This is a genomic window from Serratia sp. TSA_198.1 (assembly GCF_052686505.1).
Genome location: NZ_JBQZFP010000001.1, coordinates 1,372,068 through 1,600,072, shown reverse-complemented (window position 1 = coordinate 1,600,072; position 228,005 = coordinate 1,372,068). Strand labels below are relative to the sequence as shown.

Below are 228,005 nucleotides of genomic sequence, written 5' to 3'. Positions count from 1 at the left end.
TGTGCCGCCTTACCAGCGGCCAATCAATATGATGTTCCAGTCTTACGCGTTGTTCCCGCACATGACGGTTGAGCAGAATATCGCTTTCGGCCTGAAACAGGACAAGATGCCGCGTGCTGAAATCGCCGAACGGGTGGCGGAAATGCTGTCGCTGGTGCATATGCAAGAGTTCGCCAAACGCAAGCCGCACCAGCTCTCCGGCGGCCAGCGTCAGCGTGTGGCGCTGGCGCGCAGCCTGGCCAAGCGGCCGAAGCTGCTGCTGCTGGACGAACCTATGGGCGCGCTGGATAAAAAACTGCGTGACCGCATGCAGCTTGAGGTCACGGATATTCTTGAGCGCGTAGGTGTGACCTGCGTCATGGTCACCCACGATCAGGAAGAAGCGATGACCATGGCGGGGCGCATCGCCATCATGAACCGCGGCAAGTTTGTGCAAATCGGTGAGCCGGAAGAGATCTACGAGCATCCGAATAGCCGCTTCAGCGCCGAATTTATCGGCTCGGTCAACGTCTTTGACTGCGTGCTGCAGGAACGTCATGACGATGCGCTGATCCTGCAAAGCCCGGGCCTGCGTCATGCGCTAAAAGTGGATCCGGATTCGTCGGTGGTGGACGGCGTGCCGATCCAGGTTGCGCTACGGCCGGAAAAAATCATGCTGTGCGAAGAGGTGCCGCAAGACGGCTGCAACTTTGCGGTGGGGGAAGTGGTGCATATCGCTTACCTCGGCGATTTGTCGATCTACCACGTGAAGCTGCTCAGCGGCCAGATGCTCAGCGCCCAGTTGCAGAACGGCCACCGTTTCCGCAAAGGGATGCCGACCTGGGGCGATGAAGTGCGCCTGTGTTGGGAAGCCGACAGCTGCGTAGTGTTGACGGTGTAGTTGAGAAGGTGAGGAGTACTTGTTATGACAATGCTTTCTGAACGCACGCCGTCGGAACCGCCGGCTAACGGCCCCGGCCCGCTCAAAGCGTTTTTCCAGCGCCTGCAAATGGCCCATGGCCGCAAGCTGGTGATTGCGGTGCCGCTGCTGTGGCTGATGTTGCTGTTCCTGCTGCCGTTCTTGATTGTGTTCAAGATCAGCCTGTCGGAGCTGGCGTTGGCCGTTCCGCCATACACCGATCTGATGAGCTGGGCGGAAGGCAAGCTGGATATCGCGCTCAACTTTGCCAACTACCTGCAATTGACCGACGATCCGCTGTATCTGGATGCCTATCTGCAATCGTTGCAGGTGGCGGCGGTATCGACGATTTGCTGCCTGATCATCGGTTACCCGTTGGCCTGGGCGGTGGCGCACAGCAAATCTTCAACCCGCAACATTTTGCTGCTGCTGGTGATCCTGCCGTCGTGGACCTCGTTCCTGATCCGCGTTTACGCCTGGATGGGGATCCTGAAAAACAACGGTATCCTCAACAACTTTCTGCTGTGGTTGGGGGTTATCGATCATCCGTTGGTGATCCTGCATACCAATCTGGCGGTGTATATCGGCGTGGTGTATTCCTACCTGCCGTTTATGGTATTGCCCATTTATACCGCACTGACCCGGCTGGATTACTCGCTGGTTGAGGCTTCGCTGGATCTGGGCGCCAAACCGTTGAAAACCTTCTTTAGCGTGATAGTGCCGCTGACGCGCGGCGGTATCATCGCCGGTTCGATGCTGGTATTTATCCCGGCGGTGGGCGAGTTTGTGATCCCGGAACTGCTGGGCGGGCCGGACAGTATCATGATCGGCCGCGTGCTGTGGCAGGAGTTCTTCAATAACCGCGACTGGCCGGTGGCCTCGGCGGTTGCCACCGTCATGCTGCTGTTGTTGATCGTACCTATTCTCTGGTTCCACAAGCACCAGAACAAGGAAATGGGGGGGCAGGGATGAACAACTTGCCGGTAGTGCGTTCACCGTGGCGTATCGCCATTCTGGTGATAGGTTTCACCTTCCTGTATGCGCCGATGCTGATGCTGGTCATTTACTCGTTCAACAGCTCCAAGCTGGTGACGGTATGGGCCGGTTGGTCGACGCGCTGGTATTCAGAGCTGTTCCATGATTCGGCGATGATCAGCGCCGTTGGGCTAAGCCTGACGATAGCGGCCGCTTCGGCGACCGCCGCAGTGGTGCTGGGGGCGATTGCCGCCGTGGTGATGGTGCGTTTCGGCCGTTTCCGCGGGTCAACGGGGTTTGCCTTTATGCTGACCGCGCCGCTGGTCATGCCGGACGTGATCACCGGCCTGTCGCTGCTGCTGCTGTTTGTGGCGATGGGGCACGCGTTTGGCTGGCCGTCGGAGCGCGGGATGTTCACCATCTGGTTGGCGCACGTCACCTTCTGTACCGCCTATGTTTCGGTGGTGATCAGTTCGCGCCTGCGTGAGCTGGACCGCTCGATCGAAGAGGCGGCGATGGATCTGGGCGCGACGCCGCTAAAAGTGTTCTTCGTGATCACGCTGCCGATGATTGCCCCGGCGCTGGTTGCCGGCTGGATGCTGGCGTTCACTCTGTCGTTGGATGATCTGGTTATCGCCAGCTTCGTTGCCGGGCCGGGCGCGACTACCTTGCCGATGCTGGTGTTCTCCAGCGTGCGCATGGGGGTAAATCCGGAAATCAACGCCCTGGCGAGTTTGATTCTGCTGGTGGTGGGGATTATCGGTTTGATTGCCTGGTGGTTTATGGCGCGCTCGGAAAAACAGCGATCGCGCGAATTACAAAAGGCCGCCCGTAGCTGATTCGGTTCAAACCTGCTATTTTTGCAATTATTGGTATTGCAATTGATTACCTGACTTTATATATGCCGCCTGAATAGGCGGCGTTTGGTTGTATACACGGATATGTCAGACATGCTGAACAGCAGGCAGGGAATGAGATCGACTTCAGATGCGCCAGTACCGGTGATGGTGGCCGGGACGGCAATGGTGGCTATCAAATGCATCAGCGTGCTGTTGCTGTTGGGGGAACTGGGTGTCGACGGCACTCAGGAGTTTGTCAGTACCAGCGCTCAGGCCTGGGATTCCACGTTTATCTTTCTGGCCGGCCTGCTGTTGCTGTGCCTGCAAATCAGCTGCGGTTTTGCGGTGATGCGCGGCCGCAATTGGGGGCGCTGGGGCTACGTGATTTGCCAGTGTCTGGTGGTTGGCTATTTGCTGTTGGCGACCATTGGCAGCTTTTTGCCGGAGGTTTTTACCGTTGAAGGGGAAACCAGCAGCCAGATCCTGCATGTCCTGATCCTGCAAAAAATTCCCGACGCGGTTATCCTGGCGTTACTGTTTGTTCCCGTCACCAGCCGCCGGTATTTTGCCGCCCGCGATTAAGACTTTAAGGGCGCAGAGTGCTAAACTCTGCGCCCTTAATTATTCACCCCGAACTTACAGGGTCATCTTTATGCATTGCGCTTTGTATACGGCAGTAACCTGCCGTTCCTGTCAGTGGCTGGAAAAACCTTATCCGCAGCAACTGACGGACAAACAGCATCACCTGCAATCGCTGCTGGCCGGGCGTGATGTCGCCCAATGGCTGGAACCGCTTGCCGGCGAGCAGAGCGCTTTTCGCAATAAAGCCAAAATGGTGGTCAGCGGCAGCGTAGAGCGCCCGCTGCTCGGCATGCTGCATCGCGACGGCACGCCGGTCGATCTGAGTGCTTGCCCGTTGTATCCCGCCAGCTTTGAACCCATGTTCGTGGTGTTGAAAAGCTTTATTGCCCGCGCCGGCCTGACGCCGTATAACGTGGCGCGCAAACGTGGCGAATTGAAGTACCTGTTGTTGACCGAAAGCACCCACAGCGGCGGCGTAATGCTGCGCTTTGTACTGCGTTCGGATAGCAAACTGGCGCAACTTCGCGCCGCATTGCCGTGGCTACAGCAACAATTACCGCAGCTCAGGGTGATTTCCGCCAATATTCAGCCGGTACATATGGCGATTATGGAAGGGGATCGCGAGATCCCGCTGACTGAGCAGCAGGCGCTGGAGGAGCAGTTTAATCAGGTGCCGCTGTATATCCGCCCGCAAAGCTTCTTCCAGACCAATCCCCAGGTGGCGGCCAAATTGTACGCTACCGCGCGCGACTGGGTTAGGGCGCTGGGTATCGACAGCATGTGGGATCTGTTCTGCGGCGTGGGTGGGTTTGGCCTGCACTGCGCGCAGCCGGAAACCCGGCTCACCGGCATTGAAATCAGCGCCGAAGCCATCGCTTGCGCACGCCAGTCGGCGGAAACGTTGGGGTTGCAGCACGTCAGTTTCCAGGCGTTGGACTCCACGCGTTTTGCCACCGCTGAAGGCAGCGTGCCGCAGCTGGTGCTGGTCAATCCGCCACGGCGCGGTATCGGCCAGGCGCTGTGCGACTACCTGAACCAGATGGCGCCAGGCTACATTCTGTATTCAAGCTGTAATGCCGAGAGCATGGCGAAAGACATTGAAGGGCTGCCGGATTATCGCATCGAGCGTGTGCAGCTGTTCGATATGTTCCCGCATACCGCCCATTACGAAGTATTGACGCTGCTGGTGCGTCATTAAAGGCGTTTTTTGGCAGCCGTATAGGCCTCTGAGCGTTCACGCTTACCTATCGAAAGTACCAGCACCACGATCTCCTCGTCGATGACGCGATAGACCAGACGGTAGCCGGAAGCCTTAAGCTCTATTTTATAACAATCCGGTAGGCCAGTTTTTTCTTGAATTGATCCCGAAGTACCGGGGCCAGTTTCTTAAATTCCTTTAGTGTATGTTCTTCGAATTCAAGGCTATAAGTCATCCAGATTGACCTTAATACGTTTGCCGCTCATCCGTGAACGGGCTGTTTTTACGAGTTCAATATCTTCCAGATATTCAGAGATTGCTTCCCACGTTTCCGGAGACGTAATAGCCGGAGATCTTTCCATTGGTAAGTACTGCCACAGGTTGCCCGTTGGCTTCTTTGAGCGCAGTGTTAGGCGATTTTTTAAAATCACTGATGCTGACGGCTGAATTCGCGAGGATAGGTTGAACGATCATGGCATTGCCTTTGGTATCAAATTTAATACCAAAGGCAATTATTGAAAAGCAACAAAGCAGGGCAGGGTATTCCATGCCCTGGTCGTCTTCGTCTTACTGCGGGAACCACTTGTCGTTGATGGCCTTGTAAGTCCCGTCGGCTTTGATGGCGTCCAGCGCGGCGTTCAGCTTGGCCAGCAGCGCCTTGTTGTCTGGACGCACCGCAATGCCCAGACCGGTGCCGAAGTACTGCGCGTCGGTGACGTGCTCGCCTACCGGCGCCAGTTGAGGGTTGTTCTTCAGCCATTCGTTCACCACGGCGGTATCGCCGAATACGCCGTCGATACGGCCATTTTTCAGCTCGAGAATGGCATTTTGGTAGCTGTCGTAAGAGACGGTGTTAATCTCCGGGTGCTTGTCTTGCATGTATTTCTGGTGAGTGGTGCCGTTCTCCATACCCACCTTTTTGCCTTTCAGATCGGCCAGCGAGCTGAATTTTCCTTTCTCGGCGATCACAATCGCCGAGTTGGCGTAGTACGGCTGGGTGAAGGCGACCTGTTTGCTGCGCTCCGGCGTGATATCCATACCTGAGATCACCGCATCGTATTTTTTGAATTTCAGCGCGGCGATCAGGCTGTCGAACGCCTGGTTGGTGAAGGTGCATTCCGCTTTCATTTGTTTGCACAGCGCGTTAGCCAGATCGATATCAAAACCGACGATTTTATTGCTGGCATCCAGTGATTCGAACGGCGGATAGGTGGCGGAAGCGGCGAAGCGAATGGTGTCGGCAGCGCCGGCGTTGAAGGCGATCCCGGCCAGTACCGTCGCGGCAAGTAATAGTTTTTTCATGCGTAAAGCTCCTGTCTGCAAGTCTGCGTGTTTTTATCGCGCCACCGCTTGATTTTACTGACAATAACCCAAAGGTTCTCGCGGTGGTCGCTGGCGTTTACCCTGCCACTTAATGAATTGGTATGCAATATAAATGATTAAAAAAGTACAGCGGAAATAAAAAGCCCTGCGCGAAGGCAGGGCTTTTAGACTGACTGGCCGATCACTCAGTTGCGGCGTTCGAACGCCAGCGCACGCCGCTCGACGATACGCATCAACAACGTCAGCAGGCCATTGACGCACAAATACACCAGACCGGCGGCGCCAAATACCATCACGTCATAGGTGCGGCCATACATCAGTTGGCTGTAGCCCATCACTTCCATCAAGGTAATGGTATAAGCCAGCGAGGTGCTTTTGAACACCAGAACCACTTCGTTGGAGTAGGACGACAGCGCGCGCTTGAAGGCGAAAGGCAGCAGAATGCGCAGCGACTGTGAGCGTGACATGCCCAGCGCTTCGCAGGATTGCCATTGACCGGCCGGGATCGCCCGCACCGCACCGTAAAACAGCTGGGTGGTGTAGGCCGCGCTGTTCAGCGCCAGCGCGATCATCGCGCACAGCCACGGCTGCGACAGCAGGTTCCATAACCACGGATACTCACGGATCGCCGGGAACTGGCCGGGGCCATAGTAGATCAGGAATATCTGCACCAGCAGCGGGGTGCCGGTGAACAGCGTGATATAGATCTTCACGAGCGGCGTCAGGATCGGCGTTTTCAGCGTCAGGATCACCGTCAGCAGCAGCGACAACACCAATGCCACAATCAGCGCGGTGATGGTCAGCGTCAGGCTGGTGTGCAGCCCTTTGATAATTTCCGGCAAGAACTCAAGCATCAGACAGGCCCCCGCTCAAAACGCGTGGTACGCAGTTCGATGCGTTTGAGGGCGTATTGGCTGAACAGGGTGACGACCAGATAGATAGCCGCCGCAATGACGTACCAGGTAAAAGGCTCCTGGGTGCGGGTGGCGATGCTCTTGGTTTGCAACATCAGATCGTTAACGCTGATCAATGACACCAGCGCGGTATCTTTCAGCAATACCAGCCATTGGTTGCCGAGGCCGGGCAGCGCATGGCGCCACATCTGCGGCATGATCAGGCGAAAGAAAATGGCCGCCGTACTCATCCCGAGCGCCTGTCCGGATTCCCATTGGCCCTGCGGCACGGCCTTCAATGCCCCGCGCAGCGTCTGCGACGCATAAGCCGAATAGAGCAGGGCGAGCGCGATCACGCCGCACAGGAATGGGCTGACTTCAAAGTTATCGATCGCCAGTTGAATGGGCAGTTGGAACAGGCCGAAATTCAGGGTGAAGCCGTCGGACAGCATCAACAGCAGCTGCGACGAACCGAAATAGATAAACAGCACCACCAGAATTTCCGGCAGGCCGCGCAGCAGCGTGACCCAGGCAGTGCCGAGCCAACTGACCACTTTCCAGCGTGACGATTCCCAGACGGCAAACAGCATCGCCAGGATCAGCCCGAGGATAAGGGCGCAAACGGCAAGGCCGACGGTCATCCCGGCGGCGCTTGCTAGAGGTTGAATTTCATTCATCGGGGTTGATTACTGCTGGAACCATTTTTTGTAGATGGTTTCGTAAGTCCCATCCTGCTTGATTTTGTCCAGAGCCGCATTGAACTTGCCCTGCAACTCGGTATTTTTCTGACGCACGGCAATGCCCAGACCGGTGCCGAAGTAATCTTTGTCCGTCACTTTATCGCCTACCGCCACCAGCGCAGCGTTTTGTTTCAGCCATTCGTTGACCACCGCAGTGTCACCGAATACCGCGTCAACGCGGCCATTTTTCAGATCCAGAATGGCATTCTGATAGCTGTCATAAGGCACGGTCGTGATTTCCGGGTGTTTGTCGGTCAGGTATTTTTGATGGGTGGTGCCATTTTGCACGCCCACTTTTTTGCCTTTCAGCACAGCAACGTCAGCCACTTTGCCTTTCTGCGCGACAAACAGGGCGGAGTTGTCGTAATACGGCTTGGTGAACAGCACCTGTTTTTCACGCTCAGGCGTGATGTCCATACCGGCCATGACCGCGTCGAAGCGCTTGAACTTCAGGCTTGGGATCAGGCTGTCGAAGGCCTGATTGGTGAAGGTACAGTCGGCCTGGATCTCTTTACACAGCGCATTGGCCAGATCGACGTCAAAGCCCTGGATCTTGTTGCCGGCGTCAATAAATTCAAATGGAGGATATGACGCTTCGGTAGCGAAACGGATCGTTTCGGCTGCAGAGGCGGAAACGCTGATGCCGGCCAGAACGGCGGCGATTATTAGTTTTTTCATCGCAAACTCCCCAAATTACAGCAAGTAAAATTATTAGTGTGATAAGTAATTGGCAAACTCGGTGGTCTGCGGCTGTGCAAAATGACTGGCGTCGCCCTGTTCCACCACGCGACCGTTTTCCATGTACACCACGCGGCTGGCGGTCTTGCGCGCCACTTCCACTTCGTGGGTCACAATCACCTGGGTGATCCCGGTGCCGGCCAATTCGCGAATGATGCTGACGATCTGGGCGGTAATTTCAGGATCCAGCGCGGCGGTCGGTTCATCGAACAGCAGTACCTGTGGCTCCATCATCAACGCTCGGGCAATCGCCACACGCTGTTGCTGGCCGCCGGAAAGGTGCAACGGGAAACGATCGGCAAAGTCGGTCAGGCGCAAACGCTTCAGCAGTTTGTCCGCGCGCTCCATCGCCTGCGCCTTGGACAGGCACAACACGCGACATGGCGCCTCGATCAGGTTCTGCACCACGGTGAGGTGTGGCCAGAGGTTGTATTGCTGGAACACCATGCCAACGTTCTGACGCAGCTCGCGAATGGCTTTTTCGCCCGGCGCCTGTTTGAAATCGAATTGGTTGCCGGCGATCTGCAATTGGCCCGAACGCGGCATTTCCAGCAGGTTCAACACCCGCAGCAATGAGCTTTTCCCGGCGCCGCTTGGACCAAGCAGCACCAAAGTTTCCCCTGCTGGGCAATCCAGCGTGATGTCAAACAGCGCCTGATGTGCGCCGTAATAGCAGTTGATACCGTTAAGTTGAATGCTCATGCGCCAGAATTGAATAGATATTGATGCCGCGAATGTTAACTTCCACAGAATACTTATGCAATCTTTGTGCGTTAAAATTTATTACTGCGCGGCAGAATAGTAAAAGAATAGCACAAGATACCGCGACTCAGGTTCGAAGGGGGGATTTGTCGTGCATGCTGTGAGGTATGTAGCGAAATTTCTTAAGTTGAGCGAACTTTGAGCGCAATCAAGGCATTTGTCCACCGACGCCGAAGAGCGCCGGTGGCGGGGGGCTTACTGGTTTTCCAGCACCTGGCGCAATGTGCCGCTGGCGGCGTGCGGAGGTACGTTCAGGTAGCGGATATCATCCACGACCCAACAGGTGCCTTCACGCACCATCAGCACCTCATCTTGCCAGTTGACCGCACTGCCGCCGTCTTTCTGGTGGCTCAATTGAACCCGCAGCGGGATATTTTTCGCATCGGTATTAGGAATGGTAGACGCGCTGGCGACGGTGGCGCTGGCCGCCCCCTGGGCATTGCCGGAGAACAGATCGCCGGTTACCTGATGCTTGCCCGGGTTTTGATTGGCGGCGACCAGATCCTGGTACAGCACCTTACTCAGATAAGGCTGCAACTGTGCCAGACGGTTGCTGTCCGGCAGGGAAGCCGCAGGGCCTTGTTGCAGGCGCAGATCGTAAAATTTCTGTGCGACCGTATCCGGGCCGCCTTCCACACAACCGCCGGTACGGGTGCCGATATCCTTGAATGCCGGATCGACGGTGGTACAGGCACTCAATAACAGCGCTAAGGGAAAAACAGCCGCAATCGTTTTTGTTTTCATCTCATTACCTTATGTGAAAGTCTCTACCATGAAGAACGATAACTTACAGTTTATACGCAGAAAACTTTATCACCAAAATAGGTTGGCGGTTTATCAGATGCTGCACTTTCCTGCCGTCGCGCCGCTTTATTTCTTGATCGGGAACGCCACAAAGGGTTTGATTTCCTTGAGCACAAACATGCTCTGCATCTCTTTGATGCCAGGCAGACGACGGATCACCGACATGGAAAAGTCGGCATAGGTATCCAAATCGCCGGCGACAACCTGCAGGAGAAAGTCGGCATCTCCCCCAATACTGTAGCAGGCCACCACGTCTTCTAATTCGATGACTTCTCGTTCAAATTTTCTCGCTTCCGCCTCGCTGTGGCTGTCGATGCTTACGCGGATAAACACCATCACCCCCAGCCCGATTTTGCGTCGGTCCAGCACGGCCCGATACCCCTGGATAACGTCGTCCTCTTCCAGTTTCCGTACTTTTCGCCAGCAGGGCGACGCGGACATGCCCAGTTCATCGGCCAGGGTTTGGTTAGTGATGCGTGCGTCCTGTTGCAGGGCCGCGAGAATTTTAATGTCTGTCTGAGATAACGGGTTTTTGTTCATTTTATTTCTTTAAACGATGCTGAATAGGTAAGTTTTACCTTAATCATGCCTTTCTTCAACGCAAGCAGGTCATTATTTCCTCCCCTGAAGTGGCATAATATTTGCCGAGAAGTGAGCTATTCCAGACAGGGCGGCCATTCAGGCGAGTTGATTTTATGGGGGAGAGTATGCAGTTTGACGCGTCCAGACATAAATGCACCATCGTGATCGATGAAGCGTTGGCGGTAGGGTTGGCGATGAACGCCGCCAGCGTGATCGGTATCAGTTTTGGCAAGACGTTCGAGAATTTGGTCGGGCCGGATTTATCCAGCGGCGATGGCGTGCGCTATCCCGGTGTCATTTATGCGCCGCTGCCGGTCTTGCGAGCGCCTAACGCCACGATTCAGGCATTGTTGAACAGCGCGGGCGACGATGAAGACATTTACAGCATGCCATTCAGCGCCTTGGCTCAATCGTGTCGGACCTATGACGAATATGGCGAACGGATCTCAGCCGTTAACAGCGAACATATTGAGCTGGTGGCGATTGGGCTGGTCGGGCCGAAGAAAAAAATCACCAGGCTGACCGGCAATTTGCCCTTGTTTAAATAGAAGCGCTTGGGTATGCGCATGAGTAATGTGTTTATTGCATATTATATTAAGAACATATGAGTAAACTTGTGGTCTTAGAAGCGTAATCAGCGAATCAAACAAGGAGTTCTGATGCAGCTTTCAACCACCCCGACCCTGGAAGGGTTTACCATTACCGAATACTGCGGTGTCGTCACCGGCGAGGCGATTCTCGGCGCCAATATTTTTCGAGATTTCTTCGCCGGCGTGCGCGATATCGTCGGCGGCCGCTCCGGCGCTTACGAGAAAGAACTGCGTAAAGCTCGCTTGATCGCTTTCCAGGAGCTGGAAGAACAGGCGAAAGAGCTGGGTGCCAACGCGGTGGTCGGCATTGATATCGACTACGAAACCGTGGGCAAAGACAGCAGCATGCTGATGGTGACCGTCAGCGGCACCGCAGTGAAAGTCAGCCGCTAACCCGCATTTTATGAAACGCCCCGGCAAATTGTCGGGGCGCAGTCTATTTATCCCACCTTGTGTTCTTCAGGCTTCAGCGGGCGATGTTCCTGCGGTTTTGCCGCGGGTATCAGATGCTGTTCCTGTGGTTTTGCCGCGGGTATCAGATGCTGTTCCTGTGGTTTTGCCACGGGTATTGGGTGTTGCTCCTGCGGTTGACGCAACGGGGGTTGATGCTGTTGCATCGGCGTAGGTCGATTCATTACCGGTGGCGCAATAGCATGACTCACCGGCCTGACCGTCGGTGAAGGCGCGTAGGCCGGATGAGGAGCCGCTGCCAATGGCGCAGGCTGATGCGTTGCCCGGTTATCCGCCTGACGCGGTGGTGGCGTTTCCGTCCGCGGATGTTGTGGCATTGCCGCAGGGGCAGAATGGTTAAAGTTTGGCATGCTCATCGGCTGATGGACGACGGAGGGCTGCGTTACCGGGCGGGGTGCCGGAGGCGCTGAAGGGGTGAAGGCCGGCATTCCTGCCGGTGGATGAGCGTTGCCTGCCTGCTGGGGGGCAAAGTGCGGTTTTGCTATGGTGGCAAAATTCGGCGCCGGGTGCTCTGCCGTTGGCGTGGTCGGAACGAAATGCGGCGCCTGATTCACCCGCGTATTGTAGTTATTCAGGGTATTGGTGCGGTTCACATTATTGTACTGATTGATATTGGTAACGTGATTAATCACAGTGGTGGAGCGCGATATATAAGGCGCATTGTTGTAAATCACCGGTTGACGCCGATCGCCCCAGTGCACATCCCAGTTATGCCAGCTGTTGTCGTGCTGATTGATCAAGGCGCCGACCGCGATGCCGACACCAAAGCTGATAACGCCGGCCGCCAGCATATCCCCACCGCTGTAGCCAGAGGCCGGTTGATAGCGATAGCCGGGGTAGCTCGGCACCGTTTCGCCGTAGGCCACCCAGGGATCGTAACGCGGCACATAAACCACATCCGGCTGGCTGGGTTCAATCACAATCACCCGATCGGGCGCGGTGACCACGGTTTGTTGATAGGGTTGCTGCTGGAGAGCGTGCGTAGCCGGTGCAAGCACCACCCGTTGTTGAGGGGAGTTTTTCAGCGTGCCTTTGTTCGCCGCGCGTTGGCGCATTACCTGGATAGCGTTCATTACGTCGGTGGGATCGTTGACGTAAGCATTGCCCAGCGCACTGGTCCAGGGAAGGTTTTTCGCCATTTGGTCCAGCACGTCAGGGAATTGTACCAGGCTGCGAACGCTGGGATCCCAGGGTTGGGCGTCTGCGGCCGTGGCGAGCGCCGCCGGTTGCAGGCTGCGGTTCTGCGCCAGCCAATTATCTGCGGCGCTGATTTGATCGGGATAACCCGCACCGGCCAACACCTGGGCCAGTAGCTTGTCGGGGAACAGCGCTACCGGGCTCACCAACTGATAGAGTTGATCGGCGCTTAGCGGCGTATAGGCAGGTGCAGCGGCGGGCTGGGTTACACCCATTACGCCGGCGACACTTTTCTGATCGCAACCGCTGAGCGGCAGCAGAGCGATACAGATCAACCCGGTTAAACACTTCGATTTGCGCATGGTTTATTCGCTTATTTCGGCACAGGTAATATGATGAGGCTATCACCTGTGGGGCGGGCTGCCAGTGCTGAGCAATACTCGCTTGCACATCTGGCGGGTCTGTCATCATTTATTGATTAACTGGATTATTGGATACAAGTTAATCAACCTGAGTTACAAATGTGGGGATCTGACCCAGGGGGAGGGATACGTGAAAATTTGGCCAGGGATCATTGCCGCCACGCTGCTTGCCGGCTGCCAAACTGCACCGCAGGGTACCACCGTCGATCGCGGCGGCTACCAGCTTGAAACTCTGCATCAGGCGCAAGGCGCCGACCAGCGCATCCGTTTTCTGGTGATGCACTACACGGCGGAAGATTTTCATTCTTCGTTGAAAACCCTGACGGATGAACACGTCAGCGCACATTACCTGCTGCCGGCGCATCCGCTGCGCGAACAGGGCAAACCGGTTGCCTTTCAACTGGTGCCGGAAGCGTTGCGCGCATGGCACGCCGGGGCCAGCTATTGGCGCGGTCGTACCAGCCTGAATGACACCTCTATAGGCATTGAAATCGTCAATCGCGGGTTCAGCCGCCGCATGCTGTTTACCCACTGGCAGCCGTATACGTCGGAGCAAATCGCGCTGTTGATCCCGCTAAGCCGGGATATCATTCAGCGCTACGGCATTCAGCCGACCGACGTGGTGGGGCACAGCGATATAGCGCCGCAACGCAAGCAGGATCCCGGCCCGCTCTTTCCCTGGCAGCAACTGGCAGAAGCGGGGATCGGCGCCTGGCCGGACGCGGCAGAGGTGCAAAGGCGATTGGCGGGGCGTGATCGCCATGCGGCGGTGCCGTTGGCGCCGCTGCTGGAAAAGCTGGCGCGCTACGGGTATGGCGTCGATGCGCTGTGGGATGCACGGCAACAACGAAACCTGTTGGCGGCGTTCCAGATGCATTTCCGGCCCAGCGATTTTCGCGGTGAGCCGGATGCTGAAAGCGAGGCGATTGTCGATGCGTTGCTGCAGAAGTACGGTGCGGCGCGTTGATTACAGGCCGTACAGCTTGCCGTGTTCTTTCAGCCAGCGGGCGGTGCGGGTAATGCCTTCATCCAGCGAAACAATCGGCTGATAACTCAGTTCCTGCTGCGCGCGGGTGGTATCCAGCGTCAGATCAAAATTGAGCTTGGCGACGCCATAATGGGTGAGCACCGGTTCTTTCTCGCTTTTACTGCCGAGCTTCTCCATGCCGCGGGCCATCATATCCAGCATCGGGTAGGGCACCGAGCGGATCCGGCATTTCATGCCCAGTTCGTCGATCAACTGCTGTACCACGCTGCGCAGCGGGCGTGCCTGCTGGTTGGTGATGTTGTAGGCGCGCCCGGACGGCGTATCCTCTTTTTGGGTCGCCAGCCACATGGCGTGTACCGCGTTCTCCAGATAAGTCATGTCCACCAGCGCTTCACCGCCGCGCGGCAGCAGCAGGTTGCCGTAATGCTTAATCATCTGCAGCAGGCGCGGCAACATCACTTTGTCGTGAGGGCCAAACAGCCCCTGAGGGCGCAGGATGGTGAAGTGGGTCTGCGGGTTGGACAGCGCCAGCTGCTGGATCACCTGTTCGCCGGCGGCCTTGCTGCGTGCAAACTCGTTGGCGTAGCGCGCCGGCCGGAAGTCTTCGGTAATGTTGCGATGGTGATGATAATCGAAATAAATCGCCGGCGAAGAGATATGGATAAACTGCGAAACGCCGTAGGCCGCCGCCCACTCGCCCAGGCGACGGGTGGCGCGCACGTTGGCCAGCTCAAACGCCTCTTCGGTGCCCCAGGGGGAGGTAAAACTGGAGCAATGCCACAGCACGTCCACCTCGGCCAGCATCGCTTTGGCCTGCGACGAGATCAGGTTGGTGAGATCGGCATGAATGAATTCCGCGCCCATTTTTTCCAGCAAACTGCCCATGGCCTGGTTACGGCCGGTGGCGCGTACTTTTATGCCCTGGCGGCGGAGATATTCAACGGCGTTACGGCCTAACCCACTGGTTGCACCGGTGACCAATACCTTCATAACGAACTCTATTCTCGCCAAAAATCAGAATGCTGAAGGCCGTCAGCGGCACCCCAGCAAATAAGATGCCATTCTTCCGTGATTTCGTGCGCTATGCAATCGGAAAGGACCTAACCGCAGCAGCAAACTGTGCGGTTGATCGACAAATGAACATCAGGCCGTGCAGCGGGTCACGGCAGATTGTATTCGTTCTCTTCGGCCAGCTTCGCAATACGCCGTGCCATGCCGCGAAAAATGAACAGGTGGGCGGGCATCATGGCGAACCAGTACAGCAACCCGCTGAAACCGGCGGGATGCCACCAAGCGCGGACATCAAGGCTGCGGCGATCGCCGTGATCTTTGATAGTGAAGGTTAAACGCCCCAGGCCGGGCGCTTTCATGCCGAACAAGAGCGCCAGTTGACGTAGCGGCTTGAGAGTGATCACTTTCCAACCGTCGACCAGATCGCCCACTGCCAGCGTATCGCGTGGCGGGCGGCCATACACCACCCGATTGCCGATCATATCGTCCATGCGGGCGCGGATCTGCCACAGGAGGTTGGCATAGAAATACCCCTCTTTGCCGCCCAATTGCTGCACCACGTGCCACAAGGCCTGGCTGGACGCGTGGGTTTCCAGCGTGCAACCCGCCTGCTTGGGATAGAAACCATAGCCCGGCCGCCAGCGCGCCCGCGCCTCCGGATCGTAGCCCCAGTCGGCGGAGTCGACCACCTCCTTCTCGCGGCGCAGGGTTTCGCGTACCGCCTCATCGAAGGTTTGCAGCGTTTGCGGGATCAGTGCTTGCAACGGTTTCCCGTCGGCGGGCAGATCGTGGTTCAGGCCTTGAATCAGCGCGCTGGCGATGGACGTGGGCACGGAGGTGATCAGGCTGATAAACCAGACGGAAATAAAGCGCGTGGGCAGGGGAATGGGGATCAGCCAGCGCTTCTTGCCGCTGATCCTGATGAAACGCTCAAACATCGTCTGGTAGCTGATATATTCCGGCCCGGCGACGTCAAAAATGCGATTTTCTTCCGCCGGATGCGCCAGCAGGTCGGCCAGATACACCAGCAGGTTTTCCAGCGCCACCGGCGAAGATTTAGAGCGCACCCAGCGCGGCGGCGTCAGCACCGGCAGGTTGTAGACCATATCGCGCATCACTTCGAACGCCGCCGAACCTGGGCCGACGATAATACTGGCGCGCAATTCGGTGACCGGGATGCCGCTTTGGCGCAGTATCTCGCCGGTTAGCTTGCGTGCCACCAGGTGCGGCGAACTGTCGCCGGTCGGCTGCAGGGCACCGAGAAAAATGACCTGTTTGACGCCGGAGCTGCGCAGCGCATCGCGCAGGTTTTCCGCCGCCTGGCGTTCCTTTTCTATAAAGTCATCACCGTCGCCCATACCGTGGATAAGATAATAAAGGGTATCTATATCCCATAGCGCGGCGCCCAGGGTTTCCGGGCGATAAACGTCGACATAGTGGCAGTTAACCTGCGGCCAGTTCTGGTCCTGCAACCATTCCAGACGGCGCGCGGCGGCGGTAATGGTATGTCCCTGCTCGATCAGGTGAGGGATCAGGTTCTGGCCAATGTAGCCGCTGGCTCCGAGAACCAATACGCGTTGGGGTGTCATCAGCGCTGCCTTATGCAGTGAAAGTCGGTGACAGAATGCCAAACCTGGCGTTTAAATGCACTTTTTGTGTGGTTATGAGGGAGTTGCATCTGCCATGAGGCGGGGTCACACTACGGGCCGTTTGCCTGTGATAAGCCGGATGATATGAAACTGAATGCTGTTTGTTATGCCCTGTTGGGCCTGGCTTTAGTCGCCAGCCTGTTTTTCCTGCATCCGATTGGGATGTGGTGGCTGTTGGCCAACCTGCTGACGTTGCTGGTGTACGGCGCGGATAAGTTTGCTGCGCGCAAGGGCTGGCAACGGGTGCCGGAAAGCACCTTGTTGGTGTTTGGGCTGGTGGGGGGATGGATTGGCGCGATAGTCGCACAGCAGCTGTTTCGCCATAAAACTCAGAAACAGCCGTTCAAAACCTGGTTTATCCTCAGCGTGGTGCTGAACCTGGTGGCGACGCTGGGGATCTGGTACTGGGTTTACGGCCGCTGGATTATCTGAAGGCGGGGCGCAGTAGCGCCCCGTTCGGGTCAGGGTTCAGGCATGCTGGCGGAGGAACTCCCGCCATAAATCGACGACTTGCTGCAGATCCTGACGGCTGACGTCGAGATGGGTCAGAATGCGCGTCAGCGGCCCGCTGCTGATCAGCACGCCACGCTCTCGCATCCACGGCCCCAGCTTTGCCGCCAGCTCTGGCGATTGGCGCAGGTACAGCACGTTGGTTTGTGCGCCCGGCTCAGCAACCTCCACGCCCATCCCCTGCAATTGCTGTTCCAGCCATTTGGCGTTGTCGTGGTCATCGCGCAGCCGTTCGACGTTATGCTCCAGCGCATACAAACCCGCTGCCGCCAGAATACCGGCCTGGCGCAGGCCGCCGCCGGTCATTTTGCGCCAGCGCACGGCGCGCTGAATAAAGGCTTCACTGCCGCACAGCAGCGAACCTACCGGCGCGCCCAGCCCTTTCGACAGGCAGATGGTGAAGGTGTCGCAGTATTGCACAATCTCTTTCAGCGGCAGGTTCAGCGCGACGGCGGCATTGAAAATGCGCGCGCCGTCGATGTGCAGCGCCAATTGATGCTCGCGGGTGAACCGCCAGGCCTGTTGCAGGTACTCCTGCGGCAGCACGCGGCCGCTGATGGTGTTTTCCAGGCTCAGCAGACGGGTTCTGGCGAAGTGAATGTCATCGGGTTTGATTGCCGCCGCTACCTTGTCCAGCGGCAGGGTGCCGTCCGGGTTCGCCTCAATCGGCTGCGGCTGGATGCTGCCGAGCACCGCCGCGCCGCCAGCCTCGTATTTATAGTTATGCGCCTGCTGGCCGACAATATACTCATCGCCGCGCTGACAATGGCTCAACAGCGCCACCAGGTTGGCCTGGGTGCCGCTCGGCAGAAACAGCGCCGCTTCCTTGCCGGACAGACGAACCGCTTCCGCCTCCAGCGCGTTTACCGTGGGATCATCGCCATAAACGTCATCGCCCACTTCGGCCTGCGCCATGGCTTGGCGCATGGCGGCGCAGGGGCGGGTCACGGTGTCACTGCGTAAATCGATAAGCATACAACTCCTTTATCCCCTTCATCTTTCAAGCCGCAGCGTTGTTAGCTGCACATGCTTACCCCAGTCACTGACTTGAGTCAGCTCCTGGGGATTCACATGTTTGCCGCCTAGCTGCAACTTGAAATCTATTGGGGATAGTTATAGTGATGGGAAAGAGGATACGATTATTAACGTAACCAGTTGGTTTTCGCCAGTTCGACCACTTCGTCGCCACGGCCGTTGATAATGGCGCGCAGCATATACAGGCTGAAGCCTTTGGCCTGTTCGAATTTGATCTGCGGCGGCATCGCCAGCTCCTGTTTGGCGGTCACCACATCCAACAGGGCCGGGCCGGGGTGCGCCAGCATTTCTTGCAGCGCAGCGTCCAGATCCGAAGCCTTCTCGACGCGAATGCCCTTGATGCCGGCGGCGTTGGCAATCGCCGCAAAATCCGGGTTGTGCAGATCGGTACCGTCGGTCAGGTAGCCACCGGCCTTCATTTCCATGGCCACAAAACCCAGCACGCTGTTGTTGAAGATCACAATCTTGACCGGCAATTTCAACTGGGTCAGCGACAGGAAATCCCCCATCAGCATGGTAAAACCGCCGTCGCCGCACAGGGCGATCACCTGCTTGCCCGGCTCGGTGGCTTGTGCGCCGATGGCCTGCGGCATGGCGTTGGCCATCGAACCGTGGTTGAACGAACCCAGCAGGCGGCGTTTGCCGTTCATTTTCAGGTAGCGTGCCGCCCACACTGTCGGTGTGCCGACGTCGCAAGTGAAGATGGCGTCGTCGTTGGCGTATTGGCTGATCTGCTGCGCCAGATACTGCGGGTGGATAGGCTGATCGTCATTGGCGCTCGCCAGCCCATCGAGATCCTTGCGCGCAGTGCGGTAGTGCTCCAGCGCCTTGTCAAGAAACGCGCGGTCGCTCTTCGGTTCCAGTTGCGGCAGCAGGGCGGTGAGGGTGGTGTGGATATCGCCCACCAGCGCCATGTTGACCGGGCAATGCGCGCCGATGCTGCCGGGGTTGATGTCGATCTGAATGATGTTGGCGTTGGTCGGGTAGAACGCGCGGTACGGGAACTGGGTGCCGAGCAGCACCAGGGTATCGGCGTTCATCATCGCGTGGTAGCCGGACGAAAAGCCGATCAACCCGGTCATGCCGACGCTGTACGGGTTGTCCCATTCGATATGCTCTTTGCCGCGCAGTGCGTGGACCACCGGCGCTTGCAGCAGCTCGGCCAGCTTGACCACTTCGTCATGCGAACCGGCGCAGCCGCTGCCGCACATCAGCGTGATGTTCTTCGCCTGATTCAGTATGGCCGCCAGCTTGTTCAGCTCGCTCATCGGCGGTTGAACCAGCGGCAGCGCCGGGGTATGCCAGACCATACTGGCGTCTTCCGGCGCCATGCGCAGCGCCACGTCGCCCGGCAGCACGATCACCGACACGCCACGATTGAGGATCGCCTTACGCATGGCGATTTCCAGCACCCGCGGCAGTTGTTCCGGATTGGAGACCAGTTCACAGTAGTGGCTGCATTCACGAAACAGTTCTTGCGGGTGGGTTTCCTGGAAATAACCGCTGCCGATTTCGCTGGAGGGAATATGCGCGGCAATCGCCAATACCGGCACGTGGTTGCGGTGGCAGTCGAACAGGCCGTTGATCAGGTGCAGGTTACCCGGGCCGCAGGAGCCGGCGCAAACCGCCAACTGGCCGGTGAGCTGGGCTTCTGCGCCGGCGGCAAACGCGGCCACCTCTTCGTGGCGTGTGCCCAGCCATTCGATGGTGCCCATGCGGTGCAGGCTGTCGCTAAGGCCGTTGAGCGAATCGCCGGTGACGCCCCAAATGCGTTTCACGCCAGCCTGCTCCAGCGTTTTGGCGACCAGTGTGGCTACGGTTTGCTTCATAGTTCCCCCAAACATTATAAAGATACCCGTCATCTTTCATGCCACAGCGTTGTGGGCTGCGACTTGAAATCCAGTGGGTATGAATCGTTAAGTCTTTTTCAGATGGACGTAATAAAACGCACGGAACAGGGGAAAGTGTAGAAGGGGTATACGGGACGTGCTTGCCGATAAATGCCCCATCGGTGAGATGGGGCAGCAAGCATCAGGCGAGGGTGACGTCGCCCTGCAACTGGCAACTGCACGCCAGCACATACCCTTGGGCGATCTCGGCCGGGGTGAGCGTCATGCTGCTGGTGGTGGTGTAGTCACCGTCGAGAATGCGGGTTTTGCACGAGCCGCACACCCCGGCGCGGCAGGCGGCGTTAACCGGCAGCGCGTGGGCCTCCATTGCCGCCAGCAGCGAGCTACCGACCGGTACGCGGAACTCGCGCAGCGGCCGGGCGGCGCGCAGCGTTAGTCCTTCGCCTTGCCCGGAGTCCGTTTCCGCCGGCGTATGGAACTGTTCTTTGTGGAAGCGGGCTGCCGGCACGCCAAGCTGGCGGCAAAGTTGCTCCGCCTGCGTCATGTAAGGCGCGGGGCCGCAGGTCATCACCGTACGTTCGACAATATCCGGCGCGGCCTGTCGCAAGGTTTCTAACGTTATCCGTCCGCTGAGATAACCCGGTTGCGCATTCTGTTCGGCCATCAGCGTCAGTTGCAGTTGAGGATGCGCGGCGCACAACTCGCGCCATTGTTCGGCAAAAATCGTATCGGCAGGGGTACGTACGTTAAAGATCACGGCAATATCGCAGGCCGGACGATTGGCTACCAACCAGCGACACATGGAGATAATCGGCGTAACGCCACAGCCGGCCGCCAGCATCAGGTAACGATCGGCCGGGTGCCGTTCGCAACTGAACTCTCCCTGCGCATCGGACAGCCACAGGGTGTTACCGGGTTTGACCTCCTGCGTCAGCCAGCGCGAGCCCGCGCCGTCCGGCAGGCAGCGCACGCTGATGCTGAGAAAACGGCTTTGGCCGGGTGAGGAAGACAGCGTATAGGCGCGCAGCGTTTCTTCGGTATTGCGGATGCTGACCAGCGCAAACTGGCCGGCCTGATAAGGGTAAAAAACGTCGCAGATCAGGTTCAGCGTCCAAACGTCGGCAGTTTCTTGCCGGATCGAGTGTACCTGCATGCGATTGGGGCAAAGGGGAGTGGGTTGGGTCATAGAGCACCTCAAAGGCAAAGAGGCCGGCATAGGCGCGGCCCCGAAAAACAACGGCATCAACCGAGCAAGGCTTGCAGGTCCTGCTCAACGGTGGTGATCGGGCGCATGCCGAACTTGTCGTAGAGGATCGCCATCAGGTTGTCGGTCAGGAAGCCCGGTGCGGTCGGGCCGGTGACGATGTTTTTTACCCCCAGCGACAGCAGCGTCAACAGGATGACGATCGCCTTTTGCTCAAACCACGACAGCACCAGGCTGAGAGGCAGTTCGTTGACTGTGCAGCCAAGCGTTTCGGAAAGTTTGACCGCCAGCATGATGGCGGAATAGGCGTCGTTGCACTGGCCGACATCCAGCAGGCGTGGCAGGCCTTCCAGCGTGCCGAAGTCCAGCTTGTTGAAGCGGTATTTGCCGCAGGCCAGCGTCATGATCAGGCAATCTTGCGGCACGCTGCGGGCGAAGTCGGTGAAATAACTGCGCTCATCGCGGCTGCCGTCACAACCGCCGACCAGGAACACGTGGCGCAGTTTCTTCTGAGCCACCAGATCGATCACCGTATCGGCGGCGTTGAGCAGTGTCTGGCGGCCAAAGCCGACGGTGATCATATGTTCGATCTCGGTATAAGGGAAACCGCTCATGCCCTGCGCCTGGGCGATCACGCGGGTGAAATCTTCCCCTTCCAGATGGTTAACGCCCGGCCAGCCGACGATGCTGCGTGTCCAGATGCGATCGCCGTAGTTGCCGACGTTAGGATCGATAATGCAGTTGGAGGTCATCAGGATGGGGCCGGGGAATTTGGCGAACTCTATTTGCTGGTTCTGCCAGCCGCTGCCGTAATTGCCGACCAGATGTTTGAATTTTTTCAGTTCCGGGTAGCCGTGCGCCGGCAGCATTTCACCGTGGGTATAGACGTTAACGCCCTGGCCCTCGGTTTGCTCCAGCAGCATGCGCAGATCTTTCAGATCGTGGCCGGAGATCAGAATCGCCTTGCCCGCTACCGGGCGTACATTCACCGCACTGGGGATCGGATCGCCATAGGCCTGGGTTTCACCGTGATCGAGGATCGCCATCACGTTGAAGTTCATTTTGCCGATACCCATGGCGTTGTTCAGCAGGGTATCCACGTCGCGCGGCTGGGTGCCGAGCCAGGCCATAAAGGCGTGGTAATCGGCATAGATTTGGTCGTTGAACTGGCCCAACACGTGGGCGTGCTCCATATAGGCCGCCGCCCCTTTCAGGCCGTACAGGCACAGCATGCGCAGGCCGTGAACGTCGTCGCCCACTTCGGTTTTGTCGGTGTTGAGGGCGAACTGTGCCGCCTGCTGCAACAGCGCCGGCATGTCGTCGCCGTCAAGTTGCAGACTCGCCAGTGGATGATCGACGTGTGCGCCGGCATCCAGCAGCCGGCAGCGTGTGGCCAGCGAGTCACGCAGGAGCAGAGTTTCCCGCGCGTAGCCGACAATGCGATCAGAGTCGAAGTTAACGTTGGTCAGAGTGGAGAAGAAGGCGCGTGGGGCAAAGCTGTCGATTTCGTGATCGATAATCCCGAGCGAGCGAGCCAACAGAGCCCAGGCGGACAGCCCTTGCAACGCCGCTACCAGCAGATCTTGCAGATCGGAGGTTTCCGCCGTTTTGCCGCACATGCCCTGAGCATACGAGCAGCCGTTGCCTGCCGGGGTACGGATGGTTTGTTCACATTGCACACAGAACATAATCGCTTCCTTTTTTAAAGTTGCATTTATAATGCTTGTTTATGAGCATAGATCGGCAACCGGGGCTTAAAAAGGCTTTTGTGATACTACTGTGGGCAAGTTTGATTTAGCGCAATTTTACCCTGCGGATGGGAATTATTACGCTTTACGGGGGCATAGCCCCCGGAAGAAATCACGAGAACAGGGCGATCAGTACCGGCGCCAGCAGGCTCAGCAGGAACCCGTGCACGATGGCGGGCGGTACCATTTCCAACCCGCCGCTGCGCTGTAATACCGGCAGGGTAAAGTCCATCGAGGTGGCCCCGCACAGGCCCAGCGCCGAGGAGCGGCTGCGGCGTACCAGGGTCGGGATCAGCATAATTGCCACCAACTCGCGCGCCAGATCGTTAAAGAAGGCCGCGCTGCCCAGTACCGGGCCATAAGCGTCGGTGATCAGAATACCGGAAAGCGAATACCAGCCGAAACCGGAAGCCATCGCCAGCCCGGCTTTGATCGGCAGCCCCAGCAATTGTGCCGCCAGCGCGCCGCCGGCCAGTGCGCTGATCGTCACCACCACCGCCACCATCATGCCGCGCCGGTTAATCACGATTTGACGCAGCGTCATGCCGCTGTTGCGCAGTTGGATACCCACCAGCAGCAACAGGAAAATCAACGCGTATTCACTGCCCTTTCCGGCAAACTGCAGCCACTGCCACTGTGTCAGACCGAGCATGAAACCGCCTAGCACCACGCCGCACAGTTTGAGTGATTCCAGCGCCATATGCAGGCGCGAGGGCAGCCGTTCCTGTTTATGGCTGTTGCGCCAGGGCATTTTGCGTTCCAGCAGCGTCAGCATCAGCAAGCTGGCGGCCAAGATGCACAGGAAAAACACCGCGGCGTACTGGAATATCAGCAACAGGTTGCTGCTCAAATCTTCCAGAAATGCCAGACTGATGCCCATAAAAAACAGGATCACGTAAACCATCCAGCTCAGCAGACGGTTGATGGCCTGGAGTAACGTCCGGCTGCGTAAGGGGATGAGATAACCGGCAATCAGCGGTAACAGAATAATCAACAGTCCTGAATACATGGTGAAGCTTGCGTCCTTTGTTCTGGGGGCTGTGCGCGGATGACCGGCGAGGCCCACACGCTAACCAAAACGGTGGCCGGAGTAAAGCGGCAGATTTGATGCAGTCTGCTTGACCTGCAAGGGGTTTTTTGACCATGCTCTGGAAAGGTCACCTTCATTGAGGACGGTGACGGCACGCACGGGAGGCGGCAGATGTTCTTAGAGCGTATCGAGATTGTAGGTTTCCGCGGCATTAATCGGTTGTCCCTGATGCTGGACGACAACACGCTGCTGCTCGGCGAAAACGCCTGGGGTAAATCCAGCCTGCTTGACGCGCTGACCCTGCTGCTGGCGCCGGAGCAACAGCTATACCGTTTTGAAGTGCACGACTTCCATTTTCCTCCCGGCGAAGAGGCGGCGAAAGACCGGCACTTGCAGGTGGTGTTTACCTTTTGCGAGAAAGACCTCGGGCACGCTCATCTCCCCCGTTATCGCCACCTGTCGCCGCTGTGGGTCAAGGGCGATGATAATCTGAACCGTATTTATTACCGTTGCGAAGGCGAACTGGCTGATGACGATACGGTGTGCACCTGGCGCAGTTTTTTGGACGCCGAGGGCAATGCGATGCAACTGCATCATATTGAACAGCTGGCGCACGCCATTATCCGTATTCACCCGGTATTGCGTTTGCGCGATGCGCGTTTTATTCGCCGCTTGCGGCCCAGCACGCTCAATGACGAGCACCCTGCGGATAATCAGGCGCTGGCTCAGCAGTTGGATCAATTGACGCGCGAACTGGTGCGCAATCCGCAAAAGCTGACTAATGGCGAGCTGCGTCAGGGGCTGGCGGCGATGCAGCAACTGCTGGAACACTACTTCGCTGAGCAGGGATCGCAGGTGGCGCGCCCGCGCAGGCACCGGTTGGATCAAGATCAGGACCAGCAGGCGTGGCGCTCGCTGGACAGCATCAACCGTATGGTCGCTGAGCCGAACAGCCGCAGCATGCGGCTGATTTTGCTGGGCATGTTTTCTACGCTGCTGCAGGCCAAGGGCAACGTCAAGTTGGATCCGCACGCCCGGCCGTTGCTGTTGGTGGAGGACCCGGAAACCCGGCTGCACCCGATCATGCTGTCGGTGGCCTGGGGGCTGCTCAACCAGTTGCCGCTGCAGCGCATCACCACCACCAATTCCAGTGAGCTGGTGTCGCTGGTTCCGGTGGAACACGTTTGCCGGCTGGTACGCGAGTCGGGACGGGTTGCCACCTATCGCCTTGGGCCACGCGGGCTGGGGCCGGAGGACGGGCGGCGGATTGCTTTTCATATTCGCTTTAACCGGCCGTCATCGCTGTTTGCCCGCTGTTGGCTGCTAGTGGAAGGAGAGACAGAGGTTTGGCTGCTGAGTGAACTGGCGCGCCAGTGCGGCTATCACTTTGAGGCGGAAGGGGTGCGGGTGATTGAATTTGCCCAGTGCGGCCTGAAGCCGTTGCTGAGGTTTGCTCGCCGTATGGGCATTGAATGGCATGCGCTGGTGGACGGCGACGAGGCCGGGAAGAAATACGCCAACACCGTGCGTAGTTTGCTGGATAACCACGGCGACAGCGAGCGTGACCGCCTGACCGCGCTGCCGGCGCCGGATATGGAGCACTTTATGTTCCGCGAGGGGTTCAGCCCGGTGTATCACCGCGTAGCTTCTGTGCCGATCAATGCTCAGATGCCGATACGCAAGGTGATCCTGAAGGCGGTGCATCACTCTTCGAAACCCGATTTGGCTATCGAAGTGGCGATGCAGGCCGGCGAGTGGGGCACCGATTCCGTGCCGCCATTGCTGAAGAAAATGTTCTCGCGTGTGATCTGGCTGGCGCGGGGCCGGGCGGATTAGGCACCCGGCAGTCTTATCGGGTACTGAAATGTTCGGCCATTCCCTGTTCCAGTTCATCCAGCAATTGATAACGACGGCGGTATTCTGCCCGTTTCTTGCTGACCACCTCATCGATCGGTTTACGCGTGATGCGCTCCGGCAGCAGGAAGTAGCCGCTGTCGAGCATCTTGCCGCCCATTGAGCTCCAGAACTGATCGTAATCGGCGTGCAGTTGGGCTTTCTTTTTACTGTGATAACGCCAATTCTGATAAATATGGGTGGTATTGCCAACTGCCACTATTTGCCGGATGCCCAGGTGATGACCCAGCGTGCAGATGCCTTCCAGCACCAGCCGTTTCGGAAACAACCCGTGGCATTCCTTGGTGGCGTGCTGAATTTCCGCGTGCGGCACCTGGTTGTTGGCCCCCTGCAAGCCGCCGATGAACAGCGTCGGCTGTTGCTGATAGTGCATCAGCGCAAAGGTGATTTCCGCCAGCATAATGCCGTTGGCGTTACGCAGCAGCAGGGTGGCTTCCCCTTCTTTGTTCAAATGATCGATGGCCGACAGCTCCAGCGAAACCGATTCGCCGCTTTTGCCGCTGGCGGTGGCCAGCACAAAGGGTTTCTTCAGATGACCGATACGCATTTTCAGCGGCATGCGCTGCGCGCTGAGAGCGTAATGATCGCGCAGGGCGAACAGACACTCGATCTTGTTCATGTTCGCCGCCAGATAGGGGCGATGCAGCTTGCAGGGCAGATTGGGCTGCGCGCTCAGAATCTCATCCCGCAGAGGATTGGACGCCAGCGTGTTCAGCAGGGCGCTGGTAGTGCGCCAGCAAAACAGCGAGCGGCTGAGAAACTTCAGGCGGAATGAGGTTTTTTTCCAGGCATTACTCGGCGCCATATCGCCATTAATCAGTGCCGTCATCAGTTGCCAACCGTTAAGCGGGCGTGCAGATACGAGTGGATAGCTGAGCTGAGACATGATGAAATCCTTGGCAGTGTCGAATAGCGCTATTTCAGCAAGCTTTCGCTAAACGGGAGTTCAATGCTTAACTGTAACCAAGGGTGTCTCCACATTGTGTTGAGCTAAGGTTTAGTTACAGCCTATTGCTGTACACGGCATTTTTGCTCCGTTTCCGCCTGAAATTACCTTCTTGCTTGGGAAAAGCAGCCTCGCGCCAAAACGAGCGGCCAGGTTGCTTTTCCCAAACCATTCTCTGCTGCAACGTTTATCGGACGTTAAGTCGCGGGAGGTGCCGGGGATAATTTCATCTATTGCTGCCAGTTTCCCTCATGGTTTGCTCTTAATTCTGACTTAATGCGCACATAGTCCGTGAAGGTTATAATCCCGTTCAACTTATTATGAGCATGATGAATAACGGATTTACACCGGATGAGATGCCGGGTAAATCGTCTGGGTTATTTGAAGTAAGTGATAAAAAAACAAAAGGATGATGGCATCAATGATGTTTAAAGGACATAAGCGACGCTGGGGCATCGCACTGATCGTCGTGGCGGCGATCGCCGCGCTGGCGATCTGGCATTTCAGCCGCCCGGCGCCAACCCCGTTTAAAACGGTGAAGGTGGCCAAGCGCGACCTGCAGCAAAATGTGCTGGCGACTGGCCAGCTTGACGCGGTGCGCAAGGTTGACGTTGGTGCGCAGGTCAGCGGTCAGTTGGAAAGTCTGTATGTTGAGATCGGCGATAAGGTGAAAAAAGGCCAGTTGCTTGGCGTGATCGATCCGCAGCAGGCACAAAACAGTATCCGCGAGGGTGAGGCGACGCTGCGTGAACTGCACGCTCAACTGCAACAGGCCCAGGCCGAACAACAACTGGCGGCGGTGACGCTGCAGCGCAATCAGGCACTGGCGAAGTTGCAAGCGGTATCGCGCCAGGATCTGGATCAGGCGGCGACGCAACTGGCGGTGAAGAAGGCGCAGGTCGGCACCATCAATGCGCAGATTGCCCGCAATCAGGCCAGCCTGGACACCGCTAAAATCAATCTGGCATTTACCCGTATTGAAGCGCCGATGGACGGCGATGTGGTGCAGATAACCACGCTGCAAGGCCAGACGGTAATCGCCGCGCAGCAGGCACCGAACATTCTGACGTTGGCGGATCTCAGCACCATGCTGGTGAAAGCGCAGGTCTCGGAAGCGGACGTTATCAGCCTCAAACCGGGTCAGAAGGCCTGGTTTACCGTGTTGGGCGATCCTAACCGGCGTTTTGACGGCGTGCTGAAAGACATTCAGCCGACGCCGGAAAAGGTTAACAACGCCATCTTTTACTATGCGCGTTTCGAAGTGCCGAACCCCGAAGGTCTGCTGCGTCTGCAGATGACGGCGCAGGTGCATATTCAACTGGCGGGCGTCAGCCAGGCGCAGGTCATTCCTCTGGCGGCGCTGGGCGACCAAATCGCCGATAACCGTTACCACGTCGCGGTATTGAAACAGGGCAAGGAAGAGAAACGCGAGGTGACCATAGGTCTGCGTAATAATATTGACGTACAAATTACGAGCGGCTTGAGCATCGGGGATGAAGTTATTGTCAGCCGTGGCGGCTCGGAGGCCAACTGATGGCGGCGCTGTTACAACTGAGCGGCATCCGCCGCAGCTATCAGTCGGGCGATCAGACGGTGGACGTGTTGAAAGGCGTGAGCCTGAGCATCGACGCCGGTGAAATGGTGGCAATCATGGGTGCCTCCGGTTCTGGCAAGTCTACGCTGATGAACATTCTCGGCTGTCTGGACAAGCCCAGCGCCGGCGTATACCGGGTGGCAGGCCAGGATGTGGCGACGCTGGATGGCGATGCCTTGGCCCGGCTACGGCGCGAGCATTTTGGTTTTATCTTCCAGCGCTACCATTTGCTGCCTCATCTGAGCGCGGCGCATAACGTCGAGGTGCCGGCGGTCTACGCCGGGCTGGGCAAGGCAGCGCGGCGTGAACGGGCGGTAGCGCTGCTGCAGCGCCTTGGGCTAAGTGAACGTGTCAGCTACCGGCCGAGCCAGCTTTCCGGCGGTCAGCAGCAGCGCGTCAGTATCGCCCGCGCGCTGATGAACGGCGGCCAGGTGATCCTGGCGGATGAGCCGACCGGTGCCCTCGACAGCCATTCCGGTGAAGAGGTGATGACAATCCTCAAGCAACTGTGTGAGCAGGGGCATACGGTGATCATCGTGACTCACGATCCGGCTGTCGCTCGGCAGGCTGAGCGGATCATTGAAATCCGCGACGGCGAGATCATTGCCGATTCACGCCCGGCGCAGCAGGGCAATCCGAATGCCAAACCGCTGGAACTGGCCGCGCCGGCACCGTCGTGGCAGCAGATGGCCGGCCGCTTGCGCGAGGCGCTGGTGATGGCGTGGCGGGCGATGGCGGCGAATAAAATGCGCACTGCGCTCACCATGTTGGGCATTATTATCGGCATCGCTTCGGTGGTCTCGATCCTGGTGATCGGCGACGCCGCCAAGCAGATGGTGTTGGCGGATATCAAATCCATCGGCACCAATACGGTGGATATTTACCCCGGCAAGGACTTTGGCGACGACGATCCCACTTTTCGTCAGTCGTTGAAATATGATGATCTTGATGCGTTGCGCGAGCAGCCTTATATCAGCGCACTGTCACCGACCATCGCCAGCAGCATGCGATTGCGGTTGGGCAACGTCGATGTGGCGGCCAATGTGACCGGGGTCAGCGAGCAGTTTTTCCGCGTCTACGGCATGACCTTCACCCAAGGGGCCGGTATTGATCCGTTCCAGGTGCAGTCGCAGGCGCAAACGGTGGTTATCGACGCCAATACCCAGCGCCGGCTGTTCCCGCACCAGAAGAACGTGGTGGGTGAGGTGATTTTGGTGGGTAACATGCCGGCAACGGTGGTCGGGGTGGCGAAGGAGAAACAGTCGATGTTCGGCAGCAGCAAGACGCTGAACGTTTGGGTTCCCTACAGCACCATGGCCAACCGGCTGATGGGCAACGCCTATTTTGATTCGATCACCGTGCGTATCCGTGACGATTACAATAGCCAGGAAGCGGAGCAGCAGTTGACGCGTTTGCTGACGCTGCGTCATGGCAAGAAAGACTTCTTCACTTATAACATGGACAGCCTGGTGCAGACCGCGGAGAAAACCACGCGCACGCTGCAACTGTTCCTGACGCTGGTGGCGGTGATTTCATTGGTGGTCGGCGGGATCGGCGTGATGAATATCATGCTGGTGTCGGTGACGGAGCGTACGCGCGAGATTGGCATCCGTATGGCGGTGGGCGCCCGTTCCGGCGACGTATTGCAGCAGTTCCTGATTGAAGCGGTGTTGGTGTGCCTGGTTGGCGGTGCCCTGGGGATTACACTGTCCTTCGCCATCGGGTTGCTGGTGCAACTGGTGCTGCCAGGTTGGCAGATTAACTTCCCGCCGGCGGCGTTGTTGAGCGCGTTTTTGTGCTCTACCGGTATCGGCGTGGTGTTCGGTTATCTGCCTGCACGCAGTGCTGCCCGGCTTAACCCGATCGATGCACTGGCGCGCGAGTAATAGCCTATCTCCGTGGTATTTGACGCTGCGGCGTGATTAGCGGCAACTCGACATTATAGCGTATAATAAAAAATGCCAGTCACACGGCGGCTGGCATTTTTAGCGGGTTGCTTTAGGCTGGCTCTGCATCGGCGTTTAGGCCAGTGCCTCGCTTTCCAGCGGCACAATAAGACTCGCATGGTTCCCTTTCGGCCCTTGGTGCACGTCAAAACTGACCTGTTGGCCGGCTTTTAGTGTCCTGTACCCATCCATTTTAATCGTTGAATAATGGGCGAATATGTCTTCGCCGCCGCCTTCAGGACAGATAAACCCAAACCCTTTGGCGTTGTTGAACCATTTAACAGTACCCGTCTCCATGCTTTTACATCCCTCGCAACGCTATTTTAGGTGAGATGAATAACTGAATTCGCACCCGCCAAAGGCAGGTAGCAGATGAGCACGGGGCGGTTAAAAGACCACCAGCTCACGAATTTACACTCTAGAGCAAATGATCATCACGTCAAGGGATCGGCTTTTGTCCGCAGGAAGCAGTTCATCAAAGTTTGAAGCAGTTAACGCTATTGACATTGTTTGGTAACAATTTGTCAGAGATTTTTGCGCACGTTCCAGTACGGCGAGATGATGACGAAGATGATAAAATAGTAGTGATACCCCACTTTGAATAACCGGAACCTGTCCCCATATCAGAGGACAGAGCAGAGAAGATGAGCAGCAATGGGCAATAACAACGATTGGCTGAATTTTGAACACTTGGCCGAAGAAAAACAAATCGATGCGGTAAAACCGCCGTCTATGTATAAAGTTATACTTAACAACGACGATTACACACCGATGGAATTTGTGATTGACGTTCTGCAAAAGTTCTTTTCTTATGATATTGAACGTGCAACGCAACTGATGCTCACGGTCCACTATCAAGGCAAGGCGATCTGCGGTGTTTTTACCGCCGAGGTGGCGGAAACCAAGGTCGTACACGTGAACCGTTATGCAAGGGAGAACGAGCATCCGTTGCTCTGTACGCTGGAAAAAGCCTAGATTTTGGCAATTATTGGGGAGGTGCTTATGCTCAATCAAGAACTGGAACTCAGTCTCAACATGGCTTTCGCCAGAGCGCGTGAGCACAGACACGAGTTTATGACCGTGGAGCACCTGTTGCTGGCGTTACTCAGCAACCCTGCCGCGCGAGAGGCGCTTGAGGCATGTACGGTAGACCTGGCCGCACTGCGCCAGGAACTGGAAGCCTTTATCGAACAAACCACGCCGACGTTGCCTGCCAGCGAAGAAGAGCGCGACACTCAGCCGACGCTAAGCTTCCAGCGCGTGCTGCAGCGTGCCGTATTCCATGTTCAATCTTCCGGCCGCAGCGAAGTCAGCGGTGCCAACGTGCTGGTGGCGATTTTCAGCGAGCAGGAGTCGCAGGCGGCTTATCTGCTGCGCAAACACGACGTCAGCCGTCTTGACGTAGTGAATTTCATTTCACATGGCACACGTAAAGACGAGCCGGGCCAAGCGCCAAATGCGGAAAACCCGGTGAACGAAGAGCAGTCCGGAGGGGAAGACCGTATGGAAAACTTCACCACCAACCTCAACCAGTTGGCCCGTGTGGGCGGTATCGATCCCCTGATTGGCCGCGACCCAGAGCTGGAGCGCGCTATTCAGGTGTTGTGCCGCCGCCGTAAAAACAACCCGCTGTTGGTCGGCGAGTCCGGCGTGGGTAAAACCGCCATTGCCGAAGGGCTGGCATGGCGTATCGTGCAGGGCGACGTCCCGGAAGTGATGGCGGATTGCACGCTGTATTCCCTGGACATCGGTTCGCTGCTGGCCGGTACCAAATACCGCGGCGACTTCGAGAAACGCTTCAAGGCGTTGCTGAAACAGCTGGAGCAGGACAAGAGCAGCATCCTGTTTATCGATGAGATCCACACCATCATCGGTGCCGGTGCGGCTTCCGGTGGGCAGGTGGATGCGGCCAACCTGATCAAACCGCTGCTCTCCAGCGGCAAGATCCGGGTGATTGGCTCCACCACCTATCAGGAATTCAGCAACATTTTCGAAAAAGACCGTGCGCTGGCCCGTCGCTTCCAGAAAATCGACATTACCGAGCCGACGCCGGAAGAGACCATCCAGATCATCAACGGTCTGAAAACCAAGTACGAAGCGCACCATGACGTGCGTTATACGGCCAAGGCGGTGCGTGCGGCTGTTGAGCTGTCGGTGAAGTACATCAACGACCGTCATCTGCCGGACAAGGCTATCGACGTGATCGACGAGGCGGGCGCTCGCAGCCGGCTGATGCCGATCAGCAAACGCAAGAAAACCGTCAACGTTGCGGACATTGAGTCCGTGGTTGCGCGCATTGCGCGTATCCCGGAAAAAACCGTATCGGCAAGCGATCGTGATGTGCTGAGAAGCCTGGGCGACCGTCTGAAAATGCTGGTGTTCGGTCAGGATCAGGCGATCGAAGCGCTGACCGAAGCGATCAAAATGAGCCGTGCGGGTCTGGGCCACGATCGCAAACCTGTCGGTTCCTTCCTGTTTGCCGGGCCAACCGGCGTCGGGAAAACTGAGGTGACGGTGCAGTTGGCGAAGGCGATGGATATCAAGCTGCTGCGTTTTGACATGTCCGAATATATGGAACGCCATACCGTCAGCCGCTTGATTGGTGCGCCTCCGGGCTACGTCGGTTACGATCAGGGCGGGCTGCTGACCGATGCGGTGCTCAAACATCCGCACTCGGTGGTGTTGCTGGATGAAATCGAGAAGGCGCATCCGGATGTGTTCAACCTGCTGTTGCAGGTTATGGACAACGGCACCCTGACCGATAACAACGGTCGCAAGGCGGACTTCCGCAACGTGATCCTGGTGATGACCACCAACGCCGGGGTTCGTGAAACCGAACGCAAATCGATCGGCCTGGTGCAGCAGGACAACAGCACCGATGCGATGGAAGAGATCAAAAAAGTGTTCACGCCGGAGTTCCGTAACCGTCTGGACAACATTCTTTGGTTCAACCATCTGTCGACCACGGTGATCCAGCAGGTTGTCGATAAGTTTATTGTCGAACTGCAGGCACAGTTGGATGCGAAGGGCGTGTCGCTGGAAGTGAGCGACGAAGCGCGTGACTGGCTGTCGGTGAAAGGCTACGACCGTGCGATGGGCGCTCGTCCGATGGCGCGTGTGATGCAGGAAAACCTGAAGAAACCGTTGGCCAACGAACTGCTATTCGGTTCACTGGTGGACGGCGGCTCGGTGAAGGTCGAACTGGACAAAGACAACCAGAAACTGACTTACCACTTCCTCAGTGCGCAGAAACGCAAAGCGGATGAAGGTGCGGTGCACTAAAGGCCGGCCAGTCCAGATAATGAAAAAGCGATGCTTCGGCATCGCTTTTTTATGGGTGAAAGTATTTCATCACCACTACAAAAATGAGCGAGCCCTCTCGGTTTACCTGCGCTCTTGCAACTCGATGTTGAACGTTGCTACGGGGGTAAACGGAAAGGGCTCCGGAGGGGTTACATCCTCGGTGCCGCCATCGGCTGGCGACGAGTGAGCCGATTAACGGCTACGGAAGACAATGCGGCCTTTGCTCAGGTCGTACGGGGTCAGCTCTACAGTGACTTTGTCGCCCGTCAGGATGCGGATGTAGTTCTTACGCATTTTACCGGAGATATGTGCGGTTACTACGTGCCCGTTTTCCAATTCAACGCGGAACATAGTGTTCGGCAGCGTATCAAGAACGGTGCCCTGCATTTCAATATTGTCTTCTTTGGCCATCGAATCCTCTAGGTCTAACTACCTTAGTTTTTAACCGGCAAGATAATGCCGAAAAACCCACATTATGTAAAGACGTGTCGGTGAACATTGCACCGTTTCCGCAAAATTAGTTTGTTGGGGAGGGTGGTTCAGCCTGCTGTGGGGGTAACACTTGCGCTGCCCAGCATTCCGGTGCTAACGGCTTGCGTTGGAGGTTACTGAGCTGTTGTAAAAATTGGCGGCGGGGGATTTCTCTCGCTCCCAGCGTGGCAGTGTGAGCGTTAAGCACCTGACAGTCAATCAATTCTCCGCCATAAGCGGCAAAATGCCGACAAAAAGCCAATAGCGCGCACTTGGAGGCGTTGGTGGTGCGACTAAACATCGATTCGCCGCAGAACAGCGCGCCCTGCGCCACGCCGTACATGCCGCCTACCAGCTCTTTATCCTGCCATACCTCGACTGAATGGGCGAAACCGAGGCGGTGCAGATGCAGATAGGCGCGCTGCACCTCCGGGCCGATCCAGGTGCCCTCATGCGGCCGAACGGCGCAAGCGGCTATCACCGCTGCAAAGTCGTGGTTCAGCGTAATGCGAAAGGGATTGCCGCTCAGAAAGCGTTTCAGGCTGCGACTGATATGGTATTGCGCCGGGAACAACACGGCACGCGGGTCAGGCGACCACCACAGAATGGGCTCCCCCGGCGAAAACCAGGGGAAGATACCGCGCTCATAGGCGGCCAGCAAACGCGGCGCCGTCAGGTCGCCGCCAATGGCCAGCAGGCCGTTAGGATCGCGCAGTGCGCCCTCTGGCGAGGGAAACGCGAGTGACTGCGGTGACAGCTTAACAATACGCATAAAAGGTCTCAGCGTCCTCTACAGGCCATTTTCAAGCGGTATCCCACTGATGCGCTGGCGGAAACGGGCATAACGCCCTTGCCGGCGCATCAGGGTAAGGTGGTCGCCCTGTTCGACAATCCGGCCGCCGTCCATCACGCAGATGCGGTCAAGATGTTCGAGCCCATACAGGCGGTGAGTCACCAGGATCAGCGTTTTACCCTGGCAGTGCCGGCGCAACAGCGCCAGGATCTGCTGTTCGGTTTCGGCGTCCAGGCCCTCGGTCGGTTCGTCGAGCAACAGCAGAGGCGCCTGATGCAACAACGCGCGGGCAATACCCAGGCGACGTTGTTCACCGCCGGAAAGCTGGCGGCCGCCATCCCCCAGCCAGGCGTTTAGCCCTTCGTTTTCCAACAACTTTTCCAGCCCGACCTGGCACAACACGTCGCGTAACTGTTCGTCGGCCGCCGTCGGGGCGGCGATGCGCAGGTTTTCCCGCAGCGTGTTGCTGAAAATATGCACCCGCTGGCTGACGACGGTGGTCATCTGGCGCAGCGTAGTTTCATCATAGGCGCTGAGCGGCTGGCCGTTGAGCAGTATGCTGCCGCTATCGGCGTTCCAGGCGCGGGTTAACAACTGCAACAGGGTAGATTTGCCGCAACCGGTTCGCCCTAGCAGCGCAATGTGTTCCCCGGTGGCAATCTCCAGCGTGACGTCTTGCAACACCGGCAGAGGTTGGTCGGGATAGCTAAAGGTGAGCTGTTGCAGGCTTAACGCAGCGCCGCTCCCGGCCGCCGGGCCGCTGGCCGGGAAAGTGACTTCCGGCTGCCGATCGATAACCTGTTTTACCCGTGTGGCGGAAGCGATGACCTGGCCGAGATGCTGGAAGGCTCCGGCGACCGGCATCAGCGCTTCAAACGAGGCCAGCGCGGCAAACACAAACAGCGCAATCAGCGCGCCAGGTTGAGTATCGCCACCTATGCCGCCGGCGGTGAGCCACAGCAACAGCGTTACCGTCAGGCCGCTGGCCAGGATCATCACCCCCTGCGCGATCCCCCCCAGCGAAGCCTGTTGCCATTGGCGGTGCTGCCAGTGCCGTTCGGTGGCATCCAGACTGGCGCGGAAATCATTGACTGCGCCGAACACCACCAGTTCGGCCTGGCCCTGCAGCCAGGCGGTCAGATCGGTGCGGTACTGGCCGCGCAGGGCGGTCAACTGGCCGCCAATCGGCTTGCCGGCGCGGTAGAATACCGGCGGCACCAGCAACAGCAGCAGCAACAAAATACCGCCCAGCGTCAGGGCCAGCGAGCTGTCCAGCCAACTGAGGCCGTAGGTGACCACGATGATCACCACCGCGGCGCTGACTAACGGCGAGATCACCCGCAGATACAGATGGTCCAGCGTATCGACGTCCGCCACCAGCCGGTTAAGCAGGTCGGCCTGCCGGAAACGGGCGATGCCGCCCGGTGACAGCGGCAGGATCTTTTTAAAGGTAAATACCCGCAGATGAGAAAGAACGCGGAAGGTGGCGTCGTGACTGACCACGCGCTCTGCGTAGCGCCCGGCGGTGCGGAAGATTGCCGCGCCACGCACGCCGGCAGCCGGCAACATGTAGTTGAAGGTAAACAGGCCTGCCAGCCCGGCGAGCGCCGATGCGGCGAGGAACCAGCCGGAAAGCGCCAACAGGCCGATACTGGCCAGCAGCGTGACGATGGCCAGCAGGATGCCTAGGCAGATCAGCAGGCTGTGACGACGGTATAGCGCCAGGAACGGCAGCAAAACGCGCATGATTATAGCTCCCCGCTGCGGTGTGCGATCAGATTGGCGAACAACCCAGGTTGGGCGCTCAGCGTGGCGTAATCGCCTTGCTGCACGATCCGCCCGCCTTCCATAACCCAGATCTGGTCGTAATCTTCGGTGTCTTCCAACTGGTGTGTGACCAGCAGGGTGGTTTGCTGATGCGAGGCTGCGTTGAGCGCCTGCATGACTCGACGTTCGCTGTGCGCGTCCAGGCTGGCTGCCGGCTCATCCAGCAACAGCAAACGGCGTGGGCTGATGAGCGCCCGGGCGACCGCCACGCGTTGCGCCTGGCCGACGGACAGACGTGCGGCGCTATCGCCGACCTCAGTGTCCAGACCCAGCGGCAAATGCGGCAAAATCTCGCTGACGTAAGCCTGCTCCACCGCCTGTTGCAATTGGGCTTCACTCGCCTGCGGGTGACCCAGCAGAATATTTGCCCGTAGCGTTTGTGCCGGCAGGTGCGGGTTTTGTCCCACCCAGCCGAGCTGCCGACGCCAGCCTTCTGCCGCCAGCTCACGCAGCTCGGTGCCGTTGACCGTCAGTGAACCGCGATAGGGCAGGAAGCCGAGCAGTAGATTCAGCAGGGAGCTTTTGCCGGCGCCGCTCAGCCCGACCAGAGCAATGCGCTGGTGTGTGGACAGGGTGAAACTCAGAGGGCCGGCCAGCAGCACGCCGTTTGGCGACAGAATTTCCAGATCCTGCGCTTTTAGCTCCAGCGGTGCGTCGGTATTCAGCTCCTGCGTGCCAGTGCCCCTTTGCTCGCCTTCGGCGCCGAGGAAAGTTTCCAACGCTTCTGCGGCGCCCACGGCCTGCGCTTTGGCATGATAGAAAGCGCCCAGATCGCGCAGCGGCTGGAAGAACTCCGGAGCCAGAATCAGCACCAGGAAGCCGGCAAACAGCGTAACGCCGGTGCCGTAGCTGCCGAAATTCAGCTCGCCAAGGAAGGAGAAGCCAAAATAGACCGCCACCACGGCGATGGAGATAGAGGCAAAGAACTCCAGCACCGCCGATGACAGGAACGCCAGCCGCAGCACTTCCATGGTGCGGCTGCGGAAATCCTCGGACGACCTGGCGATCTGCGCGGTTTCCGCCTCAGCCCGGTTAAACAGACGCAGCGTATCCAACCCGCGCAGGCGATCGAGGAAATTGCCGCTCAGCCGCGCCAGCGCCACAAAGTTGCGCCTATTGGCGTCGGCGGCGCCCATGCCGACCAGCGCCATAAACAACGGGATCAACGGGGCGGTCGTCAACAGAATCAGACCGGCGGCCCAGTTGATCGGAAATACGGTTATCAGGATCAGCAACGGGATAAACACCGCCAGATACATCTGCGGCAGATAGCGGGAGTAATAATCCTGCATATCTTCGATCTGCTCAACGATGATGCTGGCCCAACTGCCCGCCGGTTTCCCCTGGATCCAGGCGGGGCCGAGCTGCTGAAGTTTGTCCAGCACCTGCCGACGCATACGCTGGCGGATCACCTGGCCGCAGATAAAACCAACGCGTTCACGCAGCCAGCTCAACAACGCGCGCAGCGCGAAAGTGGCGGCCAACCAGATAAACGAGGAGATCAACTGTTCGCGCGGGGCGTGTTCGATAATCAGGGCGTGGAGCAGGGCGGCCAACAGCCATGCCTGCACGACAATCAGAATGCCGCTTATCAGCCCCAACAGCATGGAAAGGCGCAGCCAACGCTGCGCCAACGTGCTCTGAGTTTTGAGCCAACGGGTTAACTGTTGCTGTCTGGTTTTTTTCATCAGATATGAGTCTGCGTCGCCGGTGCCTGTTGTTACAAGCAAGGTTAACGTACTGTTAAAAAAAGTGTTTGCCTCAACCTGAAGCGAACAAGCGAAGGCTAATGTTACCTCTTCACCCGGCAGACTGAAAATAATAAAGCGGTCAAATATCCCTATAACAGACTCTGGTTGCGAGGGTTATTCCACCTCCCGGCTGGCCGCTTCCGCCGCCAGGGCGGCTTGCACCGATTTACGCTGACCGATCTGCGCCATATACCGGGTTAACGTAGGCCAGCATTTTAACTCGATGGAAAATTGGGCCATCCAACGCAGTACGGTAAACAGATAGGCATCCGCCACGCTAAAGCGATCCACCAACAGGAAATCCTGCCCATCCAGCGCCTGAGCGACATAATCGAGACGGCGGCGCAGCTTGTCGCGGAACAGTGTTTTGACCTCTTCCTGCAGGGTTGCATTGAATAGCGGGCTGGCTCCGGCGTGGATCTCGGCGGTGATGAAATTCAGCCATTCCTGCAAGCGCACCCGCTCGAAAGTATGGCTGGGAGGGGCCAGTGCGGCGTCAGGGCGCAGATCCGCCAGATATTGCACGATGGCGGCGCCTTCGGTAATCACCCGGTCGTCTTCCAGCATCAGCGCCGCGACATAACCCTTGGGATTGACCTGGTAAAAATCACCGCCGTCGGCGGTGCGTTTGCTGCGGTTATTCACTCGGATAAGTTCAAACGGCAATTCCAGCTCTCGCAGGACAATATGCGGGGATAGCGAACAGGTGTCGGGCGCAAAATAGAGTTTCATGAGAGTTCCTGAGGCAAAAAGCGATATCGCGTGACCGACAGCATGGCGCCGGTGGGGCCTGCAGAAAAATTAGAATGTCAGAAACCCGTCATCAGTTCAGCTACTGACGGGCTGCGGCAGATGATCTCGCAGGTAATCCAGCAGGGTTTGTACCGGTGCAGAGCTTGCGCCAGTGAACGAACAGACCAGGCCAAAATAACGGTAGAGCAGGACGCTCAACGGCAGAGCGCAAATGCCGGCGGCATCGGTCGGTATCATCGACGCAGGCATCAACGAAACGCCGACGCCTTCACGTACCAGCGTCAGTGCGGTGCTCCAGTCGCTGACGGTCACACGTATGTCAGCCAGCGCAATACCGGCCTGCTGTGCCAACCGTTGCGCGTTGAGGCTGCAGCCGCCGGTAGCCAGCACAAAGGGCAACCCGGCCAGCGCTTTAAAATCCACCGGTTGCCGGCCCCTGGCCAGCGGGTGGCCGCTGGCGGTAACCGCAAGCCACAGATCTTGTCCCAGGGGATAGCTTTGTCTTTCTTCCTTTGGGTTCAGCACCACGCCGACGTCGACGGTTTCCAGCGCCAGCCAGTTCTCCACTTCTTGATCGGTGCCTTCCAACTGAATCAGCTCAATGGCGGGGTAGAGGCGGCGGAATTTACGCAATAGCGGCGGAAGCAAGAGGGCAAATGCCGAGGGAAAGCTGGCCAGCCGAATTTTGCCCGAGTGCGCACTTTTCGCCTGCAGCGCGTAGTTTTGGATCGCATCGAGTTCGGCGAGCATGGCGCGGGCGTGGATGACAATTCGTTCCCCGCTTTGTGTCAGCGTCACTGAATGTGGCAGGCGGACAAACAACTGCGTGCTTAGGGCGCTTTCCAATTGAGCGATAGCCTGACTGGCGCCGGACTGGGTCATGCCGCACTGGTTTGCCGCCAGCGTAATTTTGCCGCTGTCGGCCACGGCGACCAGCAAGCGCCAGTGGAGAAGGTTCTGCATCCTATGCCCGTCCGCTCATTGTTGAGGTACAAAAAAAGCGGCTGAAGCAGCCGCTTTTCAGGATAACAGAACGTGCCGTTACAGCACTTCTGCGCCAGCGATGCCGTCCAGGTAACGCTCAGCGTCCAGCGCCGCCATACAGCCGGTGCCGGCGGAAGTGATCGCCTGACGGTAGATATGGTCCATCACGTCACCGGCGGCGAATACGCCAGGAATGGTGGTCTGGGTGGCGTTGCCGTGAATACCGGACTGAACCTTGATATAGCCGTTTTCCAACTCCAGTTGGCCACCGAAGATGCTGGTGTTCGGGCTGTGTCCGATGGCGATAAATACGCCGGCCAGCGCCAGTTCCTGCGTTGCATTATCCGCTTTGGTACTGCGAATGCGCACGCCGGTAACGCCCATCTGATCACCCAGCACTTCATCCAGCGTATGGTCGGTATGCAGCACGATATTGCCGTTTTTCACTTTATCCATCAGCCGGTCGATCAGGATCTTCTCTGAGCGGAAGCTGTCGCGGCGGTGGATCAGATGAACTTCAGCGGCGATGTTGGACAAATACAACGCTTCTTCCACGGCGGTATTGCCACCGCCGACTACCGCGACTTTCTGATTGCGGTAGAAGAAACCGTCACAGGTCGCGCAGGCGGAAACGCCTTTGCCCTTGAAGGCGTCTTCGGAAGGCATGCCCAGATAACGGGCTGATGCGCCGGTGGCGATGATCAAAGCATCGCAAGTGTATTCGCCACTGTCGCCGAACAGGCGGAACGGACGGTTCTGCAGATCGACGCTGTTGATGTGATCGAACACGATCTCGGTCTGGAATTTTTCTGCGTGCTCGCGCATGCGCTCCATCAGCGCCGGGCCGGTCAAGCCTTCGGCATCGCCAGGCCAGTTTTCCACTTCGGTGGTGGTAGTCAACTGGCCACCTTGTTCCATACCGGTAATCAGTACCGGGCTCAGGTTTGCGCGCGCTGCGTAAACCGCGGCGGTGTAGCCGGCCGGGCCGGAACCCAGGATCAGTAATTTGCTATGTTTAGCCGTGCCCATGAATACCCTCTTTTCCCACAATGCGGACAATGAAACCGATTGTAGGGAAAATGCAGCATTAAAAAAAGCGTCAGCAGATGTTGTTAACGATTTGTTTGATAGCCGTGACCTATTAATTATTGTTTTGCCACCAAAACGAGCGTAAAACGCAGCAATTTAACTTATGGAAGCCACTTGCCCACGTTATGCGTTCGTTCTGCCTGAGACACCACGTTTACCGGGTTTAAGCCGTTTTGCTCTGCGGGGCTTAAGCCAGCGATTCATAACTAAAAATGGGGTGCTGACTTTTCATGACGACAGGTTCTTCTGATTTTGCTTCTTTTACTTTGACAATCCGCTGCGCATTTGCGAAAACATCATAGGAAGAAGAAATTATCCCCCTACCTACAGTAAATCGTACGTATTTGCGGCGGCGGTGCAGGATTTTGCGCCATTGTCGAAGCGGAGAGCGGCAGGTGAGGGGAACATCGCGTCAGCGAATGGCAATTTCCTTCTTGAGATGAACGTCATTTGAATCCGTTGTGCAGGGTTGACAGACAGGTTGCACAACGATGAATGATGGTAGTGAAGTATATGACAGGCATCGGGTCTTCGCTTGGAACAAGCCCTTACACATTGACGTTGGCTAGGGTGTGGCAAGTGCAGGGAAGAAAATAAGAGAGACAATAATAATGGCAGACAATAAGAAACGCCCGGGTAAAGATCTCGACCGTATCGACCGCAATATCCTGAATGAGCTGCAGAAGGATGGGCGTATCTCGAACGTTGAGCTTTCGAAGCGCGTGGGGTTATCCCCAACCCCATGTTTAGAACGCGTGCGCCGCCTCGAGCGCCAGGGTTTTATTCATGGCTATACCGCTTTGCTCAACCCGCATTATCTGGATGCATCTCTGCTGGTTTTCGTGGAAATCACGCTGAACCGCGGCGCGCCGGATGTGTTTGAGCAATTTAACTCAGCAGTTCAAAAGCTTGAAGAAATTCAGGAGTGTCATCTGGTGTCCGGTGATTTCGACTATCTGTTGAAAACCCGCGTGCCGGATATGTCGGCTTACCGTAAGTTGCTCGGTGAAACCTTGCTGCGTCTGCCGGGGGTTAACGATACCCGTACGTACGTGGTCATGGAAGAAGTCAAACAGAGTAACCGTCTGGTTATCAAAACACGGTAAGGTGCAGGTGCAAAACCTGATTAAATTGGTTACACTCCTGTTTATTCATACAGTTTCGGCGCCGGGGAAGCTTCTCGGCGCTGTTGCTATGTCAGCTAACAGGAACCTGGAGAGCCTTTCTTGAGCCAGGAATATACAGAAGATAAAGAAGTTACCCTGAAAAAACTCAGCAGTGGCCGCCGTTTGCTTGAAGCTGTGTTGATTGTGGTAGCCATTTTTGCCGTTTACCTCATGGCTGCCTTGGTCAGTTTCAATCCGTCTGACCCAAGTTGGTCGCAGACCGCGTGGCATGAGCCGATTCATAACCTGGGCGGTGGCGTCGGAGCCTGGATGGCCGACACGCTGTTCTTCACCTTCGGGGTACTTGCTTACGCAATACCGCCGATCATGCTGGTTTTGTGCTGGGCGGCTTATCGTCAGCGCGACAGCGGCGATTACATCGACTATTTTGCGCTCTCACTGCGCCTTATCGGCACGCTGGCGCTGGTGCTCACCTCGTGTGGCCTGGCGGCACTGAATGTCGACGATCTCTATTACTTCGCTTCCGGCGGCGTTATCGGCAGCTTGCTGAGCAACGCCATGCTGCCGTGGTTCAACGGCATTGGCGCAACGCTGGCATTATTGTGCGTATGGGCCGCAGGGCTCACGCTGTTTACCGGCTGGTCCTGGTTGGTGATCGCCGAGAGAATCGGCGGTGTGGTGCTGGGTACGGCCACTTTCATGACCAACCGTTCACGCCGTGAAGAGCGTTATCACGACGATGACGATCGCTATGTCGACGACGAGCCGGAGCAGGCAGGTAAAGGAGCAGCCGTTGCTGTAGCCGCCTCTGCGGCTGCGGCCAATGCGGCAGAAGCAGAAGATGACGTACTGTTCTCTGCACCTTCGGTAACGGATGTCGCCAACGCCGCGGCAGAAGAGGCTGAAGATCCGCTGCTCAACGGCTTGCGGGCTAACGACGATGCCGATGTGGCACCTGTCGCGCCGGCGGCTGTCAGCACGCCGGTAACGCCTGATCCCGCGCCGATAGCGGCCCCGGTGACGGCGCCTGCGGTAACGGCAGCGCCAACGGCTCCGGCCTCGGTGAACCAGCATCCGATGAGTGCTGCAGTGGAGAACGCCGCGCCACCGCTGTATTCGTTCGAAATCCCTGAAGAGACGCCAGCGCCGAAAATGACGCGCCCGGCCGATCCTTACCGGGACGATGATGAACCGCGTTTGGGCAATTGGGACGCACCGGCCGTATCTCAGCCACACGATCGCTCCCCGTTTGATTTCTCTGCGGCTCAGCGCGACAGCGTTGACGTTGGCAGCTCTACCGGCTTCAGTGCCGGCGAGCCTGAGGTTACGCCATTTGGCAGTATGAAACCGCAGGCAGAAGCCGCAGCGGCGGCCGTTGTCGCCAATACCTTTATGCCGGCCTTTACGGCCACCAGCGACGGTAACTCGCAGGTGAAACAGGGCATTGGCCCTGAGTTGCCGCGGCCGAATCCGGTGCGTATTCCTACCCGGCGCGAGCTGGCGTCTTACGGTATCAAGCTGCCTTCGCAGCGTGTAGCCGAGCAGGAACAGCGTCCCCGCGATGATCAACCGCTGCAAGCTGCGGAAAGCCATCAGCAAGATGAAGAAGCCTTGCAGGAAGCGGCGCTGCGCCAGGCGTTTGCCGAACAGCAAAGCCAGCGTTACGGTGAGGAATATCCGCAATATAATCAAGATGATGAGCAAGCTCTGCAGGAAGCGGCATTGCGTCAGGCGTTTGCCGAGCAACAGCAGGCACGCTATGGCCAGCAGGAACCTGTGCCATCGGCGCCGATTGCCAATCCGATAGATACCCGCAACGCGTTCAGCTTCTCGCCGATGGATGATTTGGTCGACGATAGCCCGAGTGAACCCCTGTTCACTCTGTCGCCGCAGCTTGAAGAACGTATCGAGCAGCAAAGCGAACGTGAAGACGATGTCCCCTTTGGCCAGTTTGAGCCTGCTGCACCGGCTTATTCGTCTCAGACTCCGGCGCCGCAGCCATACCAGCCTGCTCAACCTGCTTACCAGCAGGCGCCACAGCAGCAACCGGTACAGCAGCAACCGCCAGCTTATCAGCAACCTGTGGCGCAACCGGCTCCGGCTGCACCGCAGCAGCCGGCGATGGACAGCCTGATTCACCCGTTCCTGATGCGCAACGATATGCCGCTGCAAAAACCGACCACGCCGTTGCCGACGCTGGATCTGCTGACCGAAGCCCCGAAAGAGGTGGAGCCGGTGGACTCTTTCGCGTTGGAGCAGAAGGCGCGTTTGGTGGAAGCGAGTTTGGCCGACTACCGGGTGAAAGCCGACGTAGTGGATATTTTACCTGGCCCGGTTATTACCCGCTTTGAGCTGGATTTGGCGCCGGGGGTCAAGGCTGCGCGTATTTCCAACCTGTCACGCGATCTGGCGCGTTCCCTGTCAACTTCCGCCGTGCGTGTGGTAGAGGTCATTCCCGGCAAGCCTTATGTCGGATTGGAGCTGCCTAACGTTAAACGTCAGACGGTTTATCTGCGCGAAGTGCTGGATTGCCCAGCGTTCCGCGACAATCCGTCGCCGCTGGCGATCGTCCTGGGGAAAGACATTTCCGGTGAGCCGGTGGTGGCCGATTTGGCTAAAATGCCACATCTGCTGGTGGCGGGTACTACGGGCTCTGGTAAGTCGGTTGGGGTCAATGCCATGATCCTGAGCATCTTGTATAAGGCCACGCCGAAGGAAGTGCGCTTTATCATGATTGACCCGAAAATGCTGGAGCTGTCGGTTTATGAAGGCATTCCGCACCTGTTGACGGACGTTGTGACCGATATGAAAGACGCCGCTAACGCCCTGCGTTGGTGTGTTGCGGAGATGGAGCGTCGCTACAAGCTGATGTCTGCACTCGGCGTGCGTAACCTGGCCGGTTATAACGAACGCGTTGATCAGGCTGAAGCGATGGGGCGCCCGATCCCGGATCCTTTCTGGAAGCCAAGCGATAGCATGGACATTACGCCGCCGGTGTTGGAGAAAGAGCCTTACATCGTGGTGATGGTGGACGAATTCGCCGACCTGATCATGACGGTGGGCAAGAAGGTTGAGGAACTGATCGCTCGTTTGGCACAGAAAGCGCGTGCTGCGGGGATCCACCTGGTGCTGGCGACCCAGCGTCCGTCGGTGGATGTGATCACCGGCCTGATCAAGGCCAACATCCCAACCCGTATCGCCTTTACCGTATCCAGCAAGATTGACTCGCGTACTATCCTCGATCAGGGCGGTGCAGAATCTCTGCTGGGGATGGGTGACATGCTGTATCTGGCGCCTAACTCCTCCATTCCTGTACGTGTGCATGGTGCATTTGTGCGCGATCAGGAAGTGCATGCGGTGGTCAAGGATTGGAAAGCGCGTGAGCGGCCTCAATATAAAGAGGGTATCCTCAGCGCCGGTGACGACGGTGAGGGTGGCGCTGGCGGCGGCCTGGAAGGTGACGAAGAGCTGGATCCGTTGTTTGACCAGGCGGTGGAGTTTGTGGTGGATAAACGCCGCGCTTCTATCTCCGGCGTGCAGCGTCAGTTCCGCATCGGTTATAACCGCGCTGCGCGCATCATCGAACAGATGGAAGCGCAGGGCATCGTCAGCGAGCAGGGGCATAACGGCAACCGCGAGGTGCTGGCACCGCCACGGCATGACTGATGAAGCTTTAATCGTTGTTATTCAATAATAAAGGGCCGCTTAGCGGCCCTTGTGCAAAGAAGCGTAAACCCGTCTGCTTCTCGGAACATTGGCCTATCTGCCGGCTTGTGGCTTCGGGTAAAGTAACGTTGGTTAAGGGTTAATTTGACCCGCACGGCACCGCCTTGCGGTTAACGCATTTCATAAGGTATCTGGAATAATGAAAAAACTGTTGGTTGCCTGCTGTCTGCTTTCGGGATTCGCTTCCGCCTCTGTGCTGGCCGATGCCGCACAGGATCTGCAAAGTCGTCTGGCGAAAGTGAACAGTTTCCACGCCAGTTTCTCCCAGACCGTGACCAGCAGCGACGGCGCTGCGGTACAGCAGGGCGAAGGCGAATTGTGGGTGAAACGCCCGAATCTGTTTAACTGGCACATGACCTCACCTGACGAGAGCGTGCTGGTATCGGATGGCCAAACCCTGTGGTTTTATAACCCGTTTGTCGAGCAGGTCACTGCCACCTGGCTGAAAAATGCCACCGGCAACACGCCGTTTATGCTGATCACCCGCAACGATGCCAATGACTGGAAACAGTATAATGTGAAGCAGAAAGGCGACGATTTTGAGCTGACGCCAAAATCCAGCAGCGGTAACCTGAAACAGTTCGCCATTACTGTGACCAACAGCGGTACTATCCGCAGTTTTGCCGCAGTTGAGCAGGACGGCCAGCGCAGCTCTTACGCACTGAAAAGCCAGCAGAACACCACGGTTGACGCTGCCAAATTCAAATTTACCCCGCCGAAGGGGGTGACGCTGGACGACCAGCGCCAGTGAGGTCCGCGTGAGTAATATGTCGCTCGATTTTTCCCAGAATGAGTTCCAGCCGTTGGCCGCGCGGATGCGGCCAACTACGCTGGCGCAGTATATCGGCCAGCAACACCTGCTGGCTGCCGGCAAGCCTTTGCCGCGTGCCATCGAGGCAGGGCAACTGCATTCGATGATTCTGTGGGGGCCGCCGGGCACCGGGAAAACGACGCTGGCAGAGCTGATCGGCCGTTACGGCCAGGCGGACGTCGAACGGATTTCCGCCGTCACGTCCGGCATCAAAGAGATCCGCGAGGCGATCGAGCGCGCACGTCAGAACCGTGACGCCGGTCGCCGCACTATTTTGTTTGTCGATGAGGTGCACCGCTTCAATAAAAGCCAGCAGGATGCTTTCCTGCCGCATATTGAAGATGGCACCATCACCTTTATCGGCGCGACGACCGAAAACCCGTCTTTTGAGCTTAATTCGGCGCTGCTTTCGCGCGCCCGGGTGTATTTGTTGAAAGCGCTGACCGCCGAAGATATCAGCCAGGTGCTGGATCAGGCGATGAAAGACACTAGCCGGGGGTTCGGCGGCCAGAATATCGAGTTGCCCGAAGAGACGCGCCGCATGCTGTCGGAGCTGGTGGGCGGCGATGCGCGCCGGGCGCTGAACAGCCTGGAGATGATGGCTGATATGGCGGAAATCGACGCCAAAGGCATCCGCGTTTTGACGCCGTCATTGTTAAAAGAGGTCTCCGGTGAACGCAGTGCGCGCTTCGACAATAAAGGCGATCGTTATTACGATTTGATCTCGGCGCTGCATAAATCGGTGCGCGGTTCGGCACCGGATGCCGCGCTGTACTGGTATGCGCGCATTATTACCGCCGGTGGCGATCCGCTGTATGTGGCGCGTCGCCTGTTGGCGATTGCGTCCGAGGATGTCGGCAATGCCGATCCGCGCGGCATGCAGGTGGCGATTGCGGCCTGGGATTGCTTTACCCGCGTCGGCCCGGCGGAGGGCGAACGGGCAATTGCCCAGGCCATCGTCTATCTGGCCTGCGCGCCGAAAAGCAACGCCGTGTACACCGCTTTCAAAGCGGCGATGCGCGACGCCCGAGAGATGGCTGATTACGATGTACCGGAGCACCTGCGCAATGCGCCGACCAAGCTGATGAAGGAAATGGGCTTGGGCGCGGAGTATCGCTACGCGCACGACGAGCCCAATGCTTATGCCGCCGGTGAGGACTATTTCCCACCTGAAATGGCCAAGACCCGTTACTACCATCCGACCGCTCGCGGACTGGAAGGCAAAATCGGTGAAAAGCTGGCATGGCTGGCTGAGCAGGATCAAAATAGCCCGACAAAACGCTACCGCTAGCGTTGCCGTTGCGGTAAGGTTACCGGGTATCACTCTTTCTTTATGCGGCTTATATTCAGTCGTATAAAACGACAAATTTTCTTTCAATAACAATAAGCACAGGATTAGCATGCTCGATCCCAATCTGCTGCGTAATGAGCTAGACGCAGTCGCCGTCAAACTGGCTCGCCGAGGCTTTAAACTCGATCTGGATCTGCTGCGTTCGCAAGAAGAGCGCCGCAAAGTTCTGCAGGTAGAATCCGAAACGCTGCAGGCAGAACGTAACTCCCGATCGAAATCCATCGGCGCGGCTAAAGCACGCGGGGAAGACATTGAGCCGCTGCGTCGTGAAGTGAACGAACTGGGTGATAAGCTGGATGTTGCCAAGGCCGCATTGGATACCTTGCAGACCGAAATCCGCGATTACGCCCTGACGTTGCCGAACCTGCCTGACGATGCCGTGCCGAACGGCAAAGATGACAGCGAGAACCAGGAAGTGTGCCGCTGGGGCGAACCGCGCCAGTACGATTTCCAGGTACGCGATCACGTTGATCTGGGCGAAATGGCCGGTGGGCTGGATTTCGCCGCAGCGGTAAAATTGACGGGTTCGCGCTTTGTGGTGATGAAAGGGCAGATCGCCCGTATGCACCGTGCGCTGTCGCAGTTCATGCTGGATCTGCATACGGAACAACACGGCTATCTGGAAGCCTACGTGCCGTACCTGGTCAACCATGCCACGTTGTATGGCACCGGTCAGTTGCCGAAGTTTGGCGATGATCTGTTCCATACCAAACCCTTGGAAGAAGAGTCAGACAGCAGCAACTATGCGCTGATCCCAACGGCGGAAGTGCCCTTGACCAACCTGGTGCGCGACGAGATCCTGGAAGAGGAATCCCTGCCGCTGAAGATGACCGCGCACACGCCATGTTTCCGTGCAGAAGCCGGTTCGTATGGGCGTGACACCCGTGGTTTGATCCGCATGCACCAGTTCGACAAGGTCGAGATGGTACAGATTGTTCGCCCGGAAGATTCTATGGCGGCGCTTGAAGAACTGACCGGCCATGCGGAGAAAGTATTGCAACTGCTGAATCTGCCATACCGTAAAGTCTTGCTGTGTACCGGTGACATGGGCTTCGGCGCTTGCAAAACCTACGATCTGGAAGTGTGGTTGCCGGCGCAAGACACCTACCGTGAAATCTCTTCCTGTTCAAACATGTGGGATTTCCAGGCGCGCCGCATGCAGGCACGCTGCCGTAGCAAAACCGAGAAGAAGCCGCGTTTGGTGCACACGCTGAACGGTTCTGGTCTGGCTGTGGGGCGTACGCTGGTGGCCGTTCTGGAAAACTACCAGCAGGCCGATGGCCGCATTCAGGTGCCGGAAGTTCTGCGCCCTTACATGAATGGTCTGGAATATATCGGCTAGAAAAGCTAGTCAGCAAGAAAGCGCCTGCGGGCGCTTTTTTTATGTCTGAAAATCAGAGGGTCAGTGGCTGGTCAACGCCAATTTGATGGCGAGACCGATAAATGCCAGGGAAACCGACCAGCGTATCCAGTGCATCACGCGAGCATTCCCCAGAATGCGATGCCGGACGCGTGCGGCAAAGGCGCCATAAAGAGAGAAAATCACGAACGTCATTACGGCGAATACCGCAGAAAGTATCAGCATGGTACGGGCAGGGTGCGCATCTCCCACGGTGATAAACTGTGGGAGAAACGCCAGAAAGAAAATGGACAGTTTGGGGTTGAGCGCGTTGGCTACGACGGCATACCGCACCAGAGCGCCGTCTGTGGAAGGCGAATTGGCCTGAGACAGGGCCAGCGGCCCTTTTTCGCGCAGCGTTTCCCATCCCATAAACAACAAATAAACCACGCCAAGGTACTTCACCAGGTCAAAGGCCAGGGCGCTGGTTTGCAACAGTGCGGCCAATCCGGTCACCGCAGCCAGCATATGGGGCAATACGCCCAGGGTGCAGCCCGCAGCCGCCACCAGAGCGCTGCGCGTACCCTGCTGCAGCCCGGTGGACAAGGTAATCAGCGCGCCGGTCCCCGGCGAGATAACGATCAGTAATGAGGTGAACAGGAAATCTGCATTCACGGGTAAAGCTCCTTTTGGCGATAATTGGCACCCAGTTTCAGGTGAAGGAGCCATACAGTCTTGAACGAAATTGCAGCCCGCCTTCGCAGCGGCAACGTTCAGGCGGATTGCCGGGAGAAAGAGCCGGGAGTGTACCCAAAGCTCCTGACGAACAGGCGTGTCATGTGGCTTTGATCGGCGAAGCCGCAGGCATCGGCTACCTCAGCCAGCCCGTCACCGGCGAGAATAAGCCGGCGCGCGAGCAACAGGCGGCGTTGCAGCAGGTAAGCATGTGGCGTCAGACCGGTGCGGCGTTTGAACCCGCGTAAGAGTTGGTATTGGCTCAGGCCGGCTTCGGTGGCCAACTCGGCCAACGTCAGCGGGCTGCCTGGCTCGTCGTCAATCATTTCCCGTGCGCGGACAATGCCATCTTGAGGGTAGGCTAAAGGGGGATGCGGGATCTCAGCCAGGGCTGCGGCGATAACCAGCAAAGCCTCTTCGGCGGCCAGCGCATCGCTTTGCGTTACGGCGCAGAACAGCCGGTTAAAGCAGGCGGCCAGATGATGATTGCTGAAAACCGGGTGGCTGAATTCCCCGGAGGTAAATCTCCCCTCGCTGATATCCGCGAAGCATTGATTGAGCCGTTCCGGGTGGCAGTAGATCATGCGCCAGGCTCTGGCACCGGCGAGGGGAGAGCCGTCATGCACTTCTCCGGGGTTCACGGTGATGATGTCTCCTGCGGATGATTCAACGCGGCCTCTGCCGCTTAGCGATTTCTGGGCGCCGCGATCCATCAGGCCAATGCCAAACTGGTCGTGAGTATGGCGGCCAAAGGAAAAATCCGTGTCCGCCGTTACCATTTCCATACCATGGAGGCGGCTGGGGACGATCTGAATGGCACGCTTTTTCATCATATTATCCTTAGGGTGCGCTGCAGATGTACGCCGGTTTTAGCGTGGAGGTTCAAGCTCATAGGCCAGCCTTGCGTAATCTGCCAGATGTTTTGCCTCTACATCGGCAATCGAATAAAGCTTGATATGCCGGCGATACTTACCCCCGCCTTCCAGTATCCGGTGGCGGTCTTCGAGCAGATAGCCCCGGCCAAACTCAACCGTCACATGGCCGCTGTAGGCGAACACGCCGCAGAAAAACGCCGTATGGGCAAACATGATGCCGCCATATTTTACCGATTCATTGACGCCGCCACCGGTTGCCGTGACCACTTGGCGAACACGTTGCACGACGTCCAGAAGTTCACCATGAGTGCTGCCTATATCCGCCAGCAAAGTGCCGACGGCATTATCGATAGTTTGTTTCATTATGCCTCTGCGGGAGCGAATTTCTTCTGCCGTCAGCATAGCCCTTTTTGCTGCGCGTTGCCCCTGCTGCCGGGAGTGAAACAAATTGTGCGGTGCATAGATAAGAGCGGATTGACTTTTTTATCGCCAGTGGCATGATGCGCGCACTCTCATCGCGCGTTCGGTTTCAATTTCACTATGTCCGCATATTCCCGCCCAGTGCTCCTGCTGCTCTGTGGCTTGTTATTGCTCACGGTTTCTATTGCCGTATTGAATACGTTAGTCCCTCTTTGGTTGACTCACGCTCAGTTGTCAACCGGCCAGGTGGGTATGGTGAGCTCTTCTTACTTTACCGGCAACCTGGTAGGCACGCTGATAGCGGGCAAACTGATCAAACGCATCGGCTTTACCCGCAGCTATCATCTTGCCTGCGTGGTGTTTGCCGTTGCGACGGCCGGTATGGCGCTGTCGCTCGATTTTTGGAGCTGGATGGGCTGGCGTTTCTTTGCCGGCATTGGCTGCGCCTGGATTTGGGTGATCGTTGAAAGCGCCTTACTGCGCAGCGGTAACCTGTCCAACCGCGGGCAACTGTTGGCGGCCTATATGATGGTTTACTATCTTGGCACCGTGATTGGTCAACTGCTGTTGAGCCTGGTATCGACCGAATTGCTGAACGTGGTGCCGTGGGTGGCCACCATCATCATCTGCGCCATGCTGCCCATGCTGTTTGCGCGGGTTAACAGCCAGCATGACGAACCGCAGCAGGCGGCGGTATGGCCAATGCTGAAACGCCGCAGCGCGCGGCTGGGCATCAATGGTTGCATTATCTCCGGTATTGTACTCGGTTCACTGTATGGCTTGATGCCGCTGTATTTATCCCATCAGGGTATGAGCGACGCCAACGTCGGTTACTGGATGGCGCTGCTGGTCAGCTCCGGTATTGTCGGGCAATGGCCGGTAGGGCGCCTGGCCGATCGCTATGGCCGCCTGTTGGTGCTGCGCATTCAGGTGTTTGTGGTGATCCTCGCCAGTGTGGCGATGCTCGGCAACTATGCCATGGCGCCGGCGCTGTTTATTCTCGGCTGCGCCGGTTTCACGCTGTACCCGGTGGCGATGTCCTGGGCCTGCGAGAAAGCGCTGCCGCATGAGTTGGTGGCGATGAATCAGGCGTTGCTGATGAGCTACACAATCGGCAGCCTGCTTGGCCCGTCAATGACGGCGTTGTTGATGCAGAATTATTCCGACCGCCTGCTGTTTGTGATGATTGCTGCCGTTGCGCTGGTGTACCTGATGATGTTGCTGAAAAAGCCAAACCATCACCAAACTCCGCTGGCTGCTGCCTGAGATAAAAAAACCGGCCATTGCGCCGGTTTTTTTATCTCGACAAAAAGATCAATAAATCACTTTATGGCCGTAGCTTTCCAGAATGCCTTTGACGCGATCCATCGTGTCCGCTTTTGGTGGGTGGACGCCGTCCAGCTTGTACTCTTCCCCCATCGCCACCCATTTGTGCTTGCCGAGTTCGTGATAGGGCAGCAGCTCGATTTTCTCGATGTTGGTCATGTCCTTGGTGAACTCACCCAGCATGTGCGTTGACTTGTCATCGTCGGACCAGCCGGGCACCACCACATAACGGATCCAGGTGCGCTGGTTGCGTTTCGCCAGATAGCGGGCGAAGTCCAGCGTGCGGTGGTTGGAGACGCCGACCAGGTTCTGATGAATGTCGTCGTTCATCTGTTTCAGATCCAGCATCACCAGATCGGTGGCATCCAGCAATTCGTCGATCACCGGATCGTAACGACGCACAAAACCGTTGGTATCCAGGCAGGTATTGATACCTTCCTGCTGGCATGCACGGAACCAGTCACGGACAAATTCGGCCTGCAAGATGGCTTCGCCGCCGGAGGCCGTCACGCCGCCGCCGGAAGCGTTCATGAAGTGCCGATAAGCGACGGTGTCTTTCATCAGCTCTTCTACGGTCACTTCTTTGCCGCCATGGGTGTCCCAGGTGTCGCGGTTATGGCAATACAGGCAGCGCATCAGGCAACCCTGGAAGAAAACGATAAAGCGGATCCCGGGACCGTCAACGGTGCCACAGGATTCGAAGGAGTGAATGCGACCTTTCACTGACATTGCAGGGGGTTCTCCAATATTGACTGTCAAACGCAGTCTAAAAGTAGGCTCATAACCGCCGGCCAGGGATCAGCGATGCAGCTACCGGATAGGCCCGGTGGCTGGGGTGGAACGATTCCTGCTGGCCGGTTATTGCGCCGGATAACTGTTTTGCCGGATATCCATCAATTTCATTCAGTATAGCTATCTGGCAAAACAGACTCGTGATGAGTCAGGGAAACTGCGTTTGTTAAAAGGGCCGGAAAGATCCGGCCCCGGTATTCAGCTTAACCACCGGGCGGGAAACCCCGCCCGGATGGGGCAATTACATCGACTGGGTGAAAGTACGGGTAATCACGTCTTGCTGTTGTTCTTTGGTCAGCGAGTTGAAACGTACGGCATAACCGGATACGCGGATAGTCAGCTGAGGGTATTTCTCAGGGTTTTCCATCGCTTCCAGCAGCATTTCACGGTTCATCACGTTGACGTTCAGGTGCTGGCCGCCTTCGATGGAGGCTTCGTGATGGAAGTAACCGTCCATCAGGCCCGCCAGGTTGGCTTTACGCACGTCGTCATCTTTACCCAGAGCGTTTGGCACGATGGAGAAGGTGTAGGAGATCCCGTCCTTCGCGTAAGCAAACGGCAGTTTGGCTACGGAGGTCAGGGAGGCTACAGCGCCTTTCTGGTCGCGGCCGTGCATTGGGTTGGCACCAGGACCGAATGGAGCGCCTGCGCGGCGACCATCTGGAGTGTTACCGGTTTTCTTGCCGTAGACCACGTTAGATGTGATGGTCAGTACGGACTGGGTCGGTACCGCATTACGGTAGGTACGCAGTTTCTGAATTTTCTTCATGAAACGTTCTACCAGGTCACAGGCGATGTCATCAACGCGGGCATCGTTGTTACCGAACTGCGGGTATTCACCTTCGATTTTGAAGTCTGTCGCCAGGCCGTCTTCGTCACGGATGGTGGAGACTTTGGCATACTTGATGGCAGACAGGGAGTCGGCCGCTACCGACAGACCGGCGATGCCGCAGGCCATGGTGCGGTAAACGTCACGGTCATGCAGGGCCATCAGCGCAGCTTCATAGCTGTACTTGTCGTGCATGTAGTGAATGATGTTCAGCGCGGTCACGTACTGTTTGGCCAGCCAGTCCATAAAGTGGTCCATGCGTTCCATGACTTTGTCATAGTCCAGCACGTCGTCCATCATTGGCGCTTCTTTCGGGCCTACCTGGATTTTCAGTTTTTCATCAACGCCGCCGTTGATGGCGTACAACATGGTTTTCGCCAGGTTGGCGCGGGCGCCGAAGAACTGCATTTGTTTGCCGACGATCATCGGGCTGACGCAACAGGCGATGGCATAGTCATCGTTGTTGAAGTCAGGGCGCATCAGGTCGTCGTTTTCGTACTGTACGGATGAGGTGTCGATAGACACTTTCGCCGCGTATTTTTTGAAGTTCAACGGCAGCTTTTCAGACCACAGGATGGTCATGTTCGGCTCCGGAGACGGCCCCATGGTGTACAGGGTGTTCAGGAAACGGAAGCTGTTTTTGGTGACCAGCGTACGGCCGTCAACGCCCATACCCGCCAGGGATTCAGTTGCCCAGATTGGGTCGCCGGAGAACAGTTCATCATACTCAGGGGTACGCAGGAAGCGCACCATACGCAGTTTCATTACCAGGTGGTCAATCAGTTCCTGCGCTTGCTCTTCGTTCAACTTGCCCGCTTTGATATCGCGTTCGATGAACACGTCAAGGAAGGTGGACACGCGGCCGAAGGACATTGCTGCGCCGTTCTGGGATTTCACCGCGGCCAGGTAGCCGAAGTAGGTCCACTGCACGGCTTCTTGCGCGGTAGTCGCCGGGCTGGAGATGTCACAGCCGTATTTGGCGGCCATTTCTTTAATCTGGGCCAGAGCGCGGTGTTGTTCAGCGATTTCTTCACGCAGCTGAATGGTCATTTCCAGATCTTCGCCGTTTTCGAGCTTGTTCTGCAAAGATTTGAACTGGTTCAGCTTGTCGGCCATCAGGAAGTCGATACCGTACAGCGCAACGCGGCGGTAGTCGCCGATAATACGGCCACGACCGTAAGCATCCGGCAGACCGGTCAGCACGCCGGATTTGCGGCAGTTCAGGATGTCTTTGGTGTAAACGTCGAATACGCCCTGATTGTGGGTCTTACGGTAGTCGGTGAAGACTTTTTTCAGCTGTGGATCCAGTTCGCGGCCATAAACCTTGCAAGAACCTTCAACCATTTTGATGCCGCCGAACGGGATCAGGGCGCGTTTCAGTGGTTCGTCGGTCTGCAAGCCAACGATGGTTTCCAGCTCTTTGGCAATGTAGCCTGCGTCATGGGAAGTGATGGTCGCGACAACGTTGGTGTCGAAATCAACCGGCGCATGGGTGCGGTTCTCCAGTTTGATCCCTTCCATAACCTTGTCCCACAGGGTGGAGGTGGCCTGAGTTGCGCCGGCCAGGAAGGATTCATCACCCTCGTAAGGAGTGTAGTTTTTCTGGATGAAGTCACGAACGTTGACTTCATTCTGCCAGTCACCTTTGCTGAAACCTTCCCAAGCTTTGGCTAACTTCTCGTTAAGTTCGGTCATTATACACCTACCTTTAATTGTGGATTTCTAACTCGGCGCACGGTAACTGGCAGCTTAATGCTGCTGTTCGCCACCACGCAGATAAATTACCCAGTAAGTCAACCCAACCAGCAGGCCGCCGCCAATGATATTGCCAATGGTGACTGGGATCAGGTTGTCGATGATGAAGTTGCTTACGGTCAGATGAGCAAATTGCTCGGGTGCTGCCCCTACGGCTTGCCAGAACTCCGGCGTGGCGAAGTGTTTAACCACGATACCCATAGGGATCATAAACATGTTGGCGATGCTGTGTTCGAAACCGCTGGCGACAAACATGCCGACCGGCAGGATCATGGCGAACATTTTGTCCATCAGGCTGCGGCCGGAATAGCTCATCCACACGGCCAGGCAGACCATCAGGTTAGCCAGAATGCCGAGGCAGACAGCCTCGATAAAAGTGTGGTGCAGCTTGTGGTCAGCGGTTTGCAGGACGTTCAGGCCCCACTGGCCGTTGGCGACCATGTGTTCACCGGAAAACCAGATGAGTGCCACAAAGAACAACGCGCCAATCAGGTTACCGATATAGACGTTCAACCAATTGGCTGCCAATTGGCACCAACTGATGCGGCCGCTGGCCTTGGCAATCACAATCAGCACGGTTGAGGTGAACAGGTCTGCACCTGAGACCACAACCAGCATTAACCCCAGAGAGAAACAGATGCCGCCGACCAGTTTTGCCAGGCCGAAAGGCACACCGGCAGTGCCGGTAGTCGCAGTGATATAAAACACGAACGCGATGGAAATAAAGACGCCGGCAGTGATCGCCAAATAAAAAGTTTTCAGCGGGTGCTTGGTGGCTTTATACACGCCTGCATCTTCAGCGATTTTCGCCGTTGCCGCAGGTAATATCAGATCGAAGGGGTTGTCAGCTTTCACACTAACTCTCTCTCTTAAGGGTTAAAACAACGCAATGAGATACTAGCAAAGCAGTATAGGGTAAAAATTGATTTGGATCATAAGGCGGGGAACTAGAACGGTGAAAAACCATAAAAACAGCAGGGTTTAATGGTGTAGTGATTTGATTTTTAATGAAAAAATATTTTTTAATCTTTACAAATAATTTTGAATTGGCAGGATAAACCTCCCTTTGAAAGGTTAAATATTTATGCGTATTGTCTCTTTTTGGCAGTTAAAATTTACCTGTCGGTTAATTATTACTTCACCGTTTTGCAACAATTAACGTTTTGTTCATCTTGTTTGTTGATAAGTGCGTAATTAGCCGGAAAAAATAAAAGAAGAAAACGGTGATTTAACCGTCAAAATAAGATCTGGCTATTTTCTTTGCTGCGTTTACGAATGCGATGTACAGCAAACTATCTCTTTAGGAGTGGCGCCGGCAGGCAAGCTGCCGACGCATTAAGACTGCGGTTATGCCTGTACCCAGTGGCGGCGCTTGGCGTTTTGCAGTTTTTCGTAGGCCGCCAGCAGCGCCTGATGCGCCGGTAACGCTTTCAGATCGCTGTCGACAGCGAACAAGCCGTTAAAGCGCTCTTCGCCGCTGATGGCCGCAGAGGCTGCGTCGACCGCTTCCTGACCGTACATTTTCACGAAGGCGCCGTAGTACTGCGCCGGATCGCGGTCCGGCTCCTGCGTCAGCAGCAGCAGGGTTTGCAGGCAACGGTAGTAATTGCTGCGCGCCGGGCTTAACACCGATCCGTTAAAGTCCTGGGTCCATTCCGTCCAGATCAGTGCCTGTTCCATATCGCCGCCCGCGAGTGCCAGCATGGATTTCAGCTCGCCCACGCGCAGGGTGTGCCAGGCGTTGTCTTTACCGGAGGCAATGCCCAGCAACTCGCGCACGCGGGTGAAATCGTCCAGGCCTTCGTCGTCCAGGCGCTCAATCAGCGCCAGATATTCTTGTGGCTCCCATTCGCTGCCCGGCAGTGCCAGCAGGGTATCACGCAGGTGCGCGCCCATGCTGTTATTGGCCAGCAACAGATCTTCCGCCGGGTAGATGTCGGACATGCCAGGTACGATGATACGGCAGGCGTAAACGTCCAGGTGCTCGTAGTCGGCGATGTACACTTCGGCGCCTTCTTTGTCGAAAATGCTCATCAGCGTGGCGAATTCTTCCTGCGTGCTGCCGCTGAAACTCCAGTCGACAAACGGGTAATCCGCATCCTGCTTGAACATGTCCCAGGAGATCAAACCGCTGGAATCGATAAAGTGGGTTTCCAGATTGGTGTGTTCGGCCACTTCTTCGTCATCGAAGGTTGGCGCGGTGAACACGTCCAGATCCTTCAGACTACGGCCCTGCAGCAGTTCAGTCACGGTACGCTCAAGCGCCACGCCGAAGTCGGGATGAGCGCCGAACGAGGCGAAACAGGTGCCGTTGGCCGGGTTGAACAGCACTACGCAGATTACCGGGTAGTTACCGCCCAATGAGGCGTCATAGGACAGGATCGGGAAGCCTTCCTGTTCCAGGCGGGCAATGGCTTCCACCACGCCTGGATAACGGTTCAGCACTTCGCTCGGGATCTCCGGCAGGCTGATGGATTCGGCGATAATGCGGTTTTTAACATAACGCTCGAAGACTTCGGAAAGGCCCTGCACGCGAGCTTCGTTCGCGGTGTTACCGGCGGACATGCCGTTGGAGACGTACAGGTTGCCGATGATGTTCATCGGAATATAGACCGTCTGCTGGTCTGACTGACGGGAGAACGGCAGGGCGCAGATGCCGCGATCGCCGTTGCCGGATTGCAGATCGATCAGATCGCCGGCGGTCAGTTCCTGCTCTGGATCGTAGAACGCATGCAGGCGTTCGTCGAGGATGCCTTCCGGCAGCGAATCGTCGGCCGGGATCGGGAACCATTTCTCATTCGGATAATGCACGAAATCGCCTTCGGCAATGTGCTTACCCAGATAGAAATCGGCAAAGAAATAGTTGGTGGAAAGGCGCTCGAAGTATTCGCCCAAAGCGGAAGCCAGCGCGGCTTTTTGGCTGGCGCCTTTACCATTGGTGAAGCACAGCGGGCAATCGCGATCGCGGATGTGAACCGACCATACGTGCGGCACCGGGTTCAGCCAGGAGGCTTCTTCGATATTAAAACCCAGATCGCTTAATTTCTGTTGGAAACGGGCGATGGAGTCTTCCAACGCGGCGTCTTTGCCAGGGATAAAAGTTTGCGTCATTGTCTTCACTTTTTGAGCGTACTAAAAACGCGCAATGATACGGGGTTTTACGCCCAAGCTCCATGTATTCCTAAAGCGACGGTAAAGTCACAGTTTTTTTAAGGATAAGGGCCATAATTCAGCGGGTTATCTATCAAGGAGAAACCTAATGAAATCAGTGAAACTCAGCGTTGTGGCACTATTCCTGGCGGGCGTAAGCGGTTCTGCGCTGGCATTGCCTTCCATCACTTTGTTGGCGACCGGCGGCACCATTGCCGGCGGCGGCGAATCGGCGACAAAATCCAACTATACGGCGGGCAAACTGGGCGTCGATGCGTTGGTGAATGCGGTGCCGGAGCTGAAAAACGTCGCCAATGTGCAGGGTGAGCAGGTAGTGAACATCGGTTCGCAAGACATGAACGATGAGGTGTGGCTGAAACTGGTGAAGAAAATCAACGCTGACTGCGGCAAAACGGACGGTTTTGTGATCACCCACGGCACCGACACGCTGGAAGAAACCGCTTATTTTCTCGATTTGACCGTCAAATGCGACAAGCCGGTAGTGATCGTTGGAGCGATGCGCCCGGCGACGGCGATGAGCGCCGACGGCCCGTTCAATCTGTATCACGCCGTGGTGACGGCGGCGGATCCGCAATCGGCCAAACGCGGGGTGCTGGTGGCGATGAACGACAGCGTGCTGGATGCGCGCGACGTGACCAAAACCAATACCACCTCGGTGCAGACCTTCCAGTCGCCCAATTTCGGTCCGCTCGGTTATATCCATAACGGCAAGGTAGACTATCAGCGCTCACCGCAGCGCAAGCATACTACCGATACCCCCTTTGACGTATCCAGCCTGACCGAGCTGCCCAAAGTCGGCATTGTCTATAACTATGCCAACGCTTCCGATGCGCCGGCCAAGGCGCTGATCGCTGAAGGCTATCAGGGCATTGTCAGCGCCGGGGTCGGTAACGGTAACCTGTATAAAACGGTGTTTGATACGCTGGCGACCGCCGCACATAACGGTGTGGCGGTAGTGCGCTCTTCCAGAGTGCCGACCGGTTCCACCACGGAAGATGCGGAAGTGGATGACACCAAATTCGGCTTTGTCGCCGCCGGTACGCTGAACCCGCAAAAAGCGCGGATCCTGCTGCAGTTGGCGCTGACTCAGACCAAAGACACCAAACAAATCCAACAGATGTTTAATCAGTATTGAGTAGTGAACGACGGGGGCATCGCTCCCCGTTTTTTGTAGCCGGGCGATGCTGTAGGCAATCGCAGGCCGAAGCGGCGGGGATTATGCCAGCAGCGCCTGTAGCCTGATTGTGCCTCTGGCGGATTCACAGCAACATATTTGCCCGCGTTTTTGCCCGCGTTGCGGCAATGGCCGGTGGATTGCAGCCTGGTCGAAGAGCCGGGTTAGCTGAATACAGCATAAAATACCGCGTTAACCCACTGAATTCCCCGATGGCGCAGCGTTTTATCGCACAAAAAAACGCAGTGGCGACAGAGCCTGTTATTCCGTGCTGCGGTAGTTTGCTGCTTGCGGGTGAATAAGCATTGCAGCAGCGTTACGTGAGTGATAAAACCGATGCGTTGGTTAACTCGACAGTTAACTTTGGGCGTATTTCGGTTGGCCAGTCTCATTGGCGAATAGTGAATGTGGTGAGGGGAAATGACTCAGGTTTATAATTTTAGCTCTGGCCCGGCAATGCTGCCGGTTGAAGTGTTGCGTCGTGCGGAACAGGAACTGTGCAACTGGCACGGTCTCGGCACCTCGGTGATGGAAATCAGCCATCGCAGTAAAGAGTTTATCGAAGTTGCCCAGCAATCCGAACAGGATTTGCGCGATCTGCTGAAGATCCCCTCCAACTACAAAGTGCTGTTCTGCCATGGTGGCGCCCGTGCACAGTTTGCCGCATTGCCGCTGAACCTGCTGGGTGATAAAACCACTGCGGACTATATCGATGGCGGTTACTGGGCGCACAGCGCCATCAAGGAAGCCGAGAAATACTGCACGCCTAATACCATTGATGTGAAAACCACCGTTGACGGTCTGCTCGGTATCAAACCGATGAAAGAGTGGCAGTTGAACGACGATGCGGCTTATGTGCACTACTGCCCGAATGAAACCATCGACGGCATCGCTATCGATGAGACGCCGGACTTTGGCGACAAAGTGGTGATCGGCGATTACTCCTCCACCATTTTGTCCGGCCCGCTGGATGTCAGCCGCTTTGGCGTGATTTACGCCGGCGCGCAGAAAAACATTGGGCCGGCAGGCCTGACGTTGGTGATCGTACGTGACGATCTGCTGGGTAAAGCTCGCCGCGAAGTGCCGTCGATTCTCGATTATACCGTGCTGGCCGAGAACGATTCCATGTTCAATACGCCGCCGACCTTCGCCTGGTATCTGTCCGGCTTGGTGTTCAAGTGGCTGAAAGAACAGGGTGGTCTGGTGGAGATGCACAAGCGCAATCAGGCCAAGGCCGAGTTGCTGTACGCAACCATCGATAATTCTGATTTCTACCGCAGCCGCGTAGCACAGGCTAATCGGTCCTGGATGAACGTGCCGTTCCAGTTGGCTGACTCGGCGCTGGACAAAGTGTTCCTCAGCGAAGCGGAAGCTATCGGTCTGCAGGCGCTGAAAGGTCACCGGGTGGTTGGCGGCATGCGTGCTTCTATTTACAATGCCATGCCGCTGGCCGGCGTGCGGACATTAACCGACTTTATGATCGACTTCGAACGTCGTCACGGTTAAGCCTCGCTGCCTGCTTTGCGCGGGCAGCTTTCGCTGTTGTCCTTTTGCATTAAAGCGGCTCCGGCATTTTCCCGGGGCCGTTTCGTTTATCAGATTTTGGAGAGTTTTGTTCACATGGTGGATTCCCTGACGTTACAACCGGTCGCCCTGGTCAATGGCACCGTCAACTTACCCGGCTCCAAGAGCGTGTCCAACCGTGCTCTGCTGCTGGCTGCGCTGGCGGAGGGAACGACCACGTTGACTAACCTGCTGGACAGCGACGACGTGCGCCATATGCTGAATGCGCTGCAGGCGTTGGGCGTGAGTTATCAGCTGTCCGACGATCGCACCACTTGTATCGTTGAGGGCGTTGCCGGCCCGCTGGTGGCCAGCGAGCCGCTTGAACTGTTCCTCGGCAATGCCGGTACCGCGATGCGCCCATTGGCGGCGGCGTTGTGTCTGGGTAGCGGTGATGTGGTGTTGACCGGTGAACCGCGCATGAAAGAGCGGCCTATCGGCCATTTGGTGGATGCTCTGCGCCAGGGCGGCGCGCAAATTGATTACCTGGAACAGACCGACTATCCGCCATTGCGCCTGCGCGGCGGCTTTCACGGTGGTGACGTGACCGTCGACGGCAGCGTTTCCAGTCAGTTCTTGACCGCGTTGCTGATGACTGCGCCACTGGCTGAGCAGGACACGAATATCCATATCAAGGGCGAACTGGTTTCTAAACCGTACATTGATATCACGTTGCATCTGATGCGTACCTTCGGCGTTGAAGTCAGCCACGACAACTACCGCGTGTTCAATATTCAAGGCCGCCAAACCTACCGCTCACCAGGGGATTACCTGGTAGAAGGCGATGCATCCTCCGCTTCTTATTTTCTGGCGGCGGCGGCGATTAAAGGCGGCACCGTACGCGTGACTGGCATCGGCAAGAAAAGCGTTCAGGGCGACACCAAATTTGCCGACGTGTTGGAGAAAATGGGCGCTCGCATTACCTGGGGCGATGACTTTATCGAATGCAGCCGCGGTGAGTTGCGCGGCATCGATATGGATATGAACCATATTCCGGACGCGGCGATGACCATTGCCACCGCAGCCCTGTTTGCCGAAGGGCCGACCACCATCCGCAATATCTATAATTGGCGGGTGAAAGAGACCGATCGCCTGGCCGCCATGGCGACTGAATTGCGTAAAGTAGGCGCTGAAGTGGATGAAGGTGAGGACTATATTCACGTGGTGCCGCCGGCGAAGCTGAAGTTTGCCGATATCGGCACCTACAACGATCACCGTATGGCGATGTGCTTCTCGCTGGTGGCGCTGTCGGATACCCCGGTGACCATCCTCGATCCGAAATGCACCGCCAAAACTTTCCCGGACTATTTTGAGCAGTTGGCGCGCATCAGCCAATTGGCGTAACCGGTAGTCAGATGATTTCTTTTAAGGCCCTTAACCGGGCCTTTGTCGTTTTTAATGCCTGGTCGCCGAGGCTTCTTCTATACTTTTCTGCGGTTATGCGCTTATTTTCAACAACCAGACAGTTCCAGGGTAACAGTTCGTCTCTGGGCAGCGTATAATACGCCACCGTATCTGCCTCGATTGGGCAGGCGGCAGGGGCGTTCGTAATTATGCTTTCGCGTTGTGCTGACGGCAGGTTGCGTCCCTGTGAGGTTTTCTACCTGAAGGAGAGAGAAATGACGGCTACAGCCCCGGTGATAACCGTTGATGGACCAAGCGGCGCAGGCAAAGGCACTCTGTGTCAAGCGTTGGCCGAATCCCTTGGTTGGCGTTTGCTGGATTCCGGCGCGATTTACCGCGTGCTGGCGTTGGCGGCACTGCATCATCAGGTCGATATCACCTCTGAGGAGGCGCTGGTTCCGCTGGCCGCACATCTCGACGTCCGCTTTGTTGCCCAGGAAGGCAAACTGCAGGTCATTTTGGAAGGTGAGGATGTCAGTAATGAGATCCGCACTGAAACCGTCGGTAATACCGCCTCGCAGGCAGCGGCTTTTCCGCGTGTGCGCGAAGCTTTGCTGCGCCGCCAGCGCGCGTTCCGCGAAGCTCCCGGTTTGATTGCTGATGGCCGCGATATGGGTACGGTGGTGTTCCCCGATGCACCGGTAAAGATTTTCCTGGATGCCAGTTCGGAGGAGCGTGCGCACCGCCGCATGCTACAGTTGCAGGAAAAGGGCTTTAATGTTAACTTTGAACGTCTTTTAGCCGAGATAAAGGAACGGGATGACCGTGACCGCAATCGGCCTATCGCGCCACTGGTGCCGGCTTCCGACGCCCTCGTGCTGGATTCTACCAGCATGTCGATCGACGAAGTCATCCAGCGTGCGCTGACTTATGCACATGAAGTGTTAGCGTTGCCGCAGCAATAAACTGCAGCGACGTTATTGCTTTTTGTCATATTTGTCATAGCGGTATCGAACTATATCGGGTAAAATTTTACCCCTGTAACCTAAACCCTGTCGGCATGGAGCCAATGGCGGGGTATGTGAAACAACCCCATTCGGCGGGATGCTAAATGGACGTTAAACTATAGAACCCTGAAGATTAAACATGACTGAATCTTTCGCTCAACTCTTTGAAGAATCCCTGAAAACAATCGAAACCCGTCCGGGTTCCATCGTTCGTGGCGTTGTAGTTGCTATCGACAAAGACGTAGTACTGGTTGACGCCGGTCTGAAATCTGAGTCTGCCATCCCGGCTGAGCAATTCAAAAATGCGCAGGGCGAGCTGGAAATCCAGGTAGGCGACGAAGTTGACGTTGCGCTGGACGCTGTTGAAGATGGCTTCGGTGAAACTCTGCTGTCCCGTGAGAAAGCTAAGCGTCACGAAGCTTGGATCACGCTGGAAAAAGCTTACGAAGAAGCTGAAACTGTCGTCGGTGTTATCAACGGCAAAGTTAAGGGTGGCTTCACTGTAGAGCTGAATGGTATTCGTGCGTTCCTGCCAGGTTCCCTGGTTGACGTGCGTCCAGTACGCGACACTCTGCACCTGGAAGGCAAAGAGCTTGAGTTCAAAGTCATCAAGCTGGACCAGAAACGCAACAACGTTGTAGTTTCTCGCCGTGCGGTTATCGAATCCGAAAACAGCGCAGAACGCGATCAACTGCTGGAAAACCTGCAGGAAGGCATGGAAGTTAAAGGTATCGTTAAGAACCTCACTGACTACGGTGCATTCGTTGATCTGGGCGGCGTAGACGGCCTGCTGCACATCACTGATATGGCTTGGAAACGCGTTAAGCATCCAAGCGAAATCGTCAACGTTGGCGACGAAATCACTGTTAAAGTGCTGAAGTTCGACCGCGAGCGTACTCGTGTTTCCCTGGGCCTGAAACAACTGGGCGAAGATCCATGGGTTGCTATCGCGAAACGTTACCCAGAAGGCACCAAGCTGACTGGTCGTGTAACCAACCTGACTGATTACGGCTGCTTCGTAGAAATCGAAGAAGGCGTTGAAGGTCTGGTACACGTTTCTGAAATGGATTGGACCAACAAAAACATCCATCCGTCCAAAGTTGTTAACGTGGGCGATGTAGTGGAAGTTATGGTTCTGGACATCGATGAAGAACGTCGTCGTATTTCTCTGGGCCTGAAGCAGTGCAAATCTAACCCATGGCAGCTGTTCGCAGAAACCCACAACAAGGGCGACCGCGTTGAAGGTAAAATCAAGTCTATCACTGACTTCGGTATCTTCATCGGCCTGGACGGCGGCATCGACGGCCTGGTTCACCTGTCTGACATCTCCTGGAACGTTGCAGGCGAAGAAGCAGTACGTGAATACAAGAAAGGCGACGAAATCGCAGCGGTTGTTCTGCAAGTTGACGCAGAGCGCGAGCGTATCTCTCTGGGCGTGAAGCAACTGGCTGAAGACCCGTTCAATAACTACCTGTCTATGAACAAGAAAGGTACTATTGTTACTGGTAAAGTCACTGCAGTTGACGCCAAAGGTGCTACAGTTGAATTAGCAGGCGGCGTAGAAGGTTACCTGCGTGCATCTGAAGCCTCTCGCGACCGCATTGAAGATGCAACTCTGGTTCTGAATGTAGGCGACGACGTTGAAGCTAAATTCACCGGCGTTGACCGTAAGAACCGTGTAGTAAGCCTGTCCGTACGTGCTAAGGACGAAGCTGACGAGAAAGATGCTATCGCTACTGTTAACAACAAACAGGAAGAAAGCAACTTCTCTAACGCAATGGCTGAAGCTTTCAAAGCGGCTAAAGGCGAGTAATGACGGGGGGCGGTTTCTGACCGCCCCGATACGGTAGTTTAGCTGCAAAGCTTGGAGGACTCATGACCAAGTCTGAACTTATTGAAAGACTTGCTGGCCAGCAATCTCATGTACCGGCGAAAGCCGTTGAGGATGCAGTGAAAGAGATGTTAGAACACATGGCTGCAACGTTAGCCGATGGTGAACGCATCGAGATCCGCGGATTCGGCAGTTTTTCTCTTCACTACCGTGCTCCGCGCGTTGGTCGCAACCCGAAAACTGGTGATAAAGTTGAGTTGGACGGCAAGTACGTTCCTCACTTCAAGCCAGGTAAAGAGCTGCGTGACCGCGCCAATATCTATGGTTAATCACTGATTATCCATAGAGTTGTTGCTTGTAAAGAATATAAAACGGTGCCTCAGGGCGCCGTTTTTTTTTTGCCTGCCGCTCAGCTGTTTTCTGATTTCTTAGCCTTCCGTTCTGACTTTTTTTGCGTGCTACGCCGCAGCTTAGCATCAATAAATGAAACCATTATCGTTAACCTGCAGCCTGTGCCGCGAGCCGTCGCATTGCAACTGGCGGCTGCCTGAGTATGGGGGAACAATCCTGTCCATGGGGTGCGATGTGCAATAGTTGCACGTCCTTCTGTCGGACGGGAGAAAGGTCGATCAAAACTTCGCTGGATCTGGCGGTTATCGCCGTTGTCTGCGGCATTCTGCCGTTACTGGTGCTACCGCAATTACCCGATGCGTTAACAACTTTGTTGGTTGTTTTACCCGCTAGCTTGATGCTGCGTTTCCGTTGGGCGGGCTGTCAATTTATTGGTTGGGGAGCATTGGGATTTCTGTGGGCGACCTTCAATGCCGGTAATCTGGTGGCGCAAGTCGAACAACTGAGCCGCGGGCCGGAGGTGACCGCCGTGGTACAAGTTGCCGGTGTTACTTTGGTGCCCGCTGCGAGCAAACAAACGCTGATGCGTATCGAACAGGTTGACGGGCGCTGGCTAACGCCATCAATTGCCTTTACCACCGTTTGGCAGCCGGAAGAGCCGCAACTCTGTGCTGGGCAGCGTTGGGAACTCCGGCTGCGTCTGAGAGCGGTGCACGGAAAACTGAACGAGGGGGGCTTCGATAGCCAGCGTTGGGCGATGGCGCAACGTCAGCCACTGACTGCACAGGTGAAGCGCGCCAGGCTGTTGGAGGGGAGTTGCAACTGGCGGCAGCGTATTATCAGCCATGCCGAGAGCAACATGGGTGACCTGAAATATAAATCGGTACTGCTGGCTTTAGCGTTTGGCGAAAGAACCTCGCTGGACCCTGAGTTACGCACTCTGATGCTGAAAACCGGCATTGCGCATCTGATGGCGATTTCAGGCCTGCACGTGGCTATGGCGGCCATATTGATTTGGCTGGCGCTACGGGCGGTTCAGTTCTTGTTGCCTGCACACCTGATCGGCTACCGCTTCCCATTGTTAGCCAGTTGGTTTGGTACCTTGGCGTATGTCTGGTTGGCTGGCGCACAGCCCCCGGCGGTGCGTACTGCCTTGGCGTTGACGCTGTGGATGTTGCTGCGCCTACGCGGTATTCACTGCACTTCCTGGCAGGTATGGCTGTGGTGCGTGGGGTTAATTCTGATCTGCGATCCGCTGGCGGTACTGTCAGACAGTTTCTGGTTATCGGTACTGGCGGTGGCCTGCCTGATCTTTTGGTTCGAATGGATGCCGTTAAGTGCACGTTTCCGCTCTGCCTGGTACTGGGCACCGGTGCGTTGGCTGCACATTCAGTTTGGTATCACGTTGCTGCTGGTGCCGATGCAGGCCGCTTTGTTTCTCGGCCTGACGTTGACCTCTATGCCGGCGAATCTGTGGGCGGTACCTGTGGTTTCTCTGGTGACGGTTCCTTTGATTTTGATCGCGGTAATTTGTGGCGCTTTACCGCTATTGAGCGGCGGATTCTGGTGGCTGGCCGATTTGACACTGCTATGGGTGTTTACGCCGCTGCATTATTTGCAGCGTGGATGGATCGATCTGGGCGCCGCCTCGCTGTTGGTCAGCGCAGCGGGTTGGCTGCTGGTTATCTACTGGCGTTTTCACTGGTGGTTATGCTATACGGCAGGCTTGGCCGCTGTGGCGATATGTTGCGTGCTGTGGCGGGAAAAAGAACCCTCATATCGTTGGCGGGTCGACATGCTGGACGTCGGGCATGGCCTGGCGGTAGTGATCGAAAGAAACGGAAAGGGGATACTGTTCGATACCGGTGATCGCTGGGCGACGGGCAGTGCTGCGGAACGTCATATTTTGCCAATGCTAAACTGGCGGGGTATCGATCTGGAGCAAATTATCATCAGCCACGATCACCTTGATCATACCGGGGGCCTGGAAGAGGTAAGGCAAGCATTTCCTCAGGCCACGGTACGCAGCCCGATACTTGACCCGTTTCATTTACCCTGCGTGGCCGGCGAAAGCTGGCGGTGGCAATCGCTGCAATTTCAGGTGTTATGGCCGCCGAAAGCGCTAAAGCGACCGGTCAATGACGATTCTTGCGTGATCCGCGTTGATGATGGCCAATATAGCCTGTTGCTGACCGGCGACGTGGAAAAGCAAGCGGAAGCGCAGTTGCTCAGATTACAACGCGATCGGCTGGCATCCACAGTGCTTCAAGTTCCACATCACGGTAGCAGGACGTCCTCGACGCCGCCGTTTCTGCGTGCGGTAGCGCCGGAGGTGGCTTTGGCGTCCGCATCTCGTTACAACAAATGGCGATTACCTGCCGTTAAAGTTATCGCCAGATATCTGGCAAATGGCATTATATGGCGCGATACTTCGCGGTCAGGTCAGATATCCGTGCTTTTTTTCGACAACGATTGGCAAATTAAAGGCTTTCGTGAACAATTAATGCCCCGTTGGTACCATCAGCGGTTTGGCGTAGAGGGTGATAATGAGTAAAATAGGCCGCTATTTCTTCCGATGCTGGTATTTGCATGATGAATGATAAAGATCTCTCCACTTGGCAGACTTTCCGTCGCCTCTGGCCGATGATCACTCCTTTTAAGACCGGGTTGATTGTGGCCGCCATTGCGTTAGTGCTTAACGCGGCCAGCGATGCCTTTATGTTGTCCTTGCTTAAACCTTTATTGGATGACGGTTTTGGGAAAACCGAGAGCAGCATTTTGCTTTGGATGCCGTTGGCCGTCATTGGCTTGATGGTGGTACGTGGCCTGACGGGCTTCGTTTCCAGCTATTGTATCTCATGGGTGTCCGGTATGGTGGTGATGCATATGCGCCGCCGGCTATTTGGCCATATGATGAGAATGCCGGTATCCTTCTTCGATCAGCAGTCAACCGGCACGCTGTTGTCGCGTATCACCTATGACTCTGAGCAAGTGGCCTCATCCTCTTCCAGCGCATTGGTCACCGTGGTGCGTGAAGGCGCGTCGATAATTGCGTTGTTCAGCATGATGTTCTACTACAGCTGGCAGTTATCGGTGATTCTGATTGTGCTGGCACCGATCGTGTCTATCGCAATTCGCATTGTTTCCAAACGCTTCCGTAGTATCAGTAAAAGCATGCAGAACACCATGGGGCAGGTCACCACCAGTGCCGAGCAGATGCTGAAAGGTCACAAGGAAGTGCTTATTTTTGGCGGCCAACAGGTGGAAACCGAGCGCTTCAACTCGGTCAGCAACCGCATGCGCCAGCAGGGCATGAAGCTGGTTTCAGCATCTTCAATCTCTGACCCGATTATTCAGTTGATTGCTTCGTTAGCGCTGGCGTTTGTACTGTACGCTGCGAGTTTCCCTAGTGTGATGGCAACCCTGACCGCCGGTACCATTACTGTGGTGTTCTCGTCGATGATCGCCTTAATGCGTCCACTGAAATCGCTGACCAACGTCAATGCCCAGTTCCAGCGCGGGATGGCTGCTTGCCAAACGTTGTTCTCGATTTTGGATATGGAGCAGGAAAAAGATACCGGCACCCGTGAAGTGGCGCGTGCTAAAGGCGATATCGAATTCCGTAACGTGACTTTCTATTATCCAGGGAAAGAAACGCCGGCACTGCGTGATATCAATCTGAGCATTTCAGAGGGCAGAACCGTAGCATTGGTGGGCCGCTCGGGATCGGGCAAATCGACTATTGCCAACCTGCTGACCCGTTTCTATGACGTCCAGGAAGGCGAAATCCTGATGGACGGGCATGACTTGCGCGAGTATACCTTGGCGTCATTGCGCGATCAGGTCGCTCTGGTATCGCAAAACGTGCATTTGTTTAACGACACCATCGCTAACAATATCGCTTACGCTCGTGAAGATCGTTATAGCCGGGAAGAAATCGAGAAGGCTGCGCGCATGGCTTATGCCATGGATTTCATTGATAAAATGGAGAATGGTCTGGATACGGTGATTGGCGAGAACGGCGTGATGTTGTCCGGTGGCCAGCGTCAGCGTATCGCTATCGCGCGCGCACTGTTGCGCGATTGCCCGATTCTGATCCTTGATGAAGCAACTTCAGCGCTGGATACGGAATCAGAACGCGCCATTCAGGCCGCGCTGGACGAACTGCAGAAAAACCGTACCTCGCTGGTGATCGCGCACCGTTTGTCGACCATTGAAAAGGCTGATGAAATCCTGGTGGTGGAAGATGGACGCATCGTTGAACGCGGTGAGCATGCGGCGCTAATCGAACGGCGCGGGGTCTACGCACAGCTTCACCGCATGCAGTTCGGCCAATAATGATCGAGCGCATTTGGTCGGGTAGCTCATTGCTATACCTGCTGTTGTTGCCGTTGTCCTGGCTGTACGGTCTGGTCAGCGGTTTGATTCGGCTGAGTTATCGCTGTGGCCTGCGTAAAAGCTGGCGTGCACCTGTGCCGGTGGTGGTGGTGGGAAACCTTACCGCCGGCGGCAACGGTAAAACGCCAACGGTGATCTGGCTGGTGGAGCAATTGCAACAGCGCGGATACCGGGTGGGTGTGGTATCACGCGGTTATGGTGGCAAAGCGGCATCTTATCCGTTGGTATTGGATGAACACACTACGACCCAGCAGGCGGGCGATGAGCCGGTATTGATTTATCAACGCACCGGTGCGCCTGTAGCCATTTCGCCAAAGCGTGCGGAAGCGGTGCAGGCACTGCTGCACCAGCAGAAACTCGATGTTGTCATCACAGATGACGGTTTGCAGCATTACGCGTTGCAACGTGATTTTGAACTGGTGGTGATCGACGGCGTGCGCCGTTTTGGTAATGGCTGGTGGTTACCGGCGGGCCCGATGCGTGAACGCGCGTCGCGCCTGAACTGCGTGAATGCGCGGATTGCCAACGGCGGCGTGGCTCAGGCGGGTGAAATCGCCATGCGGTTGCAAGCGCGTGAGGCGGTCAATATCGCCAGCGGCGCGCGTCGGCCGGCGGCTGAGTTGCCGCACGTGGTGGCAATGGCCGGGATTGGCCATCCGCCACGCTTTTTCGCCACGCTGGAAAAGCTTGGCGTGGATGTCGAGAAAGAAGTCGCGTTCGCCGATCATCAGGAGTACCAACAGGCTCAACTGGCGGCGTTGGCGTCATCTGAGCAAACGCTGCTGATGACTGAAAAAGATGCGGTCAAATGCCGTATTTTTGCCCAGCCCAACTGGTGGTATTTACCGGTAGATGCGGTTCTTCCCCCCGATCAGGCTGAGTCGTTGCTGCAAAGTATCGAAGCGCTGCTGACGAAATAACTCAAACGGCCAGCGCGTTAAGCCCCAGAGCTTGCGCGCAGGCGTTTATCGAACGCTGTTGCGTTTGTTGATACAGCGCCAATTCATCAATCACCTCTGCCCCCAGTGCCTGCTCGAAAGCGGCACGGCTCGATGCTGCATTGTACTGAGCATGCCGGTTGTCACCCAGATTAGACTGGAAAATGCCTGCAGCGCTAACCGGTAAGAAGTCTTCATACACCAAAGGTTGAAAGCGAACGTGCTCCTGAGCTATCAGTTGTTCCAGCGTGCTGTTTTTATCCAGCGAGTCTTTGGCCGCCAGGCCGCACTCGGTAGGGAAATAGCGGAACCATGCCAGTTGCTGCTTACGCAAGGTTGCATAATCATCTGGAAACGCCTGGAAGTTTTCTGCCAGTAACTGATTGTACCGCTCGGCGTTCTTTTCACTTGGCGGTGCCTGCAAGGCATCGTTGGTAGCTTGCAACAGGCGGTCATACAGAGCGCGGCCTTTCGGGGTCAGCGCTACGCCACGTTGCTCGATTTCGCCAAAACGCGCGGTATGATGTCCGCCCGCGGTGCTGCCGTCATGTTCGACAAAGGCTACGCTTTCTTCCAGCGCTTTAAAGCTGGTTTGGCGTAGCAAAATTGGCCGACGGCGAGGCGGCGGGCCTTCGATAACGGCTTTAGGCGTGATTCCCCGACCGGGCATCGCTTGCTGGACGAGGTCGATATTCAGCGTGCGTGGCGTCAAATGGTTGATGTGCGGGCCCTTGAACGCCACTACGTCTGCAATCAGACGGTGCTGATCGTGCAATTGTTGATATTCGGCTGCACTGACGGTCGCCCGGTTGTGCCAACGAAAAGTTTCCAGCGCCTGTTCGATAAATTCACTGGCCTGGCTGTCATCCAACCCGCCCTGAGCTTCCTGCAAGACGATCAACTCCAGCACACGTTCAGTAAATATGCGGCGGCGGGCCAGCAGTTGCTGGGCCAACTGACGTAACGCCGGGCTTTCAATCAGCTCTAACCGTAATAATGAGGTGAAAACCCGGAATGGGCTGATCTGCAGCGCATCTTCATGTACTGCGCGAAACGCGGTGGAATGAACCGGAACTCCTGCCACGGCCAGGTCGTAATACCCGACCGGTGACATGCCCATGACGTTAAACAGCCGTCGCAGAGTAGCCAGCTCATCCGCCGTACCTACCCGGATTGCCCCGTGGCGTTCCATGGCCAGTCTTTCGATTTCACCGGTAATTTGTAATTGATGCGCCAATGCGGCATCTTCGCGCAGGACCTGTCGGTTGGTTTCCGCAACCAGTTCGAGCAAATCGCCATAGAGAGGTACCTCTTTTTGGTACATATCTGACATGGCGTGGGAGAACCTGGAGCGGATTTCATTCGGTGAGACGAACTGCTGGGCGGTCATGCGCATAGCTCCTTTATTCGGGATAATCTGAAAAATAGTATTTTTTGCGGTAAAAGTGCTGGCTGAAAGGCCATCCGCCTTGTTTTCACCCCAAGTTTAGCTATCTCGGTTGGGTTTTGTTATAGCTTGGACAAGCATATTGGATTTTTATGCGTTAGCTCTCATTTGCAATGGTCCTGGCGGAAATGACGGCCGTCCGGAAGGCAATGTTTCTGAGTGGGAACGGCAAAAATAAATTAATTAATCTATGCATAATCATGGACATAAAAACAAATTTGGCGGAATTATAAAAATATGCCAATAAATTGCTTGTGTAAAATCTAGATTTATGAGTAAATGCTTGTCGGCCTGTGATACAGACCTATTTATGTTCGAGTTTAGATTTAAGCAGTTCCTCCAAAAACGTTATCATCTGATTCCGCTTCAAAGACGAACCTTCTAAGTACCTCCCATAAGTAATGTTCCTAAAAACGGCCTAAATTGCCTTATGGCAGGTTTTGTATATATATTTAAAAGGTAAATGTGTAATGTCTAAGAAAACGGGTCAGGTTAAATGGTTCAACGAAAGCAAAGGTTTTGGTTTCATTGAGCAAAACGACGGTGGTAAAGATGTATTCGTACATTTCTCTGCAATCGCGACCGACGGTTTCAAAACTCTGGCTGAAGGCCAGCGTGTTGAGTACAGCATCCAGGACAGCCCGCGCGGGCCGGCTGCCGCCAACGTTGTTGCTCTGTAACTAAACAGGCAATGACGTAAAGAGATCTTAATACAACCATGATGAGGCGTTAATGCCGATTCATTGCGGAAGATATTAAGTTCAACAAGCCCGCGTAATGCGGGTTTTTAATTTTTTGCTCACGAGAGGTTTGTTACGAAAAACTTTAGGATGGGCTGGTAGCGTCCAACAATAATAAAAATAACGTTGTTAAGGATGCTCAAGTAAAAGGATATAAGTTATGTTTAAAAATACTGTGTTACAAATGGGCCGTGTGAAATGGTTTGATCAAGCTGCAGGCTATGGTTTTATTTCACCGGTAGATGGTAGCGACGAAATCTATGTTAGCCGTCGTTCTATCGCCAATACTAAAAATAAATCGTTAAACGAAGGTCAGAACGTTGAGTTCTCGATCTATCGCAGCTCCCACGGGCTGTCAGCGGCAGACGTCATCGCGTTCTGACCCACCCCTTCCTCGCCAGTGCCGGTGCCGCCACCCCAAGCACTGGCGAAGAAAAATCTTCTGATATCCACTATTATCGAGCAATCGCTTAACGACTTTGGATGTCAGGATGCTTACCCCGGTTATTTCTCTTGCCGCCGCCCGCGCGCTTCATCTTGCCGCACAAGGGCTATTATCCCCGATTAAACGCAAAGCCAAACCCGACGATGTGGTTACCGCCATTCAACGTATGGGATTACTGCAAATAGATACCATCAGCGTTGTCGCACGCAGCCCCTATCTGGTGTTGTTCAGCCGCCTGGGCGATTATCAGCCGGAATGGCTGGAACAGGCGCTGGCCAGTCGCCAGCTGTTCGAATATTGGGCGCACGAAGCCTGTTTTTTACCCATTGAAGATTTTGGTCTGTTGCGCCATCGCATGCTGCAACCGCAGGGTATGGGCTGGAAATATTCTGAAGAGTGGGTGAAAAAGCATCAGGGGGCAATGGACGATCTGCTGTTGCATATCGAAGCCAGCGGGCCGGTGCGTTCGGCAGATTTTAATGCCGAAAAAAGAGGGAATAGCGGTTGGTGGGACTGGAAGCCAGAAAAGCGCCACCTCGAAATCTTGTTCACTGCCGGTAAATTGATGGTGGCCGAACGGCGTAATTTTCATCGTGTTTACGATCTGACAGAAAGGTTACTGCCGCACTGGGATGATGAGCGTCATGCGTTACCTGCGGACCATGCGCAGCAGGAAATGCTTGGCAGGGCTTGCCGTTACCTGGGGATTTTCAGGGCTGAATGGTTGGCGGATTACTACCGTCTGAAGCGGGTTACGCCGAAAGTACTGCTGGCATCGCTACAGCAACGGGGCGAAATAATGCCGGTGGTCGTTGATGGGCTGGACGGCGATTTTTACGTGCATCATTCACTGGTGCAAGAACTGCAGTTGGCAGAGCAGGGGGCGCTAAAATCCAGTGTGACCACCTTGCTTTCTCCGTTTGACCCTGTGGTTTGGGATCGCCGACGTGCGCTGGAGCTGTTCGATTTTGATTACCGGCTGGAGTGTTATACGCCGAAGGAAAAGCGACAGTACGGTTACTTTACCCTGCCGGTGTTGCAACGGGGCGAGTTGATTGGCCGCATTGATGCCAAAATGCATCGGCGACAGGGCATTTTCGAAATTATCAGTTTCCACCCGCAGGCCAAAGTTCGGTTTGGCAAACAACGTGCACAGGATCTTCGGCAGGCAATTACGCGCAGTGCAAAATGGCACGGGGCCAAACAGGTGACGCTGGGGGATATTCCGGCACAGTTGGCCGTCGAATGGGGTGAAGGGTGGGAAGTGGAATAACGAGCGGCGTTGTTAGCGTGGGTAAAACGAATTTTCAGCGCCGCCCGTTACAATCAGATCTATGCCTTAGTTGCTGAAATTGGCAAACAGGGCGATGATTTTGTGAATACGTTTGATCATGGAAAATGTCTTTTTTTGTGACTTGCATCACAAAATTTTACGCCTGCATCGCAGTCAATTCAATCCCCCGCGTCAGATTAAAAGGCAGCGGTAAAACAGCGGTGATTAACCTGGCACATAGCGTTATGCTATTCTCACGCACTTTAGATCTCCACTCAGGAGGAAGCATGGACCACCGTTTACTCGAAATCGTTGCCTGCCCGGTTTGCAACGGTAAGCTCTATTTCAATAAAGAAAACCAGGAACTGGTCTGCAAAGTGGACGGCCTTGCCTATCCGCTGCGTGATGGCATTCCCGTACTGCTGGAAAACGAAGCGCGTTCGCTGTCATTGGATGAGAAACACGCATGAGTTTTATCGCTATTATTCCAGCCCGTTACGCATCAACCCGTTTGCCGGGCAAGCCGTTGGCCGATATTCACGGTAAGCCAATGGTGGTGCACGTAATGGAACGTGCACGTGAGTCCGGCGCCAGCCGCGTTATCGTAGCGACCGATCACCCCGAAGTGGCCAAAGCGGTCAAAGCCGCCGGTGGTGAAGTGTGCATGACCAGCCCGCATCACCATTCCGGCACCGAACGCCTGGCGGAAGTGATCGAGCATTATGGTTTTGCCGATGACGAAATCATCGTTAACGTGCAGGGTGACGAACCGATGATCCCGCCGGTGATCGTACGCCAGGTGGCAGAAAATCTGGCAGCCAGCCAGGCCGGTATGGCCACTCTTGCGGTACCGATCGACAGCGCGGAAGAAGCCTTTAACCCCAATGCCGTCAAAGTAGTGATGGATGCACAGGGTTATGCGCTCTATTTTTCACGCGCGACTATTCCCTGGGATCGGGAACGTTTTGCTCAATCCAAAGAAAGTATCGGTGACAGCCTGCTGCGCCACATCGGCATTTACGCCTATCGTGCCGGTTTTGTACGCCGTTATGTCAGTTGGGCGCCAAGCCAACTGGAGCAAATTGAGCTGCTGGAGCAACTGCGGGTGCTGTGGTACGGTGAAAAAATCCACGTGGCAGTCGCTAAAGCCATTCCGACCGTGGGTGTCGATACGCCGGAAGATCTGCAGCGTGTGCGCGACAGCATCAAAGGCTGAGCATTAAACGCCGGCATGTCAACTGGCGTGCCGGCAGTACAATTTCCCACCTTTTATCCCCATTTTGTTGATCTGCGTTGAAGCTTTTTTTTGCTTACCGTTCGATGATGTCAGCGTCTCCTCCTTATCTCTTGAGGTTATTTCCTTATGGAGCAGTTACGCGCCGAACTGAGCATTGTGCTGGGCGAATCTATCAGCCGGCTGGAACGCGTTAGCGAACAGCCTTATGCACACATGTATTCACTGTACGATCAACAGGGCCACGCTATCCCGCTGATGGCAAAAAGCTTTGTCTGCCAGGGGATCGCCCAGCAGGAAGCCTATAAGCTGTCGATGCTGGCGCGTGAAGGGGATATCCGCCTGCCGACGGTGTATGGCGTGGTCTATACCCATCAGGCTCCCTATAAAGAGATCCTGTTGATCGAGCGTTTGCGGGGCGTGTCGGTGGAGGCGCCGACGCGAACGCCGGACCGCTGGAATATGCTGATGGAACAGATCGTCGATGGCGTATTGGCCTGGCACCGTATCGACAGCCACGGCTGCGTCGGCACGGTTGACAGCACGCAGGAAAACGACTGGTTTTGTTGGTATCAGCAGCGGGTCGAGGTGTTGTGGTCGACGCTCGGGAATCTCAACTCGCCGCAGTTGACGATGGCCGATCGCCGCTTGTTGTATCGCACGCGGGAGGCGCTGACCCATTTTTTTGTCGGTTTCGACGATCCTTGTGTGCTGGTGCACGGCAACCTGTCATTGCGCAGCATGCTGAAAGATGCCAAAAGCGACCAACTGCTGGCGATGCTCAACCCTGGGATGATGCTGTGGGCACCGCGTGAATATGAGCTGTTCAGGCTGTGCGAGGCCGGGATGCCCAGCCAACTGATGTTTTATTATTTGCAGCGGGCACCGGTATCGGAGTCGTTCCTGGTGCGACGTTGGCTGTATGGCGTATGGGAAGCGGCAGGGCGGTTAATTCACACCGGCAAGCTGGATAGGCAGCTGTTTGACCATGCGTCGAAACAGCTGCTGCCCTGGCTTGCCGGCTAGTCGGTAGAGGCCTCATCGGCCCCTTTGAGCGATTGCCACAGGCTGCCCAAGGTTTCATACCAGGCACGTTCGCTGTGGCCAAGGAACATGGCTGAGGGGACTACGCGATCCCAAATATTTAACCTGGAGCTGATGGCCAACTGATTGGCCGGCGCCGGAATAGGGTGCAGCCCCTTGGCTTCAAAAAAGCGCATCGCCCGCGGCAAATGGTTGGCTGAGGTCACCAGTATAAACGGTTGCTGGCCGACCAGCTTCGACACCTGTAACGCCTCTTGCTCGGTATCCATCGGGCGATCCAACAACACCATATCGCTACGCGGCACTCCCAGGCTTTCCGCTACCCGCGCCGCAGTTGCCGCGTTGCTCAAGGTATTGGCGCCGCCGGCACCGGTGAACACCATCTTGCTGCCCGGATGCGCGAGATATAAGCGCACGCCCTCCGTCACTCGTGGCAGGCTGTTACCTATCAGGTTGGAGCTGGGAGCCCAATCCGGGTTAAAGGTATAGCCGCCACCCAGCACCACGATATAATTCACCTGGTCATTGCCACGATAGGTTACATATTCAGATTCTATCGGTCGCAACAGCCGGTCGGCCACCGGCTGCAGGCTGAAAAGCAGTAAAAACAGCCAGCTCAGTGATAAAATTACTTTGCCGCTTTTTTGCCAGCGGGTGAACCATAGCAGCAACAGCGCCAGCCCCATCAACAGCAGCAGCGCAGGTAATGGCATTAAAATGGCGCCAATGAACTTTTTCAGGTTGAACAGCATCAAAAATCAGGTCCTTTTGGGCGAAAAAACGACATCCGGGCACAATCAGGCCGCAAGAAGATTCATTCTAAGCCAGTCTGTGCCAAAATAGCAGGTTTGAATGGGCTGGCGCTTTGCCCCCATCAGGATAAGATCAGCGGAGCCGTTGTCCATGCAGGATCGCAATTTTGACGATATTGCTGAAAAGTTTGCGCGTAATATTTACGGCACCACCAAAGGGAAGATCCGTCAGGCGGTAGTCTGGCAGGACCTGACCACGCTGCTGGCCCAGTTGCCGCAGCGGCCGCTGCGCATTCTGGATGCCGGCGGCGGCGAAGGCCACATGGCCTGCCAACTGGCAGAATTAGGACATCAGGTGTTGTTGTGCGATCTTTCTGGTGAGATGATCCAACGCGCTGCACAACTGGCCGAACAGAAAGGTGTGAGCCAGAACATGCAATTCATACAAAGTTCAGCGCAGGATATTGGTCAGCACTTGGAACAGCCGGTTGATCTGATATTGTTCCATGCGGTGCTTGAATGGATTGCTGAACCTGAGGCGGCGTTGCAGGCATTGTTCAACTGCCTGCTACCCGGCGGCGCACTGTCATTGATGTTCTTTAATGCCAACGGCCTCTTGATGCGCAACGTGGTGTTGGGTAATTTCCAACTGGTGAATCCAGAGGTCAGAAGGCGCAGAAAGCGCTCTTTGTCGCCGCAATATCCGCACAACCCGCCGCAGGTTTATGGCTGGCTGGAGCAAATGGGCATGCGCATCAGCGGGAAAACCGGCGTGCGGGTGTTCCACGATTATCTGCAGAGCAGGCAGCTACAGACGCAAAAATTTGAAGAGTTACTGGCGCTTGAACAGCACTATTGCCGGCAGGAGCCGTACGTGAGTTTGGGGCGCTATATTCACGTCATGGCGCATAAACCAAACCTGAAGGACGAACTATGAGTGAATTTTCCCAGACAGTACCCGAACTGGTCGCCTGGGCACGGAAAAATGATTTCTCTATTTCGCTCCCTACGGAGCGTCTCGCGTTTTTGCTTGCTATCGCCACCCTTAACGGCGAGCGACTGGACGGCGAGATGAGCGAAGGTGAGCTGGTTGATGCATTTCGCCATGTCAGCAAGGGTTTCGAACAGACGCATGAAACGGTGGCGGTCCGCGCCAACAATGCGATTAACGACATGGTGCGCCAGCGCCTGTTAAACCGCTTTACCAGCGAACTGGCAGACGGCAATGCGATTTACCGTCTGACCCCGTTGGGCATCGGTATCACCGATTACTATATCCGTCAGCGCGAATTCTCTACGCTGCGCCTGTCGATGCAGCTGTCGATCGTGGCGGAAGAGCTAAAGCGCGCCGCCGACGCCGCCGAAGAGGGCGGAGATGATTTCCATTGGCACCGCAACGTGTTTGCACCGCTGAAATATTCGGTGGCGGAAATCTTCGACAGTATCGACATGACCCAACGGCTGATGGATGAGCAACAGCAGGGCGTGAAGGAAGATATCGCCGCACTGCTGAATCAGGATTGGCGCGCGGCGATCTCCAGCTGTGAGATGCTGTTGTCCGAAACTTCCGGCACGCTGCGCGAGCTGCAAGATACGCTGGAGGCGGCGGGCGACAAGCTACAGGCCAACCTGTTGCGCATTCAGGATGCGACGCTGGGCGGGATGGAACTGGGTTTCGTCGACAAACTGGTGTTCGATCTGCAAAGCAAGCTCGACCGCATTATCAGCTGGGGCCAACAGGCGATTGACCTGTGGATCGGTTACGACCGCCATGTGCATAAATTTATCCGTACCGCGATCGACATGGATAAGAACCGTGTGTTCGCTCAGCGTTTGCGCCAGTCGGTGCAAAACTATTTTGACAACCCATGGACGCTGACCCATGCCAACGCCGATCGTCTGCTGGATATGCGTGACGAAGAACTGGCGCTGCGCAGCGAGGAAGTGACCGGGGAACTGCCGCCGGATCTGGAGTTCGAAGAGTTCAGCGAGATCCGCGAACAACTGGCGGCAATGATCGAACAGGCGCTGAAGATTTATCAGGAACAACAGATACCGCTCAATTTAGGGGCGGTAATGCGCGATTATCTGGCGCAATATCCGCGTGCTCGTCATTTCGACGTAGCACGTTTAGTGGTCGACCAGGCTGTGCGCCTTGGTGTGGCTGAAGCAGATTTTTCAGGGTTGCCGGCGCAATGGCAGGCAATCAATGATTACGGAGCCAAGGTCCAGGCCCATGTCATCGACAAATATTGAACAAGTAATGCCAGTCAAGCTGGCCAAGGCATTGTCTAACGCGCTGTTCCCGGCGCTCGACAGCCAACTGCGTGCAGGTCGTCACATCGGTATCGATGAGCTGGATAACCATGCCTTCTTAATGGATTTTCAGGACGAACTGGAAGAGTTTTACACCCGCTACAACGTGGAACTGATCCGCGCGCCGGAAGGCTTTTTCTACCTGCGCCCGCGTTCCACTACCCTGATCCCGCGTTCGGTGTTGTCCGAGCTGGACATGATGGTAGGGAAAATCCTGTGCTATCTCTATCTCAGCCCAGAGCGTCTGGCGCATGAGGGGATTTTCAGCCATCAGGAGCTGTACGACGAGCTGCTGAGCCTGGCGGATGAGACCAAATTGCTGAAGTTCGTTAACCAGCGCTCCACTGGCTCGGATCTCGATCGTCAGAAACTGCACGAAAAAGTGCGTACCTCGCTGAACCGTCTGCGTCGTCTGGGCATGGTCTATTTCATGGGCAATGACAGCAGCAAGTTCCGCATCACCGAAGCCGTGTTCCGCTTTGGCGCCGACGTGCGCAGCGGTGACGATCCGCGTGAAGCGCAACTGCGCATGATTCGTGACGGTGAGGCGATGCCGGTCGAAAACAGTCTGTCGCTGAACGACGAGAGCGAAACTGAAGACCAGCAGGTTGATAACACTCCGGACAGTGCAGAGGATGAACAGGAATGATTGAACGCGGTAAATTTCGCTCGCTGACGCTGGTTAACTGGAACGGCTTCTTTGCTCGTACCTTTGATCTGGATGAGCTGGTGACCACGCTGTCCGGCGGTAACGGGGCCGGGAAATCCACCACTATGGCGGCTTTCGTCACCGCGCTAATCCCCGATTTGACGCTGCTGCACTTTCGTAATACCACCGAAGCCGGCGCCACCAGCGGTTCACGCGACAAAGGCTTGCACGGCAAGCTGCGCGCCGGGGTCTGCTACTCGACTCTCGACGTGATCAACTCGCGCCATCAGCGCGTGGTGGTTGGCGTGCGTTTGCAGCAGGTAGCCGGTCGCGACCGTAAGGTGGACATCAAGCCGTTCACCATTCAGGGGCTACCGACAGCGGTGCAGCCTACTGAACTGCTGACCCAAACGGTAGGCGAGCGCCAGGCGCGCGTACTGACGCTGCAGGAACTGAAAGAGCGCGTCGAAGAGATGGAAGGCGTGCAGTTCAAGCAGTTCAACTCCATCACCGATTACCACGCTTTAATGTTCGATCTGGGCGTGCTGCCGAAACGCCTGCGTTCGTCCGCCGATCGCAGCAAGTTTTACCGCCTGATCGAAGCCTCGCTGTACGGTGGGATTTCCAGCGCCATCACCCGATCGCTGCGCGATTATCTGTTGCCGGAAAACAGCGGCGTGCGCAAGGCGTTCCAGGATATGGAAGCGGCACTGCGTGAAAACCGCATGACGCTGGAAGCGATCCGCGTCACTCAGTCGGACCGTGACCTGTTCAAGCACCTGATTTCCGAAGCCACGTCCTACGTGGCGGCAGACTACATGCGCCATGCCAACGAACGGCGCATTCATCTGGACGGCGCGCTGGCGCTGCGCAGCGATCTGCTGGGCAGCCGTAAACAACTGGCCGCCGAGCAGTATCGCCACGTGGAAATGGCGCGTGAATTGGCAGAGCAGAGCGGTGCGGAATCCGATTTGGAAACCGACTACCAGGCCGCCAGCGATCACCTGAATCTGGTGCAAACGGCGATGCGTCAGCAGGAAAAGATCGAGCGTTATGAAGGCGATCTGGAAGAGCTGACCTACCGCCTGGAAGAACAGAACGAAGTGGTTGCCGAGGCCAGTGAGCAGCAGGCCGAAAACGAAGCGCGCGCCGAGGCGGCCGAACTGGAAGTGGATGAACTGAAAAGCCAGCTCGCCGATTACCAGCAGGCGCTCGACGTGCAGCAGACCCGCGCCATTCAGTATCAGCAGGCGTTGCAGGCCTTGGAACGGGCTCGCTCGCTGTGCCAACTGCCAGAACTGACCGCTGAAAATGCCGAACAGTGGCTGGATACTTTCCAGGCGCGTGAGCAGGAAGCGACGGAAGCGTTGTTGATGCTCGAGCAGAAACTGAGCGTGGCCGACGCCGCGCACGGTCAGTTTGAACAAGCTTATCAGCTGGTGGGCAAAATCGCCGGCCAGGTCAGCCGCAGTGAAGCCTGGCAATGCGCGCGCGAATTGTTGCGCGATTGGCCTTCGCAGCAGCACCTTGCCGAACGCGTGCAGCCGCTGCGCATGCGCCTGAGTGAACTGGAACAGCGTTTGCGCTCCCAACAAGATGCCGAGCGTCTGCTGCAGGAGTTCTGCAAGCGCCACGGTCAGGAGTACCAGCCGGACGATCTCGATGCGTTGCTGCAAGAGTTGGAAGAGCGTCTGGAATCGCTGTCGCAGAGCGTCAGCGACGCTGGCGAGCGCCGAATGGAAATGCGTCAGGAACTGGAGCAGATCCAGCAGCGCATTCGCGAGCTGACCGCACGTGCGCCTGTCTGGTTGGCGGCTCAGGATTCCCTGAGTCAGCTTAGCGAGCAGAGCGGTGAAGAACTGGAAAGCAGCCAGCAGGTGACCGAGTTCATGCAGCAACTGCTGGAGCGTGAACGTGAAACCACCGTTGAGCGCGACGAAGTGGCTGCCCGCAAGCGTGAAGTTGAAGCGCAAATCGAACGCCTTAGCCAGCCTGGCGGTGCCGAAGATCAACGTTTGGTGACCCTGGCCGAACGTTTTGGCGGCGTGCTGCTCTCTGAAATCTACGACGATGTCACCATCGACGATGCGCCTTACTTCTCGGCGCTGTACGGCCCATCGCGCCACGCGATCGTGGTGCCGGATCTGTCGCTGGTGCGCGAGATGCTGGAAGGTCTCGAAGATTGCCCGGAAGATCTCTATCTGATCGAAGGGGATCCGCAGTCTTTCGATGACAGCGTGTTCGCCGTCGAAGAGCAGGACAGGGCGGTGTTGGTGAAAACTGCCGATCGTCAGTGGCGTTATTCGCGTTACCCGGAAGTGCCGCTGTTTGGCCGCGCCGCGCGTGAAAACCGTCTGGAAGTGCTGCATGCCGAGCGCGAAACGCTGGCTGAGCGCTACGCGACGCTGTCATTCGACGTGCAAAAGACCCAGCGTTCGCATCAGGCTTTCAGTCGCTTTATCGGCTCCCATCTGGCGGTGGCGTTTGACGCCGACCCGGAAGCGGAAATCCGTGGCCTCAATTCCCGTCGCGGTGAAATCGAGCGTGCGCTGAACAACCATGAAGCGCAAAACCAGCAGCAGCGGCAGCAGTACGATCAGGCGAAAGAGGGCATTTCGGCGCTCAACCGGCTGATGCCATTGGTGTCACTGCTGAATGACGAAACCTTGCAGGACCGGGTGGAAGAGATCCGCGAAGAGCTGGAAGAGGCGCAGGATGCCGCGCGCCATATTCAGCAACACGGCGTTTCCCTGACCAAGCTGGAACCCTTGCTGTCGGTGTTGCAAAGCGATCCGCAGCAGCATGAACAGCTGCAGCAGGATTACACCCAGGCGCAGGGCGTACAGCGCCAGGCCAAGCAGCAGGCGTTTGCTCTGATCGAAGTGGTGCAGCGTCGTGCGCACTTTGGTTATACCGACTCCGCCGGCATGCAGAACGCCAACAACGATCTTAACGACAAGCTGCGCCAGCGTCTGGAGCATGCGGAAGCGGAACGTACCCGCGCCCGTGAGCAACTGCGTCAGTATCAAACCCAATTTACCCAGTACAGCCAGGTACTGGCATCGCTGAAAAGTTCGTATGACGCGAAGCGCGACATGCTGAAAGAACTGAGCCAGGAACTGGTGGACATTGGCGTGCAGGCGGATGCCAACGCCGAAGCGCGTGCACGAGCGCGTCGTGACGAGTTGCATGCGGCGCTGAGTACCAACCGTGCGCGCCGTAATCAGTTGGAAAAACAGCTGACCTTCTGCGAAGCGGAAATGGACAGCCTGCAGAAGAAACTGCGCAAGCTGGAGCGCGACTATTACCAACTGCGTGAGCAGGTGGTGACCGCCAAGGCGGGTTGGTGTGCGGTTATGCGCATGGTGAAAGACAACGGCGTTGAACGCCGTCTGCACCGTCGCGAACTGGCTTATATGGACGGTGACGAGCTGCGCTCGATGTCGGATAAGGCGCTTGGTGCGTTGCGTCTGGCGGTGTCGGATAACGAACATCTGCGCGACGTTCTGCGCTTGTCGGAAGATCCAAAACGCCCGGAACGCAAGATTCAGTTCTATATCGCGGTGTATCAGCATCTGCGCGAGCGTATCCGCCAGGATATCATTCGTACCGATGACCCGGTTGAGGCCATCGAACAGATGGAAATCGAGCTGGGTCGCCTGACCGAAGAACTGACCGCGCGTGAGCAGAAGCTGGCGATCAGTTCCAAGAGTGTGGCGAATATCATCCGCAAAACCATCCAGCGTGAACAGAACCGCATCCGCATGCTCAACCAGGGTCTGCAGGCGGTGTCTTTCGGCCAGGTGAAAAGCGTGCGGCTGAACGTCAACGTGCGCGAAGCGCATGCGACGCTGCTGGACGTGCTGGCCGAACAGAGGGAGCAGCATCAGGATCTGTTCAACAGCAACCGTCTGACCTTCTCTGAAGCCTTGGCCAAGCTGTATCAGCGCCTGAACCCGCAGATTGATATGGGGCAACGCACGCCGCAGACTATCGGTGAAGAGCTGCTGGATTACCGTAACTATCTGGAGCTGGAAGTGGAAGTGTTCCGCGGCTCTGACGGTTGGCTGCGTGCCGAGAGCGGCGCGTTGTCTACCGGGGAAGCGATAGGGACCGGGATGTCGATTCTGGTGATGGTGGTGCAGAGCTGGGAAGAGGAATCACGCCGTCTGCGTGGCAAGGATATCTCACCTTGCCGCTTGCTGTTCCTCGATGAAGCGGCGCGACTGGACGCCAAGTCCATCGCAACGCTGTTCGAGCTGTGCGATCGTCTGGAAATGCAGCTGATTATCGCTGCGCCGGAAAACATCAGCCCGGAAAAAGGCACCACTTATAAGCTGGTGCGTAAGGTGTTCCAGAACCATGAGCACGTGCACGTAGTGGGGCTGCGCGGTTTCGCCAATGAGCTGCCTGCACCGGGCACTGCTGCGGTAGAAACGCCGTAAAACGCAAAAAAGTCCGCTAATAATCTGAAAATAGCCGCCCTGGGGTGGCTATTTTTTTGTGTGCATGGATGATAGTCCTGCTTTTTTATCCGCTAAAAACCGGGTAGCTTAATGAAATAACAGTTATTAGCGGCGTCCAAGGGCAAAATGGCCTTTCTGTTCGTATACTGAAATTAACAAGCGGTTTTTGATGTATTTTTTGTGAGCATACAGGGGGCAATGGATGTTGCTTAAAAATGGAAACACTTTACGGCGTCTGGCGCTGAGCTGCGCAATCGCATCTGGACTTGCGTCGTCGTTACCCGCATGGGCAACCGTGCCTGCGTTTCCGGTAGCGTCATCCGGCATGTCAGTTGCGCAAAGCCGTTCGGAATTATTGGCGGCATTGCCGAAAGGAATGACACCGCACTATCTTTCAACGCTGGCTCCTTTGTACGCCGCTAACCGGATGCAACTGATGTGGCAGGATCGCGAGGCGGTTCAGCAGTTCCAGCAGCAGTTGGCCGAACTGGCCATGTCCGGCGTGCAGCCGCAGTTTACCCAATGGGTGAAGCTGCTGACCGATCCGGCGATTACCGGCGTGGCGCGCGACGTTGTCCTGTCTGATGCTATGCTGGGGTATTTGCAGTTCGTTTCAGCCATCGGCGCCAACGGTAACAGCTGGTTGTATAGCAATATTCCCTACAAGCTCGGCCTGCCGCCTAATGCGGTGATTAATCAATGGCAACTGGCGGTGCGTCAGGGCAAGACGTTGGCTTATGTCACCAAGCTGGCGCCGCAGCACCCGCAATACGCCAAGATGCATCAGGCGCTGCGCGACATGCTGGCCGATAACCGTCCATGGCCGCAGATGGCTAACGGTCCGAGCTTGCGCCCGGATCAACTGAGCAGCGACATTGCCGCCCTGCGTGAGATCCTGGCGCGCAATGGCATGCTGACCGCCGCGTCGGTGCAAACGCAGGAGCCGCCTGCGGTACTGACCGGTTCGCGCAATGAACCGGACGATGGCGGCTTGTCAGTCGATGAAGAGAAAAGCCGCGAAAGCAAAAGTGTGGTTATCAGCCCGTCTGCCGCACCGGTAAAAGATCTTGCCGCATCGCCGGAATCGCCATTCGCCCAGCAGCCAGCCGGCCCGGTGACCGTCACTGATAACGCTTATACCCCCGATCTGGTCGAAGGCGTTAAACGCTTCCAGAAATGGCAAGGTTTGACCGCTGACGGCGTGATTGGCGCCCGTACCCGCGAATGGCTCAACGTGTCGCCGCAAACGCGCGCTTCGCTGTTGGCATTGAATATCCAGCGTTTGCGCATCCTCCCTGGCTACGTCGACACCGGGATCATGGTTAACATTCCCAATTACTCGCTGACTTACTACCAGAACGGCAATGAAGTGCTTTCCTCACGGGTTATCGTCGGTCGGCCTAGCCGCAAGACGCCGCTGATGAACAGTGCGCTGAACAACGTCGTGGTCAACCCGCCGTGGAATGTGCCGACTACGCTGGTACGCGAAGATATTGTGCCAAAGGCAATGCGTGACGGCAGCTATTTCCAGAAACACGGCTATACCGTGCTTTCCGGCTGGAGCAATGACGCTGAAGTCATCAACCCGGCGATGATTGACTGGAACATGGTGTCTGCGCGTAATTTCCCATACCGCATTCGTCAGGCACCGGGCGCCACCAACTCGCTGGGGCGTTTCAAATTCAACATGCCGAGCTCGGATGCTATCTATCTGCACGATACGCCGAACCACAATCTGTTCCAGAAAGATATTCGTGCCCTGAGTTCCGGCTGCGTGCGCGTTAACAAGGCATCTGATTTGGCTAATATGCTGCTGCAAGATGCCGGCTGGAACAATACCCGCGTTTCCTCCACCCTTAAAGGGGGAAATACCACCTACGTAAATATACGTCAGCATATTCCGGTTAAATTGTATTATTTAACCGCCTGGGTTTCTGATGATGGAAAGCCACAATTTCGTACAGATATTTACAATTACGATGATACGGTGAGATCGGGTGCACAAATTTTGGCTCAGGCCGAAAAATTAATGCAATAAATGCAGTAATTATAAATAAATAACGGTCTGAATATCGGATCATGATGCAGGCACTCATTCAGTGGGGGCCTGCAAACCGCGGGACATCACGGGTTGACTCAGGCTGTGTGGGCGGTTATGGTTCGGGCAGTGCGCTGTTTTGTGCATATATTTTGATATTCTTGCCGGGTTTAACAGAAACATGGACAAAATTGATCATCATCGCCGCAAATGGCTGGCGTTAGGTAGCGCCGCCATGGGTATAGCCCTGCTTCCAGGGCAGGCTTTTGCCAGTCTTTCTACTTCACGCCCACGCATTCTGGTCGTAAATAACATGCATACGGGCGAAACGTTGAAGGCCGAATTCTTTGACGGGAAGGGGTATAATAAAGACGAGCTGGTTCGTCTTAATCATCTTTTCCGTGATTATCGCGCCAACAAGATTAAGCCGATCGATCCCCGCCTGTTTGATCAGCTCTACCGTCTGCAAGGTCTGTTGGGTACCAACAAGCCGGTGCAGTTGGTTTCAGGTTACCGCTCCCTGGATACCAACAATGAGCTGCGTGAGCGCAGCCGCGGTGTGGCCAAGCACAGCTATCACACCAAAGGTCAGGCGATGGACTTCCATATCGAAGGCATCCAATTGAGTAATATCCGTAAAGCGGCGTTAAAAATGCGCGGTGGTGGTGTAGGATATTACCCACGTAGCAACTTTGTACACATCGATACCGGCCCGGTGCGGACCTGGTAGTCGCTGTGCACCATAGTGAATAGCGCCAGCCCGCGAGGGTGTGGCGCTGTTGTCGTTGGAGCCTTATGAAATACCAAATTATTCCCGTTACCGCCTTCAGTCAAAATTGTAGCCTGATCTGGTGTGAGAGCACGCAGCAGGCGGCATTGGTCGATCCCGGCGGCGAGGCAGAAAAATTGAAGGCCGAAGTGGCGAAGCAGGGCGTGACGATCACGCAGATCCTGCTGACGCACGGCCATCTCGATCACGTAGGTGCCGCGGCGGAACTGGCTGAGCATTATCAGGTGCCGATTTACGGCCCGGATAAGGAAGACGCTTTCTGGCTGGACGGTCTGCCGGCACAGAGCCGGATGTTTGGGCTGGAAGAGTGTGCGCCGCTGATGCCGACCCAATGGCTGCAAGAAGGCGACAAGGTGCAGGTGGGCGAGATGACGTTCAACGTGTTGCATTGCCCTGGCCATACCCCTGGCCATATCGTCTTTATTAATGAAAAGGCGCGGCTGGCGTTGGTGGGCGACGTGCTGTTTAACGGCGGTGTCGGGCGCAGCGATTTCCCGCGTGGCGATCATCAGGCGCTGATTAACTCTATTCGTACCAAGCTGTTGCCGCAGGGCGATGACATGGCGTTTATCCCAGGTCATGGGCCAATGTCCACTTTTGGCCAAGAGCGTGAAACTAACCCGTTCCTGCGTGAAGAGCCGGCTATCTGGTAAGGTTATTTCCCGGCAGAAATAACTAAGGGGCGCTTTGAGCGCCCCTTTTGCTATTTGCATTGCAATGGGTTACAGCACGGCGACGATGGCCTCGCACAGCGGCGCCATATTGTCCGGCGTCATGCCCGCAACGTTAACGCGACCGGAGTTGACGGCATAAACGCCAAACTCTTCGCGCAGGCGCAGCACCTGCTCTTTACTCAACCCGCTGAACGAGAACATACCGTTCTGGTTGATGATAAAGCTGAAGTCCTGTTCTGCGCCTTTCTCTTGCAGCGTATTGACGAACAACTGACGCATGCGATGGATACGCTGACGCATATCGGTCAGTTCCTGTTCCCACAAGGCACGCAGTGCATCGTCGCCCAGGATGGTCGCCACGACGGCGGCGCCGTGCGACGGTGGGTTGGAGTAGTTGGCACGAATAGCGGCTTTCACCTGGCTGAACGCGCGATCTGCGGTTTCCGCATCGGCGGCTACGATCGTGCAGGCACCGACGCGTTCATTGTACAGGCCGAAGTTCTTCGAGTACGAACTGGCGACGATCAGTTCCTGATGCTTGGCGGCGAAAATACGCAGGCCCTGTGCATCTTCTTCCAATCCCTTCGCAAAGCCCTGGTAGGCGAAGTCGAACAATGGCAACCAGCCGTTGGCGACGGACAGCTCAGCCAATTGGGCCCACTGCTCGGCGGTAGGGTCGATGCCGGTCGGGTTATGGCAGCAGCCGTGGAACAGCACCACATCGCCGGCCTGAGCCTGTTTCAGGCTGTTCAGCAGGCCATCGAAATCCAGCGAATGGTTGGCGGCATCGTAGTAGGCGTATTCCAGGACTTCCAGACCAACGGCGCTGAACACGTTTTTGTGGTTCGGCCAGCTTGGGTTGCTGATCCAGATGCGTTTTGCGGTGGTCTGGTTGGCGATAAAGTCTGCTGCCACACGCAGGCCGCCGGTACCACCGGGCGTTTGCGCAGTGCGTGCACGCTTGTCGGCGATGATTGGGCTTTGTTTGCCAAACAGCAGCTCTTGCGTGCAGGTGGCGAATGCCGGGATGCCTTCAATGCCGAGATAGTTTTTGGTGGTTTCATTTTCCAGCAGATATTGCTCAGCTTTTTTCACGCTGGTCAGTACCGGGGTTTTGCCGGTTTCATCTTTGTAAACACCAATCCCTAAGTTGATCTTATTAGGGCGGGCGTCCGCGCGGAAAATGTCGGTCAGACCCAGGATTGGGTCGGCGGGTGCAGCAGTGATTTTTTCAAACATGTCAGGTGCTTCCATGGCTCGGAGTTAAGCAGACAGAGGCATCAGGGTAGCGCCAGTTATGCGCTTTGCCAACCGTTTGCGAGAAAAACACATCGATCTTGTGAAGGGGGCAGGTTCAGCATAAAAAATGAGGGAGAAGGGGGCGTTGGCAGAATAAAAAGTTACTCGCGGCACAAAAACAAAAACAGGGCCGAAGCCCTGTTTTTAGCTCATACGGCGGTGAACCGCCGTTAAGTATGACAACTTAGAACTGGTAAACCAGACCAACACCTACGATATCATCGGTAGCGGTGCCAGTGGCTTTAGTGAACTCGTTGTCGTCCAGCAGGTTGATTTTGTAATCAACATAGGTGGACATGTTTTTGTTGAAGTAGTAAGTGGTACCAACAGAAACATATTTAACCAGGTCGGCATCGCCGCCGCCGAAGCTAGAACCATGTGCGGTACGGCCAGCCAGGTTTTTACCTTTAGACTGCAGGTAAGACACTTCTGGACGCAGGCCGAAGTCGAACTGGTACTGTGCAGTCACTTCGAAGTTCTGTGTTTTGTTAGCAATACCGGCATCGAAATCACCGTATGGCGTCATGTTACGGGTTTCGGAGTACATGGTTGCCAGGTAGACGTTGTTCGCGTCGTATTTAGCACCAACGGTCCATGCGTCAGCTTTGTCGCCGCCAGCAGTGGAGTTGTTGGTTTGCTTGTCAGTACGGTCAGAAGACGCGTATGCAGCACCGAAGCTTACGCCTTCGCCGATGTCATAAGTAGAAGACAAGCCCCAACCGTCGCCGTTTTGTTTCTTCAGAGCGCGGCCGTCGTTTTCGTTTTTACCCTGGTACTGAACAGCGAAATTCAGACCGTCAACCAGACCGAAGAAGTTGTTGTTACGATAAGTAGCAACGCCGTTGGTACGGCCGGTCATGAAGTTGTCGGTGTAGGTGTAAGTATCGCCGCCGAACTCTGGCAGCATATCTGTCCAGCCTTCCACGTCGTACAGTACGCCGTAGTTACGGCCGTAGTCGAATGAACCGTAGTCAGCAAATTTCAGACCTGCGAAGCCCAGACGAGTCTTGGTGCCTTCGGTGCCTTGAGATTCAGCGTGGTTAGCCTGAACGTTGTATTCCCACTGGCCGTAACCGGTCAGTTGGTCAGTAATCTGGGTTTCACCTTTGAAGCCGAAACGAACATAGGTCTGGTCGCCGTCATTGCCTTTGTCGTCGGAGAAGTAGTGCAGACCGTCAACTTTGCCGTACAGATCCAGCTTGTTGCCGTCTTTGTTGTAGATTTCAGCTGCGTTTGCTGCACCAGCAGCTAACAGAGCCGGGATTACCACTGCAAGAATGTTGCGCTTCATCATTATTACCCTCATTGGTGTTATTCGGACACCTTTGCCACTGCCGCCAATAATTCTTTTGGAACTATTGTAGATAGATTGGTGTCGTCCTGTGTCTGCACGCAGTGTTCCATTCGTGGGCGGGTTAATCTAGAACGAAAATGCTACCAATGTACTAATGAGGTTTCAAAAGGAAAGTATGTGTAACAAAATGTAATATTAAGGGAACTTTGTGACGCGGGTCAATATTAGAAAATGCGAAAGGCCAGCAAAGCTGGCCTTGGTTTTGTAACTAAATTATTTGGAAATGTTTAGACTGATTAATTAAAAGCTTGCGTTACGCGGAGTGCGTGGGAACGGAATGACATCGCGCACGTTTTGCACGCCGGTCACATAGGCGATTAAACGCTCAAAGCCTAAACCGAAACCGGCATGAGGAACGGTGCCGTAACGACGCAGATCACGATACCACCAGTAATCTTCTTTATTCAGGCCCATCGCATCCAGGCGCTGATCCAAGACGTCCAGACGTTCCTCACGCTGGGCACCGCCGATGATCTCGCCAATGCCTGGGGCCAGCACGTCCATGGCTGCAACGGTTTTGCCGTCGTCGTTCATGCGCATATAGAAAGCTTTAATGTCTTTCGGGTAGTTCTTCACCACCACCGGCGCTTTAAAGTGTTTCTCGGCCAGATAGCGCTCATGCTCGGAAGACAGGTCGATGCCCCAGGATACCGGGTTTTCGAAGGTTTGGCCGGAGGCGATCAGGATTTCCACCGCTTCGGTGTAATCCACCTGGGCGAAATCGGAAGAAACAAAGCGCTTCAAACGCTCAATCGCATCTTTGTCCACACGCTCGGCGAAGAACTGCATGTCATCCATACGCTCGTTCAACACGGCCTGGAACACATACTTCAGCATTTTTTCCGCCAGTTCGGCGATGTCTTCGAGGTCGGCAAACGCCACTTCCGGTTCGATCATCCAAAATTCAGCCAAGTGGCGGCTGGTGTTGGAGTTCTCTGCGCGGAAGGTGGGGCCGAAGGTATACACTTTCGACAACGCGCAGGCGTAAGTTTCGCCGTTCAACTGGCCGGAAACGGTCAGGAAAGCTTCTTTGCCGAAAAAGTCCTGGCTGAAATCAACCGCGCCTTTATCGGTGCGCGGCAGATTTTCCAGATCCAGCGTTGAAACCCGGAACATTTCGCCGGCGCCTTCGGTATCGGAAGCGGTGATCAGCGGGGTGGAAACCCAGAAGAACCCGTTCTCGTGGTAGAAACGGTGGATCGCCTGCGCCAGCGTATGACGCACACGGGCCACGGCGCCGATCAGGTTAGTACGTGGACGCAGGTGAGCTACCTCGCGCAGGTACTCGATGCTGTGACGTTTGGCCGCCATCGGATAAGTGTCCGGATCGTCAACCCAGCCCACCACTTTGATGGCGGTCGCTTGCAGTTCGAAACTCTGGCCTTCGCCCGGAGAGGCAACGACTTTGCCGGTGACTTCAATCGAGCAGCCGGTAGTCAGATGCAGCACTTCATCCTGATAATTCGGCAGAGAATTATTAACGACGGCCTGTAACGGATCAAAGCAGGAACCGTCATAGACGGCCAGGAAGGAGATACCAGCTTTAGAATCTCTCCGGGTACGCACCCAACCGCGTACGGTGACTTCACTGTCAACCGCAGCACGACCTTGCAGTACGTCGACTACAGGCACTACGCTCATAAATTTCTCTCTTTATAATTTGATTTGGAAATAGCTTAAAACCCAACAATATGGGGATGGTGCTATGTTACTTGCCGCGATGCAGAGCACAAGCAGAAATCGCCGGATTGGAACAACATTTCTTGGGGCTGGGCGAAAAGGGGGCAGCGGAAAGCGTCTTATTAAAGAAGAAAAAAGCCGGCCTGAAGTTTTCAGCCGGCTTTTTAGCGTTTGCAACGCATGGCCGCTTAGCTGGCTTTTTTCACCAGCGGCAGATCGAAGGCTTTGCGCAAGGCCTTCACGAAGGCCTGATCCTGACAGATGGTTTTGCCCGGGCTGTCGGACAGTTTAGCCACTGGCTTGCCCTTGCATTCAACCAGTTTGATGACGATATTCAGCGGTTTTACGCCCGGAATGTCGCAGGTCAAACGCGTGCCGATGCCGAACACCAGGTCGATGCGTTGATAGAAGTGGCGATAAAGCGCCAGCGCCTTGTCCAGATCCAGGTTGTCGGAGAACACCAGCGTTTTGCTCATCGGATCGATGCCCAGCTTCTGGTAATGCGCGATGGCTTTTTCACCCCATTCAAACGGGTCGCCGGAGTCATGGCGCAGCCCCTGATAACGCGGCGCGAATTGCGGGCCGAAATCACGCAGGAAGGCATCCATGGCGATGCAGTCGGTCAACGCGATGCCGAGTTGGTCCGGGTACTCGTCCAACCAGGCCTGCAATGCCGCTCGTTGACTGTTGGCCAACACCGGGCTTATCTGTTGATGCGCCTGGAACCATTCATGCGCCTGGGTGCCTACCGGCGTCAGGCCGAGTTGATGCGCCAGATCGTAATTGCTGGTACCGACCAGGTAGGGGAATTCGTTTTTCAGCGTGCTGACGATCGCCTGCTGCACGCTTTTGGAGAAACGGCGACGGGTGCCGAAATCCATCAGTTTGAAGCGGGAGATATCCACATCGGCGCTCACGGCTTTAAACTGCGCCAGTTTGCTGCGCAGATGCGCTACCGCCATGTCCGGCGTGATCTGCGGCGAGCGGTGACGGTGCACCACTTCGCTGATCACCGCCAGCAGGGGGACTTCCCACAAAATCACTTCGCGCCACGGGCCGGTAATGCGGATATGCAGTCTGCCGCCACTATTGTCGATCTGAACCTGCTGCGGGTCATAGCGGAAATCACGCAACCAGTTCAGGTAGTCCTGACGGAAGAACGGCAACCCTGAAAGATAGCCAAACTCAGCCTCGGTCAGCGCCAGTTGGCTCATCAGAGCGACTTGCGCACGGATTTCGTCGGCATATTCGCCCAGCAGTTCATCACCGCGACAGCGAAATTCAGCCGCCACGCTGATCGCGGGGTAGCGATGGAACACGGCTTGCTGCATATGAAGCTTGTAAGCGTCAGTATCAAGCAGTGATGTCAAAATCGGGGAAGCGTATTGAGTCATAGCGCGTTACTGCATCCTCGTCAGGCGCGAGTCCAAATCCGGATAGACATAAAAAAGTTGAGCGAGTATACCCGGATTATCCTGTTATTGAAGCTGCATCACACCACAAATCGCCGGAGCGGGTCGAGGATTAAACGTGCCTTTATGCCGGCTTGCCTTCAGGTTCCAGACAGAAAAGTCAGATAAGCCTGTAAGGTGAATGACTTAGCCTAATTAGTCATAGAAATTATAATGTTAATTATTTTAAACAACAATTCAGATAAAACCGGTCGGCGTGTGGATGCTGATCCGGTCCTTGCCGTTTTTCTTGCAGAAATAGAGCGCTTCATCCGCCTGTTTGATCGCCGTCGGCAGCAGCCTGAGGCTGTTCACCTGGGCAATACCGCAACTGGTCGTGAAACGCACGGTTTGCCCGTCATCGAGGGTTAGGGTGAGTTGGTGGGTGCGCTCGCGTAGCTTAGACATAATTTCTCGCGCATTCTCCAGCGTGCAGTTGCCGAGGATCACGGCAAACTCCTCACCGCCATAGCGGCAAAAAATGTCGCTGGAGCGGAAGGCGTCCTGCAGCAATTTGCCGAAGGCCACCAGTGCACGGTCGCCGATATCATGCCCGTAACTGTCATTCAGTTTTTTGAAATTATCGATATCAATCAAACAGAAGGCCAACGGGTAGCTGCGGGCTGCCAGGGATTCGCATTCACGGAAGAACTTGCGGCGGTTATAGATATTGGTCAGGGGATCAAGAAACGAAGAGGCTTCCAGCTCTTGGATCAACAGATGTTTTTCATTTTCCAGCGTCACCTTTTCCAATTGATACTGTTTTAGCTGTTTAATGGCGTCGCTGATGGCGATTAACTCCTGGCCGTAAAACACCTCATTGCGGTCGATGTTCATATTGCCGCGCGACAACCGCAAAATATTATTATGCGTTTTAGTCAGCCAGCGGCTGATATTTGAACAGTAAACCAGCGTCGGCAGGAAAATAAACAGCACGATCAGACCACCGAGAGAAATCAAGCCATAAATAGCCGTCTGGCTGGTGTAGATCTTATGCTGTGATGCGGCGATTTCCAGTTCAAAACTGCGTTGATAAAGCCGTTGCGAAAGCTCACTCAGATTTTTGACGTACTGATAAATAAAATCGGCGGAGTAGGGGGTATGATTATCGATTGCGGTATACAGCCCTTGGGTAATCCGGTCGATCTGCCCTTTCGAAAGCTGGCGGAGCATCTCATTCACCAGCAGGGTGGTGGGTACATCGTTGTAGGTCAGTTTCATAAAGATCAGCCGGGTGCTTAGTGCATTCAACACCCCGGTGAGCTGTACGGCTTTCAGATAGGCGTCTTTGCGCTCCAACTGATTGGTGTTCACGTCAATGACCTGATCGATTAATTCGGTCAGGGACATATTCAGTCGGTTATTCAGGCGCACGGCTTCCAGAAACAGAAACGAGTCGGCATCGATCATGCGGGTATCGTAGGTATAACGGTAGTAGCTTTTGCTGGTCTGAGAAATGTAGTAGGCGCTGTTGATATTAAACAGATTGGCATTGGCATCGGTAACATATGAAAGCTGTCGATTATCGTTATCCAGCAATTGTTCCATCAGGCCGAGCATGGAAAGCGCGGCGATTTTTTGCCGTATACCGAGCTGTTGCGAAATCTTGCTGTCGATATGCGGCTTGAACAGGGCAATTTTTTCGCGCGCCAGGCTGTCGGCCTCTTGCCATTGCGCCGGGGTAATGTCCGCATTAACCAGACTCAGACGTTTTAAACGGTGCGCCAACAGGGTGGCTTGAAAGGCTTCCGAGATCTCTTTGGCGCGACTCACCTTATACAGGTTAAGTTGATTGTCGCGATAGTCGGTATGGGCTTCAATCAGCTCATCGGAAATAAATATGGCGAACGATGACATCAGGGCAAAGGTAAAAAAATAGATCAGATATTTTACTTTCATATTGCCGTGAGTCCTTAAACCAGATTTATCAATTATATCATCGAGGCAGCTGATATGTCTTAACTATACCCCCGGAACCTCTGTCACCGAGAGGCGTTCTGCAGGCAGGGGTTTAGGGTTGGGAGCGGCGTTGAAACGGGGGCAATGGCCCATGACGATGAAGTATCGACCGGTCTGTTATGAAAGGCGGCTTTTAGCATTAAATGCTGATTTTTGCTCTGCATCAGGTGAAGGAGCCTGATGGCATGGGCCCTTCGGCGACAACATTAGGATCCACCTCCGATTTCTCCGTTCCAGTACTCCGGCATCTCTAGGCTTTTTTCGTGGCTGTGATACAGTTTATTTACAATCAGGATCATCAACATTTTCGCGCCTCTGCGGCAGCTGAAATAAGCCAATGATGACAACCTGGCACCTGTAACTCACTGAGACGTCAAAGGGTTTTTATGACACAACTGCCACAGGCGAAGTATCGCCACGATTATCGCGCGCCAGACTACAGCATCACCGACATTGATTTGGATTTTGAGCTGGACGCAGAAACGACACGCGTCACTGCAGTCAGCAAGATTAAACGTCAGGGCGCTGCCGAGGCGGCGCTGGTGCTGAATGGCGAAGATCTGACGCTGGTAAGTATTCAGATCGACGGGCAGCCGTGGAGCGCCTATCAGTTGCAGGATAACAAGCTGGTTATAGAGAAATTACCAGCACAATTTACCATGACCATCGTCAATGATATTCACCCGGCGAAGAATACCGCGCTGGAAGGGCTGTATCTGTCAGGCGAAGCGTTGTGTACCCAGTGTGAGGCGGAAGGTTTCCGTCACATCACCTATTATCTGGACCGCCCGGACGTGTTGGCGCGCTTCACTACCCGCATTGTGGCGGATAAGGCGCGTTATCCGTTCCTGCTGTCGAACGGCAACCGCGTAGGCCAGGGCGAACTGGAGGATGGGCGCCACTGGGTGCAGTGGCAGGATCCGTTCCCAAAACCTTGCTACCTGTTTGCGCTGGTGGCCGGCGATTTCGATGTGTTGCGCGACAGCTTTACCACCCGCTCCGGGCGTGAGGTGGTGCTGGAACTGTTCGTTGATCGCGGCAATTTGGATCGTGCCGATTGGGCGATGACCTCGCTGAAGAACTCGATGAAATGGGACGAAACCCGTTTCGGTCTGGAATACGATCTCGACATTTATATGATCGTGGCCGTCGATTTCTTCAATATGGGCGCGATGGAGAACAAAGGGCTAAATATCTTCAACTCCAAATACGTGCTGGCGAAAGCGGAAACCGCAACCGATAAGGATTACCTGAATATCGAAGCGGTGATTGGCCACGAATATTTCCACAACTGGACCGGCAACCGCGTGACCTGCCGCGATTGGTTCCAGCTCAGCCTGAAAGAAGGCCTGACGGTGTTCCGCGATCAGGAGTTCAGCTCAGATCTGGGTTCACGTTCGGTCAACCGCATCGATAACGTGCGCGTCATGCGCGGCGCGCAGTTCGCCGAGGACGCCAGCCCGATGGCGCACGCCATTCGTCCGGATAAAGTGATCGAAATGAACAACTTCTACACCCTGACGGTGTATGAGAAAGGGTCCGAAGTGATCCGCATGATGCATACGCTGCTGGGCGAAGAACAATTCCAGAAGGGTATCCAATTGTATTTCGAGCGCCATGACGGCAGCGCAGCAACCTGCGATGATTTCGTTCAGGCGATGGAGGATGCTTCCAATGTCGATCTGTCTCTGTTCCGTCGCTGGTACAGCCAGTCCGGCACGCCGTTGCTGACCGTTCGCGATGAATACGACGCAGAGCATCAACAATACCGCCTGCACGTCAGCCAAAAAACCGAACCGACCGCCGATCAGCCAGAGAAGCTGCCGTTGCATATTCCGTTGGATATCGAATTGTACGACGCCGAAGGCAACGTGATTGCCCTGCAGAAAGACGGTGCGGCGATCGGTAACGTGCTGAACGTCACTGAAGCCGAGCAGACCTTCGTGTTTGACGGTGTGGCGCACAAGCCGGTGCCTTCGCTGTTGCGCGAGTTCTCCGCGCCGGTGAAGCTGGATTACCCGTACAGCGATCAGCAACTGACTTTCCTGATGCAGCACGCGCGCAATGAATTTGCCCGTTGGGACGCGGCGCAGAGCCTGCTGGCTACCTATATCAAACTGAACGTTGCCAAGCATCAGCAGAAACAGCCGTTGTCTCTGCCGTTGCACGTTGCCGACGCTTTCCGTGCCGTGCTGCTGGACGAGAAACTGGATCCGGCGCTTGCCGCGCAGATCCTGACGCTGCCTTCGGAAACCGAGATTGCCGAGCTGTTCGCGACTATCGATCCGGAAGCGATCGCCGCGGTGCATGAATCGATTGTCCGTTGCCTGGCAAAGGAAATGGCCGACGAGTGGCTGGCGGTTTATAACGCCAACAAAACCGACGGTTACCGGGTGGATCATGCCGATATCGGCAAACGCGCTCTGCGCAACCTGTGCCTGGGTTATTTGGCCTTTGGCGATGAGGCGCTGGCCGATCGGCTGGTGGCTGAGCAGTATCGTCAGGCAGACAACATGACCGATTCGCTGGCTGCGCTGGCTGCGGCGGTAGCGGCGCAGTTGCCGTGCCGCGATGCGCTGCTGGCGGCGTTCGATGAACGCTGGCATCAGGATGGGCTGGTCATGGACAAGTGGTTCGTGTTGCAGGCGAGCAGCCCGGCGGCGGACGTGCTGACCAAGGTACGCGGCCTGCTGAAGCACCGTTCGTTCAGCCTGAGCAATCCAAACCGCACCCGCTCGCTGATCGGCGGTTTCGCTTCCGCCAACCCGGCGGCGTTCCATGCGGCGGACGGCAGCGGTTATCAGTTCCTGGCGGAGATCCTCAGCGATCTGAACCAGCGCAACCCGCAAATTGCCGCCCGTTTGATTGAACCCTTGATCCGCCTGAAACGCTATGATGCTTCGCGTCAGGCTCTGATGCGCAAGGCGCTTGAACAGTTGAAAGGGCTGGAGAACCTGTCCGGCGATCTGTTCGAGAAAATCAGCAAAGCGCTCGACGCGTAAAAGCTAACCAGGGACGGCGCTGCGACATGCCGTCCCTGGTTTCAATTCGTTGCCCGGCGTGGGCTTTCAGCCACCGGCGGGGGCGGTGACAGCACTCTGTCCAGCACCTCGGCTTCCAGTTCCGCCAATCTGGCCGACCCTTTACGGCGCGGGCGTGGCAGATCAATCGTCAGATCCAGCCCGATACGGCCCTCTTCAATCAAGATCACCCGATCCGCCAGCGCAATGGCTTCGCTGACATCATGCGTCACCAACAGCACGGTGAAACCATGTTGCTGCCACAGGCCTTCAATCAGCCCCTGCATTTCAATCCTTGTCAACGCATCAAGCGCGCCCAAAGGTTCGTCCAGCAACAGCAGACGAGGACGGTGGATCAGTGCGCGCGCCAGCGCTACTCGCTGTTTTTGTCCGCCGGACAGCGCTGCCGGCCACTCATTGGCGCGATCGGCCAGCCCAACGGCTTCCAGCGCCTGCAACGCATCGGCACGCCAGTCGCCGCGCAGGCCAAGGCCAACGTTATCGATCACCTTTTTCCAGGGTAGCAGGCGCGCATCCTGGAACATCAGACGGGTATCCTCTTTGGCGCTGGCGAGGGGAGCATTTCCACTAAGCAGCTCGCCGCTGCTGGCTTTTTCCAACCCGGCCATCAAACGCAGCAGCGTGCTTTTGCCACAACCGCTGCGGCCGACCACGGCGACAAATTGCCCGGAGCTGATGCGCAACTGAATATTGTCCAGCACCGTACGGTTGCCATAGCGTTTGGCAATAGAGTCCAGGGTAACCGGGGTGCCTTGGGGAATACGGGCGGGAGTCGTCATAGCGCTTCTCCTGGTTTAAGTTGATAAGCCGGATGCCAGCGCAACCATACGCGTTCCAGCAACTGCGCGCTGACGTCCGCGAGCTTGCCGAGCAGGGCATACAGCACAATCGCCACCACCACCACGTCGGTCTGCAGAAATTCGCGGGCGTTCATCGCCAGATAACCAATCCCCGAGTTGGCGGAAATGGTTTCGGCCACGATCAGCGTCAGCCACATAAAGCCCAGAGCGAAACGCACGCCGACCATGATCGAGGGCAACGCGCCCGGCAATACCACCTGGGTAAATAACCGGAAACCGCTCAGGCCATAGCTGCGCGCCATTTCAAGCAGGCCGCTATCGATATTCTTGATGCCGTGATAGGTATTCAGATAGATAGGGAACAAGGTGCCCAGCGCGACCAGAAAAATCTTGGCGGATTCATCAATGCCGAACCACAAGATCACCAACGGGATCAGCGCCAGATGCGGCACGTTACGGATCATCTGCACCGAGCTGTCCAACAGGCGCTCGCCCCAACGCGACAAACCGGTGATAAATCCCAGAACCAGCCCGATGCTGCCGCCGATGCTAAAGCCGATCAGCGCGCGCCAACTGCTGATGGTCAGGTGTTGCCACAGCTCGCCGCTTTTGGTTAGCGTCCAGAAAGCGGTCACTACCGCGCTTGGCGCGGGCAGAATGCGGTTAGACAGCCAGCCGGCTTCAACCGAGATTTGCCAGATAACCACCAGCGTGACCGGTAATGCCCAGGGTGCCAGCCGGTGCAGGATGCGTTGTGTGCCGTTTGCCATACCGCTTCTCCTCAGCTTTGCGACGCTTTTTGCGGAATATAAATATTGGCGACCACTTCACCTTGCGGTTTAACCGGCCGACGCTGAGCAGGGGCTTCGTTTTCCACCAGATCGAGATGCGGGAACAGCAACTCGCCGACGCGATAGGCTTCTTCCAGATGCGGGTAACCGGACAAAATAAAGGTATCAATGCCCAGATCGGCATATTCCTGCATACGCGCCGCCACCGTCGGGCCATCGCCGACCAGCGCGGTGCCGGCACCACCGCGTACCAGGCCAACACCGGCCCACAGGTTAGGGCTGATCTCCAGATTGTCTTTCTTGCCGCCGTGGAGCGCCGCCATGCGCCGTTGCCCCACGGAATCAAAACGAGCGAAGGCTGCCTGTGCGTTGGCGATGGTCTCTTCATCCAGATTGGCAATCAGCCGGTCGGCTGCCCGCCAGGCTTCTTCTGTGGTTTCACGCACGATCACATGCAAACGAATGCCGAAACGCACTGTACGGCCTTTGGCTGCGGCTTTGGCGCGCACTTCGGCAATTTTTTCTCTTACCTGTGCCGGTGGCTCCCCCCAGGTGAGGTACATTTCAACCTGTTCGGCGGCCAGATCCTGAGCGGCGGCGGAAGAACCGCCAAAATACAGCGGCGGACGCGGCAGTTGCACCGGCGGATACAGCAGTTTGGCACCTTTCACCTGAATGTGTTTGCCGTCAAAATCGACGGTTTCCCCTTCCAGCACCTTGCGCCAAACGTGAGTGAACTCTGCCGAGGCCTCGTAGCGTTCTTCGTGATTCAGGTGCAGACCTTCTGCCGCCAGTTCTTCGGGATCACCGCCGGTGACCAGGTTAAACAGCGCCCGACCGTTGGAAAGGCGATCCAGCGTTGCGGCCTGGCGAGCGGCCAGCGTGGGCGAAATGATCCCGGGGCGCAGCGCCACCAGGAACTTCAACCGTTGGGTGACCGGGATCAGAGAAGCTGCGACCAGCCAGGAATCTTCACAAGAGCGGCCGGTGGGGATCAGCACGCCGCCAAAGCCCAACCGGTCAGCGGCCTGAGCGATCTGCTGCAAATAGCCGTAATCGACGCTGCGGGCACCTTCAGTACTGCCAAGATAATGGCCGTCGCCGTGCGTAGGTAAAAACCAGAATACATTTAGGCTCATAGCTTGTTCTCCAAAATTATTGCGCACTCGGCTGCCAGATGCGTTGAGAGATATCGACCTTCACCGGCACCAAATGGTTGGCATAAAACAGATCGGCGGTTTGCTGTTGGGCGGCAATGGTGTGCGCATCCAAAGGTTTAATGGCGGTCGGCGGGCGATGATCCAGATAAGTGGCGATCACCTTTTCCGGCAGGCCCATGGCGTTTGCCAACAGCGTGACGCTTTGCGCGCGATCGCTGCGGGTCAGTGCGTCGGCCTGGGTCAGCACCTCAAGAACCTGGCTGATAAAGGGTCCGTGCGCTTGTGCATAGGGGCGAACCGCCAAATAAAACGAACCGGTTTGATTCAGACCACTGCCGTCGCCCAGCACCCGTACGCCGCCTTGCAGCAATGCCGCGGAATAGTACGGATCCCAAATCGCCCAGGCATCAACGTTGCCTTGCTGGAAGGCGGCGCGGGCATCGGCCGGGGTCAGGTAAATGGGCTGGATATCGGTAAATTGCAGCCCGGCTTTCTGCAGCGAGCGCAACAGCAGGTTGTGGGAACTGGAACCTTTCTGGAAGGCCACCTTATGGCCTTTCAGCTCAGCGACGGTTTTGATCGGGCTGTTTTCCGGCACGAGGATCACTTCCGCCTTGGGTTTTGGCGGCTCTACGCCGACATAAAGCAGATCGGCGCCGGCGGCCTGGGCGAAGATTGGCGGGATATCGCCGGTGCTGCCCAAATCGATACTGCCGACGTTCAGCGCCTCGAGCATTTGCGGGCCGGCGGGGAATTCTATCCAGCTGATTTTGGTCGAGGGAAAACGCTGTTCCAATAGCCGATGGGTTTTTGCCAATACCAGGCTGACCGATCCTTTTTGGTAACCGATGCGGAACTGCGCCGGATCCTGCGCGCTGGCGACATTGCTCCACGCAAGGGAGAGAATGCCGGCCAATGTGCCTGCGCCAAGCCAGCGGCGGAGTGAATAAAGTCGCTTCATCATGATGTCCTTTTCCTTATTCTCTTCTCAGTCAGGCGGTCTGACGGGCAAACAGGGAAGGGGAGAGCTTTACCGTGGGCGGCTTGCGGCGGCCGAGCGCCAGATAAAAGCTTTCCAGCGCTTCTTCCAGGCGGGTTGCCACGTCGTCAGACAGGTTGATTTCTTCGCCGTTCAGCACCACCTGGCTATCATCGGCAAACACGCCGTGCAGCACTTCCTGCGCTTTCAACGCCGCCAGTACCGGCTTCAGGGCGTAGTCCACCGCAAGCATGTGGCCAATCGAGCCGCCGGTGGCCAGCGGCAACACAACCTTATGGTCCAGGGCACGTTCCGGCAGCAGATCCAGCAGGGTTTTCAACGCGCCGGAGAACGAGGCTTTATAGACCGGCGTCGACACCAGCAAACCATCCGCCTGGGCCAACTGCTCGGCAAAAGCTTTGATCGCCGGGCTGTTAAAATTGGCGTAGAGCAAATCCTCGGCATCGAAATCGTGCAGCGTGTAGGCAATCACTTCCACGCCTTGTTGCTGCAACCAGTTTTGACTCAGGGTAAGCAGCGCGGCTGAGCGCGAGGGGATGCGGGGGCTGCCGGCCAGTGATATAACGCGCATTGCCACTCCTTATAACTAAAAGTTAGGTTTAATCAGGAAATGTTTGTGATCTGTTTTAAACCTATCAGTTAGGAGCGGGTTGCTTAAATCTCATTTTTTGATTTTGATATGCGTAAATGCGGATTGGCGGCGATCTGGGGCCGTTAAAGGAAAACGATTGCGTAAAAAACGCTTTTTTTGCTTTTAATCAATTCCAATTGATCAGGGGATGCCGGATAATCGGCCCCCGGTTTGCAACCGGGAAATCAGGAGAGTACATGTACTACCCCATCATCAGGAAAGCGTTGTTCCAGCTCGATCCCGAGCGTGCGCATGAATTGACCTTTCATCAGCTTCGCCGTATCACCGGCACCCCGTTAGAATTTCTCATTCGTCAGTCTGTGCCGGCCAAGCCGGTTAGCTGCATGGGACTCTCTTTTAAAAACCCATTGGGGTTGGCCGCCGGTCTGGATAAAGACGGTGAGTGCATCGATGCATTCGGCGCTATGGGGTTTGGCTTTGTCGAAGTTGGCACCGTGACGCCGCGCCCGCAGCCGGGCAATGATAAACCGCGCCTGTTCCGCATTGTGGAAGCCGAAGGTCTGATCAACCGCATGGGCTTTAATAACCAGGGTGTGGATAATCTGGTTGAAAACGTTAAAAAATCCCATTTTGGCGGCATTCTGGGGATTAACATCGGCAAGAATAAAGATACCCCGGTTGAACAAGGAAAAGACGATTATCTGATCTGCATGGATAAAGTTTATCCGTATGCCGGCTATATCGCGATTAACATTTCGTCACCAAATACACCGGGGTTACGATCCCTACAGTATGGTGAAGCGTTGGACGATCTTTTAGCCGCCATTAAAAATAAGCAGCAGGAATTGCATGCGCGACATCACAAATATGTGCCGGTCGCGGTAAAGATCGCGCCGGATCTTTCTGAAGAAGAATTGATCCAAATAGCCGACAGCCTGGTGCGCCATAATATCGATGGCGTGATCGCCACCAATACTACGTTGGATCGCAAGTTGATCCAGGGGCTGAATTACTGCGAGCAAACGGGGGGCCTTAGCGGTCGTCCGCTGCAGGCGAGCAGCACTGAAGTGATCCGCCGCCTGTCAATTGAGCTGCAGGGGCGTTTGCCGATTATCGGCGTTGGCGGAATTGACTCTCTGACCGCAGCGCGCGAAAAAATGGCAGCCGGTGCTTCGCTGGTGCAAATTTATTCCGGCTTTATCTTCCACGGCCCGCGCCTGATTAAAGATATCGTTAACTACATCTAATATTTTTTCTTTGATTTTCAGCCGGGGGTTTATTTCTTCTCCCGGCTCGTCTATATTTTGTCCACTAGCATAAATATCGTTCGCGGAATTATCCGATGTTTGAGCTACTTTATCGGTGATAAAATCGCCTTTTGGGTAAATAGAGTGTGGCATGGGCAGCGAGAAGGATAAGAGATGAAGATAAAACCTGACGATAATTGGCGTTGGTATTTTGATGCCGAACACGATCGGCTAATGCTGGATTTAGCCAATGGGATGATCTTCCGCTCACGCTTCCCGGCCAAAATGTTAACGCCGGATGCCTTCGATGAATGCGCCTTTTGCGTTGATGACGCTGCGCTTTATTTTAATTATGAAGAGCAGTGCAAACAGATAAAGCTCAGCCATGAACAACGCGCCGAACTGGTATTAAACGCTCTGGTGGCCTATCGCTTCCTGAAACCCTTGATGCCGAAAAGCTGGCATTTCGCCCAGCAACACTACCCGCTGCAGCCGAAGAACGGCGAACTGGCGGCGGTGAAGGTGATGGACAGCGGCTCTGAGGCTCGTTTATTGGTCGTGGAAGCCGGCGATAACGCCAGCCTGTGTCTGCTGGCGCAAAATCAGCTGTCGCTGGCCGGGCGTACCATGGTGCTGGGTGATGCGATCAAAGTGATGCACGATCGCCTTAAACCCTGTGCGCAGGATGAAGCTTCCGCCCCGGCCTACGACAGGGCGGTGTAAGGCGGATCACGCCAGCGTCAAATCGCTTTTCGGAATACAGCTGCAGGAAAGAATGGTGCCGTTGCCCGCTACCGCACTTTTCTTCAGCGGTGCCACTTCGCCACTGACCAACTCAATACGGCAACTGCCGCAAATCCCCGCACGGCAAGAATAAGGCACGCGGATCCCTTGCTGTTCCAACTGCTCCAGCAAGATCTGCTGATTATTGCCGGTAAACACCTTCCCTGCGTATTCGATGGTGACGCTCTGCGCACTGTCTTGCGGCGCCTGCACGCTTTCGACCACTTTACCTGCGCCATAAGGGCGTGGCGGCTTGGTAGATAACACTTCCACCGCATCGCCAACGCGGATAATACCGCTGTTGCGTGCCACCATATTCTGGCCAAAATCGATATCGCCGTTATCGGCGGTACGGAATTTTTGCAGGGTGCTCAGTGGCTCACCGCTAGGGTGTTTGCGCCCGCGCTCGGTGCTGACGGTGGTGAGCACGCAGCGGCTGCACGGTTTTACCAGATCGAACATCACGTCACCGACGCGGATCACCTGCCAGCCGTCTTCGGCCCAGGCGCTGGCACCGGTCACCACCAAATTGGGGCGGAATTGTTCGAGTTTGATGCTGCCAGGACAGCGCTGCTGCAAATCATTGAACGAGGCTTCGTTAATCAGCAGATAAGGATAACCGTCGGCGAAAGATAAAGGGATTTCCGGGTGTTTTTTGACTCTTCGGGTCAATTCAGGGCCTAGCCAGCGTAGCTGTACCTCACGCTGAAAATAACCGCTCAGCCAACTGTTGATCGCCGGTGGTGCGATCAAGGCGGTGAAGTGATTGCCCCACACTTCGGTTGGCTGCGCTTCGGCAGCAAAATCTGCGAAGCGGATAGCTGCGCTTTCCCCGTCCGGTGCGGTCAGAAACAGGCCGTCCGCCAGCAGTGCAGGCGTAAACAATACCATCTGCGGATATTGGCGTGCGGTAATAAAAGTGCCATCCGGCTCGGTGATCATAAAGGTGCGATCGAATGCCAGACCGCTGCTGGAAACTTGTGCGTGAGAAAGTTGCAAACCCCGAAGCGATTTAACCGGATGAACGTAAAGTCTGGAAAGCGTAATCACCCTTATCTCCGTACGATTATTAAATAGAAGGGAGCAACTTTATGACAAGCGGTCTGGATTAGCTATAATGCGCAACAATTTTCTTTTTGGTGATAAGTACGATATGAACTCTCTGTTTGCCAGCACGGCGCGTGGACTGGAAGAACTGTTAAAAAGCGAACTGGAAGCGCTGGGCGCTCACGCCTGCAAAGTGGTGCAGGGTGGGGTACATTTTCAGGGTGACGATCGTCTTCTGTACCAAAGCCTGCTGTGGAGCCGCCTGGCCTCACGTATTTTGTTGCCGCTTAATGAATTCCGCGTACACAGCGATCTGGACCTGTATCTTGGCGTGCAGGCGATCGACTGGACGAACATTTTTGGCGTGGATAAAACCTTCGCCGTGCACTTCAGCGGCGTTAACGAAGAGATCCGTAACAGCCAATATGGCGCGCTGAAGGTCAAGGACGCCATTGTCGACAGCTTCACCCGCAAGATCGACCAACGCCCGACGGTGGCAAAGCAACAGCCGGACATTCGCGTTAACGTGTTCCTGCAGCGCGATATGGCCAGCGTAGCGCTCGATCTGAGCGGCGAAGGCCTGCATCAGCGCGGCTACCGTGATCTGACCGGCCAGGCGCCGCTGAAGGAAAGCCTGGCGGCCGCGATTGTGCAGCGTTCAGGCTGGCAACCGGGCACGCCGATGCTTGACCCGATGTGCGGTTCAGGCACCTTGCTGATTGAAGCGGCGATGATTGCCTCCGATCGTGCGCCGGGCTTGCACCGTCAGCACTGGGGCTTTACCGCCTGGAACGGCCACAATGTCGATTTGTGGCGTGAAGTGATCACCGAAGCGCAGGTGCGCGCGCGCCGTGGTCTGCAGGAAACCACTTCGCGTTTCTTCGGTTCGGATATCGATCGCCGGGTGATTGAGATGGCGCGCGGCAATGCCCGCCGCGCCGGCGTTGCCGAACTGATTACTTTTAACGTCGCCGACGTCAGCAAACTGACCAACCCGTTGCCGGAAGGCCCGACGGGCACCGTGGTCAGCAACCCGCCTTACGGAGAGCGTCTGGAAAGCGAACCGGCGTTGATCGCGTTGCATAATATGCTGGGCCGCATCATGAAGAGCGCCTTCGGCGGCTGGCAACTGTCGCTGTTCAGCGCGTCGCCGGAGCTGCTGAGCTGCCTGCAACTGCGCGCCGAACGCCAATTCAAGGCTAAAAACGGTCCGCTGGATTGCGTACAGAAAAACTACCAATTGGCGGAGAACCCGCAGGGCGCCGGCGGCATGCTGGCGGCGGAAGACTTTGCCAACCGTCTGCGCAAGAACCTGAAAAAACTCGACAAGTGGGCCAAGCAACAGGGCATTGAATGTTATCGCCTGTACGACGCCGATCTGCCGGAATACAACGTCGCGGTTGACCGCTACGGCAGCAAAGTCGTGGTGCAGGAGTATGCGCCACCGAAAACCGTCGATGCGCAGAAGGCGCGTCAACGTCTGTTCGACGTGATCAATGCCACGTTGTCGGTGCTGGACCTGCCGTCAAACCAACTGATCCTGAAAACCCGTGAGCGTCAGAAGGGCAAAAACCAGTACGAAAAGCTGGCTCAGAAAGGTGAGTTCTTGCTGGTGGAAGAGTTCAATGCCAAGCTGTGGGTTAACCTGACTGACTACCTCGATACCGGTTTGTTCCTCGATCACCGCATCGCGCGCCGCATGTTGGGCGAGATGAGCAAAGGCAAAGACTTCCTCAACCTGTTCGCTTATACCGGCACAGCCAGCGTTCACGCCGGATTGGGTGGCGCGCGGAGCACCACTACCGTGGATATGTCGCGTACCTACCTGGAATGGGCGGAGAAGAACCTGCGCGTCAATGGCCTGACCGGTAAACAGCATCGATTGATCCATGCGGACTGCCTGTCATGGCTGCATAATGCCGACGAACAGTTCGACGTGATCTTTATCGATCCGCCGACGTTCTCCAACTCCAAGCGAATGGAGAACACCTTTGACGTCCAGCGCGATCACCTGGTGTTGATGCAAGATTTAAAACGGTTGCTGCGTCGTAACGGAACCATCATGTTCTCGAACAATAAACGCGGTTTCCAGATGGATATGGCCGGCCTGAGCGAACTGGGTCTGGAGGCGAAAGAGATCACCGCCCAGACGCAGTCGCAGGACTTTGCCCGTAACCGTCAAATTCATAACTGCTGGCTGCTCACCCATGCCGGCGAAGGAAAATAATTACTATGTCGTTAATCAGCATGTCCGGCGCCTGGCTGTCCTTCAGCGATGCGCCGCTTTTAGACAACACCGAAATTCATATTGAAGACAACGAACGCGTTTGTCTGGTTGGGCGCAACGGCGCTGGTAAATCCACGCTGTTGAAGATCCTCGGCAAAGAAATTCCGCTGGACGATGGCCGGGTGATTTACGAGCAGGATCTGATTGTGGCGCGTCTGCAGCAGGATCCTCCGCGCAATATCGGCGGTACGGTATTCGATTTTGTCGCCGAAGGCGTAGCCGAGCAGGCGGAACATCTGAAAGCCTATCACGCGATTTCGCATTTGGTGGAAACCGATCCCAGCGAAAAAAACCTGACGCGCATGGCGCAGATTATGGAGATCCTCGATCACCAGGGGTTGTGGCAACTCGACAGCCGCATCAGCGAAGTGCTGTTGCAACTGGGGCTGGACGGCGACGCAGAGTTGTCCTCGCTCTCCGGCGGTTGGCTGCGCAAGGCCGCTCTGGGCCGTGCGCTGGTCAGCTCACCGCGCGTGTTGCTGCTCGACGAACCGACCAACCACCTGGATATCTCAACCATCGACTGGCTGGAAGGTTTCCTGAAAGAGTTCCAGGGCAGCATCGTGTTCATTTCCCATGACCGTTCCTTTATCCGCAACATGGCGACGCGCATTGTCGATCTCGATCGCGGCAAACTGGTGTCCTGGCCGGGCAACTACGATCTGTACCTGCTGAGCAAAGAAGAGGCGCTGCGGGTGGAAGAGCTGCAAAATGCTGAATTCGACCGCAAGCTGGCTCAGGAAGAAGTCTGGATCCGCCAGGGCATCAAGGCCCGCCGTACTCGTAACGAAGGCCGTGTCCGTGCCCTGAAAGCGCTGCGTAACGAGCGTTCGGAACGTCGTGAAGTGATGGGCACCGCCAAGATGCAGGTGGAAGAAGCGGTACGCTCCGGCAAGATCGTGTTCGAGATGGAAGACGTTAACTATCAGGTTGGCGACAAAGTGCTGGTGCGTAATTTCTCCGCCCAGGTGCAGCGTGGCGACAAGATTGCGTTGGTTGGCCCTAACGGTTGCGGTAAAACCACGTTGCTGAAACTGATGCTCGGTCAACTGAAAGCCGACAGCGGCCGTGTACACTGCGGCACCAAGCTGGAAGTGGCTTACTTTGACCAGCATCGCGCCGATCTGGATCCGGAACGCACGGTGATGGACAACTTGGCGGAAGGCAAGCAGGAAGTGATGGTCAACGGCCGGTCCCGCCACGTGTTGGGCTATCTGCAGGACTTCCTGTTCCACCCAAAACGCGCGATGACGCCGGTGAAGGCGCTGTCGGGCGGCGAACGTAACCGCCTGTTGCTGGCCAAGCTGTTCCTGAAACCGAGCAACTTGCTGATCCTCGATGAACCAACCAACGATCTCGACGTCGAAACGCTGGAGTTGCTGGAAGAGTTGATCGATGGCTATCAAGGCACCGTGCTGCTGGTGAGCCACGATCGTCAGTTCGTCGATAACTCGGTGACCGAGTGTTGGATCTTCGAAGGCAAGGGCGCTATCAGCACCTTCGTCGGCGGTTACTACGACGCTCATCATCAACGTGCTACGGCGAAACCGATCCGTCAGGTTGTCGCGGCCGATCAGAACAAACCGTCGGCGGAAAAAAAGGCTGAACAACCGAAGAAATCAGCGGTTAAACTGAGCTATAACCTGTTGCGCGAGCTGGAACAGTTGCCACAGCGGCTGGAACAGCTGGAAACGGAAATCGAAGCGCTGCAGGCGCAAATGAGCGACGCGGATTTCTTCACGCGTCCACACAGTGAAACACAGCAGGTGTTGACGGCGCTGGCTGCCGCTGAAGGGGCGCTGGAAGAAGCGTTCGCCCGTTGGGAAGAGCTGGAAGCGATGAAAAACGGCTAACCGTTGAGAATACCGTCCGCGCGCTGCTGCGGGCGGTATTGCCGTACCGGTGAGCAACGTTATTAAGGAGGAATATGGTGTGTTCCCACGACAATCACGAGCAGCACAGCCACGCAAAGCCTGCTGAACAGCAACGGGACAACCTGATGCTGTGCCCGCAGTGTGACATGTTGGTGGCGTTGCCGCCGCTGGCATATGGCACAAAAGCGGTGTGCCCGCGCTGTAAAACGACCCTCAGCTCCCGCTGGGAGGAACCGCGCAAGCGGCCCATCGGTTATGCCGTCAGCGCTCTGTTTATGCTGCTGCTGGCGAATATTTTCCCTTTTATCAATATGCGCGTTGCCGGCCTGGGTAACGAAATCAAACTGATCCAGATCCCGCAGGTGATGGTGGCTGAAGATTACGCCAGCATGGCCACGCTGTTTATGGTATTCGTTCAGTTGATTCCGGCGTTTTGCATGGTGGCTATTATTCTGTTGTGCGCCAAGGTGCGAATGCCTCTTGGCCTGAAAGAGTGGATGGCCAAGATGCTGTTCCAGTTTAAAACCTGGTGCATGGTGGAAATTTTTCTCGCCGGGGTTCTGGTCAGTTTCGTCAAGCTGATGGCCTACGGGGATATTGGCGTCGGCAGCAGCTTTGGGGCTTATTGCCTGTTTTGCTTACTGCAGGTACGTGCTTTCCAGTGCGTGGATCGCCGTTGGCTGTGGAACGACATAGAGCCGATGCCGCGCATCGATCGCCCGGTGGCGGTGGGGCGGACCGGATTACGCCAGGGGTTGCGCTCCTGCCAGTGTTGTACGGCGATCCTGCCGGCGGAGCTGGCTCATTGCCCGCGCTGTCATACCAATGGTTATGTGCGTCGCCGTCACAGTCTGCAATGGACGCTGGCGCTGCTGTTTACGTCGATCATGCTGTATATTCCGGCGAATCTAATGCCTATTATGGTTACCGAGGCATTGGGCAACAAAATCACTTCTACCATTATGGCTGGGGTGATCCTGCTGTGGGGGGAAGGTTCTTATCCCGTGGCGATGGTTATCTTCATCGCCAGTATTATGGTGCCTTCGCTGAAGATGTTGGCGATTGGTTGGCTGTGCTGGGATGCCAACAGCAAACGGCAAGACAGGGCCGACAGCGAAAGAATGCACCTGATTTATGAAGTGGTTGAGTTTGTCGGCCGCTGGTCAATGATCGACGTGTTTGTTATTGCCGTGCTTTCGGCATTGGTACGGATGGGACAATTGATGAGTATTTATCCTGCTACTGGCGCGTTGCTGTTCGCCCTGGTGGTGATCCTCACCATGTTTGCAGCCATGACGTTTGATCCCCGGCTGACCTGGGATCGCGTAAACGAGACAATAAAAAAGGAGCCGCAAGGTGACGGAAAATAATCATAGCGTCGCGGACGTTGAAAAGATCAAGCGCTGGTCGCCGGTGTGGATTGTTCCCATCGTCACCGCGCTGATCGGCGCATGGATCCTGTTTTACCACTTTAGCCATCAGGGGCCGGTAGTAACCTTGGTTACCACCACTGCCGAAGGATTGGAGGCGGGCAAAACCAAAATCAAGAGCCGTAGCGTCGACGTCGGCGTGGTCGAGACCGTGACGCTGAGTGACGACCTGAGCAAGGTGATGGTGCAGGCGCGCCTTAACGCCGGCATGGATAAGCTGTTGCGTCAGGATAGTGCCTTTTGGGTGGTGAAGCCGCAGATAGGCCGAGAAGGCGTTTCCGGTCTGGGTACGCTATTGTCCGGCGCCTATATCGAACTGCAGCCGGGCAACAAAGGCAAAGACGGCAAGGATAACTACCAACTGCTCGACGCGCCGCCGCTGGCGTCTCCGGACGCCAAAGGGTTACGCATCGTGCTCGACAGCGAGAAATCGGGTCAGTTGAATGCCGGCGACCCGGTGTTGTTCCGCGGTTATCGCGTCGGCTCGGTGGAAACCAGCTATTTCGACCCTAAAGAGCGCGCCATGCGCTATCAGCTGTTTATCTCCGCACCTTACGATCAACTGGTGACCACCAACGTGCGCTTCTGGAAAGACAGCGGCGTGGCGTTCGACATGTCGGCACAAGGTATGCGCGTGGAAATGGGCTCGTTGGCAACGTTATTCAGCGGCGGTGTAAGTTTCGACGTACCAGAAGGCTGGGATCGTGGTGAACAGGTTAAAGAAAAGGCGGAGTATGCGTTGTTCGATAATCAGCGCAGTATTCAGGATTCGCTGTATACCGTACACAAAGATTACCTGATGTTCTTCTCCGATTCGATTCGCGGTTTACAGCCGGGCGCCCCGGTAGAATTCCGTGGCATCCGTTTGGGTACCGTGGCGCAAGTGCCATTCTATAAAGAGGGCATGATGCAGCGGCTGGATAACGATTACCGCATTCCGGTGCTGATCCGCATCGAGCCGGATCGTTTCCAGAAACAGTTGGGCGGTAATTTCGATATTGAAGGCCACCTGAAAGATGCGGAATCACGCGGTATGCGCGCTTCTCTGAAGTCCGCCAACCTGCTGACCGGCTCGCTGTATATCGATCTGGACTTCTATCCGCAGGAGAAAGCCTGGAAAGGGCCACGTGAGCTGTTCGGTTATCCGTTGATGCCGACTACCAGCGGCGGTCTGGCGCAGATCCAACAGAAACTGATGCAGACGCTGGATAAGATCAACTCGTTGCCATTGAATCCGATGATCAACGAAGCGACCAAAACCCTGGCGGAAAGCCAGAAAACCATGCAGTCGACTCAGAAAACCATGCAGTCGCTGAACGACATCATCGCCAGCAAAGAGATGAAGGCGCTGCCGCAGGATATGCAAAAAACGCTGCAGGAACTGAATCGCAGTGTGAAAGGTTTCCAGCCAGGTTCTCCGGCCTACAACAAAATGGTCGGTGATATGCAACGTCTTGATCAGGTGCTGCGTGAACTGCAACCCGTTCTGCGTACCCTGAACGAAAAGAGCAACGCGCTGGTATTTGAAGCCGCGGGCAGTAACGATCCTCAGCCGAAGAAGGCCAATAAATGATGAAATGGATTCCGGTAGCCCTGGCGCTGTTACTCAGCGCCTGTAGCAGCACACCACAAAAAACCTACTACCAACTGCCGGCGCTGGGTGCGCCTGCGCAGGTCAGTACCGGCGCTGCGACGCGTCAGCTGTGGTTGGAACACGTCAGCGTAGCGGATTACCTGGCGCAGAACGGTGTGGTTTACCAGACCAATGACGTGCAGTACGTGATAGCTCAGAACAACCTGTGGGCCAGCCCGCTCGATCAGCAACTGCAGCAGACGCTGGTTACCAACCTGAGCAGTGCGCTGCCAGGGTGGGTGGTGTCTTCTCAGCCGATGAGCAGCGAGCAGGATGTGCTTAATGTCACTGTCAGCGGCTTCCACGGCCGCTTTGACGGCAAAGCGATTATCCGTGGCGAGTGGGTGCTGAATCATCAGGGCAATCTGACCAAACGGCCGTTTAGCCTGGAATTGAAACAGGGCGAGGACGGCTACGACGCACTGGTGCGTACGTTGGCGCAGGGGTGGCAGCAGGAAGCCCAGGCTATCGCATCCCAGGCGGGACGTTTTTAGTCATAATTTGTACTAAAACGGTCTAATCCCTTCCGGCGAGAGATATTAAAACTTTTCTCCGGGAGGGATTTTTATTTCATTTCAATGAATTATCCTGTTATCCAGCATATCAGCCACTTAGCCAATTCTGCGGGCGTAGCTCACAAATATGACATTGGCGTGAATTTTGCGCATTGATCTTCCCTTCATTTAGCGCTATTGCTTATACGTGGTTGCACAAAAAGCAGCCATTGTTTTCTTTCCAACTGACCAAAAAGTGAGGGAAACGAGGCATGAAGAGACAGAAACGCGATCGTCTGGAAAGGGCGCATTCGAAAGGTTATCAGGCAGGTATTTTAGGACATCCGAAAGATCTTTGTCCTTATAAAACAACTGTGGACAGCCGGTCTCAATGGCTGGGAGGTTGGCGAGAAGCCATGGAAGACAGGGCTGTGACCGCTTAAGCGGCTCCCTGTCATAAAAAGGAACAACCTCCGCTCAAGGCGGAGGTTTTTGTTTAAGTCGTATTAGCCCTGCCAACGTTTCAGCAAGATACTCGCATTTACCCCACCAAAACCAAAACCGTTCGACAGCGCATAGTTGATGGCCATAGGCTGCGCTTTTTTCGCCACCAGATGTAGCCCCTCGGCTGCCGGATCCGGATTATCCAGATTCAGCGTGGCCGGTGCGATCTGATCGCGTAGTGCCAGCGCAGTAAAGATGGTTTCCAGCCCGCCCGCGGCACCCAGTAAATGGCCGGTCGCGGATTTGGTAGAGGTCACCGCCACGCCGCCGTCGGTACCGAACAGGTGTTTAATCGCGTTGATTTCCCCCAGATCGCCCACTGGCGTAGACGTGGCGTGGGCGTTCAGATGCTGGACCTGTTCGGGTGAGACATCTGCCTGTTTCAAGGCAATTTTCATTGCACGGTAGGCGCCATCGCCATCTTCTGCGCCTGAGGTCATGTGGTAGGCGTCCGCACTGGTGCCGTAACCGACAATCTCCGCCAGCGGTGTTGCTCCGCGGGCCAGCGCATGTTCCAGCGTCTCAATGACCAGCATACCGGCGCCTTCGCCCATGACAAAGCCGTCACGAGCGCTGTCGAAAGGCCGCGACGCTTTTTCTGCCGCTTCTGGCGGTGTAGTGGACATGGCGCGCGCGGCCGCGAAGCCCCCTAGGCTGACGGTGTCGATAGCGGCCTCTGTACCGCCACACAACGCGATGTCAGCCTCATCGTTACGAATCATACGTACTGCGTCGCCGATGGCCTGTACGCCCGCTGCACAAGCGGTAACGGGGGCGCCAATCGGGCCCTTGAACTGGTGTTTAATCGAGACGTGGCCGGCGGCCAGGTTAACCAGGAAGGAGGGAATGGTAAATGGCGACAGGCGTTTGGCACCGCGGCTGTCGGTGGTGCGCACCGCGTGGGCAATCGCCGGGAAGCCGCCGATGCCAGAGGCAATCACGGTTGCGGTGCGTTCTTGTTTCTCTTCCGTATCCGCAACCCAGCCCGCTTGGCGGATCGCTTCATCGGCCGCTGCCATGGCGAACAGAATAAAGCGGTCCATTTTTTTCTGATCTTTTGGCGCCACGGAAAGGTCGGGATCAAAGCCCGCTTCGGCATCCTGTTCCAGCGTAGGAACCTGACCACCGATTTTTACCTGCAGGTCGGCCACGATCGCTTCCGGAAGCGGACGAATACCTGACTGGCCATTTAGCAGGCGCTGCCAGATAGCCTCTACGCCGCATCCCAGTGGTGAAACGGCGCCCATGCCGGTAATGACTATACGACGACTGTTCATAGTGACTCCTTGGATAATTCGGGGGGTAATGCAGAATGATTTTGTTGCATCAGGGCTGCGCGCCGACGTATACCGTCGGTTGCCGCCGGTCCTGGCGCTAAAGTGATGTTATGCAATGCGATCGGTTGCCGGGTGACGCTGTCGACCAGTTGCACGCATATCGGTTGCCCGGTACGGCGATCGACCAGTTCGGCGGTAATGCCTTCATCGGCCAGGTGGGTGTTGCCCCAGTGAAACAGAGCTGCCAGCACCGGGAAAAAATCCTGGCCGCGTTCGGTGAGCAAATATTCATGGCGCACCGGCCGGGTCTGATAACGTTGTTTATGAAAAATGCCGCTTTCCACCAGATATTTTAGGCGGCGAGTCAGTATGGTGGGTGAAAGACCGAGGCTTTGCTGGAATTCATCAAACTTCGACAACCCATGAAACGCATCGCGAAGTATCAGGATGCTCCACCATTCGCCGACGCGATCCAGCGAGCGTGCTACCGGGCATGGCATGTTATCAAAACGGGTTCTTTGCATGGCACACCTCTTAAGTTACTACAATAATTGTAGTAACTTGTTGGCCGTTATGAACGCGAGCTTTACAGATCACGACAAGATAACGGCGGGAAAAACAAACGGCGGCCGGGAAGGGCCGCCGTCACTGCGATTAGAACGCAGCAGTGTCCTTGAACAGGCCCACTTTCAGATCGCTGGCGGTATAAATGACCTGACCATCGACCAGCACTTCACCATCAGCCACACCCATAATCAGTTTACGGGTGATGACACGTTTGAAGTTAATGCGGTAGGTGACTTTCTTCGCGGTTGGCAGTACCTGGCCGGTGAATTTCACTTCACCCACGCCTAACGCACGGCCTTTACCTTCGCCACCCAACCAGCCGAGATAGAAACCTACCAACTGCCACATTGCGTCCAGACCCAGGCAGCCTGGCATCACGGGATCGCCGATAAAGTGGCAACCAAAGAACCATAGGTCCGGATTGATATCCAGTTCCGCTTCCACATAACCTTTGTTGTGGGAGCCACCGTCTTCGGTCATCTTGACCACGCGGTCCATCATCAACATGTTACCTGCCGGCAACGGCGGGCCACCGGCGCCAAACAGCTCGCCACGGCCGGATGCTTCGAGGTCTTCTTTCGTATAGGAGTCGCGTTTTTCTACCATGTTCTCAGTAAGCCTTATTTTATTGAAGGACGCAGATTAGCTAACACGTGTACGCTGAACAAGTCCGATCAGCCGTGGTTGAACCAGTTAAGCCAACGAAACGGCCATGGCCAGCGCCGACGTTCCTGCGGATTCACCTGCGCAATTCGTTCCTGAATAGCAGCTAACAGATTCGGTTGCTGTTCATCAGAGTAGGGGTAACCGGTGAGTAATGGCAAGGCTTCTGCGGCGCTGTCGACGGCCCACAGATGGAATTGCCCTTCGCGCACCGCATCGACCACATCCTGGCGCAGACACAGGTGACGCACGTTAGTTGCCGGCAGAATGATGCCTTGTTTGCCCGTCAAACCGCGACGCTGGCAAACTTCAAAAAAGCCTTCGATCTTCTCGTTGACGCCGCCAATCGGCTGCACATTGCCGAATTGATCGACTGAGCCGGTTACCGCAATCTGCTGGGTGATCGGTTGAAGCGACAACGCACTGATCAATGCACACAGCTCGGCCAGCGAGGCGCTATCGCCATCTACTTCACCGTAGGATTGCTCAAACACGATTGAAGCGGAGAAGGGCAGCGGCTGATCCAGTTCCAGCTCGGAAATCAGAAACGCCTGCATAATCATCATGCCTTTGGCATGCAGGTTACCGCCAAGCTCGGCCTTACGCTCAACGTCGGTAAATTCGCCGTCGCCAAGATGCACAACGCAGCTGATGCGGGACGGTTCGCCGAAGCTGCGCGGATGCCCAGGGTATTCCAGCACGGAGAGCCCGTTGATCTGGCCGACAACTTCGCCTTCGGTCTCAATCAGAATTTGACCCAGCTCGATCTCATCTTGCATCCGTTCGGCGAGGTAGCTTTCGCGCCACTCGCGCGCATTCAAAGCAGCTTCAAAGGCTTTGGCTGTAATACTTTCTTCTTCGGCATACAGTGCCGCTTCAGAAAGCTGCTGGCCGATCCAGAGCGGTGAAAGCGGCAGGTTGCCCTGATCGCCACTGTAGCGCACAGCTTGTATCATCAATGGGGGCCAGGCATCCGCCGCCAGCGATGGCAGTTGTTGTTCATCGATAACGGTATTGACGTAGCTGCACCATTGCACCATATCCTCGGCTTCGGTGAGCTGCAGGTCATCTTCGTATTCGCCGTAGACGGCCTGCTCGCTAAGTTCCGGCTCGATATCATGGAAATCGGCAAGACCGTGACGATCGCCAACCACGATCAGACGCAGCTCAAGCGGCATCGGTGGAATAGTGACCGGAAGTGGGCGCGTTTCATCAGGAGAAACCCAATGGAACTGGCGTTGGGTGATCATTTGCTTCAATCGCAGCCATAGCAGCGGCTGGGCCAGCAGAGAACGTGCCGACAGGATCAGTACGCCGCCGTTGGCCTGATGCACCAAGCCCGGCTGCAGCGAGATCTCATCATTATGAATTCTGACACAGCCAAACAGTTGCTCCGGCTCCACCCATTCCTGAAACACGCAGGCGCCACCGGCGGCAAAGAGCTCATCGCCCTGACGGGCAGGCTCTACGTTTATCTTGCTGCCCTGGATCACATAGTGGCTGCCTTTGAACGCAGTGTTCTGTGGCTGCAATGGCTCAACCGCACGGGCAATCAATGCCAGATATTCGCGGGTTTCCTGCGCTTTCAGCAACATGAAACGCGGTGGCGACTGTGGGTGGCAAAATAGTGTCAGTGCATTTTCCAGCCGAGGCTGAATAGAGGCAAAGGACACAGGCGCCAATTGAGCAGCGGTATCAAATATCGCTTGATAAGGTGTAACGTCCGGCAACAGAGATTGCCATTCAAGTCGGTTATTGGTCAAAGTGTTAGATGCAATCGTCAAAAAGGGAAAGGGCGATTATACAAGAATAACGCCAGCTTGATACATACAGAGTCACAGTTGGTATCAGGGAGTTTGACATCGCGCGATGACTGTGCAAAAAACAGTCTAAAAGAGGGCGTAATTGCCGGGGAAATTCGGCGCAAAGCTGTTATGCTTAATAAAGTTACGCGGTCACTGAAGAGTTCAAGATGAAATATCAGCAACTGGAAAACCTGGAGAGTGGTTGGAAATGGAAATACCTGGTGAAAAAGCACCGGGAAGGTGAATCTATTACCCGCCACATTGAAAACAGCGTAGCTCAGGAAGCCATTGACGAGCTGCTTAAGCTGGAAAACGAGCCGGTAAAAGTGCTGACGTGGATTAGCAGGCATATGAATCCGGAACTCGATAACCGGATGAAGCAAACTATCCGCGCAAGGCGTAAACGTCATTTTAACGCAGAACATCAACATACGCGTAAAAAATCTATCGATCTGGAGTTTCTGGTTTGGCAGCGCCTGGCCGCGCTTGCCCGTCGCCGTGGGGTGACGCTGTCAGAGACAGTAGTGCAACTGATCGAAGATGCCGAACGTAAAGAGAAGTATGCCAGTCAGATGTCGTTACTGAAACAGGATTTGAAAGCGATCCTCGGTAAAGACGAAGAGTAACCGACCAGTCTGGTAAGAAAATAGGCCGTTATTGCAACACTCACTGGCTAATAGATGAAAAAAAACCCCGCATTGCGGGGTTTTTTACTAAGAAGTGGTAACTTAGCCCTGTGGCTGAGTCACAACGTCTTTGATGCCTTTAACTTCGATCTCTACGCGACGATCTGGTGCCAGGCAAGCGATCTGCGCTTTAGTAGCACGGCCAGCTTTGTAGCCACAGGTGTTGCCAGTGACGGAATCAGCTTCGCCCATACCACGTGCGGAGATTTTGTCTGAAGGGATACCTTTAGAGACCAGGTAATCAACAACGCTTTGTGCGCGTTTTTCAGACAGTTTCTGGTTGTACTGGTCAGAACCCACTGCGTCGGTGTAACCCAGAACTACAACAGAACCGTCTTTAGGATCCATGGAGCTCAGCTGAGTGTACAGCTGGTCCAGAGCCTGTTGGCCTTCTGGTTTCAGAGTTGCTTTGTTGAAGTTGAACAGCACGTCAGACTTCAGAGTGAAACGCTTGGTTTCAACAACTGGAGCCGGAGCTGGTGCTGGTGCTGGAGCAACAACATCATCCTGACCGAAACGGTAAGAAACACCCAGGCTCAGCATGGTGTTGTCTGGACGTGCGCCGACAGTACCTGCATCACCGATGTTGCTAACGAACTGGTAGTCCAGGCGAGTAGCCCAGTTTTTGGTCAGTGCGTATTCAACACCCACTGCAGCCAGCGGAGAAACGCCGGTGTCGTGGTCGCTCAGACGAGTGCCATTGCCGTAGTTAGCTTTGGAGTCTGCACGCCATACCATACCACCCAGACGAGTGTAGATATCCAGATCGTCAGCAATTGGGTAGCTCAGTTTAGCTGCCAGTTGAACGCCCTGTGCTTTGAAAGCACCGTTGTTCACGCTGCCTTTGTAAGGCATACGGCCAAGCCAGTCATAGCCCAGCTCGAAGCCCAGGTATTGGTTCGCCTGGTAACCCAGGAACGCGCCAGCACCCAGTTGATCTTTATGGGTCGGACCATTGCCGATACCATTCTGGTAACCGTTGCCGTAGAAACCAGTGTCATGGTACTGGGACCAGCCCAGTTTAGCACCGGTGTACCAGGTATTATCTTTTGGGGCGGCTTGCGCTACGGTAGCGAAACCAGCCAGTGCCACTGCTAATGCGATAGCTGTCTTTTTCATTTTGCGCCTCGTTATCATCCAAATAGGCAATGAGCTTTAAAGCTGTTTTAAGCCCTTGGTTAAATTCCTTCGCCAAGGTTTGAGCCCTCGTTTGTTACTCGGCCAGTTTTTCTGGCGTTATAGAGCAACCTTGGCGATGTAAAGTCTACAACGTGGCGCGAAAGTTACAAGTGTGATGTGATAAAGCTCTAAAAAAAAACGCAGAATCGTACATATTTACTAACACTAACCGGTAAAAAATGGGACAGTTTAGCCTGCATTTTTTTGTGCGGAACCGCAGTGGCACTCGCTTTGCACCTGATCCATCAAAGGTTCCCACCCAAAGAGATAAAAATGATGGGAAAAATCCTAAATTTACTTAATGATACAAAGAAGACTGAATTTTTAGCATGGAACACTGTCCGTGAGTCGGGTTTGTGTCACGTTGTGGACGCATAATGAACCCATAAGCGTGACCCAATTCTGCTGCATGCCGTAATTTTAGACGATCTTCTTCCGTAAGATCGGGCAACCACCCGAGAACCACACTGTAGTTACCTGTCAGAAGTGCCTTTTCCATCGCTTCAACGGTGGCAAGCGGAGTGATTTGGCTCAGTTGCACGACCTTATTGATAGGCAAACCAGACTGCTGTAACCACAATCTACTGAGTTTTTGTTGTGGGGTTAGCCATAACAGCCAGCGTGACTGTCTGCCTAACTGTTGCAGCAGGGGGAGCAATAGTTGCGCCACCGCGGGTTGATGCTCGTTGTAAACAAGTTCACTGATAAGGCCATTTTCTTTACCGGCATCCGAGTTTTCCGCAGCATTGTTCACCGCAAAAGAGGTCTGGCTGAAATGGGGTTTGTAGAGTGATTGAGTACGCATAAAGTATCCCGCCCGTAGTGTCACTGTATATTTATACAGTACATCTGGACATGAATAAGATCAACTCAAATTTTCGTAGTGCCTCGCATAATTGCGATTATTTTTTAGACGTCCTGTTTTTATGATTGGCAGGGCTGCGGATAGTGCGTATTTTTCTAATTACTTGTTCACGTTACTTTTATTTCATTGATGTGAGAAATAATACAATTAGAACCTACACAAGGAGAAGCTTCATGAAAGGGACATCTACAGGAAGGGTCAAACAGGCCAAAGCGTGTTTCTACGCATTAGGGAGCATTACTACGCGCTCACAGTTTGGCGGTTATGGGCTGCTGGCTGATGGCGTTATGTTTGGGGTGATAGCGGAGGACGAGCTGTATCTTCGAGCGACGGATAGCCTGGAGCCTGCCTTCCGCGCCCGTGGAATGGTCAATATGGTTTACTCCAAACGGGGCGTACCAATAACCCTGCGTTATTACTGGGTCGATGAGTCTCTGTGGCAGGCGCAGGATGAGCTTGTTGGATTGGCGCGGCAGGCCATCCGGGAGGCCCGCCTGGAACTTCAGGTCAAAATGGACACGCATGGCCGGCTTAGGACGTTACCGAACATCGATATCAACATGGAGCGTTTACTGTGGCGGGCAGGTATTCGCAATGTCTATGACTTGCGCTTGAATGGCGCCAAACGGAGCTATCTACGGTTGTTGCAGCAGCAACGCAATTTAGGATTGCGAGTGCTGCTTTCCTTAGGCGGGGCGATTGCCGGTTATCACCATGCCGCCTTGCCACTGGCCCTGCGCAGTGAGCTAACCGAGTGGTTCGAACATACCATGGTCCTGCTTAGTCATGGGCACACGCCTGGAATCAAGGGCTTGATGAAAGATCTCGCGTGATCATGCCGATTTAGCTATCTGCTCTTTTAACGTCATGAGCTCCGGCAGCAGATCAATGACCAGCCCTATCTGCTGTAATACCAGTTGCTCTTTGCTTTCTGGTTCTGGAGCCGCGAGTTGGATGCGCTCGGCAAGGCTTTCTAACGCTTGAGCGATGCGTCGGCCGTCTTGTTCTTCCTGATGCAAGGCGCCATCGACATAGCATACGGCATCATTCAGCAACTCCAGCGTTGCGGGATTGCTCATGTGTTCGCGGTGTGCGCCCAATGCGGAGATATAACTCAACAAGGTGTGGTTCAGGCACAGCAGGCGAAAAGCGGCATCCTGAACCACCTTATCGGCCTTTGGATCGGCCGACATATTTGAAATCACCGAGGCTAACTCTGCGTCGCTGTTGTGCGCATCCCTGCGGGCGATACGGTACGGCAAACCGTTATCCTTACCCTGATGGTATTGCACCAAAATCGCATCCAGATACCGGCAGTTGGCATTCAACGTTTTGCTCACCACGGCCGCCAATTGGCGAAAATGCCAATCTGGCCAGATAAAACTCACGGCTGCCCAGGCGATGGCGCATCCCAAAAGGGTGTCGTAAACGCGTGGCGCAGCCACTTCAAAGCCCTCACCCAGCAGGTTAAAGCACAGCAGTACGAGCAGGGTGATAAACATGGTTGCGTGCGCGTACTGCACGGTACGAAAAGCAAAAAACAGGACGCCGGCAATGACGATTAACACCATCTGGCCTTCCTGCGAGGGGACAAAATAGAGGATCGGCAGGCCGATAAGAATACCGGCAAGCGTACCTATGATACGCAGCGCCAGCCTGCGGCGCGTGGCATTGTAATTGGGCTGGCAAACAAACAGGCTGGTCAGCAGGATCCAGTAACCGTGCTGCATGCCGGTGAACTGAATAAAAGCATAGCCGATGCACAGCACCACCGACATGCGAATAGCGTGGCGGAATAAGGCTGACTGCGGCGTCAGATGGCGGCTAATGCGCAGGCGGATGTCGCTCCAGCCGGTGAGCCGGTCATCTGACAGACTGTTCTCTTCCGCCTGGCCATCGGCCAGCGCCTGCTCGGATTCGATATTCGCCAACTGCGCATCAATCGCGCGCAAATTTTTTAACAGGTGCGATAGCGCTTTGGTCAGCTCACGATTTTCCTGGGTGACGGCCACGCGGGCCAGAGCTTCATCAATGCGGCTGAAAGCCGGCTCAAAACGCAGGTTGTGCTGGTATTTTTGCCGCAGCAGGATCGACTGAGCCAACTGCTGGCAGGCGCGCGCTTGCATGCTGAGCAAGCGCTGGAAACGAAACAGGATATCGCTATGACGGAATTGTCGGCTTAGGGCCTGATATTGAACATGAGCGGAACTGGCACGCTCATGAATATCCTGCGCTACAAAATAATAATGCAGGGTACGACGGGTACCGCGCTGGCCGCGGTCGCCTTTAAGCCGCGTCAGCAATGAGACTTTGGTCTGATTGAGAGTCGTCACCAGCGCGCTGTTGGCCATTGCCACATCCATCCACGGCAGGTCCGTAGCATGTTCGGCATCGGGGTCAAACAGGTTGGCCTTGGCATCCAGATAATTTGCCAACCGATCATAGCAGCGCGCCAAATTTTCCTGTAAAGGACGAATAGGAAAAATCAGATGACCAATCAGCGTCAGGAGGTTGTACCACAGGGCACCAATGATCAGCAGTATCGGTTGCTGATACCAGGCGTCATACATTGAGGTGCCAAGCATGGTGTAAACCGCGATCAGCAAGGCGCCAAATGCAATGGTGGCGTAGCGTTGCCCCAATGCCCCCAGTAAGATAAAGCCGCAGGTCGAGGTAGTCAGACCGAGGGCGAATAACCAAGGGTAAGGAAACAGCAGCTCAATGGAGGCGGAGGCTATAAAAAAACACACTAGCGTGATCAGCAGGTTACGCAGCCTGCCGCTCAGGCGATCATCCAAATCCGTCAACGCCGCCGCTACCACTCCCAGAGTCAGGGGAATAGTGAGTTTGGGAATGGCCAGCCACCAAGGGACGGCGGCTGCGCCGGCCAGCGCAATAAAAATACGCAGGTTATAAAGCAAATTGCTGTTGTAGGCATAACGGCGTATTGCGGGTGCAAAAGAGAGCACGAAAAACTCCTCAGGCGGAGAAAAAATTAACGCTGTTGGTACTGACGCCGGGCATTTTCAGTTCTGGCCTGCTGAGCCATCTCAACAGATACCACGCGGCGACCCACCGGCCACAGTGCGATGGCGGCGATCTTGAAATTGGCAATACCAACCGGAATGCCAATAATCGACACGCACTGCACGATGCCTGCGGCGATATGCGACAGGCACAACCACCAACCGAAGAGTACCAACCAGACAATATTCAGCAGTGAACCGCTGGCGGAAAGCAGCGCGTTGCTTTTTTCCGGATACAGCTCATTCACGTGAATGGCTTCGTTGCCGAAAGGCAGAAACGATAATTTGGTGATCTCCCAGCACGAGCGGGTCAGAGGCAGGGTAATAATCAGTATGACGCTGAATACCGTTGCGATCAGCCAGCCAAGGGTAGTGAAAAAACCGCCCAACACAAAATTAAGAATATTCAGTACAGTACGCATAGTCGTCATTCTGCTCTAATGATGGCCAAACCGCGAAGCGGTTGCGTTTGGTATCAAAACGCAAAATCTATTCTACCCTTTTTTTAGCGCTAGAGTGCCACTGCTTATCACAGGTAAACTGGCAGATATCCGTTATTTAATCTCAACATAGTCATGGCGCGCCGATATGGAACTTAAAGCGACATCGCTGGGGAAACACCTGGCTCAGCATCCTTACAACCGCGTGCGGTTGCTGCACGCCGGGGTTGAGGTGAGCGGTGAGAAACACGAATATCTTATTCCTTTCAATCAGTTGATCAAAGTCCGATGTAAACGCGGCATCGTCTGGGGCGAGCTGGAATTTGAGCTGCCTGATGAGAAAGTGGTACGTCTACACGGTACTGAATGGCAAGAAACTCAGCGTTTTTACCACTACCTGCAACAGGCCTGGCAGCAATGGAGCGCCGAGATGAGTGAAATCAGCTCCGGCGTTTTACAGCAGCAGGTAGAGCATATCCAGCGTATTGAACAGCAGGATAAATGGTTCAAAAAGTCAGAATTGGGCAAATTGCAGCAGCAGATCCGACAGTCTTTTGGCGCCTTGCCAATGCCGGTAGCGCGGCTTGATGAGTTCGACAACTGTCGGGATGACTACCAGCTATGTCTTCAGTGGTTGCAGCATGGGCTGCGCAGTGTGGGGCAGCGTAATCAGCAGTGGACAGAGCGCATGCTGGAGACGTATCACGATTTCTTCCAGACTATCGAAAGTTCGCCGTTGAATGACTCGCAAAGCCGTGCCGTGGTAAATGGCGAAGACTCGGTACTGGTTCTGGCTGGTGCCGGCAGCGGCAAAACCTCGGTGTTGGTGGCGCGAGCCGGATGGTTGTTGCGCCGTCAGGAGGCTGAACCCGGGCAGATACTGTTGTTGGCGTTTGGTCGCCAGGCGGCGGAAGAGATGAATGAGCGCATTCAGGAGCGTTTGGGCAGCGTGGCGATTCAGGCCAAAACCTTCCACGCGCTGGCGCTGCAGATCATTCAGCAGGGCAACCGTAAAGTGCCGGCCATCAGCAAGTTGGAAACCGACAGCAAAGCCCGGCGTACGTTGTTGATTACCCATTGGCAGCAACAGTGCGCAGAGAAAAAGGCGCAGGCCAAAGGGTGGCGTCAGTGGTTGATGGAGGAGTTGGAGTGGGACGTGCCCGAAGGCGACTTCTGGCAGGATAAACGCCTGGCCGAGCGGCTGGCAGGCAGGCTCGAACGTTGGCTGGGGCTGATGCGGATGCACGGCGGCAGCCAGGCGGAAATGATCGAACAGGCGGATGAAGAGATCCGTGACCTGTTTTCAAAGCGCATTCGGCTGATGGCGCCGTTGCTGAAAGCCTGGAAAAGCGCACTTAAAGATGAGGGGGCGGTGGATTTTTCCGGCCTTATTCATCAGGCGGTCAATATTCTGGAAAAAGGGCGTTTCGTCAGTCCGTGGAAGCACATTCTGGTGGATGAGTTCCAGGATATCTCGCCGCAACGTGCACAGTTGCTGGCAGCGCTGCGCAAGCAGAATAAGCAGACCTGCCTGTTCGCGGTGGGCGACGATTGGCAGGCTATTTACCGCTTTAGCGGTGCGGAGTTGACGCTCACCACGGCGTTTGCCGAAAACTTTGGCGAGGGCGCTCAGTGCGCGCTCGATACCACTTATCGCTTCAATGATCGTATCGGCGAGGTGGCAAACCGCTTTGTGCAGCAAAACCCGCATCAGTTGAAGAAACCGTTGAATAGCCTGAGTAAGGGCAACAAGAAATCGGTGGTAATTTTACCGCATGAACAGCTGGAGAACCTGCTCGACAAACTGAGCGGTTACGCCAAGCCGGATGAGCGCATTCTGGTGCTGGCGCGTTATCACCATCTGAAACCGGAAGTGCTGTCGAAAGCGTCGACCCGGTGGCCAAAACTGACCCTCGAGTTTATGACGATTCACGCCAGTAAAGGGCAGCAGGCGGAGTATGTGATCATCGCCGGTTTGCACGAGGGCAGCGATGGTTTTCCTGCGGTAGCGCGCGAGTCGGTGCTGGAGGATGTCTTGTTGCCACAACCGGAAGATTTCCCGGACGCAGAGGAGCGACGGTTGTTGTATGTGGCGCTGACACGCGCCAAACATCAGGTCTGGCTATTGCAGGATCGCGAACGCCCCTCGGTGTTCGTTGAGCATTTGCAGGATCTCGGCGTGCCGCTGCAGAAAAAACCTTGAGTTCACGGCCTGGTGTTTGCCAGGCCGCAATCACTACTTCAGGCGATCCTGCAAATAACGTTGATAATCCGGAATGGCGATTTCCACTTCGCGTTTAAACAGCGGGGAATCGATCAGGAAATCTGCAGTGGAGCGGTTGGTGGCGACGGGAATATTCCATACTGTCGCCAGGCGCAGCAGGGCTTTTACATCCGGATCGTGTGGTACCGCATTCAGCGGATCCCAGAAGAAAATAAGCATATCGATCTTGCCTTCCGCAATCAGCGCGCCGACCTGCTGGTCGCCGCCCATCGGGCCGCTCAGCATGCTTTGTACCGGAATGCCTGTAGCCCGTTGAATCAGATTGCCGGTAGTGCCGGTGGCGTAAAGCTGGTGCTGCTCCAGGACGGGCTTATTGTCTTCAACCCATTTGAGCAGGGCTTGCTTGCGATGATCGTGCGCCACCAGCGCAATGTGTTTGCGCGCGGCGATAGTGCGGGTGGTAAATTCCATCTCGATGTCCTTCGCTAATCGGGGGGATGTGCGACAGATTACTGAAACTGTTTTTCACTGCCTAGCGTTTACACCGGAAAATGCGAAGAAAGCGCGCCTTTGCGTAAAAGACGCCGATCATCTTAATGGGTGGGTTGTTTATTGGCCCACTGCAGGAAACGTTTCTGAGTGTCTTTATCTGCTTGCTGAAACCAATATTGCAGCATTTGTTCGGAAACGTTTTCACCCTTCAACGTCACCGTGGGGGCGTTTAACGCCGCGTTACCCAACGGGGAGGACGACGTGCCGGTACGAACCTGCGCAAAGGACGGCACCGAGGCCGGGCGATTCTGGCTGTTGTAATCTGCCATCAGTTTTTCCAGATCCACATTGAGCGTCACGCCATCGGGGTGCAGCACGTCGTGTCTCATCGCCAGCGCGTTACCTTTTTTATCGATAACCTGATAATTAAGCGTTTTATCAAACCTCTCGCCATCACGCACATTCTCAATGCGTGGCAACTCGATGGCTACGGAGCTGACATTCTGCGTATTGAAGGTGGCGATAAGCGGTGGTGAGGCATAGGCCTTTACCTCATGCTGCCCCGAACGTACGGGCTTGACGACTTTAAACAGTAACTGATGCTGCCCGCCATCCAGCTCCAGGCTGTCGGCGCCTTTTAACAACGATCCCGTCATTTTCTTGCCGTCGACCACGAGCAGGTCGATATCAGGGGAGAGTCTCAGGGTCGTAGCTACGGCAGGCATGCTGATACTGACACTGAGCAGCCCCGCAACCATCAGACCAAATTTCATCGTTATCTCCTTATAAGTGGCATCGTTATTAGTGTTGAATACGCCATGGACTGTGTCAAAGTTTTTCAGAATTGCGTATATATTTACAAATATACACATTTATATTCATCCTGACATCATTTGCCGAGTGAATGTTAGCAGTGACAGCATCAGACCGCAAAAGTGGCAGGGAGTTTCCGGGGGGCTGCTTTTAGCCGATTTAAGGGCAATGAGTTACACTCAGCGTAGGGAAGTCCCTGTCAACTTTTGGGAGCGGAAAATGCAAGACAACGAAATTGCCAGCCTGCTGCAACAGATGAAAACCATTGCGCTGGTGGGTGCCAGTGACAATCCGGCGCGCGCCAGCTTTGGCGTGATGGCCTATTTGCTTTCGCAGGGGTATCAGGTGACACCGGTTAGCCCCAAGTTGGCGGGGCAGACGCTGCTGGGCCAGCAGGTTTATGCGAAGCTGGCGGACATTCCGCATTCGATTGATATGGTTGACGTATTCCGTAATTCAGAGGCTGCATACGCGGTGGCTCAAGAGGCCATTGCCATTGGTGCCAAGGCGTTGTGGCTGCAAATCGGTGTGATTAATGAACAGGCAGAGGCATTGGCAAACGAAGCGGGGCTTAAGGTGGTGATGGATCGTTGCCCTAAAATCGAAATCCCGCGTTTGGGCCTTGAGCGCTGAGGAAAATAAAGGCCTGGCATAGTGCCAGGCCTTTAAGGCGAGTTTCTCAGGCCAGGGTTACGCATCAGTTTCGCAGACGTGGTGCTTGTAACTGGTGACGGATGGATTCCGCCAGTTCATCCAGCGAGGGTTGTTCGGGGTGGGCGTCCTGGGCTTCCCCATCCAGCTGTGCTTCCGCCAGATAAGTGTGCACCGGTTGGCCTTCTTCGTCTTCCATCACCACGTGGTACCAAGGGGCGAACCGCAGATCGGTATTCGCCGCTATCTCATCAGCTTTGGGCTGCTCGAGGGAGTATTCAGGGTCAATATCGATAATCACCCCCAAATACCCCAGCAACTTATGCCTAACCTGTTGTCCGATACCGAATTTGCTGGCAATCATGATGACCTCCTGAGAAACAGTGCTTTACTCTCTATATGAGGGCAAAGCAGCGTATTTCAAGTTACATCACCCGGCACGCAAAGCCTTTCAAGTACAACCCTTCAGGATAAGTTGCGATAACCGGGTGATCGGCAGCCTGACGGTACTGCTCTATAAATTGTACATCACGCCCGGCATCTACAGCGGCGTCGGCCAAAATTTTCTGGAACAAATCGGTAGGCATCAGGCCGGAGCAGGAGAAACTGAGCAAAATGCCGCCCGGATTCAGCAACTGCAACGCCAGCATATTGATATCTTTATAGCCGCGACAGGCGCTGGCCAGCTGGTTTTTGTTTTCGACGAACTTCGGCGGATCCATAATGATCAGGTCGAATTTTTCACCCTGCGTGCGGTAGGCGCGTAGCAACTGGAACACATCATCGCGCACAAACTCCGCTTTGCTCAGGTCCAACTGGTTCAGTTCGACATTCTGTTTAGCGATATCCAACGCTGCCTGTGATGTATCTACGCTGATCACCTGTGAACAGCCGCCCATCAGAGCCGAAACGGCGAAGGCGCCGGTGTAGGAGAAGCAGTTGAGTACGCGGCGGCCGGCGGAGTAATTACGTGCAGCCAGGCGACTGTCGCGCTGATCGAGGTAAAAGCCGGTCTTGTGGCCTTGTTGGATATCCACCAACAGCTTCATGCCATGCTCGGTAATGGGCAGCAGAGCAGGGGGAAGATCGCCCAGCACCGGCCCCTGAGCCAACGGCAAACCTTCTTTTTTGCGCACCGCTACGTCTGAACGATCGTAGATTGCGCATTCCGGATAGCAATGCTGCAAGGCGGTAATCAGCGCCGCGCGTTGGTATTCGGCGCCGGCTGACAGCAGTTGCAGGACCAGGAAATTCTGGAAGCGATCGATGGTCACGCCTGGCATACCGTCAGATTCGCCGGCAATCAGGCGATAGCCGTCCAGTCCATCACGTTTCGCTAACCAATCACGCCAGTTTTGTGCCTGCTGTAAACGGCGAATGAAGAAATCGATGTTAATCTCTTCGTCCTGCTGGAAGGTCCAGACACGGGCGCGGATTTGGGACTCCGGCGAGTAGGCGCCGCGCGCCAACCATTTGCCCTGGGCGTCGTGAATATCAATGGTTTCGCCGGAAAGAGCTTTACCCTCAATACGTTGAACGGCACCGGAGAATACCCACGGGTGGCGACGAAGTAAGGACTTTTCACGTCCTTTGGCGAGATACAGGCGTACGGTCATAATTAAGAATGCTGCCAGCTAGGTAAAAAGAGTGACATTGCCGTGCGGCGCACAGGCAATGCCATAAACGAAAGTTAATAAGGAGCGGATTATGACACAAGTTTGCATTGCTGCGTATGTCTATGGCGCGGTGCAAGGGGTGGGGTTTCGCTATAACACTCAGCATCAGGCGACGGCGTTGGGGTTAAGCGGTTATGCGCGCAATCTTGACGACGGCAGCGTCGAAGTGGTGGCCTGCGGCGAACAACCGCAGGTGGATAAGCTGGTGGAATGGCTGAAGAACGGTGGCCCGCGCAGCGCACGTGTCGATCGCGTGTTGGTCGAACCCCGAGGCACGGCCGATTACCGGGGTTTCAGTATCCGCTATTAACCTTTAGATGCATTTTACCGGTTTCGGCAGGCCGGCGATTTTGGTTGCCTGCTTGGCCGGGCCTTTTGGAAACAGGCGATACAGGTAACGACTGTTGCCTTTCTCTTCACCGTATTTCTGCGCCATGGCTTTCACCAGCATGCGGATTGCCGGTGAAGTATTAAATTCCTGGTAAAAGTTGCGCACAAAGCGCACCACTTCCCAATGCGCCTCGCTTAGCGTTATCTCTTCCTGCGCAGCCAGCAGCGGCGCCAGGCCCTCATGCCAGTCTGCGCTGTTTTTCAGGTAACCTTGCGCATCAGTTTCAATAATCTGGCCTTCAAACTCCAACATACTGCCTCGATAACGAATGATTCAGAACGGCCGCCAGTTTAACAAATTTTTGGTTGTCGCAAAAAACAAAACCCCGCCGAGGCGGGGTTTGAGTGTTTGGCAAGCGTTGACTCAGTTGCTGCGCGCGAAGCCCAAAATGCTTAACAGGCTGATGAACATGTTGTACAGCGATACGTACAGGCTGACGGTGGCGCGGATGTAGTTGGTCTCGCCGCCGTGGATGATATTGCTGGTTTCCCACAAGATTGCGCCGGCGGAGAACAGAATAAACAGCGCACTGATCGCCAGATGCAGGGCAGGAATTTGCAGGAACAGGTTAGCGATTACCGCAACCAGCAGCACCACAAAGCCTGCCATCATCATCCCGGACAGGAATGACATGTCCTTGCGCGTGGTCAGCACGTAGGCCGAACAGCAGAAGAACACCACGGCGGTGCCGCCCAATGCCAGCATGATCAGATCGCCGGCCCCGGTATTAATGAACGAACTGAGGATTGGACCCAGCGCATAACCCATAAAGCCGGTCAGCGCGAACGCCGCCAGAATGCCCGCCGGGCTGTTCGCCAGTTTGTGGGTCAGGAACATCAGGCCATAGAACCCGACCAGCATCAGCAACAGGCCCGGTGCCGGTAGCCCCAGCATGGTGCTGGCGGTCGCGGTCAGCGCGGAAAACGCCAGCGTTAACGAAAGCAGGAAGTAGGTATTGCGCAGAACTTTATGCGTGCTGAGCAACGAGTCGCGCGAGGAGGATGAGACGACAATACGGTCCATAATGATCTCTCTTATCAGGTCATCACAAAATTAGTTCCGATGATAGGCAGCGCAAGCGTTTGATTAAAGTTTGTTTACCAATCTTTACCCTTAGTTATCATTGCTGCCACCCTGAGCTGCCGTTGGTGGTTTCTTCAACGCTCGCACGCTAGGTGCTGTTTTTTCGTTCGGTTGAACGGCTATGGGCTTTACAAGCCGATTGGCTCTGTTTATAGTTCGGCTCGTTGCGGAGGGGTGGCCGAGTGGCTGAAGGCAACGGTCTTGAAAACCGTCGACGGGAAACCGTTCCAGAGTTCGAATCTCTGCTCCTCCGCCATTCATTCTGACCCCGTGCTCTTCGAGCACGGGGTTTTTTGTATCTGGTACACCGAAATACCCATAAACTCCTACCTTCCTTCCGTTTCTCTCGCGACCGAACGTCCCCTTGTAAACTGTCACACCGTTTTTTCCCCAATCTGTTCGATCTCATCCCCGACAGATGCGCCGCCAACGCTTGATCAGGGCAGTGCAAAGGTTAAAATAGAGTGATGCGATTGCGCTTAACTCTTTCATGGAGATAGAGATGAACTGGTATCAAGTGGCGTTATGGACCATGATTTTTCTGAAGTCCGGGGCGTTCCTGGTGTTCGTTTGGTGGTGGATGTTCAAGCGTGCAACCAAGCCTTATGTTCGCCCGGAAAACGTCGTTATTGACGAAACGCCAGAGGATGAAAATCTGACCATGGAAGACGTTATGAAGAAACACGGGATTACGCGCGTGGAAAATCAGACTCAATAATTCAGTCCCGGTATAGACAGTACCCGGTGATAACCCCGCACCCTTCGAGCGCGGGGTTGTTGGTTTTAGCTCTTGCAGCCCATCAGCTCCGGCAGCACTCCTGGCTTACTCTTCAGCGAAGCCTGTACATCCTCCGGCAGACCTGCCCAGATAATCAGCCCGGTACGCTTTTCGATCTCGCTGACCGTTACGCGGTACTGGCAGAAATCGGCACTTTTCGGGGTGTTTTGATCAAACAAGAACGCGGCGTAGTGGTTCACTTCCGGGCTGCTGTTGATAAAAATCACCTTCCAGTAGGCGCTGGGGATGGTGTGCGCTTTTTGCGTCCCCGGCAGTTTGCCCATATCACGTTCATACAGCGGGCCGGTGACGGTATACACCGAGCTGATATCCGCCCGGTCAATCAGTTTGCGTTCCTGATCTTCCAGCCGCGCCCAGGATCCCTGGTTCAAATCGGCCTTCTGCGGCGTGATGTTGGAAAGATAGTTCAGCGACTCCCAGTCAGACACCCCCGCCAGCGAGGCCAGTGGCGCCTGATGCCCACGGTCAACTTTCAACGCCGCATTGGCACCGGTGTAATCCGCCGGTACCAGCGTATCCGCCGGGTTCAGCGCCGGGTCGGTTTTCCAGTTGCGATCCTTGCCGCTGGCCGGCGTGTCCTTGGTGATGTGGTAAGCCACCCAGTTGGCGAACTTGGTGCTGCTGTTATTGTTCAGCGTATAAGCATGGCGAACGATAGATACGTTGCTACTGCCACCGGTCGGGCAACCCACCGCGCAGTTGTCGATGGATTCGAGCGTTTCGGCTGAAACCTGAGTGGCAAACAGCAGGGCGGCCAGGACTAACATCTTGTTAAAGCGCATATTCATATCCTCAATAAGTTAAAATATACTGTATTTATTTACAGTTGTTTTAACTTATATCAGTGAAATGAATACAACAATGCAACACATTCAGGTTATGAATGTGCTACAGGTGATACACAACGTTGTGTCCAATGGGAGGGGGAAATCGAGAACGGCGATAGCAACAGGCGGTTAACCTTTGATACCACCGGCTAATAGAGGCCTGTGTTTATTCCAACAGGTTATTTACGGTGCGGCGCACATACTGCGTCATTTGTGCCAGATCTTCAGGCGATACTGGCCCTCCGCCGGCACGTACTACCTGCTGTTCTATCTGAGCGATCTCCTGCTCGACCTTATTGGCAATCTGCACCTTGACGATTTTATCCACCGACGAGAGCAGGACTTTCAATACCACTTTCAGCGCAACGTTCTCGCAGAACGAGTCGTAGTGGTGGACTGCCGGCGGCGCAACGGGTGGCTCGGGCGCGCGCGGGGCCATAGCCTTGAAACTGTCTACATTTTCAATAATAAGATCCATGTCTCTTATTAGTTCATCAAAATCTTTAGACACTGACTTATTTCCCTTCGCTATGCGCAAAAACAGAACGCCCGCCATCAGGGCCAATGCCGGTGATAGACGGGCAGAACGAATTTCGACCGTGACGTTCAGGTAGTGAATGGCAGGCTGAGCGGCATTTTAACCTTGCTGCGGGTTGGCAACAAGATGGGGCCGAGCGAATCCGCGGCCCCACAGGGTAGATAACGGAAGGTTATTGCTTAACTTTTCAGCTTGGCAGTGATTTTCGCCACGTGTTCGCCCTGATAACGGGCAATGGTCAGTTCTTCCTGGCTGGGCTGACGCGAGCCGTCACCGCCGGCGATAGTGGTCGCGCCATAGGGCGTACCGCCGCGGGTGTGGGAGATGTCAAACAGTTCGGGCGTGGCGTAACCGATCGGAACGATAATAAAACCGTGGTGCGCCAGCGTGGTCCAGGTGGAGGTGATAGTGTGCTCCTGGCCGCCGCCGGTACCGGTGGACGAAAATACGCTGCCTACCTTGCCATACAGCGCGCCGGAAGCCCACAGCCCCCCGGTTTGATCGAGGAAGGTGCGCATCTGCCCGGCCATGTTGCCAAAGCGGGTAGGGGTACCGAAGATAATGCCATCGTAATCGGCCAACTCCTGTGGCGTGGCGACAGGCGCTTTTTGATCGCTTTTGCCGCCGGCTTTGGCGAAGGCGTCCGCCGGTATGGTTTCCGGCACCCGTTTCACGGTGACTTCAACGCCGCTGACCCTGCGCGCACCTTCCGCTACCGCTTCTGCCAGGGTTTCGATATGCCCGTACATTGAGTAATAAAGGACCAAAACTTTTGCCATGTTGCGTTCCCCGCTCGGTGATTGAAAGAAATGCCCCATAAGCATAGAAGTGAATGCTGAACTTATCCTTGCACCTCATTTGATGCCGGCGACCGCCAGCAGCGCACCGAAGACGATCAGCAGGCCGCCAAAGGCTCTGTCGATGCCTTTGCGCAGGCGCAGCAGGCGCGCATTGACGCCCGGCGCGGAAAACAGCAACGCCACGGCGGCAAACCAGAGAATATGGGCAAGCGCAATAAACAGCCCATAGCCGATCTGCACGCTGAGCGGCGTCTGCGGATTGACCACCTGCATAAACAGGCTAACGATAAAAATAGTGGTTTTGGGGTTTAGCACATTGGTCAAAAAACCTATCTTCAGCGCGGCGAAGTCACTGGTGGCGGCTGTGTCTGCGTGGGAAGGGGCAGCGGCGGCAGCTCCGGCGTGGCGCAGCATGCCGACACCCAGATAAATCAAATAGGCGGCGCCGATCACCTTCAGCAAAGTAAACAACCACAACGACTGTTGGATCAATACGCCAACACCGACCAGGGTATAGCTCACGTGGGTCACCACACCAGCGCCGATACCGCAGGCAGTCAGCACCCCTGCGCGGCGGGAAAGCAGCAGGCTGTTGCGCGACACCATGGCAAAGTCCGGTCCTGGGCTGATAACGGCCAGTAAAGTGATGGTGACGACGGCGAGGAGTTCAGTCATAGTTATCCTGTCAAAAAATCAGAAGAGAGTGTCTGATTTATAAGAGGAATAGCCAGCGGTGACAAACGATGAAAACTGACAGTATCAGTGAGAAAAACTCACGCAAAATTAATCGGCCGCTGTCGCTGGGCGGGCTGCGCTGTTTTGAGGCCGCTGCGCGACTGGAAAGCTTTACGCAGGCGGCGAGCAGCCTGAACCTGACGCACGGGGCCGTCAGCCGTGCGGTCAGAGCGCTGGAAGATGAGCTGGAGATTGCGCTGTTCGAGCGCCGTCACCGGCGGGTATATCTTACGCCAGCCGGGCACTCGCTGTTTCAGGCGTCTCAGCAAGCATTCGGCATTCTGGATCATACTGCGCAAACGCTGCGTCAGCAGGCGCAGGACGCGCCGCTGGTGTTGTCGTGCGAGCCAACGTTATTGATGCGCTGGTTGATACCGCGTCTGCCGGCGTTTCAGCAGGCGCACCCGGAAATCAACCTGCAACTGGTGGCCGGTGGCGGGCCATTTTCGTTTCATGACGGCATTACCGCCGCTATCCGGCGCAACGATTTTGACTGGGGGGATAAGCTGCACAGCCTGGCGTTGTTCAGCGAGCGGGTTGGGCCGGTGTGCAAACCTGAAACGCTGCGGCGCTGGGTAACCCCTGGCGACGGCCCGCCGCAGTTGAGTCACGACGCGGTACTGCTGCATTCCGCCACCCGTCCCGACGCCTGGCGGCAATGGGCGCAGGGGCAAGGCGTGGCGCTGACTGGCCGGCCGGAGCAGCGTTTTGATCATTTCTACTTCAGCCTGCAGGCGGCGGTGGCGGGGATGGGGATTGCCATCGGCCCGTGGCAGCAGGTACGCGATGATGTGGCCGCCGGCTTGCTGAGCGCACCCTTTGGTTTTATGCCGGACGGCAGCGGTTACTGCTTATTGTCGCCACAGGAAATCAGGCCGGGCAGCGCGCTTGCCCGGCTGGCGGACTGGCTGAAACTCAGTGCAGACGCCTGAGCTTTTGCTCCAGCCGCTGCCGTTGCCAACGGTTGAAAACCTCTGGCAGCAGCAGGGTGCGCACAGCCCGCATCATCACCGCCAGGCTCATGCCGCCAATCGCCCACAGCGACCAGAGATAGTGCGGATGGGTAAACCAGTTAACGGCAAACAGAAACAGGCCGATGATCGCAAAACGCACCGCCATGCGCAGCAGCTTGCCTTCCGCTTCAACCTGTCGGCGAATAGCCTGTTCGCTCTGACTGTCGTTATCCGGCTGTGCCGGCTGCGGCTGGCTGAGATCGTTCACCTGCAACCCCAACGCCGCGGCAATCGCGGTCAGGGTCTCCAGGCTGCCCTGTTCGCCATTTTCAATGCGCTGAACGGTGCGGGTGCTGAGGCCGGCAATGGTGGCCAACTGCTCCTGCGACCAGCCTTTTTCCAGCCTTAATTGCCTGATGCGGTATGTTTGCATTGCGTTCTCCAAAATGAACCATCACTGAGGCCAAGTGTAGGGGCTGGCCGCGCCAACTGCCACGACAGCGGCACGACATTCGCGCGACAGACGGGTGACACCCGCAGCCGACGAGGGCTAAACTACACTTGCAGTGTGTCCGGCCCACTAACGGAGGAAACAATGACATCATATCGTGGCATCAAACGGGTATTGCTGAGCGACGGCGCCATCAAACATGTGATCGTGGAAGACGACGTGGGCGATGAATGCACCTTCGCCGCCAAAGACTATATTTACGAGGGGATCCAGCCGCCGTTGGAAGAGCTGCCGGAAGTGGCGGCGCTGGATGATTAAAAGGCGACGTTGCGGATAAAACGCAGCGGCCGCTCGGTGCGGTTGACGTAGGCATAGTGCTGATCGCTGTTGAACACCTGGGTTTCACCGGCATCCAGCGTCAGGGTCTGTTGTTCCAGCTCCAGCGTCAGGCTGCCGGTGATCACATAGATGATCTCGTTCCAGCCAGCGGCATCCGGCCGCGAGTCGTAGCGTTCGCCCGGCATCAGCGCCCATTCCCACAGCTCCACCCGCTGAAGTGCGGGCACGCTGGCGACCAACACCGCCTGGCTTGCCGGCTCGCGCCCCTGCCAGGCCAGTTCACCCACCAGATGATTGCCGCGTGCTTCCGGTGCCTGGATCAGATCGGTGAAGGCGATATTCAGCGCCTCGGCCAGCTTGTCCAGCACCACCAGGCTGACGTTGCGGTCACCGGCTTCAATCCCGGCCAGCATGCGACGGCTGACGCCGGATTTTTCCGCCAGCGCCATCTGGCTCAGCCCGGCCTGCTGGCGGTATCCGCGCAGGTTGCTGCTTAGATATTGCAGCACTTTGAGCGCGTCATGTTTTTCATTGTGCACTATATTGCTCATCCGCAGGCATTCCCTCATACTGGTGCGATCTGTGCATTATATTGCACCCGGCATTAAGGGCAAGTCAGTGTCTGCAGTAAAAAAATCCTTGATTTCCACGCTTATTTTCAAAATCAAACTTCAGGAAGCGGTGCTGATTTTCATCACCATGATCTGGGGCGGTACCTTTTTGGCCGTGCACCATGCCATGCAGGTCAGCGGGCCGTTCTTTTTCGTCGGGCTGCGTTTCGCCGCCGCCACGTTGGTGCTGACGCTGTTCTCCGTGCGCACCCTGCGCGGGTTGACCTGGTATGAATTGAAAGCGGGCATGTTTATCGGCATTGCCATCATGTTTGGCTACGGCCTGCAAACCCTTGGGTTGCAAACGATCAGCAGCAGCCAATCGGCGTTTATTACCGCCATGTATGTGCCGATGGTGCCGCTGCTACAGTGGCTGGTGCTGGGGCGTTTTCCCGGCGTGATGTCGTGGGTCGGCGTTCTGCTGGCGTTCACCGGCCTGATGCTGCTGGCCGCGCCGAGCAGTGCGGATATGACGCTCAGCGCGGGCGAGATACTGACATTGATCGGCACGCTGGGCATGGCGGCCGAGATCATTCTGATTGGCGCCTATGCCGGTAAGGTGAATATCAAACGGGTGACGGTGGTACAACTGGGGACGGCATCGCTGGCCTCGTTCCTGATGATGGTACCGACCGGCGAGGCGGTGCCGCCGTACACCAGTTATCTGCTGTACAGCGCGATAGGGCTGGGCATCGCCAGCGCCCTGATTCAACTGACGATGAACTGGGCGCAGCGCAGCATGTCACCGACGCGCGCTACGGTCATTTATGCCGGCGAACCGGTCTGGGCGGGGATCGTCGGGCGTATCGCCGGGGAACGTTTACCGGGGGTTGCCCTGCTGGGTTGCGGGCTGATTGTGCTGGGCGTGCTGGTCAGCGAACTGCGCATTCGCCGCAAAGGCAAGGCAGCGGCGCTGGCTGAATAAGGCCCGGCAGGCCGGGCCCTCGGAATCAACGTGCGGCGTTGTCCGCCAGCGGCAGGATTTTACGGTTGCGCAGCAGCGCATTCAGAATAATGGCGCCGAAGGTGGCGGTACCTATGCCTCCCATGGTGAAGTTGCCGATGGTCAGTGCAAAATCGCCGGCACCCAGCACCAGCGTTACGGCCACCATAATCAGGTTGCCGTTATCGCCCAAGTCGACCTTGTTTTGCACCCAGATGCGCGCGCCGGCGACGGCAATCAAACCGAACACCACCACCGAGGCGCCGCCCAGCACCGGGCCTGGAATAGTGTGGATCAGCGCGCCGAACTTCGGTGAAAAGCCCAGAACAATCGCCACCGCCGCCGCGGCGACAAACACCAGGGTGGAGTAAATTTTGGTCACCGCCATCACGCCGATATTTTCAGCGTAGGTCGTGACCCCGGTGCCGCCTACCGAGCCAGACAGCAGGGTCGCCAGCCCGTCGCCGACAAAGGCGCGGCCGATATAGGGATCGAGGTTCTGGCCGGTCATCCCTGCCACCGCCTTCACATGCCCGAGGTTTTCCGCCACCAGAATGATCGCCACCGGGGCAATCAACAGCATGGCGTGCAGGTTAAACACCGGCGCGGTGAACTGCGGCAGACCAAACCAGGCCGCCTGGCTCAGCGCGCTGTAATCCACCGGCTTGCCGAGCCCAAAACCGTTGGTCACGACCACATAGATCAGGTAGGCGGCGATCAGCCCGAGCAGGATCAGCAACCGCTGCATCAACCCACGGGTGAATACCGCCACCGAACCGATACACAAAATGGTGACCACCGCCATCCAGCTGTCAAAATTGGAAGCCGAGACGCTGCGTACGGCGATAGGCGCCAGGTTCAGGCCGATCGCCATCACCACCGCACCGGTCACCACCGGCGGCATTAGGCGTTCGATCCAACGGGTGCCGACGCTCATCACCACAAACCCAATCAGCAGATACACCAGCCCGCAGGCGATGATGCCGCCCAGCGCCAGCGCAATGTTGGGGTTCGCGCCCTGGCCGCTGTAACCGGTGAGGGTGATCACCAGTCCGACAAACGCCGCGCTGGAACCGAGGTAACTCGGCACCCGGCCGCCGACCACCAGGAAGAACAGCAGCGTGCCGATGCCGGACATCAATATGGCCAGGTTGGCGTCAAAGCCCATCAGCAGCGGCATCAGCACCGTGGCGCCAAACATGGCCACCGCGTGTTGCAAGCCCATAACCAGCGTTGGCACCAGCGGCAGCCTTTCATCGGGTGCGACCACCGCACCGTCCAGATTGCCTTGCTTCATGCGCCATTGGGGAAACCAGGTATTCGCCATCGTCATCTCCAAAAACAGGGGGGCAGGTTAGGGGCGCAGGTGAGTGCGCGTTACGGCATTATCGGCAAATCATTGCTTCAATAACGGGTGATAGCGACGATCGAAGTAAGCCAGACCGTGGCTTTCGTCATTACGCGCCAGCGCCACCGCCTGACAGAACAGAATGTCATGGGTGCCGACGCTGACAATTTGGCTAATCCGGCAATCGAAAGAGACCACTGCGCCATGCAGAATGGGGGAGCCGGTTGCCAGCGTGGACCAACGGGCGGCGGAAAAACGCATGTCCATCGGCGTTTTTCCGCCAAACAGATTCGACAGCGACTCGTGTTCCGCCGCCAGCGTATTGACGCACAGCGTCTGGTTTTGCTTGAACACCGAATACACCGATGCGGAGCGGTTCAGGCATACCAGCAGCGTCGGGGGCGTATCGGTAACGCTGCATACCGCAGAAGCGGTAAACCCGGCGCGGCCAGCCGGGCCGTCGGTGGTAATGATATTCACGGCCGAACCCAGGCGCGCCATCGCGTCGCGAAAGTCCTGTTTTTCTACGGCCTGTGGCACAAGTGGCGCGCTGGCGAGAAGGGTTTGGGTTTGCATACTTTTTCTCCTGTGGCTGGCCCATAGCGAAGGGCCTGGCGATTGAACTCAGTGTTTCAGTCCTGTGGGCTCATGCTGGGCGTCCGCAGGGCTGCAAGCAGACGACTGGCCGTGGGTTTTCAGCAACCAGCCGAGCAGAATGCGGTTAAAGTTGTCGGCATCCGTCACGCTCATGGCATGGCCGCCGTACGCCATCTGCGCCAGTTCACCGAACGGCAGGCTCTCCGCCAACTGATGCGAGCAGTGATAGGGCACCAGCAAATCATCGCGGGAGCACAACGCCAGCGTCGGGGTGGTAATGTCCGCCAGGTACGGGCGGAAATCGGCGTTCATCAGCGCGCTCAGGCGGCGTAACAAGTTTTCTGTCCCCTGGAAATGCGCCACCTGATGCGCCAGCTCCTCATCCAGCAGCGCTTCGTGCCGCGACAGCCAGTCGGCGGGGAACAAGAACAGCGGCTGGGCGCGCACATAGGCTTCCACGCTGCTGTTGAGCAGCAGGTCCTGGCGCACTTTGAAGCAGCGCCGGGTCTGGCTGTCCAGCGTCGGCCAGCCATTAACCACCACCAGTTTTGCGACCAACTGCGGGTGCGCGAGCGCCAACTGCAGGCCAATCATGCCGCCAAGCGCGTGGCCGACGAAATAACAGCGTTCAACGCCAATCGAGCGCAGCAACTGCGCCACCTCATCCGCCATATCGGCCATACTGTAGCCGGCCGGCACCTCGCCCTTGCTGCGGGCGGTGCCCTGATGATCGTAAACCACCACCCGGAAATGCTCGCTCAGCGCTTCAATCTGCGGTTGCCAGAAACTGCCTGCGCCGCCCAGACCGGCAGAGAGCACTACGGTGGGGGCGAGCGGGGTGTCTTTTCCCAAAATCTCAAAGTACATTCTCGATCCTCTGTAGATAAGGATTCAGCGGCCGATATGGGCCACGGTGGCGATCTCAATCAGTGCGTCCGGTTTCACCAGCCCGCACTGAATGCAGTAGCGCGCCGGTTTGTCGCCAGGAAAATACTCCGCATAGACCTGATTGATGGCGGCATAGTTTTGCCAGTCGGTGAGGAAGATCGAGTTAAAGGTCACGTCATCCATGCTGCCGCCTGCGGTTTCGATCACGCTTTTAATGGTTTCCAGCACGTGGCGGGTTTGCGCTGCCGCATCGCCGACGTGCACCACGTTATTGTCTTTATCGAACGCCAGCGTACCCGAGACGTAAACCACGCCGTCGGCCAGCGTGCCGGGGACGAAGGGTGCCAGCGGTTTGCCGGTGCCCGGCGGCGTAATGATGGTTTTTGGCATAGTCTTGCTCCTGATGAATGATTAAAGGGTAAAGCAGGCAAAACTCATGCCGTTTGGCTGAGCGGGGCGATGAGCGCATCGCAGAAACTGTCGACGTCCGACACCCAACCAAAGAAGGTTTCGATGTTGTATAGCGCCGCCTGCTGGGCAAACTGCGGCCCAGCCTGGTGAGTGGCGTCCGCCAGCACCACGCCGAAATATTCGAGGAAGAAGCCGTCGCGCAATGTGGATTCCACGCAGACGTTGGTGGCGATGCCGGTAAACACCAAATGGTGAATGCCGTAGGAGCGCAGCAGGCTGTCGAGTTGGGTATTGAAGAAGCCGCTGTAGCGCGGTTTCGGGATCACGATATCGCCCGGCTGCGGCTGCAGTTCGTCCACCAGATCGTAGTCCCAGTCGCCCTTGGCCAGCAGCTTGCCCATCAACTCCGGGCGCTTGCGCATGGTTTTCAGCGCGTTGGATTTATGCCAGTTGGGCGAACCCTGGCCGCCGGCTTCGACATACTGATTGTCCCAGCCGTTCTGGAAAAAGATCACCCGAATACCGGCGGCGCGCGCGGCGCTGATGGCGCGTTTGATATTGGCGATCACCGGGGCGGTGGCCGAGACGTCAAAACCGGCGAGATCAAGGTAGCCGCCCTGCGAGGCGTAGGCATTTTGCATATCGACCACGATCAGCGCAGTTTCCTGCGGCGCAAAGGCGATGGCCTCCGGGCGCGCGGGCAGAGTGACGGTTGCACCGGTTTCCGGCGACTGGCGGCGCACCACCGGCTGGTTTTCAACAATTTTCATCAGGCTACCTCACGGCTTTCAGCGGTTTTTGGGCAAACGTCGGCGCGGCTTTTCATCAGCGGCTGGATGCGCTCGCCGAAGTCTTCCACCCCTTTCACGAAGTCATCGAAGGTCAGCAGCACGCCTTCGGTACCGGGCACGGTAGCGATCTCATCCATCATGCGCGCCACGTTGGCGTAAGAACCGACCAGCGTACCCATATTGATGTTGACCGCCGAGGTCGGGTCCGCCATCTGGCGTACGTTGGTGTCGGCGCCGGATTTAGTGTCTTTGCCGCTTTGCTCGGTCAGCCAGGCCAGCGCTTCGGTGTCGGCACCGGCTTTATAGCTTTCCCATTTGGCGCGTGCGGCCTCGTCGGTCTCATCGGCAATGATCATGAACAGCACATAGCAGGCGACGCTGCGGCCTTCGGTATCGGCGGCGGTTTTCAGCCGTGCTGCCGTCGGTGCGAAGGCGGTCGGGGTGTTGACGCCCTTGCCGAAGCAGAAGTTGTAATCGGCGTATTTAGCCGAGAAGGCCATGCCGGCGTCACTCTGCCCGGCGCAGATGACCTTGATGTCCGCCTGCGGCTGCGGGCTGACGCGGCAGTCGTCCATCTGGAAGAACTCGCCTTTGAAGTCGGACTTGCCGGTGCCCCACAGATCGCGCAGCACCTTCACGTATTCCGCCAGGTAGTCGTAACGGCGGCCGAAGTAATCGTCGCCCGGCCACATGCCCATCTGCTCGTATTCCGGTTTTTGCCAGCCGGTCACCACGTTCAGGCCAAAGCGCCCGTTGGAAATAGAGTCGATGGTGGAGGCCATCCGCGCGACGATCGCCGGCGGCATGGTCAGGGTCGCGGCGGTGGCGTAGATCTTGATGCGCGAGGTGACTGCGGCCAGCCCGGCCATCAGGGTGAAGGACTCCAGGTTGTGATCCCAGAACTCGGTTTTGCCGCCGAAGCCGCGCAGTTTGATCATCGACAGGGCGAAATCAAAATTGTAATGCTCGGCCTTCTGCACGATGGTTTTGTTGAGTTCAAACGTCGGTTTGTATTGCGGAGCATTGCTGGAAATCAGCCAGCCGTTGTTGCCGATCGGGATAAATACGCCAATTTTCATTTGAACACCTCGGGTCTGCGAATGGGACGGTTCACGCGCTGCTTGAATGCTTCCTGCGGGTTCCAAATTGCGCGGCGCTTGTCAGGGTATTGCAAACACAGTGCCAGTTTTTAAAAGGGTCTATTTATCAATTGATTGGATTCGATGTGTAATCGGGTTGTTGAGCGAATGGTCCAAAATAGACCATTTGGTAAAAAATATGTGCACAAAAATCAGGCGCAGTTGCCCGTAAAAGGTGCAAAAAATCCCCCGAAAGGAGTAGGTAAATGCGTGGGTTTCACTCAGTGGCTTTGTTATGCTGATGACCGAATCAGGTGACGCCAAGGAGCTGCAGTGAAGCAACAACCCGTTAAACCGCCTACGCGCCGCTCGCGCGCGGTGGCCGCAAAACGCAGCACTATCATGGATGCGGCACTGGAGTTTTTCTCGCTGTACGGTATTCACGGCACCAGTCTGGATCAGGTGGCAGAGCGCGCTGACGTGTCCAAAACCAATTTGCTTTATTACTTCCCTTCGAAAGAAGAGCTGTACGTTGCGGTGCTGAAAGGCATCCTAGACGTGTGGCTGGCGCCGCTAAAAGCGTTGCGTGCCGATCAGGAACCCTTGCAGGCCATTCGCGAATATATCCGTCTTAAATTGGACGTGTCCCGCCATCACCCGCAGGCTTCGCGGCTGTTTTGTCTGGAGATGATCCAGGGCGCTCCGTTACTGAAACTGGAGTTGCAGGGCGGGCTGAAGGCGTTGGTGGACGAGAAATCCGCGATGATCGAGCGCTGGATCGCCGAAGGCCATATCGCGGCGGTGGAGCCGCATCACCTGATCTTTATGCTGTGGGCCACCACTCAGCACTATGCGGATTTTTGGGTGCAGGTAGAAGCGGTGACCGGCAAGACGTTGGACGATGAGGCGTTCTTTCAGCAGACGGTGGACAACGTGCAGCGGGTAATTATCGACGGGATACGCCCGCGTTAATCATCTAAAGAGGGGGAATGCAGGGGGATAAGCGATTATCCCCCTGTTGCTTTTAGGCGGTTTTTTTCTTGCGCAGGAACACGTAAGACAAACCGAGCACCACAAACCACAGCGGCGTGACGATCAGCGCCTGGCGGGTGTCATCGCGCAGCGACAGCAGCACCAGCACAAACACGAAGAACGCCATGCACACCCAGCACATCAGCTTGCCGGCCGGCATCTTGTAGATCGATTTCTGGTGCAGCGCCGGGCGCTGTTTACGGTAAACCAGGTACGAACACAGGATAATGGTCCAGACAAACATAAACAGAATGGCAGAGACGGTGGTCACCAGCGTAAACACCGTCATTACGTTCGGGATCAGGTAAATCAGCACCACGCCGCCCAGCAGGCAGATACAGGAGAAGGTCAGGCCGTTAGCCGGCACCGCGCGCTTGGACAGATTGGCGAACGACTTCGGCGCATCGCCTTCCTGCGCCAGGCCGAACAGCATGCGGCTGGTGGAGAACACCCCACTGTTGGCGGAAGAGGCGGCGGAGGTCAGCACCACAAAATTGATCACGCTGGCGGCAGCCGGCAGGCCAATCAGCACGAACAGCTCAACGAACGGGCTTTTATCGGCAACTACCGAGTTCCACGGCGTGACCGACATAATCACGATCAGCGCAAACACGTAGAACATGATGATGCGGATCGGAATGGAGTTGATGGCGCGCGGCAGCACTTTTTCCGGATCTTTGGTTTCAGCCGCGGTGGTGCCTACCAGTTCGATGCCGACAAAGGCGAACACCGCGATCTGGAAGCCGGCGAAGAAGCCGCTGATGCCTTTCGGGAACATGCCGCCGTCATTCCACAGGTGTGAGAACGACGCTACGGTGCCGGTAGGGGACTGGAACTGCATGGCGATCATCACCAGCCCGGCGACGATCAACCCGACAATGGCGACGATTTTAATCATCGCAAACCAGAATTCCATCTCGCCAAACATCTTCACCGTCGCCAGGTTCAGGCCCAGCAGCAGTAACACGCACAGCAGCGAGGCGATCCACTGCGACAGCCCGGGGAACCAGAACTGGGCGTAGGCGGTGATCGCCACCACGTCGGCGATGCCGGTGACAACCCAACAGAACCAGTAGGTCCAGCCGGTAAAGAAACCGGCCCAGGGGCCGAGCAGATCGGCGGCGAAATCGCTGAAGGATTTATATTCCAGGTTGGAGAGCAGCAGCTCGCCCATGGCGCGCATCACGAAAAACAGCATAAAGCCGATGATCATGTACACGAAGATGATGGAAGGACCGGCCAGGCTGATGGTTTTGCCGGACCCCATAAACAAACCCGTGCCGATGGCGCCGCCGATGGCGATCAGTTGAATATGTCGGTTAGTTAGGTTTCGCCGTAGATGATCTTCTGACGCAGGCGTCGCGTCTGTGGCTATTTTGGAGTGATCTACCATCTGATGATGTCCTGTTTTACCTGTCATGGGTGAAATAGCGAGCTCTGAAGTGGCTCTTTTTTATACGATTATCCGGTTAGCCCGGCTTTAGTAAGGTAGTGCAATAACGCCACCTTTGTGCAACATGTTTACAACATTTATGCGAGGGATAAAAGTCGATTATTCTTTACACCGAGGAGGCAAATCGGACGTCTTGGGGGCGGAAGATTACTCCTCGTGGTAGCAGATTAATAGCCCTAAGCAGCCTTATCTTGTTGATAAAACAGAGGGTTGAAAATATCGCATGAGAAAAAGTAATGGATGTAAGCGTTTGACATTGATAGCGGAGAGGCGAATAATTTAACCCGTTGGGTCGTTAGCTCAGTTGGTAGAGCAGTTGACTCTTAATCAATTGGTCACAGGTTCGAACCCTGTACGACCCACCAACAAATCATGTGGTTACAACACATTCTTGATTCCTTGTTCTCTCTGTCGTGTCATATTTGTGTCGCGATACGTAAAAATCGCGCGGATTTGCCATGTATGTTCAGAAAGGTGATCTGACGCAAGATAAGCCTGATTTCGTACCCTTCTATCGACCCCAAATCCCCCACAATCCAGCAAAATTGATAATGAAAGTCTTGCCAGAATCCACCCTATAGGCGGTGTGTTCAGGTTTTGAAAACGGAGGTTGCTACCTCTGCGTAGCTGTGGCTCCTTGTCTGAGGGGATTTGCTTTGCCGAACCCTAGGTTCGCTGCGGCTGAAAGACGATCACGAGTTTTTTGAAGGTTGCATAGGTTTTTTCATCCGGCGGTGCCGGGATCTCTGCTGAGAAGACGGCAGTCATGCCCGCTTCGCACAGCGGCGTAAAACCCTTAACATTATTGATGTCGGTGACCTTACCCTGGCGGTTCAGGGATATGGACATACTGCATTCTTGCCCGTAATAGCTGTCCTTTATGATCGTTTCCGTAAGTATTGCGTTGGTCACATCGTGGTAATAATCCGTTATTGCGACGCCGGTGCGTTTTGGCTCAGGGGAATTGCTGTGGCATGCGGTTAAGCTGAGCGCAGCCAGGAGGGCGGTGGTGGCGTTTCGCAGGAGAGGCATTTTATTCCCTTAAGTGCTGAGCAGCTTCATCTGAAGCTCGTATCCCATCTGAAGATAAACATTATTATACCCCATCATTCACCCTCTTAGAGCTTATCGCAGCGGTCTTTTGGGGCGTGGTAGAAAGGTGCTCGCTGTTTTACAGTAGTTTGCCAACAGACATCAACGCCACCGCCCAAATCCCGGCGGAGAGTGCGCAGGCACAGTAAACCTGTTTGCGCGGCAGCGAAATCATGCCGGCGACCAAAGGCACGGTGTAGCGCATCACGGCCAAAAAACGCGAGATAAACAACAGTGCCACGCCTTTTTGCTGCAAGGCTGACTTAGCCTTGTGCAACGCGCTGCGGTACCTGGCCGGCAACCACTTCCCGTGTTCACGGCCCTGGAGCAATGCACCGCAATGGAAAGATAAAACGGAACCGAGCATCGCACCCAGAGCAATCGCCCCCCAGACGTAACCGTCGGCCAGCACCGGTTTGCCGGCGACAACGCCCAGCATCAGCGTAATCGATGCCGGCGGCAGCAGCGAAGAAATAAAAATAACCGACTTGCCGAACGAAAACAGAAAGATGAACAGCAGCAGAAAGCCGGGTTCCGGGCTGTATTTGGCGATAATAAGTGTCCATTCCGCCATGAAAAATCCTCATAAAATATGTCTGAGAACCAGTGTCCCATTGCCCGCTTCAATAAAGGTTAAATATTGGGCAAGGAGCGACGTTTTACTCGGTAACTTGCGTTATCCACGGTGCTGATGCGGTGCCGTTCGGGTGCATAAGGATAAGGATTCAGGGTAGAGTGGGCTCACATGATAGATACGCTAAAAGGAAAAAAGCGCGATGCTAAAGGTGATTGCTGAGGATTTTATCAAGATCGATTGTGTTGAAACGGTGATGCCGCTGTATCGGGAACTGGTGGAGAAAACCCGGCAGGAGCCGCTTTGCCTCTCCTATGAACTGTTTATCGATCACCAAGACCCTGGGCATTTTATTTTTGTCGAGGAGTGGCCCGATCGGGCTGCATTGGACGTACATTGCCAAACCGAACATTTCACGCGGCTGGTACCCTTGATCAACCAGCACCAAAGCAAACCCTGTACCTTTCTGTTTATGAAGCCTTTTTCTTCCACGAAGGATTAAAAGGGCAAAAAAATCCCCGCAGAGCGGGGTCAATGGCTTCTCAAACACGGTCTTGTAGTGCTTAAACGTTAGACTGCGAATGATTACCATTCTCTAAGAATATTCTCAAAAGGAGAGGGCTGCCGCTTGCCGCACCTGTTCAACCCAGCTCTGCTGGTAGCCAAACGTCGGCGTCTCATACCTCGTTAATCCATAACGGACGATGGCCTTCACAGCCCGGCTGGCGAGCGGATTTTTTTGCGCGATTTGCCGGGCGATGCCCAGCGCTTCATCCTGTGCCGAACCTTCGCTGATACGAGATATAGCGCCGTGCTGCCAGGCCTCCTCCGCGCTTATTGTTCGGCCGGTCAACAACCAGTCGAGGGCGATATAAGGAGAGATCCGCGCCGGTAGCCGCGAACAACCGCCTTGCGCCGCAATCAACCCCAGCCCGGTTTCCGGGAAACTGAATCGTGCGTTGCGGTTGGCGACGATCAGGTCGCAGGCCAATGCAATCTCGAAACCGCCGCCGTAGGCAATGCCATCGACGGCGGCTATGAGGATCTTGGCGAGTTGGGCATGCACGATGCCGCCAAATCCCTCAGGCTCGACCACTGGCAACTCCCCCAGGCGGAACGCCTTCACGTCCATCCCGGCGGAAAACACCTCCGGATGACCGGTCAGCACAATCGCCCGAATCGCGTCATCCTGCTCGGCCCGTTGCAGATAAGTTTGAATCAGGCGCGCCATGTCCAGATTGATGGCGTTCTTTTTCTCCGGTCGATTCAGGGTAATAACGGCAACGCCGTCATCGTGGCGCTCGTAGAGCACCGGAGGCAGAGTGTCATTCATGGGCTTTCTCTCCCTGGAAGAAGAACAGCGTCAGCAGCAGGGCGATGGCCCCCAGCGGCAGCGAAAACAGCGGCAGATAATAGGCTGGCAGCGTATACAGCGTCAGGCCGCCGAGCATGCCGCCGGCAGCGATGCCTGCATAGAGTACGGAGCTGTTCAGTGAGACGGTCAGTGCGCCAAAGCGTTTCGATAGCGACAACAAGTGGTGTTGGATCGGCACCAGATACATCCAGCCGGTAATGCCCCACACCAGAAAGATCGTCAGCACCCACCAGGGGGAGGTAACGTAAAAGGTGAGCAGAAACAACGAAACCGTCTGAATAGTCACCGAAAACAGCAGCACAAACTTGCTGCCGAGGGTATCGGTCAACACGCCGGAAACGAAATTGCCGATAACGGCCCCAACACCGAATACCAGCAGTGCGATCGGTAAAATAGCCTCCGCGCCCAACTGGGTATGTTTCAGCAGTACGCTGACATAGCTGTACACAATATGCTCGGAACAGACGGCAAAGAAAGTGATCAGCAATGTGGTCAGCACCGCTTTTTGCCGCAGTGGGGCGAGCCGCTCCTTCAGCGTGTGTTTACCCGGTGCGGCAATGGCGCGCAGCGCCAGCGAAAGCCCCAGCAGCGAAACGGCGCCCAGCAGGGCAATCAGCAGGAAAATCTCCCGCCAACCGATCAACCTGGCCAGGAAGGTGCCAAAGGGAATGCCAAGGGCGATGGCCAGCGTCATACCGCCGTAAACTATCGAGATGGCCAGCCCGCGCCGCTTTTCCGACACCAGCCCGACCGCGGCGGCGGCGGCTTGTGGCGTGTAGGCTGCGGCCCCCAGCGCCGCCAGCACGCGACCGGCAGAGATTTGCAAAAAACTGTCGGCAAATGCGCAGGCCAGATTACCGGCGATAAATAATACCAGGGCGATCTGTAAAATATGCTTGCGGTTGAGGTTACCAAACAGCCAGGCGGTCAGCGGGGCAAACAGCATATAGGCGAGGGCAAACACCGAGATTAACTGCCCCGCCTGAGCGGGGCTGACAGTAAAGGTGTCGGAAATCTCGCTAAGCACGCCGGCGACGATAAACGCATCGGTGCCAATGGCAAAGGTGCCGGTCGCCATCAGACAAAGCGTGAGAAAATGGCCGTTATAATCCGTCAACTTCATCCTGCTCTCCGTAATTCATTGGCGGCCCAGACTTTGCTCAATGCCGCCAGGAAATAGTCCACATCCTCATGAGTATGGGCAGAGGTCGGCGTGACGCGCAAACGCTCGCTGCCTGCCGGTACCGTCGGGGCATTTACCGGCTGCACATAAATATCGTACTCGTCGAGCAGCACCTTGCTGATGTGTTTGTTCCGGTGCGGATCGCCGACCAGCACCGGCAGAATGTGGCTGTCTTCCGAAACCAGCGGGATACCGGCGGCGCGCAGGCCGGACTTAAGATGATCGATAATCGCCAGCAGGTGTTTGCGTTGATTGTCATGCTCAAGATTGTATTTAAAGCTGGCCAACGCGGCAGCCACCACCGGCGCAGGGGACGACGTACTGAAGACAAACGCCGGCGACCAACTGCGTACCGCCTCAACCACCACGCGTGGTGCGGCGATATAGCCCCCGGCGGCACCGTAAGATTTGCCGAAGCCGCCCTGGATAATAGTGATCTTATCCAACAGGCCCAGTTGCTCGGCATAACCCAGGCCGCGATGGCCGTAAACGCCTGCGGAGTGGATCTCGTCCAGGTAGGTCAGTGCTTGATATTTCTCCGCCAGTTCCACAATCTGCGCCAGCGGTGCGAAGTCGCCGTCCATCGAATAGAGCGACTCGAAGGCGATCAATTTGGGGCGGTCGGGATCGGCCGCCAGCAGGAGCTCTTCAAGGTGCGCCACATCATTGTGGCGGAAGATTTTTTTCTCCGCCTTACTGTAGCGAATACCGTAGATCATCGAGGCGTGGTTAAGCTCATCGGAAAATACGATCAGATTGGGAATGGCGTCGCAAAGGGTGGACAACGTGGCGTCATTGGCCCCGAAGCCGGTTGTGAACAGCAACGCGGACTCTTTGCCGTAGGCGCTGGCCAGCAGCGTTTCCAGTTCGCTGTGGTAGACCGAGGTGCCGGAAATGCTGCGGGCGCCGCAGGTGCCGAGGCCGACGCGATTCACCGCCTCGGTGGTAGCCAGGATGACTTTGGGGTGATGGCTCATCGCCAGATAATCGTTCGAGCACCAGACGTTCAGGCGGCGCTCTCCGTCCTGCCCGTGGCTGGTGGCCCAGGGTTTATCCACCACACTGCGTTCGAGGTTGAGGAACTCGCGGAACCGTCCTTGTTTTTTGGTTTCGGCCAGTTTTTCTTCAAGAATGTTTAATACGCTCATACGGAATTCCTTGCATTAAAGGGCTTTAATAACCAATGAAACGCCTTGGCCGACACCGACACACATCGTCACCAGCGCGTTGTTTACCTGCCGGGCGTTGAGTTCCAGCGCGGCGGAAAGCACCAGTCGCGCGCCTGACATCCCGAGCGGATGACCGAGGGCGATGGCGCCGCCGTTTGGGTTGACCCGTGTATCGTTGAAATCGATACGCCAGTTTTTCAGCGCGGCCAACACCTGTGCGGCAAACGCCTCATTAATTTCAATCACGTCAAAATCGTTCAGGGTAAAGCCGGTTCGCGCCAGCAACCGGTCGGTGGCGGCGATCGGCCCGATACCCATCACCGACGGGGCAACGCCCGCACTGGCGCTGTCGCCAATCTCCGCCAGCGGTTGCAGTGATTTGCGTTTCACATAGCGGCCGGAAGCCAGCAGCAGTACGGCCGCTCCGTCGTTGATGCCGGACGCGTTGCCGGCGGTGACCGATCCGTCGGTAATAAAGGCCGGTTTCAGCGCGTGGAGCTTTTGCAACGTGGTCTGGCGTGGAAATTCATCCTGTTCGAAGGTCTTGCGGGTTTTACGATCCACCTGCACCTCGAGTGGTGTGATTTCCCTGGCCAGTCGGCCATTTTCAATGGCGCGCCAGGCTTTTTGCTGTGAGTTCAGGGCAAAAATATCCTGATCTTCACGGGATATTTGGTGTTGCTGAGCCACGTTCTCCGCCGTAATGCCCAGAGGATCGCAACCATAGCGCTCCGCCAACTGCGGATTGACAAAACGCCAGCCCAAGGTGGTGTCGTACAGCTTGACGCCCTTGTCGAAAGGCGTTTCGCTTTTGCCCATCACATAGGGCGCCCGGCTCATGCTTTCCACCCCACCGGCCAGCACCAGTTCGCTGAGGCCGCTTTTTATTTTTGCGCTGGCGTAGATCACAGCATCCAGCCCGGATGCGCATAGCCGGTTCAAGGTTATGGCCGGTACGCTCTGATCCAGGCCAGACAACAGCGCCGCCATGCGGGCGACGTTGCGGTTGTCCTCACCGGCTTGATTGGCGCAACCCAGGATCACTTCATCGATATCCGGCTCCGCATCAGGGTGCCGTTGCAGCAGTACCCGAATAATGGCCGCCGCCATATCATCCGGACGCGTCAGCGCCAGACTGCCGCCGTAAGCGCCGATAGCCGTGCGCGTGCCGTCGATCAGATAGACCCCATCGTCTTTAATCGTCATCATTTTTCCTTAGGGCGCTACAGCCAGCTCAGGCCGGGCCGCGTTCAGCAATGAGTAATGCGGGTAATAGCGCGTGGAGTGCAGCAATTGCGCCATGTTATCCAGCGTCGATTTCACGTTTTTCTGCCCGAGCTGCGCCAACCAGGCAAAAATGCCGTCGGCATAGTTCACGCCGGCCACGGCGGCGATATCGATATCTGCCCGGCTGCAAACGCCGCTCTCCACCATGATCACCGATTCATTGATCAGGCTGCTCAGTACGCGGGCAACGATCAGGGCAGGGGAATCTTTAATAAACTCCACCTGAGCGATGAGGGTTTGCAGCAGCGTCAGAAACAGCGCTTTATTCGTCTCTGTGGCATGTTGATTGTGGGCGGCCACCAGATAGGCGGTGTCGGCGTAGTTCAGCGCGGCGTCAATCACGAAGGTGTCGAGAGCGGTTAAGCCGGCGAGCAGGTTCGCTGTTCTGCCATCGGTGATTTTGATCGCCAGCCTGTTATTCACCAGGATAAAACGCCCCAGTTCCGGCCGTTCCGGCAACCGCTGAACGCGCAGCGCAGGCCAGGTGGCCAAAGCGCGCTGTTGCAGGTGATCGAATAAAGCGTGTTCACCATAAAAATGCAGTGAAGTTGGCGTGTCGCCCTCAGTGGTCGGGTTGGGCGGTGTAGCAGGTTGGGAAGCAAAAAAAGAACGCCCGTTTTTCCTCCCCAGCAGCCCGGCATCCACCAGCGAGCGTTGCAAATGGCCGGGGGTATAGCGGGGATCGAACTGCATATCCTGCCAAATCTGTTTGCTGACCTGATAGTTGATATCCTGGCCGATAAAATCAGTCAGTTCTAAAGGCCCCATGCGAAAATGCCCGCCTGCCTTGAGGGCGCGGTCGATCTGTGGCGCCAGCGCCACGTTTTCCTCCAGCAGCCGGAACCCTTCCAGATAGAAAGGCCGCGCCATGCGGTTAACAATAAAGCCCGGCGTGGCTTTGCAGACCACAAACTGTTTACCCAACGCTGTTACCAACTGCTGGCAGCGTAGACTGGTGGAGCGAGAGGTGAAATAAGAGGGAATAATTTCGATCAACTTCATTAGCGGAGCCGGATTGAAAAAATGCAGGCCGATAAAGCGCGGGTTGTTTTCCACCCCCGCCGCCAGTTTGTTCAGCGACAGCGAGGAAGTATTGGTCGCAATGATCGCCTCCGGTTTTACCGTCGCCGCAATGGCTGCCAGGATTTCATGCTTGGTTTGCTCATCTTCCGCAATGGTTTCAATCACCAGATCGCTGTCGGTTATGGCGTCAAAGACGGCCGAGAAAATAATATTGGCTAATATCTGGCCTTTTTTCTGCAGGGTTATTTTTCCGTTATCTATTTTTCTGTCCAGGTCGCTGACAATATAGTCACGGGCCTGATTGAGATTATTACCATTGCGATTATAAAGTACGGTTCGTATGCCGTTCAGCGCCAGGAGATAGGCGATGCCTCTGCCCATGGTCCCCGCACCAATAACGGCGGCTGAACGGATTGCCGAATTATTCTCTGCCATAGAAAATCCCCGTGAGTATTTTTCTGCATTGCCAAATTCGCAAATGCTTATAATTTATTTGGATTTGGAGCGACACTGGGTGCCTATGGCGAAGGTAATGGGTGGCGAGATGACTGTCTAACGGTAAAAGTGACAGGTTTACAATAATAGGCGGTTATGGTATTCGCGTAATTTTCATCAGGGGGTAGGTTTTAACGCGTTATTTATTAGCTATAGAGGTGATGATAGCTTTTTTTGTTATAGCCATTGTATTTTTTATACTATGAAACGGCTGTTGTAGCCAGGGAGCCACACTATAGTTAATGTTACTTATCGATTGCCGGCCCAGCTTTCTGGAGAACGTGTTTTATGGATAACCGCATTCAGCCTTTTATGGACGCTTTACTCGACAGTGTGCACGACCGTGAGCTTTTTTTACGTCGTCTGGAACCCTGCGCCCAGGCACTGGGCTTTGAGTACTATTCCTACATTGTGTTTTCCTGCTACCCGGCCAGCCGGCCAAAAATGCTGATAGAGGGAAATTATCCTGCAGAATACCTGGAGGACTACCGCAAGCTGCGGGTGTATTTGCAGGACCCGGTTATCGATCAGGCCCATCATTCCACGCTGCAGTTTCATTGGGACGAAGAGTTCTATCAAGATAAACCGGAACTGTGGTGGCGTATGGCACAGTTCGGTATCCGTGAAGGTTGGTCACAGTCAATCAAGGACTGCTACGGTCGGTTGGGCATTCTCACCTTTGCCGGCAAAAAAATCCCTGAGCAGTCGCCGGAGGCCGGTGCGCGTAACGAAACCTTTTTCCTGTGGTTGGCTCAGATTGCTCATAAAACGTTGCGCGAAGCATTAATATCGGTGAACGACGAGGCGATCAAAGACGTGTTGACGTTGCGTGAAAAGGATATTTTACGCTGGTGCAGCGAAGGCAAAACCTCAGAGGAAATTGCCATGCTTATGGGGTTGAGTGAAAGAACGGTGAATTTTCACATCGGTAATTCGATTAAAAAATTGTCGGTTGCCAATAAAACTGCCGCCACGGCGAAAGCGGTGTATTTGCAACTCATTTAACTGATATTGCAATAATTAATCGACTAGCTGTTAACCTCGCTATGTTTATATTTTGTTAAATAACCAATTATCCCGGCCAGGAGTTACCGGCGATCACAAAAGCACGAGAAAGCGGTTCACGCACCATTCTCCCGGCAGTACCCTATAGGCACCAAGGTTTACATAGAAGGGATGTAATATGTACAAGACCATACTAGTGCCGATAGATATTGAAGAAGATCTGCTGACGGAGCATGCGTTGAAGAATGTCGAGTACCTGGCGAAAATTTCCGGAGCCAAAGTGCATTTCTTCCACGCGTTGCCGGATGCCTCGGCGTTCGTTACCGCCTATTCGTTTGGCATCAAGGAGTTTGAGAATCAGGCGGAAGTAAAAGCGGTCGATAAGCTCAAGAAAATCATGTCGGAAATTGATATTCCACTGGAGCGTCTGGATTACACCATCAGCTTTGGCTCCCCGCGCGATCAGGTGCTGGAATTGGCTGAGGAAATCAAAGCGGATTTGATCATCATCGGTTCGCGTCGCCCGAGCGTGAAAACCTACTTGCTGGGATCTAACGCTGCGGCGATTGTGCGCCACGCCAATATCTCGGTCATGGTTGTCAGATAATTCGTTAAATCAGGCCCGCAGTTCAGTTTGCGGGCCTGTATCATTTAGCGGCAGAGGGCCACAATTTCTTCATACAGCGCCAGCGGCAAGGTCACGCCGTGTTGCTCGCTGTATTGCCGCTTCTGAAAACGCCGCTCCCCTGGAATACGTGCCCCTTGCCCTGACATATCGGCGAACAAGGCTTCCGCTCTGGCAAAGTGAACCGCGTTGTCGGCCCCCATAAAACGTTCGGGATCCATGGCGATAATCAGCTCGCCGCCATAAGGGGAGGAGCCGGTCTGCCGATCGTAGGCCAGCGATTCCTTACTGGTCATATCGCCAATCAATGGCCCGGCAAGCAGTTCAACCATCGCTGCCAGCGCAGATCCCTTATGGCCGCCAAAGGTCAGCATCGCGCCCTGTAACACGCTGGCCGGATCGGTTGAGGGTTGCCCCTGTTCATCAATACCCCATCCTTCCGGCAGCGGCGTGCCGGCGCGGCGCTGCAGCTCGATTTCGCCACGTGCCGCGGCGCTGGTGGCCATATCAAAGATAAACGGCTGGCGCTGCGGGCGCGGCCAGCCAAAGGCGATAGGGTTGGTGCCGAATAACGGGCGGGTTCCCCCGGCGGGGGTAACCCAGGAATGGCTGGGCGTGCATGCCAGCGCCACCAACCCTTGCTCGGTTAAGGGTTCAATATCAGCCCACAGGGCGGAAAAATGCACACAGTGGTTAATGGCCAACGCCGCTATGCCGTTAGTGCGCACTTTGTCGACAAAAGCGGGGAGTGCGCGGCGATAAGCCAGCAGTGAAAAGCCGTCGTTGGCGTTCACCCGCAGGATCGCCGGAGCGCTGTCGATAAGCACCGGAACGGCGTCGGCGGACACCTTGCCGGCCAGTAGCGAGCGTACGCAGCCAAGCACCCGGTACAAGCCGTGCGAGGCGCAGCCATCACGTTCGCCGGCGGTCACATTCTGTGCGACGGCATCGGCATGTTCAACGCTGAAACCGTTGCTGCGCAGTGCACGCAGCGCGAGATGATAGGCCTCGCTCAGCGATAGCGTCTGGGTTTGCGTCATGAGATTTCTCCTTTGCGGTTACTCTTCTTCATCACCGTCGAAATTCGCCTTGGGCAAACAGGTATAGGCACCCCAGTAGTAAATCACCAGCGCAATGACTGCCACCGTCAGGGTATCCCACGGGTGACCGATGGCGTTGATACCGCCAAAGCTACCGAGATAAGACGCCACAATAATCAGCGCGTAGAAGCCGATCAGCCACAGTGAGGACCAAATCTGCTGGCGGAGGCTGACGGCATGGGTGGGCACCTTGTTTTTGAACAGGATATAAACCACGAACATCAGGATCTGCAGGCCCAGCAGCCAGGAAACGGTGTTCCAGCCGGACCAGTAGACGATGAGTGCCGATATGATGAATGACACCGGGCCGAGCACGCAAAAGCCCCTCACGAAGAACGGGCGATGCAGGTCCGGCGCATTACGCCGCAGGCCGGCGGCGGTGACGGGCGCAATGGCGTAACTCAGTACCAGCGCGGCGGATACTACGCCGATCAGCTTCTCCCAAGAGGGGAAGGGCAGCGTCCAGAAGATCGACAGACCAAAGGTCAGCCACAGCGCGGGGCGTGGAATGCCGGACGCCCCGTCGACGCGGGTAAAGATTTTAAAGAAGGTCCCGGCGCGTGCCCAACCGTAGATCACCCGTGGCGTGGCATTCATATAGATATTGCCGGTGCCGCTCGGCGAGATAATCGCATCGCTCACCACCAGGAACGCCAGCCAACCCATGCCCAGCGTGATGGCGATATCGCGATAAGGCAGCGAGAATTGCTGGCTGATACCGGCCCAACCCCCGCTAAGCATCTCGCTGGGAATGCTGCCGAGGAAAGCCACCTGCAACAGCACATAGATGATGGTGGACAGTATCACCGACAGGATCAGCGCGATGGGAATCGTACGTTGAGGGTTTTGCACCTCGCTGGCGACCGAGATAATCGGCGTCAGGCCGAGATACGCGAAGATAATCCCGCCCGCCGAAATGGCTGCTTCCACCCCGGCGGAACCAAAGGGGGCAAAGCCCTGACTGTACAAATTTTCGGGTTTGAAGAAGTTGAACAGCACCACGATCACCAACAGCGGCACCATGAATTTAATCACGCTGATCAGGTTATTGGATTTGGCAAAGGTTTTGACGCTGTAGTAGTTAAGGGCGAAGAAGAAGCACAGCAGCACTAACTGTACACCCCAGCCGAATAGCGTCGGGTCGCCGGAGCCAGGTTGACTCAGAAAGGGAAACCAGGCGGCGGCGTATTGGCGGGCGGCGACGATCTCAATCGATATCAGGCTGGAGAAGGCGATCAGGGTGATAAATCCCAACAGATAGCCCATCAGCTCGCCGTGGGAAAATACCGGATAACGGATGATGCCGCCGGCGCGCGGCAGTGCCGCACCCAGTTCACAATAGACGATACCGAGCAGTAAAACGGCCAGGCCGCCGATAAGCCAGGAGTAGATGCCCGCCGGGCCGGCAATGGAAGAGACGTGGCTGGCGGCGAACAGCCAGCCGGAACCAAATATAGCGCCCAGACCGATAAACGTCAGATCGGTGAGCGTAAGCTGCTTCTTGAATTTGCCTTGGGTTGTCATAGGGTTACCCTTTTGTTATTTGATGGCATGCAGATACGGCCTGGCTAGTCATTGGCAGATAAAGTAATGGGATCCCGGGTATAAATGCCGTTAACCAGCCGTAACAGGCCAAGTGGGTTGCTGTCTTGCAACGGCGGAGGCAGTAACGCCGCCGGGTAATTCTGCAAGCAGACCGGGCGCAGGAAACGTTCGATGGCCAGCGTGCCTACCGACGTGCCGCGTACATCGCTGGTTGCCGGATAAGGACCACCGTGCACCATGGCGTCACAGACCTCTACCCCGGTGGGATACCCGTTGAACAGCACTCGCCCGGCCTTGTGCACCAGCCGTTGAGCCAACAGCGCCGCATCGGCGTGATCATCTTCGTCTGCCAGCAGGGTGGCGGTCAGTTGCCCTTGCAGGCTCTCCAGCACGGCAGCCAGTTGACGGTTGTCTTCCACTGCCACCAGGATCGCCACCGGGCCGAAGACTTCCTCCTGAAGCAGAGGGTTGCCGCTCAGCAACAGGTTGACGTCGGCCTGATACAGTTGCGGTGCGGCCAGATGCGGTTGCTGCTCGCGGTTGCCGGCCAGATGGCGGATACCCGGCGTCTCTTCGAGCGCTTTTAATCCATTGCGGTAATGCGTCAGCGTGTCGGCATTCAGCATAGGCTGGGGTGCGGCAGCATTTATCTGGGTGTTTAACTCGTGAATCAGCTGACGGAATGCTGCACCCTGTAGGCCGAGAATCAACCCTGGCTTGGTGCAGAACTGGCCGCACCCCAGGGTGAACGAGGCAACCAGTTCCTGGGCGATTTTCTGCCCACGCCGGGCCAGAGCCTGGGGCATCACGATCAGCGGGTTAATGCTCGACATTTCGGCGAACACCGGAATAGGCTGCGGACGGCGCATGGCCAGATCGAACAAGGCTCTTCCACCCCGCAGCGAACCGGTAAAGCCTACCGCCTGAATGGCCGGGTGCTGCACCAGCTCTGCGCCGATGCGATCGCCGTAAATCATGTTGAACACCCCTGCCGGGATTTGCAGCTGCACTCGGGCCCGTTCAATCGCCTGCGCGGTCAGTTCTGCGGTGATCATATGGCCGCCGTGCGCCTTGAACACTACCGGGCAACCCGCAGCCAACGCGGCCGCCGTGTCACCGCCAGCGGTGGAGAACGCCAGCGGAAAGTTGCTGGCACCGAACACCGCTACCGGGCCGATAGCGGTGCGATATTGCCGCAGATCCGGGCGAGGTAATGGCGTTCGCCGCGGCAGGGCGCAGTCTATGCGTGCGCCATGCATATCGCCGCGACGCAACAGAGTGGCGAATAACCGCATCTGACCGCTGGTTCTGGCGCGTTCACCGCTCAGGCGAACCAATGGCAGGGCGGTTTCCTGCATGGCGAACGCGAAGAAATCCTCCCCCAGCGCGTCCAACTGATCGGCAATGGCATCAAGAAACGCCGCCCGGCGCTCGGCGCCGATTTGCGAATATGTGGTGAAGGCCTGCGCGGCGGCCTCGGCTGCGGCTGCGGCCTCAGCGGCGGTGGCCTGATGGAAGCGATGGCCGGTTGGCTGGCCGTTATCGGCACGCAGGCTGACCAGCATAGCTTCTCCGCCGGCACGGCGTTCGCCGCCGATAAATTGTTGGCCGCTGATGGCATAGATGTTGGGCATGTTTCCCCCCGTCAGGAAAATGAGAGTGCCCGGCAGACGGCCGGGCGAAGGTGGCGATTACAGGCCGACGTCCGGCAGTTCGGGGCGTTTTGCCAGCGCTTTTTTGATCACTGCCGTGACTTCCGCCAAGGTATCGCCTTGCAGCGCCAGGCGCGGGGGACGGGTAACAGCGCTGCCGCGGCCCACCAGTTCTTCACACAGCTTGATGCACTGCACCAGATCCGGCCGCGCATCGAGGTGCAGCAGCGGCATGAACCAGCGGTATAGCGACAACGCTTCTTCAAAGCGCTTTTGCTTCGCCAGGCGGAACAGCGTTTCTCCCTCACGTGGGAAGGCATTGGACATCCCGGATATCCAACCTTCGGCCCCGACGGCGATGCTTTCCAGCACCACGTCATCCAGCCCGGCGAACAGGACAAAACGATCGCCAACCTCGTTGCGTAGATCGATAAAGCGGCGGGTGTCGCCGGAAGAGTCTTTGAAACACACGATATTTTCGCAGTCGACCAGCGAGGTCAGGATGTCGGGCGTTACATCGTTTTTGTAAATGGGTGGGTTGTTGTAGACCATGATCGGCAGATCGCTGGCGGTGGCGACGCTGCGAAAGTGTGCGGCAGTTTCGTGGGGTTTGGCGGAGTAAACCAGTGCAGGCATCACCATAATGCCGTCGACACCGGCTTTTTGCGCTTCGCGTGCCATATTGCACGCAAAGGCGGTGGTGAATTCGGCTATGCCGGCGATCACCGGCACCTGGCCCTGGGCCGCATCCCGCGCTACCTCAATGACCGACAACTTTTCCTGTACCGTCAATGACGTGTTTTCGCCGACGGTGCCGCACACCACCAGACCTGAAACGCCGTCCTTGACCAGATTTTTGATTACCGTATGAGTGGCGTCGAGATCCAGAGAGAAATCACTGCGAAACTGGGTGCTGACCGCCGGGAACACGCCGCTCCATTTAATGGCTTTATGACTCATAGTGTTTATCCTGTCGTCCAAGTTTGTTAATCGATGGTGAACTCTTGGTGAAATCCAACCACAGATTGACCTGTATTGTTCGCAGGGGCTTGACGGTTTTCGCCGAATGCCACGACGAAATTGGCACAGTAACGCAGATCATCGGGCGGCAAAAAACCTGAGGGTTCTTCCGCCGAGAAAAGAGAGCAGGGGGAGTAATATCAGCCGGTTAAGGGATTATCGTTAGCCGGAAATCGCGAGGGGTCAAGCCGGTCATCGACTTGAACTGACGGCTGAAAGCGCTGTGATCGGTATAGCCGCACTGCAGGGCAATGTCGGTGATGGGTAAATCACCGGCCAGCAATTCGGTCGCTTTTTCCAGCCGAACCTTGTGGATCATCTGGCGTGGCGTGAGGTGAAAAATGCGTTTGCAGTAGCGTTCGATTTGCGCCACGGAAAGTGCGGTGAGCGTTGTTAGCTCCTCGAGGGCGATCGGCCGGGCGTAATGCTGGCGAATATAGACGTCGATGGCCGCCAGCCGTTGATAGGCCGGGTGATTGGCTTTGGCCTCCTGCAGGTCATGCGAGATGCCCGCCATGCCAATGATTTTGCCCTGCACGTCATACAGCGCCAGTTTTTGCGTCAGGCACCAGCCGGTTTCCCGACCGTTATACAGATGCATTTCCAACTGATCCTGAATCAGCACTCCGTGGCGCAACACCCGGAGATCCTGCTCGGTGTAACCTGAGCCAAGCTGGGCGGGAAAGACGTCCGCTGAGGTTTTTCCCAGCAATGGCATGACGGTTTTAAACCCACAGCGCTTGGCCAGCGTCAGGTTGGCCAACAGGTAACGCGCCTGCGCGTCCTTGATAAAGAACACCACGTTGGGGATGGCGTTGAGCAGCGGGGCGATCAGCGCCAGCGAATTCAGCAACTCGTGCAGGTTATTGGGGCGCTGTTGCGCCAGGCCATCGCACAGGCGGGACAGCTGTTCTACGGCGAATACGTCATCTTCCTGCTCATCAATAACGGGCTGGGGAGGAGTAACAACCTGATGGTCATGGGCTAATCGCATAGCAATACCTTTTCCCGCTGTTTGCCACCGAACCTGAGGCGGTTCGGGCAGGCCATTCTTGGCGCCGTTAATCAATATTAACTTTCTGATAACTTTTCAAGCTCAGCTGCCAAATATGCGCATTGCCGCATACTTTTTCTTTTTGCAGATCAGTTTTTAGCAAATAAAACGGCTGCCACCTCGCAGCTTTAGAAATAACACATCAATAACACAATGATAAATAAGTCATTCTTATGGCGTTCAAAACGGAGCTGTGCGACGTCGGTTAAACGCCGCTGCGGGCATTGTGCTGATTTCTGCATTTGCCGCGCCGAAATGCATCAAGCCGCCGTCGGCGTATTCGGTCAGGCTAAGGCTATCGGTAACATGTCATTAACCCAGGAGGCTCCGATGGCACTTTCTTCGCATTTCACCGGACTGCGGGCAATCGATTCCCACACCGGCGGGGAACCCACCCGATTGATTATCGAGGGATTCCCCGATCTGGGCAGCGGCAGTATGGCGGAACGCAAGGCATTGTTTGCACAGCAGTATGACGACTGGCGCTGCGCCGTCATTCTGGAGCCTCGCGGCAATGATGTGCTGGTTGGGGCATTGCTGTGCCAGCCCTGTTCACCGCAGGCCGCCGCCGGGGTGATTTTTTTCAACAATGCCGGCTATCTGGGCATGTGCGGCCACGGCACTATCGGGCTGGTCGCCTCGTTGGCCTATCTGGGGCGGATCAGCGCCGGGGAGCATTTGATTGAAACCCCTGTCGGTACGGTCAATGCCACGCTGCACCAGGACGGCAGCGTCACGGTGGAAAACGTGCCCGCCTACCGTTATCGCCGACAGGTGGCGGTCGACGTGAAGGACTATGGCGTAGTGACGGGCGATATTGCCTGGGGGGGGAACTGGTTTTTCCTGGTTGCCGAACATCCTCTTGCCATTACTACGCAAAATCTGGAGGCGCTTACCGCCTTCTGCTGGGCGGTACGGCAGGCGCTGGAGCTGGCGGGCGTTTATGGGGAAGACGGCGGTGTTATCGATCATATTGAACTGTTCGCCGCCGACCCGCAGGCTGACAGCCGCAACTTCGTGCTATGCCCCGGCAAGGCCTATGACCGTTCGCCCTGCGGTACCGGCACCAGCGCCAAGTTGGCTTGCCTGGCGGCCGACGGCAAATTGCCGCCGGATGAAGTCTGGCGCCAGGCGAGCGTGATTGGCAGTGAGTTCAGCGGCTATTACCGGCGCAATGGCGATCGCGTAATCCCTTTTATTCGCGGGCAAGCTTACATTTGCGCCGACAGCCGGTTGCTGCTGGATGAGCGTGACCCCTTCGTCTGGGGAATACGGTGAAGGCCGTCGGCAGGTGTGCGGAGGCGATAGTGGTAGGCGCCGGCATTATCGGTGCAGCCTGTGCTTGGCGGCTGGCACAGGAAGGGCATCAGGTGTTACTGGTGGATAATCAGCGCCCCGGTGCGACGGCAGCAGGCATGGGGCACCTGGTCTGTATGGACGATAATCCCGCTGAATTGGCCTTGAGCGCTTATTCGCTACAACTGTGGCGCGGGGTGCTGGAGCGCCTGCCGGAGAGTTGTGCCTGGCGTGGTTGCGGCACGCTATGGCTGGCGGAGCGGGAAGACGAGATGGCTATTGCCGAACTAAAGCAGCGGCGAATGGCGGAATATGGCGTGCCTAGCGAGACGCTCAGTGCTGCGCAGATTGCTCGTCTTGAGCCCATGCTGCGGCCCGGTCTGGCGGGTGGGTTGCAGGTGCCGGGCGACGGCATTGTCTATGCGCCCAACGTCGCCCGATGGTTACAGGTTGATGCCGGGTCGGCAATCAGGGTGATTGCTGACGAGGTGGTCATGCTGGAGGAACAAGCGGTGGTGCTGGCCAGCGGTAAGCGCCTGACGGCCCCTGTAGTGGTGCTTGCCTGCGGCCTGCAGGCTGATAGGTTATTGGCGCAGCCGTTGCTGAAAGCCAAAAAAGGGCACTTGGCGATCACCGATCGCTACCCGCAGAGGGTGCGCCACCAATTGGTTGAATTAGGTTATGGTGCCAGCGCACATGCCAGCGGCGGCATTTCAGTGGCATTCAACGTTCAGGCGCGTCCAACAGGCCAACTGCTGATTGGTTCTTCGCGACAATTTGATTCACCCGGCGCCGATATCGACTTGCCGTTGCTGGCGGCAATGCTGATGCGCGCGGAAGCCTTTTTACCCGCGCTGGCGCAACTGAATATTATCCGTTGCTGGACAGGTCTGCGCGCCGCTTCGGCCGATGGTTTGCCGCTATTGGGGCCGCACCCGCAACATCGCTGGTTATGGTTGGCATTGGGGCATGAGGGGTTGGGGGTGACGACCGCGTTAGGCAGCGCCGCACTGATTGCGGCGCAGATCCAGCATCACCGGCCGGCGATTGACGATACTCCCTATCTTGCTGCACGGGTGTTTAGCGCGGAGGCATTGTCGGTATGAGCGAAGAACAGAGTTTGCTGATGTTAACCATTGATGGTGAAAGCCTGCGCGTGCCGGAGGGTTGCAGCGTGGCAGCAGCGCTTAGCCTGAGCGGGCAGGATTGCTGCCGTTACTCGGTCTGTCGGCTACCGCGAGCGCCGTTTTGCGGCATGGGTATTTGCCAGGAGTGTCGTGTCACGGTGAATGGTCTGCGGCGGCTGGCGTGCCAGACCCTGTGTCAGCCTGGGATGCATATTGAGAGGATCAATGATGAGTAACCTCGCGTGCGACGTGCTGATTATCGGCGCAGGGCCAGCCGGGTTAGCCGCAGCTTGCACCGCTGCACAAAGCGGCCAGTCGGTGTTGATGCTTGACGATAACCCTAACCCAGGTGGACAAATTTGGCGCGATGGGCCGGGAGTCATGTTGCCGGTACTTGCGCAGCAGTATCGGCAGGCGGTTGGGGCGCTGAATAACGTGACGTTGCTTAACGCCGTAAAAATCGTGGCCCATTGCGGGCGGCAGCAAATCCTCTATGAGGGTGCTGTGGGTAGTGGGCTCGTCGATTATCAACGCTTGATCTTGTGCTGCGGTGCGCGGGAGCTTCTGTTGCCGTTTCCCGGCTGGACGTTGCCTGGGGTGACCGGTGCCGGTGGGTTGCAGGCACAGATAAAACAGGGGTTGCAAATTAAAGGGGAACGGGTGGCCATTGCCGGCAGCGGGCCGTTGCTGCTGGCGGTGGCCGATAGCGTTACCAAAGCCGGTGGTGACGTGGTGTTGCTGGCGGAACAAGCGTCCGCTCGGCGGTTGGCGGGGTTCGCCAGCGGGCTGTGGCGCTGGCCGACAAAGCTACACCAGTCATTGACTCTGCTGCATCGCCGTTATCGCCCTGACAGCTATGTGCTGGCGGCGTTGGGTGGGCAACGGCTGGAAGCGGTGAGGGTTCAGCAAGGCAGGAGAGTGGCGATGCTGCCTTGCGATCGGTTGGCCTGCGGTTTCGGACTGGTGGCAAATATTGAGCTGGCGATGCATTTGGGGTGCCGCATTTCCAATTACAGGGTCGCTGTGGACGAGTGGCAGCAAACCAGTGTGCCGCAGATTTATGCCGCCGGAGACTGTACCGGCGTTGGCGGCAGTGAGTTGGCACTAGCCGAGGGAGCCATCGCCGGTTATGCCGCAACCGGCAATATGGAACAGGCGCAGGCATTAATGGTACAGCGTGATAAGTGGCGGCATTTCGCTGGAGCGGTAGAGCGCGCTTTTATGCTAAACCCTGCGCTGAAAGCACTGGCGATGTCTGACACGCTGTTGTGCCGCTGCGAGGATGTGCCGTTGGGGCAGGTCTGTGAGTTCTCTGGCTGGTCGGCGGCCAAACTGGGCAGCCGCTGCGGTATGGGAGCCTGTCAGGGCAAGATTTGCGCGACGGCGGCACGTCACCTTTTTGGTTGGCCGTTGGTGGCCCCACGGATCCCATTGACGCCGGCCAGAACAGAAACGCTGGCCCGGCTGGGCCGCACCGAGAGCGACGGATAAGCATGCTACACTCAGGCATAATAACCAGAGAGTTCGGGTGGCAAAGGATGACAAATGCACTGATTACGCTGGCACTATGTCTGTTGCTGATGCCGTTGTTGTTATGGCTGATTGGTCGTGCTCTGTCGGCCACAAAGGATAAAAAACCAGAGAAAAATAAGTCTAAACCCAAGGCTGGCATGCCACACGGTGATGATCAATAACTTCCGGTTGCAGGCAGGGGTCGGCATGCCGAACCCGTTGCCCGCTTTGTCAGTACTGTGGCCAGTAATAGGTTTTCTCATGCCAGCCTTTGCCATACATGCAGGCTTCTATGGTCGCCGAGCGGGCAGCCTCATTGCGATCATTCTGCACTGTTTTGAATGAGGGCTGTTTTTCGTAACGGTAGCCTTCTGGACAATCCTTCTTGTCTTTTTTACAACTCTTGTATTGGTTTTCGTAGGCAAACTCAAAATCTCTCACCATATCTGGTGGAAAACGTTCATACCCCTTGCCTTTGCATTCGGCATATTCCGCATCGCGGGTGGCGTTGCCAGCACCGGGTTTTTCCCATTGGGTGCAAGCGGTCAATGTCAAGAATGGCAAAATAATCAAAAAATTATACGTCTTCATGGTATCCCTAACTCTTTCTGTCGTCCTAAATACACGTGCTAAGAATCATCCTAGACAACGCAAGGCAGGAGTGTAATAAAATGATGTTAAAATTGGAAAATGATAATAATTATTGTTTAGGTAAGATTGAGGTTACGCTGGCGAAGCCTATATATGTGGCTTTAAAGTCGCAGTCGATAATGCTGTGGGTAAGTGCTGAGGTTTTGGGTTTAGGGGGAGAATAGCATGCGACGTACGCTCGTTTTACTTTCGGTATTACTGGCGCTGGCTATGTTGCTGCCCTGGGCAAGCCGTTATTTACCCCCAGGCTATCATCCTTTCTCTCCTTTAACGCTGGACGATCCCCCAACCCTGGTCACTCGCCTTAAACTGCAGTTGTTGGCCAATGATCCTGTGGCTTGCATGGCCATTTTGACTCAGGCAAGGGACGCGGGGCGTATCGCTTTTAGCCTGCCTGGCGACAGCCAGGGCAAATGTTCGCTGGTTGCGCCGGTGCGGGTGCAAAATTTTGGTGAGGTACGCCTCAGTTCCAGTTTTCTTGCCAGTTGCCCGCTGGCGCTGAGCAGCGCAATGTTTGTTGGGCAAATCGCCGCGCCGCAGGCACAACGGCAGTTTGGTGTGAGGCTGGCGCGTATTGACCATCTTGGCAGCTACGCTTGTCGCAATATCTATCATCGACCAGTGGGAAGGCTCAGTGAGCATGCTACTGCGGAGGCTTGGGATATTGCCGGTTTTCGTCTGGCGAATGGTCAACGGCTGACAATATTGCGCGACTGGCCGGAGCAAAGCACTGCGGGAAGCTATCTGAAAGCGCTGTTCGAAGAGGGATGTGGCTTTTTCGGCAGTGCGCTGGGCCCGGAATATAATGCCGCTCATGCAAATCATTTTCATTTTGGCATGCAGGGGTATGGGTTGTGCCGGTAAATGGTAATGGCGAAAACGAGTAATAAAGCAATAATATTTTTTTGTTATAGTGTCGATGCTAAGTTTTTTCTGATTTTATTCCCGGTATATTTATAGGATTTTTACCTAAGAGGTGTGGTTTATTTTTAGCTGCGGTAGGGGTTGGGAAAAAAGGTTACTTGATTTGTGCAGGTTTATCCAACTTTTAAATCCATGCAGAATTAAAACTATTATTCGAATGGCCAGTAATGCGATTGCAATTCACCTATAAATTTTTTAGATTCAGGAGCGATAAATGATTTCGTGATGATGAAGGCGTGAATAAGGGAGTCTTATTTGTTGAATAAACCTGAAATACCTAAAGATAACGATAATTTACCTTTATTATCAGTTGATTATGATCGATTTAGAAACCTCTCCGAGGTTGGTGATGCCTTTGGTTATGGCCGTACTCGTTTTTATCAATGGTGTCGGGGGCGAGGTTTTCTTACTCTGATGAATGCACCTTCCCCAGAGATGATAAGCCGAGGATACATGCTGACTGGACTGTCGGAAACCGGCTACCCGCGAGTTTATGTCACAGAGGATGGATTTAACTATGTGGGTGGAATTTTTCAAGATGATATCAAGAAGCGTATGGTTAAATTTTAAATAGATTACAAAAATCCTTATCTATTTCAATATAATAACAAAGAATTTTCCTAGTGTGACGGAAGGTTCTCTGATCATCATCGCGATGGACAGTGAAAACTCGTTTGACGTCGGACTTCCCCCAGCCCACTGGAAGTTATCCTATTTTTCTATTGATGGCGCTCTGCCACCTATTCTCTTGCTACTATGAAGACTGGTTTTTTCTAGGAGCTCAGGATGAAGCATTACGCCGCGTTATTTATTACAACCTTACTGTTGTCTGGCTGCGCCACGCAGGCGGTTCCGCCGCAACAGGCTGAGTTGCCGCCGCCCAGCCGATTGATGCTTTATCAGAATGTGCCGCAAACGCCTTATGCCACGGTGGTGGTGGTGCGTGACAGCGGGATGTTGGCGGGGAGTTGCCGCACCGGGGTTTATATCAACGGGGAGTTTGCGGCATCGCTGGCGGCAAAAGAGAAGGCCGAGTTTCGAGTGCCGGTGGGGAATAACGAAGTTAGCATCGGGCAGGATATGATCGAAAATAGTCTGTGCATCTGGCGCGATACCAGCGGCCGGTTACCGATGACGCTGCGCGCCGGTGAGAACCGTTACTTCCGCATTGCGGGCGATATGCAACGCGGTTTTGTGCTGCAGGCCGGTAAACCGTAATCAGGCGGGGCGCAGTCAGCGCCCTTGCCACCATCCCCACAGAGTGATCAATAGCCACGCTGCAGCAATCCAGCACAACACCGCCGCACCCAACGCCCAAGACAATCTCATGCTGTTGATAAACAAATACAACGAGATCAGATACACCAGATAGGGAAGAACCGCCCACATGCCGAAAATCAGCGTGGTTCTCAGCGCTTCGATCGAGCGTTCGCTGCCGACAATGTAATGCGCAATCAGTGCAAAGGTGGGAAATAACGGCACCAGGCCGGCAATATAGTAGCTGCGACTTTTGGCCAGCAGGCCGATTAAGACTACGACCAAAGCGCCGATCAACGCTTTAACGAGGATGCCCATAGGTTTCTCTGGCGTAAATAAAAATACACTGCCCGAAATAATGTGGGAGATCAATTGCTCATGAAAATCGTGAGGGAAACGGGCCTGCGGGAATGGCAGGCCGGATGGACCGCAGCTTACTGACGGTAAGCGTGCTTAATTTGTTGGATACTGTTTTTAAAGATTTCGGCCTGAGCCGGGTCTTCAATCTGTGCGATAAAGCGTTCCATTTTGATAATGACTTTCCCGGCATCCGCCTGGCCGATCGATTTCAGGATCAGCGTCAGCGTTGCTTTAAGACAGGCGACTTCTGTCGCCAGCGTTTCCGGGTTTGCAGACGTAGTGAAGTCAACGTTGCTCATTTTCTCTCCTGATTTTTGGGCCGTAGCCTGAAACAATATGCATTTTGATGCGCATCAGCACCGATTTCATTCACTCTGGCATGCAGATGCGTATTTATCTGGGCGCGGAGTATAGCATAGCATCCGATATCCATCTGCACAGATAGCGCTGGAACTACGCCATTCAATGGTTATCGGTGTGTTAACGCGGCAGTTATCGTTTGTGGGCTATAGCGCAGTGGATTAATGAATACCCCGGCATCCGTTCGGCAACGGGAAGATGACAGAATAAGTGACAGTTATTTCGTTGGGGTTAATAAGTATTTGCCCGGTATGTTATTATCAACTTATGGGGGCCATTCTAATTATCAACGTGGCTGCCTTGCTCTTTGACACCTAATTTTCTGCTGAATAATTTTCTTTTGTGACGTTTTTTCCTGAGAAGCAGAACAGCAGTTATCGTTTTGTTTTATTTCAATGAATTACAACGCAATTGCATTCGTGTTAATATTATCTATGTTGCTATTGCTTACATTGATTTTTCCCGCGCTTTATGACTGGCGCGGTATCATAGGCAGAAATCACACCCACTAATATTTCCGCTGTGGGGGGGGGCCGCAGAGAACGGCTTTATCGGGCTGGGCGGATGACTAAAATTCAAAAATCAGCGCCGTTTCGCAAAGTTAATCGGGAGTTAGTATTAATCTGTGTTCATTCTTGGCCGAAAAACAAGTAATATCTCAGGCTATAACAGAGGCTGATTGCGTTACTCCCTTTTTTTGGAGATTTTTCCTTGATTAGCGTTCTTCTTGTTGATGACCACGAACTGGTGCGCGCAGGGATACGACGCATTCTTGAAGATATCAAAGGTATAAAAGTTGTCGGGGAGGCCCAGTGCGGTGAAGACGCCGTGAAATGGTGCCGTGGCAATGCTGTAGATATCGTTCTTATGGATATGAATATGCCGGGCATTGGCGGGCTGGAAGCTACGCGCAAGATTGTACGTTATGCGCCCGACGTTAAAGTCATCATGTTGACTATTCATACTGAAAACCCATTGCCTGCCAAGGTGATGCAGGCAGGTGCTGCAGGCTACCTGAGTAAGGGGGCTGCGCCGCAGGATGTGGTTAACGCCATCCGGTCGGTGCAGGCAGGCCAGCGCTACATCGCATCGGACATTGCCCAGCAGATGGCATTGAGCCAACTGGAGCCGCAGACGGAAACCCCGTTCAGTTGCCTGTCTGAACGTGAACTGCAGATTATGCTGATGATCACCAAAGGCAAAAAGGTGAATGAGATCTCGGAACAACTGAACCTCAGTCCTAAAACGGTGAACAGCTACCGTTATCGTATGTTCAGTAAACTGAATATCAGCGGTGACGTCGAATTGACACACCTGGCTATCCGACACGGATTGTTCAATGCGGAGACGTTGTTAAGCAGTGAGTGACCGTTTTGATGCCAAAGCTTTTTTAAGCACCGTAACCAGCCAGCCCGGCGTCTACCGTATGTATGACGCCACTGGTACGGTTATCTACGTCGGTAAAGCCAAAGATCTGAAAAAGCGCCTCGTCAGTTATTTCCGCCAGCAGGTGGGAAGCCGAAAAACCGAGGCGTTGGTTAAAAATATCGCACAAATAGATGTAACTGTTACGCACACCGAGACAGAAGCGCTATTACTGGAACATAACTACATAAAGTTATACCAGCCACGATATAATGTTCTTTTGCGAGACGATAAATCTTATCCGCTGATCTTCCTTAGCGCAGACAGTCATCCGCGGTTGGCGGTTCATCGTGGCGCTAAACATGCCAAGGGTGAATACTTCGGCCCGTTTCCCAACTCTTATGCCGTGCGCGAGACATTAGCGCTGTTGCAGAAGCTATTCCCGATACGCCAGTGCGAGAACAGCGTGTACCGCAACCGCTCGCGCCCTTGTTTGCAGTATCAGATCGGGCGTTGCCTGGGGCCTTGCGTCGCTGGACTGGTGAGTGAGGAAGAATATCAACAGCAGGTAGACTATGTGCGCCTGTTCCTGTCAGGCAAGGATCAACAGGTGTTGCATCAGTTGATCGAACGGATGGAAAACGCCAGTAAGGCATTGAATTTCGAAGATGCAGCGCGTATCCGCGATCAAATCCAGGCGGTACGGCGTGTGACGGAGCGCCAGTTCGTTTCGGGCAATAGCGACGATCTGGACGTGATAGGCGTGGCGTTTGAAGCAGGCATGGCCTGCTTGCACGTATTGTTTATCCGCCAAGGCAAAGTGTTGGGCAGTCGCAGCTACTTCCCGAAGGTGCCAGGTGGTACCGAGATGAGCGAAGTGGTGCAGACGTTTGTCGGGCAGTTCTATTTACAGGGCAGCCAGGCTCGCACTCTGCCAGCGGAAATCCTGCTGGATTTCAATCTGCCCGAAAAAGACCTGTTGGCGGAGTCGCTCTCCGAGTTGGCTGGTCGCAAGATTCAAATCCAAAGCAAACCGCGTGGCGATCGTGCACGTTACCTTAAACTTGCGCGTACCAACGCCGCGACCGCGTTGACAACCAAGCTTTCGCAACAGTCGACGATTCATCAGCGGTTGGCAGAACTGACGAAGATCCTGAATCTTTCTGAGATTAACCGCATGGAATGCTTTGACATCAGCCACACCATGGGTGAGCAGACCGTCGCTTCCTGCGTGGTGTTCGACGGCAACGGACCGCTGCGTTCGGAATATCGGCGCTATAATATCACCGGCATTACGCCAGGGGATGACTATGCCGCCATGGCGCAAGTGCTGAAACGACGCTATGGTAAAGCTCTGGAAGAGAACAAAATCCCAGACGTTATTTTTATCGATGGCGGTAAGGGCCAGCTCGGCATGGCGATCGACGTGTTCAACTCACTGAACGTCACCTGGGATAAAAACAAACCTTTGCTGATTGGTATCGCCAAAGGCGCCGATCGCAAAGCCGGCCTGGAAACATTGTTCTTTGTACCGGAAGGTGAGGGGATTTCTCTGCCTTCGGATTCGCCGGCGCTGCATGTGATCCAGCATATCCGCGATGATTCGCATAACCATGCGATCACCGGGCACCGACAGAAAAGGGCAAAAGTTAGAAATACCAGCGCGTTGGAACTGATCGACGGCGTTGGGCCAAAACGGCGACAGGTGCTGTTGAAGTATATGGGTGGACTTCAACCATTATTGAACGCCAGCGTTGAGGAAATTGCAAAAGTGCCGGGTATTTCACAAGCATTGGCAGAAAAGATCTACAATGCATTGAAACACTGAGGGCAATGTAGCAACATACTCTTAATTCCCACTCCAGCCAGATAGTTACCATAGCATTATGCAATTGAATATACCGACTTGGCTTACTCTGTTTCGCGTAGTTCTGATCCCATTCTTTGTTCTGGCATTTTACCTGCCGTTCACCTGGGCTCCGATGGTTTGCGCCGTCATCTTTGTATTTGCTGCCATAACCGACTGGTTTGATGGATTCCTGGCCCGTCGCTGGAAGCAAACTACCCGTTTCGGGGCGTTCCTCGACCCGGTAGCGGACAAAGTGATGGTGGCGGTGGCGCTGGTGCTGGTAGCCGAGCACTATCATACCTGGTGGATCACCTTGCCTGCGGCGACCATGATTGCCCGTGAAATTATCATCTCGTCGCTGCGTGAGTGGATGGCGGAGATCGGTAAGCGCAGCAGCGTGGCGGTATCGTGGATTGGTAAAGTCAAAACCATGGCGCAAATGATGTCGCTGGTGGGGCTGCTGTGGCGCCCGGAACGTACCGTTGAGTATGCGTCCTTCGGCCTGTTGTACATCGCGGCGGTGCTGACTTTCTGGTCAATGTTCCAATATTTGAACGCGGCCCGGAAAGATTTGCTTGAACCCTGATCAAAGCGCTGCAAAAATCGTCAAACAAACGTAATGAGACAACAATTTTATTGACTCATTACGTCAGGTAAGTAGAATGCATCGCATCAGACGGCAGCGGTGAATCGCCGAAAGATAGCAAAAAAATCAGTAAGTTCTGATTGATGCGGGAATAGCTCAGTTGGTAGAGCACGACCTTGCCAAGGTCGGGGTCGCGAGTTCGAGTCTCGTTTCCCGCTCCAAATTAAACAAAGCTGGTGTTTCACGAGCTTTGGCCTGAAGAAGGCAGCAGAATTAAGGCGCGTTAACAAAGCGGTTATGTAGCGGATTGCAAATCCGTCTAGTCCGGTTCGACTCCGGAACGCGCCTCCAATTTTCCCGAGCCCGGGTGGTGAAATCGGTAGACACAAGGGATTTAAAATCCCTCGGCTTATGGCTGTGCGGGTTCAAGTCCCGCCCCGGGTACCAGGGAAAATAATTCCAGAATAATCAAAGCAATATGCAGTAATGTCGTGACCGCCGGAAGGCGGTTTTTTTGTGCCTGAAATTCTCTTTCCTAACATCGTTTTTATTCTATGCGTGAACGTTGAATAATTACTGCCCGCCGACCACTGGTACTATCTGGATGCTGTTCATACCTTGTTTCAACGTTAACGCTCCAGTTTCACTGATGGCCGCTCCCAATTGTCTAATCTTATGAATATTCCAGACGACTGCTGGATTGCGCTTCGGCTCGAAACGCGGATGCCATCCGCAAGCGAGCCGTAAGGCTAAATGCTGGGGGCACCTGCGTTTTGCATAAAATCTGGCAGTTTTTTAAGACGGTTAGCGATAAGTGATATATAACCGGAGAGTAAAAAGAGAAGGAGCGTTGTATGAGAGGGGGATTATTTTTATTAATTATTGTAATGCTATCTGGGTGTTCAGGGTCTTTTGGATCGATATTGGGCGTTATTCCGCAAAGTTCCGATGTTTGTCCGCAGGGGAAAAATGCGATCTCCGGTGAATGCCGCTAGTGATAGCTAGTTGAAAAATTGAGTGTTATCCCTGCTCAATATCTTTCTTCGGCGCTGGCCCATAGCGTGTCGCAAGGTTGAATATCGGTCTGGCTAGCCACGCTGTCGACATGTGGCATCCGGGTATATCGCTTAATCTGACACCCGCTACGTCACGCAATTAAGACGATATCCGGCTATTTGAAGGCGTTACGGTAGTCGGATATTGTTTTCCCCACAACCAAACCTGAGTCCCCATCAGCGCCCTCCAGGCAACGGTACTTTATCTGCGTTTACATTGACTACCAGCATCGAAGTTAAAACAACCAGAATAGCGAAGAGGGCGCACAGGTCCTATTTCTGCAGATATCCCGGCTAACGACCGTTAACCCCAATGACCTCGATAGCGGCTCTGTGCAGCTTTTGGCAATATTCCTCGGGCTGTCTTTCGACCTCTTTGATCAAGTGGGCGAGAATGCTTTGCTTGGTGATGGGCCTGTTGGACAAGAGCACCTGGACTACGCTCTTGCCGACAAGGTTGTATATTTGTTCACGGTACAACTCGACGTCTTTATCGTCGAGACCGTAAAGAGAGTAATCAATCATAGTGTTTTTACCGCTGGTGAAATTTAAAGCGCCGCCCGAAGCGGGCTGAGAAGCCATTAAAAAATAAAATACTGCAAATTCCACTTAGGTACATGCCTTCGCGGTAAGTTAACGATAACGTAATAAGAATATTCCTATCAATAGGCGACGGCAATCCAGATGGCTAATTAGGAATAACCTCATGTAACAGCTTGGGGATCTGAACTCGCTAAGATGAATTATGGGAAGGGGTTAGGGGGCTGATTAACATCAGGCTTTGCACCAAAACTCTTGAGCGGCGGTTCCAAAGGTGGCAAGCACGCTGAGCGCGAACCTTTTATTCGCAACCCTAACCGCAGGCTAGCCCGGCTCGGTTTTTGATGGACAACCCCCTTTACACACGGTTTGTTACAGTATAACAGCGATAAATTTTCTCGCGGGAGCAACGTCGGCTCAAATTATCTGTCAGATTACCATTCAATAGCAGGATGAGCGCGTTGCCCTCAACTACAACCTGTGTCAGTAAGCAGTTATGAATTCACTTTGGCGAGAATGGTATCAATAATGCAGAAGTTCCGACGTTGGACCCAGTTGCAGGTCTCTTTCTTTATCGCGTTTTATCTCGGTGTATTGCTCAATATCCCCATATTTTATCGCCGTTATCAGCAACTCAATTACGACAATTTACTGTCGATCGGCATTGAGGTCGTCGCGGCCTTTAGTCTGGTGTGCTTTATCACTCTGCTAATCTCGTTTTTGGGGCGTCGACTGTTCCGCGTTCTGGCATCGTTTCTGGTTCTGAGCTCGGTGGCTGCCAGCTATTATATGGTGTTGTTCCACGTCGATATCGGCTACGGCATCCTGGCGGCGGTGATGACTACCGATGTTGATCTGTCCAAAGAGTCGGTTGGTTGGCATTTTGGCGTGTGGATGGTGCTGGTAAGTTTGTTGCCGCTGCTGTTCATCTGGCTGGCGCCGATGCACGAAGCTGTACTGAAGCGCAGTAACTGGACTACGTTGTTTAAAAAGGGCGGCATCATGCTGGCTGCAGGGGTGTGCTGCTGGTTGCCGCTCACGCTGATGGGGCAGGTGCAGGACCGCCACGATCGCGAAAATAATCAACTGATGGCCAGCTATGGCGGCGTAGTCGCCGGTAGCTATTCACCGTCGAACTGGCTTTCGGCGTTGGGGCTGCTGACCTACAGCTCTTACAGCCAGGCGGAAGACAGCCGTAATCTGTTCGATCCGGCTGCGCATTTTACCTATCAGCCGCCGAAAGACGTGAATGATCTCTATGTGGTGTTTGTGATTGGTGAAAGCGCCAGACGTGATCACATGGGCGTTTACGGTTACCAGCGCGACAACACGCCTTACCTTGATAAGGAAACCAACCTGGCGGTGTTACAGGGTTATTCCTGCGACACCTCGACCAAACTCTCTTTGCGTTGCATGTTCGTGCGGGAAGGGGGGGCTGCTGAAGAACCTGAGCGGACGCTGAAGGAAATGAACGTCTTTTCGGTGCTGAAAAAACAGGGCTTTTCCTCGGAGTTGTTTTCGATGCAAAGCGAAGCCTGGTTTTATAACAAAACTCAGGCGGACGATTATGCGCTGAGAGAAAGCATTCAGGCGGAAAAACGCAACGTCGGCAAACCGGTGAACGACATGGCGTTGATTGACGAGCTGCAGGATTCATTGGGCCGTCACCCGCAGGGCAAGCATTTGGTCATTCTGCATACCAAAGGTTCGCACTATATGTATACCGAACGCTATCCTCGCGCTTTCGCCCGTTACAAGCCGGAGTGCCAAGGCATTGATGACGCCTGCTCTACGGAGGAGATGATCAACTCTTACGACAACAGCCTGCTGTACACCGATTATTTCCTTGAGCAAGTTTTCAATCAGTTACGTAACCGTAACGCCATCGTGTTTTACGCTTCGGATCACGGAGAGTCGATCTCGGAAAATATGCATTTCCACGGCACCCCGCGCGATCACGCGCCGAAGGAACAGCGCACCGTTCCTATCATGGTCTGGGCATCCGACAAGTTCCTCAGCCAGCCCGACCACCAGGCAGCGTTTAATCAGTTGAAGGCGCTGCAACAGGCCAAAACGCCGGTGTTCCATGAGAAGCTGTTCGACAGCGTACTGGGCTGCATCGGCTACACCTCACCGGACGGCGGTATCGTGAAACCGCATAACTGGTGTCAGGTGAACTGAGCCATTGGGAGAAATATTCAAACCGCCGCAAGGCGGTTTTTTTGGAGAATTATGCGGTAGGGGGGCGTTAGCGCTGGCTTTCAATCCAGTGGAAGAAGCGTGAAAAGCGGGTGGCGAGATCCCCGAGGTTAAACATCGTACCTATCCAGAGAGCGGTCATCAGCACCACTCCAATGATAATCAGCACGTCAATTTTGCTCATTGGTTATATTCTTCAATGGGTTAAAATCTTTTCAAGCTTAACATCAATCGCTTCAGGGATAAAATATCGACGTAATAATGCCGGAGTTACCCAGGCTACCGGTTGGATAAACATGGAGGATGACAATGAAAATCTTGAGCATGGCAGGAAATGACCTGCGTCTGAAGATCCTGACAGACAGCGATACTGAAATTGCTCATCTTTATTTTCGGGAGAATCAACAGCATCTTTTGCCGTGGGAGCCGAGCCGGCCAGATGACTTTTACAACGCTGAAGTTATTCAGCAGCGGCTTTGGCAAGCGGGGAAAGATGCAGAACAGGGGCGTGCCTATCAATTTGGTATCGTCAATGGCGCAGGCACCGAACTGCTGGGCGCCTGCAATTTTACCCAGGTTGCTCGCGGCCCATTCCAGGCCTGCCATCTGGGCTACTCGATCGCCGCCCGGCACGAAGGCAAAGGCATAATGACCCAGGCGCTAACCGCCGCCATCGGTCACCTGTTTGGTGAGTTGGGTCTGCACCGCATTATGGCGGCCTATATCCCGACGAACGGCCGCAGTGAAAAGCTGTTGCTGCGCCTTGGCTTCGAGAAAGAAGGCTATGCAAAGTCTTATCTGAATATTGCCGGCCGCTGGCAGGACCACGTATTGACATCATTGATTAATCCGCAGCACACAGAGTAACAAGCCGGTGGGAATGACGGCATTAGCGGCTGGCGCTGCGTCGACTCGGTCCCGTTGCTTTTTGAAACCGGTATTAAGGTTTCTTGTCCGGGTTTGCTTTGACAAAGTCAGGGGACATAAAAAAATCCGTAATCTGCAGTGAGATTACGGATTTTTACCGACCAATGGGATCGTTCAATCGATCATGTAGTGCCTAACCGAGCGGCATCAACCCCGAGGGAGGGTTTTAGTCCAGTTTCGGATGCTGGTCGATAAGCGTCTGCTTTTTTCTCTCCAGCTCGGCAATCTGCTCGTTGATATCCTCAACCTTCTGTTCGATGTTGTCGTAGGTTTCCTGCAACAGCTCTTTGGCTTCCGTACGATCCGAGGCGGCCGGGGTAGCACCCCGTAGCGGTTTGTTGGCGGTTTCCTTCATATACAGTCCGGTGATCAGGCCAATCACCGCCACCACCATCAGGTAGTACGCCGGCATGTACAGGTTACCGGTCGACTCGACCAACCAGGCGGCCACCGTCGGCGTAGCGCCGGCGACCAGAACCGAAATGTTGAACGAAATCGCCAGTGCGCTGTAACGAATATGCGTCGGGAACATCGCCGGCAGAGTAGAGGCCATCACGCCGGTGAAGGAGTTCAGCAACACGGCCAACACCAGCAGGCCGACAAAGATCAGGCCAATCACGTTGCTGTTGATCAGGATAAAGCAGGGTATCGACAGCAACAGCAGCCCGATGCTGCCGCCAATGATAAACGGCTTGCGGCCAATGCGGTCGCTGGCCAGGCCGATCACCGGTTGCACAAACAGCATGCCGATCATGATGGCGATGATGATCAGTACGCCGTGATCTTCCGAGTAGTGCAGGTTATGCGACAGGTAGCTCGGCATGTAGGTCAGCAGCATATAGTAGGTTACGTTGGTGGAAATCACGATACCGACGCACACCAGCAGGCTTCGCCAATGCTTGGCCGCGATCTCTTTAAACGAGGTCTTCGGCGGGTTGCCGATGGCATCGCGGTCTTCTTTCTCCATCTTCTCCACGTGCTGCTGGAACGCCGGGGTTTCTTCCAGCGCATGACGAAGATACAGGCCGATCAGGCCCAGCGGTGCTGCGATAAAGAACGGAATACGCCAACCCCAGTCGAGGAAGTTGCTTTCGCCGACGATACTGGAGATCAGCACCACTACGCCTGCGCCGAGCACGAAGCCGGCAATAGAGCCGAAATCAAGCCAACTGCCCATAAAGCCGCGCTTTCTGTCGGGTGAGTATTCAGCGACGAAGATCGCCGCGCCCGAGTATTCGCCGCCCACCGAGAAGCCCTGCGCCAGTTTGGCCAGCAGCAGCAGCACCGGTGCCCAGATGCCGATAGAAGCATATGAAGGGATCAGGCCAATACAGAATGTGCTTACCGCCATGATGATAATGGTGATGGAAAGGACCTTCTGGCGGCCGAATTTATCACCCATCGCGCCAAAGAACAGGCCGCCTAACGGGCGCACCAGGAAGGGAACGGAAAACGTTGCCAGTGCGGCAATCATCTGCACGCCGGGGGTGGCGCCAGGGAAAAACACTTGCCCCAGGGCGTAGGCTACGAAGCCATAGACACCGAAGTCAAACCATTCCATCGCGTTGCCTAATGCCGCCGCGGTAATCGCTTTCTTCAGCTTGCTGTCGTCGATGATGGTGATGTCATTAATATGCATCGGCTTATGTCGTTTTTTTCTTAACTTCATATAATCATCCCTTAATCAATTTTAGTCGTACGCGAATTCGCAATCCTTGTTCACTTTCTTCTGCCCAGTTATCAGTGTGGCTAATCTGACCTCTATGTGGAGAGATCCCATGCTGCCATTTTTGTGTGATGCGAATCACGTAATTTGCCCGCTTTTAGCAGGAATATGTCATTTAGGTGACTAATTATTTTGCATCTATAGCTTAACGTTATATCTTGCGATGATCAAATTTAGCAGTTTTTCTTATGGTTTTTCACCAGAATAGTGCCAAAACAGGTTGATATTTGTGCACATCGATGGTTTTTTATCGGGGGGAGGGATCGCTAAAGTATAGGAGGAACCGGAAAGGATACGGGTAAAATTAATGCGTTTTGCTGCGGCGGAGCAAAGCCTGGCGTAAACGCCAGGCCGGTGAATTATTGGGGTGAACCACCAAATTCCAGGTAGATTTGCGCCAGGTTCTGGTACTGGTCAAAGCGGTTTTCATCCAGGGCCAGTTCTGCCAACCGACGGCGATTCTGCGCATCCAGCCAGAAGGTGATAGAGACGGCGCCTTGGCGATAGCGAATTTCATTTAACCGTTCAGATTTACGCGCCAGAGCCAAGGCCGTCTGTAAGTGTTGCTCCTGCGCCATCAACTGGGTACGCAACGATAAAGCATTGTCTACATCGGCCATGGCTTTATACAACGCCTGTTTGAACTCCAACACCCGCAGTTCGTAATCGCTACGGGCGATTTTGATGTCAACGCTCATCTGCCGCCACTCGAGGAAAGGCAGCGACAGCCCCGCGCCGGCCGATGCCATCGGATTGCGAAGAAACTCCAGCAGCGCGGTGCTGCTGGCGCCCAATGAACCGGTCAGGCTGAAGGCCGGATAATATTGGGTGCGTTTCACGTCAACGTTAGCCAACGCTTCGCGAAGCCGCAGCTCTTTGGCGTGGATATCCGGGCGATGGCGCAGCACGTTGACCGGGATACCGGCATTGATCTGCGGCAACCGGCCCATCGGCAACCTGGTGGGGGCGATCACCGCATTGCCCGGCGGCGCACCCAGCAGCAGCGTTTGTTCGTTCAACGCCAGCTGGCGCTCGCGCCGTTGCGCCAACTGGGTATTTTCCTGATTAATCAGGTTCTGTTCGGCATCCACCACGTCAAGTGAAGAGACGCTGCCCGCGCGGTAACGGGCATTAACCAGTCGCAAAGTCTCCCGGGCATAGGCGATGCTCTGCTGGTTGACGTCGATCCGCTGATTGATAAAGCCTACCCGCCAGTAATTCTTGCTGGCACTGGCGAGTAAGGCCAGGCGAGCGCTTTGCAAATCTTGCTGCGTGGCCTGCCGGCTCCATTCTGCAGCGTCACGCTGACGCGCAAGCTTACCCCAAAGGTCGACTTCATAGCTGACGCCAAGGTTGGCGCTACTGCTTTTGTTCCAGGGTGAGGAGTCAGAAAGAGCGGTGTTGGCACCGCTATTGAGTGCCGCGGTCACGCCCGGTGCGGTGCTGATGCCGACCCGTTGCGCCTCTAACTGAGCCCGGTAAACGCGCAGTGCGGCGGCGGCCAAATCGTTATTGCCGGCCATGACCTGCTGTAACCAGCGGTCAAGTTGAGGATCGTGGAAGTCGCGCCAGTCAAAGGGAACCGGGCCTGCGGCATCGGCGCTCTCTTGCCAGTGGGCCGGGTAGTTAACCTGGGGTGTTTGATAATCGCTTTTCAATGCGTTGCCGCAGCCGGTGCTGAGCAGGACTGCGAGGCATAACGCTATTGGTGTCAAAATTTTCATAAGTTACTCGCTGGCCAGTGAAATGACCGGATCCATCCGCGCCGCTTTACGGGCTGGGAGATAACCGAAGATCATGCCGATTAGGGTGGAACAGCAAAAGGCCACTGCGGCGGCCTGCCAGGAATAGATGGCTGTGAGCATTCCGCCCGCCAGCGCGGTAAACAGCGAACCGGCGGCGAACGACAACGCAATGCCCAACACGCCGCCGATCAGGCAGACCAGCACGGCTTCGATCATAAATTGCTGCATGATGTCACTGCGCCTGGCGCCCACCGCCATGCGCACGCCAATTTCGTGCGTTCGCTCGGTGACGGAAACCAGCATGATGTTCATTACGCCGAGGCTGCCGATGATCAGGGAGATCGAAGCCACCATCAGGATCAACAGGCTCAGAGTCATCGAAGCATGCTCGATCGATTTACGAAACTTGTCGCGGTTGAACAGCATAAAGTCTTTAACGCCATGGCGTTGGGTCAGCAATTGGCTGATGGCGCCGACGGCGGCTTCGTTATCGACGTCATCCTTCAATCGCACGCCGATGCTGCTTAGCGTCGGCTTGCCCACCATGCGGTACATCACCGTGGTATAGGGCATCCACACGCTGATGCGGTTCGGTGCGGAATCCTGGTTGCTTTTGACTACGCCGACCACCCGGGCCGGCACTGCGCCGAGAAACACGATTTGGCCGAGCGGCGCTATGCCGAAATCGCCGAACAACGAGTTGCGAGCATTCTCGTCAATGATCACTTCCTGCAATGCGCTGCGATCGTCACGGAAAGTCGTGCCCTGTAATAATGTGAGGCCGTTAACGCGGAAATAGTCGCGCCCGACGCCGGTGATTGAGGCTGTCGCCGATTTGCTGCGAAAACGAATGGAGTCCGAGGCGCTGACTTCAGGGCTGACGCTGTCGACAAAGCTCTGGCTGGCCAGCGCATCGGCGTCTGCAGGCACCAGCGTGCGAATGCTGTCGATGGCGTCATCGAAGAAATCGCGGCCGGGATAAATGCTGACGACATTGGTGCCGAGACCTTTGATGTTGGCCAGCGTGCGCTGTTTGGCACCTTCGCCCAGTGCGACTACCGTTACTACCGCAGCGATGCCGAAAATGATGCCGGTCATGGTCAGGGCGGTGCGCAGACGGTGGGCATTCATCGCCTTCAGTGCCATTTGCAGCGATTCGCGGGTGCGATCGAGCAGGCTTTGCCAGTAGCCTTGTCTTACGCGGACGGCTGTTGGTTGAGCCATTGGCAGGGCGGGGGATTTGCAACCGCTGTCGGCGATGACCTCCCCGTCCTGCAGCTCAATGATGCGCTGTGCGTGTTGGGCCACCTTCATATCGTGGGTGACGATGACCACGGTATGGCCGCGCTGGTTAAGCTCGCTGAGGATTGCCAGCACCTCTTGCCCGGATTTGGAGTCCAGTGCGCCGGTCGGTTCATCTGCCAGAATAATTTCGCCGCCGTTGATTAAGGAGCGTGCGATGCTGACGCGTTGTTGCTGGCCGCCGGAGAGTTGGCCGGGTTTATGGTTTTCACGGCCTTCCAGCCCCAGGCGCGCCAGCAACTGCGCTGCTCGCAGGCGGCGTTGATTGCGCTTGTCGTTGGCGTAAATCGCCGGGATCTCGACATTGCCCAGCGCGCTGATGTCCGGCATTAAATGATAGCGTTGGAAGATAAAACCGATGTGTTCGCGGCGCAGCCTGGCCAGTTCGTCCGGTGACAAATGTGCGGCGTTCTGGCCGCCGATGTAATAGTCGCCCTGATCCGGCACGTCCAGACACCCCATGATGTTCATCAGCGTTGATTTGCCGGAGCCGGAGGCGCCTATGATGGCGACCAGTTCCCCCGCGGCGATCGTCAGATTGATGTTTTTGAGCACCGTCAGCGGTTGGGCGCTGTTGGTATAGGTGCGGCTTATGCCTTTCAGCTCAATAATGTTGTTCACAGTAAGATGCCATCCCCGCCCGAATTGGCGCTTTCCTGCATCAGCACGACGGTTTCACCGGCCTTCAACCCGGAAAGGATCTGGATATCGACGTTGTTGGTAATACCTGTCTTGACCTCGCGCATTTCCAACCGATCATTAGCGGTCAGCACTTGCACTTGCTGTTTTTTATCTTCGGTTTTACGCACTGCCTGAATGGGGACCAGCAGCGTGTTTTTCGCTTCACCGAGCAGCAGTGAAACCTGTGCGGTCATGGCGATGCGCAGCCGGTTATCCGGGTTGGGCACGTCCAGCAGCGCGTTGTAATACACCGAGGCATTCGACGTCCCGGAACCGGAGGCAGAACTGCTGCCGGAGAGCGAGTCGTCTTTCATCACCGATTCCGGCGCCAGTTCGACGGTGCGCAAAGTGGCGTCATAACGCTTTTCCGGATCGGAGAAAATAGTGAAATAGGCTTTTTGCCCCTGGGAAACGCGGGTAATGTCGGCCTCGGAGATCTGCGCTTTGATGGTCATCAGGTCCAGCCGTGCCAGTTTGACTATGGTCGGCGCGCTCTGGTTGGCGTTAACCGTCTGGCCTTGTTGGGTAATTACCGCAATCACGATGCCGTCCATCGGTGCCAGAATGCGGGTGTAACTCAGATCGACCTTTTTCTTATCCACTTCAATCTGCGCCTGCACGATACGCGCATTCAGGGCAATCAGTTCTGCGCGGGTGGTGGTGAGCGTAGCTTCGGCGGCTTCAAAATCCTCGAGTGAACTGGCCTCATCGTTCAGCATGCGCTTTTGGCGTTTAAAGCGGGATTCGGCCTGTTTCAGCAGCGCCTGTTTGGCCTGCAAATCTGCCTTGGCGACGTTCAGCGCCGCTTCAGCGTTGCGCAGGTCATTGCGCTGCGGCAGATCATCGATGTCGGCAATCGGCTGGCCCTGAGTGACCCTGTCGCCCAGTTTGACCTTCAGGGATTTGACCTGGCCTGAAACCTGTGCGCCGACGTTCACTCGTTCAACCGCGTCCATTTTGCCGGTTGCCAGTACGGCATTTTCTATATCGCCCACACGAACCGGCGCGGTGACGTGGTTTGCCTGTGGAGGGCGCTGCAGATAGCTCGTTAGAGCGATGAGTAAAACGACAAGCAGAGCGCCGGCCGCGACAAACGCCAAGCGGCGTGAGATTAATTTCATGAGGGGTTGCCTTAGTTTTCCCTAACAGCGGTAAAGCCGTGACTCCAAGAAGCGTCATGGTGACACTTTCAGCTTTAACTGACGATAAACACCTGAGGTGTTTGCGATACGTTATCGATAATAAATATTATTCTCATAAACTTCATCAAAGAAAAGTCATCATGGAGAGCATGCAATTTGAGCAAGCAAGCGTTATGCTGTATAAAAAACCAGTTATGTTGATAAACAAAGTTCGCGATTCGTTACTATGATGCCAAACCGACTCGAGCCGGAGCTCGACATTTATCAGTACCCGGAGCATCTGCGCACCAGCCTCGAGGTGTTGCCCAAGTCACCGGGTGTGTACCTGTTTCATGGCTTGAGCGACAGCATGCCGCTGTATATCGGCAAAAGCGTTAATATTCGCAGCCGGGTGATGGCGCATTTTCGCACACAGGATGAAGCCCGCCTGCTGCGGCAAACCCAGCGTATCAGCTTTCATGAAACGGCCGGTGAGCTGGGGGCTTTGCTGCTGGAGGCACAGTTGATCAAACAGCAACAGCCGCTGTTCAACAAACGCCTGCGCCGTTCGAAGCAGCTCTGTTCATTGCATCTGGATGGCGGCCAGGTGATCATTGCACATGCCAAAGACATTGATTTCGCCGCTACGCCTAATCTGCATGGGCTGTTTGCCAACCGAACTGCCGCGCTGGAAAAGTTGCGGATTATCGCCGATGAACAGCGCCTGTGTTACGGCAAGTTGGGTATTGATAAACTGCCCGCCGGGCGGGGGTGTTTCCGTTATAGCTTGCGAAAATGCGCCGGTGTCTGTTGCGGTGTCGAATCGGCTCTGCAACATGACCAACGGCTGGCGGCGGCGCTGCAACAGACGCGCATCAACACGTGGCCCTATGCCGGGCGAGTGGCTATGGAAGAGCAGGGGGCATTTTTGCGTCAGTACCATGTCATTCATAACTGGTTCTATTTGGGGAGCGTCGGCGCGCTGCAGCAGGCCGATTCGCTACAGCGAACCGCGAGCCATTTTGACAGCGATGGTTACAAGATCCTGTGCAAGCCGTTGATGAGTGGGCGTTACCCAATCATTGAGTTGGGTGGCTGAAGGGGTCAGATTTATCTGCAAAATCGCTCGCGCGCTTGATCCCATAGCATTGATATGGATAATGACGCCCCGAAGCGAAGGGATGCGCTATTAACTCAGTTGGCAGAGTGATTGGTTTTCTAATGGCTTGTTTTGGCTACAAAATTGATAGACGCGGGTTCGAGTCCTGCATAGCGCGCCAGCTTCCCTCTTTAAGATCCGTTATCGTAAAGCGCACCCGGGTTGATTTGCACTATCGGCTCCTTGTTGGGTTTTTCGGGTGTGCTTTACCGTAACCGGCTCTCCTTTCTGTGTTGCTATCGATCTTTGCTAGACTGTAATCAGGCAGGTTTGCTGCCCGGCAACAGGAGGTCGATATGTCTGAGTCCGATCAACTGCAGGAATTATTGCAACGTGTAGCTGCTCTGGAAGCCAGAGAGAAGTCGTTGACCGCTGCCTCCAACGCCTATCAGGCGATAATCACCACCTTGCTCGGCAGCCTGGATAAGCAGGAGCGCGACAAGATTATTGCGACGATCGACCAGGCGCATGAGATTGCCTACGCCCGCGCAATTCAGCGCTGTAATGAACCGCAGAAGCAAAAAATCAAACAAGCTGACGATATCGCTCAACGCATGTTCATGTTCGCACAAGGTAAAAATTCCCTGCAACGCTAGCGGTACAGGTATAACAGTTGCCGATTTTAAATTGCAGAACTGATCTACCTGGGCAAACTGTACTTGTGATAGTTTGAGGAATGATTATTGATAGCGTAATGCTCCCCAAGCATAAGGTTGTAAGTATGGACGCGATTAAAAGCATCTTGGTAAAAGAAATCGAGCGGATCAACCGGCAGGAAGGGCGCGACGGCAAGCTGCGTTTTAACAGCGAATTTGCCCGTGAGCACCGCTATCTGTGCCTTGCCATGTTCGCCGGCTATTTCGCCGTGATCGCCGTGATGTACCAGGTTCCTTACATGGGCTTCTTCTCATTTTTGGCTTTCACGGCCTTCGTTTTGTTCATGTTTGCCATGCTGATGATTGAAATCAAACCTGTGTATCGTTTTGAGGATATCGGCGTGCTGGACCTGCGCGTATGCTATAACGGCGAGTGGTATTTCACGCGTGCGCTGTCGCCGCAGTCGGTGAAGGCGTTGCTGGATGAGCCGTCGATCGGCACGACGCTGAAAACGCGCATGCAGGAAATTATCGCCAATAAAGGCGAAATCGATTTCTATGACGTCTACGATCTGGCGTATTCAAAGAAGCCACAGGGCGAACAGCCGCAGGTGGCGGTGCTTAACTGAAGGGTTTCCGCCTGTGCAGTTGTCGATTATACTCACTCTTCGAAGCCAGTTAAGCGTGAGGAGTTTGCGATGAGTGATGATATTTTCGATTTTGATATCGATGCCGAATTAGCGAAAGCGGAAGAAAAAGCCGCGCAGAAAGCAAAAGAGGTTCCTGAGATCCTTGAGGACGAAGCGGACTGCGAAGGGTGCAAAATCTGATCGCCATTGCCAACTAAAAAAACCGCTGCGGCGGTTTTTTTGTATCTGGAATAGGGTGAAACAGAAAAAAAAGCCCGTTTCAGGCGGGCCAACACTTAAGTAGTACGAGGGTATCATTTTTATTTCCATGTCCGTTCAGCATACGCGCTACGGCCGGGAAGAGATGTCGAAGCATTGTAACAAAAGATGGTTGTTGTGTTGCCTTGTTACCCACGCCAGCCGAACGATTAATCCAGCACAAAACCCCAAATCAACAACCCTGCCACGATAACCAGGCAGAGCGAAGAGACGGTAACCAGTATTTTTCCCAGAATATCTTTTTCTTGTTGCTGCTGTGTCACGTTAACGTTATCCAATTAAGATGCTATGGACCAAATCGGCGATGCCCAGATCCAGCGCGATGACCACCAGAGCCAGCAGCACCATGACAGATAAAAATCGAGTTTTGCTGTTCAAATCAATACCCATCACCGCTGCGCAGTGTTCCCAGAGTAAAGGTTAAAACGACGAGGCTAAAAGCCCCGATTTTGATAATTACAGAGTTTAAGAACCTTTCCGGGCTCATAAGTTCCGTCAGTATTATGGCGCCCGCTGCGGACGTCGCAGCGCAGCGAGCGGGTGCTGCGGGAGGATCAGTCAGTCACGATTTTTACGCCAATCTTGCTGATCAAGTTGCCGTCCATTTCGGCAATGGTCCAGGTCAGACCGTCCCATTCCACCTGATCGCCCACCACGGGGGCGCCGCCAATCAGTTGAAGGACGAACTGGCCGAGCGTTTGTTGTTCGTCTACGCCTTCCTGCAGGTTAAGACCGTATACCTGCGAGATATCGCTCAGGCGTGCGTCTGATTGCAGGATAAAGTCACCGAAGAAGCGCTCGTCCAGCGTGACCACCGGCGCCTGGCTGAACAGTTTACCCAGCACCGGCAGATCGTGTTCATGGCCGATTACGCACAGAATGTCATCTTCACGCAGCCTTGTGCTGCCGCTTGGGTGCAGCAGTTCCTTGCCCCGGAACAGGGCGGCGATACGAGTGCCGGGCGGCATTTTCAGCTCACGCAGCGCAGCGCCCACGCACCAGTTTTCCGACGAGAGTTGGTAAACAAACTGCTCCCATTGGTTTTCCGGATGCACGTCCAGCCCGACCCGCGAGATGGGCGCCAGCGCCGGCGGCACTATGACCTTGGCCTTTTTGGCGGCGAATGACAGCGTGGTACCTTGCAGCAGCAGCGAGACCAATACGACAAAGAAAGCCACATTGAAAAACAGCTGCGCATTCGGCAATCCCGCCATCATCGGGAAGACGGCCAGAATGACCGGTACCGCGCCGCGCAGGCCGACCCACGAGATAAAACTGCGTTCGCGCAGGGTAAAGCTGCGAAACGGCAACAGCCCGATAAAGACCGAAAGCGGCCGGGCGAACAAGATCATCCACAGCGACAGCAGCAGGGCAGGGATGGCGATGGGCAGCAACTCGTGCGGATTGAGCAGCAACCCCAGCACCAGGAACATGCCGATCTGGCTCAGCCAGGCCAGACCGTCGAAGGTTTGGACAATGCCGTGCCGGTTGCGGATTGGACGATTGCCCAGCATCAGGCCGCACAGGTATACCGCCAGGATACCGCTGCCGTCCAGCGCGGTGGTCAGGGAAAAAATCAAAATGCCGCCGCTCACGGCCAGCAGCGGGTACAGGCCTTCGGCCAATTTGATGTGATTGATCAACCCCAACAGCAACCAGCCGCCGCCAAGGCCAAAAATGATCCCCATGCCGAACTGCTGCAGAAGATGAAGGGGGAACATCCAGCTCAGCGTGGTTTCGCCGGCGGCGATCATCGCAATCAGAGTGATGGTGAGGAACACCGCCATCGGATCGTTGCTGCCGGATTCAATTTCCAGCGTAGCGCTGACGCGTTCGTTGAGCCCCTTACCGCCCAGCAGTGAAAATACCGCTGCGGCGTCGGTAGAGCCAATAATGGCGCCAATCAGCATGCCCTGAAGCAGATCAAGATCAAACAGCCAGGCGGCAGCCAGGCCGGTAAGTCCGGCGGTAATCACCACGCCGATGGTCGCGAGGGAAAGCGCCGGCCACAGCGCAACGCGGAAAGAACTGACGCGGGTACGCATCCCGCCATCCAGCAGGATCACCGCCAGCGCCAGGTTACTGACCAGATAGGCAACAGGATAATTGCTGAAAACGATGCCGCCTGGGCCATCGACCCCTGCCAGCATGCCAATCGCCAGGAAAATCACCAAAATGGGAATGCCCAGCCGCGAAGAGAATGAACTGAGAAGAATGCTTGCCCCCACCAACACGGCACCGATGATGAACAAGCTGTTGATCGTGCTGGCATCCAAAATAACGTTCTCCTGAGGCTGGGGGAAAGGCGTTGCGCGCGGGCGCAGATACCCGATGATGATAACGTGTTTAGTGGGTAAAACGCTAAAGCTGATTTGGCGTTTATTGCCATTTGGTGAGGATGAGTGGAGAAAGTGAGGGGAAGGCGATAAGTTCTTACTTTTATCTATAGTTATCAGAACACTGAATATTTACTTGGGTAATAATCGTCAGGCTGTCGCTGCAGGAAGGAAAAACCATTAAACCCCCGTCGGGAGGCTTAATGGTTTGTAGGCCAAAGGTCGTTAATGATCGAGTGATTGCAAGGCCCGTCGGATCAACTCAGCGGCCAGCTTTCGCTCAGACTCTGAAATGCCGTCAAGATTGAGGCTGGAAAGCTCGGTTACCAGAATGCTGCGATCCTTGCCGCTGATCGACGAGTCAAGTGCGGACAGCAACCGGCCAAGGATTTTCAGCAGGGTGGCGTTTTCTGGAATGGCTTCCTGAGCCGAAGTGTCTTTGTCAGTCATTAAAAATCCTCTCTGTCGTGACGGAAGGGAGATGCTGCAAACATTGTCGTACCAACGACAACGTCGTCCCTCAGGGTTCATTGAGCCCAATCACTACCGTAAGGCAGGGATGTGGATTTCCACTTATGCATTGCAGTTATAACAACTAGCGGCAATATGCTCCAGCATAACTTTGCCCTAACTTTGACCAGTGGGCTGAGCAATGTGTGCTCAGTATTAAATATGGGCGAAAAATCGAACTATATCCGTTGCAGGGGACAATGGTATGACAGGAGGCGCCCCGGCAAGCCAAACGCTGCCGGGAGGGAGAGGGGTTACTGGGGTTTTCCGGAGAACAGGAAGCGCAGCAGAGGGATGCGCTTGTGCAGTTCATATAAGGCAAAGGCGCAGGAGAAAACGAACACCATACCAATCAGGAAACCCAGAAGGTTATTGTTGATATACGGCGTCACAAAAGCGCCATATATCAAGGTCAGCGGATGATGCACCAGATATATAAACAACGACGCGTTGACCAGGTACGTGATTTTTGGCGAATGATAGTTCAGCAACCGGTGTCCGAATGAAAACACCACGTTCGCCATCAGGATGCCGAGCAGGGTTTTGATCACAATTTCCAGCTCAAACATATAGCTGCTGTGGGCCAGCAACTTCTGATTCAGCATGTAGGCAATCAACAACAGCAGTGAGCCGAGCACTGCCAATGGGGAGGGTTTGAGAAAAATCTCTTTCAGCCACACGTACTTAAACGCGTAAGCGCCGAGGATGAAGAACGGCAGGTAGAACATCGTCTCCATCACCACAAAATTGAACAGGCCATTGGAAAGCAATTGCGGCGCAAAAATTAAAATAATACGGTGCGCGGCCGAATAGCATAAAGCATATAAAAGAAAGAACAGTGAGATGTTTCCTAATCCAGTCATTTTATTTATCGGGTTAGGAGCGATGTTACTTTTTAACGTCTTAATTTTTTTGAACAGATAAAAACAGGCGGTGGTTAGCAAGGACAGAGTTAATAAAAACCACAGGTGGGAAACCAGTTCCCAGATTGTTACATTTATTTTCTGATAGATCGAAAAATCTTCCCAGCCGTTTAATTTATCCGTGAAGTATTTCAGCATGAAAAACTGCGGTACGGTTATTAAGGGAATCGAGCTCAGCAGGGGGATTGCCACCCGCTCCAGTCTGACCTTCAACCAATGGTGACGCTCGTAACGCTCGTAAAGCATGTAGGAGAAGTAGCCGGATATCACGAAGAACACTTGCATGCGGAAGGCATGGATGAAGTCGTTCAGCACCGTCAGCGAGAACGAGGGAGTCGCACTGTTCACCGCCCAGGCATGGCTGGAATAGATCAGTGAGAGGTGGAAAGGAACACCGAGCAACATCAAATAAGCCCGGATCGAATCGAGGAAAAACTCGCGTTGATTGTTGCCTTTAGTCATTAGGTTACCGCTAGTCATTTTGTCGAGTGGTCATTAACACGCTTAATAAGTCGGCAATGGTTAAATCGCAATCCCGAACCCTACTATACCGATTCACATTTTTCCATAGCGTCTTGCTGCACGGCTTGCTACGCTGGTGTTTCATCAGCTGCTTAAACAATGAGCCATAAACATGAACCATCCATTTATCATGTTGTCGGAAAGCTGAATAATCCATTAATATGGATTTAAATGATTTGAGCACACGAATAGGGGGGGATGTGCTAGTTAATATATTATCCAGTAAACCACGCGCCACGAGCGTTCGTTGGTTAGGTGCTACCGTATTGTTCACGCTGTTTACTTCGCAGGCATGGGCTTTTTCTATCGACGATGTGGCCAAGCAGGCGCAGGATCTGGCAGGAAAAGGCTTTGAGGCCCCGAAGAGCAACCTTCCTTCTCAATTCCGTGAAATGAAGTTCGCGGACTATCAGCAGATTCAGTTCAATCACGATAAAGCCTATTGGAGCAAGCTGAAAACCCCATTCAAACTTGAGTTTTATCATCAGGGGATGTACTTCGACACGCCGGTGAAAATCAATGAAGTCACTGCAACCAGCGTAAAACAGATCAAGTACAGCCCGGATTACTTCAACTTTGGTTCGGTGAAGCACGATCCGGATTCGGTAAAAAACCTCGGCTTTGCCGGTTTCAAGGTGATTTATCCGATCAATAGTGCGGATAAGAACGACGAAATTATGAGCCTGCTGGGCGCGAGCTACTTCCGCGTGGTGGGTAAAGGGCAGGTTTACGGGCTTTCCGCTCGTGGCCTGGCGATTGATACCGCCTTGCCGTCCGGTGAAGAGTTCCCGCGCTTCCGCGAATTCTGGGTTGAGCGTCCGAAGCAGGGCGACAAGCACCTGGTCGTTTACGCGCTGCTGGATTCACCGCGCGCCACCGGCGCTTATCGTTTTGTGGTCTATCCGGGCCGCGATACCACGGTGGATGTCGAGTCCAAAGTGTTCCTGCGCGACAAGGTCGGCAAACTGGGCATGGCACCGCTGACCAGCATGTACCTGTTCGGGCCAAGCCAGCCGTCGCCAACGCTGAACTACCGTCCGGCGCTGCATGATTCCAACGGTTTGTCGATCCATGCCGGCAACGGCGAGTGGATCTGGCGTCCGCTGAATAATCCGAAGCACCTGTCCGTCAGCACCTACCAGATCGAGAACCCGAAAGGTTTCGGTTTGCTGCAACGCGGCCGTAACTTCAAGGATTACGAAGATCTGGACGATCGTTACGACCTGCGTCCAAGCGCCTGGATCGAGCCGCGCGGCGACTGGGGCAAGGGCAAAGTGGAGCTGGTGGAAATCCCTACTGCGGATGAAACCAACGACAACATCGTTGCCTTCTGGACTCCGGACGTATTGCCGGATGCCAAAACCCCGCTGGCGCTGAGCTACCGTCTGCACTTCACCCGCGACGAAGACAAGCTGCATTCACAGGACATCGCCTACGTAAGCCAGACGATGCGTTCTACCGGTGACGTGAAGCAGTCCAACCTGATCCGCGAGCCTGACGGCAGCGTGGCATTCCTGGTTGATTTCGTTGGCCCGGTACTGAAAGGTCTGGACGGCGCTACGCCGGTCGCCTCTCAGGTGAGCATCGGCGACAACGGTGAAGTGGTAGAAAACAATGTCCGCTATAATCCAGTGACCAAAGGCTGGCGCCTGACGCTGCGTCTTAAAGTGAAAGACGACAAGAAGCCGGTAGAAATGCGCGCTGCGCTGGTCAATGGTGATAAGACCCTGTCGGAAACCTGGAGCTATCAGCTACCTGCCAATGAATAAGCTTACTCAACCTGCCCAGGATTATCTTGCGGCAATGCCTCTGACCGCTGAGCGGTCAGAGGCGCTTAAACCACAGCCGGCGGCAGATGACGGCCAGGCACTGGAGGCGCTGCATCGCAAGATGGGCGCCGCCGATGCCAACGTCAATAAGCTGTCGGCGGATGACGTGGCGCTGGCCTCGGTCAAAACGCGTATCGAAAGCGCGTGGCCGGATGCGGTCAGCGACGACGATTTCGACACTGACGCCGAAGGCCGTACCGTACTGAAGGCGATGCCTCCGATCAAACGTACCAGCATGTTCCCGGAAGCCTGGCGCACCAACCCGGTGGCGCGTTTTTGGGATTCGTTGCTGGGGCGCTCGCCGCACAATCGTCACGCTACCAAAGAGGAAGCCGAGGCGGAAAATCGCTGGCGCGTGGTCGGTTCGATGCGCCGCTATGTGCTGCTGGTGTTGATGCTGGTGCAAACCGGCATCGCCACCTGGTACATGAAAACCATTTTGCCGTATCAGGGCTGGGCGCTGATCGATCCGCTGGCCATGTTGGATCAGGATCTGATGCAATCGGTGCTGCAACTGCTGCCTTATGTCCTGCAAACCGGCATTCTGATCTTGTTCGCCATTCTTTTTTGCTGGGTATCGGCCGGGTTCTGGACCGCCTTGATGGGGTTCCTGCAACTGCTGATTGGCAAAGATAAGTACAGCATCTCTTCCACCATCAAGGGCGATGAGCCGATTAACTCGGCGCACCGCACCGCGTTGATCATGCCGATCTGTAACGAAGACGTCGAGCGCGTGTTCGCCGGCCTGCGTGCGACCTATGAGTCCGTCGCCGCTACCGGCCAACTGGAGCATTTCGATATCTACGTGCTGAGCGACAGCTACGATCCGGATATCTGCATGGCGGAACAGAAGGCATGGATGGAACTGTGCCGCGATGTTGACGGCCATGGCCGCATCTTCTACCGCCGCCGCCGCCGCCGCGTGAAACGCAAAAGCGGCAACATCGACGACTTCTGCCGTCGTTGGGGCGGCGAGTACAGCTACATGGTGATTCTGGACGCCGACAGCGTGATGAGCGGTGAGTGTCTCACCGGTCTGGTACGCTTGATGGAAGCCAATCCGAACGCCGGTATCATCCAGTCCGCGCCGAAGGCCTCGGGCATGGATACGCTGTATGCTCGCGTGCAGCAGTTTGCCACCCGGGTCTACGGGCCGCTGTTCACCGCAGGTCTGCATTTCTGGCAGTTGGGCGAGTCGCACTACTGGGGCCATAACGCGATTATCCGCGTGAAGCCGTTTATCGAACACTGTGCGCTGGCGCCGCTGCCGGGCGAAGGCTCTTTCGCCGGTTCCATCATGTCGCATGACTTCGTGGAAGCCGCGCTGATGCGCCGTGCCGGTTGGGGCGTGTGGATTGCCTATGACCTGCCGGGCAGCTATGAAGAATTGCCGCCGAACCTGCTGGATGAGCTGAAGCGCGACCGTCGCTGGTGTCACGGTAACCTGATGAACTTCCGCCTGTTCCTGGTCAAAGGCATGCACCCGGTGCACCGTGCGGTGTTCCTGACGGGCGTAATGTCTTATCTGTCGGCGCCGTTGTGGTTTATGTTCCTGGCGCTGTCGACCGCGTTGCAGGTGGTGCATACCCTGATGGAGCCGCAGTACTTCCTGCAGCCGCGTCAGCTGTTCCCGGTATGGCCGCAGTGGCGTCCAGAGCTGGCGATAGCGCTGTTCTCCACCACCCTGATACTGCTGTTCTTGCCTAAACTGCTCAGCATAGTGCTGATCTGGGCCAAAGGCGCCAAAGAATACGGTGGCGCTTTGCGCCTGCTGCTGTCGATGCTGATGGAAATGCTGTTCTCGGTGCTGCTGGCGCCGGTGCGCATGCTGTTCCACACGGTGTTCGTGGTCAGCGCTTTCCTGGGCTGGGAAGTGGTATGGAACTCTCCGCAGCGTGACGATGATGACACGCCATGGAGCGAAGCCTTCAAGCGTCACGGTTCACAGATGCTGTTGGGTCTGGTCTGGGCTGGTGGTATGGCTTGGCTGGATCTGCGTTTCCTGTGGTGGTTGTCGCCGATCGTCTTCTCGCTGATCCTGTCACCTATCGTGTCGGCGCTGTCGAGCCGCGCGACCTTGGGCATAAAAAGCAAGCGCGCCAAGCTGTTCCTGATCCCGGAAGAATACTCACCGCCGCGCGAATTGCTGGCGACGGAAGAGTATCTGCAGCTTAACCGTGAGCGCGCGCTGGCCAATGGCTTTATGCACGCCGTGGTTAACCCGTCATTCAACGCATTGGCAACGGCGTTGGCGACGGCGCGTCACCACCTGCGCGGGGCGATTGAGCGTAACCGTGAAGAGCGGGTGACGGAAGCGCTGCAACTGGGGCCGGAGAAACTGGTGAAGGGTAAACGTCTGGAGCTGCTGAGCGATCCCGTGGCGCTGTCGCGTCTGCATCAGCGCGTCTGGCTGCTGCCGGAAGGCAAAGCGTGGCGTGAATGCTATCAGCAGTTGCCGCATAACGAACAGGCTCATCCTGTCGGCCGGCGTTAGTCGCTGATCGGTTAACCCAAGCGGGGAATGCGCGTTGCGTGTTCCCCGTTTTTTTTGGTCTTTCGCTTACGCAATGCTGACAAACCGGCGGTGGGAAACTGTGCTAACATCCGCGCGGGGCGTTGTTTATTTTCAAAACAACCAGGTTCAAGAGTCAATTTGGTGAACTTTTCTTCTTTAATCCGCTTGGCGTTGCTGGCGGCAGGCGTCATGGCGTTAACCGGCTGCGGCAGCATCATCAGCCGCACGGTGCCCGGCGCCGGGCATGGCCATCAATATTACCCGGGCGTGCAATGGGATCTGCGCGATACGCCCTGGCGCTACATCACGGTGATCGACGTACCGCTGTCGATGGTGGTGGATACCTTTATGTTGCCGTTTGATGCACAGCACGGGCCTTACGAGTAAATCGGATCCCGTGTGGCGAACACCAGCAACTGATATCCGTGCCGGCCGCAGCGGAAAGGTGCCAGCACCGTCATCTTCAACCCTTGCTCGTGGGCGGTCAGTGAATGCGGATTGTCGTCGTCAATAAACAGCGCGCCGACATCGAACTCATCGCGGGTGCATGCCTTGACGGCCGCGAACAACCGTTTGAGCACCCCTTTGCCGCGCCAGGCGACATCAAGGCACACCGGGCCATACAAAAACACCTTCTGCTCACGGAGTGCCCGGCCGTTGAATGACTGATTGCCGAGCGTATCGAGCATTGCATCCACCACCGGCGGGCGCGGCTGCATATCGGTGGGCATCAGGCAGACAAAGCCCGCCAACGCGTGATCTTCTACCGCCACCAGAATGCCCAGACGCCGGTTAATGCTTTCTAGCTGAGCCTCATCCATACGCGAGACGATGAACCCTTGCCGTTTTTGGCTCTCGCTAAGGTTTGCCGGGGTATTTTGCGACTGCAGTTGCAGGATAGCGGGGTAATCGGCGCGGCCTGCCTGGCGGATGATCATGAATCCTCCTGGGAGAACATGATGGGGGTCGGACAGGTTAACACCCATCCGACGTTATTCAGCGTTCATCCCACTCGTCTGCGGCAGCCTGACCCTCTTCAGTGTCCAGCGGCGGATCGAGCTGAAAATCACCTTCCTCCCACTCGTGCAGCGTATTTTCATCTATCCATTCCGCTCTGATTTCCACTTCGTCGTAGTCACCGTCAAAAATAGCCTGGGCGGCAGCGCCGCTGCGTAGCGTGAAACACTCGACCGATTCGCCTTCCTCCTCAAAGAATTCGGCCTGCCACATGATATCACCGTCCAGCATCACGTATTTTTGCAGATTGAACTGTTGCGGTACCGGCGGTTCATCGTCATTGCCGCTTTCGGCGGATTCAATAAACTCCTCGCGCGCCGCTTCGATAGCTTCTTCCAGGGTTGCATACAGGCTCATGTCCGTCTCCAGTCACAGTGAGGTTAATGAAAGGGCTTTGGCAGCGCCAAAGCGTCATGACATACGTCAGAAGTAATTGTTGTCTCACTGGCGCAGGATGCAAATTTTTTTGTTGTCCGTTTTGCGACGACGATTGTCCGCTAAGCGGGAGCAGCGAATAACCGGGCGGGAAATAATAAGGCATTGTCTACGACTACCCAGGAGATCGCTATGTTAACCAACCCTTCAAGCAAATATCGCCCGTTCCCGCCGGTGGCGTTACCGGATCGCCAATGGCCCGGTCGCACCCTTGAGCAGGCGCCGCGTTGGTGCTCCAGCGATCTGCGTGACGGTAATCAGGCGTTGGCGGAGCCGATGGATAACGGCCGTAAACGCCAGTTTTACCAGTTGTTGCTGCAGTGCGGGTTTAAAGAAATCGAGGTGGCGTTCCCCTCGGCGTCGCAAACGGATTTTGATTTTGTGCGTTCGCTGATTGAGGAGCAGTTGATCCCGGACGATGTCAGCATTCAGGTGTTGACTCAGTCGCGTGACGATCTGATCGATCGCACCTTTGAATCGCTGCGCGGCGCCCCTCGCGCTATCGTGCATTTGTATAACGCCACCGCCCCCATGTTCCGCGAGATTGTGTTCAGGCAGGACAAAGCGGCGACGGTGGCCTTGGCGGTGAATGGCGCGTTGCGCATCCGCCAGCAGTGCGAATTGCAGCCGGAAACGGCCTGGACCTTCGAGTACTCGCCGGAAACCTTCTGCTTTACCGAATTGGAATTCGCGCTGGAGATTTGCGAGGCGGTGGCCGATGTCTGGCAGCCAGGTCCTGGGCGGCCAATGATCATCAACCTGCCGGCGACGGTAGAGGTCAGTACGCCTAATGTGTATGCCGATCAGATCGAATGGTTTTGCCGCCGCTTCAGCCAGCGCAAACAGGTGACGATCAGCGTGCATCCGCATAACGATCGCGGTACCGGGGTAGCCTGCGCCGAACTGGCGATGCTGGCCGGGGCCGATCGGGTGGAAGGGTGCCTGTTCGGCAACGGCGAGCGCACCGGCAATGTGGATCTGGTGACGCTGGCGCTCAATCTGTACACCCAGGGTGTTGCGCCGGGGCTGGATTTCAGCCAACTGAAGCAGGTGGTTGAGGTCGTTGAACAGTGCAACCAGTTGCCGGTGCATCCGCGTCATCCTTATGCCGGCGAACTGGTTTTCACCGCTTTTTCCGGCTCGCATCAGGATGCCATCAAGAAGGGTTTCGCCGCCCAACAGCAGCGGCAAGACGGTTTGTGGCAGGTGCCTTACTTACCGCTCGATCCGGGTGATGTCGGCTGCAGCTATGAGGCGGTGATCCGGGTTAACAGCCAGTCAGGCAAAAGTGGCGCGGCCTGGCTGCTGGAACAAAATCACGGCCTGTCGTTGCCGCGCGGGTTGCAGATTGATTTCAGCAAAGTGGTGCAACAGGCGACCGACGGCAGCGGTAAAGAGATGACTACCGCCGAATTGTGGCGGCTGTTCCGCACGACTTACGGGCTGGTTGAACAGCCGAGCCTGCAATTGCTGAGCTATCAGACAGAGAGCCATGGCGTGGAGGCTTACAGTTTCAGCGCCAGGGTATTGTTCGAGGAGCAGCAGCAGAGGCTGATGGGCGTGGGGAACGGTTTGCTGTCCAGCGCGGTGGATGCGCTGCGCCAGCGCTTTGGCCTGGCGTTGGCGATTGAGGATTATCACGAACACACCCTGGGCCATCAGAGCCACAGTCGCGCGGTGGCTTACATACGTTGCACTTTGGCGCACGGTGAGGCGGCTTATGGCGTTGGCATCGACGTCGATTCCGCCAGCGCCTCGCTGCAGGCGCTGTTTAACGTCGCCGGGCGCTACCTGGCGAAATAAACGCTCGGGGCGACGCCCAGCAGACGGCGGAACATGGCGCTGAAGGCGCTGGGGCTGTCATAACCCAGGTCCAGCGCCACTTCCAGCACCGAGTGGCCGGCCGCCAGAGCGTTTAGCGCCGCCAGCAGCCTGGCGCGGCGGACCCAGTCGCCAAAACGCAGTCCGGTTTCACGCTGAAAGCGGCGCGACAACGTGCGGCCGCTGACGCTGATATAGCCGGCCGCCTGCTCCAATTCCCAGGGCTGCGCCAGCGATTGCTGAATATGCCGGCACAGCCTCTGCAGGGCTTCACCGCGTGGCTCCGGCAAATGCAGCGGCAAAATAGGCAAGACGCGCAGCTCGTCCAGGATCAACTCCATTATCCGCTCTTCGCGCCCGCCTGGCGGATAATCCACCGCGATGTCCATTGCGCAGATAATCAGCTCGCGCAGCAGCGGCGAGATTTGCACCACTTCGCACTGCGCCGGCAGATCGGCACGTGCCAGGGGATCGACAAACAGCGCTCTGGCCGCCACCTTGCCGGTGATGCGCAGGCTATGCTCCATCCGTGCCGGCAACCAGACGCCGCGGCCTGGCGGCACCACCCAACTGCCCAGGCGGGTGTTTACCTGCACCACGCCGCTAAGGCTGTGGATCAGCTGCGCACAGTTATGGTGGTGAAGGGGCTCGAAATCGCCGTGTTGGTAATCTTTGGCAATCGGCACAATCGACCGGTTGGTTGGCATTAAGTCGTGGCAAAGCAGCATCTGTAGCGGTATCTCCGCGCGGTGGTAAGGCGTAATGGCAGCATGCCACGCCGGAACATTTCGTACCAGTCTCTGGTGCGCCGCCGAATTATAGTCTATAAAAATACAATATATAATTTTATAAATTATTTTGAGGGTTCTATGAATATCGACAGTATGCGGCAGGCGGCAACGCAGGCTGGGGCGCTGTTGCGGGCGCTGGGCAATGAGGATCGCTTGCTGCTGCTATGCCAACTCAGCCAGCGTGAGATGTCGGTCGGTGAACTGGCGCAGACGCTGGGGATCCGTCAGCCGACGCTTTCCCAGCAATTGAGCGTATTGCGGCAGGAAGGGCTGGTGTCAACGCGACGCGAGGGCAAGCAGATTTACTATGCCGTCAGCGATGAAAAAGCGCTGACGATCCTCAGCACCTTGTATCAACTTTATTGCCCGGCACCGGGAGCGACACCATGACCATTGACTGGCTGCATTTCACGCCGCTTTCCGCACTGGCAGGCGGGGGGATTATCGGCATCGCGGTGGCGCTGCTGTTGGTGTTTAACGGCCGCATCGCCGGTATCAGCGGTATCACCGGTGGGCTGTTGACGCCGGGCGGTACAGAGAAAGCCTGGCGTGGCGCATTTCTTGTCGGGTTGCTGATTTCCCCCTGGCTGTATCGTATTGCCGGCCCTTTACCGGAAATGCCGGTCAGCGGCGGTAGCTTGTGGTTGATGGCGGCCGGGTTGCTGGTCGGTCTGGGGACCCGGTTGGGGGGCGGATGCACCAGCGGCCACGGCGTATGCGGCATGGCGAGGCTGGCACCGCGTTCGCTGGCTGCTACGGCGGTATTTATGCTGCTGGGGTTTATCACCGTCTGGGTTGTCCGTCACTTGGCAGGAGGCTAAAACCATGTTCAGGATTTTATTTGCGCTGTTGAGCGGGGTCATTTTCGGTTTGGGCTTGATTGTCGCCGGGATGGCCAACCCGGCCAAAGTGCTGGCCTTTCTCGATATTACCGGCCATTGGGACCCGTCGCTGGCTTTGGTCATGGTGGGGGCGATTGCGGTAGCGGCGCCGGCGTTTTTGTGGGCCCGGCGTCGGCAGAGAACGCTGTTGGGCGAGACGTTGCTCATTCCCACGAATCGCCGTCTGGATCGCCGTTTACTGGCGGGCAGCGCGCTGTTCGGCATTGGCTGGGGCATGGCGGGTATCTGCCCCGGGCCGGCGTGGGTGCTCGCGGGAGCGGGCTCGTTACCTGGCTGGCTGTTCGTGGCGGCGATGCTGGTGGGCATGGCGCTGTATGAATTCATCATGATACGGAGAAAATAATGCCGATAGCCAACGCGGTGCTGCGTATTGCGCGCCCGACCGATCGTCTGCAGGAAATCGCTGCGATGTACTGTCAGGGATTAGGGTTCGAACGGTTGGGGGAATTTTCCGATCACCAGGGTTTTGACGGCGTAATGGTCGGGCATCCGCAGCACGGTTATCACCTGGAGTTTACCCACCATCGCGGCGTAAAGGTGGGGCTGGCGCCGACGCAGGATCACCTGCTGGTGTTTTATCTGCCGCAAGAAGGAGAATGGCGCGCAGGGTGCCGACGCATGTTGGCCGCCGGTTTTCGGCACGTGGCTTCTTACAACCCTTATTGGGATAACGGCGGGCAGACCTTCGAAGATCTGGACGGTTACCGCGTGGTGCTGCAACGGCAGGCGTGGGGAAAATAAAAAAGCCAGCGCACCGGGCGCTGGCTTGAAGGTGAAAGAGAACGCGTTATCAGGCGTTGGTGGCCGGTTTCTGCTCGCTTTTACCCTGGGTGTTTTCCAGCATGCGACGGATAGGTACGATAAGCAGCGTCAGTACTGCAGCGCAGATCAGCAACGCAATTGAGCAGCGGGCGAACAGGTTCGGCAGCATTTCTAACTGATCGGCCTTCACATGGCCGCCAATCAAACCGGCCGCCAGGTTACCCAACGCGCTGGCGCAGAACCACAGGCCCATCATCTGACCGCGCATTCTTTCCGGGGCCAGCAGGGTCATGGTCGCCAGCCCTATTGGACTTAGGCACAGCTCACCCAGCGTCAGCATCAAAATACTGCCCACCAGCCACAGCGGGGACACGCCCGCACCGCCGTTGCCCAGTACGTTCTGCGCGGCCAGCATCATCAGGCCAAAGCCCGCAGCGGCAAACAGAATACCGATAACAAACTTGGTGATGCTGCTCAGGCGCACTTTGTTACGCGCCAGAGCCGGCCAGGCCCAGCTGAATACCGGTGCCAGCAGGATAATGAACAGGGCGTTGATTGACTGGAACCAGACCGCCGGGATCTCGAAGCCGCCAATCATACGGTTGGTGTAGTCGTTGGCAAACAGGTTGAATGAGGTAGGTTTCTGCTCGAACGCCGACCAGAAGAACGCGGCGGAGACCAACAGGATAAAGCACACCAGCAGGCGGGCGCGCTCTTTGCGGCTCAGGCCGGCAAAGGCAAACAGGTAAATAAAGTACAGGGTCACCGAAGCGGCAATCACGTAAACCAGCATGCTGGCCACCGCCACCGGATTAATCACGATCACGCCCTGTGCGATCAGGGTGACGATCACCGCCACGCCGACGGCCAATGCGATTAACCAGGCACCGACGCCGTTTTTCTTGGCGACCGGGCTGTTCCAGGTGGAATCGAGACCGACTTCGCTGTCATAGCGTTTCATTGCCGGAACGGCAAATACCCGGAAGATCACCAGCGCCACCAACATCCCGATGCCGCCGATGCCGAAGCCCCAGTGCCAGCCGTGAGAGCGGATCAGCCAGCCAGAGATCAGCGGGGCGATGAATGAGCCCATGTTGATGCCCATATAGAACAGCGAGAAACCACCGTCCCGGCGGTTGTCGCCCTTTTTGTACAAGGTGCCGACCATTACCGAGATACAGGTTTTGAACAGGCCGGAACCCAGCACGATAAACATCAGGCCGATGAAGAACAGGTTGTTGCCCATGATGGCAGACAACGCGATCGACAGGTGACCGAGCGCGATCAGAATGGAGCCGTACCACACCGCTTTTTGCTGGCCCAGCCAGTTGTCAGCCAGCCAGCCGCCCGGCAAGGCCGCCAGATACATGCTGCCGGCGAAAATACCGACGATCGCCGAGGCGTTTTCGCGTGCCAGCCCCATGCCGCCGTCATAGACCGTGGCGGCCATAAACAGGATCAGTAATGGGCGAATGCCGTAAAACGAGAACCGCTCCCACATTTCGGTAAAGAACAGGGATCCCAGCGGATAAGGATGGCCGAAGAAGGTCCGGCTTTCTTGGTTATTAACAGAGGATTGCATAACGTCTTCCCAATAAAATGCGCCGCACTTATGCGGCTTATACTGTGGTATGTATGTGTATTTAAGGAAGGTAATCCACCCAATGCGGATTACCCGACAAAACCGCAGCCGTAGCGCCCGTTAACCGTGGAAAGCGCGTCGACCTTTTTTCACTTGGCCAGTGATTGACATCTGGCGTGATATTATTTAACCATTTGATAACTGGATGGTGGTTTTGTCTAGTCCCTGTATCCCATTTTTTAGATGAAAAGTCGACAAACATCTCCTTTCTTGGTTTTTATGTTGGTTTGGAAGGGAATGTCATTGACAGCGGATTTATTGTGCTAAAAGTTAATTACTTTTTTAAAAACAGGTAATTACATTAAGATTTTTCTGGTTGATGCAGAAAGGTAAACGGCAAAAGATATCAATACGAAAAGTAGGGTAAACGGACACTAGACCCCTTTAAGTGAATCAGTGAGTGATAAATGCGGTTATTGCTCTTCCTGCAGAGTGTCTTCTCTCATTCGTGTCGTCCGGCGTTGCAAACACCACCAGGAATAGGCGGCGTTAAACAGCACCACCAGGGCGGTGACGCAAAACACCGCCCGAAAACCGTAGCTGGCGGAGACCGCAGCGCCCAGCAGCGGACCGCTGACGTTACCTACGTCGCGGAACGACTGGTTATAACTGAAAATCCGCCCGGCGACTTGATTGGTGCAGTTGTAGATCAGCAGCGTTTGCACGGCCGGCAACAGGGCACCGTCGGCGGCGCCAAGCAGGAAGCGCAATACGCCGAGCTGCCACGGCGTTTGTACAAAGGCCATGGGGATCAGCAACAACACCGAGACAATCAGCATAAATACCAGAATACGCTCCGGGCCAATTCGGTCACCCAGTTTGCCCAGCCGTGGTGCGCTCATCAACGCGGCGACGCCGGGCACCGAGGCGATCAGGCCGCTGATAAAAGCCAGATTATGGATGTTGCCGGCCAAGTCGCGCACATACAGCGTCAAAATCGGCGCGATTGATCCGGTGGCAATCTGGATAATCATGGTGGTGACGAACAGGCTGAGTATCAGTTTGGGGTTTTTCAGCGAAGCGAAGACCTGGCGCGCGTGCAGCATGTCTTTTTTCTGCACCGGGGTGAACTGTTCTTTGACGTACAGCAGCGTCAGCACAAAGCAGAGTAACAGCACGGCGGCGGTGATATAGAACACCGGTCGCAAGCCATATTGGTCGGCCAGCAGGCCACCTATCAGCGGCCCAATCAATGCGCCGCTAACGCCGCCGGTGGACAGGGTACCCAGCGCCCAGCCGCTGCGGTTGCGCGGCACCTGGGTGGCAATCAGCGCATTGGCGTTGGGAATAAAACCGCCGAGCAAGCCAAGCACCGCGCGCAGGGCTAAAAACTGCCAGATATTCTGCGCCATCCCCATCAGAAGCATCACAATCGACATACCCAATGCCGAGCGCAGCAGCATCAATTTGCGCCCACGGCGATCGGCCAACCCGCCCCAGAAGGGAGAGGCAATGGCGGAGAACAGGAAGGTGATGCTGAACACCAGGCCGGACCACATGTTCAGCGCTTCGTGGCCGGTCACACCGAGCGTTTCTACGTATAACGGCAAGAATGGCATGATCAGGCTGAAGGCGGCCCCGGTGAGGAAGCATCCCAGCCAGGCGACGAACAAGTTACGTTTCCAGTTTACTGGTTCTGGTACCGAAGCCATAAATTACCGTTGCAGAAGGTGATGCGCTTTGCTCGCAGGCGAAAACAGGGGGGCAAAGCAAGAAAGTTAGCCTGGTAAGTATGCTCCTAATTATAGGTAGCATCAATTGATGTGGCTGGGTTGTGCGAAAAATGAAATAAAGTTTTAAAAATAACGCGTTGCCGGTATTCCGCGCTGGCTGCGCGGAATATGCCGGTGGTTATCAAACGGCATCGCTGTTGGTGGCAACCTGAAATTTAGAGGGACTTACAGCCCGGCGAGCACGTCAAAACCGTTGCCGGTGGTAGAGGGGGTGAAATCGGTAATGTCGTAGTTGGCCACGGCGTTGAACGGATCCTGTGCCACGATGCTATCCAACTGCGCACGGTCAATGCCTTTCACCAGAATCACACCGCCAGTACGCGGATTTTTACGTCCGGAGGCGATGAAGGTACCGTCCTGGAAATATTTTTTCAGCCAGGCAACATGTCCCTCGAGATGGCTGTCAACTTCTTCTATCGGGCGATGGTAAGTCAGGCTAACGATATACATAACGGCTCCAGGGTGAAAATAGTGAGTACGATCAGGATGATTACCCTCTCACCATTATCCCCGTTTCTCAATACCCAGAGCACAAAATGACCCGCCATCAGGCGGGTTGTGGTCAATATAACGAGGGCTCGCCTTCGGGGCGGGTCTTGAAGCGGCGGTGCAACCACATGTACTGATCGGGCGCCATCAGGATCTCTTTTTCCACCACTTTATTCATAAACGCGGCGGCCACGAATTCATTGTCCAGCGGGAAGTTTTCCACTGCCGGCTGCATAATCAACTCATAACCTTTGCCATCCGGCAGACGACGCGGGGTAAAGGGAATGATTGCCGGTTTGCCCATTCGCACCAGTATGTAGCTGCCGGTGGTGGTCGCTGCCTTCTCCACGGCGAACAGCGGGGCGAATACACTGCTGCGCGGGCCGTAGTCGTGATCCGGCGCATACCAGATGATGTCACCCTGTTTCAGCGCGCGGATCATGCCTTTCACGTCTTTACGGTCCAGCATGGACTTGTTGGAACGCATGCGGCCCCAGGTTTGCAGCCAGTCCATCAGCTTGTTGTCGTGTGGGCGGTAAACGCCGATACCCGGGTTATGAATGCCAAAGATACGTGCGCCCAGTTCCAGCGTAAGGAAATGCAAACCGATCAGCAAAACGCCCTGATGGTTGTCGCGTGCCTTTTGAATGTGCTCCAACCCGCTGACGTGGAACCAGCGCTCGATACGCCAGTTTGGCCAAAACCAGGCCATGCCGGTTTCAAACAGCCCCATGCCGACGGACTCAAAATTTTGCACCAGCAGCGCTTCGCGTTCGGCCTGCGGCATATTAGGGAAGCACAGCGTCAGGTTACGCCGGGCAATCGCCACGCGATGCTTGAGAAAACGCATGGAAAAACGGCCCAGAGAGGTCCCGAGGCGGTAAATAATCGGGTAAGGCAGTAATACCAGCAAATAAAGCAGGCCAATACCGAACCAGGTAAGCCAGTAACGCGGGTGCAATAAAGTGCGATTAAAAGAAGGAACTTGAGTCATGTGTTCTCAGCTTAGAAGCAGTCATTCAACAATAATAACAGAGTAATAGCAGGGTTTATCCTTTAGACGGACATTTTATTCACCCTGCTTTTTCTGTCGTTTATAACGACCATTGTGACATTTTTCTCGCGCAACGTGAAAAAACACCGCATTAATACATCATTTTAAGTGATGACTGGACATGACATGATTATTAATTCATCTAAATCGCTCTAAAGGATAAGGTTCGCGCACAAGAGATGCGTATCATGACCGCGCAATTATTCAGAAGGGGGCGTTATGTGGGCATCATGGTTAAGTTCTGGGCTGCTGATCCTTGGGGCATTATTGGGCAGTCTGGGCGCGCACCTGCAGTTTAACCCTCTGCTGGCGGTTGCGGGAGGGGCGCTGTTGGCGGGGATAGTGATTTCCGGTTTTACCGAATGTCGACTTGGGCGCTGAGCGCCCAAGCCATGTCTGTCAGTCGTTTTTAAACAGTCCCTTCAATACGTGAGGCTCGCAACGCCAGTACTGTGGCGGTGCGCTGACTTTTTCACCTAACCTGGCGGCGGCGTGCCATGGCCAGCGCGGGTTGTACAAAATGCCGCGCGCCAGCGCCACCATGTCCGCTTGGCCGGTGGCGACAATCGCCTCAGCCTGTTCCGGCTCGGTGATGAGTCCCACAGCGATAGTTGGCAGACCGCTTTCGCGTTTGATGATTTCGGCAAACGGCACCTGATAACTCGGGCCGACCGGGATCTTCTGCTGAGGCGAAAGGCCGCCGCTGGAAACGTGGATATAATCGCAACCCAACTCTTTCAGCGCTTTCGCCAGCACCACCGATTGCCGTTCATCCCAACCGCCTTCCACCCAATCGCTGGCGGAAATCCGCACGCCGAGCGCTTTTTCCGCCGGGAACACTGCGCGCACTTCATTGAAAATCTCCAGCAGCAAGCGCATGCGATTTTGCAACGAGCCGCCGTATTGATCGTTGCGCTGGTTGGCCAGGGGGGAAAGGAACTGGTGCAGCAGATAACCGTGTGCGCCATGCAGCTCTATCAGCTCGAAGCCCAGGCGATCGGCACGTTTTGCCGCCGCAACGAACTGCGCTTTCAACCGTTCGATATCGTTCAGACTCATCGCCGCAGGGGGGGCATCATGCGGTGAGAAGGGCAAAGGGGAGGCGGATTGGGTTTGCCAGCCACCGCGTGCGGCGCTGAGTTGCCCGCCGCCCTCCCAGGGAATGCCGTAGGAGGCCTTGCGGCCGGCGTGGGAGAGTTGAATGCCTAATGGCATGGAGGCGTGTTTTCTCACTGCCAGCACCACCTGCGCCAGCGCCTGCTCGGTAGCATCGTCCCACAGGCCGAGATCGCTGGGCGTGATGCGCCCTTCAGGCGCGACTGAGGTGGCCTCGACGATCAATAACCCTGCGCCGGACAATGACAACTGACCAAGATGCATGGTGTGCCATTCGGTGGCTTTGCCCTCGTCGGCAGAATATTGGCACATAGGGGCGATAATAATACGGTTGGGTAAATCCAGCTCCCCCAGTGAAATCGGGGTAAATAACTGACTCATGACGTCCTCCGGATCCGTGGTAAAGAGAAAGAAAACTACCCTTAGGCTTATCGGGGTTTGTGACCGGCGTCAAGTTTCCAGCGTTAAACATTGCCGCCGGGCTAATGCTGTTTTGAGCGACATTTTCGGGTATTATGTGCGCCGCGCGTGGGCCTGCGGCCCGCGTGTTCAAAATAAGCCACCTCCCGAAAGACAGGAAAGTACACCATGCCAGTGTTACATAACCGAATTTCTAATGAGGAACTGAAGGCGCGCATGCTGGCGGAAACAGAGCCACGCACCACAGTTTCTTTTTATAAATACTTCACCATCGACGATCCCAAAGCGTTTCGCGACAGCCTGTACGTTGAGTTTGACAAGCTGAAGGTATTTGGCCGCATTTATGTGGCCAAAGAGGGCATCAACGCCCAGATCAGCGTGCCGCAGAACAAGTTCGACGCGTTTAAAGCCGCGCTGTTTGCCTCGCACCCGGCGCTGGATCAGGTGCGTCTGAATATCGCCTTGGAAGATGACGGTAAATCTTTCTGGGTGCTGCGCCTTAAGGTGCGCGATCGCATCGTCGCCGATGGGATTGACGATGAGAGCTTCAACCCGGCGAATGTGGGTGAGTATTTGCAGGCCGACCGCGTCAACCAGATGATTGACGATCCGGATACGCTGTTTGTGGATATGCGTAACCATTACGAATATGAAGTCGGCCACTTTGAAAATGCCATCGAAGTGCCTTCAGACACTTTCCGCGACCAACTGCCGATGGCGGTTGAGATGCTGCAGGACAATAAAGACAAAAATATTGTCATGTACTGCACCGGCGGCATCCGCTGTGAAAAAGCCAGCGCCTACATGCTGCATAACGGCTTCAAAAACGTCTACCACGTGGAAGGCGGGATTATCGAGTACGCACGCAAAGCGAAAGAGCAGGGATTGCCGCTGAAGTTTGTCGGCAAGAACTTTGTGTTCGATGAGCGCATGGGCGAGCGGATTTCTGACGATGTGATCGCCAATTGCCACCAGTGCGGCGCCGCCTGCGATACTCACACCAACTGCAAGAATGACGGCTGCCATTTATTGTTTATTCAATGCCCGACCTGCTCCGCCAAATTTGAAGGGTGTTGCAGCGAGATCTGCCGCGAAGAGCTGAAGTTGCCGCGTGAAGAACAGCGCGCTCGCCGAGCCGGCCGTGAAAATGGCATCAAGATTTTCAATAAGTCGAAAGGGTTGTTGCAGACCACGATGCACATTCCGGCACCTGAGGATGAAGGCCCAGCAAGCTGAGCCAATGATAAGCGCGGCAGATTTGCCGCGCTTTATACCCGTCGCCTTTCAGGCAACTCATAGCGCGCAGTATTACTTCGCGCGTACGCCTTCGACAGAAATAATCAGCTCAACATCCTGCGATGCCGGGCCGAGATCGGTAGTGATGCCGAAGTCTTTCAGCTTGATTTTACCGTTGGCCGCAAAGCCGGCGCGGTAGCCACCCCATGGATCATTACCCTGGCCGATCAGTTTGGCGTCCAGTGTTACCGGTTTGGTAACGCCGTTCAGCGTCAGATTACCGACCACGGCATAGCCGTCACCGCTCTTTTTCACTTCGGTGGATTCAAACTTGGCCTGTTTGTTTTTTTCCACGTTCAAAAACTCTGCGCTGCGCAGATGTTTGTCGCGTTCGGCGTGATTGGTGTCGACGCTGGCGGTATTGATAGTGACGTTAACCTTGTCCTTGGACGGATCTTTTTCGTCGAAGGTGAAGCCGCCGTCAAAGTCTTTGAAGGTGCCGTACAACCAGCTGTAACCCAAGTGCTGGATGCGGAATTCGATAAAGGCGTGTTGCCCTTGTTTGTCAATTTTGTAGTCGGCAGCCAGCGCGGAACCGGCGCTCAGCAGCAGTGCGCCTGCGGTCAGGCCCAGTACGGTTTTCTTCAACATAGCAATCTCCATAAATCCAAAGGTTAATCGGCGCTGCTACCCAGCATCCGTTTCAAAGTCACATCACGATCAATAAAGTGATGTTTAAGCGCAGCCAGGCCGTGCAGTAGCGAGAGCACGACGACGGTCCAGGCCAGATAAAGGTGGATAGTGCCGGCGGTATCGGCCTGTTCAGCCATGCCGGTGACGGTGGCGGGGATGTCGAACCAGCCGAAAACGCTGATCGCCTGGCCGTCGGCGGTGGAAATCAGATAGCCGCTGATCAGGATGCTGAACAACACGACATACAGCGCGATATGAGCCAGTATCGCACTGACGCGAGTAAAACGACTGTAGCTGGCCAGCGGTTTTGGCGGCGGTGAAACGAAACGCCAGATCACCCGAACCACCATGACGATGAACAACAGTGTACCGATGCTTTTATGGATTTCCGGTGCCTGGTGGTACCAGACATCGTAATAGCCCAGCGTGACCATCCACAAGCCCAGGGCAAACATGCCGTAAACCGTCAGCGCAACCAGCCAATGGATTAGCACTGAAATATGGCCAAAGCGGCTGGCGGTATTTTTCCAAAGCATCTTGTTTCCTTACATTCATCATTTTCTGGGTGCAATAATTAAACTTTAAGAAACATAAAATCAATAATAAATTTAACTATGTTACTTCTTTAGAATATCAATCAGTGAATTTGCGGAAGATTGCGGGAGGTTAATCAGTGAAATCGTCGTAGCGAATATCGCCATTTGAATGTATTTTTCCGTTACCCATTGAAATAAAATCATTTTATTTATTTGTGTCAGCTTTTGTCATTTTACGTAAATGCGGTCTTTTTCTTAACAAATAATCTGCTAGCAAAGAGCGTCGATTATTTCCAGTCTGATTTTGGCAAGGGTGCGGATTTTCTTGCTGGCTGGTGTTTATCGGCAGTTTACCTGCGCTGCAGCGGCAGAGTTTGCTAACATAAGAGGCATCTGGCGGCCCTGTGGGCCTGGATTGTCAATACAAAGGAAATGTCATGGGCCGAACCCTTTTGACCGATCGCAGCCTGCGTCTGGCCATTATGTTGGCGATGCTGGTGATTATCCTTGCCGGTATTAAAGCGGCGGCAGACATCGTGGTGCCGTTCATGCTGGCGGTATTTCTGGCGATGATACTGAACCCGCTGGTGGCGCAACTCGAACGCTGGCGGATACCGCGCGTGTTGGGGGTTAGCTTATTGGTGGTGGCCGTGGTGGTGGTGCTGATGCTGTTTATCGGCATGCTGGGTGCCTCGTTGAATGAGCTTGCCCGTTCATTGCCGCAATACCGCGGCATGATGATGGAAAAACTGCGCGAGCTGCAACATTACGCCGATCGTTTCAACATTACCCTGTCCACCGTGGCGATGCTGCAGTATGTCGACCCAAGCGCAGCGATGAACCTGGTCACTCGTCTGCTGAGCCACCTTTCCGGCGCTATGACCAATATCTTCCTGCTGCTGATGACCGTGGTGTTTATGTTGTTTGAAGTACAGTTGCTGCCTTACAAGCTGCAACAGGCGCTGGACAAGCCCAGTGAGGGGATTGCCAATATTCAGCGTGCACTGGAGGGGGTGACCCGTTATCTGGTGATCAAAACGGCGATCAGTCTGGCGACCGGCATTATTGTCTGGGTGTTCCTTGCTGCGGTCGGCGTACGCTTTGCGTTTATCTGGGGGTTACTGGCATTTTTGCTGAATTATATTCCCAATATCGGTTCGGTGATCGCCGCCATTCCGCCATTGATTCAGGCCCTGTTGTTTAACGGCTTTGGTGATGCGTTAGTGGTGGCGGGGGGCTTTATCATGATCAATCTGGTGATTGGCAATATGCTGGAGCCGAGGATCATGGGGCGAGGGCTGGGGTTATCGACGCTGGTGGTCTTTCTTTCGCTGATTTTCTGGGGATGGCTGATGGGGCCGGTAGGCATGTTGCTCTCGGTACCGCTGACTATTATTGCCCGCATCGCGCTGGAAACCACTGACGGGGGGCATAAAATGGCCGTTATCCTCGGCGATGGTCGGCCGGGCAAGAAAGTCACCTCGGAGTAAAGAAAAATCAGAAAGGGGGAGAGCGGGCGCGTAGCGCGTCCGTGACGACAATCTGCCGGGGGCTTAGAAACGCCTGAAACACAAACGGGGAAGGTTGACGTAGCGCCTTGAGTCAGGTCATTCAGGCCATAAAGAAGAAATAGACATCAAGCGCTAGCACCAGTAGCCACAGACAGAGGTACAGCACCAGATGTTCGCGTACATTGTTGACGATCGCCGACAGTATTTTGTTTAGCATTCTAAGCAGCCAAAAGGTTAGGACCGCTGATTATAGTATTTTTGTAGCCAACGTTAATACTGCGAAAGGGCAAAGTGTGGGATCAGAGGTGAGTTTCACCTCTTTGAACAAGTTATACGGCCAGCAGAGACAGCGACATCGGGGCGGCCGGCGCGCTTGGCGGGTAGAAATAACGCAGTACGTTATAGAGAGAGTAAAACTCCAAGCGGTTGCGGGCGTTGATTTTTTCCGTGATATGGCGTTTGTGAACATAAACCGTGTGTGAGCTGATTTGCATCTTTTTCGCGATACGGTAATTCGGCATTTCCGCCATCCAGTGTTTCATCACCGTCAGTTCTTGCGGGCTGAACAGGGAGTGTTCAACGCCAGCATCCATCAGTGCAACAGGCTTTTCCTTCAGCATGCGCAGGGTAACGGGCAAAATACTTTTGTTGAACAGGAAGGCGTTATCAGTGATGCGCATCGGCGTTTCGCTGTAGGGATAAGGCGTGTCCAAATAAATAAACAGCAGCGCCGAGGGGCTAGCCTCAATAAAAGCCTGCAACTGAGTATCGTCGTCGTTATAGCGGCAATGCTTGGTCAGGTTTACCAGGATGTGGCTCGGCTGGTAACTGCTCAGTAGCGGCATCGCCTGTTCAATGCTGTGGCAACAGGTGGTCTGAACGAAAACATGGTCAGAAAAATAGTTGTCGATTCCGACTCGGGTGAAGCAGCATTCGTCCACGACAAGCAGTTTCATGGTGACGTCCTTGTTGATCGAAAAATTACTTGGGCATATCAGCTGTAAAATAAGACTTACACCATAGAGGATCAATTCGGAAATCCGGATACTTGTGTCAGAAATTTCCGTTGCCAGATTTTTTATATTATTTTTTAATGAGTTATAGGTGTGGTGAATTGTAACCGAGGGGGAAACCGCAGCCCGCGCGGGTTAACGGGTGCGGTTAGTGAATGGGAAAAGGTTAATTAAAACGTTTTAGCGCAAAGGGTGAGATGTCTACTGGCGGGTTTTTATCTTCGGCAAACAGGGCGGCGATCTCGCCCAACACGCTGGCAAACTTGAAACCATGGCCGCTCAGGCCGCTGATGACCATCAGTCGATCGCATCCCGGGACGGTATCGATAATAAAATCTTCATCCGGACTCATATCGTAACTGCATGCTTCCCCATGTAAACATACCCCTACACCCGGTAAAAATTGGCGCAGGAATTGGAAGACTTCAGTGCCATCACTGGCGAAACTGCCGAAAGGTTTGCGTTGCTCTGGCGCATCCATCTCCTGGCCGCCGTCATGCTTACCCACTTTCAGCCCGTCGTTATCGGCGGGAAAACCGTAATAATGATTGCCGTCCTGAGCCTCAACGGTAAAAGCCGGGAAACGGTTGTTGATGCTGTAACGGCCATCCGCCTGATGCCATGAAAATACTTTCCGCAGCGGTACGATAGGTAACTGCGGCAGCAGCGCTTTTACCCAGGTGCCGGCGGTAACCACCGCTTTCCGGCCCTGGAAGCGGCCTTCAGAGGTGACTACTTCGACACCGCCATCAATAGGTTCCACTGCACTGACGGGGCAATTGAACAGCTGGCTGCAACCGGCTTCATTAGCCAGTTTGATCAGGCAGGCGACGGCCTGTTCCGAGCGCAGGAACCCGGCATCGGGTTCAAACACGCCAATATAACCCTCAGGCGCGTTGAATTCAGGCCAACGCTGGTTAATCTGTTCTGTACTGAGGTTTTGCGTGTTGAGGCGGAATTTTTGCGCGCTGCGTTGGGCATTGCTGATGAATTCAGAATGCTGGGGCCCGAGGTTCAGTACTCCGCAGGCCTGAAACAGTTCTTCGCCGGTTTGCTGAATCAGTGCGTTCCACAGGGCCTGGGCGCGCAGAATCAGTGGCACATACTTTTCACCTTCGCCATAGGCATGGCGGATGATTCGTGTATCGCCGTGGTGGCTGCCGTTACGGTGTGGGGGCATCGCGCTGTCGATCATTAATACTTTCAAGCCGGATCTCGTAGCATAGTAACCCGCCGCTGCGCCTACCGAACCGCTGCCCACAACAATTAAGTCATATTCCACGTGCCGTAACCTCTCTGATATACGTTTCTTATCGGGCTATGATAAAAGGTTGGGCGCAGCAATGCACCCGTTGCGCTGTTGTGCCGGCAAAGAAAAAGGCGCCAGAGATAATCGCTGGCGCCTTAGGCTTTTTGGGGCAGTAAATTAGTGTTTTTTACGATCAAGGTCCTGGTAATCCGTTGCTTCAATCTTGGCAATGCCGGCTTCTAAAATATTGATTAATTGGCGTGCGACATCTGTAGTTAACCAAAGCGTTCTGTCTACTTGGGCTTCTTCTGGCGTCTGGTCTAGTGAAGACAGGTAATGAAGGCGTATCATCATGGCGTCATAAACGTCGACAGTACTAATATCCCAACCAACAAGCGGGTGTGTCTGAATTACTTCATCATTTCTGTCCATAAAGACCCCTTATTGAGTAGTAACTAACGTGAGTGACTAACGAGGATCAATGCGGCTCATCATCATGTGAGCAATTACAGTATACGCATATGGTTTCTGCGGTGGAGCTTTTCCATCCTTTTTTGCAAAATAAATATAATTATTCTACTGGCTGGCCAAGGAGGCCTGCGTGACGGGCATGCGGCAATCATTCTGCATCAGGAGGTGCACTGTGTAACCGTTTCTCAAGCTCGGCGGCCAGATGCGCGAAATGCTGCTGCGTTTCGGCATCGCGATTCTGATTTTGCGCTTCCAGTTTCAGGCTGTGGATCAGCAATTGATTGGCTTTGTCATCCAGACCAAAAGCCAGATAGGAGAACGCAACTTCCAATACGTTCAAGCGCCGTTTTTGATCGCCAATCAGCGCCAGCAGCTCGCCAAAGGTCATCGTTTCTTCGGATTTTATCTTGTCCGGGGCCATGTCAAACACCTCCTGTTAAAAACATTCAGTACAGACCAGATAAGGCATTTCTTCCAGCATAAATTGAAGGGGGAGGTGAGCGCGGTTTCAAAGGCAAAAAAGCCGGGGAGCGACCCCCCGGCAAAAACAGCATTGCAGTGTTATTCTGCGCTGAACCACTCGTCTGCGCTTTCCCAGGTTTCCTGGAGGATTTCAGCGATAAGGTCTTTATCCGTTTTTAGGCCGCCAAGCACAGAAAGCCCGTTAGAACCGGCATAACGTACCTGAACTACGGCATCTGGAAATTGACGATTTACCCGCTTGCCCAGCTCGCCGGTCAGGGCTTCAATTGCCCCTGGCGGTAGCGGTCTGGTTTTATCTATAGTGACTTCAACACGCATGATTGCCCCCGAAGCGATTTACTGGTTATTTATACAGTTAAGTTCGTGCGGGAGCAAGAGGTTGCGTTAAAAAAGATTTTACGCCTTCACGGACCAGCTCAGGGTCTCCCCAGCCAGGAATGGCACAACCGTTTCGTTACCCATGGCTATCTCTTCCGGTTGCGTCGTCGGCACACGTTGCAGTTCGATAAAGTCGGCATTGACCGGCAGGCCATAAAAACGTGGGCCGTTCAGCGAGCAGAAGGCCTCCAGATGCTCCAGCGCGCCCAGTTGTTCGAATACGCTCGCATAGGCTGGGATGGCATTCGGGGCGTTAAATACGCCGGCACAGCCACAGCTTGACTCTTTGCGGTGCTTGGCATGCGGCGCCGAGTCGGTGCCGAGGAAGAAGCGCTCGGAACCGCTGGCGACTGCTTTACGCAGCGCATCCTGATGAATGTTGCGTTTCAGGATCGGCAGGCAGAACAGGTGCGGGCGGATACCACCAACCAGCATATGATTGCGGTTAAACATCAGGTGCTGCGGTGTGATAGTGGCGCCAAGGAAACGATTGCCTTCCTGCACATATTGAGCCGCTTCTTTGGTCGTGATGTGCTCGAAGACGATTTTCAACTCCGGGAACTGCCGGCGGATTGGCTCCATAACCTGTTCAATAAAACGCGCCTCGCGATCGAAGATATCTACGGCTGCGTCGGTCACTTCACCGTGGATCAGCAGCGGCATCCCGATTTTCTGCATTTGTTCAAACAGCGGGTAAATACCTTTCACATCACTGACACCGTGGCTGGAGTTGGTGGTGGCGTTGGCAGGATACAACTTGGCGGCGGTGAACACGCCTTGCTCAAAGCCGTTGACCAATTCGGCGACGGCCAGCGAGTTGGTCAGGTAGCAGGTCATCAATGGGGTGAAATCGTGATCCTGAGGAACTGCGGCCAGAATGCGGTCACGATAGGCCCGTGCAGCCTCTACGGTAGTGATTGGCGGAGCCAGATTCGGCATCACAATCGCCCGGCCAAATACCTGACTGGTATAGGGCAGAACCGTTTTCAGCATGTCGTCGTCACGCAGGTGGATGTGCCAGTCGTCAGGGCGGCGGATTTTCAGGGCTTGAAGTTGTGCGGTCATGTTGCAAGGCTCCGGCGGTCAGAAACACGTCTATATAAAAGCGAATAATGGGGGTTATTCACGCCGGGGTGTAAGGATAAGCGGAAAGCGTCTTTGATGCATCTGTTTGTTCACGGCAAGTTGAAATCAATTGGCTTTCGGGCGCATAGTGACAGGGATTTTAACGATCCCCCGCGTCATAACTGCTGGGTTATCAACGTGTATCATGTGGAATGGGAGAAAGAAATGGAAGTACGAGTTATTGCCACCCTGCAGGCGAAACCTGAATTTGTGTCCGCCGTCAGCGATGCTGTGCATGAGATTATGGAGCCAAGCCGTCAGGAACTGGGCAATCTGCAGTATGATCTGCACCGCGATCTGGAGCAGCCTGGCACCTTCGTGTTCTTCGAGCGTTGGGCAAGCGCAGAAGCGCTGGAAAAACACAACGCCACCGAGCACTTTAAACAGTTTGTCAGCCAGCTCGACGGCAAGCTGGACTTGCTGGATATCAAACAATTGAAAAAAATTGCCTGAACCGATTTTTTGACAAGAAAAAACCCGCCATTTGGCGGGTTTTTTTATCGGAGCAGATTAACTTATTCGTTAACCGGCTGCGGTTTGGTTGCCGGCGCTGTGGCTTGATTCACCGCAGCATGACCCCCCGCCGAGCCTTTACCTTCGAAATTGAAGGAAGGGCGTTGCCAATCGCTGCCTTTCTGCTCTTCCGGCTCGTAAGCCGGCGCTGGGGCCTTGGTCATTGGCGCTGTGGCGATATGTTTATAGAGTGTACCCTGCACCGGCGCTGGCTGCTGAACAACCGGCGGTTTTTCTGCAACAACAACCGGAGCAGCAGCTTCCTGAGCAGGTGCGGCCTCAACGATGATCGGCGCTGGCGCTGCGACAGGCTCAACAACAACGGCAGTCTCTTCCGCAACAGCCGCGGCTTCAACCACCGGGGCTGCTTCGACGTTCGTAGCTTCTTCAACCACGGTAGTCTCTTCAACCACGGTAGCTTCTTCAACTACTGGCGTCTCAGCCTGCGGTACCGCAGCCGTTTCCTCCAATTGAGCCGTAATGACCGGCGCAACAGTTTCAACTTCCGGCTGGGCTTCTTCTGCAATGACAACCTCAGCGGTTTCTACCGGTGCGATGGTTTGTGCGGCAGCCTCAGCGATAACCGGAGCGGCTACGTCGACAGCTTGTTGTGCCATCACGTTGTCGGCAGCGATTTCGGTAGCATCAGTCTGAACTTCAGCTTCTTCAATCACTTGTGCTGTTTGTGTTACAGGGTAACTTACCCATACCTTGCCAGAAGCCATTTCCGGAGAGGCGAAAGCCCCAGCCAACGGCATTGGCGACTGGGCAGGGTAACGCTCATCACGGTAACGGCGACGGCGCTGACCGCTCACGCGCAGATGGCGTGGCGAGCGGCGTGAACGGCGTGGCATGCCATTTTCGCCGTTGCGGTTGTCGCCCTGAACGTCATCTTCAGCCGGTGTCTCAAGGGTTTCTGGCAGCAATTTAACGCTGTCTTCTTCCAGAGCCGGTTTCACGTCCTGGGTTTTCACCACTGGCGCTTTAGGGGCCAGCAGCTCTTCCGCTGCGCGATGCAGTTCTTCTTCCGCGGACAATACGCGAACTTTCTGCGACAGAGGACGACGCTGGCGACGCTGCATGTTTTGCTGCTGGCGTTCTTCCAGATCTTCATCGCTGATAACGTTGGTGCTGGTGTCTACACTTTCCAGTGCAGCCACTTCCTGCTGAGCCTGGCGCTTCTCTTCCTGACGACGGCGCTGGCGTTCGGCACGCTGGTCACGGCGTTGTTGCTGGTCTTCACGCTGTGCCTTGGCGGCTTCTTCAGACTGTGGCGCCTCGGCAACCGGTGCGGCAACCTGCGGTGCATTGCGGCGGTTGTTACGGCGTTGTTCATCGCGCACTTCACGCGTTTCACGGCCTTCACTGCGATTGTCGCGCGGCTCACGATTTTCACGTGGTTCACGGTTATCGCGCTCGCGATTGTCACGGCCTTCGCCGCGTTCCTTGCGTTCGCCACGTTCAGGACGATCACTACGCTCACCACGTTCTCCGCGTTCACCACGTTCTTTACGGCCAGAACCCTGACGGCGTTGACCACGGCGATCCTGGCGGCGGTTTTCACCGTTGCCTTCGGCCTTAGGAGCTTCAACGGCAGGTTTGGCTTCAACAACCGGTTGTTCTTCACCGGCGAACAGCGCTTTCAAACCACCGAACAGGCGGCCCAACAGACCAGGTTTTGCCGCGGTTGGGGCGCTTGGTTTGGCCACGACAGCGGCAGCAGCGGACTGTGCCGCCACAGGTTCTTCGGCAGGCGGCGGAGCGTCAGCCGCCAGAGAGAACGAAGCCAGAGCCGGTTGTTCCGGACGTTTGCGCTCCATCGGCGCATCTTCCAGTGGCTGGGCCATCTCTTCTTCGTGCAATTTCGGCAGCAGGTAGCTCAGGGTTGGTGTTTCTTCGCCTTTGCGCACACGCAGCACGGAGTAATGCGGGGTTTGCATCTGATCGTTCGGCACGATGATCGCTTTCACGCCACCCTGACGTTTTTCGATTGCGCTCACCGACTCACGTTTTTCGTTCAGCAGGTAAGAAGCGACCTGAACTGGCACGATAGCATGAACTTCTTTGGTATTTTCCTTCAGCGCTTCTTCTTCGATCAGGCGCAGAATGGAAAGTGCCAGCGATTCGTTATCACGGATGGTGCCGGTGCCGTTACAGCGAGGGCAGACGTGATGACTGGATTCACCCAGTGACGGGCTGAGGCGCTGACGCGACATCTCAAGCAGGCCAAAGCGGGAAATGCGGCCGATCTGGATACGCGCACGGTCCTGACGCACTGCGTCACGCAGGCGGTTTTCTACTTCGCGCTGGTGGCGCACTGGGGTCATATCGATGAAGTCGATAACGATCAGGCCGCCAAGGTCACGCAAGCGCAGTTGGCGAGCGATTTCGTCCGCCGCTTCCAGGTTGGTATTGAACGCAGTTTCTTCGATATCGCCACCGCGGGTTGCTCGCGCGGAGTTGATGTCGATGGCGGTCAAGGCTTCGGTAGTGTCGATGACGATCGAGCCGCCGGAAGGCAAGCGAACTTCACGCTGGAAGGCGGATTCGATCTGAGACTCGATTTGGTAATGGCTGAACAGAGGGATTTCACCGCTGTACAGTTTGATTTTGCTGCTGAAATCCGGGCGGCCCAGAGCAGCGATGTGCTCTTTTGCCAAATCGAGAACTTTAGGGTTATCGATCAGGATTTCGCCGATGTCCGGGCGCAGATAGTCACGGAATGCGCGCACGATCACGTTACTTTCCTGATGGATCAGGAACGGAGCAGGGCGGCCTTCGGCGGCTTTCTTGATGGCTTCCCAATGCTTCAGACGGAAAGACAGGTCCCACTGCAGCGCATCGGCAGATTTGCCAACGCCCGCGGTACGAACAATCAGACCCATGCCATCCGGCAATTGCAGTGAGGAAAGCGCTTCTTTCAGTTCGGTACGGTCGTCACCCTCGATGCGGCGGGAAATGCCACCGGCACGCGGGTTGTTCGGCATCAGCACCAGATAACTGCCGGCCAGACTGATGAAGGTGGTCAAGGCTGCGCCTTTATTACCACGTTCTTCTTTGTCAACCTGAACGATAACTTCCTGGCCTTCGCGCAGCACATCTTTGATGTTCGGGCGACCATGGGAAGAGTAGTTACTTGGGAAGTATTCGCGGGCGATTTCTTTAAGAGGGAGGAAACCATGTCGTTCTGCGCCGTAATCAACGAACGCTGCTTCAAGACTTGGTTCAATACGAGTGATTTTGCCTTTGTAAATATTCGCTTTTTTCTGTTCATGACCTGGGCTTTCAATGTCCAAATCATACAGCCGCTGTCCATCTACAAGGGCAACACGCAACTCTTCCTGCTGAGTTGCGTTAATCAACATTCTTTTCATCTTAACTTACTCGTTATTTTTACATTATCGACAAAGCTGCGGGCAAAATAACCTCATGGCCGGGTTAAAACCGAAAACCCCGTGTCTTCTCGCAAAGTCGTCAACCTCACGGTTGTCGCCTGCATAGGGGCGCATTATCTCGGTAAGCCTGTATTTCTTTGTGAAAAACAGCACTTTTACTAGGGGAATAGCCTCTGATTTACGTCGACAGATCTGATTCCGTTTGCCGGCCAAGCTGCAACCCGCAGCCCGCTAATTGTTTGATTTCGCATTACGTCTTACGCCATTGCTGCGTTTTTGCGCCATCAGACAAATTTTATAATCCCACCGTTTTCCCTGTTTAACGAGAATCAACGTGGAAAGTAAACGCATTATTCCACTGCTGATGCCGTTATAGCAAGGTGACTTTTCCTTAACTGCGGAAGAAATCGCAAACGTTCAAACCGGCTTGCTGCCTTATTGTTCGCTGGGGTTTCGTCTGCAGTCAGAGAGACAGTTAAGCACAGAAAAAGAAGTGGCGCTATTTACTCGCTCTATTTAGAATCCCGCTCCATGAAAACGAACATTCCTGCAGTACAATTAATCACGATTTCTGACGACGAAGCCGGTCAGAGAATCGACAACTTTTTGCTTGCCCGCCTGAAAGGCGTGCCGAAGAGCATGATTTACCGAATCGTGCGTAAAGGCGAGGTGCGGGTTAATAAAGGACGCATCAAGGCAGAATACAAACTGGCCGCCGGCGACGTGGTGCGCATTCCGCCGGTGCGCGTTGCCGAGCGTGAAGAAGCGCCAGTCTCCGCCAAACTGGATAAAGTGGCCGCGCTGGCAGATTGCATCTTGTATGAAGACGATCACCTGCTGCTGCTGAACAAGCCATCAGGCACGGCAGTACATGGCGGCAGCGGCCTGAGCTTTGGCGTGATTGAAGGCCTGCGCGCGCTTCGCCCGGAAGCCCGCTTCCTGGAACTGGTTCATCGCCTTGATCGCGATACCTCAGGCGTGCTGTTGGTGGCGAAAAAACGCTCTGCACTACGTTCGCTGCATGAGCAACTGCGCTTGAAGGGGATGCAGAAAGATTACCTGGCGCTGGTGCGCGGCCAGTGGCAGTCACATTGCAAAGCGGTGCAGGCGCCACTGCTGAAAAACATTTTGCAAAGCGGTGAGCGTATTGTTCGCGTCAACAGCGAAGGCAAACCTTCGGAAACACGCTTCAAGGTGGAAGAGCGCTTTGAGCACGCAACGCTGGTCAAAGCCAGCCCGATCACCGGGCGCACCCATCAGATCCGTGTGCACACCTTGCATGCCGGGCATCCGATAGCCTTTGACGATCGTTATGGCGATCGCGAGTTCGATCGCCAACTGGCGGGCACCGGGCTCAAGCGTCTGTTCTTGCACGCGGCTGCTTTGCGTTTCGAACATCCGGGTACCGGTGAAACGATGCGCATCGAAGCGCCGATGGATGAAGAGCTGCGTCACTGCCTGCAGGTGTTGCGCAAGCAGTCTCAGGACAAATAACGCAGCCCTTTTATCCTATGCCAGCGGGTTGATGCCTTCAGCCCGCAGCATTTCCAGCAGGGCGATCAACGGCATGCCGATCAACGTATTGGGATCCCGCCCCTCCAGCTTATCGAACAGCGCAATCCCCAATCCTTCACTTTTAAAGCTGCCTGCGCAGTTGAGTGGTTGCTCAAGTCGCACGTAAGCGCTAATTTCAGCCTCGCTCAGCGTGCGGAAATGTACGTGAAAGGGTTCGCACAGTACCTGCAGATGCCTGCTGCGGCTGTTATACAACGCCAGCCCGGTATAAAAGGTGACTTTCTGGCCGCTGGCCTGGCGTAATTGAGTGCGGGCGTTCTCTTCCGTGTGCGGTTTTCCGGTGATTCTTCCTTCGATCACGCAGACCTGATCGGAGCCGATAATCAGATGTTCGGGGTAGGCGGCAGCCAGCGCCTGGGCTTTCGCTGTGGCCAATCGCAGCACCAGCGCCTCGGCGCTTTCCCCCGCCAGCGGGGTTTCATCCACCTGCGGCGCCGCGCAAAGGAAGGGCAAGTGCAGCTTTTCCAGTAGCATCTTGCGGTAGGTCGAGGTGGAGGCAAGGAGAAGTCTTTGCATAATTTTTTTCGCAAACCGTAGCGTAAATAGAGTGGGCATTTTAAACTGTCCGCCGCTGAGGAAGCGAATAATGGTGAAAGGTACCGTTTTACGGCCTTTTTCTTTGACTCTACGTCGTTACAAAGTTAATATGCGCGCCCTATGCAAAAGGTAAAATTACCCTTGACCATTGATGCGGTACGTACCGCTCAGAAACGCCTGGACTATGTTGGTTCCTATGCGCCTGAGCAGGTTACACGTGTTGCCGACTCCGTGGTCAGTGTGGACAGTGATGTTGAGGTTTCGTTATCGTTCGATATTGATAACCAACGCCTCGCGGTGATAACAGGGCATTCGGACGTTCAGGTAACCCTGATGTGCCAACGCTGTGGTGTCCCGTTCGAGCGTCATATCCACACAACATATTGTTTTAGCCCGGTCGTCAATGATGAGCAGGCTGAGGCATTACCGGGAGCGTACGAACCGATCGAAGTCGATGAGTTTGGCGAAGTCGATCTGTTGGCAATGATTGAAGACGAAATTATTCTTTCACTGCCTGTCGTCCCGTTACATGAATCTGAACACTGTGAAGTGTCCGAAGCGGACATGGTATTTGGCAAACTGCCTCCAGAGGCGGAAAAACCGAATCCATTTGCCGTATTAGCCAGTTTAAAGCGTAAGTAATTAAGGAGTAAGGTCCATGGCCGTACAACAAAATAAACCAACCCGTTCCAAGCGTGGCATGCGTCGTTCACACGATGCTCTGACCACCACCACATTGTCTGTTGATGCGACTTCTGGTGAAACTCATCGTCGTCACCACATCACTGCCGACGGTTTCTACCGCGGTCGCAAGGTTATCGGCTAAGTAGCGGTACCTTGACTCGTCTAACCCTGGCGTTAGATGCAATGGGCGGGGACTTCGGTCCCTGCGTAACAGTGCCTGCTTCATTGCAGGCACTGGCCTCTAATTTACAGCTTCATCTCCTGCTGGTCGGCGATCCCGACGCCATCTCTCCTTTACTTGCCAAAGCCGATCCGGTTCTTCTGGAGCGTTTGCAAGTCGTGCCCGCTGAATCAGTGATTGCCGGCGACGCCAAACCCTCACAAGCGATACGCGCCAGCCGTGGCACATCTATGCGCATTGCGCTGGAGCTGACCAAAAACGGCGATGCGCAGGGTTGCGTCAGTGCAGGTAATACCGGTGCATTGATGGGTCTGGCGAAAATGCTGATTAAGCCGCTGGACGGTATTGAACGTCCGGCGCTGATGACCGTGATCCCAAACCAGCAGCTCGGTAAAACCGTAGTGCTGGATCTGGGCGCCAACGTTGAATGCGACAGCACTATGCTGGTGCAGTTTGCGGTAATGGGCGCAGTGATGGCCGAAGAGGTGGTAGGTATTGCGCAGCCCCGCGTGGCGTTGCTGAATATTGGTGAAGAAGAGACCAAAGGCCTGGATAATATCCGCGAAGCGGCCGCCGTGCTGAAAAACACCCCGGCAATCAATTATATTGGTTACCTGGAAGGCAATGACCTGCTCACCGGTAAAACCGATGTCCTGGTCTGCGACGGTTTCGTGGGTAACGTCACCCTGAAGACCATGGAAGGGGTGGTAAGAGTATTTTTATCGCTGCTGAAATCATCCGGAGACGGTGGCAAGCAGGCGTGGTGGTTAAAGTTGTTAGGCCGTTGGTTGCAAAAACGGGTGGTAAAGCGGTTCGGCCACCTGAACCCCGACCAGTATAATGGCGCATGTCTGTTAGGATTGCGCAGCACCGTAATCAAGAGCCACGGCGCTGCGAACCCACACGCGTTTGCAGTAGCAATCGAACAGGCTGTGCAGGCGGTGCAGCGGCAAGTCCCTGAAAGGATTGCTGCGCGCCTTGAAGCTGTATTACCTAAGAGTGACTGATCGTACATGTATACAAAGATTCTCGGTACGGGGAGTTATTTACCCGTACAAGTGCGCACCAATGCTGACCTTGAAAAAATGGTGGATACCTCTGACGAGTGGATCGTCACGCGTACCGGTATCCGTGAGCGCCGTATCGCTGCCGCTGATGAAACTGTGGCGACGATGGGCTTCCATGCTGCTGAAAAAGCGCTGGAAATGGCAGGTGTGGCTAAA

General features: G+C 55.5%; 213 protein-coding genes, 6 tRNA genes and 2 pseudogenes (2 of these 221 cut by a window edge). 104 read left to right on the top strand and 117 right to left on the bottom strand.

Translation table 11 applies throughout. The features are described from left to right. The 5 genes from potG to rlmC all read left to right on the top strand — a co-directional run. Window positions 1-880: the 3' portion of a putrescine ABC transporter ATP-binding subunit PotG gene (gene potG / locus ACUTSW_RS07675; protein WP_013812251.1), read on the top strand. The gene continues 254 nt to the left of window position 1, outside the view; 880 of the gene's 1,134 nt are visible here — the last part of the coding sequence; its start codon lies beyond the left edge, outside the window; the stop codon is at window positions 878-880. A gap of 24 nt (window positions 881-904) precedes the next feature. Then, window positions 905-1,870: a putrescine ABC transporter permease PotH gene (gene potH / locus ACUTSW_RS07670; protein ID WP_004942521.1), complete on the top strand. Its 966-nt coding sequence runs from the start codon at window positions 905-907 to the stop codon at window positions 1,868-1,870. Continuing rightward, entirely contained in the window at window positions 1,867-2,712 is an 846-nt protein-coding gene (gene potI / locus ACUTSW_RS07665; protein ID WP_006320894.1) for a putrescine ABC transporter permease PotI, read from the top strand. Before potH ends, potI begins: the two co-directional genes overlap by 4 nt. Before the next feature lie 102 nt (window positions 2,713-2,814). Continuing rightward, the gene (locus tag ACUTSW_RS07660; RefSeq protein ID WP_004942523.1) at window positions 2,815-3,294 is read left to right on the top strand and encodes a YbjO family protein; all 480 of its coding nucleotides are present in this window, start codon (window positions 2,815-2,817) and stop codon (window positions 3,292-3,294) included. 70 nt (window positions 3,295-3,364) lie between these two features. Then, window positions 3,365-4,492: a 23S rRNA (uracil(747)-C(5))-methyltransferase RlmC gene (gene rlmC / locus ACUTSW_RS07655; protein ID WP_445584075.1), complete on the top strand. Its 1,128-nt coding sequence runs from the start codon at window positions 3,365-3,367 to the stop codon at window positions 4,490-4,492. Here the strand turns inward: rlmC and ACUTSW_RS07650 are convergent. The 9 genes and pseudogenes from ACUTSW_RS07650 to ACUTSW_RS07610 all read right to left on the bottom strand — a co-directional run bounded on the left by ACUTSW_RS07650 (window position 4,489) and on the right by ACUTSW_RS07610 (window position 10,292). Next, window positions 4,489-4,727: pseudogene (locus tag ACUTSW_RS07650) on the bottom strand (type II toxin-antitoxin system RelE family toxin). The gene rlmC and the pseudogene ACUTSW_RS07650 sit on opposite strands and share 4 nt — an antisense overlap. Next, window positions 4,717-4,966: pseudogene (locus tag ACUTSW_RS07645) on the bottom strand (prevent-host-death protein). The pseudogenes ACUTSW_RS07650 and ACUTSW_RS07645 overlap by 11 nt, the downstream one beginning before the upstream one ends. A 93-nt stretch (window positions 4,967-5,059) precedes the next feature. Beyond that, window positions 5,060-5,794 (bottom strand): arginine ABC transporter substrate-binding protein, encoded by a 735-nt coding sequence (gene artJ / locus ACUTSW_RS07640; RefSeq protein WP_004942526.1) that lies wholly within the window; start codon window positions 5,792-5,794, stop codon window positions 5,060-5,062. Between the two features lie 206 nt (window positions 5,795-6,000). Then, a complete protein-coding gene (gene artM / locus ACUTSW_RS07635; RefSeq protein ID WP_004942528.1) occupies window positions 6,001-6,669 on the bottom strand; it encodes an arginine ABC transporter permease ArtM in 669 nt (222 codons plus the stop codon). Continuing rightward, window positions 6,669-7,385, bottom strand: a complete 717-nt coding sequence (gene artQ, locus ACUTSW_RS07630) for an arginine ABC transporter permease ArtQ (protein ID WP_013812256.1) — start codon at window positions 7,383-7,385, stop codon at window positions 6,669-6,671. The genes artM and artQ overlap by 1 nt, the downstream gene beginning before the upstream one ends. Window positions 7,386-7,394: 9 nt before the next feature. After that, entirely contained in the window at window positions 7,395-8,126 is a 732-nt protein-coding gene (gene artJ, locus ACUTSW_RS07625) for an arginine ABC transporter substrate-binding protein (protein WP_445584074.1), read from the bottom strand. Window positions 8,127-8,159: 33 nt separating this feature from the next. After that, a complete protein-coding gene (artP, locus tag ACUTSW_RS07620; protein ID WP_004942535.1) occupies window positions 8,160-8,888 on the bottom strand; it encodes an arginine ABC transporter ATP-binding protein ArtP in 729 nt (242 codons plus the stop codon). A 255-nt stretch (window positions 8,889-9,143) separates the two neighbouring features. Then, window positions 9,144-9,692: a lipoprotein gene (locus ACUTSW_RS07615; protein ID WP_445584073.1), complete on the bottom strand. Its 549-nt coding sequence runs from the start codon at window positions 9,690-9,692 to the stop codon at window positions 9,144-9,146. 126 nt (window positions 9,693-9,818) lie between these two features. Continuing rightward, window positions 9,819-10,292, bottom strand: a complete 474-nt coding sequence (locus tag ACUTSW_RS07610) for an Lrp/AsnC family transcriptional regulator (protein WP_062870357.1) — start codon at window positions 10,290-10,292, stop codon at window positions 9,819-9,821. A gap of 167 nt (window positions 10,293-10,459) precedes the next feature. Between ACUTSW_RS07610 and ACUTSW_RS07605 the strand changes: the two genes are divergently transcribed. Together ACUTSW_RS07605 and ACUTSW_RS07600 are read left to right on the top strand one after the other, a co-directional pair. Beyond that, a complete protein-coding gene (locus ACUTSW_RS07605; RefSeq protein ID WP_063199795.1) occupies window positions 10,460-10,882 on the top strand; it encodes a DUF2000 domain-containing protein in 423 nt (140 codons plus the stop codon). A 111-nt stretch (window positions 10,883-10,993) separates the two neighbouring features. After that, on the top strand, window positions 10,994-11,317 hold the full coding sequence (locus ACUTSW_RS07600; protein ID WP_004942542.1) for a heavy metal-binding domain-containing protein: 324 nt from the start codon (window positions 10,994-10,996) through the stop codon (window positions 11,315-11,317). 47 nt (window positions 11,318-11,364) lie between these two features. Here the strand turns inward: ACUTSW_RS07600 and ACUTSW_RS07595 are convergent, their stop codons facing one another. Continuing rightward, on the bottom strand, window positions 11,365-12,894 hold the full coding sequence (locus tag ACUTSW_RS07595; protein ID WP_445584072.1) for a DUF3300 domain-containing protein: 1,530 nt from the start codon (window positions 12,892-12,894) through the stop codon (window positions 11,365-11,367). Between the two features lie 190 nt (window positions 12,895-13,084). Between ACUTSW_RS07595 and ACUTSW_RS07590 the strand changes: the two genes are divergently transcribed. After that, the gene (locus ACUTSW_RS07590; protein WP_445584071.1) at window positions 13,085-13,921 is read left to right on the top strand and encodes an N-acetylmuramoyl-L-alanine amidase; all 837 of its coding nucleotides are present in this window, start codon (window positions 13,085-13,087) and stop codon (window positions 13,919-13,921) included. Here ACUTSW_RS07590 and ACUTSW_RS07585 read toward each other — a convergent pair whose 3' ends face one another. Both ACUTSW_RS07585 and ACUTSW_RS07580 read right to left on the bottom strand, forming a co-directional pair. After that, window positions 13,922-14,932, bottom strand: a complete 1,011-nt coding sequence (locus tag ACUTSW_RS07585; RefSeq protein WP_004942550.1) for an NAD-dependent epimerase/dehydratase family protein — start codon at window positions 14,930-14,932, stop codon at window positions 13,922-13,924. Between the two features lie 170 nt (window positions 14,933-15,102). Continuing rightward, window positions 15,103-16,542, bottom strand: a complete 1,440-nt coding sequence (locus ACUTSW_RS07580; protein ID WP_445584070.1) for a DUF2867 domain-containing protein — start codon at window positions 16,540-16,542, stop codon at window positions 15,103-15,105. Between the two features lie 144 nt (window positions 16,543-16,686). Between ACUTSW_RS07580 and ACUTSW_RS07575 the strand changes: the two genes are divergently transcribed. Continuing rightward, complete coding sequence (locus ACUTSW_RS07575; protein WP_445584069.1) at window positions 16,687-17,034, top strand: DUF1294 domain-containing protein; 348 nt, start codon at window positions 16,687-16,689, stop codon at window positions 17,032-17,034. Between the two features lie 36 nt (window positions 17,035-17,070). Here the strand turns inward: ACUTSW_RS07575 and ltaE are convergent, their stop codons facing one another. The 5 genes from ltaE to ACUTSW_RS07550 all read right to left on the bottom strand — a co-directional run bounded on the left by ltaE (window position 17,071) and on the right by ACUTSW_RS07550 (window position 23,958). Next, window positions 17,071-18,087, bottom strand: a complete 1,017-nt coding sequence (gene ltaE, locus ACUTSW_RS07570; RefSeq protein ID WP_445584068.1) for a low-specificity L-threonine aldolase — start codon at window positions 18,085-18,087, stop codon at window positions 17,071-17,073. A gap of 167 nt (window positions 18,088-18,254) precedes the next feature. Beyond that, window positions 18,255-19,976, bottom strand: a complete 1,722-nt coding sequence (poxB, locus tag ACUTSW_RS07565) for a ubiquinone-dependent pyruvate dehydrogenase (protein WP_063202893.1) — start codon at window positions 19,974-19,976, stop codon at window positions 18,255-18,257. 202 nt (window positions 19,977-20,178) lie between these two features. Further along, entirely contained in the window at window positions 20,179-21,183 is a 1,005-nt protein-coding gene (hcr, locus tag ACUTSW_RS07560) for an NADH oxidoreductase (protein WP_445584067.1), read from the bottom strand. 56 nt (window positions 21,184-21,239) lie between these two features. Beyond that, on the bottom strand, window positions 21,240-22,889 hold the full coding sequence (gene hcp, locus ACUTSW_RS07555; RefSeq protein WP_445584066.1) for a hydroxylamine reductase: 1,650 nt from the start codon (window positions 22,887-22,889) through the stop codon (window positions 21,240-21,242). Window positions 22,890-23,061: 172 nt separating this feature from the next. Then, a complete protein-coding gene (locus ACUTSW_RS07550) occupies window positions 23,062-23,958 on the bottom strand; it encodes a lysine exporter LysO family protein (RefSeq protein WP_445584065.1) in 897 nt (298 codons plus the stop codon). Between the two features lie 192 nt (window positions 23,959-24,150). Here ACUTSW_RS07550 and ACUTSW_RS07545 point away from each other — a divergent pair, with 192 nt between their 5' ends. Then, complete coding sequence (locus ACUTSW_RS07545; protein ID WP_445584064.1) at window positions 24,151-25,815, top strand: ATP-dependent endonuclease; 1,665 nt, start codon at window positions 24,151-24,153, stop codon at window positions 25,813-25,815. A gap of 13 nt (window positions 25,816-25,828) precedes the next feature. Here the strand turns inward: ACUTSW_RS07545 and ACUTSW_RS07540 are convergent, their stop codons facing one another. Continuing rightward, window positions 25,829-26,779, bottom strand: a complete 951-nt coding sequence (locus tag ACUTSW_RS07540; protein WP_445584063.1) for a VirK/YbjX family protein — start codon at window positions 26,777-26,779, stop codon at window positions 25,829-25,831. A 481-nt stretch (window positions 26,780-27,260) separates the two neighbouring features. On the opposite strand from ACUTSW_RS07540, the gene macA reads away from it, so the two are divergent. After that, the gene (gene macA / locus ACUTSW_RS07535) at window positions 27,261-28,373 is read left to right on the top strand and encodes a macrolide transporter subunit MacA (protein ID WP_445584062.1); all 1,113 of its coding nucleotides are present in this window, start codon (window positions 27,261-27,263) and stop codon (window positions 28,371-28,373) included. Next, window positions 28,373-30,319: a macrolide ABC transporter ATP-binding protein/permease MacB gene (gene macB, locus ACUTSW_RS07530; RefSeq protein WP_445584061.1), complete on the top strand. Its 1,947-nt coding sequence runs from the start codon at window positions 28,373-28,375 to the stop codon at window positions 30,317-30,319. The genes macA and macB overlap by 1 nt, the downstream gene beginning before the upstream one ends. A gap of 135 nt (window positions 30,320-30,454) precedes the next feature. On the opposite strand, the gene cspD is transcribed toward macB, so the two are convergent. Beyond that, window positions 30,455-30,676, bottom strand: a complete 222-nt coding sequence (gene cspD / locus ACUTSW_RS07525) for a cold shock-like protein CspD (RefSeq protein WP_004942590.1) — start codon at window positions 30,674-30,676, stop codon at window positions 30,455-30,457. A 357-nt stretch (window positions 30,677-31,033) separates the two neighbouring features. Here cspD and clpS point away from each other — a divergent pair, with 357 nt between their 5' ends. Both clpS and clpA read left to right on the top strand, forming a co-directional pair. Beyond that, window positions 31,034-31,354: an ATP-dependent Clp protease adapter ClpS gene (clpS, locus tag ACUTSW_RS07520; protein ID WP_004928347.1), complete on the top strand. Its 321-nt coding sequence runs from the start codon at window positions 31,034-31,036 to the stop codon at window positions 31,352-31,354. 27 nt (window positions 31,355-31,381) lie between these two features. Further along, window positions 31,382-33,661, top strand: a complete 2,280-nt coding sequence (gene clpA / locus ACUTSW_RS07515; RefSeq protein ID WP_013812275.1) for an ATP-dependent Clp protease ATP-binding subunit ClpA — start codon at window positions 31,382-31,384, stop codon at window positions 33,659-33,661. A 213-nt stretch (window positions 33,662-33,874) separates the two neighbouring features. Here the strand turns inward: clpA and infA are convergent, their stop codons facing one another. The 7 genes from infA to trxB form a co-directional block, all read right to left on the bottom strand. After that, window positions 33,875-34,093, bottom strand: a complete 219-nt coding sequence (gene infA / locus ACUTSW_RS07510; protein WP_002211347.1) for a translation initiation factor IF-1 — start codon at window positions 34,091-34,093, stop codon at window positions 33,875-33,877. Between the two features lie 106 nt (window positions 34,094-34,199). After that, window positions 34,200-34,925 (bottom strand): leucyl/phenylalanyl-tRNA--protein transferase, encoded by a 726-nt coding sequence (gene aat, locus ACUTSW_RS07505; RefSeq protein ID WP_004942593.1) that lies wholly within the window; start codon window positions 34,923-34,925, stop codon window positions 34,200-34,202. A gap of 18 nt (window positions 34,926-34,943) precedes the next feature. Further along, a complete protein-coding gene (gene cydC, locus ACUTSW_RS07500; RefSeq protein ID WP_445584060.1) occupies window positions 34,944-36,692 on the bottom strand; it encodes a heme ABC transporter ATP-binding protein/permease CydC in 1,749 nt (582 codons plus the stop codon). A gap of 2 nt (window positions 36,693-36,694) precedes the next feature. Continuing rightward, window positions 36,695-38,461: a heme ABC transporter permease/ATP-binding protein CydD gene (gene cydD, locus ACUTSW_RS07495; RefSeq protein WP_445584059.1), complete on the bottom strand. Its 1,767-nt coding sequence runs from the start codon at window positions 38,459-38,461 to the stop codon at window positions 36,695-36,697. Between the two features lie 177 nt (window positions 38,462-38,638). Beyond that, a complete protein-coding gene (gene gstA / locus ACUTSW_RS07490; RefSeq protein WP_445584058.1) occupies window positions 38,639-39,256 on the bottom strand; it encodes a glutathione transferase GstA in 618 nt (205 codons plus the stop codon). A 96-nt stretch (window positions 39,257-39,352) separates the two neighbouring features. After that, window positions 39,353-40,240, bottom strand: a complete 888-nt coding sequence (locus ACUTSW_RS07485) for a LysR family transcriptional regulator (RefSeq protein ID WP_445584057.1) — start codon at window positions 40,238-40,240, stop codon at window positions 39,353-39,355. 78 nt (window positions 40,241-40,318) lie between these two features. After that, window positions 40,319-41,290, bottom strand: a complete 972-nt coding sequence (trxB, locus tag ACUTSW_RS07480; RefSeq protein ID WP_445584056.1) for a thioredoxin-disulfide reductase — start codon at window positions 41,288-41,290, stop codon at window positions 40,319-40,321. 671 nt (window positions 41,291-41,961) lie between these two features. Between trxB and lrp the strand changes: the two genes are divergently transcribed. The 5 genes from lrp (at window position 41,962) to serS (ending at window position 49,707) form a co-directional block, all read left to right on the top strand. Then, window positions 41,962-42,456, top strand: coding sequence for a leucine-responsive transcriptional regulator Lrp (lrp, locus tag ACUTSW_RS07475; RefSeq protein ID WP_004928318.1), 495 nt, complete (start codon window positions 41,962-41,964; stop codon window positions 42,454-42,456). A 120-nt stretch (window positions 42,457-42,576) separates the two neighbouring features. Continuing rightward, complete coding sequence (locus ACUTSW_RS07470) at window positions 42,577-46,143, top strand: DNA translocase FtsK 4TM domain-containing protein (RefSeq protein WP_445584055.1); 3,567 nt, start codon at window positions 42,577-42,579, stop codon at window positions 46,141-46,143. A 199-nt stretch (window positions 46,144-46,342) separates the two neighbouring features. Beyond that, window positions 46,343-46,954: an outer membrane lipoprotein chaperone LolA gene (lolA, locus tag ACUTSW_RS07465; RefSeq protein ID WP_445584054.1), complete on the top strand. Its 612-nt coding sequence runs from the start codon at window positions 46,343-46,345 to the stop codon at window positions 46,952-46,954. A 7-nt stretch (window positions 46,955-46,961) separates the two neighbouring features. Beyond that, a complete protein-coding gene (locus ACUTSW_RS07460; RefSeq protein WP_120978379.1) occupies window positions 46,962-48,305 on the top strand; it encodes a replication-associated recombination protein A in 1,344 nt (447 codons plus the stop codon). 109 nt (window positions 48,306-48,414) lie between these two features. Continuing rightward, window positions 48,415-49,707, top strand: coding sequence for a serine--tRNA ligase (serS, locus tag ACUTSW_RS07455; protein ID WP_199635154.1), 1,293 nt, complete (start codon window positions 48,415-48,417; stop codon window positions 49,705-49,707). 60 nt (window positions 49,708-49,767) lie between these two features. Here the strand turns inward: serS and ACUTSW_RS07450 are convergent, their stop codons facing one another. The 3 genes from ACUTSW_RS07450 to ACUTSW_RS07440 form a co-directional block, all read right to left on the bottom strand. Next, window positions 49,768-50,379, bottom strand: a complete 612-nt coding sequence (locus tag ACUTSW_RS07450) for a LysE family translocator (RefSeq protein WP_004942618.1) — start codon at window positions 50,377-50,379, stop codon at window positions 49,768-49,770. Between the two features lie 98 nt (window positions 50,380-50,477). Further along, the gene (locus ACUTSW_RS07445) at window positions 50,478-51,269 is read right to left on the bottom strand and encodes a helix-turn-helix domain-containing protein (protein ID WP_445584455.1); all 792 of its coding nucleotides are present in this window, start codon (window positions 51,267-51,269) and stop codon (window positions 50,478-50,480) included. A gap of 39 nt (window positions 51,270-51,308) precedes the next feature. After that, window positions 51,309-51,677 carry a DUF1801 domain-containing protein gene (locus ACUTSW_RS07440; RefSeq protein ID WP_445584053.1) on the bottom strand — a complete coding sequence of 123 codons (369 nt, stop codon included), beginning with the start codon at window positions 51,675-51,677 and terminating at the stop codon, window positions 51,309-51,311. A 177-nt stretch (window positions 51,678-51,854) separates the two neighbouring features. On the opposite strand from ACUTSW_RS07440, the gene ACUTSW_RS07435 reads away from it, so the two are divergent. After that, window positions 51,855-53,000, top strand: coding sequence for an MFS transporter (locus ACUTSW_RS07435; RefSeq protein ID WP_013812288.1), 1,146 nt, complete (start codon window positions 51,855-51,857; stop codon window positions 52,998-53,000). A gap of 48 nt (window positions 53,001-53,048) precedes the next feature. Here ACUTSW_RS07435 and pflA read toward each other — a convergent pair whose 3' ends face one another. The 4 genes from pflA to ycaO all read right to left on the bottom strand — a co-directional run bounded on the left by pflA (window position 53,049) and on the right by ycaO (window position 59,547). After that, window positions 53,049-53,789, bottom strand: coding sequence for a pyruvate formate lyase 1-activating protein (pflA, locus tag ACUTSW_RS07430; RefSeq protein ID WP_004942624.1), 741 nt, complete (start codon window positions 53,787-53,789; stop codon window positions 53,049-53,051). Window positions 53,790-54,093: 304 nt separating this feature from the next. Then, window positions 54,094-56,376: a formate C-acetyltransferase gene (gene pflB, locus ACUTSW_RS07425; RefSeq protein ID WP_166728469.1), complete on the bottom strand. Its 2,283-nt coding sequence runs from the start codon at window positions 56,374-56,376 to the stop codon at window positions 54,094-54,096. A 54-nt stretch (window positions 56,377-56,430) separates the two neighbouring features. After that, window positions 56,431-57,291 carry a formate transporter FocA gene (gene focA / locus ACUTSW_RS07420; RefSeq protein ID WP_006320825.1) on the bottom strand — a complete coding sequence of 287 codons (861 nt, stop codon included), beginning with the start codon at window positions 57,289-57,291 and terminating at the stop codon, window positions 56,431-56,433. Between the two features lie 492 nt (window positions 57,292-57,783). Continuing rightward, window positions 57,784-59,547 carry a 30S ribosomal protein S12 methylthiotransferase accessory factor YcaO gene (ycaO, locus tag ACUTSW_RS07415; RefSeq protein ID WP_445584052.1) on the bottom strand — a complete coding sequence of 588 codons (1,764 nt, stop codon included), beginning with the start codon at window positions 59,545-59,547 and terminating at the stop codon, window positions 57,784-57,786. Between the two features lie 148 nt (window positions 59,548-59,695). On the opposite strand from ycaO, the gene ansB reads away from it, so the two are divergent. From ansB to lpxK, 9 genes are all read left to right on the top strand, one after another. Continuing rightward, window positions 59,696-60,742: an L-asparaginase 2 gene (gene ansB / locus ACUTSW_RS07410; protein ID WP_445584051.1), complete on the top strand. Its 1,047-nt coding sequence runs from the start codon at window positions 59,696-59,698 to the stop codon at window positions 60,740-60,742. A 459-nt stretch (window positions 60,743-61,201) separates the two neighbouring features. Next, the gene (gene serC / locus ACUTSW_RS07405) at window positions 61,202-62,287 is read left to right on the top strand and encodes a 3-phosphoserine/phosphohydroxythreonine transaminase (protein ID WP_445584050.1); all 1,086 of its coding nucleotides are present in this window, start codon (window positions 61,202-61,204) and stop codon (window positions 62,285-62,287) included. 114 nt (window positions 62,288-62,401) lie between these two features. Next, window positions 62,402-63,688, top strand: a complete 1,287-nt coding sequence (aroA, locus tag ACUTSW_RS07400) for a 3-phosphoshikimate 1-carboxyvinyltransferase (RefSeq protein WP_020438797.1) — start codon at window positions 62,402-62,404, stop codon at window positions 63,686-63,688. 275 nt (window positions 63,689-63,963) lie between these two features. Beyond that, a complete protein-coding gene (cmk, locus tag ACUTSW_RS07395; protein WP_006324556.1) occupies window positions 63,964-64,653 on the top strand; it encodes a (d)CMP kinase in 690 nt (229 codons plus the stop codon). Between the two features lie 181 nt (window positions 64,654-64,834). Next, window positions 64,835-66,508, top strand: a complete 1,674-nt coding sequence (gene rpsA, locus ACUTSW_RS07390; protein WP_004942650.1) for a 30S ribosomal protein S1 — start codon at window positions 64,835-64,837, stop codon at window positions 66,506-66,508. Window positions 66,509-66,570: 62 nt separating this feature from the next. Beyond that, window positions 66,571-66,855: an integration host factor subunit beta gene (ihfB, locus tag ACUTSW_RS07385; RefSeq protein ID WP_004942652.1), complete on the top strand. Its 285-nt coding sequence runs from the start codon at window positions 66,571-66,573 to the stop codon at window positions 66,853-66,855. 254 nt (window positions 66,856-67,109) lie between these two features. After that, entirely contained in the window at window positions 67,110-69,431 is a 2,322-nt protein-coding gene (locus tag ACUTSW_RS07380; protein ID WP_445584049.1) for a ComEC family protein, read from the top strand. Window positions 69,432-69,466: 35 nt separating this feature from the next. After that, window positions 69,467-71,215, top strand: coding sequence for a lipid A ABC transporter ATP-binding protein/permease MsbA (gene msbA / locus ACUTSW_RS07375; RefSeq protein WP_434462764.1), 1,749 nt, complete (start codon window positions 69,467-69,469; stop codon window positions 71,213-71,215). Beyond that, entirely contained in the window at window positions 71,215-72,195 is a 981-nt protein-coding gene (lpxK, locus tag ACUTSW_RS07370) for a tetraacyldisaccharide 4'-kinase (protein WP_445584048.1), read from the top strand. The genes msbA and lpxK overlap by 1 nt, the downstream gene beginning before the upstream one ends. Before the next feature lies 1 nt (window position 72,196). Here the strand turns inward: lpxK and hglS are convergent, their stop codons facing one another. Beyond that, entirely contained in the window at window positions 72,197-73,603 is a 1,407-nt protein-coding gene (hglS, locus tag ACUTSW_RS07365; RefSeq protein ID WP_445584047.1) for a 2-oxoadipate dioxygenase/decarboxylase HglS, read from the bottom strand. Window positions 73,604-74,130: 527 nt separating this feature from the next. Here hglS and cspE point away from each other — a divergent pair. From cspE to ACUTSW_RS07335, 6 genes are all read left to right on the top strand, one after another. Continuing rightward, on the top strand, window positions 74,131-74,340 hold the full coding sequence (cspE, locus tag ACUTSW_RS07360) for a transcription antiterminator/RNA stability regulator CspE (RefSeq protein WP_004942663.1): 210 nt from the start codon (window positions 74,131-74,133) through the stop codon (window positions 74,338-74,340). A 220-nt stretch (window positions 74,341-74,560) separates the two neighbouring features. After that, entirely contained in the window at window positions 74,561-74,782 is a 222-nt protein-coding gene (locus ACUTSW_RS07355) for a cold-shock protein (protein WP_006320799.1), read from the top strand. 109 nt (window positions 74,783-74,891) lie between these two features. Further along, window positions 74,892-76,118: a winged helix-turn-helix domain-containing protein gene (locus ACUTSW_RS07350; protein WP_445584046.1), complete on the top strand. Its 1,227-nt coding sequence runs from the start codon at window positions 74,892-74,894 to the stop codon at window positions 76,116-76,118. Window positions 76,119-76,405: 287 nt separating this feature from the next. After that, on the top strand, window positions 76,406-76,588 hold the full coding sequence (locus ACUTSW_RS07345) for a Trm112 family protein (protein ID WP_004942667.1): 183 nt from the start codon (window positions 76,406-76,408) through the stop codon (window positions 76,586-76,588). Next, window positions 76,585-77,334 (top strand): 3-deoxy-manno-octulosonate cytidylyltransferase, encoded by a 750-nt coding sequence (kdsB, locus tag ACUTSW_RS07340; protein WP_434462767.1) that lies wholly within the window; start codon window positions 76,585-76,587, stop codon window positions 77,332-77,334. Before ACUTSW_RS07345 ends, kdsB begins: the two co-directional genes overlap by 4 nt. A 147-nt stretch (window positions 77,335-77,481) precedes the next feature. Continuing rightward, the gene (locus ACUTSW_RS07335) at window positions 77,482-78,378 is read left to right on the top strand and encodes a YcbJ family phosphotransferase (RefSeq protein ID WP_004942685.1); all 897 of its coding nucleotides are present in this window, start codon (window positions 77,482-77,484) and stop codon (window positions 78,376-78,378) included. Here the strand turns inward: ACUTSW_RS07335 and elyC are convergent. Continuing rightward, a complete protein-coding gene (gene elyC, locus ACUTSW_RS07330; RefSeq protein ID WP_062870391.1) occupies window positions 78,375-79,148 on the bottom strand; it encodes an envelope biogenesis factor ElyC in 774 nt (257 codons plus the stop codon). The genes ACUTSW_RS07335 and elyC overlap by 4 nt on opposite strands. Window positions 79,149-79,299: 151 nt before the next feature. On the opposite strand from elyC, the gene cmoM reads away from it, so the two are divergent. Genes cmoM through mukB form a run of 4 tightly spaced genes read left to right on the top strand, consistent with a single transcriptional unit; the run spans window position 79,300 to window position 86,558 of the window. Further along, window positions 79,300-80,085 (top strand): tRNA uridine 5-oxyacetic acid(34) methyltransferase CmoM, encoded by a 786-nt coding sequence (gene cmoM / locus ACUTSW_RS07325; RefSeq protein WP_063199419.1) that lies wholly within the window; start codon window positions 79,300-79,302, stop codon window positions 80,083-80,085. After that, complete coding sequence (mukF, locus tag ACUTSW_RS07320) at window positions 80,082-81,404, top strand: chromosome partition protein MukF (RefSeq protein ID WP_004942690.1); 1,323 nt, start codon at window positions 80,082-80,084, stop codon at window positions 81,402-81,404. The genes cmoM and mukF overlap by 4 nt, the downstream gene beginning before the upstream one ends. Further along, window positions 81,385-82,113, top strand: a complete 729-nt coding sequence (mukE, locus tag ACUTSW_RS07315; RefSeq protein WP_020438800.1) for a chromosome partition protein MukE — start codon at window positions 81,385-81,387, stop codon at window positions 82,111-82,113. Before mukF ends, mukE begins: the two co-directional genes overlap by 20 nt. Next, window positions 82,110-86,558 (top strand): chromosome partition protein MukB, encoded by a 4,449-nt coding sequence (gene mukB / locus ACUTSW_RS07310; RefSeq protein WP_445584045.1) that lies wholly within the window; start codon window positions 82,110-82,112, stop codon window positions 86,556-86,558. The genes mukE and mukB overlap by 4 nt, the downstream gene beginning before the upstream one ends. A gap of 126 nt (window positions 86,559-86,684) precedes the next feature. On the opposite strand, the gene ACUTSW_RS07305 is transcribed toward mukB, so the two are convergent. Continuing rightward, the gene (locus ACUTSW_RS07305) at window positions 86,685-86,906 is read right to left on the bottom strand and encodes a hypothetical protein (protein ID WP_006324566.1); all 222 of its coding nucleotides are present in this window, start codon (window positions 86,904-86,906) and stop codon (window positions 86,685-86,687) included. Between ACUTSW_RS07305 and ldtD the strand changes: the two genes are divergently transcribed. From ldtD to ACUTSW_RS07290, 3 genes are all read left to right on the top strand, one after another. After that, complete coding sequence (gene ldtD, locus ACUTSW_RS07300) at window positions 86,905-88,617, top strand: L,D-transpeptidase (RefSeq protein ID WP_006324567.1); 1,713 nt, start codon at window positions 86,905-86,907, stop codon at window positions 88,615-88,617. The two genes, ACUTSW_RS07305 and ldtD, sit on opposite strands and share 2 nt — an antisense overlap. Window positions 88,618-88,798: 181 nt before the next feature. After that, window positions 88,799-89,347 (top strand): YcbK family protein, encoded by a 549-nt coding sequence (locus tag ACUTSW_RS07295; protein WP_004942701.1) that lies wholly within the window; start codon window positions 88,799-88,801, stop codon window positions 89,345-89,347. 65 nt (window positions 89,348-89,412) lie between these two features. Continuing rightward, a complete protein-coding gene (locus tag ACUTSW_RS07290; RefSeq protein ID WP_445584044.1) occupies window positions 89,413-90,060 on the top strand; it encodes an MBL fold metallo-hydrolase in 648 nt (215 codons plus the stop codon). Between the two features lie 69 nt (window positions 90,061-90,129). Here ACUTSW_RS07290 and ACUTSW_RS07285 read toward each other — a convergent pair whose 3' ends face one another. From ACUTSW_RS07285 to ACUTSW_RS07265, 5 genes are all read right to left on the bottom strand, one after another. Then, window positions 90,130-91,320 (bottom strand): amino acid aminotransferase, encoded by a 1,191-nt coding sequence (locus ACUTSW_RS07285; RefSeq protein ID WP_063199410.1) that lies wholly within the window; start codon window positions 91,318-91,320, stop codon window positions 90,130-90,132. Between the two features lie 244 nt (window positions 91,321-91,564). Continuing rightward, window positions 91,565-92,674, bottom strand: coding sequence for a porin OmpC (gene ompC / locus ACUTSW_RS07280; RefSeq protein ID WP_073440383.1), 1,110 nt, complete (start codon window positions 92,672-92,674; stop codon window positions 91,565-91,567). A gap of 300 nt (window positions 92,675-92,974) precedes the next feature. Beyond that, complete coding sequence (asnS, locus tag ACUTSW_RS07275; protein ID WP_006324570.1) at window positions 92,975-94,375, bottom strand: asparagine--tRNA ligase; 1,401 nt, start codon at window positions 94,373-94,375, stop codon at window positions 92,975-92,977. A gap of 227 nt (window positions 94,376-94,602) precedes the next feature. After that, the gene (pncB, locus tag ACUTSW_RS07270; RefSeq protein WP_445584043.1) at window positions 94,603-95,808 is read right to left on the bottom strand and encodes a nicotinate phosphoribosyltransferase; all 1,206 of its coding nucleotides are present in this window, start codon (window positions 95,806-95,808) and stop codon (window positions 94,603-94,605) included. Between the two features lie 255 nt (window positions 95,809-96,063). Next, entirely contained in the window at window positions 96,064-97,764 is a 1,701-nt protein-coding gene (locus ACUTSW_RS07265) for a GGDEF domain-containing protein (protein WP_445584042.1), read from the bottom strand. A gap of 446 nt (window positions 97,765-98,210) precedes the next feature. On the opposite strand from ACUTSW_RS07265, the gene pepN reads away from it, so the two are divergent. Next, window positions 98,211-100,826 (top strand): aminopeptidase N, encoded by a 2,616-nt coding sequence (pepN, locus tag ACUTSW_RS07260; RefSeq protein ID WP_445584041.1) that lies wholly within the window; start codon window positions 98,211-98,213, stop codon window positions 100,824-100,826. Window positions 100,827-100,867: 41 nt separating this feature from the next. Here pepN and ssuB read toward each other — a convergent pair whose 3' ends face one another. Genes ssuB through ssuE form a run of 5 tightly spaced genes read right to left on the bottom strand, consistent with a single transcriptional unit; the run spans window position 100,868 to window position 105,187 of the window. Beyond that, on the bottom strand, window positions 100,868-101,644 hold the full coding sequence (gene ssuB / locus ACUTSW_RS07255; protein WP_004942726.1) for an aliphatic sulfonates ABC transporter ATP-binding protein: 777 nt from the start codon (window positions 101,642-101,644) through the stop codon (window positions 100,868-100,870). Next, complete coding sequence (ssuC, locus tag ACUTSW_RS07250) at window positions 101,641-102,435, bottom strand: aliphatic sulfonate ABC transporter permease SsuC (RefSeq protein WP_004942729.1); 795 nt, start codon at window positions 102,433-102,435, stop codon at window positions 101,641-101,643. The genes ssuB and ssuC overlap by 4 nt, the downstream gene beginning before the upstream one ends. Before the next feature lie 11 nt (window positions 102,436-102,446). After that, window positions 102,447-103,595 carry an FMNH2-dependent alkanesulfonate monooxygenase gene (gene ssuD, locus ACUTSW_RS07245; protein ID WP_445584040.1) on the bottom strand — a complete coding sequence of 383 codons (1,149 nt, stop codon included), beginning with the start codon at window positions 103,593-103,595 and terminating at the stop codon, window positions 102,447-102,449. Between the two features lie 16 nt (window positions 103,596-103,611). Then, window positions 103,612-104,577: a sulfonate ABC transporter substrate-binding protein gene (locus ACUTSW_RS07240; RefSeq protein WP_445584454.1), complete on the bottom strand. Its 966-nt coding sequence runs from the start codon at window positions 104,575-104,577 to the stop codon at window positions 103,612-103,614. Window positions 104,578-104,608: 31 nt separating this feature from the next. After that, entirely contained in the window at window positions 104,609-105,187 is a 579-nt protein-coding gene (gene ssuE, locus ACUTSW_RS07235; protein ID WP_445584039.1) for an NADPH-dependent FMN reductase, read from the bottom strand. Window positions 105,188-105,444: 257 nt separating this feature from the next. On the opposite strand from ssuE, the gene pyrD reads away from it, so the two are divergent. Next, the gene (pyrD, locus tag ACUTSW_RS07230; protein ID WP_199635131.1) at window positions 105,445-106,455 is read left to right on the top strand and encodes a quinone-dependent dihydroorotate dehydrogenase; all 1,011 of its coding nucleotides are present in this window, start codon (window positions 105,445-105,447) and stop codon (window positions 106,453-106,455) included. 174 nt (window positions 106,456-106,629) lie between these two features. Further along, window positions 106,630-107,178, top strand: coding sequence for a cell division protein ZapC (locus ACUTSW_RS07225; RefSeq protein WP_004942754.1), 549 nt, complete (start codon window positions 106,630-106,632; stop codon window positions 107,176-107,178). A gap of 6 nt (window positions 107,179-107,184) precedes the next feature. Here the strand turns inward: ACUTSW_RS07225 and ACUTSW_RS07220 are convergent, their stop codons facing one another. Then, a complete protein-coding gene (locus ACUTSW_RS07220; protein WP_004942757.1) occupies window positions 107,185-108,288 on the bottom strand; it encodes a YcbX family protein in 1,104 nt (367 codons plus the stop codon). 103 nt (window positions 108,289-108,391) lie between these two features. Between ACUTSW_RS07220 and rlmKL the strand changes: the two genes are divergently transcribed. From rlmKL to rmf, 6 genes are all read left to right on the top strand, one after another. Beyond that, complete coding sequence (gene rlmKL / locus ACUTSW_RS07215; protein ID WP_153034674.1) at window positions 108,392-110,512, top strand: bifunctional 23S rRNA (guanine(2069)-N(7))-methyltransferase RlmK/23S rRNA (guanine(2445)-N(2))-methyltransferase RlmL; 2,121 nt, start codon at window positions 108,392-108,394, stop codon at window positions 110,510-110,512. Window positions 110,513-110,517: 5 nt separating this feature from the next. Beyond that, window positions 110,518-112,425 (top strand): ABC transporter ATP-binding protein, encoded by a 1,908-nt coding sequence (locus ACUTSW_RS07210; RefSeq protein WP_445584038.1) that lies wholly within the window; start codon window positions 110,518-110,520, stop codon window positions 112,423-112,425. A 74-nt stretch (window positions 112,426-112,499) separates the two neighbouring features. Continuing rightward, window positions 112,500-113,816: a membrane integrity-associated transporter subunit PqiA gene (pqiA, locus tag ACUTSW_RS07205; RefSeq protein ID WP_062870405.1), complete on the top strand. Its 1,317-nt coding sequence runs from the start codon at window positions 112,500-112,502 to the stop codon at window positions 113,814-113,816. After that, on the top strand, window positions 113,803-115,449 hold the full coding sequence (pqiB, locus tag ACUTSW_RS07200; protein ID WP_445584037.1) for an intermembrane transport protein PqiB: 1,647 nt from the start codon (window positions 113,803-113,805) through the stop codon (window positions 115,447-115,449). Before pqiA ends, pqiB begins: the two co-directional genes overlap by 14 nt. Next, window positions 115,446-116,003, top strand: a complete 558-nt coding sequence (pqiC, locus tag ACUTSW_RS07195) for a membrane integrity-associated transporter subunit PqiC (protein WP_445584036.1) — start codon at window positions 115,446-115,448, stop codon at window positions 116,001-116,003. Before pqiB ends, pqiC begins: the two co-directional genes overlap by 4 nt. 272 nt (window positions 116,004-116,275) lie before the next feature. Next, window positions 116,276-116,446, top strand: coding sequence for a ribosome modulation factor (gene rmf / locus ACUTSW_RS07190; RefSeq protein WP_013812328.1), 171 nt, complete (start codon window positions 116,276-116,278; stop codon window positions 116,444-116,446). A gap of 63 nt (window positions 116,447-116,509) precedes the next feature. Here the strand turns inward: rmf and fabF are convergent, their stop codons facing one another. From fabF to ACUTSW_RS07170, 4 genes are all read right to left on the bottom strand, one after another. Next, window positions 116,510-117,784: a beta-ketoacyl-ACP synthase II gene (fabF, locus tag ACUTSW_RS07185; RefSeq protein ID WP_445584035.1), complete on the bottom strand. Its 1,275-nt coding sequence runs from the start codon at window positions 117,782-117,784 to the stop codon at window positions 116,510-116,512. Next, a complete protein-coding gene (locus ACUTSW_RS07180; RefSeq protein ID WP_062870409.1) occupies window positions 117,781-118,308 on the bottom strand; it encodes a winged helix-turn-helix transcriptional regulator in 528 nt (175 codons plus the stop codon). The genes fabF and ACUTSW_RS07180 overlap by 4 nt, the downstream gene beginning before the upstream one ends. Window positions 118,309-118,438: 130 nt before the next feature. Further along, window positions 118,439-118,957, bottom strand: coding sequence for a bifunctional 3-hydroxydecanoyl-ACP dehydratase/trans-2-decenoyl-ACP isomerase (gene fabA / locus ACUTSW_RS07175; RefSeq protein WP_004942787.1), 519 nt, complete (start codon window positions 118,955-118,957; stop codon window positions 118,439-118,441). A gap of 68 nt (window positions 118,958-119,025) precedes the next feature. After that, window positions 119,026-120,777, bottom strand: a complete 1,752-nt coding sequence (locus ACUTSW_RS07170) for an AAA family ATPase (RefSeq protein WP_445584034.1) — start codon at window positions 120,775-120,777, stop codon at window positions 119,026-119,028. Between the two features lie 209 nt (window positions 120,778-120,986). Here ACUTSW_RS07170 and matP point away from each other — a divergent pair, with 209 nt between their 5' ends. Beyond that, window positions 120,987-121,445 carry a macrodomain Ter protein MatP gene (gene matP, locus ACUTSW_RS07165; RefSeq protein ID WP_004942789.1) on the top strand — a complete coding sequence of 153 codons (459 nt, stop codon included), beginning with the start codon at window positions 120,987-120,989 and terminating at the stop codon, window positions 121,443-121,445. Between the two features lie 102 nt (window positions 121,446-121,547). Here the strand turns inward: matP and ompA are convergent, their stop codons facing one another. Continuing rightward, a complete protein-coding gene (ompA, locus tag ACUTSW_RS07160) occupies window positions 121,548-122,624 on the bottom strand; it encodes a porin OmpA (RefSeq protein WP_199635125.1) in 1,077 nt (358 codons plus the stop codon). Between the two features lie 358 nt (window positions 122,625-122,982). Further along, entirely contained in the window at window positions 122,983-123,489 is a 507-nt protein-coding gene (gene sulA, locus ACUTSW_RS07155; RefSeq protein ID WP_445584033.1) for an SOS-induced cell division inhibitor SulA, read from the bottom strand. Window positions 123,490-123,722: 233 nt separating this feature from the next. On the opposite strand from sulA, the gene ACUTSW_RS07150 reads away from it, so the two are divergent. Further along, window positions 123,723-124,382: a TfoX/Sxy family DNA transformation protein gene (locus tag ACUTSW_RS07150; protein WP_445584032.1), complete on the top strand. Its 660-nt coding sequence runs from the start codon at window positions 123,723-123,725 to the stop codon at window positions 124,380-124,382. Here ACUTSW_RS07150 and yccS read toward each other — a convergent pair whose 3' ends face one another. Both yccS and ACUTSW_RS07140 read right to left on the bottom strand, forming a co-directional pair. Next, window positions 124,383-126,518, bottom strand: a complete 2,136-nt coding sequence (gene yccS, locus ACUTSW_RS07145) for a YccS family putative transporter (protein ID WP_445584031.1) — start codon at window positions 126,516-126,518, stop codon at window positions 124,383-124,385. It abuts the gene before it with no gap. 26 nt (window positions 126,519-126,544) lie between these two features. Beyond that, complete coding sequence (locus tag ACUTSW_RS07140; protein WP_006324588.1) at window positions 126,545-126,997, bottom strand: YccF domain-containing protein; 453 nt, start codon at window positions 126,995-126,997, stop codon at window positions 126,545-126,547. Window positions 126,998-127,163: 166 nt separating this feature from the next. Between ACUTSW_RS07140 and helD the strand changes: the two genes are divergently transcribed. After that, complete coding sequence (helD, locus tag ACUTSW_RS07135; RefSeq protein ID WP_445584030.1) at window positions 127,164-129,218, top strand: DNA helicase IV; 2,055 nt, start codon at window positions 127,164-127,166, stop codon at window positions 129,216-129,218. A gap of 33 nt (window positions 129,219-129,251) precedes the next feature. On the opposite strand, the gene ACUTSW_RS07130 is transcribed toward helD, so the two are convergent. Both ACUTSW_RS07130 and ACUTSW_RS07125 read right to left on the bottom strand, forming a co-directional pair. Continuing rightward, window positions 129,252-129,710 (bottom strand): methylglyoxal synthase, encoded by a 459-nt coding sequence (locus tag ACUTSW_RS07130; protein WP_445584029.1) that lies wholly within the window; start codon window positions 129,708-129,710, stop codon window positions 129,252-129,254. Window positions 129,711-129,832: 122 nt separating this feature from the next. Further along, on the bottom strand, window positions 129,833-130,504 hold the full coding sequence (locus ACUTSW_RS07125) for a DUF2057 family protein (RefSeq protein WP_445584028.1): 672 nt from the start codon (window positions 130,502-130,504) through the stop codon (window positions 129,833-129,835). Window positions 130,505-130,763: 259 nt separating this feature from the next. On the opposite strand from ACUTSW_RS07125, the gene ACUTSW_RS07120 reads away from it, so the two are divergent. Next, window positions 130,764-131,177, top strand: a complete 414-nt coding sequence (locus ACUTSW_RS07120; protein WP_020438813.1) for a CoA-binding protein — start codon at window positions 130,764-130,766, stop codon at window positions 131,175-131,177. A 64-nt stretch (window positions 131,178-131,241) separates the two neighbouring features. Here the strand turns inward: ACUTSW_RS07120 and hspQ are convergent, their stop codons facing one another. Both hspQ and rlmI read right to left on the bottom strand, forming a co-directional pair. Continuing rightward, window positions 131,242-131,559, bottom strand: coding sequence for a heat shock protein HspQ (gene hspQ / locus ACUTSW_RS07115; RefSeq protein WP_004942817.1), 318 nt, complete (start codon window positions 131,557-131,559; stop codon window positions 131,242-131,244). A gap of 61 nt (window positions 131,560-131,620) precedes the next feature. Continuing rightward, window positions 131,621-132,811: a 23S rRNA (cytosine(1962)-C(5))-methyltransferase RlmI gene (gene rlmI, locus ACUTSW_RS07110; protein WP_004942819.1), complete on the bottom strand. Its 1,191-nt coding sequence runs from the start codon at window positions 132,809-132,811 to the stop codon at window positions 131,621-131,623. Between the two features lie 91 nt (window positions 132,812-132,902). On the opposite strand from rlmI, the gene yccX reads away from it, so the two are divergent. Beyond that, on the top strand, window positions 132,903-133,181 hold the full coding sequence (gene yccX / locus ACUTSW_RS07105) for an acylphosphatase (RefSeq protein WP_062870416.1): 279 nt from the start codon (window positions 132,903-132,905) through the stop codon (window positions 133,179-133,181). Between the two features lie 3 nt (window positions 133,182-133,184). On the opposite strand, the gene tusE is transcribed toward yccX, so the two are convergent. Then, window positions 133,185-133,514: a sulfurtransferase TusE gene (tusE, locus tag ACUTSW_RS07100; protein WP_004942823.1), complete on the bottom strand. Its 330-nt coding sequence runs from the start codon at window positions 133,512-133,514 to the stop codon at window positions 133,185-133,187. A 111-nt stretch (window positions 133,515-133,625) separates the two neighbouring features. Next, window positions 133,626-134,285: an FtsH protease modulator YccA gene (yccA, locus tag ACUTSW_RS07095; protein ID WP_004942825.1), complete on the bottom strand. Its 660-nt coding sequence runs from the start codon at window positions 134,283-134,285 to the stop codon at window positions 133,626-133,628. Between the two features lie 228 nt (window positions 134,286-134,513). Here yccA and ACUTSW_RS07090 point away from each other — a divergent pair. Together ACUTSW_RS07090 and ACUTSW_RS07085 are read left to right on the top strand one after the other, a co-directional pair. Next, a tRNA-Ser gene (locus ACUTSW_RS07090) sits at window positions 134,514-134,601 on the top strand. Between the two features lie 246 nt (window positions 134,602-134,847). Continuing rightward, complete coding sequence (locus ACUTSW_RS07085; protein WP_004942827.1) at window positions 134,848-135,063, top strand: hypothetical protein; 216 nt, start codon at window positions 134,848-134,850, stop codon at window positions 135,061-135,063. A 65-nt stretch (window positions 135,064-135,128) separates the two neighbouring features. Here the strand turns inward: ACUTSW_RS07085 and ACUTSW_RS07080 are convergent, their stop codons facing one another. The 4 genes from ACUTSW_RS07080 to ACUTSW_RS07065 all read right to left on the bottom strand — a co-directional run bounded on the left by ACUTSW_RS07080 (window position 135,129) and on the right by ACUTSW_RS07065 (window position 137,984). Further along, the gene (locus ACUTSW_RS07080; protein ID WP_004942831.1) at window positions 135,129-135,926 is read right to left on the bottom strand and encodes a DNA/RNA non-specific endonuclease; all 798 of its coding nucleotides are present in this window, start codon (window positions 135,924-135,926) and stop codon (window positions 135,129-135,131) included. Window positions 135,927-136,137: 211 nt separating this feature from the next. Then, window positions 136,138-136,482 (bottom strand): hypothetical protein, encoded by a 345-nt coding sequence (locus ACUTSW_RS07075; protein ID WP_006324592.1) that lies wholly within the window; start codon window positions 136,480-136,482, stop codon window positions 136,138-136,140. A 206-nt stretch (window positions 136,483-136,688) separates the two neighbouring features. Continuing rightward, window positions 136,689-137,288: an NAD(P)H:quinone oxidoreductase gene (gene wrbA, locus ACUTSW_RS07070; RefSeq protein ID WP_004942840.1), complete on the bottom strand. Its 600-nt coding sequence runs from the start codon at window positions 137,286-137,288 to the stop codon at window positions 136,689-136,691. A gap of 75 nt (window positions 137,289-137,363) precedes the next feature. Next, a complete protein-coding gene (locus ACUTSW_RS07065; protein ID WP_445584027.1) occupies window positions 137,364-137,984 on the bottom strand; it encodes a LysE family transporter in 621 nt (206 codons plus the stop codon). A 68-nt stretch (window positions 137,985-138,052) separates the two neighbouring features. On the opposite strand from ACUTSW_RS07065, the gene ACUTSW_RS07060 reads away from it, so the two are divergent. Beyond that, window positions 138,053-138,976, top strand: coding sequence for a LysR family transcriptional regulator (locus ACUTSW_RS07060; protein WP_445584026.1), 924 nt, complete (start codon window positions 138,053-138,055; stop codon window positions 138,974-138,976). On the opposite strand, the gene ACUTSW_RS07055 is transcribed toward ACUTSW_RS07060, so the two are convergent. Then, a complete protein-coding gene (locus ACUTSW_RS07055; RefSeq protein ID WP_445584025.1) occupies window positions 138,960-139,430 on the bottom strand; it encodes a helix-turn-helix domain-containing protein in 471 nt (156 codons plus the stop codon). The two genes, ACUTSW_RS07060 and ACUTSW_RS07055, sit on opposite strands and share 17 nt — an antisense overlap. A 162-nt stretch (window positions 139,431-139,592) precedes the next feature. On the opposite strand from ACUTSW_RS07055, the gene ACUTSW_RS07050 reads away from it, so the two are divergent. After that, on the top strand, window positions 139,593-139,766 hold the full coding sequence (locus ACUTSW_RS07050; protein ID WP_445584024.1) for a hypothetical protein: 174 nt from the start codon (window positions 139,593-139,595) through the stop codon (window positions 139,764-139,766). Here ACUTSW_RS07050 and ACUTSW_RS07045 read toward each other — a convergent pair. Beyond that, on the bottom strand, window positions 139,763-140,338 hold the full coding sequence (locus tag ACUTSW_RS07045) for a helix-turn-helix domain-containing protein (RefSeq protein WP_445584023.1): 576 nt from the start codon (window positions 140,336-140,338) through the stop codon (window positions 139,763-139,765). The genes ACUTSW_RS07050 and ACUTSW_RS07045 overlap by 4 nt on opposite strands. Window positions 140,339-140,405: 67 nt before the next feature. Between ACUTSW_RS07045 and ACUTSW_RS07040 the strand changes: the two genes are divergently transcribed. Continuing rightward, a complete protein-coding gene (locus tag ACUTSW_RS07040) occupies window positions 140,406-141,323 on the top strand; it encodes a DMT family transporter (RefSeq protein WP_445584022.1) in 918 nt (305 codons plus the stop codon). Between the two features lie 25 nt (window positions 141,324-141,348). On the opposite strand, the gene rutG is transcribed toward ACUTSW_RS07040, so the two are convergent. The 6 genes from rutG to rutA all read right to left on the bottom strand — a co-directional run bounded on the left by rutG (window position 141,349) and on the right by rutA (window position 146,455). After that, a complete protein-coding gene (rutG, locus tag ACUTSW_RS07035) occupies window positions 141,349-142,668 on the bottom strand; it encodes a pyrimidine utilization transport protein G (RefSeq protein WP_063199311.1) in 1,320 nt (439 codons plus the stop codon). A gap of 69 nt (window positions 142,669-142,737) precedes the next feature. Beyond that, window positions 142,738-143,265 (bottom strand): NADH-dependent FMN reductase RutF, encoded by a 528-nt coding sequence (rutF, locus tag ACUTSW_RS07030; RefSeq protein WP_062870422.1) that lies wholly within the window; start codon window positions 143,263-143,265, stop codon window positions 142,738-142,740. 48 nt (window positions 143,266-143,313) lie between these two features. After that, window positions 143,314-144,153, bottom strand: a complete 840-nt coding sequence (gene rutD, locus ACUTSW_RS07025) for a pyrimidine utilization protein D (RefSeq protein ID WP_445584021.1) — start codon at window positions 144,151-144,153, stop codon at window positions 143,314-143,316. Between the two features lie 24 nt (window positions 144,154-144,177). Next, complete coding sequence (gene rutC, locus ACUTSW_RS07020; RefSeq protein ID WP_004942866.1) at window positions 144,178-144,564, bottom strand: pyrimidine utilization protein C; 387 nt, start codon at window positions 144,562-144,564, stop codon at window positions 144,178-144,180. Window positions 144,565-144,608: 44 nt separating this feature from the next. After that, the gene (rutB, locus tag ACUTSW_RS07015; RefSeq protein WP_004942869.1) at window positions 144,609-145,355 is read right to left on the bottom strand and encodes a pyrimidine utilization protein B; all 747 of its coding nucleotides are present in this window, start codon (window positions 145,353-145,355) and stop codon (window positions 144,609-144,611) included. After that, window positions 145,355-146,455: a pyrimidine utilization protein A gene (rutA, locus tag ACUTSW_RS07010; RefSeq protein ID WP_004942872.1), complete on the bottom strand. Its 1,101-nt coding sequence runs from the start codon at window positions 146,453-146,455 to the stop codon at window positions 145,355-145,357. Before rutA ends, rutB begins: the two co-directional genes overlap by 1 nt. A gap of 333 nt (window positions 146,456-146,788) precedes the next feature. Here rutA and rutR point away from each other — a divergent pair, with 333 nt between their 5' ends. Then, on the top strand, window positions 146,789-147,427 hold the full coding sequence (gene rutR / locus ACUTSW_RS07005; RefSeq protein WP_004942877.1) for an HTH-type transcriptional regulator RutR: 639 nt from the start codon (window positions 146,789-146,791) through the stop codon (window positions 147,425-147,427). A 52-nt stretch (window positions 147,428-147,479) separates the two neighbouring features. Here rutR and cycA read toward each other — a convergent pair whose 3' ends face one another. Then, the gene (gene cycA / locus ACUTSW_RS07000) at window positions 147,480-148,880 is read right to left on the bottom strand and encodes a D-serine/D-alanine/glycine transporter (protein WP_006324602.1); all 1,401 of its coding nucleotides are present in this window, start codon (window positions 148,878-148,880) and stop codon (window positions 147,480-147,482) included. Between the two features lie 349 nt (window positions 148,881-149,229). On the opposite strand from cycA, the gene ACUTSW_RS06995 reads away from it, so the two are divergent. After that, window positions 149,230-149,305 (top strand) — tRNA-Lys (locus ACUTSW_RS06995). Window positions 149,306-149,606: 301 nt separating this feature from the next. Here ACUTSW_RS06995 and ACUTSW_RS06990 read toward each other — a convergent pair. After that, complete coding sequence (locus ACUTSW_RS06990) at window positions 149,607-149,972, bottom strand: cell envelope integrity TolA C-terminal domain-containing protein (protein ID WP_063199295.1); 366 nt, start codon at window positions 149,970-149,972, stop codon at window positions 149,607-149,609. 139 nt (window positions 149,973-150,111) lie between these two features. Beyond that, window positions 150,112-150,606, bottom strand: coding sequence for a DedA family protein (locus ACUTSW_RS06985; RefSeq protein WP_062870425.1), 495 nt, complete (start codon window positions 150,604-150,606; stop codon window positions 150,112-150,114). A 202-nt stretch (window positions 150,607-150,808) separates the two neighbouring features. Between ACUTSW_RS06985 and ACUTSW_RS06980 the strand changes: the two genes are divergently transcribed. Continuing rightward, the gene (locus ACUTSW_RS06980) at window positions 150,809-151,108 is read left to right on the top strand and encodes a putative quinol monooxygenase (protein WP_062870426.1); all 300 of its coding nucleotides are present in this window, start codon (window positions 150,809-150,811) and stop codon (window positions 151,106-151,108) included. A gap of 105 nt (window positions 151,109-151,213) precedes the next feature. Here ACUTSW_RS06980 and ACUTSW_RS06975 read toward each other — a convergent pair whose 3' ends face one another. Genes ACUTSW_RS06975 through ACUTSW_RS06955 form a run of 5 tightly spaced genes read right to left on the bottom strand, consistent with a single transcriptional unit; the run spans window position 151,214 to window position 157,078 of the window. Next, entirely contained in the window at window positions 151,214-151,939 is a 726-nt protein-coding gene (locus tag ACUTSW_RS06975) for an enoyl-CoA hydratase-related protein (RefSeq protein WP_445584020.1), read from the bottom strand. Next, the gene (locus ACUTSW_RS06970) at window positions 151,932-153,104 is read right to left on the bottom strand and encodes an MFS transporter (RefSeq protein WP_445584019.1); all 1,173 of its coding nucleotides are present in this window, start codon (window positions 153,102-153,104) and stop codon (window positions 151,932-151,934) included. The genes ACUTSW_RS06975 and ACUTSW_RS06970 overlap by 8 nt, the downstream gene beginning before the upstream one ends. Continuing rightward, on the bottom strand, window positions 153,101-154,312 hold the full coding sequence (gene hemA / locus ACUTSW_RS06965; protein ID WP_445584018.1) for a 5-aminolevulinate synthase: 1,212 nt from the start codon (window positions 154,310-154,312) through the stop codon (window positions 153,101-153,103). The genes ACUTSW_RS06970 and hemA overlap by 4 nt, the downstream gene beginning before the upstream one ends. A gap of 15 nt (window positions 154,313-154,327) precedes the next feature. After that, window positions 154,328-155,539 carry an acetyl-CoA C-acyltransferase gene (locus ACUTSW_RS06960; RefSeq protein ID WP_445584453.1) on the bottom strand — a complete coding sequence of 404 codons (1,212 nt, stop codon included), beginning with the start codon at window positions 155,537-155,539 and terminating at the stop codon, window positions 154,328-154,330. 9 nt (window positions 155,540-155,548) lie between these two features. Then, window positions 155,549-157,078: a 3-hydroxyacyl-CoA dehydrogenase NAD-binding domain-containing protein gene (locus ACUTSW_RS06955; protein ID WP_445584017.1), complete on the bottom strand. Its 1,530-nt coding sequence runs from the start codon at window positions 157,076-157,078 to the stop codon at window positions 155,549-155,551. A gap of 348 nt (window positions 157,079-157,426) precedes the next feature. Here ACUTSW_RS06955 and ACUTSW_RS06950 point away from each other — a divergent pair, with 348 nt between their 5' ends. Both ACUTSW_RS06950 and ACUTSW_RS06945 read left to right on the top strand, forming a co-directional pair. Next, window positions 157,427-158,143 (top strand): autoinducer binding domain-containing protein, encoded by a 717-nt coding sequence (locus ACUTSW_RS06950; RefSeq protein WP_445584016.1) that lies wholly within the window; start codon window positions 157,427-157,429, stop codon window positions 158,141-158,143. A gap of 178 nt (window positions 158,144-158,321) precedes the next feature. Further along, entirely contained in the window at window positions 158,322-158,750 is a 429-nt protein-coding gene (locus ACUTSW_RS06945) for a universal stress protein (protein WP_004942906.1), read from the top strand. A 44-nt stretch (window positions 158,751-158,794) separates the two neighbouring features. Here ACUTSW_RS06945 and ACUTSW_RS06940 read toward each other — a convergent pair whose 3' ends face one another. The 5 genes from ACUTSW_RS06940 to ACUTSW_RS06920 all read right to left on the bottom strand — a co-directional run bounded on the left by ACUTSW_RS06940 (window position 158,795) and on the right by ACUTSW_RS06920 (window position 165,079). Continuing rightward, the gene (locus ACUTSW_RS06940) at window positions 158,795-159,808 is read right to left on the bottom strand and encodes an Ldh family oxidoreductase (RefSeq protein WP_445584015.1); all 1,014 of its coding nucleotides are present in this window, start codon (window positions 159,806-159,808) and stop codon (window positions 158,795-158,797) included. Between the two features lie 18 nt (window positions 159,809-159,826). Beyond that, entirely contained in the window at window positions 159,827-161,392 is a 1,566-nt protein-coding gene (locus ACUTSW_RS06935) for an APC family permease (protein ID WP_004942912.1), read from the bottom strand. Window positions 161,393-161,436: 44 nt separating this feature from the next. Continuing rightward, on the bottom strand, window positions 161,437-163,047 hold the full coding sequence (locus ACUTSW_RS06930) for an aldehyde dehydrogenase (NADP(+)) (protein WP_445584014.1): 1,611 nt from the start codon (window positions 163,045-163,047) through the stop codon (window positions 161,437-161,439). A 57-nt stretch (window positions 163,048-163,104) separates the two neighbouring features. Beyond that, entirely contained in the window at window positions 163,105-164,025 is a 921-nt protein-coding gene (locus ACUTSW_RS06925; protein ID WP_445584013.1) for a dihydrodipicolinate synthase family protein, read from the bottom strand. A 208-nt stretch (window positions 164,026-164,233) separates the two neighbouring features. Next, complete coding sequence (locus tag ACUTSW_RS06920; protein ID WP_445584012.1) at window positions 164,234-165,079, bottom strand: helix-turn-helix domain-containing protein; 846 nt, start codon at window positions 165,077-165,079, stop codon at window positions 164,234-164,236. A 390-nt stretch (window positions 165,080-165,469) separates the two neighbouring features. On the opposite strand from ACUTSW_RS06920, the gene ACUTSW_RS06915 reads away from it, so the two are divergent. The 5 genes from ACUTSW_RS06915 to ACUTSW_RS06895 are packed head-to-tail and all read left to right on the top strand — an operon-like array spanning window position 165,470 to window position 169,256. Continuing rightward, window positions 165,470-166,417: a 4-hydroxyproline epimerase gene (locus tag ACUTSW_RS06915; RefSeq protein WP_062870437.1), complete on the top strand. Its 948-nt coding sequence runs from the start codon at window positions 165,470-165,472 to the stop codon at window positions 166,415-166,417. Beyond that, window positions 166,414-167,541: an NAD(P)/FAD-dependent oxidoreductase gene (locus ACUTSW_RS06910; RefSeq protein WP_445584011.1), complete on the top strand. Its 1,128-nt coding sequence runs from the start codon at window positions 166,414-166,416 to the stop codon at window positions 167,539-167,541. The genes ACUTSW_RS06915 and ACUTSW_RS06910 overlap by 4 nt, the downstream gene beginning before the upstream one ends. Further along, window positions 167,538-167,798, top strand: a complete 261-nt coding sequence (locus tag ACUTSW_RS06905; protein ID WP_445584010.1) for a (2Fe-2S)-binding protein — start codon at window positions 167,538-167,540, stop codon at window positions 167,796-167,798. The genes ACUTSW_RS06910 and ACUTSW_RS06905 overlap by 4 nt, the downstream gene beginning before the upstream one ends. Further along, entirely contained in the window at window positions 167,791-169,053 is a 1,263-nt protein-coding gene (locus ACUTSW_RS06900) for an FAD-dependent oxidoreductase (protein WP_445584009.1), read from the top strand. Before ACUTSW_RS06905 ends, ACUTSW_RS06900 begins: the two co-directional genes overlap by 8 nt. A gap of 47 nt (window positions 169,054-169,100) precedes the next feature. After that, window positions 169,101-169,256 (top strand): hypothetical protein, encoded by a 156-nt coding sequence (locus tag ACUTSW_RS06895; protein ID WP_166728492.1) that lies wholly within the window; start codon window positions 169,101-169,103, stop codon window positions 169,254-169,256. 49 nt (window positions 169,257-169,305) lie between these two features. Here ACUTSW_RS06895 and ACUTSW_RS06890 read toward each other — a convergent pair whose 3' ends face one another. Then, window positions 169,306-169,665 (bottom strand): hypothetical protein, encoded by a 360-nt coding sequence (locus ACUTSW_RS06890; RefSeq protein ID WP_004942932.1) that lies wholly within the window; start codon window positions 169,663-169,665, stop codon window positions 169,306-169,308. Between the two features lie 225 nt (window positions 169,666-169,890). Between ACUTSW_RS06890 and ACUTSW_RS06885 the strand changes: the two genes are divergently transcribed. The 3 genes from ACUTSW_RS06885 to ACUTSW_RS06875 all read left to right on the top strand — a co-directional run bounded on the left by ACUTSW_RS06885 (window position 169,891) and on the right by ACUTSW_RS06875 (window position 171,867). Next, the gene (locus ACUTSW_RS06885) at window positions 169,891-170,589 is read left to right on the top strand and encodes an extensin-like domain-containing protein (RefSeq protein ID WP_445584008.1); all 699 of its coding nucleotides are present in this window, start codon (window positions 169,891-169,893) and stop codon (window positions 170,587-170,589) included. Between the two features lie 318 nt (window positions 170,590-170,907). After that, complete coding sequence (locus tag ACUTSW_RS06880) at window positions 170,908-171,219, top strand: hypothetical protein (RefSeq protein WP_174523955.1); 312 nt, start codon at window positions 170,908-170,910, stop codon at window positions 171,217-171,219. A gap of 216 nt (window positions 171,220-171,435) precedes the next feature. Continuing rightward, window positions 171,436-171,867: a hypothetical protein gene (locus ACUTSW_RS06875; RefSeq protein WP_445584007.1), complete on the top strand. Its 432-nt coding sequence runs from the start codon at window positions 171,436-171,438 to the stop codon at window positions 171,865-171,867. 15 nt (window positions 171,868-171,882) lie between these two features. Here ACUTSW_RS06875 and ACUTSW_RS06870 read toward each other — a convergent pair whose 3' ends face one another. Together ACUTSW_RS06870 and ACUTSW_RS06865 are read right to left on the bottom strand one after the other, a co-directional pair. Next, entirely contained in the window at window positions 171,883-172,224 is a 342-nt protein-coding gene (locus tag ACUTSW_RS06870) for a GlpM family protein (RefSeq protein ID WP_006324621.1), read from the bottom strand. A 116-nt stretch (window positions 172,225-172,340) separates the two neighbouring features. Further along, window positions 172,341-172,565 carry a DUF2594 family protein gene (locus tag ACUTSW_RS06865; RefSeq protein ID WP_004942939.1) on the bottom strand — a complete coding sequence of 75 codons (225 nt, stop codon included), beginning with the start codon at window positions 172,563-172,565 and terminating at the stop codon, window positions 172,341-172,343. Between the two features lie 772 nt (window positions 172,566-173,337). On the opposite strand from ACUTSW_RS06865, the gene uvrY reads away from it, so the two are divergent. From uvrY to ACUTSW_RS06835, 6 genes are all read left to right on the top strand, one after another. Further along, a complete protein-coding gene (gene uvrY / locus ACUTSW_RS06860; RefSeq protein ID WP_004942941.1) occupies window positions 173,338-173,994 on the top strand; it encodes a UvrY/SirA/GacA family response regulator transcription factor in 657 nt (218 codons plus the stop codon). Then, window positions 173,987-175,819: an excinuclease ABC subunit UvrC gene (uvrC, locus tag ACUTSW_RS06855; protein ID WP_062870442.1), complete on the top strand. Its 1,833-nt coding sequence runs from the start codon at window positions 173,987-173,989 to the stop codon at window positions 175,817-175,819. Before uvrY ends, uvrC begins: the two co-directional genes overlap by 8 nt. 58 nt (window positions 175,820-175,877) lie before the next feature. After that, a complete protein-coding gene (gene pgsA, locus ACUTSW_RS06850; protein WP_004942945.1) occupies window positions 175,878-176,426 on the top strand; it encodes a CDP-diacylglycerol--glycerol-3-phosphate 3-phosphatidyltransferase in 549 nt (182 codons plus the stop codon). 145 nt (window positions 176,427-176,571) lie between these two features. Then, a tRNA-Gly gene (locus tag ACUTSW_RS06845) sits at window positions 176,572-176,647 on the top strand. Between the two features lie 56 nt (window positions 176,648-176,703). Continuing rightward, window positions 176,704-176,777 (top strand) — tRNA-Cys (locus tag ACUTSW_RS06840). Window positions 176,778-176,787: 10 nt separating this feature from the next. Beyond that, window positions 176,788-176,873 (top strand) — tRNA-Leu (locus ACUTSW_RS06835). A 902-nt stretch (window positions 176,874-177,775) separates the two neighbouring features. Here the strand turns inward: ACUTSW_RS06835 and ACUTSW_RS06830 are convergent. Further along, entirely contained in the window at window positions 177,776-178,090 is a 315-nt protein-coding gene (locus tag ACUTSW_RS06830) for a hypothetical protein (protein ID WP_232241083.1), read from the bottom strand. Between the two features lie 459 nt (window positions 178,091-178,549). On the opposite strand from ACUTSW_RS06830, the gene eptB reads away from it, so the two are divergent. Beyond that, window positions 178,550-180,202 carry a kdo(2)-lipid A phosphoethanolamine 7''-transferase gene (gene eptB, locus ACUTSW_RS06825; RefSeq protein ID WP_062870451.1) on the top strand — a complete coding sequence of 551 codons (1,653 nt, stop codon included), beginning with the start codon at window positions 178,550-178,552 and terminating at the stop codon, window positions 180,200-180,202. A gap of 67 nt (window positions 180,203-180,269) precedes the next feature. Here the strand turns inward: eptB and ACUTSW_RS06820 are convergent, their stop codons facing one another. After that, window positions 180,270-180,404, bottom strand: coding sequence for a hypothetical protein (locus ACUTSW_RS06820; RefSeq protein ID WP_445584006.1), 135 nt, complete (start codon window positions 180,402-180,404; stop codon window positions 180,270-180,272). A 125-nt stretch (window positions 180,405-180,529) separates the two neighbouring features. Between ACUTSW_RS06820 and ACUTSW_RS06815 the strand changes: the two genes are divergently transcribed. Continuing rightward, window positions 180,530-181,087 carry a GNAT family N-acetyltransferase gene (locus ACUTSW_RS06815; RefSeq protein ID WP_445584005.1) on the top strand — a complete coding sequence of 186 codons (558 nt, stop codon included), beginning with the start codon at window positions 180,530-180,532 and terminating at the stop codon, window positions 181,085-181,087. Window positions 181,088-181,313: 226 nt separating this feature from the next. Here ACUTSW_RS06815 and proP read toward each other — a convergent pair whose 3' ends face one another. The 4 genes from proP to ACUTSW_RS06795 all read right to left on the bottom strand — a co-directional run bounded on the left by proP (window position 181,314) and on the right by ACUTSW_RS06795 (window position 187,722). Beyond that, on the bottom strand, window positions 181,314-182,816 hold the full coding sequence (proP, locus tag ACUTSW_RS06810; protein ID WP_445584004.1) for a glycine betaine/L-proline transporter ProP: 1,503 nt from the start codon (window positions 182,814-182,816) through the stop codon (window positions 181,314-181,316). A 416-nt stretch (window positions 182,817-183,232) separates the two neighbouring features. Continuing rightward, window positions 183,233-184,597, bottom strand: coding sequence for a TolC family protein (locus ACUTSW_RS06805; RefSeq protein ID WP_445584003.1), 1,365 nt, complete (start codon window positions 184,595-184,597; stop codon window positions 183,233-183,235). 3 nt (window positions 184,598-184,600) lie between these two features. Continuing rightward, complete coding sequence (locus ACUTSW_RS06800) at window positions 184,601-186,541, bottom strand: MacB family efflux pump subunit (protein ID WP_445584002.1); 1,941 nt, start codon at window positions 186,539-186,541, stop codon at window positions 184,601-184,603. Beyond that, window positions 186,538-187,722, bottom strand: coding sequence for an efflux RND transporter periplasmic adaptor subunit (locus ACUTSW_RS06795; protein ID WP_063199237.1), 1,185 nt, complete (start codon window positions 187,720-187,722; stop codon window positions 186,538-186,540). The genes ACUTSW_RS06800 and ACUTSW_RS06795 overlap by 4 nt, the downstream gene beginning before the upstream one ends. 247 nt (window positions 187,723-187,969) lie before the next feature. Here ACUTSW_RS06795 and cho point away from each other — a divergent pair, with 247 nt between their 5' ends. From cho to ACUTSW_RS06770, 5 genes are all read left to right on the top strand, one after another. Beyond that, window positions 187,970-188,821: an excinuclease Cho gene (gene cho, locus ACUTSW_RS06790; RefSeq protein WP_445584001.1), complete on the top strand. Its 852-nt coding sequence runs from the start codon at window positions 187,970-187,972 to the stop codon at window positions 188,819-188,821. An 84-nt stretch (window positions 188,822-188,905) separates the two neighbouring features. Next, window positions 188,906-189,002 (top strand) — tRNA-OTHER (locus ACUTSW_RS06785). Window positions 189,003-189,177: 175 nt separating this feature from the next. Continuing rightward, complete coding sequence (locus ACUTSW_RS06780; protein WP_004942964.1) at window positions 189,178-189,477, top strand: sigma-S stabilization anti-adapter protein IraP; 300 nt, start codon at window positions 189,178-189,180, stop codon at window positions 189,475-189,477. A gap of 125 nt (window positions 189,478-189,602) precedes the next feature. Continuing rightward, the gene (locus ACUTSW_RS06775; RefSeq protein WP_006324632.1) at window positions 189,603-190,106 is read left to right on the top strand and encodes a YlaC family protein; all 504 of its coding nucleotides are present in this window, start codon (window positions 189,603-189,605) and stop codon (window positions 190,104-190,106) included. A 69-nt stretch (window positions 190,107-190,175) separates the two neighbouring features. Next, the gene (locus ACUTSW_RS06770) at window positions 190,176-190,307 is read left to right on the top strand and encodes a hypothetical protein (RefSeq protein ID WP_004942970.1); all 132 of its coding nucleotides are present in this window, start codon (window positions 190,176-190,178) and stop codon (window positions 190,305-190,307) included. A gap of 632 nt (window positions 190,308-190,939) precedes the next feature. Here the strand turns inward: ACUTSW_RS06770 and ACUTSW_RS06765 are convergent. The 3 genes from ACUTSW_RS06765 to mdoC all read right to left on the bottom strand — a co-directional run bounded on the left by ACUTSW_RS06765 (window position 190,940) and on the right by mdoC (window position 194,616). Further along, window positions 190,940-192,661, bottom strand: coding sequence for a potassium/proton antiporter (locus tag ACUTSW_RS06765; protein WP_013812406.1), 1,722 nt, complete (start codon window positions 192,659-192,661; stop codon window positions 190,940-190,942). A 285-nt stretch (window positions 192,662-192,946) separates the two neighbouring features. Further along, window positions 192,947-193,171, bottom strand: a complete 225-nt coding sequence (locus tag ACUTSW_RS06760; protein WP_004942973.1) for a hypothetical protein — start codon at window positions 193,169-193,171, stop codon at window positions 192,947-192,949. Between the two features lie 314 nt (window positions 193,172-193,485). Beyond that, a complete protein-coding gene (mdoC, locus tag ACUTSW_RS06755) occupies window positions 193,486-194,616 on the bottom strand; it encodes a glucans biosynthesis protein MdoC (RefSeq protein ID WP_063199234.1) in 1,131 nt (376 codons plus the stop codon). A 260-nt stretch (window positions 194,617-194,876) separates the two neighbouring features. Here mdoC and mdoG point away from each other — a divergent pair, with 260 nt between their 5' ends. The 3 genes from mdoG to ACUTSW_RS06740 all read left to right on the top strand — a co-directional run bounded on the left by mdoG (window position 194,877) and on the right by ACUTSW_RS06740 (window position 199,407). Then, window positions 194,877-196,445 (top strand): glucans biosynthesis protein MdoG, encoded by a 1,569-nt coding sequence (mdoG, locus tag ACUTSW_RS06750; protein ID WP_445584000.1) that lies wholly within the window; start codon window positions 194,877-194,879, stop codon window positions 196,443-196,445. Further along, entirely contained in the window at window positions 196,438-198,999 is a 2,562-nt protein-coding gene (gene mdoH, locus ACUTSW_RS06745; protein WP_445583999.1) for a glucans biosynthesis glucosyltransferase MdoH, read from the top strand. Before mdoG ends, mdoH begins: the two co-directional genes overlap by 8 nt. A 210-nt stretch (window positions 199,000-199,209) precedes the next feature. Further along, complete coding sequence (locus tag ACUTSW_RS06740; RefSeq protein WP_042437287.1) at window positions 199,210-199,407, top strand: YceK/YidQ family lipoprotein; 198 nt, start codon at window positions 199,210-199,212, stop codon at window positions 199,405-199,407. On the opposite strand, the gene ACUTSW_RS06735 is transcribed toward ACUTSW_RS06740, so the two are convergent. Both ACUTSW_RS06735 and ACUTSW_RS06730 read right to left on the bottom strand, forming a co-directional pair. Next, entirely contained in the window at window positions 199,398-199,958 is a 561-nt protein-coding gene (locus tag ACUTSW_RS06735; protein ID WP_445583998.1) for a GNAT family N-acetyltransferase, read from the bottom strand. The genes ACUTSW_RS06740 and ACUTSW_RS06735 overlap by 10 nt on opposite strands. A 58-nt stretch (window positions 199,959-200,016) precedes the next feature. Next, window positions 200,017-200,394 carry a MysB family protein gene (locus tag ACUTSW_RS06730; protein WP_004942988.1) on the bottom strand — a complete coding sequence of 126 codons (378 nt, stop codon included), beginning with the start codon at window positions 200,392-200,394 and terminating at the stop codon, window positions 200,017-200,019. Window positions 200,395-200,604: 210 nt separating this feature from the next. Between ACUTSW_RS06730 and leuA the strand changes: the two genes are divergently transcribed. Then, window positions 200,605-202,275 carry a 2-isopropylmalate synthase gene (leuA, locus tag ACUTSW_RS06725; RefSeq protein WP_445583997.1) on the top strand — a complete coding sequence of 557 codons (1,671 nt, stop codon included), beginning with the start codon at window positions 200,605-200,607 and terminating at the stop codon, window positions 202,273-202,275. Here leuA and ACUTSW_RS06720 read toward each other — a convergent pair. Then, window positions 202,260-203,021, bottom strand: a complete 762-nt coding sequence (locus tag ACUTSW_RS06720) for an AraC family transcriptional regulator (RefSeq protein WP_445583996.1) — start codon at window positions 203,019-203,021, stop codon at window positions 202,260-202,262. The two genes, leuA and ACUTSW_RS06720, sit on opposite strands and share 16 nt — an antisense overlap. A 141-nt stretch (window positions 203,022-203,162) precedes the next feature. Between ACUTSW_RS06720 and ACUTSW_RS06715 the strand changes: the two genes are divergently transcribed. Genes ACUTSW_RS06715 through ACUTSW_RS06700 form a run of 4 tightly spaced genes read left to right on the top strand, consistent with a single transcriptional unit; the run spans window position 203,163 to window position 204,727 of the window. Further along, complete coding sequence (locus ACUTSW_RS06715) at window positions 203,163-203,474, top strand: ArsR/SmtB family transcription factor (RefSeq protein ID WP_004942994.1); 312 nt, start codon at window positions 203,163-203,165, stop codon at window positions 203,472-203,474. Further along, window positions 203,471-203,905, top strand: coding sequence for a YeeE/YedE family protein (locus ACUTSW_RS06710; protein WP_004942996.1), 435 nt, complete (start codon window positions 203,471-203,473; stop codon window positions 203,903-203,905). Before ACUTSW_RS06715 ends, ACUTSW_RS06710 begins: the two co-directional genes overlap by 4 nt. A gap of 4 nt (window positions 203,906-203,909) precedes the next feature. Then, window positions 203,910-204,329, top strand: coding sequence for a DUF6691 family protein (locus ACUTSW_RS06705; protein WP_445583995.1), 420 nt, complete (start codon window positions 203,910-203,912; stop codon window positions 204,327-204,329). Then, window positions 204,329-204,727 carry a VOC family protein gene (locus ACUTSW_RS06700; protein WP_445583994.1) on the top strand — a complete coding sequence of 133 codons (399 nt, stop codon included), beginning with the start codon at window positions 204,329-204,331 and terminating at the stop codon, window positions 204,725-204,727. The genes ACUTSW_RS06705 and ACUTSW_RS06700 overlap by 1 nt, the downstream gene beginning before the upstream one ends. A gap of 49 nt (window positions 204,728-204,776) precedes the next feature. On the opposite strand, the gene ACUTSW_RS06695 is transcribed toward ACUTSW_RS06700, so the two are convergent. The 4 genes from ACUTSW_RS06695 to ACUTSW_RS06680 all read right to left on the bottom strand — a co-directional run bounded on the left by ACUTSW_RS06695 (window position 204,777) and on the right by ACUTSW_RS06680 (window position 209,606). Further along, window positions 204,777-206,330, bottom strand: a complete 1,554-nt coding sequence (locus ACUTSW_RS06695; RefSeq protein ID WP_445583993.1) for a peptide MFS transporter — start codon at window positions 206,328-206,330, stop codon at window positions 204,777-204,779. Window positions 206,331-206,803: 473 nt separating this feature from the next. Beyond that, entirely contained in the window at window positions 206,804-208,042 is a 1,239-nt protein-coding gene (gene mdtG / locus ACUTSW_RS06690) for a multidrug efflux MFS transporter MdtG (protein ID WP_020438835.1), read from the bottom strand. Window positions 208,043-208,288: 246 nt separating this feature from the next. Then, on the bottom strand, window positions 208,289-208,573 hold the full coding sequence (locus tag ACUTSW_RS06685) for a YciI family protein (RefSeq protein ID WP_063199209.1): 285 nt from the start codon (window positions 208,571-208,573) through the stop codon (window positions 208,289-208,291). 112 nt (window positions 208,574-208,685) lie between these two features. Then, window positions 208,686-209,606 (bottom strand): Kdo(2)-lipid IV(A) acyltransferase, encoded by a 921-nt coding sequence (locus ACUTSW_RS06680; RefSeq protein WP_062870469.1) that lies wholly within the window; start codon window positions 209,604-209,606, stop codon window positions 208,686-208,688. Between the two features lie 279 nt (window positions 209,607-209,885). Between ACUTSW_RS06680 and ACUTSW_RS06675 the strand changes: the two genes are divergently transcribed. Beyond that, complete coding sequence (locus ACUTSW_RS06675; protein ID WP_006324651.1) at window positions 209,886-210,047, top strand: hypothetical protein; 162 nt, start codon at window positions 209,886-209,888, stop codon at window positions 210,045-210,047. Between the two features lie 18 nt (window positions 210,048-210,065). Here the strand turns inward: ACUTSW_RS06675 and ACUTSW_RS06670 are convergent, their stop codons facing one another. Further along, window positions 210,066-211,163 (bottom strand): NADH:flavin oxidoreductase/NADH oxidase, encoded by a 1,098-nt coding sequence (locus ACUTSW_RS06670; protein ID WP_062870470.1) that lies wholly within the window; start codon window positions 211,161-211,163, stop codon window positions 210,066-210,068. Between the two features lie 207 nt (window positions 211,164-211,370). Between ACUTSW_RS06670 and trhO the strand changes: the two genes are divergently transcribed. After that, complete coding sequence (trhO, locus tag ACUTSW_RS06665; protein ID WP_445583992.1) at window positions 211,371-212,438, top strand: oxygen-dependent tRNA uridine(34) hydroxylase TrhO; 1,068 nt, start codon at window positions 211,371-211,373, stop codon at window positions 212,436-212,438. A gap of 72 nt (window positions 212,439-212,510) precedes the next feature. Here trhO and ACUTSW_RS06660 read toward each other — a convergent pair whose 3' ends face one another. Beyond that, entirely contained in the window at window positions 212,511-213,089 is a 579-nt protein-coding gene (locus tag ACUTSW_RS06660; RefSeq protein WP_004943016.1) for a YceI family protein, read from the bottom strand. A gap of 23 nt (window positions 213,090-213,112) precedes the next feature. Then, the gene (locus ACUTSW_RS06655; RefSeq protein ID WP_006322539.1) at window positions 213,113-213,667 is read right to left on the bottom strand and encodes a cytochrome b; all 555 of its coding nucleotides are present in this window, start codon (window positions 213,665-213,667) and stop codon (window positions 213,113-213,115) included. A 437-nt stretch (window positions 213,668-214,104) separates the two neighbouring features. On the opposite strand from ACUTSW_RS06655, the gene ACUTSW_RS06650 reads away from it, so the two are divergent. After that, window positions 214,105-215,157 carry an AI-2E family transporter gene (locus ACUTSW_RS06650; protein WP_445583991.1) on the top strand — a complete coding sequence of 351 codons (1,053 nt, stop codon included), beginning with the start codon at window positions 214,105-214,107 and terminating at the stop codon, window positions 215,155-215,157. 121 nt (window positions 215,158-215,278) lie between these two features. Here the strand turns inward: ACUTSW_RS06650 and ACUTSW_RS06645 are convergent, their stop codons facing one another. From ACUTSW_RS06645 to pyrC, 7 genes are all read right to left on the bottom strand, one after another. After that, window positions 215,279-215,395 carry a DUF2770 family protein gene (locus tag ACUTSW_RS06645; protein WP_073972042.1) on the bottom strand — a complete coding sequence of 39 codons (117 nt, stop codon included), beginning with the start codon at window positions 215,393-215,395 and terminating at the stop codon, window positions 215,279-215,281. A 112-nt stretch (window positions 215,396-215,507) separates the two neighbouring features. After that, window positions 215,508-216,134, bottom strand: a complete 627-nt coding sequence (locus ACUTSW_RS06640; protein ID WP_445583990.1) for a LuxR C-terminal-related transcriptional regulator — start codon at window positions 216,132-216,134, stop codon at window positions 215,508-215,510. A gap of 223 nt (window positions 216,135-216,357) precedes the next feature. Beyond that, the gene (solA, locus tag ACUTSW_RS06635; protein ID WP_197912810.1) at window positions 216,358-217,473 is read right to left on the bottom strand and encodes an N-methyl-L-tryptophan oxidase; all 1,116 of its coding nucleotides are present in this window, start codon (window positions 217,471-217,473) and stop codon (window positions 216,358-216,360) included. A gap of 144 nt (window positions 217,474-217,617) precedes the next feature. Beyond that, complete coding sequence (bssS, locus tag ACUTSW_RS06630; RefSeq protein WP_004943025.1) at window positions 217,618-217,872, bottom strand: biofilm formation regulator BssS; 255 nt, start codon at window positions 217,870-217,872, stop codon at window positions 217,618-217,620. 187 nt (window positions 217,873-218,059) lie between these two features. After that, window positions 218,060-218,332, bottom strand: a complete 273-nt coding sequence (locus ACUTSW_RS06625; RefSeq protein ID WP_445583989.1) for a hypothetical protein — start codon at window positions 218,330-218,332, stop codon at window positions 218,060-218,062. Between the two features lie 140 nt (window positions 218,333-218,472). Next, complete coding sequence (dinI, locus tag ACUTSW_RS06620; RefSeq protein WP_006324660.1) at window positions 218,473-218,712, bottom strand: DNA damage-inducible protein I; 240 nt, start codon at window positions 218,710-218,712, stop codon at window positions 218,473-218,475. Window positions 218,713-218,790: 78 nt separating this feature from the next. Continuing rightward, on the bottom strand, window positions 218,791-219,837 hold the full coding sequence (gene pyrC / locus ACUTSW_RS06615; RefSeq protein WP_445583988.1) for a dihydroorotase: 1,047 nt from the start codon (window positions 219,835-219,837) through the stop codon (window positions 218,791-218,793). A 225-nt stretch (window positions 219,838-220,062) separates the two neighbouring features. On the opposite strand from pyrC, the gene ACUTSW_RS06610 reads away from it, so the two are divergent. After that, the gene (locus ACUTSW_RS06610; protein WP_062870478.1) at window positions 220,063-220,350 is read left to right on the top strand and encodes a putative quinol monooxygenase; all 288 of its coding nucleotides are present in this window, start codon (window positions 220,063-220,065) and stop codon (window positions 220,348-220,350) included. A 62-nt stretch (window positions 220,351-220,412) separates the two neighbouring features. Here the strand turns inward: ACUTSW_RS06610 and rne are convergent, their stop codons facing one another. Continuing rightward, on the bottom strand, window positions 220,413-223,784 hold the full coding sequence (rne, locus tag ACUTSW_RS06605) for a ribonuclease E (protein ID WP_445583987.1): 3,372 nt from the start codon (window positions 223,782-223,784) through the stop codon (window positions 220,413-220,415). 552 nt (window positions 223,785-224,336) lie between these two features. Between rne and rluC the strand changes: the two genes are divergently transcribed. After that, window positions 224,337-225,299: a 23S rRNA pseudouridine(955/2504/2580) synthase RluC gene (gene rluC / locus ACUTSW_RS06600; RefSeq protein WP_445583986.1), complete on the top strand. Its 963-nt coding sequence runs from the start codon at window positions 224,337-224,339 to the stop codon at window positions 225,297-225,299. Window positions 225,300-225,314: 15 nt separating this feature from the next. On the opposite strand, the gene ACUTSW_RS06595 is transcribed toward rluC, so the two are convergent. Further along, complete coding sequence (locus ACUTSW_RS06595; protein WP_073999797.1) at window positions 225,315-225,896, bottom strand: Maf family protein; 582 nt, start codon at window positions 225,894-225,896, stop codon at window positions 225,315-225,317. A gap of 141 nt (window positions 225,897-226,037) precedes the next feature. On the opposite strand from ACUTSW_RS06595, the gene yceD reads away from it, so the two are divergent. The 4 genes in view from yceD to ACUTSW_RS06575 are tightly spaced (at most 16 nt apart) and all read left to right on the top strand, a layout consistent with a single transcriptional unit that may run on beyond the window. Continuing rightward, on the top strand, window positions 226,038-226,559 hold the full coding sequence (gene yceD / locus ACUTSW_RS06590; RefSeq protein ID WP_004943040.1) for a 23S rRNA accumulation protein YceD: 522 nt from the start codon (window positions 226,038-226,040) through the stop codon (window positions 226,557-226,559). A gap of 16 nt (window positions 226,560-226,575) precedes the next feature. Continuing rightward, complete coding sequence (gene rpmF / locus ACUTSW_RS06585) at window positions 226,576-226,743, top strand: 50S ribosomal protein L32 (protein WP_004943042.1); 168 nt, start codon at window positions 226,576-226,578, stop codon at window positions 226,741-226,743. 11 nt (window positions 226,744-226,754) lie between these two features. Continuing rightward, window positions 226,755-227,789 carry a phosphate acyltransferase PlsX gene (gene plsX / locus ACUTSW_RS06580; RefSeq protein WP_020453780.1) on the top strand — a complete coding sequence of 345 codons (1,035 nt, stop codon included), beginning with the start codon at window positions 226,755-226,757 and terminating at the stop codon, window positions 227,787-227,789. 6 nt (window positions 227,790-227,795) lie between these two features. Continuing rightward, window positions 227,796-228,005, top strand: partial view of a beta-ketoacyl-ACP synthase III gene (locus ACUTSW_RS06575; protein ID WP_004943045.1) — the 5' portion only. It continues 744 nt past the right edge of the window; 210 of the gene's 954 nt are visible here — the first part of the coding sequence; its start codon is at window positions 227,796-227,798; its stop codon lies beyond the right edge, outside the window.

Excerpts from the sequence above, each read along its gene's own strand:
- ACUTSW_RS07355 (WP_006320799.1), top strand. The coding sequence starts at position 74,561 with ATGTTTAAAAATACTGTGTTACAAATGGGCCGTGTGAAATGGTTTGAT.
- yccX (WP_062870416.1), top strand. The coding sequence starts at position 132,903 with ATGACACAAGTTTGCATTGCTGCGTATGTCTATGGCGCGGTGCAAGGG.
- clpS (WP_004928347.1), top strand. The coding sequence starts at position 31,034 with ATGGGCAATAACAACGATTGGCTGAATTTTGAACACTTGGCCGAAGAA.
- ACUTSW_RS06925 (WP_445584013.1), bottom strand. The coding sequence starts at position 164,025 with ATGAGTCATAAAGCCATTAAATGGAGCGGCGTGTTCCCGGCGGTCAGC.
- ACUTSW_RS07305 (WP_006324566.1), bottom strand. The coding sequence starts at position 86,906 with ATGCCGGATGACGCTACCGGAAACGCAGGCACGGTTGCCCATGCGGGT.
- bssS (WP_004943025.1), bottom strand. The coding sequence starts at position 217,872 with ATGGACAGAAATGATGAAGTAATTCAGACACACCCGCTTGTTGGTTGG.
- mukF (WP_004942690.1), top strand. The coding sequence starts at position 80,082 with ATGAGTGAATTTTCCCAGACAGTACCCGAACTGGTCGCCTGGGCACGG.
- ompA (WP_199635125.1), bottom strand. The coding sequence starts at position 122,624 with ATGAAAAAGACAGCTATCGCATTAGCAGTGGCACTGGCTGGTTTCGCT.
- ACUTSW_RS07550 (WP_445584065.1), bottom strand. The coding sequence starts at position 23,958 with ATGTATTCAGGACTGTTGATTATTCTGTTACCGCTGATTGCCGGTTAT.
- ACUTSW_RS07130 (WP_445584029.1), bottom strand. The coding sequence starts at position 129,710 with ATGGAATTTACCACCCGCACTATCGCCGCGCGCAAACACATTGCGCTG.
- mdoH (WP_445583999.1), top strand. The coding sequence starts at position 196,438 with ATGAATAAGCTTACTCAACCTGCCCAGGATTATCTTGCGGCAATGCCT.
- infA (WP_002211347.1), bottom strand. The coding sequence starts at position 34,093 with ATGGCCAAAGAAGACAATATTGAAATGCAGGGCACCGTTCTTGATACG.
- hspQ (WP_004942817.1), bottom strand. The coding sequence starts at position 131,559 with ATGATTGCCAGCAAATTCGGTATCGGACAACAGGTTAGGCATAAGTTG.
- ACUTSW_RS06775 (WP_006324632.1), top strand. The coding sequence starts at position 189,603 with ATGGACGCGATTAAAAGCATCTTGGTAAAAGAAATCGAGCGGATCAAC.
- potH (WP_004942521.1), top strand. The coding sequence starts at position 905 with ATGACAATGCTTTCTGAACGCACGCCGTCGGAACCGCCGGCTAACGGC.
- ACUTSW_RS06980 (WP_062870426.1), top strand. The coding sequence starts at position 150,809 with ATGCTAAAGGTGATTGCTGAGGATTTTATCAAGATCGATTGTGTTGAA.
- rutA (WP_004942872.1), bottom strand. The coding sequence starts at position 146,455 with ATGAAAATTGGCGTATTTATCCCGATCGGCAACAACGGCTGGCTGATT.
- pqiA (WP_062870405.1), top strand. The coding sequence starts at position 112,500 with ATGGTGTGTTCCCACGACAATCACGAGCAGCACAGCCACGCAAAGCCT.
- ACUTSW_RS06885 (WP_445584008.1), top strand. The coding sequence starts at position 169,891 with ATGCGACGTACGCTCGTTTTACTTTCGGTATTACTGGCGCTGGCTATG.
- cho (WP_445584001.1), top strand. The coding sequence starts at position 187,970 with ATGATGCCAAACCGACTCGAGCCGGAGCTCGACATTTATCAGTACCCG.
- eptB (WP_062870451.1), top strand. The coding sequence starts at position 178,550 with ATGCAGAAGTTCCGACGTTGGACCCAGTTGCAGGTCTCTTTCTTTATC.
- mdoC (WP_063199234.1), bottom strand. The coding sequence starts at position 194,616 with ATGACTAAAGGCAACAATCAACGCGAGTTTTTCCTCGATTCGATCCGG.
- rutG (WP_063199311.1), bottom strand. The coding sequence starts at position 142,668 with ATGGCGAATACCTGGTTTCCCCAATGGCGCATGAAGCAAGGCAATCTG.
- rutC (WP_004942866.1), bottom strand. The coding sequence starts at position 144,564 with ATGCCAAAAACCATCATTACGCCGCCGGGCACCGGCAAACCGCTGGCA.
- ACUTSW_RS06695 (WP_445583993.1), bottom strand. The coding sequence starts at position 206,330 with ATGCAATCCTCTGTTAATAACCAAGAAAGCCGGACCTTCTTCGGCCAT.
- leuA (WP_445583997.1), top strand. The coding sequence starts at position 200,605 with ATGTTAACCAACCCTTCAAGCAAATATCGCCCGTTCCCGCCGGTGGCG.
- ACUTSW_RS06780 (WP_004942964.1), top strand. The coding sequence starts at position 189,178 with ATGTCTGAGTCCGATCAACTGCAGGAATTATTGCAACGTGTAGCTGCT.
- hcp (WP_445584066.1), bottom strand. The coding sequence starts at position 22,889 with ATGTTCTGTGTGCAATGTGAACAAACCATCCGTACCCCGGCAGGCAAC.
- ACUTSW_RS06660 (WP_004943016.1), bottom strand. The coding sequence starts at position 213,089 with ATGTTGAAGAAAACCGTACTGGGCCTGACCGCAGGCGCACTGCTGCTG.
- ACUTSW_RS06675 (WP_006324651.1), top strand. The coding sequence starts at position 209,886 with ATGTGGGCATCATGGTTAAGTTCTGGGCTGCTGATCCTTGGGGCATTA.
- ACUTSW_RS06735 (WP_445583998.1), bottom strand. The coding sequence starts at position 199,958 with ATGATCATCCGCCAGGCAGGCCGCGCCGATTACCCCGCTATCCTGCAA.
- ACUTSW_RS06970 (WP_445584019.1), bottom strand. The coding sequence starts at position 153,104 with ATGAAGTTGACGGATTATAACGGCCATTTTCTCACGCTTTGTCTGATG.
- cydC (WP_445584060.1), bottom strand. The coding sequence starts at position 36,692 with ATGCGCGTTTTGCTGCCGTTCCTGGCGCTATACCGTCGTCACAGCCTG.
- ssuD (WP_445584040.1), bottom strand. The coding sequence starts at position 103,595 with ATGAGCCTAAATGTATTCTGGTTTTTACCTACGCACGGCGACGGCCAT.
- asnS (WP_006324570.1), bottom strand. The coding sequence starts at position 94,375 with ATGAGCGTAGTGCCTGTAGTCGACGTACTGCAAGGTCGTGCTGCGGTT.
- hemA (WP_445584018.1), bottom strand. The coding sequence starts at position 154,312 with ATGAGCGTATTAAACATTCTTGAAGAAAAACTGGCCGAAACCAAAAAA.
- ACUTSW_RS06955 (WP_445584017.1), bottom strand. The coding sequence starts at position 157,078 with ATGGCAGAGAATAATTCGGCAATCCGTTCAGCCGCCGTTATTGGTGCG.
- ACUTSW_RS06975 (WP_445584020.1), bottom strand. The coding sequence starts at position 151,939 with ATGAATGACACTCTGCCTCCGGTGCTCTACGAGCGCCACGATGACGGC.
- ACUTSW_RS06890 (WP_004942932.1), bottom strand. The coding sequence starts at position 169,665 with ATGAAGACGTATAATTTTTTGATTATTTTGCCATTCTTGACATTGACC.
- macB (WP_445584061.1), top strand. The coding sequence starts at position 28,373 with ATGGCGGCGCTGTTACAACTGAGCGGCATCCGCCGCAGCTATCAGTCG.
- artJ (WP_445584074.1), bottom strand. The coding sequence starts at position 8,126 with ATGAAAAAACTAATAATCGCCGCCGTTCTGGCCGGCATCAGCGTTTCC.
- dinI (WP_006324660.1), bottom strand. The coding sequence starts at position 218,712 with ATGCGTGTTGAAGTCACTATAGATAAAACCAGACCGCTACCGCCAGGG.
- rpsA (WP_004942650.1), top strand. The coding sequence starts at position 64,835 with ATGACTGAATCTTTCGCTCAACTCTTTGAAGAATCCCTGAAAACAATC.
- ACUTSW_RS06760 (WP_004942973.1), bottom strand. The coding sequence starts at position 193,171 with ATGACTGACAAAGACACTTCGGCTCAGGAAGCCATTCCAGAAAACGCC.
- tusE (WP_004942823.1), bottom strand. The coding sequence starts at position 133,514 with ATGTTGGAGTTTGAAGGCCAGATTATTGAAACTGATGCGCAAGGTTAC.
- cspE (WP_004942663.1), top strand. The coding sequence starts at position 74,131 with ATGTCTAAGAAAACGGGTCAGGTTAAATGGTTCAACGAAAGCAAAGGT.
- fabA (WP_004942787.1), bottom strand. The coding sequence starts at position 118,957 with ATGGTAGAAAAACGCGACTCCTATACGAAAGAAGACCTCGAAGCATCC.
- ACUTSW_RS06700 (WP_445583994.1), top strand. The coding sequence starts at position 204,329 with ATGCCGATAGCCAACGCGGTGCTGCGTATTGCGCGCCCGACCGATCGT.
- ACUTSW_RS07125 (WP_445584028.1), bottom strand. The coding sequence starts at position 130,504 with ATGAAATTTGGTCTGATGGTTGCGGGGCTGCTCAGTGTCAGTATCAGC.
- rlmI (WP_004942819.1), bottom strand. The coding sequence starts at position 132,811 with ATGACCGTACGCCTGTATCTCGCCAAAGGACGTGAAAAGTCCTTACTT.
- ACUTSW_RS06685 (WP_063199209.1), bottom strand. The coding sequence starts at position 208,573 with ATGTATATCGTTAGCCTGACTTACCATCGCCCGATAGAAGAAGTTGAC.
- ACUTSW_RS06645 (WP_073972042.1), bottom strand. The coding sequence starts at position 215,395 with ATGCTAAACAAAATACTGTCGGCGATCGTCAACAATGTACGCGAACAT.
- artJ (WP_004942526.1), bottom strand. The coding sequence starts at position 5,794 with ATGAAAAAACTATTACTTGCCGCGACGGTACTGGCCGGGATCGCCTTC.
- ACUTSW_RS06930 (WP_445584014.1), bottom strand. The coding sequence starts at position 163,047 with ATGCCCAACATCTATGCCATCAGCGGCCAACAATTTATCGGCGGCGAA.
- ACUTSW_RS06730 (WP_004942988.1), bottom strand. The coding sequence starts at position 200,394 with ATGAGCCTGTATGCAACCCTGGAAGAAGCTATCGAAGCGGCGCGCGAG.
- ssuB (WP_004942726.1), bottom strand. The coding sequence starts at position 101,644 with ATGACGACTCCCGCCCGTATTCCCCAAGGCACCCCGGTTACCCTGGAC.
- fabF (WP_445584035.1), bottom strand. The coding sequence starts at position 117,784 with ATGAACAGTCGTCGTATAGTCATTACCGGCATGGGCGCCGTTTCACCA.
- ACUTSW_RS06940 (WP_445584015.1), bottom strand. The coding sequence starts at position 159,808 with ATGACGCAAACCCAGACGCTATCGCTGAGCGAGGCCTATCATCTCGCG.
- rmf (WP_013812328.1), top strand. The coding sequence starts at position 116,276 with ATGAAGAGACAGAAACGCGATCGTCTGGAAAGGGCGCATTCGAAAGGT.
- hglS (WP_445584047.1), bottom strand. The coding sequence starts at position 73,603 with ATGACCGCCCAGCAGTTCGTCTCACCGAATGAAATCCGCTCCAGGTTC.
- ACUTSW_RS07085 (WP_004942827.1), top strand. The coding sequence starts at position 134,848 with ATGAACTGGTATCAAGTGGCGTTATGGACCATGATTTTTCTGAAGTCC.
- pncB (WP_445584043.1), bottom strand. The coding sequence starts at position 95,808 with ATGACTCAATACGCTTCCCCGATTTTGACATCACTGCTTGATACTGAC.
- ssuC (WP_004942729.1), bottom strand. The coding sequence starts at position 102,435 with ATGGCAAACGGCACACAACGCATCCTGCACCGGCTGGCACCCTGGGCA.
- ACUTSW_RS06715 (WP_004942994.1), top strand. The coding sequence starts at position 203,163 with ATGAATATCGACAGTATGCGGCAGGCGGCAACGCAGGCTGGGGCGCTG.
- ACUTSW_RS07380 (WP_445584049.1), top strand. The coding sequence starts at position 67,110 with ATGTGCAATAGTTGCACGTCCTTCTGTCGGACGGGAGAAAGGTCGATC.
- ACUTSW_RS06795 (WP_063199237.1), bottom strand. The coding sequence starts at position 187,722 with ATGAAATTAATCTCACGCCGCTTGGCGTTTGTCGCGGCCGGCGCTCTG.
- ACUTSW_RS07485 (WP_445584057.1), bottom strand. The coding sequence starts at position 40,240 with ATGCAGAACCTTCTCCACTGGCGCTTGCTGGTCGCCGTGGCCGACAGC.
- artP (WP_004942535.1), bottom strand. The coding sequence starts at position 8,888 with ATGAGCATTCAACTTAACGGTATCAACTGCTATTACGGCGCACATCAG.
- aroA (WP_020438797.1), top strand. The coding sequence starts at position 62,402 with ATGGTGGATTCCCTGACGTTACAACCGGTCGCCCTGGTCAATGGCACC.
- yccA (WP_004942825.1), bottom strand. The coding sequence starts at position 134,285 with ATGGACCGTATTGTCGTCTCATCCTCCTCGCGCGACTCGTTGCTCAGC.
- ACUTSW_RS06935 (WP_004942912.1), bottom strand. The coding sequence starts at position 161,392 with ATGACAACCCAAGGCAAATTCAAGAAGCAGCTTACGCTCACCGATCTG.
- poxB (WP_063202893.1), bottom strand. The coding sequence starts at position 19,976 with ATGAAGCAAACCGTAGCCACACTGGTCGCCAAAACGCTGGAGCAGGCT.
- ACUTSW_RS06875 (WP_445584007.1), top strand. The coding sequence starts at position 171,436 with ATGAAGCATTACGCCGCGTTATTTATTACAACCTTACTGTTGTCTGGC.
- rlmKL (WP_153034674.1), top strand. The coding sequence starts at position 108,392 with ATGAACTCTCTGTTTGCCAGCACGGCGCGTGGACTGGAAGAACTGTTA.
- ACUTSW_RS07605 (WP_063199795.1), top strand. The coding sequence starts at position 10,460 with ATGCAGTTTGACGCGTCCAGACATAAATGCACCATCGTGATCGATGAA.
- ACUTSW_RS07335 (WP_004942685.1), top strand. The coding sequence starts at position 77,482 with ATGGAGCAGTTACGCGCCGAACTGAGCATTGTGCTGGGCGAATCTATC.
- ACUTSW_RS06625 (WP_445583989.1), bottom strand. The coding sequence starts at position 218,332 with ATGGCCCCGGACAAGATAAAATCCGAAGAAACGATGACCTTTGGCGAG.
- ACUTSW_RS07055 (WP_445584025.1), bottom strand. The coding sequence starts at position 139,430 with ATGCAAACATACCGCATCAGGCAATTAAGGCTGGAAAAAGGCTGGTCG.
- ACUTSW_RS06610 (WP_062870478.1), top strand. The coding sequence starts at position 220,063 with ATGGAAGTACGAGTTATTGCCACCCTGCAGGCGAAACCTGAATTTGTG.
- cmoM (WP_063199419.1), top strand. The coding sequence starts at position 79,300 with ATGCAGGATCGCAATTTTGACGATATTGCTGAAAAGTTTGCGCGTAAT.
- ompC (WP_073440383.1), bottom strand. The coding sequence starts at position 92,674 with ATGATGAAGCGCAACATTCTTGCAGTGGTAATCCCGGCTCTGTTAGCT.
- cycA (WP_006324602.1), bottom strand. The coding sequence starts at position 148,880 with ATGGTAGATCACTCCAAAATAGCCACAGACGCGACGCCTGCGTCAGAA.
- ACUTSW_RS07600 (WP_004942542.1), top strand. The coding sequence starts at position 10,994 with ATGCAGCTTTCAACCACCCCGACCCTGGAAGGGTTTACCATTACCGAA.
- ACUTSW_RS07610 (WP_062870357.1), bottom strand. The coding sequence starts at position 10,292 with ATGAACAAAAACCCGTTATCTCAGACAGACATTAAAATTCTCGCGGCC.
- ACUTSW_RS07575 (WP_445584069.1), top strand. The coding sequence starts at position 16,687 with ATGAAACTGAATGCTGTTTGTTATGCCCTGTTGGGCCTGGCTTTAGTC.
- lpxK (WP_445584048.1), top strand. The coding sequence starts at position 71,215 with ATGATCGAGCGCATTTGGTCGGGTAGCTCATTGCTATACCTGCTGTTG.
- ACUTSW_RS07445 (WP_445584455.1), bottom strand. The coding sequence starts at position 51,269 with ATGAAAAAGCGTGCCATTCAGATCGTCCCCAGCCGCCTCCATGGTATG.
- ACUTSW_RS06905 (WP_445584010.1), top strand. The coding sequence starts at position 167,538 with ATGAGCGAAGAACAGAGTTTGCTGATGTTAACCATTGATGGTGAAAGC.
- ACUTSW_RS07660 (WP_004942523.1), top strand. The coding sequence starts at position 2,815 with ATGTCAGACATGCTGAACAGCAGGCAGGGAATGAGATCGACTTCAGAT.
- artQ (WP_013812256.1), bottom strand. The coding sequence starts at position 7,385 with ATGAATGAAATTCAACCTCTAGCAAGCGCCGCCGGGATGACCGTCGGC.
- hcr (WP_445584067.1), bottom strand. The coding sequence starts at position 21,183 with ATGACCCAACCCACTCCCCTTTGCCCCAATCGCATGCAGGTACACTCG.
- ACUTSW_RS06680 (WP_062870469.1), bottom strand. The coding sequence starts at position 209,606 with ATGACTCAAGTTCCTTCTTTTAATCGCACTTTATTGCACCCGCGTTAC.
- ACUTSW_RS07435 (WP_013812288.1), top strand. The coding sequence starts at position 51,855 with ATGTCCGCATATTCCCGCCCAGTGCTCCTGCTGCTCTGTGGCTTGTTA.
- ACUTSW_RS07345 (WP_004942667.1), top strand. The coding sequence starts at position 76,406 with ATGGACCACCGTTTACTCGAAATCGTTGCCTGCCCGGTTTGCAACGGT.
- trhO (WP_445583992.1), top strand. The coding sequence starts at position 211,371 with ATGCCAGTGTTACATAACCGAATTTCTAATGAGGAACTGAAGGCGCGC.
- ACUTSW_RS06820 (WP_445584006.1), bottom strand. The coding sequence starts at position 180,404 with ATGAGCAAAATTGACGTGCTGATTATCATTGGAGTGGTGCTGATGACC.
- proP (WP_445584004.1), bottom strand. The coding sequence starts at position 182,816 with ATGAAGTTAAGAAAAAAACGACATAAGCCGATGCATATTAATGACATC.
- wrbA (WP_004942840.1), bottom strand. The coding sequence starts at position 137,288 with ATGGCAAAAGTTTTGGTCCTTTATTACTCAATGTACGGGCATATCGAA.
- ACUTSW_RS06865 (WP_004942939.1), bottom strand. The coding sequence starts at position 172,565 with ATGAGCAACGTTGACTTCACTACGTCTGCAAACCCGGAAACGCTGGCG.
- ACUTSW_RS07290 (WP_445584044.1), top strand. The coding sequence starts at position 89,413 with ATGAAATACCAAATTATTCCCGTTACCGCCTTCAGTCAAAATTGTAGC.
- rutD (WP_445584021.1), bottom strand. The coding sequence starts at position 144,153 with ATGTACTTTGAGATTTTGGGAAAAGACACCCCGCTCGCCCCCACCGTA.
- aat (WP_004942593.1), bottom strand. The coding sequence starts at position 34,925 with ATGCGTATTGTTAAGCTGTCACCGCAGTCACTCGCGTTTCCCTCGCCA.
- ACUTSW_RS07350 (WP_445584046.1), top strand. The coding sequence starts at position 74,892 with ATGCTTACCCCGGTTATTTCTCTTGCCGCCGCCCGCGCGCTTCATCTT.
- kdsB (WP_434462767.1), top strand. The coding sequence starts at position 76,585 with ATGAGTTTTATCGCTATTATTCCAGCCCGTTACGCATCAACCCGTTTG.
- ansB (WP_445584051.1), top strand. The coding sequence starts at position 59,696 with ATGAAATCAGTGAAACTCAGCGTTGTGGCACTATTCCTGGCGGGCGTA.
- ACUTSW_RS06945 (WP_004942906.1), top strand. The coding sequence starts at position 158,322 with ATGTACAAGACCATACTAGTGCCGATAGATATTGAAGAAGATCTGCTG.
- cmk (WP_006324556.1), top strand. The coding sequence starts at position 63,964 with ATGACGGCTACAGCCCCGGTGATAACCGTTGATGGACCAAGCGGCGCA.
- ACUTSW_RS07240 (WP_445584454.1), bottom strand. The coding sequence starts at position 104,577 with ATGAAGCGACTTTATTCACTCCGCCGCTGGCTTGGCGCAGGCACATTG.
- yceD (WP_004943040.1), top strand. The coding sequence starts at position 226,038 with ATGCAAAAGGTAAAATTACCCTTGACCATTGATGCGGTACGTACCGCT.
- helD (WP_445584030.1), top strand. The coding sequence starts at position 127,164 with ATGGAACTTAAAGCGACATCGCTGGGGAAACACCTGGCTCAGCATCCT.
- pflA (WP_004942624.1), bottom strand. The coding sequence starts at position 53,789 with ATGTCAGTGAAAGGTCGCATTCACTCCTTCGAATCCTGTGGCACCGTT.
- cspD (WP_004942590.1), bottom strand. The coding sequence starts at position 30,676 with ATGGAGACGGGTACTGTTAAATGGTTCAACAACGCCAAAGGGTTTGGG.
- ACUTSW_RS07285 (WP_063199410.1), bottom strand. The coding sequence starts at position 91,320 with ATGTTTGAAAAAATCACTGCTGCACCCGCCGACCCAATCCTGGGTCTG.
- mdtG (WP_020438835.1), bottom strand. The coding sequence starts at position 208,042 with ATGGCTTCGGTACCAGAACCAGTAAACTGGAAACGTAACTTGTTCGTC.
- ACUTSW_RS07210 (WP_445584038.1), top strand. The coding sequence starts at position 110,518 with ATGTCGTTAATCAGCATGTCCGGCGCCTGGCTGTCCTTCAGCGATGCG.
- ACUTSW_RS07045 (WP_445584023.1), bottom strand. The coding sequence starts at position 140,338 with ATGAGCAATATAGTGCACAATGAAAAACATGACGCGCTCAAAGTGCTG.
- ACUTSW_RS07295 (WP_004942701.1), top strand. The coding sequence starts at position 88,799 with ATGGACAAAATTGATCATCATCGCCGCAAATGGCTGGCGTTAGGTAGC.
- ACUTSW_RS06740 (WP_042437287.1), top strand. The coding sequence starts at position 199,210 with ATGGCGTTAACCGGCTGCGGCAGCATCATCAGCCGCACGGTGCCCGGC.
- ACUTSW_RS06990 (WP_063199295.1), bottom strand. The coding sequence starts at position 149,972 with ATGCCTCTCCTGCGAAACGCCACCACCGCCCTCCTGGCTGCGCTCAGC.
- pyrC (WP_445583988.1), bottom strand. The coding sequence starts at position 219,837 with ATGACCGCACAACTTCAAGCCCTGAAAATCCGCCGCCCTGACGACTGG.
- mukB (WP_445584045.1), top strand. The coding sequence starts at position 82,110 with ATGATTGAACGCGGTAAATTTCGCTCGCTGACGCTGGTTAACTGGAAC.
- pgsA (WP_004942945.1), top strand. The coding sequence starts at position 175,878 with ATGCAATTGAATATACCGACTTGGCTTACTCTGTTTCGCGTAGTTCTG.
- macA (WP_445584062.1), top strand. The coding sequence starts at position 27,261 with ATGATGTTTAAAGGACATAAGCGACGCTGGGGCATCGCACTGATCGTC.
- ACUTSW_RS07060 (WP_445584026.1), top strand. The coding sequence starts at position 138,053 with ATGAAAACTGACAGTATCAGTGAGAAAAACTCACGCAAAATTAATCGG.
- ACUTSW_RS06815 (WP_445584005.1), top strand. The coding sequence starts at position 180,530 with ATGAAAATCTTGAGCATGGCAGGAAATGACCTGCGTCTGAAGATCCTG.
- trxB (WP_445584056.1), bottom strand. The coding sequence starts at position 41,290 with ATGGGCACGGCTAAACATAGCAAATTACTGATCCTGGGTTCCGGCCCG.
- ACUTSW_RS07265 (WP_445584042.1), bottom strand. The coding sequence starts at position 97,764 with ATGAAAGTAAAATATCTGATCTATTTTTTTACCTTTGCCCTGATGTCA.
- ACUTSW_RS06915 (WP_062870437.1), top strand. The coding sequence starts at position 165,470 with ATGGCACTTTCTTCGCATTTCACCGGACTGCGGGCAATCGATTCCCAC.
- rutB (WP_004942869.1), bottom strand. The coding sequence starts at position 145,355 with ATGAAAATTGTTGAAAACCAGCCGGTGGTGCGCCGCCAGTCGCCGGAA.
- mukE (WP_020438800.1), top strand. The coding sequence starts at position 81,385 with ATGTCATCGACAAATATTGAACAAGTAATGCCAGTCAAGCTGGCCAAG.
- ACUTSW_RS06655 (WP_006322539.1), bottom strand. The coding sequence starts at position 213,667 with ATGCTTTGGAAAAATACCGCCAGCCGCTTTGGCCATATTTCAGTGCTA.
- ACUTSW_RS06720 (WP_445583996.1), bottom strand. The coding sequence starts at position 203,021 with ATGCTGCTTTGCCACGACTTAATGCCAACCAACCGGTCGATTGTGCCG.
- ACUTSW_RS07540 (WP_445584063.1), bottom strand. The coding sequence starts at position 26,779 with ATGTCTCAGCTCAGCTATCCACTCGTATCTGCACGCCCGCTTAACGGT.
- ACUTSW_RS07065 (WP_445584027.1), bottom strand. The coding sequence starts at position 137,984 with ATGACTGAACTCCTCGCCGTCGTCACCATCACTTTACTGGCCGTTATC.
- ACUTSW_RS07120 (WP_020438813.1), top strand. The coding sequence starts at position 130,764 with ATGCAAGACAACGAAATTGCCAGCCTGCTGCAACAGATGAAAACCATT.
- lolA (WP_445584054.1), top strand. The coding sequence starts at position 46,343 with ATGAAAAAACTGTTGGTTGCCTGCTGTCTGCTTTCGGGATTCGCTTCC.
- sulA (WP_445584033.1), bottom strand. The coding sequence starts at position 123,489 with ATGCGTACTCAATCACTCTACAAACCCCATTTCAGCCAGACCTCTTTT.
- pepN (WP_445584041.1), top strand. The coding sequence starts at position 98,211 with ATGACACAACTGCCACAGGCGAAGTATCGCCACGATTATCGCGCGCCA.
- ACUTSW_RS06670 (WP_062870470.1), bottom strand. The coding sequence starts at position 211,163 with ATGAGTCAGTTATTTACCCCGATTTCACTGGGGGAGCTGGATTTACCC.
- ACUTSW_RS07580 (WP_445584070.1), bottom strand. The coding sequence starts at position 16,542 with ATGACACCCCAACGCGTATTGGTTCTCGGAGCCAGCGGCTACATTGGC.
- ltaE (WP_445584068.1), bottom strand. The coding sequence starts at position 18,087 with ATGCTTATCGATTTACGCAGTGACACCGTGACCCGCCCCTGCGCCGCC.
- pyrD (WP_199635131.1), top strand. The coding sequence starts at position 105,445 with ATGTACTACCCCATCATCAGGAAAGCGTTGTTCCAGCTCGATCCCGAG.
- ACUTSW_RS06920 (WP_445584012.1), bottom strand. The coding sequence starts at position 165,079 with ATGCGATTAGCCCATGACCATCAGGTTGTTACTCCTCCCCAGCCCGTT.
- ACUTSW_RS06650 (WP_445583991.1), top strand. The coding sequence starts at position 214,105 with ATGGGCCGAACCCTTTTGACCGATCGCAGCCTGCGTCTGGCCATTATG.
- ldtD (WP_006324567.1), top strand. The coding sequence starts at position 86,905 with ATGTCAGTTGCGCAAAGCCGTTCGGAATTATTGGCGGCATTGCCGAAA.
- ACUTSW_RS06895 (WP_166728492.1), top strand. The coding sequence starts at position 169,101 with ATGACAAATGCACTGATTACGCTGGCACTATGTCTGTTGCTGATGCCG.
- msbA (WP_434462764.1), top strand. The coding sequence starts at position 69,467 with ATGATGAATGATAAAGATCTCTCCACTTGGCAGACTTTCCGTCGCCTC.
- ACUTSW_RS07440 (WP_445584053.1), bottom strand. The coding sequence starts at position 51,677 with ATGAAACAAACTATCGATAATGCCGTCGGCACTTTGCTGGCGGATATA.
- ACUTSW_RS06710 (WP_004942996.1), top strand. The coding sequence starts at position 203,471 with ATGACCATTGACTGGCTGCATTTCACGCCGCTTTCCGCACTGGCAGGC.
- rluC (WP_445583986.1), top strand. The coding sequence starts at position 224,337 with ATGAAAACGAACATTCCTGCAGTACAATTAATCACGATTTCTGACGAC.
- ACUTSW_RS06950 (WP_445584016.1), top strand. The coding sequence starts at position 157,427 with ATGGATAACCGCATTCAGCCTTTTATGGACGCTTTACTCGACAGTGTG.
- ACUTSW_RS07585 (WP_004942550.1), bottom strand. The coding sequence starts at position 14,932 with ATGAAGGTATTGGTCACCGGTGCAACCAGTGGGTTAGGCCGTAACGCC.
- ACUTSW_RS07225 (WP_004942754.1), top strand. The coding sequence starts at position 106,630 with ATGAAGATAAAACCTGACGATAATTGGCGTTGGTATTTTGATGCCGAA.
- ACUTSW_RS06640 (WP_445583990.1), bottom strand. The coding sequence starts at position 216,134 with ATGAAACTGCTTGTCGTGGACGAATGCTGCTTCACCCGAGTCGGAATC.
- rutF (WP_062870422.1), bottom strand. The coding sequence starts at position 143,265 with ATGCAAACCCAAACCCTTCTCGCCAGCGCGCCACTTGTGCCACAGGCC.
- serC (WP_445584050.1), top strand. The coding sequence starts at position 61,202 with ATGACTCAGGTTTATAATTTTAGCTCTGGCCCGGCAATGCTGCCGGTT.
- ACUTSW_RS07150 (WP_445584032.1), top strand. The coding sequence starts at position 123,723 with ATGAAAGGGACATCTACAGGAAGGGTCAAACAGGCCAAAGCGTGTTTC.
- ACUTSW_RS06900 (WP_445584009.1), top strand. The coding sequence starts at position 167,791 with ATGAGTAACCTCGCGTGCGACGTGCTGATTATCGGCGCAGGGCCAGCC.
- potI (WP_006320894.1), top strand. The coding sequence starts at position 1,867 with ATGAACAACTTGCCGGTAGTGCGTTCACCGTGGCGTATCGCCATTCTG.
- rne (WP_445583987.1), bottom strand. The coding sequence starts at position 223,784 with ATGAAAAGAATGTTGATTAACGCAACTCAGCAGGAAGAGTTGCGTGTT.
- ssuE (WP_445584039.1), bottom strand. The coding sequence starts at position 105,187 with ATGCGCGTTATATCACTGGCCGGCAGCCCCCGCATCCCCTCGCGCTCA.
- ycaO (WP_445584052.1), bottom strand. The coding sequence starts at position 59,547 with ATGACGCAAACTTTTATCCCTGGCAAAGACGCCGCGTTGGAAGACTCC.
- ACUTSW_RS07050 (WP_445584024.1), top strand. The coding sequence starts at position 139,593 with ATGACATCATATCGTGGCATCAAACGGGTATTGCTGAGCGACGGCGCC.
- gstA (WP_445584058.1), bottom strand. The coding sequence starts at position 39,256 with ATGAAACTCTATTTTGCGCCCGACACCTGTTCGCTATCCCCGCATATT.
- ACUTSW_RS07180 (WP_062870409.1), bottom strand. The coding sequence starts at position 118,308 with ATGCAAAGAACCCGTTTTGATAACATGCCATGCCCGGTAGCACGCTCG.
- serS (WP_199635154.1), top strand. The coding sequence starts at position 48,415 with ATGCTCGATCCCAATCTGCTGCGTAATGAGCTAGACGCAGTCGCCGTC.
- ACUTSW_RS07140 (WP_006324588.1), bottom strand. The coding sequence starts at position 126,997 with ATGCGTACTGTACTGAATATTCTTAATTTTGTGTTGGGCGGTTTTTTC.
- pflB (WP_166728469.1), bottom strand. The coding sequence starts at position 56,376 with ATGACCGAACTTAACGAGAAGTTAGCCAAAGCTTGGGAAGGTTTCAGC.
- ACUTSW_RS06705 (WP_445583995.1), top strand. The coding sequence starts at position 203,910 with ATGTTCAGGATTTTATTTGCGCTGTTGAGCGGGGTCATTTTCGGTTTG.
- artM (WP_004942528.1), bottom strand. The coding sequence starts at position 6,669 with ATGCTTGAGTTCTTGCCGGAAATTATCAAAGGGCTGCACACCAGCCTG.
- clpA (WP_013812275.1), top strand. The coding sequence starts at position 31,382 with ATGCTCAATCAAGAACTGGAACTCAGTCTCAACATGGCTTTCGCCAGA.
- ACUTSW_RS07545 (WP_445584064.1), top strand. The coding sequence starts at position 24,151 with ATGTTCTTAGAGCGTATCGAGATTGTAGGTTTCCGCGGCATTAATCGG.
- ACUTSW_RS07615 (WP_445584073.1), bottom strand. The coding sequence starts at position 9,692 with ATGAAAACAAAAACGATTGCGGCTGTTTTTCCCTTAGCGCTGTTATTG.
- rpmF (WP_004943042.1), top strand. The coding sequence starts at position 226,576 with ATGGCCGTACAACAAAATAAACCAACCCGTTCCAAGCGTGGCATGCGT.
- ACUTSW_RS06960 (WP_445584453.1), bottom strand. The coding sequence starts at position 155,539 with ATGACGATTAAAGACGATGGGGTCTATCTGATCGACGGCACGCGCACG.
- cydD (WP_445584059.1), bottom strand. The coding sequence starts at position 38,461 with ATGAAAAAAACCAGACAGCAACAGTTAACCCGTTGGCTCAAAACTCAG.
- pqiC (WP_445584036.1), top strand. The coding sequence starts at position 115,446 with ATGATGAAATGGATTCCGGTAGCCCTGGCGCTGTTACTCAGCGCCTGT.
- elyC (WP_062870391.1), bottom strand. The coding sequence starts at position 79,148 with ATGCTGTTCAACCTGAAAAAGTTCATTGGCGCCATTTTAATGCCATTA.
- ACUTSW_RS07595 (WP_445584072.1), bottom strand. The coding sequence starts at position 12,894 with ATGCGCAAATCGAAGTGTTTAACCGGGTTGATCTGTATCGCTCTGCTG.
- ACUTSW_RS06770 (WP_004942970.1), top strand. The coding sequence starts at position 190,176 with ATGAGTGATGATATTTTCGATTTTGATATCGATGCCGAATTAGCGAAA.
- ACUTSW_RS06805 (WP_445584003.1), bottom strand. The coding sequence starts at position 184,597 with ATGAAAATTTTGACACCAATAGCGTTATGCCTCGCAGTCCTGCTCAGC.
- ACUTSW_RS06870 (WP_006324621.1), bottom strand. The coding sequence starts at position 172,224 with ATGGGCATCCTCGTTAAAGCGTTGATCGGCGCTTTGGTCGTAGTCTTA.
- ACUTSW_RS06985 (WP_062870425.1), bottom strand. The coding sequence starts at position 150,606 with ATGGCGGAATGGACACTTATTATCGCCAAATACAGCCCGGAACCCGGC.
- lrp (WP_004928318.1), top strand. The coding sequence starts at position 41,962 with ATGGCAGACAATAAGAAACGCCCGGGTAAAGATCTCGACCGTATCGAC.
- ACUTSW_RS06595 (WP_073999797.1), bottom strand. The coding sequence starts at position 225,896 with ATGCAAAGACTTCTCCTTGCCTCCACCTCGACCTACCGCAAGATGCTA.
- ihfB (WP_004942652.1), top strand. The coding sequence starts at position 66,571 with ATGACCAAGTCTGAACTTATTGAAAGACTTGCTGGCCAGCAATCTCAT.
- ACUTSW_RS07080 (WP_004942831.1), bottom strand. The coding sequence starts at position 135,926 with ATGCGCTTTAACAAGATGTTAGTCCTGGCCGCCCTGCTGTTTGCCACT.
- rlmC (WP_445584075.1), top strand. The coding sequence starts at position 3,365 with ATGCATTGCGCTTTGTATACGGCAGTAACCTGCCGTTCCTGTCAGTGG.
- matP (WP_004942789.1), top strand. The coding sequence starts at position 120,987 with ATGAAATATCAGCAACTGGAAAACCTGGAGAGTGGTTGGAAATGGAAA.